We start from the raw sequence: 230686 nt of genomic DNA, 5'->3' as shown, positions 1-230686 counted from the left end.
TTCGCAGCTTCACGCCTAATGAATTCCAAAAGCAATTTGTCTCTGATACCGAATTAACGCTGGGTGGAAAACTCACCGAGGCTGCTGAACCGGCAATCCTGGGCTTGTACACCATGGGCAGTACTTCTTCTATTGGCCAAAGCACTTCAAGTGATCTCGATATCTGGGTGTGTGTTTCTCCGGATATGGATGGCGCATCTCGCGACAGCCTGACCAACAAATGTCTGTTGATTACCGACTGGGCTGAAACCTTAGGGGTTGAAGCTAACTTCTTCTTGATGGATGAACAGCGTTTCCGCTCAAACCATTCTGAAGAGATGACCGGTGATAACTGTGGTTCTTCACAGCACTTATTACTGCTTGATGAGTTCTATCGCTCTGCCGTTCGTTTGGCTGGCCAGCGTTTGTTGTGGCAAATAATTCCGCCAGAAATGGAAGAGTGTTACGACGAGTATGTCCAAGGCCTGTGTCAGGATGGTTATCTTGATTGCTCGCAGTGGATCGATTTCGGCAAGCTGAACCGCATCCCTGCTGAAGAGTACTTTGGTTCAAACCTATGGCAGCTCTATAAGAGTATCGACTCACCGTATAAATCGGTTTTGAAGGCGATCCTGTTAGAAGCTTATTCATGGGAATACCCAAACACCCAACTGCTTAGTATTGATACCAAGCGTCGCTTCTTCGCGGATGAACCTGATCTGTATGGCATGGATAGCTACTATCTGATGCTCGAGAAGGTAACGCGCTATCTAGAACGCATTAACGACCACACTCGATTGGACTTGGTGAGACGCTGTTTCTACCTTAAGACCCACGAGAAGTTGTCACGAGATGCGGGCATTGGTTCTGTTGCGTGGCGTCGTGAAGCCTTAACTGAGATGACTAAGTCTTGGAATTGGGGACATGAAACCATTGCTGAGCTCGATAACCGCCGTAACTGGAAGGTAGAGCAAGTTAAAGTGGTGCACCATGCACTGCTTGATGCCTTGATGCTGAGCTACCGCAATCTGATTCAATTTGCGCGTCGTAACGACATCACTTCGGCAATCAGCCCACAAGATATCAGTATCTTGGCTCGTAAGCTTTACGCTGCGTTTGAGGTGTTGCCGGGTAAAGTGACACTACTGAACCCACAAATCTCTCCTGATCTTCATGAACCAGACTTGAGCTTCATCGAAGTTCGTCAGGGTCAGTCGAATAAAGCCGGTTGGTACTTGTATAAGCAGCCACTGGTAGCGCATCGTATTCTTGGTCAGCCTTCTCTGGAACACCATGAGTACTTGAGTAAGTTGGTTGCTTGGTCGTTTTTTAATGGCTTGATTACCGAGTCGACGCGTTTGCACTCTGTGGTACGTGACGCTCAGATTGATATCGATAAGTTCTACCAAATGGTGAGCGACCTGCGTAATACCTTCTCTTTACGTAAGCGCCGCCCGAGTATGCAAGCTCTGGCGAGCCCGTGTGAAATAAGCCAACTGGCGATGTTCATCAACTTTGAAAGTGACCCAACTTCTGAATTAAGTGGTCGTGCGTTGAAGGTTGATCTTAAGAACGCCGATATCTTTAGTTTTGGTGAAGAGGGTAAGAGTTTAGTCGGCAGTGTTGATCTGGTTTATCGTAACTCTTGGCATGAAGTACGTACGCTTCATTTCCAAGGTGATACTGCAATGCTCGACGCGTTGAAGACGGTACTTGGTAAAATGCACCAAGATGCTTTACCGCCAGAATCGGTCGATGTGTTCTGTTACAGCAAAAACCTGCGTGGTGTGATGCGTAATATGGTGTATCAACTGCTTGCTGAGTGTATCGACTTACGATTGAAACCGATTGAGCCGGAGAAGCGCCGCCGCTTCAAGGCTATTCGTCTGGCAAACAAGATGTTTGGCCTGTTCTTTGAACGTCGTGGCGTTTCGGTGCAGATGCTGGAAAACTCGGTCGATTTCTATCGTAGTATCTCGACGAATAAGCTGAAGGGCTCACCTTTACTGATGCTCGATAAAGAGCAAGAGTATCAGCTACCAGAAGTGGTTGATGGTTTTGCGAGTGAAGGTTTAATTCAATTTTTCTTTGAGGATACCGACAAAGGTTTCAATATTTATGTATTGGACGAGTCGAATCAAGTTGAGGTGTATCACCAATACAGCGGTGAAAAAGATGAGATGATCGCGAGCGTGAATTCTTTCTACACTTCAGTAAAAGATGAGTCGAAGGTGTCGTCTAAGTTGATTAATTTCAATCTACCTCAGTACTACCAAATCGTTCATCCTGAAGAAGGTAACTCTTATGTGGTGCCTTACCGTAACGATGCGACTTTAGCTTCTCGGAGCTCAAAGATAGTCAACATCTAGGCTTATTCTCGATAATTGATATTAAGAAAGGAGTGATTGATTCACTCCTTTTTGTTTTTACCAATAATTAGATCCAATTGATCTCTTCATCTGCGTGTTTTTCGCATTCTTTTTTGACCATCTCAAACAATTCCATACCCGTCTTTGAGCATGTCCATTTGTCATCAACTAGCTTGAAGTGAAAACCACCAGATTTAGACGCTAACCAGATTTCTTTCATTGGTTCTTGGCGGTTGATAATGATTTGGCTGCGGTTCTCAAACTCCAGCGTCATTACGTTACCAGTCACTTCGTAATCAATATCTGCCTCTGATTCATCGATAGCTTCTTCGATGTTTTGCATCTGTATATCGACCAGTTGATGAAATTCAGTCTCGTTCATCCTTTCTATCCTATTGCTTTTCCTGAGTGTGGTGCGATTATAGGGGGCATTGAGTTAATAATCACGATATGCAAAATGAAAAAATTAATTACCGCTCTGTTTATGGTGTCCGTTATTGGACTTTCTGGTTGTGGTCAAACGGGTCCTTTGTACGATCCTGATGAAGTTCAGCAGACTGAACAATCACAATAAGTGAAAACACGCAGAAATCGTTATTTATAAGGGATAAGAACTTTGGATTACTTCAACTATCAGGAAGATGGCCAGCTTTGGGCTGAGGACGTCGCACTTTCACAACTAGCAGAGCAATATGGTACACCGCTGTATGTATATTCTCGTGCAACATTAGAGCGCCACTGGAATGCGTTTGATTCGTCGGTTGGCGAGCACCCACACTTAGTGTGTTATGCCGTTAAAGCTAACTCGAACCTTGGCGTGTTGAATACTTTGGCTCGCTTGGGCTCTGGCTTCGACATCGTTTCTGGCGGTGAGCTAGAGCGTGTAGTTGCTGCCGGTGGCGATCCAGCAAAAGTTGTTTTCTCTGGTGTCGGCAAAACAGCCGCTGAAATGAAGCGTGCGCTTGAGTTGAACATTAAGTGCTTTAACGTAGAGTCTGAGCCAGAATTGGAGCGACTGAATAAAGTGGCTGGTGAGCTTGGTGTTAAAGCGCCGATTTCACTGCGTATTAACCCAGATGTTGATGCGAACACTCACCCTTACATTTCTACGGGTCTGCGTGATAACAAATTCGGCATTGCCTTCGACCGTGCTCCTGCAGTTTATGCGTTTGCAAAAACACTCGATAACTTGTCTATCCATGGTATTGATTGCCACATCGGTTCCCAATTAACGGATATCGAACCTTTTATCGATGCCACTGATCGTCTGCTTGCACTGATTGACCAACTACGTGCCAATGATATCAACATCAAGCACCTTGATGTTGGTGGCGGTTTGGGCGTGGTTTACCGAGATGAATTACCACCACAACCTTCCGATTACGCGAAGGCTTTGTTAGCTCGTTTAGACAATCATTCTGATCTAGAGTTGATTTTCGAGCCTGGAAGAGCGATTGCTGCGAACGCTGGTGTACTATTAACGAAAGTCGAGTTCCTGAAGCCAACAGAGCATAAAAACTTTGCCATCATCGATGCGGCAATGAACGATCTAATGCGCCCGGCACTTTACCAAGCTTGGCAGGATATTGTGCCAGTGAGCCCGCGTCAGGGTGAAGCGGTGACTTACGACTTGGTTGGCCCTATCTGTGAGACGGGTGACTTCCTAGGTAAAGACCGTGACCTTGTTCTTGAAGAAGGCGACCTACTGGCCGTTCGTTCTGCAGGTGCTTATGGCTTTGCTATGTCATCTAACTACAACACTCGTTCGCGTGCGGCTGAAGTGATGGTTGATGGCGATAAAACTCATTTGGTTCGTCAGCGTGAAGAGCTTACGAGTCTGTGGGAACTTGAAAACATTCTTCCGGAGTAATTTTAAGCGTTATGCACTTCCACTTTTCTAAAATGCATGGTTTGGGCAATGATTTCATGGTCGTGGACTGCATTACTCAAAATATTTTCTTTTCTCCAGATTTGATCCGTCGTTTGGCGGATCGTCATACTGGTGTGGGCTTTGATCAGCTACTTGTGGTTGAGGCTCCCTATGATCCAGAAACTGACTTCCATTATCGCATATTCAATGCGGATGGCAGTGAGGTGGAGCAGTGTGGTAATGGTGCGCGTTGTTTTGCTCGATTCGTTCGCATGAAAGGCTTAACGAATAAGTACAGCATCAACGTGAGCACCAAGAAAGGTAAAATGGTTCTCAAGATTGAAGACAATGACCAGATCACTGTCAACATGGGCATTCCTGAGTTTGAACCTGGCAAAATCCCATTCAAGGCAAAGCAGCCTGAGAAGACGTATATCTTAAGAACGGATGTACATACCTTGTTCTGTGGTGCCGTAAGTATGGGTAACCCGCACGTGGTTACCGTTGTTGATGATGTCGATACTGCAGATGTGGAGACCTTAGGTCCGCTTCTTGAATCACATGAACGCTTCCCTGAGCGTGTTAATGCTGGCTTTATGCAAGTGATTAACCGTGAAGAGGTTCGCTTGCGTGTTTATGAACGCGGTGCGGGTGAAACTCAGGCGTGTGGCAGCGGTGCATGTGGCGCGGTTGCGGTTGGTATCAATCAAGGTTTGCTAGCTGAGAACGTGAAAGTTCGTCTACCTGGTGGTGATTTGCAGATTAGTTGGCAAGGTCCGGGTAAACCTCTGTTTATGACTGGCCCGGCAACCCATGTGTTTGATGGTCAACTTTCTTGCTAATAAACATTCATAACCAATAGATTCATAAAAATAAAGGATAGGTTTTGTCTTACGTTCAAGCCGACGCACTCACCGCAGAAGTGGTCGCGGAATATTTACGTGATAACCCAGATTTTTTCCAAGACAGGAAAGGTTTGGTTGATCGCCTTGCTATCAATAATGTTGAGCAGGGTGCTGTTTCTCTGGTGGAGGTTCAGCTTAAACGCCAACGCCACCGAATCGAAGAGCTAGAGGAAGAAATCACTGGCTTGATGTCGTTGGCAGCGAATAACGATAAAACCTTCTATGAATTTATGGGTCTGCAAGCTCACGTGCTGAAATGCAGTGACTTTATGCAGGTTATCAAGGCGGTTGAACAAAAAGCGTTAGATTTAGGGTTGAAGGCCCATGTACGAATTCTCTCGCAACCTGGCTTTTATAAGCTGAGTGAAGACCGCTATTCGAAGTTTTCGCTCAACCATTTCAATGGTAAAGATGCTTATCTAGGACGCTTGAGAAAAGCCGACAGACACGATTTGTTTGGTGATTATCCAGTTCCAGAGCTAGGCTCTTATGTAGTATTACCGCTTGCTAAGCAGTCTCCATTGGGTTTGCTCGCCTTTTCTAGTGAAGATGGCGGACATTTCCAACCCCATATGGATACGCTCTTTTTACGCCATTTAGCACTTGTTGTCGCTCATTTGGCGGACACCTTACCTTGGCAGATAAATAATGAGCCTAGAGCCCAAAATACCTCTTCCTAACAGCCTTCAAAAGCCACTTTCTCGCTTCTATGAATATCTCAGAAGCGAGAAGGGGCTCAGCCTACACACCCAACGTAATTACAAACAACAACTTGAAACCATGGCCGGTCATTTAGTCACTCTAGGGCTAAAGGATTGGGGTCAAGTCGATGCGGCGTGGGTAAGGCAACTAGCCAGTAAAGGCATGCGTGAGGGAATGAAGGCGAGCAGCATTGCAACGCGCTTATCTTCACTACGCAGCTTCTTTGATTTCCTTGTGCTGCGTGGCGAAATGACCGCTAATCCAGCCAAAGGTGTTTCTGCTCCACGTAAACAGCGCCCTTTGCCTAAAAACCTCGATGTCGATGAAGTCGGTCAGCTGCTTGATGTGAATGAGGACGATCCACTGTCGATTCGTGACCGAGCGATGATGGAGGTGATGTATGGTGCTGGATTACGACTGGCAGAACTGGTCGGCATCAATCTGAAAGATGTGTTGGGTCGACAAGGCGAAATTCGAGTAATTGGTAAAGGCGACAAAGAACGCAAAGCGCCTTTTTCTGGTTTAGCAAAAGAGTGGGTCGATAAATGGCTCAAAGTGCGCGGTGAATTGGCTTCACCGGGTGAAAGCGCGCTGTTTGTCTCTAAGCTTGGGACTCGTATCTCTCACCGCAGCGTGCAAAAGCGCATGGAAGAGTGGGGCAAGAAGCAATCTGTTGCGAGCCACATCAGCCCGCATAAACTGCGTCACTCCTTTGCAACGCATGTGCTGGAGTCGAGCCAAAACCTTCGTGCTGTTCAAGAGTTGCTTGGCCATGAAAACATCTCGACGACCCAAGTGTATACCCACTTAGATTTCCAACACTTAGCACAAGCTTATGATCAGGCTCACCCGAGAGCTCGTAAGAAGAATAAAGATTAGATTAAAGGGTTTATTATGCGAATTTATCGAGGGTTAAAGCCCATCAAAGCCATGACCTTTGACTTGGATGACACCCTTTATGACAACTGGCCTGTGATCATGATGGTAGAAAAAGAGATGGCGCAGTGGCTTTACCAAAAGCACCCAGTGTCGGCTTCTTTATCGCTTGAAGAGTGGCAGGGCATTAAGCAGCAAGTCGCCTCTGAAAACCCAGCTTTAAAGCATGATGTTACCGTTTGGCGTGAAACACAGATTAAGAGTGGCTTACTGCAGTTGGGCTACTCTCAGCAGCAAGCTGAACAGGCGGCTCGTGAGGGGATAGAACATGCTTTGTGGTTGCGCAATCAAGTCGATGTCCCTCAAGAAACGCATCGAGTGATGGCAGAACTTAGCCAACGCATTCCTTTGGTTGCGATTACCAATGGCAATGTCGATCCACATAAAATTGGTTTAGGGCAGTATTTTCAACTAATCCTTAAAGCTGGCCCAAACGGTAGAGCAAAACCTTACCCAGATATGTTTGATAAAGCGCAACAATACTTAGATGTTGATGCCATCAACATTCTTCATGTCGGCGATCACCTTAGAACGGATGTTTACGGAGCTAAGCAAAATGGCTTCCAAGCATGCTGGTTTAATGACATTGGTTCCAATTTATACCTCTCTTCGAAGGCGAGTGTGCTGCCTGATGTTGAAATAGAGCAACTTAGCGATCTCATGCGACTAATTTAAAGACCTCTGTAAGCTTATTGTGTCGCATTTATGATATTGAATTGTTACATTAGTCGCAATTAAATGCCTGTTTAGGCTAGGATAATTGGCGACTACTTTTTATCGATTCATTTCAGTCATAGCAGTGGTTGCGGGTTCTTCACTTCACTCTATTTCGATCAAGGGTTGGCATGCAAACATTTACATTTCTCGCAAATACTGAGGAGCTATTTAAATCTCAATTTGATCAGCGAGAGTGGTGTGACAGCAAACAATATCTTATTCAACTTTTCTCTACCCAATCTTCTGATATGGCTCGTCGAATCGCGAGTGTTGCTCTCAATCGCCTAAGAAATGCCACCTTAATTGGCCAGAGTGCTCGTCATGTTATCTGTGACAATTGTCTTGAGAGTACATGTACTTTAGTCATCATCAGTGAGTTTAATGAAACCCGTTTAACCTCCGCGGTTCAGCCGTTTACTGGCAACCCAAATCAAGACAGCCAAGATCTCGCTTCTCAACTGGGCCTTACAGAAGACACCAAAACGGTTATCAGCTTGTGTGATCAGGTTGAAGGGCGTGATTACCCTATCTATAGCGCTTTTGAGAATTTACCTTACGCCTTGCCGATTGCAGGTGGACTGTGTCATGAGAATGAGTTTGGCCGTTGGGTTATGTATAACGAGCAAACCTACCAGCACGCCTGTGTTGCGGTGGCTCTGACTAACCCAAGATTGAAGGTTTGGTCGGACGCGTACTCAGAGTGGAACCCAATTGGGATGAAGCTACGAGTCACACATGCAGTCGGAAATCGCTTATACGCGTTGAACGACAAGCCAGCTATCGAAGTATTCAAACATTACCTTGCGGATGGCAAAGACCTTCCTTTTAGCCAGCTGATGAGCTTTCCGCTTTATCGAGAACTTGGCAGGAAGAAGGGTATCTCGACGCCTCTGCGTATTAATGATGATGGCAGTATCGAGTTTGATAGCCCTTGGCATGTCGGTGAAGAGGCGCAGTTTTGTTATAACCACCCCTCTTTGACCGCTGAAAAGGTGCGTCATGGTGCCGAGATGCTAGCCATGCATCAGCCTGAATCGGTGATCATCTATAACTGTGTGTCTCGACTTGAGTTTATCGATAGTAAACTGGAGCTCAAGCCATTTGAAGGGATAGTGAATACGTGTGGTGCCTACTGTATGGGGGAGCTATACCGCAATGAAGACCGCCAAGAAATACTGCATCACAGCCTGACTTATATCGCTATGCGCGAGTCTGACGAGATTAAAGAGTTTCGTTGTGAAGATTTTCAGTGTGGCTCAACAGTGTCGCCATTGCTTAACTTGGTCAGAAATGCAGTCGCTGATCTCGACAGTATGAATACCCAAATGGAGAAAAAACTCCATCAACAAGCGCGTCGCTTAACCGAGAGCTATCGCATTGACTCACGCACTGGCTTGCCGAACCGTATCGTATTGAAGGAGCGCCTCAATACGATTCTATTTAGTGAACACTTACTCACATTAAAACTCACGAATTTCCATCAAGTTAACGAAAAATACGGCTATCAGGTAGGTGATCAGTTACTGCTTGATCTGTCTAATCACTTTATTGAGCGATTGCAGCTTCGTGTCGTGAAAGAGCCTCGCGTGAAGGTTGAGCTGTTCAGTATTGGGGTCGGAGAGTGGGCGATTATCTTTAACGCCAGTGTTGGTAGTACAAAAATAAAAGAAGGTTTCGTTGAGTTTGCCGATGACATCGAACACATAAATTTTGAGCCGTATGGTTTGGCTGATATTGATTACCTGTCAGTTTCTCTGTGTGGCGGCTTTGCTAGTCGTTGTGATTTCTTAACCGACAGCGGTGACGAGATCTTATTGAAAGCGATCGAAGCTCGACGTTATGGGGTGCGGAACAATACCCACATCACCAATGCCAAAGACATTCAGGTGAGCGAAGAGGACCGCAAAGAGCAGCTCGGTTGGTTGAGCTGTGTGAGCCGTGCGATTTTAGATCAGAACATCATTACCTACTCTCAGCCGATTGTGGAATCGGGCACTCACGAAATGATTGGCCAAGAGTGTTTAGTCAGAATCATGGAGTCGGACGGTACTATTGTGGCACCAGGAAAGTTCTTACCTATCATTGCCGACACGCACCTCTACACACGCCTTAGTCGACATATGATTAAGAGCACTATCGGCTATATGGCGGATAAACAGAGTTCGTTTTCTATCAATCTATCCCCACAAGATTTGTTGAGCGACAAGACACTTGAGGTACTCGAGACTGCGATCAGTGGCATGAACGATCCTACTCGACTTGGTTTAGAGGTTCTCGAGTCAGAACAGATAAAAGATTATGGCCGCATGATTGAGGTGTGTGATCACTTCCGCGCACTCGGAGCGAGAATTATTGTTGATGACTTTGGCTCTGGTTACTCCAACATCGATGAAATCATTAAGCTTGAGCCGCAGATCATTAAGCTCGACGGTAGCTTGATTCGTAATATCGATAAAGACCAAAAACAAAGAAATATCGCTTCTCAGTTGGTTCGCTTATGCCAAGTGTTCAATGCTAAGACGGTTGCTGAATTTGTCCATAACCAACAGGTTTGTGAGATAGCAGAACAAATGGGTGTCGATTATCTGCAGGGTTATTACTTTGGTGAGCCTAAGCGACTGTTTTAGTTGTTAAAGCTTTCCGTATCCTATTGTGACTTGCTTTAAAAAGTGTTCTGCCGCTATTGGTGACTGTTTTGGGTGGAATCAATGATGTCTAACTAACGTCACATTATTTATAAGACGATCGTAAGTATTCCGTGCAAGCCTTATCTATAATAAGCACAATAACCAATCATTAACGTAACGATTAATGTGAATATGCAATCGACCTCTCTCCTGATACAAGATATAAAGCAAACCCAGCGTGAATTGCAAAAGATAGATTTTCATCAACATGAAGACCTACTGATTCAGGTGTTTTCTTCTTTCGAGAAAGGTTCGGTTTTGGCTGCCTGCCAAGTGATTCAAGCGACTTTCCCTAATGCTAGGCTGATTGGTTGCAGTGCTAACCACTACATCAGCCAAGGCGTCATCCTGCACCAAGGGCTTTATCTGATTGTTACCCGCTTTGACGCGACCTCTTACTCTTGTGGTGTTGTCGAATATAGCGAACAACCATTGCTCGATAGTCATGCTATGTGGCAGCAGCTTGAGTGCAACCCCAGTACTCAAAGCATCATCTGTTTCGCAGACCGTTTGCAGATAAATAACCGAGATCTATTTTCATCATTTGAGCAGTCGAGATATTCATTACCGATCTGCGGCGGTGCATCGACCATTACAGACAATGGGCGATGGGTGATGTTAGACGGCATTTGCTATGAGAATGCCTATGTGATGCTGGCGCTGCACAGTGTCGAGCTCTCTATCGTTAAGGGTTACTATACTGAATGGAATCCGATTGGCCGGACTTTCCGGGTGACAGGTGCTCAAGATAACCGGTTGCTGGAGTTGGATGGGATGCCTGTTCGTGAACTCTATAATCGTTACCTCGCTGATGGCCTCGAAGTGCCTTTTGAGCAACTGCATAATTTTCCCTTGATGGTCGGTGACCCGAAAGAGCAAAACATTCACTTACCGCTCAAGGTAACGGAAAGTGGAGAGATAGAGTTCAGCGGCCTGTTCCAAGTGGGCGATGAGGTCCGGTTTTGTTATGACCATCCATCATTGACCCTAGAGCAGATACGACTGGGCATTCAACAGATCGCCTCTCATAGACCAGAACAGTTCTTCATTTATAACTGTACCTCTCGTATCGACTTTATTGATGGCAACCAAGAGGTTGAGGTTTTCCAAAAGTTGGCCGACAGCTATGGCGTTTACTGCATGGGAGAACTTTATCAAGAGAATAGCCAACAGCGAATCTTGCACCATAGCCTCACTTACCTTGCGCTTAGAGAAGGCGAGGGTAAGGCGGTATTGTCATTAGAGACACAACCCGCGACCAATATATCCCCTCTGTTTTCATTGATCCGAAATGCACTGCTTGATGTCGATGACATGAATAACAGTATGGCGAGTAAGATTCAGCAGCAAGCCACCGCATTGACGGCAAGCTATCGAATTGATCACCGTACAGGTTTACCTAATCGCAGTGTGTTGCGTGAGAAGCTGTCGAAGATGAGCAGTGACAGCCACTTGCTAGCTTTGAAGGTGACGACCTTTGGTCAGATCAATGAGAAGTACGGGTATCGAGTAGGTGACAAGCTTCTACATGACTTGAGTGAGTACTTTCAAAAAGCGCTGTGGCAGTTCTTTGATGAGGGTTGTCAGCTCTACAGTATCGGTATTGGTGAGTGGGCGGTGGTGTTTGATAGCTGGGCGAGCCAAGAACATATTCATCAGCGATTCTCGGAATTTGCTGATCAAACCGAGCATGTGAATTTTGAGCCTACCGGTTTACCTGATATTGATTACTTGTCGGTGTCTATCTGCGCGGGTATTGCCAGCCGTCGAGATTTCCCGACTACCTCTATTGATGACTTATTGTTGAAGGCGATTGATGCACGGCGCAGCGCCGTCAGCCAAAACAAACACTTAGTGAGTGCCAAGGCACTCATTCAATTGGAGAAGCATCGCCAAGAACAACTTGGTTGGCTGTCGTGCGTGAGTCGCGCTGTGCTTAATCAGAATATTGTGGCGTGCTCTCAGCCCATAGTCTCAGCACACAGTCATCAGGTAGAGAGCTACGAGTGTTTAGTTCGAATTGAAGAGGACGGTCAGTTGATTGCGCCGGGTAAGTTCTTGCCAATCATTGAAGGAACCCATCTCTATACACGCCTCAGTCGTCAGATGATAACGCGCACCTTCGATTTTATGAGTCAGCGAACCGATTCGTTCTCAATTAATTTAGCGCCACAAGATTTCAGCAATGAGAAAACCATTCTTCACCTTGAACAAGCCATCAAGAAAATCAGTCACCCACAGCGTATTGGCTTGGAGGTGTTAGAAACGGAACAAATTCAGGATTACGGTCGCTTGATTGAGGTGTGTAATCACTTCCGCGATCTTGGTGTGAATATTATTGTTGATGACTTTGGTTCGGGCTATTCGAACATTGATGAGATATTGAAGCTAGAGCCACAGGTGATCAAGCTTGATGGCAGTTTGATTCGCAATATTGATAAAGATAAAAAGCAACGCAAGATCGCTCAGCAGTTAGTGAGCTTATGCCAGATTCTAAATGCTAAGACCGTGGCTGAGTTCGTTCATAACGAGCAGGTGTGTCGTATTGCTGAAGACATGGGCGTCGATTACCTGCAAGGGTATTACTTTGGTCAACCTCAGCGTTTGTTTTGATGGAACAGCGTTTCACGTGAAACACTGATTGGCTCAATAACGAAAGTACGATGTAAAAAGGGTGAGCTTATGGCTCACCCTTTTTATTTTTAGTGTCTGTCTCGTCCTGAAATGTGTTTATTGCCTTCGCGCACGCCTGCTTAGTCTATTTGAGGGCGTGACCACACTTGTCGGCGTGGAAGACTTTTAGATAATGTTGGTAATAGTCATCAATGAGCTTGGCAGGTTCGCTTTCATCTAAAGACTTGAGTAGCTCAATACCCACTTCACAAGTACACAAGTGGCCGCTGTCTTGATTGCGGCGCAAGGTGTATGAAGATTCGCTGGTAATGTCGAGGTGAACTTGCGGAATGGCTTGTAACCACGAGCTCTTATTAAGCATCTTCTTCGCTTCTTGCCATGTTCCATCCAAGATGATGAATAGCGGCTTACGACTCTGGGTTTGGGTCATTACAGCTTGTTGGCACTCGACACTTTGATCACTTGGGAACAACAGAAACGGTTGTCGTGTTTCATCGTCAAGCAGCGCCATTAGCTCCGCTGGTGGTGTCTTCCTTTGCCATACAATGAACTGACACTGCTCAAGGGATTGTTGAAGCAGCTTTCCGGTGTTGGTATCGCGCGACAGTTCATTCTCATGAGTGAGCAGTACAAGATCGATTTGGCTTTCGACACTAGGTATCAGGTGACAAATACATTGGTGAGTGAAGCCACAACCAGGGCAAGCTTGTTGGTTACTCATGTTTACAGCTTCACTCCACTTTGTGCGGGTGAGATACCATCAGCAAACAAAACCACGTCGCTAATATCAGCATCATCTGCAACTGGAGCAACACTAGGGTTGAGCGGGTAGCTGACACCAGAGTATGACAGTGTGTGTTTCGCCGGTGTTGCACCACCGCCACTGACATTGAAGATCAGATCCTGCCAGCCATGGTTTTGCGATTTACCTAAGCGTATGTCGCCCTTAACCAGTGTCACTCGGCTATTGAAGCGCCAGTTATCTTGATGGTTTTCGAAAATCAGCAGTGTACAGCCACCAGAACCACACCAATCGAGTTGGGCGAGCAGCTCTTCTTTGCCGTCACCGTTGAGGTCGTAAGTTAACCAGCGGTATTTGGTGTCGTCAGGTGAGCTGTTGTTGATCTTAAAATACTCGCGGATCGCTTGGTCGACTGTTGGATCAAGTTGATCACTGGAGTTCACCTGCTTTGCGGTTAGATCAACGTTAGTGGTGGTGTTTACTTGCGCTTGCGCACTCTTAGCTTCGAATAGCACCAGACCGCCATTGGCAATCGGATACACCACGTTGCCCACTTTCTCTTTTTCAGCGATTAGCTTGCCATTATCGAGTGTGAAGATACGCTCGGAGATCAAATACTGTTGCTGGTGGCGAGTCATAACCACTTGTACCTGATTTTGGTTCAGTTGCTGCCAGAAGCCTTGTTCAACAATAGAAGGGTCTCCATTGTTGTATGAATAAGTCGTGATAGCACTGTGGTCATTGTTGAGTTCAAGGTTGATAGAGAACCCTGAGTTTTGCGTTGAGCTAGCGAAGTAGAGTCCGCTCCAATCCAGTGTTGGATCTTGGTTAGAGACCGTCGCACAACCATTATAGTCACTGTCATTGAGGTTAAGCTTGGCATGCCACCCATAGATAGAGTCGCTCATGCCGTCACTACAGCTCTCTTTCGTAAGGTTGAGTTTGCCTTGCGCAGCTTTACCTTCTAACTGGTAGTCACGGCTGCTCGATGTGGTGCGGCTTGATTCAATATCGAGGGTCTGTGGCTGCTCACCCATCTTAGTGTATTTCAGCTGGTCTTTATCGAAGGTTGCTGACCAGAAGGGTTCATTACCAAATACTCGTGTTGAACGCAGTGGTTGGTCGCAGCGCTCTGGGTTCTCTGCGGTTAGGATGTTCACTTGGTCAACCACGAAACGCGCTGTGAAGTCTGCGTTATAACCCGTTTGGCTCGGCACGGTTAGGTGACCAATCAGCTCGCCATATAAAGCTTGGTAAGGTCTCGTTGAGAGCCCCTGTGCTTCTAACGCTAACTCTGGCGATAAGTCTAACCAGTATTGTTGTTGGCTACCGCAAGGAGTGAAGGTTCGGCTTTCGTGACCAACCACCACCTGACCACGCATGATGAAGGTTTGCGGTTGAATGCTCAGTGGCTCATCCAAGGTTGCTGGGGGCAGTTCAGGTTGTTGCGGCGTATCAGGTGCCGTAACACAGCCTTGTAGAGCGAACGCGACTAGCCATGTCACTGGGTTTTTCATTACCTTCATGTTATATCTTCCTCGGAGCAACCGTTAATTGGATTTATTATGGCATATTGGTTATTTAAAACAGAACCCGACACCTTCTCTATTCAGACTCTGAGAGTACAAAAAACCTCTTGTTGGGAGGGTGTACGCAACTATCAGGCTCGAAACATGATGCGTGATGACGTCAAGCTTGGAGATTTGGTGATGATATACCACTCATCATGCAAAAAAGTTGGCGTAGCGGGGATCGCTAAAGTAACCAGAGAAGCCTACCCAGACCACTTTCAGTTCGACCCAGAGAGTGATTACTACGATCCTAAGTCTTCACCCGATAACCCTCGCTGGATTATGGTGGATGTTGAATTTGTGCGAGTGACTGAGCGCTTGATTCCTTTGGCAACGCTTAAAGCCATGCCTGAACTCACCGAAATGCCATTGGTGAAACGCGGTAATCGCTTATCGATCATGCCGGTTACCGAACAAGAGTGGCAGGCAATCTTAAGCAAAGAAGTGCTAGGTTCTCGATAGCGTTAGAGAGAGCTTTTTACGTAAGGTTCAAAAAAGGCAGCCAGTTGGCTGCCTTTTTATTTATTAAGATGGCTTCAACGAGCGAGATTAGAGCAAATGCTTTTCTAGGTAGTGAGCAACGGCATCGTCTGCGTTACTGCCAATCACTTCATTGTCTGGCAGAGCTTTCATCACTTTCTCATGTGATGTGCCCATGATTAGACCTTTCCCTGCCATAGCCAGCATTTCAGCGTCGTTCATGCCATCACCAAAGGCAATACAGTTGTCCAATGTCAGGTTCAGTGATTTCGCAACAGCGTCTAGGGCATGGCCTTTAGAGACTTCAGCGGCCATCACTTCAAGACACCAAGGTGTAGAGAAGGCGATGTTCAGTTTGTCGCTAAAAGCATCTCTTAGCTTTTGTTCAAACGTGACGAGATATTCGTGGTCTTGTTCTGGATGTGTGAAGAAGACTTTCGCGATGCCTTCACTTGGTGCGTTTTCAGCATCAAAGCGTTTGTAGCTAAAGCCAGACTCACTATGGAATTTAGCCAACATTTCATCTTCACGGTCTAGTAACCAGTCTTCATTCTGGTACATGTGAATAAAGAGGTTTGGATCTTGGCGCACAATATCAATAACCGGCTGAACGAGTTCCTGAGGCACGTTCTGGCTATACATCAGTTGATCGTTCTGGTCATGCACGCGTGCACCGTTTGAAGTGATCATGTACGCCGGAATACCTGCGATTTGACGAATACCCGCCACATCGACGTGGTGACGACCCGTAGCGAAGATGAAGGTATAACCTTGATCGTGTAATTTCTTAAGCGTTAGCTTGGTAAAGTCGCTTAGCTGATGGTTGGGAGCCAAAAGCGTACCATCTAAATCAGAAGCAACAATTTTCACGGAATCTTTTAGTGCAGGAATACTCATTTAACCCTCATTGCAAAATGCTTAACCAATATTGACGCTAGCCAGCGCTAGAATCGTTTTAACTACAATATCTCTAGGTAGAAATTGTATGCCAAATTCTTGCAAGAAAAGAGGGCAAAGCTCACTTACTTCTCTTCCTCTTTAGCGCTTATTTCTTGGTAGGTTGCTTGGCCTATTAGCTCTAGGCGAAAAACTGATTGATCGCATCCAGTGTTTGATTGCGATATTCATCTTGCTCAAACAACACCTCATGCCTAGAACCCTCAATCAACTTAAACTGACAATCAGAGTTGGTTTTCTTCAGCTTAGAGATGAACTTTACTTGAGCACTGTTACTGACAATCTTTTCATCCCCAGCTTGAATCAATAGCAGAGGGATCTTGATTTGACGAGTTTGTTGAATTGCTTGCTTGGCGGCCATTAACCCTTGCCACACCCAACGCGTGCTTGGTCCACCCACCTGCAAAGATGGAGACTCGTCATATAAGAGGCGGAACCACTGATAACGAACCTTGCTGTGGCTCAGTAAGTTGTTTTCAAAAGGCTTCGAATAATACGCTTGCTGCCCTGGCGCGTAAGTCGGCTTGGCATAGAAAGCGGTGAGTACTTGCCCAACAACCATCGCGATGGGCTTGAAGTACCATTCAGTCTTAATCCCAAACATCGGAGCGCACAGAGTAACTTTGTCAAACGGGTGATCGGGGTGAGTTTGTAGATAGCGAGTAGCTATGGTGCTGCCCATTGAATGTGCCAGTAGGTAGCGATTGGAGTATCGGCTTAGGTCAAAACTGGCAATGACGTCAGACATGTCTGAGGCGTAATCATCAAACTCATGAATGTGACCAATGTCAGAGTCTGTTACCATACGTTCCGACTGGCCTTGACCTTGGTGGTCAAATGAATAAACGTCATAGCCTTGCTGATAAAAATCATAAAAGAGTTCTTGGTATTTCAAGCAACACTCAATGCGGCCATTTGAAATAACAATGGCTTTGGTGTGCATTGGTGAGGTTAGGCTACACCAGTACAGCTTCTTTTTACCTGATGATGTGACATACCCATCTTTACGTTGTTGCCAAAGGGCAGGGATCGGGTGTTTAATCGCTTGCTCGAACTCAGGTTCTTGCGTGTACGAAAATGGGGCGGCACTGTGGTTTTCCATGGGAAATTACCTGAACTGATGCATGTGAGAGCTTTATCGCTACTAATGTTGTTAGATTAAAGAACTAGTAAGGAAATGCAAATGGATACTCATGTTTGGCTTGCTTATGTCGTCACGGCGATATTGTTTAGTTTGGCTCCGGGCTCAGGTACCGTTAATTCAATCAGCAATGGGCTAAGTTATGGCACCAAGAAGTCACTTGCGTCGATCGCGGGCTTACAGCTCGGTCTTGCATTCCACATCATGCTGGTGGGCGCGGGCATTGGTGCATTGGTGGCTCAATCCGCGTTGGCATTCACCATCATCAAATGGGTGGGTGTGGTTTACCTTCTTTGGTTGGGTATTCAAAAGTGGCGTGACAACTCTAGCTTAGTGGCTTCACAAGAAAACTCGACGCTATCGAGTGGCAAGCTGCTTAGAAATGCGGTGCTGATTAACCTTACTAACCCAAAATCTATCGTGTTTTTGGTGGCTCTGTTCCCTCAATTTATCGATCCAACACAGCCGCAAGCACCGCAATTATTAGTGCTAGGTGTTACAACAGTATTCATTGATAGCGTTGTTATGTTGGGTTACACCTCATTAGCTTCACAAATGGGACGTTTTATTCGTTCAGATCGCATAATGGGTAAGATAAATAAAATCTTTGGTGGTATGTTCATGGGCTGCGGCGCATTGCTGGCTGCCGCCAAAGCCTAATCAAAGCAATAGAGTTATAGTTAAACCAATTAGAGTTATCAAGAAATGACCGCTACCTACGTTGCTCGACAACCTATCTTAAACCGTAAGAAGAACACGCTTGGTTATGAGCTGCTGTTTCGTGACGGAGAAAGGAATGCCTATCCAGCGCATATAGAGTCTAATCGAGCAACGTATCGTCTGATCGTTGAGAATTTCTTGTCGGTTGGGCTTAACCCGTCGATCCCATCTTCACGCTGCTTTATTAACTTCCCTTACCAAAGCTTGATTCGTCGGTTGCCTTTGAGCTTGCCGAAAGACAAGGTGGTGGTTGAGATCCTTGAAACCTGCCAACCGACCGACGAATTATTAGAAGCCGTTAAAGAGCTTTATCAAGCGGGGTACATGATTGCCCTAGATGATTTTACTTCGACGCCAGAATGGGAACGTTTCCTCAAATACACGCATATTGTTAAGCTCGATATCATGCAGATGGGCTTGGATGAGGCGTGTGATTTGGTCAAAGCTCATCAAGGGAAAAAGTTTAGTTTTCTTGCTGAACGAGTCGAAACCGAACAAGAATTCCAGCAAGCCAAAGAGGCGGGCTTTAAGTTCTTCCAAGGCTATTTCTTTAGCAAGCCGGAAATCATTAAGACTAAGTACATCAGTCCTGAGCAAGTGATTGCCATGGAGCTGTTCCAAGAAGTGTGTAAGCCCGATGTCGACTTTCAGCGTGTAGAGAGTATCGTCGCGAAAGATGTCGCCTTGTCTTATAAGCTACTGCGCTTTGTGAACACCATGTCGCCTCGTCTAGAAGTGACCATCTCTTCATTCCGTCAGGCCTTGGTGTACCTAGGGCAAGAAAAACTGAAAATGTTTGTCTCGCTGGCGGTGGCGTCTTACGTCTCGGATAAAAAACCGAAAGAGTTGTATGGCTTGTCTTTGCAGCGTGCACAGTTTTGCCAGCGTATGTCTCGTTATCAGGCATTTGAAGGACATACCGAGCAAGCCTTTATGATTGGTCTGTTCTCGTTGCTGGATGCATTGCTCGATCTATCGTTAGAGAATTTAGTAGAGCAACTGCCTTTGTGTAAAAGTATCAAGGTGGCTCTGCTTCGTAGAGAGGGGCCATATGGTACCTTGCTCGCACTTGAAGAGAGCTTTGAGCATGCCGATTGGCAACAGATTGATGAGCACTGCGCCGATTTAGGATTAAGCGTGGATCAGGTTAAAACGGAGCTTACTGAAGCGCGCCGTTGGAGCCATACCGTGACCAACAAGCTCTGATATTTCTTCGTTAAACTTTTATGACAATTGAAACGCACGCCTTGACGTGCGTTTTTTTATATCTAAGATATATGTATATCCATATATGAGTATGTTTTTATGCTTCCTCACCAATTTTTTAAATTACTGTCCGATGAAACGCGAGTGCGTTGCTTAATGTTGATAGTTCGCAATGAGTGCTTATCGGTTGGTGAGTTGACTCAGGCATTGCAAGAAAGTCAGCCAAAGGTTTCACGCCATCTTGCGCAGCTGCGTTCAAACGGTATTTTGACTGATGTTCGCCAGGGGCAGTGGGTGTTTTACCGCCTGTCACAAGATTTACCAGGTTGGATGCTAAAGTTAATTGACGACCTTATTGCATCGAACTGTTTGAAAACTGAATACCAGCAAGATATTGAGCGCTTAGAGTCGATGAACTCACGCCCAGTATGTTGCGTTTAAATACATTAAAACTTAATGCCGAAATAGTTGGAGTTGCAGCTAGGCGACAAGTGAACTTATCCCTATGAGCATAGTGGCTCTATGTAATTAGGGCGGCCGGCGCTCCGGTAAGTGAACGTAGTCAACAACGCTGCGGCTTCAAATATGAAGGCAATTAACTGAGAGAACAGAAAATGACAGTCAAAGTAGGTATTAATGGTTTTGGTCGTATCGGCCGTCTAGCACTTCGCGCAGCATTCGATTGGGATGAGCTAGAATTTGTTCAAATTAATGATGTAGCGGGCGACACAACAACACTGGCCCACCTTCTAGAATTTGATTCAGTTCAAGGTCGCTTTCACCACGAAGTAACTGCAGAAGGCGATGAGATGATCATTAATGGCCAGCGCATCAAGACCACACAAGAGCGCGACATCGATGCGATCGACTGGTCTGGTTGTGATGTGGTTATCGAAGCGACAGGTGTTCACCGTAAGACCTCTTTCCTAAACAAATACCTAGAGCAGGGCGTGAAACGTGTTGTGGTATCGGCGCCAGTGAAAGAAGAAGGCATCGCAAACATCGTTGTTGGTGTGAATGACAATATCTTCGACCCTGCGGTACACAAAATCGTAACGGCAGCGTCTTGTACAACGAACTGTCTCGCGCCAGTGGTTAAGGTGATCAACGAGAAGCTTGGTATCGAGAACGCAGCCTTCACCACGATTCACGATTTAACTAACACGCAAACTATTCTTGATGCGCCGCACAAAGACTTACGCCGCGCACGTGCATGTGGCATGAGTCTTATCCCAACAACGACGGGCAGCGCCAAAGCGATTGTTGAGATCTTCCCTGAGCTAGAAAACCGCATCAACGGCCACGCAGTTCGTGTACCGCTAGCGAACGCTTCTCTGACAGACATCATCTTCGAAGTGAAGCAAGACACCACGGCAGAAGAAGTTAACGCGATGCTGAAAGAAGCGTCTCAGAATGAACTAAAAGGCATTCTTGGCTTTGAAGAGCGTCCACTGGTTTCTATCGATTACAAAGGCGACCAACGCTCAACAATCGTGGATGCACTATCAACGATGTTGGTCGGTAAGCGCATGGTTAAGATCTACGCTTGGTACGACAATGAGATGGGTTACGCAACACGTACCGCTGAGCTTGTTCGTACCGTTGGCCTTGCTTAATAAGAATCTGGAGAAGATATAATGACACATCCAACATGGGAACTAGAAGTAGAGACTGGCGCATTAGTTCTAACACCATGCCCTGGCACGAAAGACGCTGACCTAGATACATCACTGGCTCAGCTAAAAGAGCAAGGCGTTGAAGCTATCGTGACAGCACTTGATGACCATGAGCTTGCAAGCAAAGACGTGGCGGCACTTGGTGAAAAAACACGTGCGTTAGGTATGCAATGGTTCCAGATCGAAATTGAAGACGACTGTGCACCGGGTGCTGGTTTTGCTGCGAAGTGGCAAGCGGCTAGCCCTGAGCTACATAACATCGTCGATAACGGTGGCAAGGTTGCAATGCATTGTATGGGCGGCTCTGGTCGCACTGGTTTGTTCGCAGCTCACCTACTGTTAGAAAAAGGCTGGGATTTGAGCAAGGTAGTTCAAGAGGTGCAGGCACTGCGTCCAGGTGCCTTCACTAAACCTATCCAGGTTGAATACATTAATGGCGTAGCGAATAGCTAATAGTCATCAGTGTTAGACAGGGAGCTTTTGGTATCTGGAGTGTTGAACTTATCATGATCCAAAAGCTCTTTTTGTTTAGATTGCAGAGATAGCGTTATGTTTTCAAATCTAAGTAAGAGCGTTCGCCAATACATGTTGGTGACTTTTAACTACTGGAACTTCACCATTACTGATGGTGCACTTCGCATGTTGGTGGTTCTGTATTTTTACGACCTTGGCTACAGTTCGTTAGAAATCGCCTCACTATTCCTTTTCTATGAATTCTTTGGTGTGGTGACTAACCTAATCGGTGGCTGGTTAGGGGCGCGTCTTGGCCTCAATAACACCATGAACATTGGGTTAGGCATGCAAGTCGTCGCCTTGGGTATGCTCGCGGTGCCAACGGCAATGCTGACCATTCCTTGGGTCATGGCGGCGCAAGCCTTGTCTGGTATCGCTAAAGACCTCAATAAGATGAGTGCCAAGAGCTCAATTAAGACTCTGGTTCCTGATGAACAACAAGGCGCGCTTTATAAGTGGATTGCGATTCTGACCGGATCTAAGAATGCGCTTAAAGGGGCAGGCTTCTTTATTGGTGGTTTACTGCTTTCAACGATTGGCTTCCAATACGCGGTGCTCGCGATGGCAGCCGTGTTGGCATTGGTCTTCGTTGGCAGTGTGTTGAGCTTAGAAGCGGACATGGGCAAAGCGAAAACCAAGCCTAAGTTCAAACAGATCTTCTCTAAGTCTGAATCCATCAACATCTTATCTGCAGCGCGTATGTTCCTGTTTGGTGCGCGTGATGTGTGGTTTGTAATTGCTTTGCCGATTTACCTAGGCAGTGTGTTTGGTTGGGATCACTCATGGGTTGGTGGTTTCTTAGCTGCTTGGACTATCGCTTATGGCTTTGTACAGGGCATAGCGCCGAAGATTACTGGTAAAGCTCAAGGTAAGGTGCCAGATGGCCATGCCGCGCTGTTATGGGCTGGTGCGCTGGCTATAGTGACCGCTGCTATCGCTTATGCGGTACAGATTGGTTGGCAACCAGAGCTCGTTATCGTGGGTGGTTTGATGGTATTTGGTGCCATCTTTGCGGTGAACTCATCACTTCACTCATATTTGATAGTGAGTTATGCGAAAGGCGATGGCGTTTCTCTTGATGTCGGTTTCTACTACATGGCAAACGCGATGGGCCGTTTGATTGGCACGATATTGTCGGGCTTGGTATTCCAAATGGCAGGTTTGTCTGCGTGTCTGTGGGTTTCCTTCGCATTCTTGGCGATAACGACGGTGATCTCTCTGCGTTTACCGAAAGTGCCGCAAATTTCAGCGGCATAAGCTTCAGCCACATGAGCCTCATTTGTGAGAGCTCAAGTCGCAGAAGCTAGAGTCGTATGAGCTAAATTCGCGATAAGTATCTCCTTTAACACTAAGCTGACTTGGTATTTATTCCGGTCAGCTTTTTTATTGCTATAGTAGAATGATTGAATATTAATCAGGCATTTACATGAAGCAGCGAATTCTCTTTTTTGATTTAGCACGATGTGTCGCGGCCGTAGCGGTTATCGCGATTCATGTTTTGGCGCCTTATCGCAATGAGTTGGGCACTATTCCTTTCGGTGAATGGCTTACTGCCATTACGGTAAACGGTTTCAGCCGCTGGGCGGTACCTGTGTTCATTTTGATTACTGGCGCACTGATGCTCAGTGATCAGCGCCCGTTTGACGCCAAATACTACCTCAAGCGTCGTCTGGGCAAGGTACTGATACCTTTCATTGTCTGGTCGCTTTTCTATACCTATCTGTCGGGCTGGTCGGCAATGGGCTTTGATGCCGACGTCAGTTGGGACGTGTTGCTTAATAGCTACCATAATTACACCTATTACCATCTTGGTTTCTTCTATTACTTCATCCCACTCTATTTTGTGATTCCGTTCTTGCAGATCATGGTTAGAAAGTACGGTGATAGATCGGTCTATGCCTTTACGGCGGTATGGTTGTTCACAACATTGCTGTTCTTACTGAAAATCGATGGCCCTTGGAGTCACGAATTGTGGTTGTACACCGGTTACTTACCATTGGGTTACTTGCTGTATAAGATTGTGCCACTTAACAAGATGACAGTTGGCGTGAGTGTGTTACTGGGTGGGCTCGCGTTGCTAACCACGGTTTACATGGTGGTTAATGCAAGTTTGGTAGCAGAGGAATACACGGTAGGGCGCTGGCTATCTTACAAGACGTTGAATACCGTATTAGCCGCGAGCATGGTGTTCATGGTATGCCGTTACTATGGTGAAGGCTTGTCTGAGAAGAGTAACCAAGTAGTTGGCTTTATCAGTAAGCACAGCTTAGGTATTTACCTGCTGCATCCTATTTTCTTGTGGCCAATGAAAGAGTTCGGTTGGTACCAAGGACATCCGGCATGGGTTATTCCATTATGGATTGTGATCAGCGGAGCTGGCGCGTTATGGATGAGCTGGTTGGTGTCTAAATCAGAGAAAACGCGTTGGTTATTGCCTTAGCGGTGACTGCTAAGGCTTTCTGATGGATTACTTAAGGGGAACAGTTGAAGCGGCTGACGTTTAGCGCTTCAACGCAAAGTGTAAGAACTTATCGCCTTGGTAGGTTAAGGTTCCTTTGTCGCCAGGGTTAAGGGCGTGGAAATAGTGGATGCCGACTTGGAATTCTCGCTTCGGACCAACCACACCACGTTGAACGTAAATCCAGTACTCTTGATCTTCTTGGCCCGGTTCTGCGTCAGGAAGGTCGATGGATTGTTTGTCTAACACCGTGACATTCACTTTCTTCTCTGGCGCATTTTCACCTTGCGAGTGTTTTCGATAGAAACCAATAAATACCCAAGCCGCTAGAGCAGCGAGAGCAAAGATGGCAAAAAAGAGTGAATTAGGCATATAACCTCCATGTAGTCGTGATGGTTATTCTAGTCTTTCAGGCAATAGGGATATGTGTTTAAAGCCGTTATTCGTGAACTGTTGTAAGCCAAGCTGATTATTTTTCGGCAGACATCACATTTAATGGTCAGTTTGGGATAAAGCATTGTTATTTATTGTCTCTTTCTCTCGTAAATAACAGTGATTTTGTATAAGAATAGGGAAATGCTCGACTAGAATTATAGTGTGGAGTGGGAGGGCCAAGATGACCGATATTGAAAAAGTGGTGACAAGAACTCGCAATATAGAGAAATTATTGAGGCTTCAATATCATGCCGAAGGCGAAGGATTGCATGAGCTTGTAACAAGCTGTGAAGAAAGGCTACCGCACGATATGGTGAGCAAGCTGCGCTATATCGCAACGTGTCGTAATAAGGTAGTCAATGAACATGAGGCTAAGTTGGAAGACCAACATAAGTTCATCATGATGTGTAACGACTGCGAGAAGGAGCTGACTCCACGTAGTGGTCGTTTTATCTGGCGAGTTGCGATCTTACTGATGATGGCAATGACTTTAGCTGCCGCAGGTTTCTATTATGCGAACTGGGATGTGCTAACACTGCATCTGTTTTCGAAGTGAAAAAATTGAACAAAAAAAGGGACGCTCATGGCGTCCCTTTTTTTATCTGTAACTTGCTTAGTACATCATCGGTAGTGTCATTAGACCTACAACTACCGCGATCATTACAAGTCCTTGTCTTTGCGAAGATGAAATCATAACACTACTCCTAAATTTGGTTGTCTCTCGCTATGTTTTAAAGAATAGCACTACTTATGGCTTTAGATCAAGAATTACTTTCGAAAGCTTTAAAAGTAGTAGAAAACTATGAGTTTTTGGCTTGTTTGGCAGTGTTTAACTGTGTTTTATGGTGTGTTCTTATTTTGTTCTTTGTGATTTATGTTTGTTCTAATTTGATTTAACTTGTTGTTTTGTAATGGTTGTTTTGTGTGATTTATATTGTTAAAGGTTGTTAAACTGTATTAATAGGGGCTGGTGGTGGCTAGGTTTGTTTTGGTTGGTTTTTTAAGTTTTCGACTTGGTTTTTGTGGCGGTTTTTACCGGGGGCTTGAAATAACCTGACAAAACTGGGATTTAAAAAAGAAAACTGACTACTTTACAAGTCTAGGCTTGGTTGGCGTTTTTATTTCCTTATTAATCTTGAGTTTCTTTGTTTAAGTTATTGTTATTGTTAGATTTAAAGATGGTTATTTTAATTTTTAAAGTGTGGTATTTGACGGAATTAGGCCGATTTTGGTGGAGCCGATAGGTTAGAATTGGCCAAAACTCAAGTATGGCGACTCTAATGCCAGTTTGAATGGGTTTTATGATGATTCGTTCTAGTTTTAAACGAATGGCCATTGTCATAGTGGTAATTGTTACGACTTCAATCTAAAGAGACTCTTTTTAGTGGAAGCGTAATCAAGATCCAATTTTGAGGCGCTGAGGCTTTACATCAACACTCGTGTGCCTAGACTGGCGACGATTTAAAGCAATAGGGCAAATGGTATGTGGAGTTGGTTGGCGGTTTCCTTGTCTGGTATCGGAGCAATAGCAGGAACGAAACATGGACATATCGGTCAGGCCTTATCGTATAAGGTTTTTACCTATGTATTATTAGCGACCATTGCTTTAACTCAATCTGTCGTTGCTGATTTTACCTATTGGGTTGTTGCTGGGTTGGCGGTCTCTGCGATCGCAGATGTCCTGCATACTGTTACTCAAAAACGTCCTCTGCATTTTGTTTGCTTCTTGTTAGCTCAGCTCTGTTACAGCAAAGCATTTTGGTTACAGCTATCAGGAGAAATGGTCTGGTGGTTGTTCGCGCTGCTGTTGGCGGCTTGTGTCGTTGCTTTCTTCTTGCTTCTGCCTCGTTTAGACAAACTCGTCTTTCCTGTGGTCATCATGGGTATCGTGCTTATTCAGCTTGCATGGGCTTCTGGTGAGCTCTGGTTGCTTGATCCTCAACTGTCGCATGCGGTGGGTTTTGCCGGTTGTGCCGTGTTGCTGCTTTCAGCATTGGCGTACGCGTTAAATTTCTATCGTAGCCCAATTAAGGGTGCCTACTTTTGGGTGACGGGCAGTTACTTTCTGGCGCACGCTCTCATTGTTGCCTCCCTTACCATTTAGGGTAGAGCTCGCTTAACTCTGAGCTACATCAAGGCAGCTCAGATGAAAGTAGGTACTCTACGTCTAGTTCATTAAACACGAGATAGAGTTATGACTACCGAAATTCATGCACACAACGTTTTAAACCTACTGAGTGAAAAGCCACTGACTCGTGAAGAGTTGACGCAAGAACTCGCTCAAACTTATGGCGCAGAAGCGCGTTTTCATACGTGTAAGCTGAACGGTCTGGATTTAGATGGATTGCTGAAGTTTTTCCTGAAGATGGAAAAGGTCGTGGTTATTGATGACAAGCTTTGCACTAATCGCGAACGTGTGTGTAACCACTGATTCCCAGTGACTTGGTTTTTAGAGCCTTTTGGCTTTTATAGATAAGAAGAGTGGATGCGACGTTTCGGCTTCACTCTTTAAATTCTCTTTTCTCTTTTCTCCTTTCTACCTTTTCTATTTGCTCTCGCAAAATTCCCTTCTAATTACATAAGTTAATCCTTTTATTACTGCGTTCGAAAATCAATGTTGAGGCTGCTATACTCCGCGCACTTACGCTTTTCGAGACAAACTTATGGAAATTTTATCTGCAGCAACCATGCTGTTTCTTATTATGGACCCGCTTGGCAATCTACCAATCGTGCTCTCTATCCTTAAGCATATTGATCCGAAGCGTCGCCGTATTGTTCTTGTTCGTGAACTGATGTTTGCGCTGATTATCCTGCTGTTGTTCTTGTTTGCTGGTCAAAGCATCATGAACTTCCTGCACGTGCAGCCTGAAACCTTGAGTATCTCTGGCGGTATTATTCTATTCATCATCGCGATTAAGATGATTTTCCCAAGTGCGGGTAGTATTACTGGCCTCGCGGCGGGTGAAGAACCGTTTATTGTGCCGATGGCGATCCCAATGATTGCTGGCCCTTCAGTGATTGCGGCATTGATTCTGTTGTCGACACAGCACCCTGACAACATGTTAGAGCTTTCAGGCGCAGTGATGCTGGCTTGGGGCGCAACCTTCTTTATTCTGATGTTTAATGGCTTCTTCCTGCGAGTGCTGGGTGAGAGAGGCCTTAAAGCCATCGAACGCTTGATGGGCTTGTTGCTGGTTATGTTGTCGACGCAAATGTTCCTCGATGGTGTGAAAGGCTACATGGGCTAACATCAATATCATTACTGAATAAAAAAACGCCGCTCAAATGAGCGGCGTTTTTGTCTCTACTGTTTCTGTCATGATGTTTTTTGTAGCTAAGCTTTTTATATCTGGGCTTAAGCTCGATTACATCATGTGTTTGCGTCGGATATCGAGTAAGGCGAAGACACCGAAAATCAATATTGACCACTTCTCCCAACGTGACATCTCGATCTTATCGCCGAATGCACCGATGAAAATCAGCATCTGCAGGCCGTGCATGAAGAACAAGAATGCTGTCATGATATAAAGCGCAATCGCAGCATTACCCGGAAACGGGTAGAAAATATTTACGATTAAGATAAACCAAACAAAGGCGATGGCTGCTTTTGCTAGTGGAAGCAAGAACTTCATTCAATAACTCCTATTCTTCAGTGATTCGATTGAACAGTCGGTAGCTTGACTGTCCGGTGGTCTTATCGCGATGCAATTCCCAGTTCTCTGGCATAGCTTCGAGTTTCAGTTCTTTCTCTGTCTCGACGTAAATGATGGCATTGTCTGCAAGCCAACCGTTACTCTCAAGCAGTTGTACTGTTTCTGCAAGTAAGCCTTTGCGAAATGGTGGATCAAGGAAAACCATATCGTAAGGCGTACCTGGCTTTTTAAGGAAAGAGATAGCATCAGTATTCACGACATTGATGTTGTCTGCTTTGAGCTCTTTCGCGTTATCAGAAAGCTGTTTAGCCGCCTTTTGATTCATTTCGAGCAGTGTCACCATTTTTGCTTGGCGAGAAGCGGCTTCAAAACCTAGACCGCCAGAACCGGCAAATACATCCAAGCAAGTTGAATGTGGGATATCTTGAGCCACCCAGTTAAAGAGTGTTTCTTTTACTCGGTCAATGGTTGGGCGTAATCCTTCTAAATCATGAACAGGCAGCTTTCTACCTCTCCATGAGCCACTAATAATTCGAACAAAGCCTCCGGATGGCTTTTTTTGTGATGTGTTTTGCTGGCGACGTCTTACCATAGATTTTTTGACCGCTAATAAAGTGATACTATACCGAGCCCAATTTAAGTGGGTTCGTGTATTAAATAAATTTGCAATGACAAAGTGTATCAAGCTAAAAGCAAACTTATCACTGCTTTGTCATTTTTCTTTACTATTCGTTTGTACAAGCTTGTATTGTATAACAATAGCAAAGAGTCGACGTGTATTAAGTCAATACAGCTAATTAGTAGATCTAGGAAACTCCTCTGATGACGGAAAAAAAGAAGCGCGGATTATTATCGTGGCTTGGTTTTGGTGAAGAAGAACAAAGCCCAAAAACTCAGAATGAAGCGAACGTAGAAAGCGTTGAAGATCAAACTGAAGTTGAATCACAAGTTGAGGCTGAACAGGTCGCGACTGAAGCTGAACAAGCTAAGCCAACTGAACCTGAGCAAGCGCTTGAAGAAGCTCAACAAGAGCAGCAACCTGTCGCAGCAGAAGCAGAAGCAGAAGCAGAAGCAGAACAGGAAGAAGTGATTGCTTCTCCAGCTAAGGTTGAAGAAGTTCAAGAAAAGCCGACAGAAAGCTTCTTTGCTCGCCTTAAGCGCAGCCTAAGCCGCACTAAAGCAAACATCGGTGCGGGTTTCTTTGGTCTGTTCAAAGGCAAGCAAATCGATGAAGATCTGTTTGAAGAGCTAGAAGAGCAACTTCTGATCGCTGACGTCGGTATGAATACCACCGTTAAGATCATTGAAAACCTGACAGAAAAAGCATCTCGCAATGACCTAAAAGACGGTGAAGCACTTTATGGTCTGCTCAAAGAAGAGATGGCAGACATCTTAAGCCAAGTGGAACAGCCACTGGTTGTTGATACCACTAAAACACCTTACGTTATCTTAATGGTGGGTGTGAACGGTGTCGGTAAGACAACTACGATCGGTAAGTTGGCGAAACAATTCCAAAATGAAGGTAAGAAAGTGATGCTAGCAGCGGGTGATACCTTCCGTGCAGCAGCCGTTGAACAGCTTCAGGTTTGGGGTCAGCGTAACGATGTGCCAGTTATCGCTCAGCACACAGGTGCGGACAGTGCGTCAGTTATCTACGATGCAATTGAAGCGGCGAAAGCACGTGGCGTTGACGTAGTGATTGCCGATACAGCCGGTCGTTTGCAGAACAAGAGCAACCTAATGGAAGAGTTACGCAAGATTGTTCGCGTAATGAAGAAGATTGATGACTCTGCACCGCACGAAATCATGCTAACGCTTGACGCAGGTACAGGTCAGAACGCTATCAGCCAAGCAAAACTATTCAGTGAAGTTGCACCGGTAACGGGTATTACGCTAACTAAACTTGACGGTACGGCGAAAGGTGGTGTGATTTTCTCAATTGCAGACCAGTTCCAGATTCCAATTCGCTACATTGGTGTTGGTGAAGGCATTGACGACTTACGTCCATTCGAGTCAAAAGACTTTATTGAAGCGCTATTTAGCCGCGAAGAGTAACGCGAGTAGCAAAGTGGTTTATCCTTAACCTGCTACCGTTTTAAATTTGATATTAGTGATCGTAAGAGGAATTTTCGGTGATCAAATTTCAGCAAGTGAGTAAAGCCTACCGAGGCGGACGCCAAGCGCTCCAAAAAGTGGACTTTCACCTCAAACGTGGAGAGATGGCATTTTTAGGCGGGCACTCCGGTGCTGGTAAAAGTACCTTGCTGAAGTTGATCTGCGCGATAGAGCGTCCAACCGATGGACGCGTCTGGTTCAACGATCACGATATCACTCGTATCCCAGCCAAAGACATTCCTTTCTTACGCCGTAATATTGGGATTGTTTTTCAAGACCATCGCCTGCTGATGGACCGTTCGATTTTCGATAACGTCGCTCTGCCTATGCGTATTGAATCTATTTCTGAAAACGAAATAAAACGCCGAGTCAGTGCTGCGTTGGATAAAACCGGTTTATTAGATAAAGCCCGTTGCTTGCCAAGCCAACTTTCGGGTGGTGAACAACAACGCGTGGGTATTGCTCGCGCCGTGGTTAACCGCCCAACTCTGCTTTTAGCCGATGAGCCTACTGGTAACCTAGACCCTGAATTATCTAACCGTGTATTGCGATTATTTGAAGAGTTCAACCGTGCGGGTGTGACGATCATCCTAGCGACGCACGACATCGGGTTAGTGAACACTCGCCCTCAGTACCGCCATCTTGAATTAAACCAAGGGTTTTTGAGTGAGGTTGAAGACTATGGCCGCGAATAAGCGCATCAAAAAACCTCAATCTAATCGAGCAGCAAACCGCGCTTCAAGCGACGGCTTCTTTGTTGTTCACTGGAAACAAGCCAAGTCATCGTTCTCGCAAATGTGGCAGCGCCCGTTAGGCAACTTGCTGACCCTTGCGGTGATCTCTATGGCGTTGGCGATGCCTGCTTGTTTGTACCTATTGGGTAAAAATGTGGGTGAAGTAGCACAAGATGTCACTAGCCCGTCACAAATAAGTGCTTATGTAGAGGATGGTATTCCTGAGCCACGAGTAATGGTGCTTAAGGATGAAATCGAAAGTTGGGATCAAGTTGAGCTAGTGGAGTACATTTCTCCGCAGCAAGGACTTGCAGACCTCAGCCAATATTCTGGTTTTGAAGACGCCCTAACCATTCTCGACGATTACTCACTGCCAGGGGTGCTGGTGATTACGCCAAGCGTACACAGCGATACCCTAATCAAAGAACTGGCAGGCACAGTTAAACAACAAGAATTAGTGACCGATGTTCGCCTAGACGAAGATTGGTTAGCGCGATTAGATGCGATCAAAGCATTAGCAGCGGTCATCGTGATTACCTTAACGGTATTGATGTTGGGCGCGGTATTTCTGATTATCGGCAATACACTACGATTTAATGTGTTGGCGCATAAAGAAGAGATTCAAACCATGAAGCTGATTGGTGCTACCGACAGCTACATTCTTCGACCATACCTTTATGCTGGGATGTGGTTTGGCGTTTTGGGTTCGATTAGCGCTTGGGTAATGACGGCATTGATTACCGTATTGCTGAACAGCGCAGTGGATGACTTGGCTCAGCTATACGACAGCCACTTCCGTTTAATTGGCCTGAGTTGGGATGAATCTTTACTGCTTTTGATCGTCGGAACCCTGCTTGGTAGTGTGGCTGCGAAGCTTTCTGCACAGCGTCACCTAAAAGAAATTGAACCAGTTTAGGTGAATAGAGTCATATTTATACGAAAAATAGGCAGTTCTTAACCAGTTTTTGCCTTGTATAGACGAATTGATTATGCATAATTACTTCCCCCTCCTTGAAACCTGTTCATTTTAGGTTCAAGATTGTCGGGTTTTAATAGATGTATTACTCCAGATCAGAGATTGATGAGGAACCGAATGGCAAACCAAGCGTATCAAATGGCTTTAGTCACACAAGATAGTTTAGATAGCTATATCCGCTCAGCGAACAGCTACCCTATGCTGACTCCTGAAGAGGAACGTGGACTTGCAGAGCGATTACATTACAAAGGTGAGATCGACGCTGCGAAAGGCTTGATCCTTTCCCACCTAAGATTCGTGGTGCACGTTGCAAGAGGCTACTCTGGCTACGGGCTACCAATGGCTGATCTCGTCCAAGAAGGTAACATTGGCTTGATGAAGGCTGTTAAGCGCTTCAATCCAGAAGTTGGTGTTCGTCTCGTCTCGTTTGCTGTTCACTGGATCAAAGCTGAAATCCATGAATACGTTCTACGTAACTGGCGTATCGTTAAAATTGCGACCACTAAGGCACAACGTAAACTGTTCTTTAACCTTCGTAAGTCTAAAAAGCGTTTAGGTTGGTTCAATAACGGTGAAGTTGAGACGGTTGCTCGTGAACTGGGTGTTGAGCCTTCAGAAGTTCGTGAGATGGAATCTCGCTTAGCGGCACAAGATGCGACGTTTGAAGCGCCTATGGACGATGACGATGGCGGTTCTGCTTACACTGCTCCAGTTTACTACCTAGAAGACAAAGCGTCAGACGTTGCTGAGACGGTTGAAGCGGCTAACTGGGAGTCACACACCAATAATCGCCTAGGGCTAGCACTAGCAAGCTTAGACGAGCGTAGCCAACACATTGTTCGCTCACGTTGGTTAGACGACAACAAGGCAACACTGCAAGACTTAGCGGATACCTACAGTATCTCTGCTGAGCGTGTTCGCCAGTTAGAAAAGAATGCGATGAAGAAATTGAAACAAGCCGTTGGTGATTTCTAATAGCATCTAGTTTCTATTAGCTTCTACCTTCTAATAGTAGAGCTAACAAATAGCTGAATTTTGAAAAGGCCGAGATCGAGAGATCTCGGCCTTTTTGTTTTGGATCGATTTCTCAACTTTTGCGATCGAAATTTGCAAAATGATTTTGTGGATAACTCTGTGAGAAGTTTATTCGCCAGCTGTCTAAAAGCAGGGTGTAGTAAGGCTTTGACGGGTTTTTTCGAGTGGGGATATGTTTCAGTTAACCCACAGTTAGATCAGGATCATTACTACATATTGTGGATCTATTTTTGAAAAGGCACTTTATTCACGCAATTCACAGATTTATCCACAAATGGTGTAAAAGTGATCGCTGGTGGATAACCTTATTAAGTGGATGTGAATGTTAGCCTTGGGATAGGTTACAATGGCAGCAAAGTAAATCAGTATAAAAAGAGAAAGTCATGGACCAGTTTAAACATATCGATGTTAAAGGCGCTCAAGCGCTCATCGAACAAGGCGAAGCTCGACTTGTCGATATACGTGACCCGCAATCTTTTGCGGTTGCTCACTCACAAACAGCTTACCACCTGACTAACGATACAATGGTGTCGTTCATGGATGAGGTTGAGTTCGAACAACCTATCTTGGTGATGTGCTACCACGGTATTAGTAGCCAAGGTGCAGCACAATATTTAGTGAACCAAGGCTTTGAAGAGGTATATAGTGTAGACGGCGGTTTCGAAGCTTGGCACCGTGCTGAACTTCCTGTGATTGCTGGTTAATTACCTTTATCGCTTCAAGCATCTCTCATAGTATGAATAGGAAGTAACAATGATTAGATTGATGGTGTTAGACAATCCACGTCTTGCTCAAGCATTTATTGATTATATGGCGTCTCGTCAGATCCCTATTCAGATGTCTCCTGAGGGAGAAGGGCGTTTTGCTCTTTGGCTTATTGATGGTCAATTTCAGGTGGAAACTGAAGCTGAGCTCAACCGCTTTTTGTCGGAACCCAATCATAAGCGTTATCAAGCGGCGTCTTGGGATATGGCAGAGACTAGAAAGAGCAACTTTCATTATCACACGCCAAGCTTCATGGGCATGATAAAAGCCAAAGCTGGCCCAGTGACACTGAGTATCATGTTGGTGTGTGTGGTGATTTTTGCTTTGCAGCAGATAGGGTTCGGGCAAGCGATTTTTAACGCATTGCATTTCCCTGCGGTTGATGGGCAGCAATGGCAATTGTGGCGCTGGCTCAGTCATGCTGTTTTGCATTTCTCAGTTATGCACATCGCATTTAATATCTTGTGGTGGTGGCAACTGGGTGGAGATATTGAGAAAAAGTTAGGCGGTCTTAAGTTACTACAAATATTTGCTGTCTCTTCTGCGCTTTCAGGTGCTGGGCAGTATTGGGTTGAGGGGGCGAACTTCGGTGGTTTGTCTGGTGTTGTGTATGCCTTGGTTGGTTACTTATGGGTTGTCGGTGCGAAGGCGCCGCAACTTGGTTTAGGTATCCCGAGACAGATTGTCGGCTTTATGTTGGTGTGGTTGGTACTTGGGTACATGCAGCCATTTATGGCTATCGCCAATACTGCGCATTTAGCTGGCCTAGCCGCTGGTGTGATTATTGGCTTTATCGATGCGATGAAAGCACCAAGCTCGGCAAGAAGCTAACTCATCTCTTCTCGTGAGTAGGCAAACGATAGAGATAAAAAAGCGGCCAGATGAGCCGCTTTTTTATTGGGATTCGTTTTACATCATTACTGATAAAGGTATTTGGTAAACAGTAAGTCAGCAATCAGGGTTTTACCTGTCTCTGGAAGCAAAATCTTGTTGAGGTGCTCAACTAAGGATTTTCTTAAGTCTTCACGGCCGGATAGAGACTTAATGGTTTCTTCGTTTTGTTTGCCAAGTAATTCAATCACTGCATCACGAATCAGTGGTTGGTGATGCTCAATAGCGGCCAAGTCATTACTATTTGCCACCATGATGTCGAGGCGAACCTGAATGTAGCCCAGTTTTTTACCTTTAGTGTAAAAATTGGTGGTCAGGTCTGGCTCTAGCGTGAAGTAGGCGAGTTTAGCTGCCGACTCCTCTTCAGCGAAACTTGATGCTGAAAAGAGTAGGGTAATCGCAAGAAATATTTGGGCTACATAACGTTTGTGCATATTTGTGACTTTTCTTTAGTTTATTCGCGATATTCGAAACGCATTAGTCTTGTTACAATGAGCGGTCTAAATCTAAATACGTTTACAATTCGAAGAACGCTTTAATTTTGTTCGAAAGTTGAAGCTTTATTGTACGTGTAAAGTCACCTATTGAATACTAGTATGAATCAGCCAATATCGCTGTATCTTAATTCGTTAATGAATGTAGATTGGCAAAGTACAGAAACATTTGATTTTCCTAATGAAACCACCAAAGAGTGGCTGATGGAGCAAGGCTCTCTTTCCCGCAAGTTGGGCAAGAGCTGTCAGCACCTATCTGTTGAGTTGCTTCATAATCAAGTTGTAGAACGCTCAAGGCTACAACAAGACGAGGAAGATCTTTTATCATCGTTTGATTGCTTATTGCGTAAAGTGATTTTAAAGGGTGATGGCGAACCGTGGGTGTTAGGTCGAACCTTGATTCCCCGAATTACGCTAGAAGATCAGCATTCCGACCTTTCTCAACAAGGTAATGTCCCGCTTGGATTAACCGTTTTCAGTGCTGAGAACGTGGAGCGAGATGCGCTGAAAGTCGGTTGGGTTATCGCAGGCGATGAGCGATTACTCGCACGTCGTTCTCGATTATGGATGAACCATAAACCGATGCTTGTGGCTGAACTGTTTTTACCAACATCACCCATTTACTCTAAGGAGAGTGTGTAAATGCTTGCCACCAAAGCGAAGGCGTATTGGCAATTAACGCGAATGAATCGCCCGATTGGTACCCTGTTACTCCTTTGGCCGACCTTGTGGTCACTGATTATCGCCGCACAAGGTATGCCTGATTTTGATGTCTTGGTTGTTTTCGTACTCGGCGTGGTGTTGATGCGCTCAGCTGGCTGTGTGATCAATGACTTTGCTGACCGTAAAGTCGATGGTCATGTTAAACGTACCAAGCAGCGTCCATTACCTTCAGGTTTGGTCTCCAGTAAGGAAGCGATTCTACTCTTTTTAGTACTAGCCGTGGTGTCATTTTTGCTGGTACTCACCATGAATCCACTGACCATTAAGCTCTCATTTATTGGTGTGGGTCTGGCGTTCATTTATCCTTTCATGAAGCGCTTTACCCATCTTCCACAGTTGTTTCTCGGCTTAGCGTTTAGTTGGGCGATACCAATGGCTTGGGCGGCACAAACGAATGAATTACCAAGTATTGTGTGGTTTATCTTCGTGATTAATGCGTTGTGGACGATTGCTTACGACACACAATATGCGATGGTTGACCGAGATGACGACCTGAAGATTGGTATTAAATCGACGGCGATTTTATTTGGTCGCTTCGATAAGCTGATTGTGGGCTCTTTGCAACTCGTCACCCTAGCGATGCTGATTGCGTTAGGCATGCATTACCAACTAGGTGATACCTTCTATTGGGCATTATTGGTAGCAGGAAGCTTGTTTGTGTATCAACAACACCTGATGCGCCACCGTGATCGAGACCTTTGTTTCCAAGCCTTTCTCAATAACAATTATGTTGGAATGGCAGTGACCGTGGGTTTGTTTATTACCTTCTGGTAAGCATCAGCTTTTCGAGTTAACGAATGCTAAAGAAAAAGGCACCCATTGGGTGCCTTTTTTGATCGCGTTTGGTCTCGCTATTCAAGAGACCCAAGCTGAGATTACTCTGCTTGGTGGATACTCTCTTGAATCGTCAAACGTACTTCAGGGTAAAGCATTGAGTAGAGAAGCTTAGCGAATTGCTGAGTCTTTTCTAAATCACAGTTACCATCGTTATCCAGATATTGCTGCTGTTTCAGAGTGGCGAACATCGACGCAAACACGCCTTTATCGAAGAACTCTGGTGCATTGATACCTTGTAGGCGACCAAGTCGCTGTGCGATGTCTTGGCTCTTCTGTTCAAGATCGGATTTATCCAGATCAGGATTCTCTGCCAACAGGTTCAAAGCAATAGAGTAGCGTTGTAGCGTTTCTGAAATCGTACGACCTAACAGCATCAGTGCTTGGCTGTTTGATTGGTTGATGGTGACTTCGTTATCAGAAACCACAAGCATACCTTGGTTAACCAGCTCTTCAATGATGTTAGAAACCACGTCTTCAAGCTTGTCTTCGTCGTAGCTTAGGAACAGCTCTTTCTTCAAGAACGGGTAGATAGCAGCAACGTTCTCTTGGATCGCGTCAATCGATAAACCGCGCTGACGAATGGTCATCTGTGCAATTAGCGATGGTAGAGCAAACAAGTGAATGATGTTGTTTCGGTAGTAGGTCATCAGAATTGACTGGTGACGGTCTAGCGAAATGATGTCGCCCATTGAGTCTGATTCAATCAAGAACTTGTTCAGTGATTCAGCATGTTTTACCAAATCTTCAGCGCTGTCTTTTGGCACAGTGAACGTTGCTGAATATGGAACGTTCTTAAGCAGAGACAGGTAGCAATTGATCTGAGAAACCAAAGAGTCACGAGACAATGCGCGCTGTCTTGAGGCCAATAGCGCGGTTGCACAAAGGGTCAATGCGTTGGTCGCCGCGGCATCGTTAATGTGCGTCATCATTTTGGTCGCCAGGTCATTAACCACTGGATTCATCCATTGTGGTTTACTGGTGCCCATTGGGTCGATGTCTTTGGTCCACTCAGGTGAGTGTTCATTCAGGTATTGGTTCAGTTGAATCGGCTCACCGAAGTTCACGTAGCCTTTACCAAAGTTACGCAGCTTACGAATGGTACGAATCACTAAGCTCGCGTTTTCTTTCTCTTTACGCTTGCCACGAAGTTCTTTTGCGTAAGTCGCTACTTCCATCACGTGCTCGTAGCCGATGTACACAGGAACCAAAGTCACCGGACGGTTCATGCCGCGCAGCATTGCTTGGATTGTCATCGCTAGCATGCCTGTTTTCGCCTGTAATAAACGACCTGTACGAGAGCGACCACCTTCACTGAAGTACTCTACTGAGTAACCTTTAGCGAATAATTCCGCTAGGTATTCACGGAAAATTGTCGAGTACAGCTTGTTACCTTTAAAGCTACGACGAATAAAGAACGCACCGCCATGACGGAAAATCGGACCTGCAGGGAAGAAGTTCAGATTGATACCCGCAGCGATATGCGGAGGCACCATGCCTTCGTGGTAAAGCACATAAGAAAGCAGCAAGTAGTCCATGTGGCTACGGTGGCAAGGCACATAAACAATTTCGTGACCATCTTGAGCCAACTTACGAACCGTTGAAGCGTTGCTGATATGCAGGCCTTGGTACAGCTTATTCCACAACCAGCCAAGAATCTTCTCACCACGCTTGATCAGCGAGTAAGAGAAGTTTGCAGCAATCTCGTCCATGATGTCTTGGGCTTCTTTACTCGCTTTCTCGATCGAGATGTTCTTTGCTTGTGCTTCGTCTTCAATTGCTTTCTTGATCGCTTCTGATTTGAGTAGGCGATCAAACAGCGCTTGGCGGCTTGGAAGGTTAGGGCCTGATGCAGCAAGTTTTTGGCGAGAGAAGTGGATACGCGCTACACGCGCCAGTTTGTGCGCGATGGTGCTGTCGGTACCGTGTGAGTTTGCCATGTAGCGAAGAGATACCACAGGACTAAAGCGAACTAGACAGTCACGACCTGCGAGCAATACCGCTTTTGATTTTTCTAAGCCATTCATTGCTTGTAGGTAAGGTTTCTGGTTAGTCTCTTTACCTGGTTTACGTCCCCAAAGCACAGTGGCAGGGATAACTTGAACATCGAGCTCAGAGTCTTCAGCATGCAGTGAAAGCAACTCAGAGAACACTTCAATTGAAGAGCTTGGTACATAATCATCGTCTTGAAGCAGAGTTTTGCGAGAAGAGATAAAAACGTAGCGTTGCAGTGATTTGCCGTTGATTTCAAGCTTGCTTAATGGATCAGGTAGACCTAATTCAAGTGCATGTTTTTGCAATGTAAGAATGTCGACACTTGAGCGAAACGGTAAGGCGTATACAATCGGTTTGCTCAAATCAATGTTCAAATCCTCAACAGGGTTTGAAGGAATTGATGTGCCCTTTACCAATACGGATAAAGGTAGCTTCATTAATGAACGTGAAAAAGATTGTCCAGAAGACATATAGGTTCACTGCCTCAATAGTTATTTCAATGTGCTGAAGCGTATCTCTATTTCTCTGATAAAAAGGATAAATCCTATGAATGAAATAGGGATAAGCCTAGGCGTAAATTTAATCGATGCAAGAATACCAGAAACTGGTCTAACCTTTTAATGGAAATAGTCATATTGCCGTTAAGTTTGTGGAAAATCATTCATCGACTGATTGAGTATAGAGTTAAAAATGACCAAAAAATCAAACACCGGATTCAAACGCATCATAAAAGCAGCAGGCTTTTCATGGCAAGGCCTCACAAGTTCGTTTAAAAGCGAGGCTGCATTTCGGCAAGAAGTGTTCATGGCAGCAATACTGATTCCGTTGGCATTCTATTTGGACGTAAGCCAAGTTGAGCGAATCTTGATGATCTCAGCTGTTGTGTTAGTGATGGTTGTCGAGTTAATCAATACCGCGATTGAAGCAGTTGTTGATCGAATCGGTAGTGAGCATCATGAGCTTTCTGGGATGGCGAAAGATGTCGGCTCGGCGGCTGTTCTCATCTGTCTAATACTAGCGGGTTACGTGTGGCTAGAGATCCTATTTTTGTGATTCTTGAAAAATGAACTAAAAACAACCAATTGCTTTGCTTTTGTTCAGTTACTGGATATACTCACAGTCAACTGTATAAAAAGACAGGTGAATCATGAAGCCGTTAACGCCGCGCCAACAACAAGTTTTTGATCTTATCAAAAGTAAGATTGACGATTTCGGTATGCCACCGACACGTGCAGAAATTGCACGAGAACTAGGCTTCCGCTCTGCTAATGCTGCAGAAGAACATTTAAAAGCTCTTGCTCGTAAAGAAGCGATAGAGATTATCCCGGGTGCGTCTCGTGGTATTCGTATTTTGCTTGAAGATGCAGCAAACGAAGAGCAAGGTTTACCATTAATCGGTCAGGTTGCCGCTGGTGAGCCTATTCTGGCTCAAGAACATGTAGAAATGCATTACCAAGTAGACCCAGGTATGTTTAAACCTCAGGCTGACTTCTTACTTCGTGTAAATGGCGAAAGTATGAAAAACATCGGTATTATGGATGGTGATCTACTGGCTGTTCATAAAACACAAGACGTACGCGACGGTCAGGTTGTCGTGGCTCGTGTCGATGATGATGTAACGGTAAAACGCCTAGAACGTAAAGGTTCAACGGTGCTCTTACACGCTGAAAATGAAGAATTTTCTCCAATCCATGTCGATCTAGAATCTCAACACTTGTCTATTGAAGGGCTGGCTGTTGGTATTATCCGGAACACAGACTGGATGTAATCTGTACAAACAGCTTATTGATATTTATTCTCAATAACTTGTTATTGTAATTGATATTCATTATCATCTTCTTTGTCGAGATACAAGGAAGATGATGATGCCGAATCCAACCAAACCTCAAATAAAGCCGCTTATTCCTAAGCCGCGCTCTTCTGTTCAAAATGCTCCTTTTGATCAAGGGTCTGCACATCAGGAATTCCAAGTTCCGACGGATCTCGTTCAACACCTTTGGTTTCGCAGCCGAGAAAGCCTTGCCGATGACGGCCTAGTCTATGACCCTATCGCAGCACAAGCCTGCAAGCGTTGCCAACTCGCACCTGAATGTCTTACTGGCGAGCTCGATCAGCAACAACTTCTCTACGCAACACTGACTCAACTTTGTGACTCTCAAGTTCAACAATTTCTGTCTCACAACCCAGATGCCTGGATCATCAATGTTGGGGCAGGGCTCGACACCCGTTTCTACCGTTTGGATAATGGACGCTGCCATTGGGTTGAGCTCGATGTGACGGAAAACCTAGTGTGGCGCCAACGCCTGTTCCACAAAAATGAACGCTATCGTTTGGAGTGTGGCTCTGTTGATGAACTAACTTGGTTGGATGAACTTAACATTCCAGAACAAGCCTCAGTGATGGTGGTGTGTGAACATGCTCTGCTGGATTGCAATGAACAACAGACCGCGCACTTTATTCAGTCTCTCAGTCGTTATTTTACTCATGCACACGCGTGTTTAGTGTTAGCTGGAGATAAAAGCTCTAGTGCTCTTGGGCAAAAGCTTGGTTCAGGAAAGTATGCTCACGGGTTATCTTCACCAATAGACAGTGTTCTCAATTGGTTGCCATGGGCTCAATGGGTTAAGTCATTTTCACCATTAGAACAGCAATGTAATCGTTGGAAGTTGTGGCAGCGACTTCTTTGTAAAATCTCTCAGGTCAAAAAGCGCTTAACGCCGCAGTTAGTACTCGTTAAGTGGTAATCTTAGCGATTCTGCATTTCGAGTAACTGAGTACACAATCGGTATAAGTAAAATTCCACAACATAGTGAAAGCCCACCCACTAGGTTAAACTATCGCCTCTAAACTAAGAGGTGATCGTGAAGCTATTTAACCCCCAAATTATTTTTCAAACGCTATCCAATCAGGCGATGCACAAAAAAGTGCTGTTGCTCGCGATCCCGATGGTTCTCTCTAATATTACTGTTCCACTGCTGGGCTTAGTCGATGCGGCGGTTATCGGCCACTTAGAGCATTCTTGGTATTTAGGTGGTGTGGCGCTGGGCGGCACAATGATCAGCGTGACCTTTTGGTTGCTTGGTTTTCTGCGTATGTCGACAACAGGGCTAGCCGCACAATCTTATGGTGCGAATGATGGTAAGCAACTTGGCCTAGTTTTTGTGCAAGGCGTGACCATGGCTTTAGGGTTTGCAGGTGCCTTTTTGCTTTTACACAGTCTAGTCGCCGATTTAGTTTTCTCATTGAGCAGCGCCAGTGATCAAGTTAAGCACTATGGTCAGCAATACTTCTCAATCCGAGCTTGGAGTGCGCCTGCTGCGCTGACTAATTTTGTGATTCTAGGTTGGCTGCTCGGGACTCAAAATGCCAAAGCGCCAATGTGGATGGTGATAATCACCAATGTCACTAATATCGTTTTGGATATCGTTTTTGTTATCGGTTTAGGGTGGCAAGTGGAAGGTGCAGCATTGGCATCTGTAATGGCTGATTATGCCGGTCTAACATTTGGCTTGATTTGTGTTTACCGAATCTGGGCGAAGAAGCAGTTACCATCGCCATGGGATCTGCTTAAGAAAACCAGCCATGGTTTGAGTCGTTTCGTGAAACTGAATCGCGATATCTTTCTTCGTTCATTGTGCCTACAAGCGACTTTCACTTTCATGACCTTCCAAGGTGCAAGCTTTGGCGATGATGTTGTTGCGGCCAATGCAGTGTTGATGAGTTTTTTGATGATCATCTCTTATGGGATGGATGGTTTTGCCTATGCAATGGAAGCCATGGTCGGTAAGGCGATAGGTGCGAAAGACCAAGATGAACTGAACCAGTCATTGATTGGTACTTTCTTCTGGAGCTTCAATATTTGTTTGGTACTGACCATAGTATTCGCAATTGCTGGCTCGAGCTTAATTAATATGATCACTACAATCCCAGACGTGAAGAGCCAAGCCGAGGTGTATTTACCGTGGTTAATCGCAATGCCATTGGTGTCTATGTGGTGCTTCTTGTTGGATGGTATTTTTGTTGGGGCCACTAAAGGCAAGGATATGCGCAATAGTATGTTTGTTGCGACCTGCAGTTTCTTCGCGATTTTCTACTTAGCATCAGGTTTAGAGAACCATGCACTGTGGCTAGCGATGCTGAGCTTTATGGCAATGCGCGGGGTTGGCTTGGGTGTGTTGTTTGTTTCTCAGTGGAAGAAGGGTGAGTTTCTCGCTTAGCTCTTGGGACTCTGTTTATGGAAGGGTAAATGAGGTTGTACAGGTAAAGAGGTATTTAGAATATCATGATCTAATTGCTACTAATGCCCTATTATTCAATGTCTTAAATAAAAACAGCAAGCGCGCGGCTTGCTGTTTATGTATTTGGCCTATGGGTAGTCAAATACTCCTATCGGTTCTTTATCTAGAACAAACGGTTAAGACCGTTGAGTGCTGCAACACGATAAGCTTCTGCCATGGTTGGGTAGTTAAAGGTCGTATTCACAAAGTACTCGATGGTATTTGCTTCACCTTTTTGTTCCATAATCGCTTGTCCGATATGAATGATTTCAGCTGCACGCTCACCAAACACGTGGATACCTAAAATCTCTTTGGTTTCGCGATGGAACAGAATCTTCAAGCTACCAATATCTTTCCCCGCAATTTGAGCGCGAGCTAGGTGCTTGAATGAAGAACGTCCTACTTCATACGGTACTTTTGCAGCGGTAAGTTCTTGTTCTGTTTTACCTACAGAGCTGATCTCAGGGATGGTGTAGATACCTGTTGGAATGTCTTCAATTAGGTGACCTTCTGCTTCGCCTTTGACAATTGCTTGGGCAACAAATCGACCTTGGTCATAAGCCGCGCTTGCTAGGCTAGGGTAGCCTATGACATCACCTACCGCGTAAACGTGATCAACGCTAGTTTGGTAGTTGGTATTCACTGATACCTGACCTCGAGAGTCCGCTTCTAAGCCAACAGCACTAAGGTTAAGTTTGTCGGTATTACCCGTTCGGCCATTGGCATAGAGCAGGCAGTCAGCACGCATCTTTTTACCTGACTCTAGGTGGATGATCACGCCATCATCAGTCCCTTCAATTTTCTCAAAGGTTTCATCGTTGCGAATCACGACACCGCTGTTCCAGAAGTGATAAGAAAGTGCATCTGAGGTTTCATTGTCTAGGAATGACAACAAGCGGTCACGAGTATTGATAAGATCGGTTTTTACACCCAAACCGCGGAAAATCGACGCATATTCACAACCAATAACGCCAGCACCATAGATGATGATGTGTTGCGGGTCGTGTTTAAGAGAAAGAATCGAGTCGCTGTCGTAGATTCGTTCGTGTAGGAAGTCGACGTTGTCTGGCTGGTAAGGACGTGAACCTGTTGCGATAACAAACTTGTCTGCACTGTAATGTTCTTCAGTACCATCGCTTTGTAATACAGAGATAGTGTTGGTATCGATAAAACGAGCAGTACCAAATACCAGTGTGCATTGGTTGCGATCGTAGAAACCTTGGCGCAGTCGAGTTTGCTTATCGATGACTGATTTAGCATGACCCAGTATGTTGGAGAAAGTTGAGTGAATGCTTTTGTTGTTTTGACAAAACAGCGGGTTGCTGTTGAATTCAATAATACGACTCACGGCATGACGCAGTGCTTTTGAAGGAATGGTTCCCCAGTGAGTACAACCACCACCAACGCTGCTCTCTTTTTCAATGATTGCAACGTTCAACCCGGCTTTGGTTAATCCCATCGCTGCCCCTTCGCCTCCGGGGCCACTACCAATTACGATTACATCAAAGTGGTTGGAGTGTGGCATAGATATCTTCCTTGTTATATTTGATTAACATTGCTTTAGCGAGATTTTAACTGATTCTGTTCTTGGGTACATGAAAAGGGCATCAGAGAGTCGGTGGGATCACGCAGTGTTATCGAAAAAATAATATTTGGTATGTCGTATGTCTCCAAATGACAGTGTGGAGATTGAAATTTTTTCTGCGAACGTATTTACTTCGGTACGTGAACAAAGAGGTATGTTTAGTGTCTTATATAACCAGAGTGCCTTATATAAATAAGTGATTCGCGTTATATTAAACAGAGTATTAGACATGCCTGTTTAGGCTGTAAAAGAAGAAATTGATAAAGTATGAAACCAATGGGCATTCGCGCACAGCAAAAAGAAAAAACTCGTCGCAGCTTAATCGATGCAGCATTTAGCCAGCTCAGTGCCGATCGTAGTTTTTCCAATCTAAGCTTGAGAGAAGTCGCTCGTGAGGCTGGAATAGCACCGACTTCCTTTTATCGTCACTTCAAAGACATGGATGAGCTTGGCTTAACCATGGTTGATGAAGGTGGCTTACTGTTGCGCCAGTTAATGCGTCAAGCTAGGCAACGCATAGTAAAAGAAGGCAGTGTGATTCGCACATCGGTTGAAACCTTTATGGAATTCATTGAAAGCAGCCCTAACGTATTCAGACTGTTATTGCGAGAGCGCTCAGGAACTTCATTTGAGTTTCGTGCAGCGGTAGCTCGTGAGATACAGCACTTCTCTGCTGAGTTAACCGAATATTTGATAACGACTGGCATGACAAGGGACGAAGCTTTCACTCAAGCTGAAGCCTCGGTCATCTTAGTCTTCAACTCAGGGGCAGAAGCATTAGATTTAGATCGACGTCAGCGAGATGAATTGGCTGAACGCTTGATCATGCAATTGCGAATGATGGCCAAAGGAGCTTTTTGGTATCGTAAAGAACGTGAACGTAACCGATTAAAAGGCGGGATTGAATAATGTCGAATGAAAATAATACTGTAAACCGTGGTTCTGAAAGAAAGACACTCGTACTTGCTGTTGTAGCTGGTGTGTGTGGTGATGCATTGTTATCTTGGGTAACAATGAGCGAAGTGGGCTTCTCTATTTTCCCGCTTATCGCTTTAGTTTTGGCAGTACAAGCGCTTTACCAAGAATACCTAACTAATCCAGTATCTGAAGATATCCCACTTGTAGGTCTAGCTTGTTTCTTCGTGGGTGCATTTGGCCACTCGGCTTTTGTGAAAGCACAACACCCTGATGCAGGTTCAAACTTCTTTGCGATTATTGTCGCGATGCTGCTTTTAGCCTGGGTAGGTAAGAAGCTAGGCTTTATCGGTAAAACCGCTTAAACCAATCTATAAATAAAAAAAACGAGCCAATTGGCTCGTTTTTTTGTATTTGCTGTTTGTCTTAGGCCGAGAAAGCGAGACTTATGCTTTGCGCTCTAAGAATACACCCGCTTCCATGTGGTGGGTGTAAGGGAACTGGTCAAACAGAGCAAAACGAGTGATATTGTGTGTTTCGCTTAGGATCTCTAGGTTCTCTTTCAACGTTTCAGGGTTACAAGAGATGTACATGATACGCTCGTAGCCTTGAACCATCTTACAAGTATCTACATCCATACCTGAACGCGGTGGATCAACAAAGATAGTGTTACAGTTGTAGCTCTTAAGATCGATGTTCGCTTGCTGTAGACGACGGAATTCACGCTTGCCTTCCATTGCTACGGTAAAATCTTCTGCAGACATACGGATGATCTGAACATTTTCAATGTTGTTCGCCGCGATGTTGTATTGCGCAGATTCCACTGACGGCTTCGCCAGTTCTGTTGCCAGTACACGCTCGAAGTTTTGTGCCAGCGCTAATGAGAAGTTACCGTTACCACAGTAAAGCTCAAGCAAGTCACCTTTGCTGTCTTGAGTACAGTCGACAGCCCATTCCAACATTTTCTCTGCTACTTTTCCGTTTGGTTGAGTAAAGCTGTTCTCTACTTGTTGGTAGATGTAGCTATCACCATTCACGTCTAGCTTTTCAATAACGTAGTCACGGTCCAGTACGATTTTCATCTTACGCGCACGACCAATCAGGTTTAGGTTAAAACCTTCATCGTTTAATTGCTGCTTAAGTACTTTAGCATCTTGAATCCACTGTTCACCTAATTGACGGTGGTAAAGTAGTGACACCAAAATCTCGCCGCTTAATGTAGAAAGGAAATCTACTTGGAATAGTTTGTGGCGTAGAGAGTGGTTGTCCTTCATTGCATCCGTTAATAGAGGCATCAAGTCATTGATTAGACGGCTAGCAGCAGGGAACTGGTCTACGCGATATTTTTCTTTAGTCTCTTGGTTGAACATGACGTAATACATATCGTCACCTTCATGCCACACGCGGAACTCAGCACGCATGCGGTAGTGTTGTTCTGGAGATTCATACACTTCCAGCTCAGGCACATTATATTCTGAGAACATTTCAGTAAGACGCTCTGTCTTTTCTGCCAGTTGTTCTTGGTAGCGTTGCGGGTTTACATCTAAATTCGCCATTGTTATGCCTTTTGCTGTCGTGCTTTTAAATCAAGAGCGCAGATTTTATTCAATCACAGGCGCTTGTCCAGTGTTGAGAGTCATTCAGTGTAAATAGGCCATGAAAACTATAGCTTATAACTATCTTAGACTAGACAAATGATTCAGAGGTCAATACTATCTTCGGCAAGCTGGTGTCATTTAGATGTATAGATGGCTGAAGAGGGAATCTGGTGTAAATCCAGAACTGACGCGCAGCGGTAAAAGAGAACGAGTATTCATAAGACACTGCAAATAGCTTTTTGTGGGAAGTCGAGTATTAGGTAACCATAAAGGTTGTGCTCTTGAGTCCGAATACCTGCCAGCGGCCAAACCATAAGATGTGGTTTGGTAGGACTTTACGCGATTTAGGATCACAACATGAACAAATCCCTTTTAGCGGTTGCTGTAGCATCGCTGCTTTCACCTATCTCCAATTTACACGCCCAACAAGCATCTGCCGACGAAACCATGGTGGTTACGGCTAACCGTTTTGAGCAAAGCACTGAAAGTGTTGTCGCTCAAGTTGAGGTTGTGACACGTCAAGATATAGCTCGTATTCAAGCTAAGTCACTAACTGATGTATTCAAACGATTAACGGGTATTCAAGTTACACAGAATGGTGGTAGAGGCCAGCAAGCTTCGATCTTTGTTCGAGGTGCTAACTCTGATCAGGTTCTTGTGTTAATTGACGGCATTCGTTTTGCTCGCGCTGCAAAAGGTGGTGTCGATTTCAGCCAGCTGCCAATCACATTTGTTGAACGAGTCGAGTATGTACGAGGCGCTCGTGCTGCTATGTATGGTTCAGAGGCTATTGGTGGTGTGATTAATATCATTACAGTTGCCAGTTCTGACAATGAAGAAACGGTAGTGAGTGCGGGATTAGGCAGCCGTGATTATGAAGAGTTAAGTTTTGTTAGCGGTACTAAAGTTGGCGAAAATGGTCACTTAAACGTATCTGTTGGTTACGATTCGGATGAGGGTTACAACGTTCACCCAATCTCGGGAATAAATGATGGTGACCGCCATGGTTTCGAATCGCGCAACGCACTAATTGGTTATGTTCATAACTTTGATCAGCAATGGAGTGGCTTTGCTAACTTCCGAATGTTCGAGACTATCTCTCAATATGATGGTTCGTATGTTGATTATATTACGGGAGCACCTATCCACTCTTACAAAGAGGCAGAAGTTCAGAATTCTACCTTTGCTGCTGGGGTTAAATATAGTGGCAGTGAACTTAAGTCTGATTTCCTAGTTAACTATCAGAATCAAGATAACTGGAACTACGAACAGTCCTTAGGTAAAAACTCGGTGTCAGCAACATCTGATGAACTCGAACAGCTAAATGTTCAATGGGTGAATTCATACAAACTGACTTCGGCACTGACTCTTAGTGGCGGTGTAGATTGGCGTGATGAGGCTTATATTGTGAAGCCTTCGAATACTGAATACGATAGAACGAATATTGCATACTTCGCAGCATTAAACGCAGATGCGGATAAAGTGTTTGGTGAGCTTAGCCTTCGTGTTGATGATAATGAACAGTTTGGTACTGAGACTACTTACAATACCGGGTTAGGCTACCGTTATGCTGAGTGGCTTTTCGTAAAAGCGGCTTATGGCACATCATTCAAGGCACCTAACTTATATCAACTTTATAGCTACTACGGTAATGCACAGTTAGAAGCTGAAAAGGCAGATTCATTTGAGCTGACTTTTGGTGGCTTAATCAAAGATGTTGATTGGTCGATTACTGGCTATGATACGAATGTTGAAGACTTAATTGATTACAACTACGCGACAAGCAAGTACTACAATACCGGTGGCGAAAGCCAACTGCGTGGTGTGGAAGTGGTCGTTGGATTTGATACTAGCTTTATTAATCACCAAGTGAGCACTAACTTCCAAGACCCAGAAGATCAATCTGGTGAGCAATTGATACGCCGAGCTAAGAAGATTTACAAGTATAATGCAGTGGCTAGTTTCGATGAGGTTGATGTTTCGCTAGGTTACCAATATGTCGGTGAGAGACCGGATTTCTCTGAAGGTCTTGCAGCGTATAGTTTGTTTGATGTTTCAGTGAACTACTATGCGAATGAAAACCTAACTTTAAATGGTCGAGTGGATAATTTAACTGACGAAGAGTATGAGACTGCTGGTGGGTACCCATCACCAGAGCGTACATATCACATGAATGCTACTTACCAATTCTAATTAACACCTAAACCGCCTTCGGGCGGTTTTTTCTTATTGGGTATATCAATGAAAAAGAAAGTCGTCATAAGTTGGTCATCAGGCAAAGACTCTACATTAACCCTAGAACGTCTACTTGAAAGCACTGAGTATGAAGTTGTTGCTCTCTATACTACGTATGTGGGAAATGAGGTTCCTTTCCAAGTAACGCCAATCGAGGTTGTCGGAATGCAGGCAACATTGATTGGTTTGCCATTAATAACGATTGAGCTGCCGGAAGTCTTCCCAAGTAATGAGATCTATCAAAGTACTATTGTTACGGCACTTAAAGGATCTGGTTTATTTATCGATGCCGTGGCATTCGGCGATATGTTTTGCAATGGTATTGCTGATTACCGAAGAAGTTATATAGAACCTGCGGGTTGGGAGTGTGTATTTCCTCTATTGGGAGAGAGTAGCCAAGCGCTGGCTCAAGAAATCATAAATAGAGGAATCGAAACCTTTCTCGTCACGGTTGATAGTGAGGCATTAGATGTTGGCTATTGTGGGCAACAATACACGCCTGAACTAATAGATAGTTTACCAAGTCACGTCGACCCATGTGGTGAAGATGGTGAGTTTCATACCTTAGTCACGTCAGCGCCATGTTTTAAAGGAAAGCTTAAGATAGAGCTAGAAAATGCAGAGCAGGGTGAGCGCTTTGTGCATCAACGCTACCGAGCTTGCATTATGTAGAGTGATGATTGGCGAAAACTAAGTGAAGGGGTATCATTGCTGCGGAACTTCTTACAGGTAATGGTTGTGTCGGAAAGCATACAAAAAAACATATTGGTCTTTGATTCTGGTGTTGGCGGTCTCTCTGTATATAAAGAGATAAGCCAGTTACTACCAAATCACAACTATATCTATGTATTCGATAACGAGGCTTACCCATATGGCGAGCTCGATCAGCAAGTCCTCATTCAGAGAGTCCAAAATATCGTCGCCAGTTTTGTTGCGAGTCACGCTATTGATATTGTCGTGATAGCTTGTAATACGGCCAGTACGATAGTCCTGCCTACACTTCGCGCTAATAACCTTATCCCTATTGTCGGTGTTGTCCCAGCAATCAAGCCTGCCTCGTTACTGGCTAACAAAGCGGTTGGCCTTATTGCGACTCCCGCAACGATTACTCGTGAATACACACACGATCTCATCAAAAACTTCTCGAGTAATAAAAGAGTAGAGCTGTTGGGTTCTACTCGGCTGGTGGATATGGCCGAAGATAAACTCAGAGGTGAGGAGATTAGCCTTGAAGAGTTACAGCAAATCCTTCAACCGATGATCAACACAATTGATGTGGCCGTATTAGGGTGTACGCATTTCCCACTGATCAAATTTGAGATTCAACAAGTACTAGGTGAAAGTGTAGTGCTAATAGATTCTGGTAAAGCGATAGCTAAAAGGGTTCAAGATTTGTTGGGTTTGGAAAGCATTAATAAAGAAGGGGGAGTGCGTGAGGTTTTTTGTAGTGCACTTCCTAAAAAAGAAAGTGCACTAAATAGTATGTTAAAGCAGTTAGGGTTTAACTCAGTTCAGATTCGTCCGCTTCAGGATGTTTAGGATCATTTGCAACACGTACTTTTAAAGTGCGTTGCATGTAATCTTTATCGTTAAGTGCAGAGATTGCATGATTCACATCATTACTTGCCATAACAACAAATCCAAAGCCTCTTCTTTTACCAGTACGTTTGTCTTTCATTAAACGTACTGCAAATACTTCACCATGCTCTGAGAATAATTCACGTACATGTGATTCGTTCGCTTTGTATGGAAGGTTACCCACATAAAGTGTTTTGGTTGAAGCCTTAGGTTCTGAATCTGGTTTTGAGTCGGTGCTTGAAAAGTTAACAACAAAAGCGGAAGCCAAGACACCAAGGATAAAGGTAATTGCAGGCGATATATCTACCTGAGAGAAAACAATGCCGCCTAATACAGCCAGTGCGACAATTAACAACATCGATTTTTTTGAGTTCATATCGGAATACTACATATTAATAAACGAAATAGACGCATCTACCATTAACAAAATAGACACATGAATCTTACGTTCATGGCTTCCATTTTTCCAATGTATTGCTGTGATACGTCTCAAATGTTTAGTTTTTATTCGAAAAATGCGGATCTGGTGGCTTTTTAGGCGAACAAAACTTTTATTTCAAAAAGCCCTTGTGCTCCATCTCAATCTCTCTATAATGCCGCCTCACCGACACGGAGTGAGACGAAAGTCACACAGCGAAATCGGTAGGGAAAAAGAGTTTGAAAATAACCCTTGACTCTCAAAGTGGTGCAGGTATAGTACGCACCCCTAGCGACTGAGATGTGAATCACAAAACGCTAGCGCTCTTTAACAATTTAAACCTATCAATCTGTGTGGGCACTCGTTGATGAATATCAAAACGTTTTATCGTTAGATAAAACAGATTCTTCGGAATCAAAATTGATTTCAATGAACTGAGTGACCAATACGAATAACTTCGGTTATTTGGCACAGTCAATTCATTATCATTCTGTTGGAATGGTAATAGCTTTAGAATTACATGTTCATGTTTACATGAATATTAGTTTTGAAGTCAGTATTCGTTGAGTCACACCTATTAATTTAGGTAATCAAAACTTTAAATTGAAGAGTTTGATCATGGCTCAGATTGAACGCTGGCGGCAGGCCTAACACATGCAAGTCGAGCGGAAACGACACTAACAATCCTTCGGGTGCGTTAATGGGCGTCGAGCGGCGGACGGGTGAGTAATGCCTAGGAAATTGCCTTGATGTGGGGGATAACCATTGGAAACGATGGCTAATACCGCATAATGCCTACGGGCCAAAGAGGGGGATCTTCGGACCTCTCGCGTCAAGATATGCCTAGGTGGGATTAGCTAGTTGGTGAGGTAATGGCTCACCAAGGCGACGATCCCTAGCTGGTCTGAGAGGATGATCAGCCACACTGGAACTGAGACACGGTCCAGACTCCTACGGGAGGCAGCAGTGGGGAATATTGCACAATGGGCGAAAGCCTGATGCAGCCATGCCGCGTGTATGAAGAAGGCCTTCGGGTTGTAAAGTACTTTCAGTTGTGAGGAAGGGTGTGTAGTTAATAGCTGCGCATCTTGACGTTAGCAACAGAAGAAGCACCGGCTAACTCCGTGCCAGCAGCCGCGGTAATACGGAGGGTGCGAGCGTTAATCGGAATTACTGGGCGTAAAGCGCATGCAGGTGGTTCATTAAGTCAGATGTGAAAGCCCGGGGCTCAACCTCGGAACTGCATTTGAAACTGGTGAACTAGAGTGCTGTAGAGGGGGGTAGAATTTCAGGTGTAGCGGTGAAATGCGTAGAGATCTGAAGGAATACCAGTGGCGAAGGCGGCCCCCTGGACAGACACTGACACTCAGATGCGAAAGCGTGGGGAGCAAACAGGATTAGATACCCTGGTAGTCCACGCCGTAAACGATGTCTACTTGGAGGTTGTGGCCTTGAGCCGTGGCTTTCGGAGCTAACGCGTTAAGTAGACCGCCTGGGGAGTACGGTCGCAAGATTAAAACTCAAATGAATTGACGGGGGCCCGCACAAGCGGTGGAGCATGTGGTTTAATTCGATGCAACGCGAAGAACCTTACCTACTCTTGACATCCAGAGAAGCCAGCGGAGACGCAGGAGTGCCTTCGGGAGCTCTGAGACAGGTGCTGCATGGCTGTCGTCAGCTCGTGTTGTGAAATGTTGGGTTAAGTCCCGCAACGAGCGCAACCCTTATCCTTGTTTGCCAGCGAGTAATGTCGGGAACTCCAGGGAGACTGCCGGTGATAAACCGGAGGAAGGTGGGGACGACGTCAAGTCATCATGGCCCTTACGAGTAGGGCTACACACGTGCTACAATGGCGCATACAGAGGGCAGCAAGCTAGCGATAGTGAGCGAATCCCAAAAAGTGCGTCGTAGTCCGGATTGGAGTCTGCAACTCGACTCCATGAAGTCGGAATCGCTAGTAATCGTGAATCAGAATGTCACGGTGAATACGTTCCCGGGCCTTGTACACACCGCCCGTCACACCATGGGAGTGGGCTGCAAAAGAAGTGGGTAGTTTAACCTTTCGGGGAGGACGCTCACCACTTTGTGGTTCATGACTGGGGTGAAGTCGTAACAAGGTAGCCCTAGGGGAACCTGGGGCTGGATCACCTCCTTATACGAAGATAGTCACGATGAGTGTCCACACAGATTGATGGTTTAGATTTAGTTAAAGCCAGAGCTTTAATTAATAACGTAAGTTATTGATTAAAGCTTTTTGCTTTATGCTCTTTAACAATTTGGAAAGCTGACTGATTGATTACTTACGAGTAATTCAATCAAATTTAAAAGTTCTCAATGTTTATCTATCATTAGATAAACACAACAAACACATTCAAGTGTCTTGTATTCGAATCAATGTTTACATTGATTCACAATTGAGTCCGGCAAACAGTCATCAAGAATTAACCCTTCTTGGTGACAACCAAAAACCTTGGTTAGTTGCCATACGCTTATTTGTCTTCACTTTTTTAAAGTGAAAGTAAATAGAAACCCTTTCGGGTTGTATGGTTAAGTGACTAAGCGTACACGGTGGATGCCTTGGCAGTCAGAGGCGATGAAAGGCGTAATAACTTGCGATAAGCCCAGATTAGGTAGTAATAACCTTTTGAGTCTGGGATTCCTGAATGGGGAAACCCACTTACATAAGTAAGTATCCTGTTGTGAATACATAGCAACAGGAGGCAAACCGGGGGAACTGAAACATCTAAGTACCCCGAGGAAGAGAAATCAACCGAGATTCCGAAAGTAGCGGCGAGCGAAATTGGATTAGCCCTTAAGCTTTTAATGAGACAGATGAAGGCTCTGGAAAGTGCCGCAGTAAAGGGTGATAGCCCCGTAATCGACATCTCATAATCAGTGAAAACGAGTAAGGCGGGACACGTGATATCCTGTCTGAATATGGGGGGACCATCCTCCAAGGCTAAATACTACTGACTGACCGATAGTGAACCAGTACCGTGAGGGAAAGGCGAAAAGAACCCCTGTGAGGGGAGTGAAATAGAACCTGAAACCGTGTACGTACAAGCAGTAGGAGCACCTTCGTGGTGTGACTGCGTACCTTTTGTATAATGGGTCAGCGACTTAATTTTAGTAGCAAGGTTAACCGTTTAGGGGAGCCGTAGGGAAACCGAGTCTTAACTGGGCGTACAGTTGCTAGGATTAGACCCGAAACCAGGTGATCTAGCCATGGGCAGGTTGAAGGTTGAGTAACATCAACTGGAGGACCGAACCGACTAATGTTGAAAAATTAGCGGATGACTTGTGGCTAGGGGTGAAAGGCCAATCAAACCTGGAGATAGCTGGTTCTCCCCGAAAGCTATTTAGGTAGCGCCTCGGACGAATACTACTGGGGGTAGAGCACTGTTAAGGCTAGGGGGTCATCCCGACTTACCAACCCTTTGCAAACTCCGAATACCAGTAAGTACTATCCGGGAGACACACGGCGGGTGCTAACGTCCGTCGTGGAGAGGGAAACAACCCAGACCGCCAGCTAAGGTCCCAAAGTATAGCTAAGTGGGAAACGATGTGGGAAGGCTCAGACAGCCAGGATGTTGGCTTAGAAGCAGCCATCATTTAAAGAAAGCGTAATAGCTCACTGGTCGAGTCGGCCTGCGCGGAAGATGTAACGGGGCTAAGCTATACACCGAAGCTGCGGCTACGTACCTTAGGGTATGTGGGGTAGGGGAGCGTTCTGTAAGCCGTTGAAGGTGGTCTGTAAGGGCTGCTGGAGGTATCAGAAGTGCGAATGCTGACATGAGTAACGATAAAGGGAGTGAAAAACTCCCTCGCCGGAAGACCAAGGGTTCCTGTCCAACGTTAATCGGGGCAGGGTAAGTCGACTCCTAAGGCGAGGCCGAAAGGCGTAGTCGATGGGAAACGGGTTAATATTCCCGTACTTCTTACAATTGCGATGGGGGGACGGAGAAGGCTAGGTGGGCCTGGCGACGGTTGTCCAGGTTCAAGTACGTAGGCGGGTGGTTTAGGTAAATCCGGACCGCTACTAACGCTGAGATACGATGTCGAGCTACTACGGTAGTGAAGTCATTGATGCCATGCTTCCAGGAAAAGCCTCTAAGCTTCAGATTGTAAGGAATCGTACCCCAAACCGACACAGGTGGTCGGGTAGAGAATACCAAGGCGCTTGAGAGAACTCGGGTGAAGGAACTAGGCAAAATGGTACCGTAACTTCGGGAGAAGGTACGCTCTTATCAGTGAAGTCCCTTGCGGATGGAGCAGACGAGAGTCGCAGATACCAGGTGGCTGCAACTGTTTATTAAAAACACAGCACTGTGCAAAATCGTAAGATGACGTATACGGTGTGACGCCTGCCCGGTGCCGGAAGGTTAATTGATGGGGTTAGACTTCGGTCGAAGCTCTTGATCGAAGCCCCGGTAAACGGCGGCCGTAACTATAACGGTCCTAAGGTAGCGAAATTCCTTGTCGGGTAAGTTCCGACCTGCACGAATGGCGTAATGATGGCCACGCTGTCTCCACCCGAGACTCAGTGAAATTGAAATCGCTGTGAAGATGCAGTGTACCCGCGGCTAGACGGAAAGACCCCGTGAACCTTTACTACAGCTTGGCACTGAACATTGAACCTACATGTGTAGGATAGGTGGGAGACTATGAAATTGCGTCGCTAGATGTGATGGAGTCGTCCTTGAAATACCACCCTTGTAGTTTTGATGTTCTAACGTTGGTCCCTGAATCGGGATTACGGACAGTGCCTGGTGGGTAGTTTGACTGGGGCGGTCTCCTCCCAAAGAGTAACGGAGGAGCACGAAGGTGGGCTAAACACGGTTGGACATCGTGTGGTTAGTGCAATGGCATAAGCCCGCTTGACTGCGAGAATGACAATTCGAGCAGGTGCGAAAGCAGGTCATAGTGATCCGGTGGTTCTGAATGGAAGGGCCATCGCTCAACGGATAAAAGGTACTCCGGGGATAACAGGCTGATACCGCCCAAGAGTTCATATCGACGGCGGTGTTTGGCACCTCGATGTCGGCTCATCACATCCTGGGGCTGAAGTCGGTCCCAAGGGTATGGCTGTTCGCCATTTAAAGTGGTACGCGAGCTGGGTTTAGAACGTCGTGAGACAGTTCGGTCCCTATCTGCCGTGGGCGTTGGAAAATTGAAAGGGGCTGCTCCTAGTACGAGAGGACCGGAGTGGACGAACCTCTGGTGTTCGGGTTGTCATGCCAATGGCATTGCCCGGTAGCTAAGTTCGGAATCGATAACCGCTGAAAGCATCTAAGCGGGAAGCGAGCCTTGAGATGAGTTTTCCCTGGCACTATAAGTGTCCTAAAGGGTTGTCGTAGACTACGACGTTGATAGGCAGGGTGTGTAAGTGCTGCGAGGCATTGAGCTAACCTGTACTAATTGCCCGTGAGGCTTAACCATACAACACCCAAGGGGTTTTGTGGACTCAGAAGTACCAGACCTTGAATGCGTTTGAAGAGAAATAACTTTTAGATAAGCTTTCCGAATTTTAAAATTTGCTTGGCGACCATAGCATTGTGGACCCACCTGATTCCATGCCGAACTCAGAAGTGAAACACAATAGCGCCGATGGTAGTGTGGGGCTTCCCCATGTGAGAGTAGGACATCGCCAGGCTTTAATTTCGACTTTGTCTATTAAGTAGACAAGTCACCATAGAGTTCTAAGTTTTCTTAGTATTTTATGTTGACTTTCAAAGTAGAAAGCGTAATATACGCGTCCTGCTTAAGTGCTAAGGCACTGAAAGCGTTCTCTTTTTAGAGAACAAGCTCTTTAACAATTTAAACCTATCAATCTGTGTGGGCACTCGTTGATGAATATCAAAACGTTATTACTTACGTAGTAACAGTTACTTCGGTAACACAATGATTTCAATGAACTGAGTGACCAATACGTTTAACTACTTGTAGTTATTCGGCACAGTCAATTCATTACCATTCTGTTGGAATGGTAATAGCTTTAAAATTACACTCTTTATTTATAAAGAATAGTTTTGAAGTCAGTATTCGTTGAGTCACAAAATCTTAAATTGAAGAGTTTGATCATGGCTCAGATTGAACGCTGGCGGCAGGCCTAACACATGCAAGTCGAGCGGAAACGACACCAACAATCCTTCGGGTGCGTTAATGGGCGTCGAGCGGCGGACGGGTGAGTAATGCCTAGGAAATTGCCTTGATGTGGGGGATAACCATTGGAAACGATGGCTAATACCGCATAATGCCTACGGGCCAAAGAGGGGGACCTTCGGGCCTCTCGCGTCAAGATATGCCTAGGTGGGATTAGCTAGTTGGTGAGGTAATGGCTCACCAAGGCGACGATCCCTAGCTGGTCTGAGAGGATGATCAGCCACACTGGAACTGAGACACGGTCCAGACTCCTACGGGAGGCAGCAGTGGGGAATATTGCACAATGGGCGAAAGCCTGATGCAGCCATGCCGCGTGTATGAAGAAGGCCTTCGGGTTGTAAAGTACTTTCAGTTGTGAGGAAGGGTGTGTAGTTAATAGCTGCGCATCTTGACGTTAGCAACAGAAGAAGCACCGGCTAACTCCGTGCCAGCAGCCGCGGTAATACGGAGGGTGCGAGCGTTAATCGGAATTACTGGGCGTAAAGCGCATGCAGGTGGTTCATTAAGTCAGATGTGAAAGCCCGGGGCTCAACCTCGGAACTGCATTTGAAACTGGTGAACTAGAGTACTGTAGAGGGGGGTAGAATTTCAGGTGTAGCGGTGAAATGCGTAGAGATCTGAAGGAATACCAGTGGCGAAGGCGGCCCCCTGGACAGATACTGACACTCAGATGCGAAAGCGTGGGGAGCAAACAGGATTAGATACCCTGGTAGTCCACGCCGTAAACGATGTCTACTTGGAGGTTGTGGCCTTGAGCCGTGGCTTTCGGAGCTAACGCGTTAAGTAGACCGCCTGGGGAGTACGGTCGCAAGATTAAAACTCAAATGAATTGACGGGGGCCCGCACAAGCGGTGGAGCATGTGGTTTAATTCGATGCAACGCGAAGAACCTTACCTACTCTTGACATCCAGAGAAGCCAGCGGAGACGCAGGTGTGCCTTCGGGAGCTCTGAGACAGGTGCTGCATGGCTGTCGTCAGCTCGTGTTGTGAAATGTTGGGTTAAGTCCCGCAACGAGCGCAACCCTTATCCTTGTTTGCCAGCGAGTAATGTCGGGAACTCCAGGGAGACTGCCGGTGATAAACCGGAGGAAGGTGGGGACGACGTCAAGTCATCATGGCCCTTACGAGTAGGGCTACACACGTGCTACAATGGCGCATACAGAGGGCAGCAAGCTAGCGATAGTGAGCGAATCCCAAAAAGTGCGTCGTAGTCCGGATTGGAGTCTGCAACTCGACTCCATGAAGTCGGAATCGCTAGTAATCGTGAATCAGAATGTCACGGTGAATACGTTCCCGGGCCTTGTACACACCGCCCGTCACACCATGGGAGTGGGCTGCAAAAGAAGTGGGTAGTTTAACCTTTCGGGGAGGACGCTCACCACTTTGTGGTTCATGACTGGGGTGAAGTCGTAACAAGGTAGCCCTAGGGGAACCTGGGGCTGGATCACCTCCTTATACGAAGATACCACGATGAGTGTCCACACAGATTGATTAGGTTTAGAAAGTAAAAGAGACGATATTGGGTCTGTAGCTCAGCTGGTTAGAGCGCTCGCCTGATAAGCGGGAGGTCGGTGGTTCGAGTCCACTCAGACCCACCAATATCGACTAGATACAAAGATGGGGCTATAGCTCAGCTGGGAGAGCGCCTGCCTTGCACGCAGGAGGTCTGCGGTTCGATCCCGCATAGCTCCACCATCTTTAAGTGTTTTTATCTGAAAATATTTAAAAATGGTTTCGAAAGAAATCTAGCTCTTTAACAATTTGGAAAGCTGACTGATTTGATTACTTACGAGTAATTCAAATCAAATTTAAAAGTTCTCAATGTTTATCTTTCATTAGATAAACACAACAAACACATTCAAGTGTCTTGTATTCGAATCAATGTTTACATTGATTCACAATTGAGTCCGGCAAACAGTCATCAAGAATTAACCCTTCTTGGTGACAACCAAAAACCTTGGTTAGTTGCCATACGCTTATTTGTCTTCACTTTTTTAAAGTGAAAGTAAATAGAAACCCTTTCGGGTTGTATGGTTAAGTGACTAAGCGTACACGGTGGATGCCTTGGCAGTCAGAGGCGATGAAAGGCGTAGTAACTTGCGATAAGCCCAGATTAGGTAGTAATAACCTTTTGAGTCTGGGATTCCTGAATGGGGAAACCCACTTACATAAGTAAGTATCCTGTTGTGAATACATAGCAGTAGGAGGCAAACCGGGGGAACTGAAACATCTAAGTACCCCGAGGAAGAGAAATCAACCGAGATTCCGAAAGTAGCGGCGAGCGAAATTGGATTAGCCCTTAAGCTTTTAATGAGACAGATGAAGGCTCTGGAAAGTGCCGCAATAAAGGGTGATAGCCCCGTAATCGACATCTCATCATCAGTGAAAACGAGTAGGGCGGGACACGTGATATCCTGTCTGAATATGGGGGGACCATCCTCCAAGGCTAAATACTACTGACTGACCGATAGTGAACCAGTACCGTGAGGGAAAGGCGAAAAGAACCCCTGTGAGGGGAGTGAAATAGAACCTGAAACCGTGTACGTACAAGCAGTAGGAGCACCTTCGTGGTGTGACTGCGTACCTTTTGTATAATGGGTCAGCGACTTAATTTTAGTAGCAAGGTTAACCGTTTAGGGGAGCCGTAGGGAAACCGAGTCTTAACTGGGCGTACAGTTGCTAGGATTAGACCCGAAACCAGGTGATCTAGCCATGGGCAGGTTGAAGGTTGAGTAACATCAACTGGAGGACCGAACCGACTAATGTTGAAAAATTAGCGGATGACTTGTGGCTAGGGGTGAAAGGCCAATCAAACCTGGAGATAGCTGGTTCTCCCCGAAAGCTATTTAGGTAGCGCCTCGGACGAATACTACTGGGGGTAGAGCACTGTTAAGGCTAGGGGGTCATCCCGACTTACCAACCCTTTGCAAACTCCGAATACCAGTAAGTACTATCCGGGAGACACACGGCGGGTGCTAACGTCCGTCGTGGAGAGGGAAACAACCCAGACCGCCAGCTAAGGTCCCAAAGTATAGCTAAGTGGGAAACGATGTGGGAAGGCTCAGACAGCCAGGATGTTGGCTTAGAAGCAGCCATCATTTAAAGAAAGCGTAATAGCTCACTGGTCGAGTCGGCCTGCGCGGAAGATGTAACGGGGCTAAGCTATACACCGAAGCTGCGGCTACGTACCTTAGGGTATGTGGGGTAGGGGAGCGTTCTGTAAGCCGTTGAAGGTGGTCTGTAAGGGCTGCTGGAGGTATCAGAAGTGCGAATGCTGACATGAGTAACGATAAAGGGAGTGAAAAACTCCCTCGCCGGAAGACCAAGGGTTCCTGTCCAACGTTAATCGGGGCAGGGTAAGTCGACTCCTAAGGCGAGGCCGAAAGGCGTAGTCGATGGGAAACGGGTTAATATTCCCGTACTTCTTACAATTGCGATGGGGGGACGGAGAAGGCTAGGTGGGCCTGGCGACGGTTGTCCAGGTTCAAGTACGTAGGCGGGTGGTTTAGGTAAATCCGGACCGCTACTAACGCTGAGATACGATGTCGAGCTACTACGGTAGTGAAGTCATTGATGCCATGCTTCCAGGAAAAGCCTCTAAGCTTCAGATTGTAAGGAATCGTACCCCAAACCGACACAGGTGGTCGGGTAGAGAATACCAAGGCGCTTGAGAGAACTCGGGTGAAGGAACTAGGCAAAATGGTACCGTAACTTCGGGAGAAGGTACGCTCTTATCAGTGAAGTCCCTTGCGGATGGAGCAGACGAGAGTCGCAGATACCAGGTGGCTGCAACTGTTTATTAAAAACACAGCACTGTGCAAAATCGTAAGATGACGTATACGGTGTGACGCCTGCCCGGTGCCGGAAGGTTAATTGATGGGGTTAGACTTCGGTCGAAGCTCTTGATCGAAGCCCCGGTAAACGGCGGCCGTAACTATAACGGTCCTAAGGTAGCGAAATTCCTTGTCGGGTAAGTTCCGACCTGCACGAATGGCGTAATGATGGCCACGCTGTCTCCACCCGAGACTCAGTGAAATTGAAATCGCTGTGAAGATGCAGTGTACCCGCGGCTAGACGGAAAGACCCCGTGAACCTTTACTACAGCTTGGCACTGAACATTGAACCTACATGTGTAGGATAGGTGGGAGACTATGAAATTGCGTCGCTAGATGTGATGGAGTCGTCCTTGAAATACCACCCTTGTAGTTTTGATGTTCTAACGTTGGTCCCTGAATCGGGATTACGGACAGTGCCTGGTGGGTAGTTTGACTGGGGCGGTCTCCTCCCAAAGAGTAACGGAGGAGCACGAAGGTGGGCTAAACACGGTTGGACATCGTGTGGTTAGTGCAATGGCATAAGCCCGCTTGACTGCGAGAATGACAATTCGAGCAGGTGCGAAAGCAGGTCATAGTGATCCGGTGGTTCTGAATGGAAGGGCCATCGCTCAACGGATAAAAGGTACTCCGGGGATAACAGGCTGATACCGCCCAAGAGTTCATATCGACGGCGGTGTTTGGCACCTCGATGTCGGCTCATCACATCCTGGGGCTGAAGTCGGTCCCAAGGGTATGGCTGTTCGCCATTTAAAGTGGTACGCGAGCTGGGTTTAGAACGTCGTGAGACAGTTCGGTCCCTATCTGCCGTGGGCGTTGGAAAATTGAAAGGGGCTGCTCCTAGTACGAGAGGACCGGAGTGGACGAACCTCTGGTGTTCGGGTTGTCATGCCAATGGCATTGCCCGGTAGCTAAGTTCGGAATCGATAACCGCTGAAAGCATCTAAGCGGGAAGCGAGCCTTGAGATGAGTTTTCCCTGGCACTATAAGTGTCCTAAAGGGTTGTCGTAGACTACGACGTTGATAGGCAGGGTGTGTAAGTGCTGCGAGGCATTGAGCTAACCTGTACTAATTGCCCGTGAGGCTTAACCATACAACACCCAAGGGGTTTTGTGGACTCAGAAGTACCAGACCTTGAATGCGTTTGAAGAGAAATAACTTTTAGATAAGCTTTCCGAATTTTAAAATTTGCTTGGCGACCATAGCATTGTGGACCCACCTGATTCCATGCCGAACTCAGAAGTGAAACACAATAGCGCCGATGGTAGTGTGGGGCTTCCCCATGTGAGAGTAGGACATCGCCAGGCTTTAATTTCGACTTTGTCTATTAAGTAGACAAGTCACCATAGAGTTCTAAGTTTTCTTAGTATTTTATGTTGACTTTCAAAGTAGAAAGCGTAATATACGCGTCCTGCTTAAGTGCTAAGGCACTGAAAGCGTTCTCTTTTTAGAGAACAAGCTCTTTAACAATTTAAACCTATCAATCTGTGTGGGCACTCGTTGATGAATATCAAAACGTTATTACTTAGGTAATGACAGTTACTTCGGTAACAAACTTGATTTCAATGAACTGAGTGACCAATACAAAATTAAGTTTACTTAATTTTGGCACAGTCAATTCATTACCATTCTGTTGGAATGGTAATAGCTTTAAAATTACACTCTTTATTTATAAAGAATAGTTTTGAAGTCAGTATTCGTTGAGTCACAAAATCTTAAATTGAAGAGTTTGATCATGGCTCAGATTGAACGCTGGCGGCAGGCCTAACACATGCAAGTCGAGCGGAAACGACACTAACAATCCTTCGGGTGCGTTAATGGGCGTCGAGCGGCGGACGGGTGAGTAATGCCTAGGAAATTGCCTTGATGTGGGGGATAACCATTGGAAACGATGGCTAATACCGCATAATGCCTACGGGCCAAAGAGGGGGACCTTCGGGCCTCTCGCGTCAAGATATGCCTAGGTGGGATTAGCTAGTTGGTGAGGTAATGGCTCACCAAGGCGACGATCCCTAGCTGGTCTGAGAGGATGATCAGCCACACTGGAACTGAGACACGGTCCAGACTCCTACGGGAGGCAGCAGTGGGGAATATTGCACAATGGGCGAAAGCCTGATGCAGCCATGCCGCGTGTATGAAGAAGGCCTTCGGGTTGTAAAGTACTTTCAGTTGTGAGGAAGGGTGTGTAGTTAATAGCTGCGCATCTTGACGTTAGCAACAGAAGAAGCACCGGCTAACTCCGTGCCAGCAGCCGCGGTAATACGGAGGGTGCGAGCGTTAATCGGAATTACTGGGCGTAAAGCGCATGCAGGTGGTTCATTAAGTCAGATGTGAAAGCCCGGGGCTCAACCTCGGAACTGCATTTGAAACTGGTGAACTAGAGTACTGTAGAGGGGGGTAGAATTTCAGGTGTAGCGGTGAAATGCGTAGAGATCTGAAGGAATACCAGTGGCGAAGGCGGCCCCCTGGACAGATACTGACACTCAGATGCGAAAGCGTGGGGAGCAAACAGGATTAGATACCCTGGTAGTCCACGCCGTAAACGATGTCTACTTGGAGGTTGTGGCCTTGAGCCGTGGCTTTCGGAGCTAACGCGTTAAGTAGACCGCCTGGGGAGTACGGTCGCAAGATTAAAACTCAAATGAATTGACGGGGGCCCGCACAAGCGGTGGAGCATGTGGTTTAATTCGATGCAACGCGAAGAACCTTACCTACTCTTGACATCCAGAGAAGCCAGCGGAGACGCAGGTGTGCCTTCGGGAGCTCTGAGACAGGTGCTGCATGGCTGTCGTCAGCTCGTGTTGTGAAATGTTGGGTTAAGTCCCGCAACGAGCGCAACCCTTATCCTTGTTTGCCAGCGAGTAATGTCGGGAACTCCAGGGAGACTGCCGGTGATAAACCGGAGGAAGGTGGGGACGACGTCAAGTCATCATGGCCCTTACGAGTAGGGCTACACACGTGCTACAATGGCGCATACAGAGGGCAGCAAGCTAGCGATAGTGAGCGAATCCCAAAAAGTGCGTCGTAGTCCGGATTGGAGTCTGCAACTCGACTCCATGAAGTCGGAATCGCTAGTAATCGTGAATCAGAATGTCACGGTGAATACGTTCCCGGGCCTTGTACACACCGCCCGTCACACCATGGGAGTGGGCTGCAAAAGAAGTGGGTAGTTTAACCTTTCGGGGAGGACGCTCACCACTTTGTGGTTCATGACTGGGGTGAAGTCGTAACAAGGTAGCCCTAGGGGAACCTGGGGCTGGATCACCTCCTTATACGAAGATATTTACGATGAGTGTCCACACAGATTGATTAGGTTTAGAAAAGCAAAGAGATGAAGAACTCCCAAGTTCTTTGAAGTTTGTTTCTACTTTTTAAAGTAGAGATGAATTGCAGTGTCCCGTTCGTCTAGAGGCCTAGGACACCGCCCTTTCACGGCGGTAACAGGGGTTCGACTCCCCTACGGGATACCATTGGGTCGTTAGCTCAGTTGGTAGAGCAGTTGACTTTTAATCAATTGGTCGCAGGTTCGAATCCTGCACGACCCACCATTCTTTCTCCACGAAGGAATTAAAACTTTTAGTGGGCGATTAGCTCAGTTGGGAGAGCACCTGCCTTACAAGCAGGGGGTCACTGGTTCGAGCCCGGTATCGCCCACCATTCTCTAAATATTCTTGGAAGTTAAATCCCCAAACCACTTCTTATGTCGCTGGTTGGATTTTTCGACTGTGAGAGTCTTTAGAAAATGAACTTCACAAGAAGTCTCATTGCTCTTTAACAATTTGGAAAGCTGACTGATTGATTACTTACGAGTAATTCAATCAAATTTAAAAGTTCTCAATGTTTATCTTTCATTAGATAAACACAACAAACACATTCAAGTGTCTTGTATTCGAATCAAACCTAGTTTGATTCACATTGAGTCCGGCAAACAGTTATCAAGAATTAACCCTTCTTGATGACAACCAAAAACCTTGGTTAGTTGCCATACGCTTATTTGTCTTCACTTTTTAAAGTGAAAGCAAATAGAAACCCTTTCGGGTTGTATGGTTAAGTGACTAAGCGTACACGGTGGATGCCTTGGCAGTCAGAGGCGATGAAAGGCGTAATAACTTGCGATAAGCCCAGATTAGGTAGTAATAACCTTTTGAGTCTGGGATTCCTGAATGGGGAAACCCACTTACATAAGTAAGTATCCTGTTGTGAATACATAGCAACAGGAGGCAAACCGGGGGAACTGAAACATCTAAGTACCCCGAGGAAGAGAAATCAACCGAGATTCCGAAAGTAGCGGCGAGCGAAATTGGATTAGCCCTTAAGCTTTTAATGATGCAGGTGAAGAGTCTGGAAAGTCTCGCAACAAAGGGTGATAGCCCCGTAACCGACACATCATAATCAGTGAAAACGAGTAGGGCGGGACACGTGATATCCTGTCTGAATATGGGGGGACCATCCTCCAAGGCTAAATACTACTGACTGACCGATAGTGAACCAGTACCGTGAGGGAAAGGCGAAAAGAACCCCTGTGAGGGGAGTGAAATAGAACCTGAAACCGTGTACGTACAAGCAGTAGGAGCACCTTCGTGGTGTGACTGCGTACCTTTTGTATAATGGGTCAGCGACTTAATTTTAGTAGCAAGGTTAACCGTTTAGGGGAGCCGTAGGGAAACCGAGTCTTAACTGGGCGTACAGTTGCTAGGATTAGACCCGAAACCAGGTGATCTAGCCATGGGCAGGTTGAAGGTTGAGTAACATCAACTGGAGGACCGAACCGACTAATGTTGAAAAATTAGCGGATGACTTGTGGCTAGGGGTGAAAGGCCAATCAAACCTGGAGATAGCTGGTTCTCCCCGAAAGCTATTTAGGTAGCGCCTCGGACGAATACTACTGGGGGTAGAGCACTGTTAAGGCTAGGGGGTCATCCCGACTTACCAACCCTTTGCAAACTCCGAATACCAGTAAGTACTATCCGGGAGACACACGGCGGGTGCTAACGTCCGTCGTGGAGAGGGAAACAACCCAGACCGCCAGCTAAGGTCCCAAAGTATAGCTAAGTGGGAAACGATGTGGGAAGGCTCAGACAGCCAGGATGTTGGCTTAGAAGCAGCCATCATTTAAAGAAAGCGTAATAGCTCACTGGTCGAGTCGGCCTGCGCGGAAGATGTAACGGGGCTAAGCTATACACCGAAGCTGCGGCTACGTACCTTAGGGTATGTGGGGTAGGGGAGCGTTCTGTAAGCCGTTGAAGGTGGTCTGTAAGGGCTGCTGGAGGTATCAGAAGTGCGAATGCTGACATGAGTAACGATAAAGGGAGTGAAAAACTCCCTCGCCGGAAGACCAAGGGTTCCTGTCCAACGTTAATCGGGGCAGGGTAAGTCGACTCCTAAGGCGAGGCCGAAAGGCGTAGTCGATGGGAAACGGGTTAATATTCCCGTACTTCTTACAATTGCGATGGGGGGACGGAGAAGGCTAGGTGGGCCTGGCGACGGTTGTCCAGGTTCAAGTACGTAGGCGGGTGGTTTAGGTAAATCCGGACCGCTACTAACGCTGAGATACGATGTCGAGCTACTACGGTAGTGAAGTCATTGATGCCATGCTTCCAGGAAAAGCCTCTAAGCTTCAGATTGTAAGGAATCGTACCCCAAACCGACACAGGTGGTCGGGTAGAGAATACCAAGGCGCTTGAGAGAACTCGGGTGAAGGAACTAGGCAAAATGGTACCGTAACTTCGGGAGAAGGTACGCTCTTATCAGTGAAGTCCCTTGCGGATGGAGCAGACGAGAGTCGCAGATACCAGGTGGCTGCAACTGTTTATTAAAAACACAGCACTGTGCAAAATCGTAAGATGACGTATACGGTGTGACGCCTGCCCGGTGCCGGAAGGTTAATTGATGGGGTTAGACTTCGGTCGAAGCTCTTGATCGAAGCCCCGGTAAACGGCGGCCGTAACTATAACGGTCCTAAGGTAGCGAAATTCCTTGTCGGGTAAGTTCCGACCTGCACGAATGGCGTAATGATGGCCACGCTGTCTCCACCCGAGACTCAGTGAAATTGAAATCGCTGTGAAGATGCAGTGTACCCGCGGCTAGACGGAAAGACCCCGTGAACCTTTACTACAGCTTGGCACTGAACATTGAACCTACATGTGTAGGATAGGTGGGAGACTATGAAACCGCGTCGCTAGATGTGGTGGAGTCGTCCTTGAAATACCACCCTTGTAGTTTTGATGTTCTAACGTTGGTCCCTGAATCGGGATTACGGACAGTGCCTGGTGGGTAGTTTGACTGGGGCGGTCTCCTCCCAAAGAGTAACGGAGGAGCACGAAGGTGGGCTAAACACGGTTGGACATCGTGTGGTTAGTGCAATGGCATAAGCCCGCTTGACTGCGAGAATGACAATTCGAGCAGGTGCGAAAGCAGGTCATAGTGATCCGGTGGTTCTGAATGGAAGGGCCATCGCTCAACGGATAAAAGGTACTCCGGGGATAACAGGCTGATACCGCCCAAGAGTTCATATCGACGGCGGTGTTTGGCACCTCGATGTCGGCTCATCACATCCTGGGGCTGAAGTCGGTCCCAAGGGTATGGCTGTTCGCCATTTAAAGTGGTACGCGAGCTGGGTTTAGAACGTCGTGAGACAGTTCGGTCCCTATCTGCCGTGGGCGTTGGAAAATTGAAAGGGGCTGCTCCTAGTACGAGAGGACCGGAGTGGACGAACCTCTGGTGTTCGGGTTGTCATGCCAATGGCATTGCCCGGTAGCTAAGTTCGGAATCGATAACCGCTGAAAGCATCTAAGCGGGAAGCGAGCCTTGAGATGAGTTTTCCCTGACGCTTTAAGCGTCCTAAAGGGTTGTCGTAGACTACGACGTTGATAGGCAGGGTGTGTAAGTGCTGCGAGGCATTGAGCTAACCTGTACTAATTGCCCGTGAGGCTTAACCATACAACACCCAAGGGGTTTTGTGGACTCAAAGAAAGACCAGACCTTGAATGAGTTTGAGAGAAACTTTTAGATTATAGCTTTCCGAATTTTAAAATTTGCTTGGCGACCATAGCATTGTGGACCCACCTGATTCCATGCCGAACTCAGAAGTGAAACACAATAGCGCCGATGGTAGTGTGGGGCTTCCCCATGTGAGAGTAGGACATCGCCAGGCTTTAAATTTGAACACTTGTCAGCGACGACAAGTATTCCACTGCGGAGTGGTAGTTCAGTTGGTTAGAATACCGGCCTGTCACGCCGGGGGTCGCGGGTTCGAGTCCCGTCCACTCCGCCACTTATTAGAAAAGCCCTGCTAGAAATAGCAGGGCTTTTTTACATTTGAAGAAAAGTGTTTTGCTTATAGGTTATATGGGTGCTGTAAAGATACTGAACCCCTGCACTTCACGCTATTCCATTAGAAAGCCTAGTCTGACGACTAGGCTTTCGTTGTTTACGGCGTATGCGCTTTGGATTTTGGCTGCAGATCCTTATCGCCAGCTATGAAGTACTTCTCTATATATCGGGAGGTGCTGCTTGGGAATACAGGTAGTCACTTCTAACTCTGATAGTTAAGCTAAATAGAGCAGAGCACTAATCTGATTGCTTTACTATGTGAAATTCCCTATCGCGTACGTACTTCGCCCTAAGGAGTGACGAACGTTATTGCTTGGATACGTAAAGGGTAATTGTCGATTATGTTCGTATTGGTACTCGTTTAGCTGCTCTCTGTATCTGATACACGTATCTATAGTCCTTAGACTGACTTTTAGGAAAAGATATGATTTTAACTTTTCAAACTATCACTCTTATTATGAATGAATCGAGATGTTGACTCGAAAGACCATCAAGCAAACCTATCTCGCTATCTCGCTATCTCGCTATCTCGTAGATACAAAAACGCCTAGCGTTTGCTAGGCGTTGATAAATAGTGTCTCTAATACATCGACTACAGTATTTGCTTAAGCACCCTATCGGCTTTCACACGAGTGATCTTACGAATCAACTTCTGAACTTCCATCGGGTAGCTCTCTACCTTGTCTAACTGCTTATAAGTACAGATAAGCTGAGTGTGTTGAAGGATGTTATCCACTTCAGCCTGAAACTTGTCTGTAAGGTGATGGTAGTTATCTTGGATAAAGATACCGTTCTCTAGATCCAACTTCCATGCGCGTGGATTTAGATTATTACCTGTTAGTAGCATGTAGCGCTTATCTACCCAAATGCCCTTTAGGTGGAAGCTATTGGAATCGTGTTGCCAAAGTCGAATTGATAGATTACGGCTAGCAATATGAGCTTCATTCGCTTTAGCGAAACGACGTAAGTTCAATTCGTAAAGGTATGGCAGACCACCAATCGTTTTAAACTCTTCTTCTGGCGAGATAAAGAAATCATTTGCCGTCTTATCGCCAACGACAATGCTGACCTTTACGCCACGCTTTAGTGCTTTCTTCACTTCTTTAGCTAGGCTAGGTGGGAAGTTGAAGTAAGGTGTGCAGATAAAGATTTCATCTTTAGCTTGAGCGACGAGTTGATTGATCCCCTGATTCAGACGGTTACGTCTTTTACCGATACCAACCAATGGTGTTACAGCCACTTGGTCTGCTGAAACCTCTTGACCATCGAATTGATACTGAGATCTTGCCAAGGATGCTCGAAACTGACGAATCGCTGGTTTCAGTTCTTTGGTCGCAGGCTTGTTCTTATCTGCCAGGTCATAAACAGCGCTATCCGCAACCATCTGTTCGTGTACGTAGGTAAACATTGAGTCAGCAAGAGCTGAGTTGTTTAAAACGTGGTAACGATCAAAGCGATAGCGGTCATGGTAATTCAGGTAGATATTGTTAAGGCTTGCACCGCTGTATATTACGCTGTCATCGACGATAAAGCCTTTTAAGTGCAATACGCCAAAGACTTCTTTGCCACGAACTGGAATGCCATAGACAGGCACAGAATGCTGATATTTTTCAGCAAACTCTTTATACATGGCTGCATTGCCCTCAGAAGACTCTGCACCAATCAATCCACGCTGCGCTCGGTGCCAATCGACACAAACGCTCACGTCTAATTCTGGATTCTTTTGCTTTGCTTCATATAAGGCAGTTAGGATCTCACGGCCAGCCTCATCATCTTCAAGGTACAAAGCGACTAAACTAATACGAGTCGTTGCGCGAGATATCTCATCAAGTAGGCGAGTTCGAAACTCTTGCGCTGATAGTAGTACTTCAAACTTGTCAGGATTCTGCGCTATGGTTGGCAACTGTATGAATGGATTCCTACTGGCAATCATATTGACTGTTTTACCTTAAAAATATGCAAAATTGCTAACCTTTAATTTTACCAAAGGGATAGCACCAAATACTAGATAATCGAGGCATTCTCTAACAATTTTGCTGATAATGCATAGGAATGAGATCTTTTCCGCTATTCGAATAGCGCTCGTATAAAACTCTTAAACCATTTGGTAGATCTTTAGGGTCTACTTGCACGAATTTGTGTCGCGCGTAAAAATTGGTGAGATGAGCGTAAACAAAGCAGTAATCGTCTTCCGAAAGAGTATGTTGAGCACAATAATCCATAAGCTGGGAGCCTAATTGCTGACCGCGATGTTGCTTTGATATCGCCATTCCAGTAAGTAAACGATTATTTTCTATTGTACGAAAACGCACGACACCGCACAGCTCGTTATCCAGCAATAACGAGTAGATCAGTTCACTCTTATTCGCTTTTCCCGTTGGGTAATGTTCTTTATAGAAACGTTTAACTAGGGGAACCTTTACTGGGTCTAATTGAGTAATGATGACATTGTTCATTCAGTCACTGCGCCATTGGTTTATCTGCTGTAGAATGACCGCAGTGTAAGTTAATTGAATATCGCCATGCAATTCCATCTCAATGCTAGTTTAAAAAATGTTCATACTTTTTCCATCGATCAGACGTGTGATGCGTTGGTTGAAGTCACCACTACCGAAGAACTGATTTCGCTTTACAAAGACCCTAAATGGTCTGCTTTGCCTAAGTTAATACTGGGTAAGGGCAGTAATATGCTTTTTACTGAGCACTTCGCTGGCCTGGTCATTGTGAATAAATTAGCCGGGATTAAGTTGACCGAGACGGACAGTCATCACCTACTGCATGTAAGTGGTGGCGAGGATTGGCCAAGCTTGGTTGAGTGGAGTGTGGATAAGGGATTGGGTGGTCTAGAAAACCTAGCTATGATACCCGGTTGTTCAGGCTCTGCTCCGATTCAGAATATTGGTGCGTATGGAGTTGAGCTGCAAGATGTATGCGAGTATGTCGATATTCTGTGTCTGGATACTTATACAGTTAAGCGGTTAAGCAAAGAAGAGTGTCTCTTTGGTTACCGAGATTCTATTTTCAAACACGCTCTCTACGGTAAAGCGATTGTTGTTGCGATTGGTTTAACGTTGTCGAAAGAGTGGCAGCCATGCAATCACTATGGCCCGTTAAAAAGCCTAGCAGCCGATACGATCTCTCCTCGCACTATATTTGATGAAGTGTGTGCTATCCGTTCAAGTAAGCTGCCAGACCCTAGAGTACAAGGGAATGCGGGCAGTTTCTTCAAAAACCCTGTGATCACCAAAGATCATTTTGATCGCTTGTTAGCTCTATATCCAAATATTGTCGGCTATGAGAGTAATGACATGATCAAAGTTGCTGCTGGCTGGCTGATTGATCAATGCCAGTTCAAGGGTGTGACAGAAGGTGGCGCTCGGGTTCACCCCAACCAAGCATTGGTTATTATCAATTATGATGAGGCTTCTGCTGTGGATATCCTTAAGCTTGCAGAGCGAGTGCGCCAGTCCGTTTTGAATAAATTCGATATTCGATTAGAACATGAAGTGCGCTTTATGGGACGAGACTGCGAGACAAACCTGGATAAGGCTTTGGAGTCATTGGCATGAGAGAACACAGTACCAAGCTTGCACTATTGAGATGTCTTGCTGACGGTGAGTTTCATTCAGGTGAAGACCTAGGTGAAATGATTGGCGTATCACGAGCGGCTATCAGTAAGCACATTAAAGGTGTTCAAGAGTGGGGTTTAGATATCTACCGAGTACAAGGAAAGGGTTACAAACTAGCCAGTCGTTTGGATATGCTTGACCAAGACAAATTGTCTGCAGTTAGTCGCGATGCTTCTCTTGAACTCATTCCCATCATAGGTTCTACAAACCAACACCTATTAGAGCGCACTAACACCCTCGAATCGGGTTCTGTCTGTATTGCTGAATATCAAGCTGCGGGTCGTGGACGCCGTGGACGAGAGTGGGTATCACCATTTGGTGCAAACCTCTATCTTTCAATGTATTGGAGACTCGACGCGGGGATGGCTGCCGCAATGGGCTTAAGCCTTGTGGTTGGTGTAGCTGTTGTTGAAGCTTTGGAAGAGATGGGCGTAGAAGGTGTAAAGCTTAAATGGCCGAACGACCTTTACCACAATGACAAGAAGCTTGCAGGTATCTTGGTCGAGCTGTCAGGACAGTCTGGTGGCGCTGCGCATATTGTGATTGGTTTAGGGCTAAACCTATCCATGGATCCAACAACATCAGGTATTGGCCAGCCATGGACTTCCCTTAAAGAAGTGTGTGATGGGAAGGTGCCAGACCGTAATCAGTTAGCGCAGGCTCTGATCAATGCTTGGGATAAGTCGCTTGTCGACTATGAGTTGAAAGGAATGTCCAATTTTGTAGAGCGTTGGAACCGCTTGGATAATTTCTTAGGTCGCAATGTTAGGCTGATCATTGGACCTAGAGAAATTGAAGGTGTTGTTCAAGGCATCGATGAACAAGGCGCTGTATTGCTCAAAACTGAGAATGGTGTTGAGAGCTATATCGGTGGCGAGATATCGCTAAGAAAAGGCGACTAAGGCGTTACTATTTTCTTAGTAACACTTCTTCAACCATATGATCCGCGCCTTTGCGTAGAATTAAGTGAGCCCTTTCTCGTGTCGGAAGGATATTTTGTTCTAGGTTCAAGCCATTAATTGAACTCCAGATACCTTCTGCTTTATCCAATGCGGCTTGGTTCGATAATTTAGTGTAATGACTAAAGTAAGAGCCAGGCTTAGTAAACGCACCATCGCGGAATTTCATAAAACGATTGACGTACCACTCTTTGATTTGTTGGCTATCAGCGTCAACATAGAGTGAGAAATCAAGGAAGTCAGAAATAAACACGCGATGTGGTTCGTGTGGATAATTCATTCCGGTTTGTAAGACATTAAGCCCTTCAATAATAAGCACATCTGGTAGGTCGACGCACTTAACGTCATCAGTAATGTTGTACGTAAGATGCGAGTAAACAGGGGCTGTGACATTTCTCTTGCATGCCTTTACATCCGAAACAAAGTTCACTAAACGCTTGATATCGTAAGACTCCGGAAAGCCCTTTTTGCTCATCAACCCTTTCTCTTCTAACACTTCATTTGGATATAAAAAGCCATCGGTTGTCACTAGTTCAACTTTTGGGTGGTTTTCCCAGCGAGAGAGTAGGGCTTTAAGCAGACGCGCAGTGGTACTTTTGCCAACGGCTACGCTACCCGCAATACCGATGATAAAAGGTGGCGCTTTCTCTTTCTTATCTAGAAATTGGTGGAGTACCGAGTTTCTATTCTGTCTGGCTGCCACATAGAGGTTCAATAGACGAGATAACGGTAGATAGATCTCTACTGCCTCTTCCATTGTGAGCTTTTCATTGATGCCTTGAAGCTCTTTTAAGTCGCTCTCAGAAAGTGTCATCGGAACTAAATTCCTTAGCTCAGACCAACGTTCGCGGTCAAATGACATAAATGGGCTCATACAAAACTCTATAGTGGATAACAAAACAAGTGCATGGAAAATACATCAAGCGATAGATAAATAAAATATCTTCCTGTACTAGATGCGGGTTAAAGACGTAAACCTTGAGCTAAATAGCCGTATGTAGGAGTTTGCTCAGAGAATTTTGCACTTTTTTTCAATTTGCTATTGCAAGGTGGAAAATCATTCAATAAAATGCGCCCCACTTGTGCCGACTTAGCTCAGTAGGTAGAGCAACTGACTTGTAATCAGTAGGTCACCAGTTCGATTCCGGTAGTCGGCACCACTTTCTCCCTTCCTTTAAAGCAAGCGAGAGAAAGCTCAAAATTTGGAGAGGTTCCCGAGTGGCCAAAGGGAGCAGACTGTAAATCTGTTGGCACTGCCTTCGATGGTTCGAATCCGTCCCTCTCCACCATATTCTAAAGGTTAAATAGCTCAAACAGAGTTACGTGTTGCGTGCATCGTATAATGGCTATTACCTCAGCCTTCCAAGCTGATGATGCGGGTTCGATTCCCGCTGCACGCTCCAACTCATTTTGTGTGCTGATATAGCTCAGTCGGTAGAGCGCACCCTTGGTAAGGGTGAGGTCCCCAGTTCGACTCTGGGTATTAGCACCAGTCTAAAGCTTCTTCTCCTTTAATAAAGAAAACCATTTTTTTGGTTGCGTGGTCTTATTTTAAGCCACCTAATCCGTACCTAGAGGGACACCCCATGTCTAAAGAAAAATTTGAACGTACGAAACCGCACGTAAACGTTGGTACTATCGGCCACGTTGACCACGGTAAAACAACTCTAACTGCTGCTATCTGTACTACACTTGCAAAAGTGTACGGTGGTGTTGCTAAAGATTTCGCATCTATCGATAACGCTCCAGAAGAGCGCGAGCGCGGTATCACAATCGCAACTTCTCACGTTGAGTACGATACTCCAGCACGTCACTACGCACACGTAGACTGTCCAGGACACGCGGATTATGTTAAAAACATGATCACTGGTGCTGCACAAATGGACGGCGGTATCCTAGTTGTTGCTGCGACTGACGGCCCTATGCCTCAAACTCGTGAGCACATCCTACTTGGTCGTCAAGTTGGTATCCCTTACATCATCGTATTCATGAACAAATGTGACATGGTTGATGACGAAGAGCTACTTGAGCTAGTTGAGATGGAAGTTCGTGAACTTCTTTCTGAATACGACTTCCCAGGTGATGACCTACCAGTTATCCAAGGTTCTGCACTTGGCGCACTAAACGGCGAGAAGCAGTGGGAAGACAAGATCGTTGAGCTTGCAGAAGCACTAGATTCTTACATTCCTGAGCCAGAGCGTGCAGTTGACCAACCGTTCCTACTACCAATTGAAGATGTATTCTCAATCCAAGGTCGTGGTACTGTTGTAACTGGTCGTATCGAGCGCGGTATCCTACGTGTAGGTGACGAAGTAGAAATCGTTGGTATCAAAGAGACTACTCTTACTACTTGTACTGGTGTTGAAATGTTCCGTAAACTGCTTGACGAAGGTCGTGCAGGTGAGAACGTTGGTGCACTTCTACGTGGTACTAAGCGTGATGACGTTGAACGTGGTCAAGTACTTTCTGCGAAAGGTTCTATCAACCCACACACTAAGTTTGAGTCTGAAGTATACGTACTTTCTAAAGACGAAGGCGGCCGTCACACTCCTTTCTTCAAAGGTTACCGTCCACAGTTCTACTTCCGTACAACTGACGTAACAGGCGATATCACTCTACCAGAAGGCGTAGAAATGGTAATGCCAGGTGACAACGTTCAAATGACTGTTGAGCTAATCGCTCCAATCGCAATGGACGAAGGTCTACGTTTCGCAATCCGCGAAGGTGGCCGTACAGTTGGTGCTGGTGTTGTAGCTAAAATCTTTGCATAAGATTTGACGAACCACTAGTAAAAAGGGCATCATTTGATGCCCTTTTTCTGCGCTAAAAAAAGAGTTGGATGTTTTGACATCGATTTTTGCTCTTAGCAAAGAATTAAACGGTCTTTTTGACTAAAATGACTGTTAGATGTGTTGTTTTGCAACGCAAAGGAATGTGCCCTGCAACAGCGGGGTTATTGTCGTCTATATTTAAGACTTATCACAGGTTGGTTTTATGAAAGCAAACGCTGAAACTCCTGATAGCTCAGGTGCAGCAGATACAATGAAGTGGATTGTCGCTTTTGTTCTGTTGGCTGCTGCTGTTGTGGGTAATTACCTGTATGGTGAATTGTCTGTTGTAATTCGCGCTGCAGGTGTAGTTGTGCTGATTGCTGCCGCACTAGGCGTTGCAGCAACAACAACTAAAGGTAAAGCTGCGATCGATTTTGCAAAAGAATCTCGTATGGAGATTCGTAAAGTTGTTTGGCCTACTCGCCAAGAAACTATGCAAACTACATTGATCGTTTTAGCTGTATGTATTGTTATGTCTCTAGTGCTTTGGGGAATTGACGGCATTATGGTCCGTCTAGTTTCTCTAGCAACTGGGGTGTAGAGGGTTCTGATTCATGAGTGAAGCTCCAAAAAAACGTTGGTATGTAGTTCAAGCCTTTTCTGGCTTTGAAGGTCGTGTTGCACAGTCGCTACGCGAGCATATTAAAATGCACAACATGGAAGAACTATTTGGCGATGTGCTAGTACCTACTGAAGAAGTAGTGGAAATGCGTGCAGGCCAACGCCGTAAAAGTGAACGTAAATTCTTCCCTGGCTACGTATTAGTTCAAATGATCATGAATGATGAATCATGGCACTTAGTACGCAGCATTCCGCGTGTTATGGGCTTCATTGGTGGTACCTCTGATCGTCCTGCACCAATCACTGATAAAGAAGCTGATGCTATCTTGAACCGTCTAGAGAAAGCGAGCGAGTCTCCACGTCCTAAGACAATGTTCGAAGCGGGTGAAGTGGTTCGTGTGAACGATGGTCCATTTGCTGACTTCAACGGTACTGTTGAAGAAGTAGATTACGAGAAAAGCCGCATTAAGGTATCTGTATCGATCTTTGGTCGTGCAACACCGGTTGAGCTTGAATTTGGTCAGGTTGAAAAACTGGACTAAAACTCTAAGTTTTGAACAAGCTGTGGATAAATACTTCATAAGTTGTTCAAAATAAAAGAGTATAAAAAATCACCTTTTTAGGGTTGTTAAAGGCGCGAATTATGATTATAATTTCGCGCCTTTTTGCTTCTGTGGAAGTAAAAAAGAGTTAATTGAATTTATGGGGAGCTCGCCTTGCGGCTAGCGCATGTACCCAAAATATTAGGAAATATCATGGCTAAGAAAGTTGAAGCTTATATCAAACTGCAAGTTGCAGCTGGTATGGCAAACCCAAGTCCACCGGTTGGTCCTGCTCTAGGTCAACACGGCGTGAACATCATGGAATTCTGTAAAGCGTTCAACGCAAAAACAGAATCTGTTGAGAAAGGTCTACCTACTCCAGTAGTTATTACTGTTTACAACGACCGTTCTTTCACGTTCGTAACTAAGACTCCACCTGCTGCTGTTCTTCTTAAGAAAGCTGCTGGCGTTAAGTCTGGTTCAGGTCGTCCAAACACTGAGAAAGTTGGTACTGTTACTGACGCTCAAGTTCAGGAAATCGCAGAAACTAAAGCTGCTGATATGACTGGTGCTGACATCGAAGCAATGAAACGTTCTATTGCTGGTACTGCTCGTTCAATGGGCCTAGTGGTAGAGGGATAAGATCATGGCTAAACTTACTAAGCGTATGCGCGTAATCCGCGACAAAGTTGACTCAACTAAAGAATACGAAATCAGCGAAGCTGTTGCTCTTCTTAAAGAACTAGCGACTGCTAAATTCGTTGAGTCTGTAGATGTTGCTGTTAACCTAGGCATCGATGCTCGTAAATCTGACCAAAACGTTCGTGGCGCAACAGTGCTACCTCACGGTACTGGCCGTGACATCCGCGTTGCTGTTTTCACTCAAGGTGCAAACGCAGAAGCTGCTAAAGCTGCTGGCGCAGATATCGTTGGTATGGAAGATCTTGCTGAGCAAGTGAAAAAAGGCGAAATGAACTTCGACGTAGTTGTTGCTTCTCCAGATGCAATGCGTGTTGTTGGTCAACTAGGTACTATCCTAGGTCCACGCGGCCTTATGCCAAACCCTAAAGTTGGTACTGTAACTCCTAACGTTGCTGAAGCGGTTAAGAACGCTAAAGCTGGTCAGGTTCGTTACCGTAACGACAAGAACGGCATCATCCACACTACTATCGGTAAAGCATCTTTCGAAGCTAGCCAGCTTCAAGAGAACCTAGAAGCTCTTCTAGTTGCTCTTAAGAAAGCTAAGCCTTCTTCAGCTAAGGGTTCTTACCTGAAGAAAGTAAGCATCTCTACTACGATGGGTGCTGGTGTTGCTGTTGATCAAGCTAGTCTTGACACTCAAGCAAACTAATTTGCTTAGGCGCAGATTTAGTGTATACTTCTGCGCCTAATATTTGTGGTTGGGTGGTTTTAAAGCAATTTGAAATCATCTATCCCAAGACCGTAGGCGCTGTCGATTTTCATTAGATTATTGATAGCTTAATAAAACCTACGTAGGCGATGTTGTGGTTTGAAATGAATTTATTCATTTTTAAATAACATCGTAAACGCTCATTACATTTTGTATTGAGTGCTGTAATCACAACCAGAGGTTAATCCAAATGGCTTTAAATCTTCAAGACAAAAAAGCAATTGTTGCTGAAGTCAACGAAGCTGCCAGTGGTGCACTTTCTGCAGTTGTAGCTGATTCTCGTGGCGTTGAAGTTGGCGCAATGACTTCTCTACGTAAACAAGCTCGCGAAGCGGGTGTTTACATGAAAGTTGTTCGTAACACACTAGCACGCCGTGCGGTTCAGGGTACAGACTACGAGTGTCTAGTAGACACTTTCACTGGTCCAACTCTGATCGCATTCTCTAATGAGCACCCAGGTGCTGCAGCGCGTCTTTTCAAAGACTTCGCTAAAGAGAATAAAGATTTCGAGATCAAAGCTGCTGCATTTGAAGGCGCAGTTACTGATGCTGAAGTACTAGCGACACTACCAACTTACGACGAAGCTATCGCACGCCTAATGATGTGCATGAAAGAAGCTTCTGCTGGCAAGCTGGTTCGTACTATCGCTGCTGTTCGCGACCAAAAAGAAGAAGCTGCGGCATAAGCCTTGCTTTTCACTGGTTGCTATTTAAACTTATTGTTGACTTAAAAGAGAATTGTTATGTCTATTACTAACGAGCAAATCCTAGACGCAGTTGCAGAAATGTCTGTAATGCAAGTTGTTGAGCTTATCGAAGCTATGGAAGAGAAATTCGGCGTTACTGCAGCTGCTGCTGTTGTAGCTGGCGGCGCAGCTGGCGGCGACGCTGCTGCTGAGCAAACTGAATTCGACGTTATCCTAACTGCTGCTGGCGCTAACAAAGTACAAGTTATCAAAGCTGTACGTGGCGCAACTGGCCTAGGTCTTAAAGAAGCTAAAGGTCTTGTAGACTCAGCTCCTGCAGCGCTTAAAGAAGGCGTTGACAAAGCTGAAGCTGAAGCTCTTAAAGCACAGCTAGAAGAAGCTGGCGCTTCTGTTGAAATCAAGTAATTATTACTTAATTTCTTAGCCGCAAGGCTAATGGCTGGTGGTTTATTAACCACCGGCCTTTTTGCGCTGTAGGGCTATGACGAATTTTCCGCTGTTTAACCGTCATAATCCGAGCAAAAAAACAGTCATTTTTTCGAAATGATTGTTCACTACAGTAAACAGCTGTTTGTCACCGCCCCCTCTTGAAGAGTGTTTTGGGTGGTTTGGGTCACTTATCAGCGAGCTGAGGAACCCCATGGTTTACTCTTATACCGAGAAAAAGCGCATCCGTAAGGATTTTGGTACTCGTCCACAAGTTTTGGACATTCCATACCTGTTATCGATCCAGCTTGATTCTTTCGACAAATTCATCGAACAGGATCCAGAAGGTCAATACGGTCTTGAAGCTGCTTTCCGTTCTGTATTTCCAATTCAGAGCTACAACGGCAATTCTGAGCTGCAATACGTTAGCTACCGTCTTGGTGAGCCAGTTTTTGACGTTAAAGAATGTCAAATCCGCGGTGTTACTTACTCAAAGCCACTACGCGTAAAACTACGTCTAGTTATCTTTGATCGAGATGCACCAGCAGGTACTGTAAAAGACATTAAAGAACAAGAAGTCTACATGGGCGAAATTCCGCTTATGACAGACAATGGTACTTTCGTAATTAATGGTACCGAGAGGGTTATCGTATCCCAGCTGCACCGAAGCCCAGGCGTGTTCTTCGACAGTGATAAGGGTAAGACCCACTCATCAGGTAAAGTTCTTTATAACGCACGTGTAATTCCTTACCGTGGCTCATGGTTAGACTTTGAGTTCGATCCTAAGGATAACTTATTCGTACGTATCGACCGTCGTCGTAAGCTACCAGCATCGATTATTCTTCGTGCACTTGGTAAATCGACTGAAGAGATCCTTGATCTGTTCTTCGACAAAGTGAACTTCGAAGTTAAAGACCAAACTCTTCTTATGGAGTTGGTTCCTGATCGTCTACGTGGTGAAACTGCGTCATTCGACATCGAAGCAAACGGCAAAACTTACGTTGAGACTGGTCGTCGTGTTACTGCTCGCCATATCCGTCAACTTGAAAAAGATGGCGTTGAGCACATCGAAGTACCAGTAGAGTACATCGTTGGTAAAGTTGCATCTAAAGATTACATCAATGAAGCAACTGGCGAGATCATCGTTGGCGCGAACCAAGAGATTAGCCTAGAAGCACTTGCTAATCTGTCTCAAGCAGGCCACAAGGCTCTACAAACTCTGTTCACGAATGACCTAGATCACGGTCCATTCATGTCAGACACTCTACGTGCAGATAGCACAGTAGATCGCATCTCTGCATTGGTAGAAATCTACCGCATGATGCGTCCTGGCGAGCCACCAACGAAAGAAGCTGCAGAGTCTCTATTCGAAAGCCTATTCTTCTCTGAAGAACGTTACGACCTATCAACTGTAGGTCGTATGAAGTTCAACAGCTCTATCGAGCGTGAAGAAGAAGAAGAGCGCGGTACTCTGGATGAATCAGACATCATCGAAGTGATGAAGAAACTGATTGGTATCCGTAACGGTATTGGTGAAGTGGACGATATCGACCACCTTGGCAACCGTCGTATCCGTTCTGTAGGTGAAATGGCAGAAAACCAATTCCGTGTTGGTCTAGTTCGTGTAGAACGTGCCGTTAAAGAACGCCTAAGCCTTGGTGACCTTGATGCAATCATGCCTCAAGATCTTATCAACGCTAAGCCGATCTCTGCTGCAGTTAAAGAATTCTTTGGCTCTTCACAGCTTTCACAGTTCATGGACCAAAACAACCCATTGTCAGAAGTTACGCACAAACGTCGTATCTCTGCTTTAGGTCCTGGTGGTCTTACTCGTGAGCGCGCAGGCTTCGAAGTACGTGACGTTCACGTAACTCACTACGGTCGTCTATGTCCGATCGAAACGCCTGAAGGTCCAAACATCGGTCTAATTAACTCGCTATCTGCGTTTGCACGTTGTAACGATTACGGTTTCCTAGAAACTCCGTACCGTCGTGTAGTTGATGGTGTAGTAACAGAAGAAGTTGATTACCTGTCTGCAATCCAGGAAGGTCAATTCGTAATCGCGCAAGCAAACACCATTCTTACTGAAGAAGGTACGTTTGCAGATGAGCTAATCACAGCTCGTCAAAAAGGTGAATCTGGTCTTCACCCACGCGATCACGTTGACTACATGGACGTTGCGACAAACCAGGTTGTATCTATCGCTGCTTCGCTTATCCCGTTCCTAGAACACGATGATGCGAACCGTGCATTGATGGGTGCCAACATGCAACGTCAAGCTGTACCAACACTCAAGGCTGATAAGCCTCTAGTCGGTACGGGTATCGAACGTAACATCGCAGTTGACTCTGGTGTTACAGCGGTTGCTAAACGTGGTGGTCAAGTTCAGTCTGTAGACGCTTCTCGTATCGTAGTTAAGGTTAACGAAGATGAATTGGTACCTGGCGAAGCTGGTATCGATATCTACAACCTAACTAAGTACACGCGTTCGAACCAAAACACATGTATTAACCAACGTCCAACTGTACTTCCAGGTGAACCAGTTGCACGCGGTGATGTTCTTGCTGATGGTCCTTCAACAGACCTTGGTGAACTTGCTCTTGGCCAAAACATGCGTATCGCATTCATGCCTTGGAACGGTTACAACTTCGAAGACTCGATCTTAGTATCTGAGCGCGTAGTTCAAGAAGACCGTTTCACGACAATCCACATCCAAGAACTATCTTGTGTGGCTCGTGATACTAAGCTGGGTTCTGAAGAGATCACAGCTGATATTCCAAACGTAGGTGAGTCTGCTCTGTCTAAACTAGACGAGTCAGGTATCGTTTACATTGGTGCTGAAGTTAAGGGTGGCGACATCCTAGTTGGTAAAGTAACCCCTAAAGGTGAAACTCAACTGACTCCTGAAGAGAAGCTACTACGTGCTATCTTCGGTGAGAAAGCATCTGATGTTAAAGATACTTCTCTACGTGTACCAAACTCTGTTTCGGGTACTATCATCGATGTACAAGTCTTCACTCGCGATGGCGTAGATAAAGACAAGCGTGCACTTGAAATCGAACAGATGCAGCTTAAAGAAGCTAAGAAAGACCTAACTGAAGAGTTCCAAATTCTTGAGGGTGGCCTTCTTAACCGTGTTAAAGCTGTACTTCTGTCTGGTGGTTACTCTGAAGCTAAGCTTGATACTATCGGTCGTAAGCAATGGCTAGAGCAAGTTCTAGAAGACGATGCGCTACAAACACAGCTTGAGCAACTTGCTGAGCAGTGGGATGAGCTAAAAGCAGACTTCGATAAGAAGTTTGAAACTAAGCGTCGTAAAATCACTCAAGGTGATGATCTAGCGCCTGGCGTTCTTAAGATTGTTAAAGTTTACCTAGCGGTTAAACGTCGTATCCAGCCTGGTGATAAGATGGCCGGTCGTCACGGTAACAAAGGTGTAATCTCTAAGATTAACCCTGTTGAAGACATGCCATACGATGAGAAAGGTCAGCCTGTAGACATCGTACTTAACCCGCTGGGTGTACCATCGCGTATGAACATCGGTCAGATCCTAGAAGTTCACTTAGGTTTGGCTGCGAAAGGTATCGGTGACAAGATCAACCAAATGGTTAAGGAACAACAAGAACTGCATAAGTTCCGTGAGTTCCTACAGAAGGTTTACGATCTTGGTGATACTCGTCAGAAAGTTGATATTGCTGAACTGTCTGATGATCAAGTTCGTACACTGATCAAGAACCTACGTGGCGGTCTACCGATTGCTACTCCTGTGTTCGACGGTGCTTCTGAGTCTCTAATCAAGGAACTACTTAAACTGGGTGATCTGCCAGAATCTGGTCAGCTTAAACTGTTTGATGGTCGCACTGGTGATTCGTTTGAGCGTCCTGTAACTGTTGGTTACATGTACATGCTGAAACTGAACCACTTGGTTGATGACAAGATGCACGCTCGTTCAACTGGTTCTTACAGCCTAGTAACTCAGCAACCACTTGGTGGTAAAGCTCAGTTCGGTGGTCAGCGTTTCGGTGAGATGGAAGTATGGGCACTAGAAGCATACGGTGCTGCATATACTCTACAAGAAATGCTAACAGTTAAGTCGGATGACGTTAACGGCCGTACTAAGATGTATAAGAACATCGTAGACGGTAACCATAGCATGGAACCTGGTATGCCTGAGTCGTTCAACGTACTGTTGAAAGAGATTCGCTCGCTAGGTATCAACATCGAGCTAGAAGACGAAGAGTAATCCCTCCTCTTTTTTAAAAGAAGATAGGATTATTTGGTAAAAGGGAGCTTGCTACAGCAGTGAGCTCCTTTAACTCCTTACAGGAGCTGAATGTGAAAGACTTATTAAACTTTCTAAAAGCACAGCATAAGACCGAAGAATTTGATGCAATCAAAATCGGTCTATCTTCACCAGACATGATCCGTTCATGGTCTTTTGGTGAAGTTAAAAAGCCGGAAACAATTAACTATCGTACGTTCAAACCTGAACGTGATGGTCTGTTCTGTGCACGTATTTTTGGTCCAGTTAAAGACTACGAATGTCTTTGTGGCAAATACAAGCGCCTGAAGCACCGTGGTGTTATCTGTGAGAAGTGTGGCGTTGAAGTTACACAAACTAAAGTTCGTCGTGACCGCATGGGCCACATCGAGCTAGCTTCACCAGTTGCTCACATCTGGTTCCTAAAATCACTACCGTCTCGTATCGGTCTACTAATGGATATCCCTCTACGTGATATCGAACGTGTTCTTTACTTCGAGATGTACGTAGTAACTGAACCAGGTATGACTGATCTAGAAAAATCTCAGATGCTTACTGAAGAAGAGTATCTGGATCGTCTAGAAGAGTGGGGTGACGAATTCACTGCTAAGATGGGTGCTGAAGCGATCAAAGATCTGCTTGCAACAATGGACCTTCATCAAGAAGTGGAAGAAATGCGCGAAGAGTTAGAAACAACTAACTCAGAAACTAAGCGTAAAAAAGTTACTAAGCGCCTGAAGCTAGTTGAAGCGTTCATTGCATCGGGTAACGATCCGCAATGGATGATTCTGACTGTACTTCCGGTTCTGCCGCCAGATCTACGTCCTCTAGTACCACTAGATGGCGGTCGTTTTGCGACTTCAGATCTGAACGACCTTTACCGTCGTGTGATCAACCGTAACAACCGTTTGAAGCGTCTTCTAGAGCTAGCTGCTCCGGACATCATCGTACGTAACGAAAAGCGTATGCTGCAAGAGTCTGTTGATGCACTTCTAGATAACGGTCGTCGTGGTCGTGCTATCACGGGTTCTAACAAGCGTCCTCTGAAATCTCTTGCTGATATGATCAAGGGTAAACAAGGTCGTTTCCGTCAGAACCTTCTAGGTAAACGTGTAGACTACTCTGGCCGTTCTGTAATCACAGTAGGTCCATACCTTCGTCTACATCAGTGTGGTCTTCCTAAGAAGATGGCACTTGAGCTATTTAAGCCGTTCATCTACAGCAAGCTAGAAACTCGTGGCATGGCTACGACAATCAAAGCTGCTAAGAAGATGGTAGAGCGCGAAGAAGCTATCGTTTGGGATATCCTAGACGAAGTGATCCGCGAACACCCAGTACTGCTTAACCGTGCACCTACACTTCACCGTCTAGGTATCCAAGCGTTTGAACCAGTACTAATCGAAGGTAAAGCGATTCAGCTTCACCCACTAGTGTGTGCGGCATACAACGCCGACTTCGATGGTGACCAAATGGCGGTACACGTGCCTCTAACTCTAGAAGCACAGCTTGAAGCACGTACACTGATGATGTCGACGAATAACATTCTGTCGCCAGCGTCAGGTGATCCGATCATCGTACCTTCTCAGGACGTTGTATTGGGTCTTTACTACATGACACGTGACAAGATCAACGTGAAAGGCGAAGGTATGTACCTTGCTGGCCCTGCTGAGGCTGAAAAGGCATACCGTACTAAGACTGCTGAGCTACACGCTCGCGTTAAAGTACGTATCACCGAGACTGTAGTAGACGAAGATGGTAACAGCACTACTGAAACGAAGATGGTTGATACAACTGTCGGCCGTGCAATGCTATGGCAAATCGTTCCAGCTGGCCTACCGTACAGCATCGTTAACCAAAAGTTAGGTAAGAAGCAGATCTCTACTCTTCTTAACGAGTGTTACCGTAAGCTTGGTCTAAAAGATACAGTAGTATTTGCTGACCAAATCATGTACGCAGGTTTTGCATACGCTGCACTTTCTGGTGTTTCTGTAGGTATTGACGATATGGTTGTACCTCAAGCGAAATACGATGAAATTGAATCTGCTGAAGAAGAAGTTCGCGAAATCCAAGAGCAATTCCAATCTGGTCTTGTTACTGCGGGTGAGCGTTACAACAAAGTTATCGATATCTGGGCATCTACGAATGACCGCGTTGCGAAAGCAATGATGGATAACCTATCTTCTGAAACAGTTATCAACCGTGACGGCGAAGAAGAACAGCAAGAATCGTTCAACAGCATCTACATGATGGCCGACTCGGGCGCACGTGGTTCTGCAGCTCAGATTCGTCAGCTAGCAGGTATGCGTGGTCTGATGGCGCGTCCAGATGGTTCAATCATCGAAACGCCGATCACAGCGAACTTTAAAGAAGGCCTAAACGTCCTTCAGTACTTTATCTCAACGCACGGTGCTCGTAAGGGTCTTGCGGATACAGCACTGAAAACAGCAAACTCGGGTTACCTAACTCGTCGTCTAGTAGACGTTGCTCAAGACGTTGTAGTACACGAACATGACTGTGGCACGCATGAAGGTATCGACATGATGCCTCACATCGAAGGTGGTGACGTTAAAGTTGCACTTTCTGAGCTTGCTCTAGGTCGTGTAGTAGCTGAAGACGTTCTTAAGCCTGGTACTGAAGATGTACTGATTCCACGTAATACTCTGATTGATGAGAAGTGGTGTCAAATCATGGAAGACAACTCAGTAGATAGCATGAAAGTGCGCTCTGTTGTTACCTGTGATGCAGACTTCGGTTGTTGTGCACAGTGTTACGGTCGTGACCTAGCACGTGGTCACCTAGTGAACCAAGGTGAAGCAGTTGGTGTTATCGCTGCACAATCTATCGGTGAACCGGGTACACAGCTAACGATGCGTACGTTCCACATCGGTGGTGCGGCATCTACTGCAGCAGCAGAGAACAGCATCCAAGCTAAGACAACTGGTACTGTGAAACTTCACAATGCTAAGTTCGTAGTGAACAAAGATAAGAAACTGGTTATCACTTCTCGTGCATCTGAGATGACGATTATTGATGAATTCGGCCGTACTAAAGAGAAGCACAAACTTCCTTACGGTTCGATGCTAACCAAAGGCGACAACGCAGCAGTTACTGCTGGTGAAGTTGTAGCTAACTGGGAAGCGCATACCATGCCAATCATCACTGAAGTGGCAGGTCGTATCCAATTCGTAGATATGATCGATGGTATTACAGTTTCTCGTCAAACTGACGATCTAACGGGTCTTTCTTCAAGTGAAGTTACAGACGCAGCAGCTCGCCCAGCAGCAGGTAAAGATATGCGTCCAGCTATCAAACTTGTTGATGAGCAAGGTAACGACGTAATGATCCCTGGTACTGATATGCCAGCTCACTACTTCCTACCTGGCAAAGCGATTGTAAACATCGAAGATGGCGCTGAAGTTGGCATCGGTGACACACTATCTCGTATCCCTCAAAAATCGAGCGGAAACAAAGATATCACCGGTGGTCTACCACGCGTAGCTGACCTATTCGAAGCTCGTAAGCCTAAAGAGCCTGCGATCCTTGCTGAGCACACAGGTACTGTGTCTTTCGGTAAAGAAACGAAAGGTAAGCGTCGTCTAGTAATCACTCGTGAAGGCGGTGACGCTTACGAAGAGATGATTCCTAAGCATCGTCAATTGAACGTGTTCGAAGGTGAGAAGATTGAACGTGGTGATGTAATCGCCGACGGTCCTGAAACTCCACACGATATCCTGCGTCTACGTGGTATCCACGCAGTAACTCAGTACATCGCGAACGAAGTTCAAGAAGTTTACCGCTTACAAGGCGTAAAGATTAACGATAAGCACATTGAGACTATCGTTCGTCAAATGCTACGTAAGTGTACAATCACTCATTCTGGTGACTCTCCGTTCCTACCTGGCGAACAAGTTGAGTACCACAATGTTAAGATTGCTAACCGTAAGCTAGAAGCTGAAGGTAAAGAACTAGTACGTTTCGAACGTGATCTACTAGGTATTACTAAAGCATCTCTTGCAACTGAGTCATTCATCTCGGCTGCATCGTTCCAAGAAACGACTCGCGTACTAACAGAAGCTGCGGTTTCTGGTAAGCGTGATGACCTTCGCGGTCTGAAAGAGAACGTAATTGTTGGTCGTCTAATCCCAGCTGGTACTGGTTTCGCATACCACCAAGAGCGTCAAAAGCAACGTGAAGAAGAGCAAGAAGGTCCTTCAGCTGAACAAGCTACTGACAATCTAGCAGCACTTCTAAACGCTGGTTTCTCTTCAGAAGAGTAAGCTCTACGAGTAGTCTCTAAGAGATAAGAAAAAGGCACCTTCGGGTGCCTTTTTTGTATCTGGCGTATTGGTATTTAGATATGACTTATAAAGTGATAGGTGTGCTTATCTAGCTGGTGGGGTTGGATTTATGTCCTGAAGAGTGCTCTTTGAGCCAGTAAGATAAAGGGTAGAGATGGTTAGGCTGATTAGGGTTGTAACCATATGCTTATGGCTAAAGGTCAGGGCGAGCGAGTAAGCTCTGTCTGAAAGATTCTGGGTAGTTTGGATAAGCTTACAGACAAAACAAAAAGCTTGCACAGAGGCAAGCTTATTAAGGATTCAGCTAACTAAGCGCCTGGTGGAATCGCTAAACTGTCTGCAATAAGCTGGATAAGATTATCTTCTACTTCAAAACGTACTTCGAGTAGTTCACCTACTTTTGACATATCTCCTTCGAAGTTAGGCAACTCATCGTCTGCATTTACTTTAACGTACTTATCATTGAACTCTAGAAGCGGCTCGGTTGTAAGTACGATCTTCGCGTAAGTTGTATCAATCTCGTCATTGGTTTTAAAGCCTGTTGCTTGCCATTTTTTCATGACCATATCATAGATCTTAAAATGACCCTCTGAGATATAATCGACAACATGATCGCAGAATGAGCTTATTTCTTTAGGAGAAGGGAGTTCAACAACGTTTGATTGCCCGTTGCTAGCTGGCTGCAAGGCACCTAGCTTACAATACTCAACGATTAGAGACTGTCGAGTTTCGAGCCAATGATCGATGACCTCATTAGAGCCACCCCATTGTTCTTGTATTTGTTTGAATTTATTTAGCATGACCATGTCCTCATGATCTGATCACAACCTTGTGATCAAGTAATTGCCTAAGCAGGGTCCGTTTTATTGGTAGCTACTAAAAGTAATAGCTTGAAATATTCTCTGCTACAACTCTAGTATGAAATTAGATTGCCAGTAAAATGAACGAACTGCAAGCAATGAGGCATAGGGATGTTAAAAAAAAGTGATAACAAAATGACAGAGCAAGCTTATTGGTGCGTCGTTTCTGGTAGTGATATTTGGGTTAATAATGATCAGTTTCCGTTTGGCTCTGCTGAAGAGCTTGGGCTGAGTGTGGAGCATGCAATCTGTATTGGTCAGCATCAAGGTCGCAAGGTGTATTGGCTCAACGATTGTGATGTGGAGAATGAGCTGAGCATGGTCAGCCTAAGAGAGTTACTGCACTGGCCTGAAGTGAGTTTCTTGACTGCAAGCAAAGCCATCCAATATGGGCATATGACTCAAAGTATGCGTTTTTGCCCTCAGTGTGGTGGTCGAAATCATCTCAACCATAACCAGGTGGCGATGCAGTGTGGAGATTGCCGCACACTTCATTATCCTCGTATCTTCCCGTGCATCATTGTCGCTGTGCGAAACGACAACAAGATATTGCTTGCGCAGCACCCAAGACATAAAACAGGCATGTATACCGTGATAGCGGGCTTCCTAGAGGTCGGAGAGACCTTAGAGCAGTGTGTGGCAAGAGAAGTCAAAGAAGAAACGGGTATCGATGTCGATAATATTCGTTACTTTGGCAGCCAGCCATGGGCGTTTCCATCGAGTATGATGATGGGCTTTCTCGCCGATTGTGCTGGTGGTACGCTTAAGCCTGACTACAGCGAGCTATCGGATGCTCAATGGTTTGACGTAACAAGCCTGCCTGATGTTGCTCCTGTTGGAACCATTGCGAGACAGTTGATTGAGAAAACCGTTGATGACGTGATGAAAGATGGTGTGACGGAGCAGATGCTAGAGCACTAATCTGCCTGTGATAGTATTTGGCTTATGGGTGGTCAAAAGCTAAAAAAAACCCTCCACAAGTGGAGGGGGTAAGTAAGATGTCGTTATGAGATGCTGAGTAGTGACTACTCAGATGTTATAATTGTAATTTTCGCTAGCGACAAATTTTTAACATGCTCTCGTAATTGGGTGCAAATTAAGCATTGATTTAAAAGTTAATAACTTGATCTAGGTTGCAAAGCACGCAGCTTTTACCCTTCAATCAGTGTTAGAATACTTGCCATCAAAATTAGACAAGATTGAATTGGAATTTAACGGAATGACCGAATTAAAAAACGATCGCTATTTACGCGCACTTTTAAAACAGCCTGTTGATTACACACCGGTATGGATGATGCGCCAAGCTGGCCGCTATCTTCCTGAGTACAAAGCAACGCGCGCTGAAGCGGGCGATTTCATGTCTTTGTGCAAAAACGCGGAACTGGCATCAGAAGTAACACTTCAACCTTTACGTCGTTTCCCGCTTGATGCGGCAATCTTGTTCTCAGACATCCTAACTATCCCTGATGCAATGGGCTTAGGTTTGTACTTTGAAACAGGTGAAGGTCCTAAGTTTGAGCGTCCTATCACGTGTAAAGCTGACGTAGAGAAGATTGGCCTACCTGATCCAGAAGGTGAGCTTCAATACGTAATGAATGCCGTTCGTCAGATCCGTAAAGACCTGAAAGGCGAAGTGCCACTGATTGGTTTCTCTGGTAGCCCATGGACTCTAGCGACATACATGGTTGAAGGTGGAAGCTCTAAAGCATTCACTAAGATCAAGAAGATGATGTACGCAGAACCACAAACGCTGCACCTGCTTCTAGACAAACTGGCTGACAGTGTTATCGAATACCTGAACGCGCAAATTAAAGCGGGTGCTCAATCGGTAATGGTATTTGATACATGGGGTGGTGTACTGACGCCTCGTGACTACAACCTATTCTCACTGCAATACATGCACAAAATCGTTGATGGCCTAATCCGTGAAAACGAAGGTCGTCGAGTACCGGTTACTCTGTTCACTAAGAACGGTGGCATGTGGCTTGAGTCTATCGCAGCAACAGGTTGTGATGCGGTTGGTCTAGACTGGACAATCAACATCGCAGATGCAAAAGCTCGCATCGGCGACAAAGTTGCTCTGCAAGGTAACATGGATCCTTCAATGCTTTACGCTCAGCCTGAACGTATTCGCGAAGAAGTGGGCAGCATCCTTGAAGGCTTCGGCGACGGTGGTACAGGTCATGTATTTAACCTAGGCCACGGTATCCACTTAGATGTACCGCCAGAGAACGCTGGTGTATTCGTTGACGCTGTTCACGAATTGTCTAAGCCTTACCACAAGTAATTCTGAGTAAGATTATTGAAAGCGCTGTTAGGAAACTAACGGCGCTTTTTATTATCTGCGATGAGTATTGGATAGCGGTTTAATCTTGTAGCGTGCAGTTTATTAGGCATTTGGATCATGGTAGGCCAAATGCTCCGAGATGTGCTTTCGGATGTAAGGAATAACCTCACTTTCAAACCAAGGGTTCTTCTTGAGCCAGATATTATTGCGTGGCGAAGGGTGGGGTAATGGCAAAAACTCAGGCGCCCACCTTTGCCAATCACGCACGGTTTCGGTCAATGTGCTAGTGGTTTTGTTTGTTAGGTAATGGTTTTGTGCGTACTGGCCAATCAGCAGTGTCATTTGAATATCGGGTAGAGATTGCAGCACTTTGTTATGCCAAAGCTCCGCGCACTCTTTGCGTGGTGGAAGATCACCACTTTTCCCTTTTCCCGGATAACAAAACCCCATGGGCACAATCGCGACTTTTTGCTCGTCGTAAAAAGTATCGCTATCTATCCCTAACCACTCTCTTAATCCTTTGCCACTGGCGTCGTTCCAAGGGATCGACGACTCATGCACCTTGATACCTGGCGCTTGACCTATGATCAGCAAGCGCGCGTTTGGGTGTGCTTGAATCACCGGGTTGGCACCATGTGATAGGTAAGGTTCACAAGCTCGGCATTGTCGAATCTCTTTAAGTAACAAAGAGGACATCAGTAACCTTTATCAAAATCGATGACATGATTAAGTGTAAAGCCATCTCGCCACTGTTTATAATTCTCTGCGAAGATCTCGACCACTTGTCTTGGTTCACTGAGTGCTGCGATGTGTGGCGTGATGGTGACTTGCGGTAGTTTCCAGAAAGGGTGATCTTGCGAAAGGGGCTCGCTTTCAAATACATCTAAAAATGCGTGTTCTACCCATCTGTTTTTTATGGCGAGCAACAAGGCTTTGTTGTCTACACTTTCCCCTCGACCGACATTAAACAGCAGCACGTTAGAGCAGTAACCTAATGTGGTTTGGTTTAGCAGCTGATAGGTTTCAGCTGTTGATGGCAAGGTGTTGACCACAATATCAGCCTGCTTAAGGGCAGCCTCTATCTCATTGATGTGGAACGTCTCTTTAAAGGTTTCTTGTTTGGATGGGATGCCCGTACGGTTGACACCTATGGTATGAATACCAAAAGCGGTCGCGGTTTTTGCTAAATGACTGCCGATTGAACCTGTTCCTAAAATCACGATAGTTTTGTCAGTTAGGCTAGTATAAAGCTGTGGCTGCCAGTTTCGTTGTTGTTGATGCTGGTGGTAATGAGGGAAGTGTCTACAGTGACTGATTGTGTAACCCAATACGTATTCAGCAATCGCAGGGCCGAAGATGCCCTTGACGTTGGTTAGCGTATAATCTTGACGAAGATCCGGCTGAGTGAGTTTATTGATTCCAGCATAGGTACTCTGTACCCAGTCTAGCTCTTTAAACTCGCCGAGGCGCTCTGCGATTAGAGGTGGTGACGCCAAGACAATCTGTGCTGATTTGGGGGTTTGAGTGATTTCTAGGTCGGGTAAATCCTGGTTTAGAATCAGTTGCGTATAGGTATCGTCATGCTCAGTAAGAATATAGAGCTTATTCGTAAAATTGTTCATCGGCTTACCTTTTCCCCCCAGGGTTTATCAAGTACACTTTCGCTGTCTTTTTCTGCAATTATTGAGTGACTATGCTTCAGAATCCACTGCAGGTTCGTCTTGAAAAGTTAGAACCTTGGCAACAAATTACCTTTATGGCGTGTCTATGTGAGCGTATGTATCCTAACTATGCCATGTTTTGTGAGAATACAGAATTTGCGGAAGCTCGAATCTATCGTGATGTTTTGGATAGCATTTGGGAAATCCTGACGGTTAAAACAGCAAAGGTGAACTTTGAGCGTCAACTTGAGAAGGTTGAAGAGCTATTCCCTAGCGGTGATGATTTTGATTTTTATGGTGTTTACCCAGCAATGGACGCATGCCAAGGCCTAGCAACGCTAATTCATGGTCTGCTTGACCGTGAACATATGTTGGAAGCGGTAATTAAAGTGAGTCAACAATCGGTGAAGACGGTTGCTGAGCTTGAGTTTGCTCAAGGCGCTGAAGAAGTGACGAACGAAAACCAAAAAGAAAACGAAGCGGTGTGTGAAGAGTGGGACGTTCAGTGGGCCATTTTCCGACCTCTACGTGAAACGACTGAGCGTGACTTAGAGCTGATCAAAGACCTACGCCACGAACTGCGTGAAGACCCAGTCAGTAACATTGGTGTTGCGTTATAATTCGCAATTGCACCAAGGTACGAATAAAAAACAAAGGCTCCCTAGGGAGCCTTTGTTGTATCTGACGGTATCAAATTTAGATTAAGCGTCTTTTTTGTCTTCGTTCTGCGCTTTGTCTTTTGATGCGTCGTCGTCATCGCGGTTTTCGATAACGCCGTGTGTCTCTTTCCACTTTTCCCAGCGTTGGAACGCCAGTTCTTGCATGTCAGTCGTCTTATCCGCTTCATCGACAATCTCTTCGCCCACTAGGTGCTCAAAGATGTCTTCTAGGGTGATGATGCCCTGAATAGTGCCGTATTCGTCCACAACTAAAGACAGTTGCAGGCGGTTTGCCATCATCTGGTCAAAGGCCTTAGCCAAGCCCATGTTGTTCAGCAACACGTGGATAGGGCGCATTACTTCACCCAAAGCTTTCTCACCACAACCGGCTTGCTGCAATCTAAACAGCTCTAAGCGGTGAACAAAACCGATGATGTTGTCACTCTGCTCGCTGTAAACCAGCGGGCGTGAGAATGGCGTGTCTTTATGTTGTTCTAGGAACGTATTGACACTCATTTCCGCATCAACACGGAATACCACTGGGCGCGGCGTCATTACTTGAGTTACGGGTACATCTTGAATACCCAGTAGGTTGCTCAGGATTTTTGATTCGCCTTCTGCAAACTCGCCGCTCTCTTTTGCCAAAATCGCCATTGCAGATAGCTCATCACGCATTTTTGGTGCTTGGTGGCCACGAGCAAGACGTTTGGTGATCTGTTCTGAGAACCAGACAAACGGTGTTAGGAAGAACACCATCCAGCGCAGCACGCTTGCCGAAGCAGGAGCAAGTTGACGCCAGTAGGTTGCACCAATGGTCTTTGGAACAATCTCAGACAATACCAAGATACCCAGCGTTAGTACGGCAGAGAAGACACCTAACCATTGGCTACCAAAAACGACAGCCGCTTGTGCACCTGCTGTCGCAGCACCGATAGTATGCGCGATGGTGTTGAGCGTTAAAATTGACGCAAGCGGGCGGTCAATATCTGTTTTCAGTTTGTCTAAAGACTCTGCTGCAGGGTGCCCATTTTGTTTTAGTTGAGCAATGTAGCTCGGACTAATACTCAAAAGTACAGCTTCCAAAACAGAACAAATGAAAGAAACTCCAATAGCAATGGAGACGTAAATAGATAGCAGCAGCATGTTTGCCCTTAAATTAAATTGTACGCTTTAGCAGCGATTCAGCGTGGATTATAGTGAAAAAGTAGTGGCTAGGTCATCATTAATTTTGCTCTCAGCCCCTTTTAAACAAGGGCTTGCTTAATAAAATCAGTAACAAATTGTGAGTTATTACTCATATTATGGCTAAAACTACGGCACTAGAGCTAAAGATCGACGACAAACCTTTGCCAGATGGGGCATTTATGTTTTAGAGTGAATTGAATTCAAAAATACAAAGAAGGGAAACCTAAAATGAACAAGACTCAATTAATCGACTTTATTGCTGAAAAAGCGGACCTTTCTAAAGCACAAGCTAAAGCTGCTCTAGAAGCGACTCTTGGCGGTGTTACAGATGCTCTTAAAGATGGCGATCAAGTTCAGCTAATTGGTTTTGGTACTTTTAAAGTAAACCACCGTGCAGCTCGCACTGGTCGTAACCCAAAAACTGGTGATGAGATCCAAATCGCTGCTGCAAATGTTCCAGCATTTGTTGCTGGTAAAGCGCTGAAAGATTCAGTGAAATAATCTAAACTGTACCGAGGTAGTCGTATTCCACCTCGGTACAGGTTTTTATGAAAAAAGCATTTCTTCTCGTTTCACTATTATCTACATTTCTTATTGGCTGTTCTTCAACAAGCCCTCGCAAAAACCTAGAGCAATTTGAAACTCATACCGGCGGCCAAGTCATGGGCGACGCGACAAGTTTCTACTGGGTTACAAACAAGCTAACACAACCTCATACTTCAGCTGACTACGTCACTGTCGGCGATTACGGCTGGTACCAAACTGATTATGCTTGGTCAGAAGGCGTGCTTCGCGAATTCATTCGTGAAGGCGAGCAGCGTAACTCTTCGAATGAGCTGGTTCCTTATCGTGTCCATGTGCGTTTCAATAAGTCAGGCGAAGCTGTGTATCAACAGTATCGTATTGATAGCAAAATCTTACCTATCCAAGCTAAGCAACTCGAAAACTACCAGAAAGAAGCTAAGTCGGTTCTAGAGACTACGATGAAGCAGAATGACGAAGGGCTCAGGCTGGTTCAGGGTTACTGGGATGGCAGCTCTTTTAAGACGTGCGCTGGTGGTGAATTTGATCGCATTGAATTTAACCAGACCTTACCAAGCTTCGTGATCGACCGATTGGCATCAGTGGAAAGCTATGCGGCGTTTCTTGGCAGTGATTCACTGGGTAAGATGAGTGTGGAAGAGTTACTGATGCTGGCTGAAGACAACCATGATTGTGTCGTTAGGCCATCATTGTTGAAAGAATAGCGAGTAATCAAAGGATTGAGAGTATTTGGCCTACCATAGGTCAAGTACTTATTTATCTGTACAAGTGCAGACCTCTAGAAAGATTGAGTAATAAAAAGGCGCCTATCGAGACGCCTTTTGCTGTTATTCGTTTACTATCATTTGCTTACTGTTATTGGGAAGTAAGCGAGTAACAAGATTGATTACTGCTCTTGCTCGCGCGCAATCGCACGGTAACCAATGTCATTGCGGTGGAACATACCATTCCAGCTAACCTGCTTCGTCAACGCGTAAGCACGCTCTTGAGCTTCAGAAATCGTGTTACCCAGTGCCGTTGCACAAAGTACACGACCACCGTTTGTCACCACATCGCCAGCTTCGTTATTAGTCGTACCCGCGTGGAAAACCTTTTGGCCTTCAACTTCGCTTGTTGGTAGTGAAATTACGTCACCTTTTGCGTAGTCAGCAGGGTAACCGCCAGCCGCAAGAACAACACCGATAGAAGCGCGTGGATCCCACTTTGATTCTGCTTCGTCTAGTTTCTCGTCGATAGCCATTAGGCAAAGCTCAACAAGGTCTGACTCCATACGCATCATGATAGGCTGCGTTTCTGGATCACCGAAGCGGCAGTTGTATTCGATAACCTTAGGTGTGCCGTCAGCATCGATCATTAGGCCAGCGTAAAGGAAACCCGTGTAAGGTGCGCCTTCTGCGTCCATACCACGTACCGTTGGGTAGATAACTTCCTCAAGGATACGATTGTGGATTTCAGGCGTCACAACTGGAGCTGGGGAGTAAGCCCCCATACCGCCAGTATTAGGACCCGTGTCTTTGTCGCCAACACGTTTGTGATCTTGGCTGGTGGCCATAGGAAGAACGCTAGAACCGTCAACCATTACGATGAAGCTTGCTTCTTCGCCTTCAAGGAACTCTTCGATAACCACGCGGCTGCCAGCTTCGCCAAATGCGTTGCCCGCTAGCATATCTTTGATTGCGTCTTCAGCTTCTTCAAGGGTCATCGCAACGATAACGCCTTTACCCGCCGCAAGACCGTCAGCTTTTACTACGATTGGAGCGCCTTGCTCACGTACGTAAGCGATAGCTGGCTCAATCTCAGTGAAGTTTGCGTAGTAACCCGTTGGAATGTCATGACGAGCTAGGAAATCTTTAGTGAATGCTTTCGAACCTTCAAGCTGTGCTGCCGCTTGAGTTGGACCAAAGATAGGAAGACCCACTTCACGGAATGCGTCAACCACACCAATAACTAGTGGCGCTTCAGGTCCAACGATAGTCAGTTCGATTTTTTTCTCTTGAGCAAACGCCACTAAACCAGCGATGTCTTCAACGCCGATGTTTACGTTCTCAAGTTTAGGCTCAAGTGCAGTGCCTGCGTTACCTGGAGCGATGAATACTGTTTCAACGTTTGGGTTTTGTGCTGCTTTCCAACCTAAAGCATGTTCTCTACCGCCAGCACCGATGATTAAAACTCGCATTGTAAAATCCTTAATCTCAAATATCTAAATATTTAAAAAAACAAAGTTATAAGTCTTGCTCAAAGTAGTTGGTGATGTGGCTAGGCAGCAATTGAGCCCATCCCCGGGAGCATAGTCCGCTATGTGACCGGGGTGGGCGAAAGCAGCTAACGACGCCACAGTGCCAAATACGAAGAGGAAATTAGTGGCGGAAGTGACGCATGCCCGTAAAGATCATCGCCATGCCGTGTTCGTCTGCTGCTGCGATAACTTCGTCATCACGCATAGAGCCGCCTGGTTGGATAACACACTTGATGCCAGCCTCTGCAGCCGCGTCGATACCGTCACGGAATGGGAAGAATGCATCTGATGCCATCACACAGCCTTCAACCTGTAGACCTTCGTCTGCAGCTTTGATGCCTGCGATTTTCGCAGAGTAAACGCGGCTCATTTGGCCTGCGCCTACACCAATAGTCATGTCGCCTTTTGAGTAAACGATAGCGTTAGATTTAACGTACTTCGCTACTTTCCAGCAGAATAGGGCATCTTTTAGCTCTTCAGCTGTAGGTTGGCGCTTAGAAACTACTTTAAGGTCATCTTCAGACACCATGCCTTGGTCGCGGTCTTGAACTAGCAAACCACCGTTAACGCGTTTCACGTCAAAGCCAGTTGTCTTCGTTGTCCACTCGCCACACTCGAGTAGGCGAAGGTTTTTCTTAGCCGCTACGATTTCTACTGCTTCAGCAGAAACTGATGGTGCAATGATAACTTCAACGAATTGACGCTCAGTGATAGCCGTTGCTGTTGCAGCGTCTAGCTCACGGTTGAAAGCAATGATGCCGCCAAATGCAGACGTTGGGTCTGTTTTGAATGCGCGGTCGTAAGCTTCTAGGATGTCTTCACCTAGTGCAACACCACATGGGTTAGCGTGCTTAACGATCACACATGCTGGCTGGTCGAACTCTTTCACACACTCAAGTGCTGCGTCGGTGTCAGCGATGTTGTTGTAAGAAAGTGCTTTACCTTGAATTTGGCGAGCAGTAGATACTGACGCTTCTTCAGGGTTTGCTTCAACGTAGAATGCGGCTGCTTGGTGGCTGTTCTCACCGTAGCGCATGTCTTGCTTTTTCTCGAACTGTTGGTTGAACGTGCGAGGGAATTTGCTCTCTTCGTCAGCCTTCTTTCCTTCTTCATCAAGTAGAGAGGCACCGTATGATGGAACCATAGTGCCGAAGTAGTTTGCGATCATGCCGTCGTAAGAAGCGGTGTGCTCGAATGCTACGATAGCGAGGTCGAAGCGAGTCTCTAGTGTTAGAGATTGCTCGTTCGCGTCCATTTCAGCGACAACGCGCTCGTAGTCGTGTGCGTTAACAACGATCGTTACGTCTTTGTGGTTTTTCGCTGCAGAGCGAACCATTGTTGGACCACCGATGTCGATGTTCTCAACAGCGTCAGCAAGGGTACAACCTTCTTTAGCAACGGTTTCTGCGAATGGGTATAGGTTTACAACAACCATATCGATAGGGTTGATACCGTGAGTTTCCATCACGTCATCATCTTGACCACGACGGCCTAGAACACCACCATGAACTTTTGGGTGCAGAGTCTTAACACGGCCATCCATCATTTCTGGGAAACCAGTGTAGTCAGATACTTCTGTAACAGAGATGCCTTTTTCAGCAAGCAGGCGAGCAGTGCCACCGGTAGATAGAATATCTACACCACGGTTAGCAAGAGCTTGTGCAAATTCAACGATACCAGTTTTGTCTGATACGCTGATTAGAGCGCGGCGAATTGGACGAGCGTTATTCATGCTTCCATCTTCCTCAAATTCATGGGGTTAAAATAAAGATATTTGCCAAAAAAGAACTTGTTTCTATCTTCTTAGCGTGGATTATCTTAGATACCAGTAAGAGATAAAATATTGGCCAGTTTTGGTAAAGACCTTTTGGGTTTGTCTTATGATCTAGCTATAAGATAACCAACTCCAAATTTGATGGCGCAGATTCTAACTAATTTATTACAAAAAAGCTCGCGCAATCGTTTGGCATCTCAAAATTAATTATGAAAAGTGCCATTTCAGCCTGAAAAGTAACGATAAGGTTAATTGTGGAATGGACGAAACAGTAGGAAAAAACATGTTTCAGATCGGTGAATTAGCGAAGCGATGCGGTGTGACAGCCGATACCTTGCGATTTTATGAGAAGAATAACCTGATCGCGCCAGCCAGTCGCAGTGAGTCGGGTTATCGCCTATATGATGAAAATAACCAGAAACAGGTGACCTTTATTCTCAAATCTAAAGCGTTGGGGCTGAGTTTGGACGAGATTAAAGAATTGCTTGAGATTCGACTTGAGGCCACACAGCACAGTTGCGCTGAAGTGAAGTCGATTACCTCAGCAAAATTAGAGATGATCGATGAGAAGATTACTGAGTTAACTAAGATTCGCACCGCACTTAAAAAGATTAATGATGCGTGTTGTGGACACGTAGACGACGATGCAAGCCATTGTTCGATTCTGGCAGCCTTGGGCTCAGCAAACGTCAACAAAGGACGCTGTTGTCGCACTGGGGAGTAGTCAGCCATCTATCACGGTTCGACAAGCCAAAAAAAAGCCAAACTCAAAAATGAGCTTGGCTTTCAATTCAATAAATTACGAAAGAACGATTAGTTCATGCCGTATTTTTTAAGTTTCTTGCGAAGAGTACCGCGGTTAATACCCATCATGGTTGCTGCGCGAGTTTGGTTACCGCGAGTGTACTGCATGATAGTGTCTAGTAGTGGCTGTTCAACTTCAGCTAATACTAATTCGTATAACTCGCTGACTTCTTGACCGTTTAATTGAGCAAGGTAATTTTTCAATGATGCTTTAACTGAGTCACGTAGTGGCTTCTGCGTGATTTGGTCTTGTGATGTAACTGTAGTTACTGTCAATGCTTCTGAAGTCAGATTTTGTTCGAACATATTCGGTCTAGCTCTTCTCGTAATTATGGTGCAACGTTATCAAAAAAACCTTCTAGCGCTTCAAGCTGCAGATCACCTGCTTCGAATGCGTTGAAGGTACGGCGAAACTCACTCGCTTGTTCATGTTCTTTTAGATACCAACCCACATGCTTACGAGCGATGCGAGGGCCTAAAAACTCTCCATAAAATTCATGTAGAGCGTGCACATGACCAAGCATGATGTCTTTCACTTCCGAAATCGGGAGTGGGTCCATCGTGGTGCCGTTTTCCAAATAGTGTTGGATTTCGTTAAAAATCCAAGGACGCCCTTGGGCAGGTCGACCTATCATTAAAGCATCAGCGCCGGTGTACTCCAGCACAAACTTCGCTTTTTCCGGACTATCGATATCACCGTTAGCGATAACCGGAATAGATACTGCTTGTTTCGCTGCTTTAATGTGTTTGTATTCTGCCTCACCTTTGTACATACAAGCGCGAGTTCTTCCATGGAGGGCAAGAGCTTGTATGCCGCAGTCTTCGGCTATTTTCGCGATTTGGACACAGTTTCTATTGTCTATATCCCAGCCTGTGCGCGTTTTCAACGTTACTGGAACGTCGACAGCATTTACCACCGCTTTCAGAATGTCTTCAATGAGTTCTGGATGCTGCAGTAGGGCTGAGCCCGCAAGCTTCTTATTCACTTTTTTGGCTGGACAACCCATGTTGATATCGATGATTTGCGCACCGTTATCCACATTAAATTGAGCAGCCTCGGCCATAAGCTGTGGATCTGCACCAGCGATTTGTACTGAACGAATGCCCGATTCGCCTTCATGTACCATACGCTGCTGAGACTTTGACGTTTTCCAAACTTTCGGATTGGAGGACATCATTTCACTGACTGCCATCCCCGCACCGTAGCGAAGACACAACTCACGGAATGGTCTATCCGTTACGCCAGCCATAGGAGCGACGATTAGATTGTTCTTAAGTTGATAATTTCCGATTTTCAAAAATGTCATCACAGTTCTGTACCAGCAAGGGCGCGCATTTTACGCATTTTTTCGCTGCGTGAAAAGACTAATATTTGAGCATTTACAATTTGTTTTTGTAATTTGTTTAAATTTCAGTCAATTAGCGCCCAAAGTCTTGTCTAGCCTTGCTTGCGACCTGAGATTCGACACCATTCTTGTTGTTCAACGATCGGATCAATGTGAAGCTCATCACGATAATAAGTCGCAACATCTTCTGCTTGTGTATCTAAAACACCCGACATCGCAAGTACACCATTTGGCTTAACTAGGCCTTTGATGATGCCAGAAAGGTCGCGTAATGGACCTGCAAGAATGTTGGCAACAACAACGTCTGCTAGCAAACCTTCCGGTTGATCTTGTGGCAAGAACACCTCTAGTTGCTCAGCAACGCCATTGCGCTGTGCGTTGTCTTTTGATGCGAGCAGAGCTTGAGGGTCAATGTCGATCCCGATAACTTTTGCTGCGCCTAGTTTGATTGCAGCGATCGCTAGGATGCCGGAGCCACAACCGAAGTCGATCACGGTTTTGCCTGCCAGGTCTAAGCCTTCAAGCCACTCAAGACACAATGCCGTTGTCGGGTGAGTACCTGTACCAAATGCAAGACCTGGGTCTAGCATTACGTTTACAGCGTCAGGTTCAGGGATATCGCGCCAGCTAGGGCAAATCCATAAACGCTCACCAAACTTCATTGGGTGGAAGTTGTCCATCCATTCACGTTCCCAATCCTTGTCTTCAATTTGCTCTACTTTATGAGCAAAGTCTGCAGGGAACATGTTGCTTGCTTTAATCTGCGCTAGAACGACACCAGTATCAGTCTCAGCGTCGTAAAGCGCGAGAATGTCAGTATCACCCCAAAGGCGAGTTTCGCCCGGCAGAGGCTCAAATACAGGGGTATCTTGTGCATCCAGGAAAGTTACAGAAAGAGCACCAGTCTCTTCCATTAACATGTCGCCGATTTGTTCGGCATTTTCATTGGTAGCATTAAGCTTGATTTGAATCCAAGGCATGGCTGCATCTTCTATATGAGAAAAATTGGATGGCGAGTCTAGCAGAAAATATGAGCAAATTCACCAAAACCCCACGGAATATAATGGGGATTAAAGATTGATTTTTTCGGCGGTTCAAAAACAAAAATGCTCACCGAAGTGAGCATTTTGACTGTTCTTAAACGAACGGATTATGACAAACCAAGTTTCTTCTCAAGGTAGTGGATGTTTGCACCACCGTGTTGGAAGTTTTCGTCGTTCATAATAGACAGTTGAAGCTCAGTATTAACGTTAATACCTTCAACAATCATTTCACCCAATGCGTTCTTCATACGAGCGATAGCAACATCACGGTTCTCACCGTAAGTGATCAGCTTGCCGATCATTGAATCGTAATGCGGTGGTACAGTGTAGCCAGTGTAGATATGAGATTCCCAACGAACACCCATGCCGCCTGGTGCGTGGAAACGTTCAATCTTACCTGGTGAAGGTAGGAAACGAACTGGATCTTCAGCATTGATACGACATTCGATTGAGTGGCCGCGCAGCTTAATGTCATCCTGAGTGAATGATAGAGGCTGACCAGCTGCAATACGTAGCTGTTCTTTCACTAGGTCGATACCCGTTACCATTTCAGTAATCGTGTGTTCAACCTGGATACGAGTGTTCATTTCGATGAAGTAGAATTCACCGTTCTCGTATAGGAATTCAAATGTACCTGCACCGCGGTAACCGATCTCAATACATGCACGAGTACAACGTTCGCCAATGTACTTACGCATCTCTTCAGTGATACCTGGAGCTGGCGCTTCTTCCACAACTTTCTGGTGACGACGTTGCATTGAACAGTCACGCTCACCTAGGTGGATAGCATTACCTTGGCCATCTGCAAGCACTTGTACTTCAATGTGACGTGGGTTTTCTAGGAATTTCTCCATGTAAACCATGTCGTTGTTGAAACATGCTTTTGCTTCAGCGCGAGTCATCGCGATAGCTTCTGTTAGTTCTGCTTCAGAACGAACAACACGCATACCACGACCGCCGCCGCCGCCAGATGCCTTGATGATTACTGGGAAACCAATGCGCTTAGCGTGCGCTTTGTTTTTCGCGTCGTCGTCGTCAAGAGGACCGTCAGAACCTGGTACACAAGGTACGCCAGCCTTCTTCATTGACGTGATAGCAGACACTTTGTCACCCATCATGCGAATGGTTTCAGCTTTAGGGCCAACGAAGATAAAGCCACTGCGTTCTACCTGTTCTGCAAAGTCTGCATTTTCAGATAGGAAGCCGTAGCCAGGGTGAACTGCTACTGCACCTGTAACTTCAGCTGCGCTGATGATACGGGGGATGTTTAGGTAGCTATCGATACCACGAGCTGGACCGATACAAATGGTTTCGTCTGCAAGCAGTACGTGCTTAAGATCACGGTCAGCAGTTGAGTGAACCGCTACCGTTTTAATGCCAAGCTCTTTACATGCACGCAGAATACGTAGTGCAATCTCACCACGGTTCGCGATTACTAATTTATCTAACATAATGAGTGCTCTCTATTATTCGATAATTACTAGAGCTTGGTCGAATTCTACTGGTTGACCGTCTTCAACTAGGATAGCTGTTACAACACCAGATTTATCAGCTTCGATTTGGTTCATCATTTTCATTGCTTCAACGATACATAGAGTTTCGCCAGCTGTTACTGATTGACCAACTTTAACGAATGGTTTTGCGTCTGGGCTTGGAGCGCCGTAGAAAGTACCAACCATTGGAGAAAGAACTTGGTGGCCCGCTGGAACTGCAGGAGCCGCTGCTTCTGCTGCTACAGGTGCCGCCGCAGGAGCTGCTGCCGCTACAGGTGCTGGAGCAGCTGCATATTGAACAGGTGCTACAGGTGCAGTGCTGTTACGACTGATTCGTACTGACTCTTCACCTTCAGAGATTTCTAGCTCAGAAATGCCAGACTCTTCAACCAATTCGATTAGCTTTTTGATTTTGCGAATATCCATTGTTTCTTTCTCTTTATCTGTTAATTGAACTTACTCTATGACTGAGTAGGTTAGTAATAGTTCGTTGTTTATGTTTACTTTGAGTTGAGCTTGCTGAGCGCAGCGGTCAAAGCAAATTGATAACCTTGGGCACCTAAGCCACAAATCACACCTTCTGCTTTATCAGATAGGTAAGAGTGGTGACGGAATGGTTCACGCGCGTGAACATTCGATAGATGAACCTCAATAAATGGGATGGCAACGCCAAGTAGTGCATCACGCAGTGCCACACTGGTATGTGTAAAGGCTGCTGGGTTGATAATAATAAAATCAACATTTTGATAAGCACTATGGATAGCTTCAATCAGTTCATACTCACGATTTGACTGTAAGTGAGATAGCTCAACATCGTGTGCTTTCGCTTGCTCGGTCAGTGAGCTAATAATCTGGTCAAGTGTTTGAGAACCGTAGTGTGCAGGCTCTCTAAGGCCTAACAGGTTAAGGTTTGGGCCATTTAAAACTAGAATGCGAAACTTTGTAGACATCGTGGGGCTATCTTCCTTTATCGTGTTTACGAACGTGAATGTTGCCATTTTATTGAAAATTTGCGGTTAATTTCCAGTGAGAAAAACCCAAATTTAAAAATTAGAACCAGATTATAGCTAATTCAGCGCAAATCGCAGCAATTTACTGGTCTAATCTCCTATTGATACAGCTTGGAATTGTTACCAACTTAACAAAAAAGCGTCTTAGCCTTAATTTGGGGCGGGATATTTGAGATCAAGATCAGCCATAAAAAAACCGCCACATAGGTGACGGTTTAGAAAGTGCTGTTTTAAACAGTGATTAGCTGCTGTGACTAGTTGCTTATGCCAGTTCGGCTTTCTCGGCAATCAGCTTATCAACCACGCTTGGGTCGGCTAGGGTTGAGGTATCACCTAGGTTACCTGTATCGCCAGTCGCAATTTTACGTAGGATACGACGCATGATTTTACCCGAACGAGTTTTTGGTAGAGAGTCGGTCCAGTGCAGTACATCGGGCGTTGCAATTGGGCCAATCTCTTTACGTACCCAGTCTTTCACTTCTTTATGAAGCTCTGCGGTTGGGAACTCACCATCATTCAGCGTGATGTAAGCGTAAATCGCTTGGCCTTTAATATCATGAGGGATACCCACAATCGCAGCCTCAGCAATCTTATCGAACGCGACTAAAGCCGATTCAATTTCAGCAGTACCCATACGGTGGCCAGAGACGTTAAGTACGTCATCAACACGACCTGTAATCCAGTAGTAACCGTCTTCATCACGACGAGCGCCATCACTGGTGAAGTACATGCCTTTAAATGTAGAGAAGTAAGTCTGTTCGAAGCGGTCATGATCGCCATGAACGGTACGCATTTGGCCTGGCCAAGAATCTAGAATCACTAGGTTGCCGTCTGTTGCACCCTCAATGATATTGCCCATGTTATCAACTAACGCCGGTTGCACACCGAAGAATGGACGAGTTGCAGAGCCTGGTTTGAGGTCTGTTGCGCCTGGTAGCGGTGCAATCAAGATACCGCCCGTTTCTGTTTGCCACCATGTATCAACAATTGGAGACTGCTCATTACCGATTGTTTTGTAGTACCACTCCCAAGCCTCTGGGTTGATAGGTTCACCCACTGAGCCCATGATTCTTAGGCTGTCACGAGAAGTACCTTCAACGGCTTCATTGCCTTTCGCCATCAATGCACGAATAGCCGTTGGCGCAGTATAAAGAATATTAACTTGGTGCTTATCGACCACTTCACTCATGCGGCTGGTGTTCGGATAATTTGGCACGCCTTCAAATAGAATCGTTTTTGCGCCATTAGCAAGAGGCCCGTAAACAAGGTATGTGTGACCGGTAATCCAACCTACATCGGCTGTACACCAGAAAGTCTCGTCTTCTTGGTAATCGAATACGTATTTGAATGTCATTGCTGCATAAACAAGGTAGCCACCTGTGGTGTGCATAACACCTTTAGGTTTACCCGTTGAGCCTGACGTATAAAGGATGAATAGTGGATCTTCTGCGTTCATCTCTTCTGGTGGGCAATCTGCAGATACATTAGCAATAGCATCGTGCCACCACACATCGCGGTGCTCGTGCCATGCAACATCACCGCCAGTGCGTTTGAATACCACAACCTTCTCGATGTTTTTCACTTCAGGGTTCGTCAGTGCTTCGTCGACATTCTTTTTCAGTGGAACCGCACGGCCGCCACGCACGCCTTCATCGGCAGTGATAACGACTTTAGAATTTGAATCGATAATACGACCAGACAGTGCTTCTGGTGAGAAACCACCAAATACGACTGTGTGAACCGCACCGATACGGGTACACGCCAGCATGGCTACTGCCGCTTCTGGCACCATTGGCATGTATAAACAAACCACATCACCTTTGCGCACGCCTTGCTCTTTTAGAGCATTTGAAAATAGGCACACTTCTTTGTGTAGTTCATTAAAAGTTAGCGTTTTATCATCAGCCGGGTCATCGCCTTCCCAGATGATAGCGACTTCATCACCGCGCTCAGCAAGGTGGCGGTCGATACAGTTAGCCGAAACGTTAAGCGTGCCATCTTCAAACCAGCGAATATCAATGTGGCCAGGATCGAAAGAGGTGTTTTTTACTTGTGTGAAAGGCTTGATCCAATCAACGATTTTTCCGTGTTCACCCCAAAAGCCTTCAGGGTCAGAAACAGATTGTTGGTACATGGCTAGGTAAGTGTCATTATCCGCGTGTGTGGTTGATTTAATATTTTCTTTTACCGGATAAACGTGGGCTTCACTCATTGCATCTCTCCTTGTGCCTACATTCCTAATGAACTGGCAACTTCCTTTGTGTTCAGTTTCTAGGTCTATTACAGAACCGTCGTTGTGTTATCACTCTCGGCTAGGACGGCGATTTCCACAATTAGACTTTAGGATGAGACGCTGCTTTTCACTTACAAAATAGCGAGTTAAGTTCATTTTTGAGATGTTGCTCTCTATGTGAAGCGCCAGTGGTTGAATTAAGAATAAGAAGAGTTGAAACGGGGCAGGTCACCATGTTTCAGGCGTACAAAGATCAGCGCAGCGGAGATAGCATCTTGTAATGCATCATGTTTATTGACCGGTATCGGTAAATCGAGCTGGCGACAGATGGCGTCCATGCTGAGATCAAAATAGGCATTAGGCAGCTGTCTTTCGAGTTTGTCTTGATAGAGTTGGCTCACTTCGACTAATCGGTTAGGCAGTGGAAATCCAAGCTGTTTTAAACAGGCGCGGTCGAGAATCTTTTTATCATAGCGGATGTGATAGCCGACTAAAGGACGATTTCCAATGAAGTTCAGTAGCTCGATTAAAGCCTGTTTTTCTTCGATGCCGTGTTTTAGATCTTGATGACGAATGCGGTGGATTTTTATTGAATTGCAATCGAGCGATTGCGGGGCGCGCAACCGGACTTCAAAAGGTTGGCTGGTAATGATTCGGTTACCGATGATCTTGGTCGCGGCAATAGTGACTAATTCTGCCTGATTGGGGTCTAGGCTGGTGGTTTCACAATCGAGCGATACATATTCATGATCAATAGGCGCAGTAAACAGAGGCTGATAGAGAGAGCCTTTGAGCTTGTGATGCCAGTAATAGCGAACCAACCTATTCATCGTTCAATGCCTAATCCCGTATCTGATAGTGGTAGCCGAGCCATTGCTTGAACTTCTTCACCACGTGCAGGCTATGTCGAAGCAGATCCCTGTCTGCTCGTTCCATTAGTTTGACGTTAATCTTGTTGCTGCTGTGCTGCTGAGAAAGCCTTTGGGCTAAACGCCACTTAAAGAATTGCTTGAGTGCTTCACTGAGATTATCGGCAGTACTTTGCTCTAATACTTTCTTGCTGACCAGCTGCTCAATGCGTTCGAAGGTGTTGTTTACCGTGACACCATGCTCTAGGCAAAGCGCTCTCACACCATGCACGATAGGGAAAATACCGCCTTGTTTGATATCGAGCCCTGACTTGGATTGCTTCACATTACCAAACAGGGTCAGGGGAACTGAGAAGTTAAGGGCAGGGCGGCAGAACTCCGTCAGAATCAATTCTTGTCCGAGCATTAAATCACTGAGGTGCTGCTTTACAGGTTTTAATAACTCTCTATTACCCGCTACTGCGTGTGCATCTGCCATGATCGCAATATCCATCACGGTGTCTGGCGTAGCTTTTTTTACCCAATGGGTAAGGGTTTGTTTCCACTCTTGTTCTGAATGCACCCATTTCGGATTGTTGACCATCACGTTACCCGGGCACAGTGGGTAACCCAATTGTTGAAGGGTATGAGTGAGGTCGTTCATGGCACTTTGGCATTGATGCCACTCCAAACCATCTTGAATTATTAGAGCGTTGTCTTGATCGGTTTTGAGAATTTGTTCCCCACGGCCTTCGGAACCCAACACGATTAGGCAGCAATGATTATGCAGTGCAGGTGGGATCACCAACTCAAAAGCCTTCTCTATGATCTGTTCGTTGACCGCAGAAATCAGCTCCATGATAAAGCGTGTGCGAATCCCATTACTGAGCAAGCTCTCGACCAGTTGACGTTGTTTGTTGGATGCCATTGCCAATTCTTCAACGCTGGTGGCACGCGCAATACGCAAAGTAAGAACGTGGGAGTGTGTGGAGAATGCGCTGAGGATCTGTGTCATATCCACCATGCCGACCGCATTTTTACCATCACAAACCATCAACCTTTTTACTCGATTTCTGGTCATGGTAATCATGGCGTTAAATAAGAAGTCGCCTTGGTTCACGTGCATCACCGGAAACGTTGCGATCTCACCGACAGGTGCATCCAGTGGGAAATTATCGAGCATCACAGCATGCAATAAATTGGTTCGAGTGACGATTCCATACGGCAAGGAATATGATGATCCAAAAGCTTTTTGATCATCATGTTCCAAATGAACTAGGGCCGAGTCTAACCCTTGTTCTTTAAGGGTTTGAGTGACTTGGTTGATCGGTTGGTTTGGTTCAAGTATCAGTGGTGGATGATAGATAGAGTCATCCACTTTGGTCAATATAAACTCGGCTAGATTCTGCTGTTGTTGGGCGGCTTCGATCAGTGCTTTACGTGTTGATAAGTTGCTATCAAAGTAGGCGGCGAATTGGCCATTGGCGTGGTAAAGCTCGAGAAAAATCTCGGTGGGCAGCAGATAACTTAATGTATCTTCGAGCGCGATGTATTGGTGTTTGGTGTGAGGTTCAAACTGGCTTCGGACATCAAAAATATCGTCATTGGCATAGTGTGCGTAAATCTCACCATCACTGCTCGCGCGCTCTTCAACTGCCCCTTTGATCAAAATATGCAGGTGTCGGCTCGGCCTTTCAGCTTCCAGTATCACTTCTTGAGAGCGGTAATACACCACGTCTAATGAAGAGCGAAGCTTCAACTGCTCAGAGTCAGACAGGCTATCGAAGGGTGGGTGCTGCATATTAAATTTTTCAGGCATAAGCATCACAAGAAGAAATGGGAGTCTTTAATCAGTCTGACAAAATACCAGCGAAGCTCCAGACGACTTTAGTCTAAATGCGAGTATGGGTATTGATGAGCATGAAATCTCTTGTTGAAATGCGATATTCAGACCCATTGAATATGGGAATACTATCCCAGTAATAATTCCCTTTTTCATCGTATGCGAGATAGGCATAATTGGTGCTGCCTTTTTCCGCACACTTTATAGGTCATTTATGTTTAGCCCTTCACCCTATGGCTGGATCTCTCAGTATTTTCTTGGTTTCTTTTTTGCGTATGGCGTGTACTTGCCATTTTGGGCGTTGTGGTTTGAAGACCAAGGCGTGTCTGCTGGTGATATTGGTGTATTGATTGGTATCGGCTTTGCGACGCGTTGTGTGGCTAACCTAGTGATTACGCCACGTATCCATAAAGTTGAACACTTGATGCCAGCTTTGCGCTGTTTGAGTTTCGCTGCGTTGCTGTTTGTCGGCTTCCACTTCTTCACTGGTGGCAGTTTTATATTGATGTTGTTGGCAACGGTACTGTTTAACCTCTGTTGTGGGCCGATCATTCCTCTTTCTGATGCGATGGCTAACCATTACAGTCGTTTGAAAATGCTCGACTACGGCCGAACTCGCCTTTGGGGCTCAATTGCCTTTATCGCAGGTTCAACGGTGGTTGGTTATTTGGTGGCACAATTTGGCACCGACATGATTTTGTATACTGCACTCGCCGGTGTGTTGTTGTCATTGATTCTGGCGATGAGAAATCCCAACGTGATGCCAGTAACGCAATCTGAGCAACAAGCGGTGCGACCAAAACTAGGCGAACTGCTGCGTGAGTCGTCAGTGGTAAAATTTTTAGCCTTGATGGCGCTGCTGCAAGGTAGTCATGCGGCTTACTACAGTTTTAGTGCGATTTATTGGAAAGAAGCGGGTCACTCAGAAGCGATCATCGGTTACTTGTGGAGTTTAGGTGTTGTTGCTGAAGTGGCCGTATTTGCTCTGAGTAAGCGATTATTCTCAGGTTGGTCACTGCGTACTTTGTTTGTCGTCGCGGCTATTGGGGTGATGGCGCGTTGGGGTATTACCGCATCAACGACAGCGATTTTCGCATTGGTTATGGTGCAGTTGTTGCACGGAGTGACCTTTGCGATGGCACACATCGCCGCGATTCAATACATCCAATCTGAAGAACAAAACAAGATGGTTGCGCTACAAGCTCTGTATAACGCGATTCCATTAGGTGCCTTTATTGCATTAATGACCACCTTAAGTGGTTGGGGTTATGAGCTTTGGGGGGCAAATATCTTCTGGGGTATGGCTGCAATGGGTGCACTTGCTCTGTTCATTAAGTTGGATGAAAGAAGTTCAGTGGTTGAGGTTAATCAATCAGATTCGGAACAGTCAGAATCTCACAGCAAATGCTGATAATTAGAGTCTAAAGCACAGAATTTAAGCGATGCGATTGAGTTAATCACCCATCCTTAGTTAAATGAAACCTCTCCCTTATGGAGAGGTTTTTTTATGGATGAAGAAAGGGTTTTCAATGCAAGGATGGATAGTAATTCCAGTCTCTTTAGCCTACTTGGGCGTGTTATTTCTGATCGCTTGGTATGGAGACAGGCAGGTTCGTTGGCTATCGCGTTGGCGCCCGTGGATCTATAGCCTTTCGATTGCCGTGTATTGTACCTCTTGGACCTTCTATGGGACGGTGGGTCAGGCGAGCAATAACCCTTGGTCTTTCTTACCCATTTATCTCGCACCTATTTTGGTCTTCACTCTCGGCTGGCGGATCTTAGCGCGGCTGATCTTGATAGCGAAGCGTGAACACATTACCTCTATTGCCGACTTTATCGCGGCTCGCTACGGAAAATCTCAAGGCTTGGCGGTAGCCGTCACCGTGATTGCTGTGGTCGGTATTCTTCCTTATATCGCACTGCAATTGCGTGGTATCACAATGGGGTTGGATATTGTTGCTCCGAGCCTAGCTCAAGATTTTGGCTATCAGGATTATCATGTATCTTGGTTTGTGGTCGGTGCGTTGGCCATCTTTACCATGTTGTTTGGTACTAGGCACATTGATAACACGGAACATCACCGTGGCATGATGATGGCGGTGGCGTTTGAATCCATTGTTAAGCTCGCGGCATTCTTGATTGTTGGCTTGTTCATCATGTATCTGGCGATGAGCAGCGACAAAATCGACCTGCTTGATGTGGCGGCTTCCACCTACGAATCACCCAATATTCCGACCTTAATAATTCATACCGTGTTAACCATGTTGGCGATTGTCTGTTTGCCGCGTCAGTTTCATACCATGGTGGTTGAGAACGAACGTCCTCAAGACCTGCACACCGCTCGCTGGTTGTTTCCGCTTTACCTGATTTTGATGGGACTGTTCGTGCTGCCAATTGCTTGGGCAGGACAAGGGCTACTTACTGGCATGCCTGCGGATACCTACGTGATCAGTGTGCCAATGGCAGAAGGCGCTAATCACATTGCTTTGCTGGCTTTCCTTGGTGGTACGTCTGCGGCAAGTGGTATGGTAATAGTCTCGACCATCGCCTTGGCGATCATGGTGTCGAACGATTTAGTGATGCCATTGTTACTGCGCCGTATGCGCCTAACCCAAAGAACCCATCGACACTTTTCTGGTCTGCTATTGGTGATTCGCCGCGGACTAATTTTACTGCTGTTATTGGGTGCTTGGCTGTTTTATCAAGCGCTCGATACTATTCATTCACTGTCAGCGATTGGTTTTCTTTCCTTTGCGGCGATTGCTCAATTCGCTCCAGCACTTATCGGTGGTTTGTACTGGCGTCCGGGTAACCGCAAGGGCGTGTATGTCGGTCTAATGGTTGGCTCATTGATTTGGCTGATTACCCTAATGAGCCAAACCAGCATGTTGGCCGGCGACAGTGAAAGTAACCTTTTATTGTGGATTATCACGCCACCAGAGTTGCTCAGCAGCTGGGATATCAGCAGTTCAAACTGGGGAATTGTGCTGAGTATTGTGCTTAATACCTTGTGCTATGCCGTGGTTTCGATGTCGACAAGACCAAGCCTAAGTGAGCGCTTACAATCGGCGGCATTTGTTGGCACGCCACTGCCTGAGAACGAGAATATCAGCCTCTATCAGAATCGCGTGACAGTCGCTGAATTAGAGATGTTGGCGTCGCGTTTTGTAGGCCGTAAGCGTGCCAAAAGTGCCTTACACAGCTACTGGCAACAACACGGTCAGCCGCTGCTTCCAAATCAACAAGCGCCTGCAAGTCTGATTCGACACGCAGAGCGCGTGCTCGCAGGTGTATTTGGTGCTTCGTCTGCTAAGTTAGTACTTACTTCCGCTTTGCAGGGAAGAAACATGCAGCTTGAAGAAGTCGCGACCATCGTGGATGAAGCTTCGGAACTGTACGATTTCAGCCGTGGTTTACTGCAAGGCGCGATTGAACATATTGGCCAAGGCATCGCAGTAATAGATAAACAAATGAGGTTGGTGGCGTGGAATCAACGTTACTTAGAGCTGTTTGAATTTCCTGCGGGTTTGATTCAGGTTGGGCGCCCCATTTCCGATGTGATTCGCCATAATGCCGAACAGGGTTTGTGTGGTCCGGGTGACCCAGAAGATCACGTTCGTCGCCGTGTTTATCACCTTGAGCAAGGCACTCGACATACTTCTTCTCGTATTCGCCCTGATGGTCGAGTGATTGAGGTGCAAGGTAACCCGATGCCAAGTGGTGGCTTTGTGATGAGTTTTACCGATATCACGGTATTCCGACAAGCAGAGCAAGCCCTAAAAGATGCCAATGAAAGCTTGGAATCGAGAGTGCATGAGCGAACTCAAGAGCTCGAAAAACTGAATCATCGTTTGGTAAAAGCCACGCAGATTTCGGATCAAGAATCACAATCTAAGAGTCGTTTTCTAGCCGCGGTAAGCCACGATTTGATGCAGCCACTCAATGCCGCACGTCTATTTGCTTCGTCACTTTCTGAGGTAGCAAAAGAGCAAGAGGTGAAGCAATTATCATCTCACATCGAGAGTGCACTTGGTGCCGCAGAAGATTTGATTGGTGACTTGCTGGATATATCTCGATTGGAGTCCGGAAAGTTAGAAACTAACATTCACGCGATTGCCGTGCACGATGTGCTCACCAACTTGAACGCGGAATTTAGTGCCCTAGCGAGACAACAGAAAATTGAGTTTAAGATGATTCCATCGTCATTGTTCATTCACTCAGACCCTAAGCTGTTAAGGCGTGTGATTCAGAACTTTTTGACCAATGCGTTCCGCTATAACCCTGAAGGAAAAGTGGTACTTGGTGCGAGACGAGTCAATGGGCAGGTTCGAATCGATGTGTGGGATAACGGAACCGGTATCGATGAAGACAAGCAACAAGAGATCTTCGAAGAATTTACTCGTGGTAGCCAAGTGCGTGCTGATCAGGGGTTAGGGCTAGGATTAGCCATCTCCAAAGGTATTGCCCATGTGCTTGGTCATCAAATATCGATGCGTTCATGGCCGGGTCAAGGCAGTGTCTTTTCTATCACCTTAGCTCGAGCGGAAAAAGTGGCTCCAGTTGTGCAAGCTTCGACGCCAATAGCGACCAGCGACATCGAACATCTCAAGATATTGTGTGTCGACAATGAACGAGAAATTTTAGTCGGCATGGAAAATCTGATTGGACGTTGGGGCTGTGAGGTTAAGACGGCGGTTGATCTGGTCGAAAGCTTGCAGTGCCTAGATGAGGGTTGGCAACCTGATGTGATCTTCTCTGATTACCGTTTGGATAATGGCAGAACGGGGCTCGAAGTATTACAGCAGTGTCGCTTGCGCCTTGGTGATTCTTTTGAAGGTGTCATCATCAGTGCCGATAGAACCGATGACATGTTGGCAGCGATAAAGGCCAACAGCTTTAGTTTTATTGCCAAGCCAGTGAAGCCACTTAAGTTAAGAGCGGTCTTGAATCGCGTGAGTTAGTTTAATTAACTCTTAGATATTAAAAAGGCCTCAGGTGAGGCCTTTTTCGATCTGTTCGCTCGGTTATGGATGACCGATTTACTTTAACCCGCGATACCGCCTTGAGTGAGTGAGTGTGGTTGGATCAAGCAACTTGCTGAGCTCTTCTCGGCTAAGATCGGTTTCTCTTTCTGCGACATCCAGAATTGGTAGGCCTTCTTTATAAGCTTTCTTGGCAATATCAGCCGCCTTTAAGTAGCCAATCACAGGGTTAAGTGCGGTCACTAGAATTGGGTTCTTTGACAGTGTCAAATCAAGATTGTCTTGGCGTACCGTGAAGGTCGCGATGGCTTTGTCCGCTAAAGCGACTGAGCTATTTGCCAACAGCTCAATGCTTTCTAGAACGTTATGAGCAATCACTGGCAGCATCACATTGAGTTGGAAGTTACCTGATTGTCCAGCTACGGTAATGGTGGTGTCGTTGCCAATGACTTGCGCCGCCGCCATAGCCGCTGCTTCTGGAATTACAGGGTTTACTTTTCCAGGCATGATAGACGAGCCCGGTTGTAGCGCCTGTAATTCAATTTCCCCTAAGCCAGCCAACGGACCAGAGTTCATCCAGCGAAGATCGTTTGAGATCTTCATGATCGCAACTGCTGCAGTTTTGAGCTGACCAGAGAGCGCAACGATCGCGTCTTGACTGCTGAGGTTAAAAAAGAAGTTTTCACTCGAGCTAAAACTGATCTTTGTCGATTGAGACAGGTTACTCGCAAATTTATCGGCAAAGCGTGGGTCAGCATTGATCCCTGTTCCAACCGCAGTGCCACCTTGAGCTAAAGCCTTGATAGCGGGCAGGGTGTTCTCTATTGCTTGCTTAGCGTGTTCTATCTGAAATTTCCAACCACCTAGCTCTTGAGCAAAGGTCATTGGCATCGCATCCATTAGATGAGTGCGACCTGTCTTCACGACCTCCGCAAGTTCCTGCTGTTTGATAGTGAGTGCTTCCGCAAGGTGAGTTAGTGCAGGTAACAGCTTATTTTCAGCCATCAAAGCAACGCTCACTTGAATTGCGGTTGGCACCACATCGTTACTGCTTTGGCCCATGTTGACGTGATCATTGGGATTCACGTCGCCTTGCAAGCTTCTTGAAGCAAGCGTAGCTATCACTTCGTTGGTATTCATGTTGGAACTGGTACCTGAACCGGTTTGGTAAACATCGATCGGGAATTGATCGAGATGTTTGCCCTCAATGATCTCTTGGCTGGCTTCGGCTATCGCGTTGGCAATATCATCTTCCAGTAGACCTAACTGAGCATTGGTATCTGCCGCTGCCTGTTTAATTAACGCCAGTGCTTGAATAAAACTGGTCGGCATCTTGTGCGAGCTAAACGCGAAGTTATCTGCTGCACGTTGAGTTTGTGCTTGGTAAAGCGCATCGGCAGGGACTTTAACTTCGCCCATGCTGTCTTTTTCAATCCGAAATTGTAGGGTCATGTTCTATCCTTGTTAGCCAAGTGGGGCTTGGACTTGTTGGAGTGTTTGGCTGAGATTCAAAAAACGCGCTTGGCCTTGAGGTTGCTGGCAGTAGTGGCGCTTCAAATAAAATAGTGGTGAGTGAATAGAGTCTAGGCAGATATGACGAAAGGCGAAACTGCGCTTAGGAGACTCAATCGCTTCAATCAAATGAAAGAAAACTTGGCGCAGATACAGCTCGCACAACAAGATGTTTTCTTGGGCGGCATGTTTTTCATAGTAAGCCGAAAGCGTCAGTGCACACTCGATATACTCTCGAATTACAAGCGGCTCATGGCCTTGAACTTGTTCTAATGAAGCAAAGCGATCCTGTGCTTTGTAAAACCTCGAATAGAGAACCTGCTGCTCTTTCATCATCATCTGCATCTCTTTATTGGGTGTTAATGATAATTATTATCAAATGAGATTTTAAAAACAACCCTTTGTTTCTCTTTTTATAAAGTGAGCAGAAAAAGAAAAAGCCGATACATAAAGTATCGGCTTTCTGGAGTCAGTACCTAATCCCTACAATGTAAGCACTGATTCATTTTTTGCTAAACATCTTTGTTTAGTGGTCGTGAGCTTCACCTGCACCTTTCGGGTAACGGATGTTCTCAACCATCTCTTGTACATCTTCTGGAACTTCAGCTGTTACTTTGTTTACTGCAATCGATACCACGAAGTTTAGACACATACCTAGCGTACCGATGCCTTCTGGGCTGATACCAAACCACCAGTTTTCAGGTGTGCTTGCTGCTGGGTTAATGAACTTGAAGTAGATGATGTAGCTTGCTGTGAAGGCAATACCTGACAACATACCTGCAATTGCGCCTTCCTTGTTCATCTTCTTGTAGAAGATACCTAGGATGATCGCTGGGAAGAAGGATGCTGCAGCTAAGCCGAAGGCAAACGCTACTACCTGTGCTACGAAGCCTGGTGGGTTAATCCCCAAGTAACCTGCGCCTACAATCGCGACCATAGCTGCCAAACGAGCGGCTAACAGCTCCTGCTTGTCGGTCATGTTTGGTCTGAAGCCTTTCTTCAACAAGTCATGTGAAATCGACGTTGAGATTACCAATAGTAGACCTGCGGCTGTTGATAGTGCGGCTGCTAGGCCACCGGCTGCAAGTAGTGCCACAACCCAGTTTGGTAGTTTCGCCAGCTCTGGAGAAGCCAGTACGATGATGTCACGGTTGATCTTCATCTCGTTGCGCTCATCGCCCGAGTAGAACATTTTGCCATCGCCGTTCTTATCTTCCCAACCTACTAGGCCAGTGCTTTCCCAGTTTTTGTACCAGCTTGGTGCGTCTGCTGCTGCGACACCTTGCATGTCAGGGCCGTTGATTGTTTCGATCATGTTTACACGAGCGAATGCTGCAACGCCTGGTGCTGTTGTGTATAGCAATGAGATGAACAGTAGAGCCCAACCCGCTGAGATACGAGCATCACGTACTTTTGGTACCGTGAAGAAACGAATGATTACGTGTGGAAGACCCGCAGTACCTACCATTAGAGCCGCACAGATGAAGAATACATCCACCATGCTCTTGTTACCTTCGGTATAGGCGGTAAATCCGAGTTCTTCGGTAAGTCCATCCAGTTTATCAAGTAAGTAAACATCTGTGCCTGATAGCGTAGAGCCCATACCAATTTGTGGAAGTGGGTTACCTGTCATCATGATTGATGTAAAGATTGCTGGAACAAGGAAGGCGAAAATGAGGACACAGAATTGAGCTACCTGCGTATAAGTGATGCCTTTCATGCCACCAAGTACTGCGTAGAAGAACACAATACCCATACCAATGATGATACCTAGGTTAATGTCGACTTCTAGGAAACGAGAGAATACAACGCCTACACCACGCATCTGACCTGCAACGTACGTGAATGATACGAAGATTGCACAGAATACCGCTACCATACGGGCTGTTTTCGAGTAGTAACGCTCACCGATGAAATCAGGAACCGTAAACTGACCGAACTTACGTAGGTAAGGTGCTAAACATAGCGCAAGTAGTACGTAACCACCTGTCCAACCCATTAGGTAAACCGCACCGTCGTAACCAACGAATGAGATGATACCTGCCATTGAGATGAATGATGCTGCCGACATCCAGTCAGCTGCAGTCGCCATGCCGTTTGCTACTGGGTGTACACCACCGCCAGCAACGTAGAACTCACTCGTAGACCCTGCACGAGCCCAGATTGCGATGCCGATATATACCGCGAAAGTAATACCGACGAGAATAAACGTCCAAGTTTGAATATCCATGTTCTAGCCTCTAGTCTTCCTGTACGTTGTATTTTTTGTCGAGCGCATTCATGCGAACAACGTAAATAAATATCAGCGCCACGAAGGTGTATATCGAACCTTGCTGAGCGAACCAAAATCCTAGCTTGAACCCGCCAAACTGAACGGTATTGAGGGCATCCACAAATAAGATGCCAGCGCCGTAAGACACTGCAAACCAGACCGCGAGCAGTGTTCCCATAATTCCCAAGTTTTCCTTCCAGTAGGCTTGAGCATGTTCCGTAGATTCGAACGCCATTGCCTTCTCCTTTATTCCGTTTTCGTAGAAACCGTTTTGTGAAACCGTTTTTGTAAAATAGCGTGTTAACGTAATGTTACGATTTAGAATGTAGCAAGGATGAGTCAAGGGATCTGTGCAACTTTAGTCGGGATGGTATTGGCGCTAATGTACTGAAATATGGGAGTTAGGAGACAGAACCATAGAAAAATGTGATGTTACAAGGTTGTTAAATTAGCCAAAGGTCTAACAAAAGTGGATGAATTAGAGTGCGAGTCATAAAATTTAACAACTAAATGACCGAGAAACGGTATTTAGTCCTGCGTATGACACGAAGGGAAACATAAGTTTGTTATAGTAACTAAAGCACTTTCATCGACCGTGCCATGCTTAGCGGCAGAAGATCAACATGCCTATATCTTGAGTTTTATTCTTTGGGGGAACGAATTGGACGCAATAACTATCAACCACTTATTTTTAACTGGTGCGGTGCTCATCACCATCAGTGTGCTTTTCTCACAAGTGTCCTCACGATTGGGCGTTCCGATTCTTTTGATCTTTTTGTTCGTTGGTATGTTGGCGGGTGAAGATGGTCCGGGTGGTATTAATTTTGATGACTACTCACTGACTTATTTGGTGAGTAACCTCGCGCTTGCCGTGATCTTGCTTGATGGCGGTATGCGAACCAAGGTCGCAAGCTTCAAGGTCGCGTTTTGGCCGTCGCTCTCATTAGCGACAATAGGCGTAGCCTGTACCGCGACTCTAACCGGTTTAATGGCGGCTTGGCTGTTTGACCTGTCACTGATGCAGGGCATTTTGGTCGGCGCAATTGTCGGTTCAACCGATGCGGCAGCGGTATTCTCTTTGCTAAAAGGGCAGAGCCTGAACGAACGTGTTGGTTCAACCCTAGAGATCGAATCGGGTACCAATGACCCAATGGCGGTCTTCCTGACGGTGACTTTAATTGCGTTACTTGGTACCCCAGATGCCGAAATGGGGATGAACTTTCTACTGAAAAGCTTTGCGATGCAGTTTGGTATCGGTACGCTTATCGGCCTTGGTGGCGGTTGGGTTCTGTGGAGCTTAATCAATCGAGTGCAGTTGGCTGATGGCCTGTATTCGATTCTGGTGCTCAGTGGCGGTGTAGCTCTGTTTGCCTTCTCTAACATGCTTGGCGGCAGCGGTATCTTATCGATTTACTTAGTGGGCTTGTTCATTGGTAATCGTCCGACACGCTCTCGACACTCGATTCTTAATGTCCTTGATGGCATGACGTGGTTAAGCCAAATCGTGATGTTCTTGGTATTGGGTTTACTGGTGACGCCATCGACGCTGATGGACATTGCTCTGCCTGCGTTAGCACTGGCCTTCGGTATGATTTTGTTTGCTCGTCCGCTGTCGGTTTGGTTGGGTTTGCTGCCGTTCAGAAGCTTTACCACCAAGGAACGTTGGTTTGTTTCTTGGGTCGGTTTACGTGGTGCGGTGCCGATCATTCTGGCCGTGTTCCCGATGATGGCTGGCCTGCCTAACGCTCAGCTGTACTTCAATATCGCGTTCTTCGTGGTTATGGTGTCGCTGATTGTTCAAGGCGGTAGCTTGATGAAAGTCGCGAGATTGGCTCAAGTGACGCTACCTCCAACGCCGACACCGATTTCTCGTACAGGCATTGAAATCTACCCTGCCAGTGAGTGGGAGATGTTTGTCTACAAGCTGAAAGAAGAGAAATGGTGTGTGGGCGAACCTCTGAAGCGCTTGTCTATGCCGGAAGGAACGCGCATTACTGCACTGTTTAGAAAGGATGCCTTGCTTCACCCATCGGGCAGTACCGTGCTAGAGGCGAACGATATTCTCTGTGTGCTTGGCCAAGATAAAGACCTAGATAGCCTAAGTGAGCTATTCAGCGAGGCACCTTTGGCTGAAGACGCAGCTCGATTCTTTGGTGATTTCTTCCTTGAGGTTAGGTTATCGATTGCTGCGGTGAGTGATTGCTATGGCATTGAGCTTGGCTCGGAAGAAGAGCGAGAAATGACGCTAAAACAATTGGCTGAGCGAGAGCTTGGTGCCCACCCTGTATTAGGCGATAGTTTTGTGTGGCATGACATTACTTGGGTGGTTGCAGAGATAGATGATCATAAAGTCGTCAGGTTGGGTTTATGTTTACCAAAGACGACTTTAGAAGAGGATATAAGCGAAGCTTAGTTGTGGACTTCTTGTAGCAAGATAACCGCCTGAGTTCGGTTTTTCACATCCAGTTTACGGAAGATGGCTGTCATATGTGCCTTGATGGTCGCTTCCGAAACATTCAATTCATAGGCGATTTGCTTGTTCAGCAGGCCGTCTGAAAGCATCCCTAATACCTTGTATTGCTGAGGCGTCAGTGTGGAAAGCTTTTCTGCAAGGTCGCTACAGGCTGCATTGTTGGTGATAAGCCCTTCAGGGAAGAACGGGTCGCCATTCAGCACTTGATTCAGTGCACTCACCAATTCACGCATATCACTCGACTTAGGAATGAAGCCAAAGGCACCGTGGCTCTTCACTTGAGTGACAACGCTGGCATCCTCGCTGGCTGAGATCACCACAATCGGTAGATCTGGGTATTCAGCACGCAGTTGAATTAAGCCCGACATGCCGTTTGCTCCCGGCATTTTAAGGTCGAGAAGCAACAGGTCGGGTTCATCTTCTTTTTTTAGTAGAGTCAGTAAGGCATCGAGAGAATCAGCCTCAAGCAGGTTCGCACCGCTGATAGCCATATGAACTGACTGAAACAGGGCGTTGCGAAAGAGAGGGTGGTCATCAGCAATGATGATGGTATAGGTCGAGTCCATGACGTTCATACTTTTAACAATTTAGTTAATATTTATTATCATCCTGATTGAGTATGTGGACAATATCTATGCATTAAAAGTCTGAACCATATCGACTTTTATCCCCGGAATAAGAAAGCGTTACTCTGAATAGCAAAAAAGCCGCACTGCCATCTCGTTACGGAGGGGCGGTGCGGCTTTTGATTCGGCTTATATTTTAGTGAATATTGCCGTTATAGCTGGTGGCTTTGCATGTGTTTTAAGAATACATCGGCAGGCATAAAACCGGTTACACGAGCATTTGGAACATGGTTACCCTCGCCATCCCAGAACTCAATCGTCGGTAAACCAAGTACCTGTAATTGTTTAAGCAGTTCAATGTCTTGAGGCATGTTTCTTGTTACGTCAGCCTGCAGTAGTACGAAATCAGAAAGCTTGTTCTCAACATCAGCTTGATGGAAGGTGTACTTCTCAAACTCTTTACACGCCACACACCAATCGGCGTAGAAATCGAGCATCACAGGTTTACCCAGTTTCTTCGCTTCGATGAGTTGGATTTCTAGCTCTTCAACCGTGTTGATGCGGGCAAATTGGATCTGTTGTTCTACCGTCACGCTCTTTTCTGCAAACCAGTAATTGAGTGCAGGTTGAGCTGATGCGAACAGGCCAAGCATCGCGATGATACCCACAGCGCTTTGCTTCCAGCCACCAAATGGCAGTGCATTCTTGCTGTGGTAAAGCCAGCCAAAGGCGATGAAGCCAAGGCCAGACCAAAGCACGGTTGCCCACAATTCAGGAATGATGCGTTCTAGCAGGAAGATAGGCGCGGCAAGCAAGATAAAGCCGAATACGATCTTCACTTTGTCCATCCAGCTGCCCGCTTTAGGCAATAGCTTATTACCAAATACCGCAACTAAAATCAGCGGAATACCCATACCTATCGCTAATGCATACAGAGCAATTGCGCCAGTAAACAGGTCGCCACTCTGAGCCACATACAGCAGCGCACCTGACAGCGGAGCTGTGGTACATGGTGAACACACCAAGCCAGAGATGGCGCCCATCGCGAACACGCCCAAGGTATTACCACCTTGCTGCTTATTGCTTTGATTGTTGAGCCAAGTTTGGATGCTGCTCGGCAGTTGCAGGTTATAAACGCCAAACATCGACATTGCTAACGCCACGAACAGGACGCTTAGCGCGATCAGCACGTAGGGGTGTTGCATAGCGGCTTGGAACTGCATGCCTGCTGAAGCAACCACTAAACCTAATAAGGTGTAGGTTAACGCCATACCTTGCACGTAAATAAAGGACAGCATTAGCGCGCGACCTTGGCTGAGCTTGCCGCCACCTAAAACGATACCCGTTAGAATCGGATACATAGGCAGCACACACGGTGTAAAGGCTAAACCAACACCGAGTGCTAAGAATAATAGAGGGGTCCACCAACTGTCACCGAGCTTATCCGCTAAGCCTACTTCTTTTGAAACAGGAGCATTTGGTTGTTGAGTCGTGTTACTTACAACGTCGGCTTTCGGAGAAGTTGGTTGCGTAGAAACATCGGTCTCGTTGCTAGCCGAAGATGAAGCTTGTGAGTCACGACCTTGCGAATTAGCAGAACCTGTTGCTGTGAACGGTTCAATGTCGATGACACGAATCTCTGGTGGGTAGCAGAAACCTGCGTCCGCACAGCCTTGATACTTAACGATCAGCTGTGAGCCATCTTGGTAACTCTGCAGAGGAACTTGCACGAATAACGGCTGAGTATAAATGCTCACTTCACCGAAGAATTCATCTTGGTGTGGCTTACCATCTTCTAATTCAACATTACCGATAGCGAGATTTTGCCCGGTGAACGAGAGGCTATGTTGATAGAGGTAGTAGCCCTCTTTTACTTGCCAGTCGAGAAGGACTTTGTCGTCTTGCTGGTAGTAATTGAAAGGGAAAGCTTGGTCTACAGGGACAAAACCATTGTTATTGCCTCCGAAGCTTGGCTCGGCGTTGTCGTTTCCAAATAGCGCCCACGCAGGTTGGGTGAATAGGGAAACACAAACAAAAAGTAATGTGGCAAGTCGTCGCATACTATTTAGTCATCAAAATGGAGTTGAAGGTATCTTAACTCAATCAGACCGTAATAGTTTGTGATTAGTTTCATCGACCAGCAAATATCCGCTAGGGCGGGTGAGCCACTTTCTTAGGCAGTCGAGAGAGGGTTAGCTGCGCAACTGCAGTGAACAGCCCTTGCCAATAAGACATTTAGGCAACACCTAAGCGTGCTCTTACTACTTGTTCACAAGCATCAATGTTCATCGTGTCTTTCGGAATAATGAGCACGGTGTCATTGCCGCCAACCGTACCGATAATCTCGGTATGTGGGTCGATATCGACTAATCTTGCGACCAACTGTGCGCAACCAGGGTTTGTTTTTACAATCACCATCGCTTGGTTGTGAGTAATTAATTCGATTTGTGATGAGATTGAGGCATCGACACGCACAGGCGCGCTTTCAACCGTGATGCAGTAAACCTTTTTGCCACAGGCATTCTGAATTTTGACAACGCCAAGCTGTGACAAAATGCGAGAGACGGTCGATTGGCTAATGCCTGTATAGCCAATATCGACGAGTTTCTCGCGCAGTTGGTTCTGGGTCGAGAAGCTTTGCTGTTGTAGTAAGCGTTTGCACGCGGCAGTCAGTGTTTTATCTTCAGCTGAATACAAGCAACCGTGCTCAGTGATTGGGTTCATGAACAACTCCTTAAGGTCAACGTGTTGATATCGCTTGTCCATAGCGCAGAACGCACTCCCAAAGCCGTAGAGTACGATTGTTAATTAGGGCTTACCGATGAACTCCGAAATAAGAGGGAGGGTATGCGAGATGTATGATCATCTATGCATTGAGTCTACCACTAAAGGATAGTTATCTTTTTGAAGGCGATCACCAAACAAAATTCTGGTTAATTGCTTTTATTGTGGAGTTTTATTCTTTGGTTAAGTGGATATTTATTCCGCGTTGGAAATAAATATCCATGAATTATTAAGGGTTTTTATTGCGGAGGTAATAGCGCTAAGGGTTAGCGAATTTCACTCATGATCTCGCGAGAGAATACTTTTTCACAGTAGTGACATTTTAGCTGTACGTTTTCGTGTTTTAGCTGCACTTTAAAGCTACTTTCGACAGGTTCACCGTGCGAAATACAGTTGCTATTTGGGCAAGCGAACACACTGTTGATTTGTTCTGGCAGCACAAGTGTTAGCTTGTTGACCACTTTGTACTCTTCAATCTGATTCACAGTCGCTTGTGGAGCGTACAGAGCCAATTGGTTGGCTTGTTCCTTGGTCAGAAAGATGTTCTCAATCTTGATTAGGTCTTTGTTGCCGAGCGCTGATGATGGCAGGTTTAACCCCATCGTGATGCGTTGTTCTGTTTTATGCAGCTTGAACAGTTTGAGAATTTTAATCCCAAGATGAGCAGGGATGTGGTCAATCACGCTGCCGTTACGGATCGCTTCTACTTGTAGCTGAGTTTGTTTAACCATGACTGTATCTCCTGCTTATAAAGTGTCGTTTAGAACTAGGGCTAATAAAGCTTCACGTGCATACACGCCGTTTTCAGCTTGTTCGAAGTAGTAAGCGTGTGGCGTTTTATCGACGTCAGTTGTGATTTCGTCGACACGTGGCAGTGGGTGAAGCACCTTCATGTTTTGGCGAGCGTCTTTCAGCGTATCGGCCGTCAGAATGTAAGCCGATTTCATGTGCGCGTATTCTGACGCATCAAAGCGCTCTTTCTGTACGCGAGTCATGTACAGAACATCCAGTTCAGGCACCACTTCTTCAATGCTGCTGTGGGTGCTGTATTGGATGCCCATCTCTTCCAGTTCTTCACAAATGTAATCTGGCATGGCTAACACTTCTGGCGCGATAAAGAAGAAACGCACGTTATTGAATTTTGATAGTGCTTGCGTCAATGAGTGCACGGTGCGGCCATATTTTAGGTCGCCAACAAATGCCACATTGAGGTTGTCGAGCGTGCCTTGCGTTTCATAAATTGAGAATAGGTCCAACAAGGTCTGTGTTGGGTGCTGATTGGCACCGTCGCCACCATTCACAATTGGCACACCGTTAGAGAACTCAGAAGCTAAACGTGCTGCGCCTTCTTGTGGGTGACGCATCACAAAGGCGTCAACGTAAGAAGAGATAACTTGCACCGAATCGGCAAGTGTTTCGCCTTTTTTCGCCAGCGATGTGTTACCGCCATTATCAAAACCGATGACCGTGCCACCTAGGCGTTGAACTGCGGTTTCAAATGAAAGGCGAGTTCGAGTTGAAGGCTCAAAGAAGCAGCTCGCCACCACCTTATTTTTCAGCAGCTCTGGATTTGGTTCTGCTTTGAGTCTTGCGGCAGTATCGACGATAAGCTCCAGTTCATCACGAGATAGCTCTGGAATGGAGATGATGTGCTTGTTAAATAACGAATGCGCCATAACGGGTCTTCCTTTTTCTATGCATACAGTCAAATTGCGGACAAAAAAAAGCCCCCTAAAAATAGGAGGCTTCGAAACGATCAATAGAGCAAAATAAAAATGACACCACCGCCACTCTTTGGCGTGTAGTTTGACAATTATGTGCGACAGAATTGCGGTTCATTTTTTGCTCTCTTTAGACAAATTGCGGAGGATTATACTCAGATAAAAAGGCCATGCAATACTTTCTGTAAAGTATTCATTTAATGGATTTTTATGCGAAATTGCGTCCGTTTTTAGCTTTCATTTAAGCCTTTGTCGGAACTGCGAATCTCAGGTTTTTTCAGGTAATAATCCTTTCTAGTACATGAAAAAAAATGCGGGTTTTATCCAAGGTCAAAATCCCAAGAACGCCACCCGCATTTCCCTGTTATTGCACTTAACTTGTCAACGTCTTGCGAACAAGTGAGTGCTTAACTTATTAACTTATTAGCTGCCTAGTGTCGCAACCATTACTGCTTTGATGGTGTGCATGCGGTTTTCAGCTTCGTCGAACACGATAGAGTATTCAGACTCAACCACTTCATCTGTCACTTCAACGCCGTCTTTTAGTTGTGGATATTCAGCAGCAAGTTGTTTGCCTACGGTGGTATCTTCGCCGTGGAAAGCCGGTAGGCAGTGCATGAATTTCACATGTGGGTTGCCAGTCGCTTTGATCATGTCCATGTTGACTTGGTAAGGCATCATTAGGTTGATGCGCTCAGCCCACGCTTCTTTCGCTTCGCCCATCGATACCCAAACGTCGGTGTATAGGAAGTCACAACCTTGCACGCCTTCTTGAACATCTTCAGTCAGTGTTATTTTGCCGCCAGTGTGTTCTGCGATTTCACGACATTGAGCCAATAGCTCTTCTTGTGGCCAGAATTGTTTTGGAGCAACAAGGCGAATGTCCATGCCCATTTTCGCCGCGCCAACCATCAGAGAATTACCCATGTTGTTGCGAGCATCACCTAGGTAAGCAAAGCTGATTTCATGCAGTTGTTTACCACGACCGTATTCCGTCATAGTTAGGAAGTCAGCAAGGATCTGTGTTGGGTGGAATTCGTCAGTCAGACCATTCCATACCGGTACACCTGCGTAAGCGCCTAGCTCTTCAACGATTTCTTGACCGAAGCCGCGATATTCAATGCCATCGTACATACGGCCGAGAACGCGAGCGGTATCTTTCATTGATTCTTTGTGGCCAATTTGAGAGCCAGATGGGCCTAAGTAAGACACGCGAGCGCCTTGGTCGAATGCGGCAACTTCAAATGCGCAGCGAGTACGGGTTGAGGTTTTCTCAAAGATAAGCGCAATGTTTTTGCCAGTCAGTGTTGGCTGTTCGTAACCGTTGTACTTCGCTTTTTTTAGCTCCATAGAAAGATCTAACAAGTGTTGAATTTCGCGTGGAGTGAAATCTAGTAGTTTTAGGAAGTTACGATTGCGTAGGTTAAAAGCCATGATGTATTCCTTCTTAGATTTAGGCGCGTTCTTGTTACAGGGAAAGAAAATTCAAGAAAGCGCGATTCAATTTTTGTGTATTAATTTCAGTTCAAACGGTGATTCAGTTTTCTCGCAAGGCTTAAAAAGCTCGCGAGTGGATTAATCTTTGGTGATATTGGTGCCCGCCAGGCCTTGCAGGATTTGCAAACCATCTTCGAGCGCACCGATACCGACGACCTTGCCGCCTTGTTGGATGAATTCGCATGACGCTTCAATTTTTGGCCCCATTGAGCCTGCATCAAATTCGAATTGCGCCAGTTCACTTGGTGTGGTGCTGCGCAGTGCGTGTTGAGTCGGTTTGCCCCAATCAAGGTAAACAGCGTCCGCGTCGGTCAAAATAAGCAGCGCATCCGCATCCAGTTGTTTCGCTAAGAAAGCCGCTGACATGTCTTTGTCGATAACTGCTTCAACACCGACTAATTTACCGTTCTCTTTTTTCACTGGGATGCCACCGCCGCCGGTACAAATTACGAGGTGGCCTGCATCGATAAGTTGGGTGATCGCTTCGTGCTCAACAATGCCAGTAGGGCGTGGGCTTGGCACAACGCGACGGAAGTGTTGGCCGTCTGGTTTGACGATCCAGTGGAATTTCTCCGCTAATTCACGCGCTTCCGCTTCTTCGTAGATCGGGCCAATCGGCTTAGTTGGATCGGCGAATGCAGGATCGTTTGGATCAACTGTCATTTGCGTCAACATGCACGAGATGTTGCGGTTAGGCAGATAGTTCTTGAACTCTTGCATCAGCATGTAGCCGATCATGCCTTGAGTCTCACTGCCCAACACATCTAGCGGATATGGATTTACTTTTTTGTATTCCAAACCTTGCAGAGCCAGTAAACCAACTTGTGGGCCATTACCATGTACTAGAACCACGTTGTACACTTTCGCGATTTCAGAGATGGTTTTAACCGCTGTTTCAATATTACGGCGTTGAACATCGGCTTCTAACGGCTCACCGCGACGAAGTAGGGCGTTACCGCCGAGTGCAACAACAACAGTTTGCTTAGTCATAATTGTGTTCTCTCATTTTGGCCAAGCTGAGATTATTTAAGATCGTTCAACTTGGCCGTTTCGTCTTAGTGATTAGATACCATCACGCTCAATTGGGCAGCTCATGCAGCGTGCGCCACCGCGACCGCGGCCAAGTTCGTCTCCTGGAATCGGAAGAACCGTGATGCCTGCTTTGTCGTATTTTTCATTGGTGTAGGTGTTGCCTTCGTAACCAATCACAACGCCAGGTTTAACCGTTAGAACGTTGTTTGCATCGTTCCACTGCTCACGTTCTGCATGGAAGTTGTCACCACCGGTCGTGATTAGGTTTAGCTTGTCTACGCCAAGTGCTTTTTCGATAGCCGTTACGAAGTAGCCTTCTTCTTTCACTTTCACTGCGCCAGACTCATCGCCAGTTAGGTTCCAGCACTGTACGTCTTTACTCACCACTTCAGGGTAAACAGAGAACGTATCTTCGTTCATGTGCGTCATCACGGTGTCTAAGTGCATGCAAGAGCGGTGTTTTGGTAGCTGCATTGCGATAACTTGTTTCGCTTGACCGTGTTTGAATAGGCTAGATGCTAAGTGCTCAACACCTTGTGCTGTTGTACGCTCAGACATACCGATAAGAACCGTGCCGCGACCGATTACAAGAACGTCACCGCCTTCAATGGTTGAGTTGTCGTAGCTGATGTTTTCTTCATCGCCGAAGTACTTAATGAAGTCTTGGCCAGCAAATGTTGGGTGCCAGCGGTAAATAGCGCGAACGTGGTTGGTTTCACGTTGACGAGCAGGTTTCGCCATCGGGTTGATGGATACGCCACCGTATACCCAGCAAGATGTGTCACGAGTAAATAGGTGGTTTGGTAGCGGTTCGATAATGAAGTCGGTTGGTGCGTGCATGCCTTGCATCATTGAAGATGATTTCATTGGCATCTCAGCGTAAGACAGACCACCCGTTAGGATTTTTGCTAGTTCTAGGTTTGGTAAGTCGCCCAAGTAGCAGCGCACATCGTTAGCAAAAGTTTTTCCTAAGCGGTAATCAGAAACTTGATGATTCAAAAGCCAATCTTTCGCTTCTGGCACTGCTAGCGTGTCTGCTAGTAGGTCAGTAAGAAGAAGAACTTCAACACCTTGATCACGCAGCGTTTGAGTAAATGCGTCATGCTCTTTACCTGCACGCTCAACAGCCAGTACGTCATCAAACAGTAAATCGTGACAGTTAGAGGGTGTTAGGTGAGTCAGTGCGCGTCTTGGACGGTGAACTAGAACGCGGCGTAATTGACCTATTTCAGAACCTACATAGAACTTACTCATGATCGTCTCTCTCTTATATATTTGAATTACTTTTATCGCTAAGAGTAATTATTTATTTTCAGTTGAGAAGAATGAATTATTTTATTCATATCTCTTGTCTGGAATTAATATTACGCCTGCTAGTCAGGTATTCTTAGAGATCTATCACAAATCGTTTTTTATCCCGCAGCCCTTTAAAATTAAGGGTTTTAACAAACTTTATGCACTTTCAGTCATGACTAATACCTTCTAAATAGTTAGCAGTTAGGGAACTTTATGCACGCTTTTTTGACGAAACTTACTAGAATCTAATTTACGAGGGATTATATGCAGAATAGTTTTGTTGATAAGAGTGTACTTAGCTTGGAAATATGCAGTGTTTTTATTTAGATATTTAATTTTGAATGTGGAATTAATTATTTATTAACAAAGTAAATGCGAATAAAGCTGTTGTGATCACATTTTAAAATCGGCTATTTAAGTGTGTTTTTTGATAAAAAAGGGCATTAACCCTCGTCTATTTATTAGGCTGTAAATTACTTTAAATATAATTAACGCTAATAAGTGACTAACTATTTGTTTAAACATCATGGTTGAAAATAGAGTGTTATTTCATCAAGAAAATTGGATGTTAAAAAGTAGGATTGATTCTTCTATTGCAAGCACTTTGAGTTTGGCTGAGCTTTGCTACGAACAGAAGATACCTTGAATATCGCGTGTATGGCTTTGAGGAGCTGTTTCAGTAGCAGAGGGTTATATTGTAGAGGGAACAATAAAAAGCCGCTGTGAGAAGCGGCTTTGGATGAGATAGGTGTGAAGTGCTGTTAGTTAGATAAGCGCACCAATACTCAGTACAACAATACAGAAAACCATCAAGATACCGACTAGTGGCATCACCCATTTAACCCAGCGAACATAAGGGACGCGAGCAATCGCCAAACCACCCATCACCACCGCGGAGGTTGGGGTGATTAGGTTCACCAAGCCAGATGCTGATTGGTACGCAGTGATAACCAAGTCACGACCTACACCGGCAAAGTCAGCCAATGGTGCCATGATTGGCATGGTAAGCACCGCTAAGCCAGAGGTTGATGGCACTAAAAACGACAGTAGAATCTCTAAGAAGAACATCACGTTAATGAAGATAACCGAAGAGAGTCCCGTTACCATTTGTTCTGCAGAGAACAGAATAGTATCGGTGATCATACCGCGGTCCATCACCACAACGATACCACGTGCAATACCTATGATAAGCGCAACGCCAAGTAGGTCGCGGGCACCATCAATGAAGCTGGTGGTAAACTCTTCTTCGCTCATGCGAGCCACAATACCAACGATGATGGTTGCTGCTAGGAACATCGCTGAGATTTCAGCCATCCACCATCCAGCAACGGATACACCGTAAATCATCACAGCGAACGAGCCACCAAAAATGGTCAGAATCAGTTTGCGAGTTGCTGTGAATTCAAGTTTTTCGCCGCTCGCATTACCCAAGAAGTGCGCTTTGTTCTCTTCGTATTTGTCGTAGACAATTGATGTTGTTGGGTCGGCTTGAACCATTCTTGCGTAACGCATCACGTAGGCAACACAAATACCCCAACCAATAATCAACATCGCAATACGCAGCGCGATACCGTCTGTAAATGGAATACCAGAGGCGTTGGCAGCGATCACGGTTGCGAATGGGTTAATCGTCGAACCCAGCACCCCAATACCTGCACCAAGCAGTACGGTCGCAGCGGCAACAAGAGGGTCAAAGCGAGCTGCCATCATTACCGGCACTAGCAATGTATAGAAGGGCAGTGATTCTTCGGCCATGCCGTAGACGGTACCCCCTGCGGCAAACAGCGCCATCAGTATTGGTATCATCAACTCTTCTCGCCCTTCTAAGCGGGCGGTGACGCGCTCGATACCGGCATCAATGGCACCCGTTTTGGTTACTAGCCCTAAGAAGCCACCAATGATTAAGATGAACAGCGAAACGTCGATAGCCGCCGCTTCATAACTATTGTGGTCATAGAAGCCGTCAATAGGCGCGAGCAGTACATCAATCACGCCTTGAGGGTTACCTTCTACCGCTTGATAGGTTCCGGTTACGGGTACTTCTCGGCCTAGCTCTTCATTCATTGCACGGTCGTATTGGCCTGCTGGAACAATCCAGGTAAGCAGTGCGACGAACGCAATCAGGATAAATAGAATGGTGTAGGCAGAAGGGAATTTAAAGTTGGCAAAGAAGCCGCCCTTTTTTTTCTCGCTTGGTATCGTTTGAGTTGTCATGGCTATCTCCTTACATCATCTTAAATAGAAGTGATGTGAATTAGCGACTAATGATTTATAGATTGTAAATACATGGACACTTATAAAGCACTCAACGATATAAAGTTGCTGACTTTAAATTAAGGTTGTTTTATATTTACTAATCCAAATGAAGTTAGATTTAATTTAGCTGCGGTTATTTTATTCCTTACTCCGGTATTTAAGTTTGGTGCTGTTCACAAAAATAATGGCTAATGAAAGGGCTAAAAAATGGCAGAAAATCGTCAAGGTTTTTTGGTTAGTTAGCTTGGATTAATATTCGTTATGGATTAACTGGAAGTGGAAGGAGATTGATTTGGTAGGTGTTGTTTATGATTAGGCAGAATAATCTTGGAATTTTATTCAAAATTTATTTTTAGGCGGTTTTTAAAGTTTATAATGGTTATTTGATGCGTATCAAATAACACATTGAGCAGAAAACAAAAAAGGAAGCCGAAGCTTCCTTTTAAATGTTCAATCACCAGCGAATGTTAGATAAACAGACCGCCGAATGCGAAGCCGAGTGCTACCGCAGTACTGATTGTTACCACACCTGGAATGAAGAATGGGTGGTTGAATACGTAGTTACCGATACGCGTTGAGCCTGTGTCATCCATCTCAACCGCTGCTAGTAGCGTAGGGTAAGTTGGAAGTACGAACAGCGCACTTACCGCAGCAAAAGAAGCAACGGCTGTTAGTGGTGCTACGCCAATCGCTAGTGCTGCAGGCATCAGTGCAACTGTTGTTGCGCCTTGAGAGTAAAGCAGCATAGAAGCGAAGAACAGAACAAGAGCCAGCATCCATGGGTAGTCAGCTAGTAGAGCGCCTGCTACGTCTTTGATTTCAGCAACGTGTGCGTTTACAAACGTTGAACCTAACCAAGCCACACCAAGTACACATACACATGCCGTCATACCAGAACGGAACGTTGGTGCTGAAGAAATCTTCGCTGCATCAATCTTAGTGAACATCACGATAGCCGCTGCTGCTGCCAGCATTACAGACATGATCGCTTCGTTACGACCTAGCGCCGGGTTTTCAATTAGGCCAACAGAGCTAGAGATAGCCGCTGCGTAACAAACCACGAAACCAATTGCAGCTAGGAAGATGTACGTTGCTTTCTTCGCTGTAGGTAGAATTTCGCGTTTCTCTTCTGTTGCTAGCTTGATTAGACCTTTCTCTAGACGTTCTTGATAAACAGGATCGTCTTTCAATTCGCTACCCATGTAGTTCGCGACAACCGCACCAACCATACAAGCGATGAAGGTTGTTGGGATACAAACCATCAATAGCGTTAGGTAATCAACACCAAATGGTGCCAACATTGCTGCGAAAGCCACAACTGCAGCCGAGATTGGCGAAGCTGTGATAGCAATTTGAGAAGCGACAACTGCGATAGACAGTGGACGAGAAGGACGAACACCTTGGCCTTTCGCTACTTCTGCAATAACAGGAAGCGTAGAGAATGCTGTGTGACCTGTACCCGCCATTAATGTCATTACAAAGGTCACAATCGGCGCGTAAAAGGTGATGCGTTCAGGGTGTTTACGCAAAAAGTTTTCGGCAATTTGTACCAACCAGTCCATACCGCCAGCAACTTGCATTGCAGCAATTGCGGTGATAACTGACATGATGATCAAGATTACGTCGATCGGGATGAAAGATTGGCTTGTTGGAACGCCAAGAATAAGTGAAAGGGCAATAACACCAGCACCACCGGCAAAACCAATACCGATACCGCCAATTCTGGCCCCCAAAAAGATAAAGAGCAGGACGACAAACAGTTCTACTGCAATCATAAGTAACACCTCATTTAGATTTTATTATGTGAACATTCGCCGCTGGAATGTTCACATAATAGTTCTATGGTTTAGATTCAATTTGGCAAAAGCGCAACCAACGGAAATCCACAAAATAATCATGGTTAACCGTATTGGAGCCTAAAAAAGGGCTCCGTTTGGAACCCTTTCTCGCTAACTTTATTCGTAGCGCTTCGCTTTATACTGAGGATGCATCAAATTTTCAACAGAGAAAATGTCATCAAGTTCTTCTTCGGTTAATAAACCGCGCTCTAGAACCACATCACGAACGCTCTTACCTGTCTCAGCACAGATCTTACCAACAATGTCACCCTCGTGGTGGCCAATGTATGGGTTTAGGTAAGTAACGATACCGATAGAGTTAAATACGTGAGATTCACACACTTCTTTGTTTACAGTAATGCCGTCTACACACTTGTCGCGTAGGTTCACACAAGCGTTTGTTAGGATGTCTAGAGACTCAAACATGCTTTGTGCAATAACGGGTTCCATTACGTTCAGTTGCAGTTGACCACCTTCTGCAGCGAAAGAAACCGTGTTGTCGTTACCTAGAACTTTAAAGCAAACTTGGTTTACTACTTCTGGCACAACTGGGTTTACTTTAGCAGGCATGATTGAAGAACCGGCTTGTAGTTCAGGTAGGTTTAGCTCGTTCAGACCAGTACGTGGGCCAGAAGAAAGCAGACGCAAATCGTTACAAATTTTAGACAGTTTCACAGCTAGACGCTTAAGTGCGCCGTGCGTCATTACGTATGCGCCACAGTCAGACGTTGCTTCGATAAGATCTTCAGCCGCTACACATTCTAGGCCAGTTACTTCTGCTAGGTGCTTAACTGCTAGGCCTTGGTAACCCGGTGCTGCGTTCAGACCTGTACCGATAGCCGTTGCGCCTAGGTTTACTTCAAGCAGTAGTTTTGAAGTGTATTCTAGGTTTTTGATTTCTTCATTGATGGTTACAGCCCAAGCGTGGAACTCTTGGCCAACCGTCATTGGAACTGCGTCTTGAAGCTGAGTACGACCCATCTTCAAAATCGTGTTGAATTCTTGGCTCTTAAGCTCGAATGCACCTTTTAGGTATTCGATCGCATCAATCAGTTTACGAACGCTGTTGTAAACAGAGATACGGAAGCCAGTTGGGTAAGCACAGTTTGTAGATTGGCTGCGGTTTACATGGTCGTTCGGGTTGATGAACTCGTATTGGCCTTTTTCTTTGCCCATAAGTTCAAGAGCCACGTTCGCAACAACTTCGTTTGCGTTCATGTTTACAGAAGTACCAGCACCACCTTGGAAAACGTCCGATGGGAACTGATCCATGCACTTACCCGTGTCTAGAATTAGGTCACAAGCTTGGATGATGTATTTAGCCACTTCGCTTGGAATTACACCTAACTCTTTGTTTGCTAAAGCCGCTGCTTTCTTAGTCATCACCATACCGCGAACGAATTCAGGTACATCTGAGATCGTTACATTTGAGATGTTGAAGTTTTCAACTGCGCGTAGAGTGTGGATGCCGTAGTAAGCATCAGCCGGAACATGACGTTGACCTAATAGATCTTCTTCGAGACGAGTAGCTTGAGGAGCTTCAACTTGAGCTTCTGATTGAGTAGCCATAACAGGATCCTTAGAGAATTATTCTGATTATATAGTTAGTTATTAGCCTATTCTGTGTGCAAATACTCCGTTCGCTAGAATATTGGGCTGATAAATCCGTCCTGACTTATGTGGCACATGATACTGTACTTAGCGCATAAAAATATTAAGTGGATCACCTTTTTCGGTTTTGTTTCGTCAATATTTTGCAAAGTTATTCTTGGTCAATAAACACGCTTATTTACAGGATAAATTTGAGATTGTTAGGGCTTTCAGCGTAAACTGCAAGGAACAAAGGAGGGCGTGTGTTTCCTATCTTATTATTACTATTTATCTTCGTACCCATCATTGAGATTGGGCTATTTATTCAAGTTGGTGGCTTCTTAGGATTGTGGCCAACTATTGCGTTGGTTTTGATCACTGCATTTGTGGGTGCATCGCTGGTTCGTAGCCAAGGCATTCAGACACTTATGTCTGTGCAAGGTCGTTTGCAACAAGGCGAAATGCCAGCACAACAGATTCTTGAAGGCGTGATGCTTGCAGTTGCCGGTGTATTGCTGCTGACTCCGGGTTTTATGACGGACGCACTCGGTATGTTGGTATTATTGCCAGCACCAAGAGCGATGATTGCCAAGAAAATGATGGAAAAAATGGTGGTGACCAACATGTCTGGTGGTTTCCATGCCGGTGGACAAGCTGGTTTTGGCCAGAGCCCATTTGGACAAGACCCATTCAATCGCGATCCATCTGACCAATCAAAAGACGGCAACACCTTTGAAGGTGAGTTTGAGAAGAAAGACGACGACAACGATCGTAACCGCTTAAACTAATCCGTTGTTTCTATTCTTTGTTTTTCTCTCTTTTTTATTGTCTGTCGCTAGCTGTTACTTACTGTTTACTATCGATAACAGATAACAGATAACAGATAACAGATAACAGATAACAGATAACAGATAAAAGATAAGCTTGGTGTTCGGTTATACCGCGCCTTCAAAACCCATTTGTCGCCATGCTTCAAAAGCAATGATTGCCACTGCGTTAGACAAGTTGAGGCTGCGTGCGTCTGGCATCATTGGAATACGAATACGTTGCTCCATTGGCATGCTTTCAATGAACTCAGCAGGCAGGCCGCGAGTCTCAGGGCCAAACATCAGCACATCGCCTTGTTGGAATTTCGCATCAACGTGGTGGCCTGTCGTTTTAGTGGTGCAAGCAAAGATGCGGAAGTCACCCTCGCGTTCATTCTCTAGATACTCAAGGAAAGCTTCTAGGTTCTTGTGACGCTTAACTCGTGCAAGGTCGTGATAATCTAAGCCCGCACGACGAACTTTTTTCTCTTCGAAATCAAAACCAAGCGGCTCGATAAGGTGCAGGTTTGCGCCGCAGTTAGCTGATAGGCGGATGATGTTACCCGTATTGGGCGCGATTTCTGGTTCGTATAGAGCGATATCAAACATGTTGGTTCACAAGAATAATCAAAGATAGCCAGAGTATACGGTGGCAAGCTGAGTGAGTACAGTCCGCCACCGTCACCATTCGCTTAAGCTTGGTTCGTTAGTGCTTGCGCGTAGTTTTCAGATACGGCATTCCAATTCACTACGTTCCACCATGCATTGATGTAATCAGGACGACGGTTTTGGTAGCTGATGTAATAGGCGTGTTCCCAAACATCGAGTGCAAGAATGGGCTCGCCATTACTGGCAACGGTATCCATCCACGGATTATCTTGATTTGAGGTCGAGATGATCTTCAGTTGTCCTTCTTCAACCACTAGCCAAGCGAAGCCTGAACCAAAGGTATTGATTGCCGCTTGAGCGAACTGATCTTGGAATGTCTCGAAATCTCCGAAAGTACTTCTGATAGCCTCGCCAAGCTCGCCCGTGGCTTCACCACCACCGTCTTGCGACATGCAGTTCCAATACAAGATGTGGTTGTAGTAACCGCCACCATTGTTACGAACCGCTGGGCTGTGCTGAGAAATGTTAGCGAAGATCTCGGTCAGAGACTGTTGCTCTAGCTCGCTGCCAGAAATAGCCGCAACAAACTTATCGTAGTAGGTTCTATGGTGCTTGCTGTAATGCATTTCCATCGTCTTAGCATCAATGTAAGGTTCTAGGGCGTCGTAAGCGTAGGGTAAAGTAGGGAAAGTGTGCGACATAGTAAATCCTCCATAATTAGAGGATTTACCATGGTGATAATAGCAATCATTATCAACTGTGATCTTTGTGGGGGTATTACACCGGTAAGATAGGCAGCGTGATTTCGAGCTGTAATCCACCTAGTTTACTGCGGCTTGCTGTGATCGAACCACTGTGTTGACGAATCGCACTTTCTGTAATGGTTAACCCCAATCCTGTTCCGCCTGAGTTTCGATCTCTTGCCGTTGAAACACGATAGAAAGGTCGGAAAATTGAATCTAATTCGTCATCAGGAACGCCTTCACCGTTGTCATTCACGCAAATCGTCAGTTGGTCTTGTTGAACACTAAATTGAACATCAACTTGGTCTCTACCATAGTAAATGGCATTGCGAGTAATATTGTCGAGCGCGCTCATCAATAACTTCGGATTACCCGAGATAGAACGATTAGGAATTTTTGAAAACCTCATCTGCTTGCCCATTTGCTCTGCTTCAAACTCTGCGTCTTTTAGGATCTCTTCCCACAGGCTCGATAAGGGTTGCACTTCACGTGTGATGTGACTATCGACCTGCATACGAGACAAAGTTAAAAGTTCACTGATCATCTGTTCTAAACGCTGCGCTTCAGTATCGATACGCTCTAGCTCTTGGCTCTCACCTTGCTTACGAATGGCGAGTGCATTCGCCATGCGTAATCGAGTGAGTGGAGAACGTAATTCATGAGATATATCAGACAATAAACGTTGCTGCCCTGAAATCATCTGGTTTACTGCTTCGACCATCTGGTTAAAGCTCTCACCGGCTTGTCTGAATTCTGATGTGCCTTTTTCCAGTTGAGGGTCAACCTCAAATTGACCTTTAGCAACGCGTTGTGCAGCAAGTTCTAGCCTTCGTGCTGGTTGACTTAGCGCCCAAGCTAACCAAAGCAGCAGCGGGGTACTCGCCAGCATCACGGCAAGTAATAACTGTAATGGTTTATCAAACAGTCGCAGTAAAAATGGTGGTGGCTGATCCCATTTAACTCCGATGTACATCATCAGGTCTTCACCGGCGAGTGAAACTGGGATTGGGCCTGCCACCATGTAATGCCCATACAGCTTTTGTTTTGGCACTTCAGGGTTATCAATCGTAGTCACGAAATTGCGAATTGCTTTCACTTTGTAATCTGAATGCTTTTTAGTCGTTAGTACTGAGCCTTCAAGGTCAGTCAAATACATCCGAGGGCGTGTGTCTTTTCTGCTGCGGGTTGGGCCTTCCAGTTGGAAGACAATCTTGCCTAAGTTGTCTTCTTTGGCGAATCGCTTCTCTGTACTTTTCGCAATGCGTTCTAATTTCTTGAGGTGCTCGACCGGTACATCGCGAGCAACTCGAGGATCTAAGTGTGGCAGTGATAGCACCGACAAAAGCACCAGTAACATGGTGAACCAAAAGATAGCAAAGATACGTCCATATAAGCTGGTGATTTTAGGTATACGCATTAATCCTCCTCTACTAACAAGTAGCCACGACCTCGTAAGGTTTTAATGCGAGATTTCCCGTCGCTGCGTTCTGGAATCTTCTTGCGCAGGTTAGATATGTGCATATCAATCGCACGGTCAAACGCCGCTAGCCTTTTACCTAACACGTCTAAACTCAATGCTTCTTTGGTGATCACTTGTCCAGGGTTCTGGATTAGGTGACTCAAGAGAGCGAACTCGGTAGTGGTGAGATCGATAATCTGACCATTGCAATAAGCTTCTTGTTTACCCGGGAAAACTTCGATGTCTTGATATTGAACTCTATCACTGGCCGCTTTAGGCGCGGTGGCGGTTTGAGTACGACGCAAGATAGCTCGAATACGCGCTAACAACTCTCGGTCACTGAAAGGTTTAGGCAGGTAATCATCCGCGCCAAGTTCAAGACCAATCACACGGTCGATCTCTTCGCCTTTTGCGGTCAGCATTAGCACGGGTGTTTCCCAATTTTCTCTCAGTTTCTTTAGTGTTTCCATGCCATTAAGACGCGGCATCATCACATCTAAAAGAATCAGGTCAATCTCATCATTGATAGCTTCCAGCCCTGCATAGCCATCATTGGCTTCGGAAACAGTGAAGCCCTCAAAGCTCAGAATGTCTTTGAGTAAGCTGGTTAACTCGGTGTCGTCATCAATAAGAAGAATGTTCGCCATTGGGAAGCCTTAATTGGTTATTTACACGTTAATAATACTGCTAAATATTCGTCAACTTTCACTCTTTACGATTCTTTACGCTTTCTAAACGTCACTTTACGAGGGAAAGACTAATCTATATCTAAGCGCTGAGAAACAGACGCAACACATGACTTATTATACCGAATTGAGGCAACAATTATGAAAATGACTAAGAAACTTGTACTAGCAGCTGCGGCACTTCCACTAATGTTAGGTACAGCAAGCGCGTTCGCATATGGCGGCGGCGATAAAGGCGACCACAAAGGCATGCACGGTAAATGTGGTGGCTTCGACAAAAAAGTGATGCGTCAACTAGACCTGACTGATGCACAAAAAACAGAATTGAAAGAGATGCGCGAAGCGAATCGTGCAGAGATGAAAGAAAAACACGCTGGCAATAAAGCCGATAAAATGGCGAAAATGAAAGCGCACCAAGAGAAAGTTCAAGCATTGGTACTGGCTGACAACTTCGATGAAGCAGCAGCAAACGACCTAGCAAGCCAAATGGTTGAGAAGCAAACTGAGCGTCGCGTAGCAATGCTTAAGAAGCAACACGAAATGATGAGCGTACTAACGGCTGAGCAAAAGATTCAGCTGAAAGAAATCCAACAAGAGCGCATGACTAAATGTGCTGACAAAATGGAAAAACGCATGAACAAAGACAAGTAATTCATTGCTTGAGAAATCAGCGTTGAATGAAAGTGTTTAGAAAGAAGCGGCCGAGTGTCGCTTTTTTTGATCCTTAAAAATGAATGTTTTACATCATGGCTGTCATATTCAATTGGTGGTTTGCAGGTTATACTTTGTGCTATCAGTCACTTTATAGCCAAGTTATGAAACAAGAATACGCACGTTTAGTTACGCTCGCCGCTTGGGCAGCCACCACCATTGCCACTATTTTATTGATAGTGAAAGTCGCAGCTTGGTGGGTGACAGGTTCCGTGAGTCTGTTGGCTTCCGTCGTGGATTCAATGCTGGATATCGCGGCCTCTGTCGTTAACCTTATCGTGGTTCGTTACTCTCTGCAGCCTGCCGACAAAGAGCACACCTTTGGTCATGGTAAGGCTGAATCTCTAGCTGCATTAGCGCAGGCAATGTTTATTTCAGGCTCTGCATGTTTCCTTATTCTCAATGGTATTGAACGCTTCTTCCGACCTCATGAACTGAACTCTCCAGAAATTGGTATCTACGTCAGCCTGTTCGCGATAGTGATGACGTTTGGTCTGGTTCGTTTCCAAAAACATGTGGTCAACAAAACGGGCAGCCAAGCAATTGCAGCCGATTCATTGCACTATCAATCAGACCTTTATATGAACGCTGCGATCATGCTGGCACTGGCATTGAGCTGGTTTGGGATTGGTCAGGCGGACTCAGTATTCGCGGTCGGTATCGGTATCTACATTCTGTACAGCGCTTATCAAATGGCGATGGAAGCGGTTCAGTCTCTGCTTGATCATAAGCTGCCAGATGATGAGCTGAAACAGATAAAAGAGACATCATTGAGCGTGGAAGGCGTGTTAGGTGTGCATCAATTACGAACGCGTCGTTCGGGGCCAATTCGCTTCATTCAACTGCATCTAGAATTAGAAGATAATATCCCACTTATTGAAGCGCATCGCATTTCAGACGAAGTAGAGGCTAAGCTTATCTCGGTGTTCCCTGATGCTGATGTATTAATTCACCAAGACCCGTATTCGGTCGTATTTGGACCAGAGAAGCAGCAGAAATTCCACTCGTGGTAATGCGTGCTAAAAATCAGCGGGCAAATGGTAAGTGGGTGGCTTTTGAACTAAAGTGAGTAAAAATTACTAACTGTTAAGTGATTCAAAAACCACCTTAGTAACAATTAATGTTGATTCTGATGTGAATCAACAAAGTTATTGAGTAAAACTGTAATACTCTTACAGAAGTAGAAATGTTACATAATTTTACGCGATTTGAGTGCTATTCCTGTTGAGGAAATGTAACATAACGCACAAATATAGATTTAAAATCTTGTTGATATACAATCAGCAAGAACAAGAATTGAATAATAGATTCCCAAAAATCGAGGGTGAGCATGATTAAGAAGATCGGTGTTTTGACCAGTGGTGGTGACGCTCCAGGTATGAACGCAGCAGTTCGCGGCGTTGTTCGTACTGCGTTATCAGTTGGCATTGAAGTTTACGGTATTTACGATGGCTACCAAGGCCTTGTTGAAGACCGTATCGAAAAGCTTGACCGTTCAAGCGTATCTGACGTGATCAACCGTGGTGGTACTTTCTTAGGTTCTGCACGTTTCCCTGAATTTAAAGACGTCGCTGTTCGTGAGAAAGGCATTGAGAACCTTAAGAAGCACGGTATCGAAGCACTTGTTGTTATCGGTGGTGACGGTTCTTACATGGGTGCTAAGAAACTGACTGAAATGGGTTACCCATGTATCGGTCTTCCAGGCACAATCGATAACGATATCGCGGGTACTGACTACACAATCGGCTACCTAACAGCGCTTAACACTGTTATTGATTCAATTGACCGTCTACGTGACACGTCTTCTTCTCACCAACGTATTTCTATTGTTGAAATCATGGGCCGTCACTGTGGTGACCTTACGCTTATGTCAGCAATCGCGGGTGGTTGTGAGTACATCATTACTCCAGAGACTGGCCTAGATAAAGAACAGCTTATCAGCAACATCCAAGATGGTATTGCTAAAGGTAAGAAGCACGCAATCATCGCTCTAACTGAGCTAATGATGGATGCGAACGAACTGGCTAAAGAGATCGAATCTTCAACTGGTCGTGAAACTCGTGCAACGGTTCTTGGTCACATCCAACGTGGTGGTCGTCCTACGGCATTTGACCGTGTACTGGCTTCTCGCATGGGTAACTACGCTGTTCACCTTCTTCAAGAAGGTCACGGTGGTCGTTGTGTTGGTATCGAGAAAGAAGAACTTGTTCACCACGACATCATCGATTGTATCGAGAACATGCAGAACCCAGACCGTTCTGAGCTGTTCCGCGTTGCAGAAGAGTTGTTCTAAGCCACGCTTAGCGTTCGCTTAAAGAATTTAAAAACCGCTGATTATTCAGCGGTTTTTTTGTGCCTGCCGTTTGAGGTTTTAGGAATGACAGGTAATAAAAAAGGCCAACCTAAGTTGACCTTTCATCTAATCTAAACGGTGAGGTTTAAATTAAGCTTTTGCTTCAGCTGCTGCTTTAGCGATAGCTGCGAAGCTTTTCGCGTCTAGAGCTGCGCCGCCAACTAGAGCACCGTCGATGTCTGGTTGTGCGAAGTAAGCTGCTGCGTTTTCTGGCTTAACAGAACCGCCGTATTGGATAACAACTTTCTTAGCAACTTCTTCAGATTTCTCTGCGATGTGTGCACGGATTTGAGCGTGGATGCGTTGTGCATCTTCAGCTGTAGCTGCTTTACCAGTACCGATAGCCCAGATTGGTTCGTAAGCGATGATAGCGCCTTCAAGAGCTTCAACACCTTGAGTGTTGATAACAGCGTCAAGTTGACGAGCACATACTGCAACAGTTTCGCCTGCTTCGTTTTGTGCTTCAGATTCACCGATACAAAGAACTGGAGTTAGGCCGTTCTCTTTTAGGAATGCGAATTTCTTAGCTACGAACTCATCTGATTCGTTGTGGTATTCACGACGCTCAGAGTGACCGATGATGATATGAGATGCGCCGAACTCTTTAAGCATTGCTGGAGACATGTCGCCAGTGAATGCACCGCTGTTGTTTAGGTCAGAGTTTTGAGCACCTAGGATGATCGCGCTGCCCGCTTCAGTAAGCGTACGCTCTGCTAGATCAACGAAAAGTGCTGGTGGAGCAACTGCTACGTCTACGCCTGTTACGCCTTCAAGTTCAGCGTTAAGACCGTTTAGTAGATCAACAACCATTTCTTTGCTGCCGTTTAGTTTCCAGTTACCCATAACTACAGGATGACGCATAGGAATATCTCCAAAGTATTTAAATAAATCGAATGTAAAAAAGTAAACTTTATTACGAAATAATATAACAGATTAATATCAACAGATCATGACTGTGGTCATGACTTTCTTGGATCTTACTCAATGGTCAGAGTAGATTTTGAGCATATATCAGTGATCCGGCAGACAGAATAATAGCTAACTTCTCGGATTTTTCATCGTTAGTTGTTATTAAGGGACAAACGATTGCGTTAACAACAGGAAGTAACAATGCCGAATCTAGTTCTAGAGTACTCCAATTCAGTGGATGAGCGAGTAAATATCCAAGGCTTACTGGAAGATCTCCACCAAGTCGCTCTCACATGTGGCTTGTTTGATGTGCCATCAGTGAAATCTCGTTCACTGCGTTGCCATAATTGGTTGGTCGGTGATGAGGAAGATAGTGTAGACTTTATTCATATCAGCTTTGAGTTACTTTCGGGACGAACGGAAGAGCAAAAGCGAGAATTGTCACGATCGTTAATGCAGATCCTGCAAGAACAAGCGAGTCATGTAAGAAGCTTAACAGTGAATATTCGTGATATGGATAAAAGTTGCTTTCAAAAAGTAATAAACTAACCATTGCTGCTGACTTTTAGCGGCGTATAAATTTGAGTATTTAAGATGTCGATGAAAGAATTACTGCTCTCTTTCAAGGGGAGAATTGGTCGTAAGACTTACTGGATTTGGAATGTTTTCTACTACATAGCGATTACCGGTTTTGCTTCAGGTATCTCTGTGTTGTTCCCTGCTTACTCTTATATCCTGCTACCAATCATCCTATTGATGCTTGTGATCCCAGACCTTGCGGTAACCGCTAAGCGCTGGCACGACCGCAATAAGTCTAATTACTGGCTACTATTGAATGTGCCATTAGTATTGGGTCGTTTAGCTTCGCCAATGGTTGCAACGACGACAGAGCCGGTATCGCCAATTCATATGGCGGCAACCGTCGCGGCATTAGTGTGTGGTTTCTGGATTCTGATTGAGTGTGGTTTGTTGAAAGGTACAGAAGGCCGTAATGACTACGGCGAAGATCCATGTAAATATTGATCGATAAGAAGGGAGCATTAAGCTCCCTTTTTCTTTTTAGTGCTTTGCTAATTTCAGTACATTTTAGGTTCGGTATTCGGCTTAAAAGGCACGACATTTTCAGGCAGAGATTCTTCAAAGCCGCAGCGCCCTTCGAGTGCATCTTGGAACTTACAGACCTGACAGCGCAGCTCTTGCATGAGTACGACATTGGCGTGGTGTGGGTTTTTACAACGGCTAACCACTAAGTCGATGTGACTTTGCTGCGCACGAAGTCGGTCTTGCATCACGTCTGAAGCCGAACAAATCATCTGTTCGCACATCTCGTGTTTGAATTGATTGAATGCTTTCGGGTCGCTTTTCGCGAGTTGGACAAGTTCATCAAAGGGTGGCAGTTTTTGAGCGGGTTGTGGATGCGCCATCATTCCTTCCTTAGCATTAAGCGTGTTTCATATGCTCTAAGCTTAAGAAAGAAATCTGTACAAATTTTAATCTATTTGTGTTTTCTCAATATTGAGACGGTATTAGCCGATTACCTTTGCAATCAAAGGGCGGGTGTTAAGGTGTAAGTGCAGCGTCGTTCGCCAGCAATGATGTGCTCTGTACGGCTCACGTGACACTCATCTTTTAGTAACTCAGTAAACACGTTGAGCTCAGATTGGCACAGGCTAGGGCAGCGAGTTGCAGCCTTACAGATAGGGCAGTGGTTCTCAATCAAGATGTAGTGATCATCATGCTCTTGAAGCTCAGCCATGTAGCCTTCGTCTTCACGAAGCTGGGTGAGTTTTTTAAGCTTGCTGATGAGTGAATCACAGCCAGACAGCGCAGTTTGATACTGCTTAAGAGTGTGTTGTTCACGCTCGGCAGCAACCTTAGCCAGCCCTTCTTTACCAAATAGATTCTCGACAGCATCAATCACTTGAATGGTGAGTTCACCATGTCGGTCTGAAAATTGGCTATGACCTTGTTGAGTCAGGGACCAGTGGCGAGTCGGGCGACCCACTTTCACTTTCACATCATGAAACGCAAGAATACCGTCATCTTCCAGGCTTTGCAGATGTTGCCTTGCCCCCATTGTCGTCATGCCAAATTCTTCTGACAGTTGTTTCGCGGTTACCGCGCCTTGACGCTTAATGGTCTGTAAGATTCTGTCGCTTGTTTTCATACTATCCCTACCTAATGAACCTTACTATTATGAGGCAAGGTGTTTATAAAGCAAACCATTTACTATATTGATGATAATTTACTCTATAGATAGCGTTTTACTCTATTGGCTACCATGGTCAGATTCTGGTGCGCTAATAAAACAAAAGGCTGATACTAGGTATCAGCCTTGGAATATTCTGTTTCACCGAATTTAGGCTTACAGGATATGACCTACTATTTCTGGATCTTTACGCTCTAGGTAGTGGGTAGATTTGATGCGGCGAATTGTACGGCAGCGGCCACGGATAAGCAGGGTTTCTGTGGTTGCGATATTACCTTGACGAGAAATACCTTCTAGCAAGTCACCCTTAGTGATGCCTGTTGCTGAAAATACAATGTTGTCGCTGCGAGCCATATCTTCCATCTTCAACACGATACCCGCCGTTACGCCCATTTCTGCGCAGCGCTCAAGTTCAAGTTCACCGTGCTTGCGGTTCTCTTCTGTGTCGCCTTTAACTTCATGGCGAGGTAGAAGACGACCGTGCATGTCGCCGTCGAGTGCGCGAATTACCGCAGCCGAAACCACACCTTCAGGTGCGCCGCCGATGCAGTACATGACGTCTACTTCGCTGTCTGGCATACAGGTTAAGATAGAAGCCGCAACATCACCGTCTGGCACAGCAAATACACGAACGCCCATTGCTTGCATGTCGGCGATGATTTGATCATGACGAGGCTTAGCAAGCGTGGTTACCACTAGAGTATCGAGTGTTTTACCTAGTGCTTTCGCGATGTTTTCTAGGTTTTCTGTTAGTGGCAGTTCTAGGTCAATCACGCCTTTAGCGCCAGGGCCAACAACCAACTTTTCCATGTACATATCAGGCGCTTTAAGGAAGCTGCCTTTTTCGCCTGCCGCCAATACAGCCAATGCATTTGATTGGCCCATTGCTGTCATGCGTGTCCCTTCAATTGGGTCAACTGCGATGTCGACAGCGTCGCCGCCCACACCTACGTTTTCGCCGATGTACAGCATAGGTGCATCATCGATTTCACCTTCGCCGATAACAATCTCACCGCTAATTTCGGTTTTGTTTAATAGGCTACGCATTACTTCTACAGCAGCGCCATCTGCAGCGTTTTTATCGCCACGGCCAAGCCACTTGTAACCAGCTAGTGCTGCACCTTCTGTGACACGAGAGAATGACATTGCTAAATCGCGTTTCATGCGGACTCCAAAATTTTCAAAGGGGGAATAGAAATTTCGCGGCGAATTTTACCATATCCAAAAGGAAACGTTTGCCTTTTTGTTTTTTGGAGATTGCTCTCGATCAATTCGCAGTGGAAAACAGTTATTATTCATCAAAATAATCGGTTTGCCGTTGTGGCGGTAATCGTTCACGTCAATATTCGGTAAAAAGCGCTGTTTTTTTCATCGAATGGCGCAAAATATCGAATATATTGAGTGTTTATCCTTGCTCTGCTGAGTAGAATGGGGAAATAAGTGGAGTGAACCTTCACCATCAAACGGATAACTTAAAGGTAGGCCAGAATGTCTTTTGAAGTACTAGAGCAGCTAGAAGCAAAAATTCAAACAGCAGTAGATACAATTGCACTTCTTCAAATGGAAGTGGAAGAGCTTAAAGAAGAGAAACAAGCACTAGCAACAGAAGCTGGTGAGCTTAAAGCAAGCCGTCACGAGCTAGAGCAAAAAACTCAGCAAATGCAGGAAGAGCATTCAGCATGGCAAGATCGCATCCGTAACCTTCTTGGAAAAATGGATGAAGTAGAGTAATCGACTCTTCAGATTTAAAAAAACGCCCGCTACTCAGTAGCGGGCGTTTTTGTTTGCGTTCTAATACTTCGTATTCTTATGCTTTGTTGTCGTGTTCAAAGCCGAGTGGGTTACTCGACCTCTTCTTCCTCGACATCCAAATCAAGTTCTACATCTAGAGGTTCGGCAGAAAGAATGATGCCGGTGTTATCTGCGTACAGGTAATCTTCGGGTAAGAAGGTCACGCTGCCAAAGTTCACGGGTACGTCTAATTCACCGACACCTTCTTGGCTCGCTCCAACAGGGATAGAAGCCAAGGCTTGGATACCTAGGTTCATGTCTTCAAGCTCATCGACTTCACGAACACAGCCGTAAACCACAATACCTTCCCACTCATTATCTTCGGCAAGCAGGGCAATCTCAGCATCAATCAGCGCTTTACGCAGTGAGCCGCCACCGTCGATTAACAACACACGCCCTAGACCATCTTGCTCTAGTACAGAACGAATCAAAGCGTTGTCTTCAAAACACTTTAATGTCGTGATTTGTCCTGCGAAGGATGCACGTCCACCGAAGTTGCTGAACATTGGTTCCACGACATCAACTTGATCCAAATATATGTCGCACAGTGCTGAAGTGTTGTATTCCATTCGTATACCTTTTGAACAATGAGCTTACTTTGAGTATATCGGTGCTTGATCCCTTTGCAATGATTAGTCTCATTTAACTCAATAGAGTTTGAGCTACGACAACCCCTGCAAACAATAGGTTAGTGACCAGTGAGCATTTCACAATCACTGGCATCATTGGTGCAATCTGCGCGGGTTTTTCGGTTTCCCAAACAGCTTTGCCATGTTTATAAACAATAATAATACTCAGTAAAAACGGCAGGCTGATCCAGGCTGGCTTTTCTTGAATCAGTAGGTAAATAGCGAAAGACGCAAGGGCGAGACCAAGCAAGGCGAAATGATAGTGCTTAGCTTTGCGCTGTCCTAGGCGAACTGCCATGGTACGTTTACCACATTCGCTGTCGTTTTCGATGTCACGCATGTTGTTGATATTGAGTACCGCAACCGCCATCAAGCCACAGCCTAATGCTGGAAGGAACAGGCTTGGTTCAACATGACCTGTGTGTAAGAAGTAAGTCCCCGATACACCTAACAAACCAAAGAAGATAAATACCGATAAGTCGCCGAGGCCAATGTAGCCATAAGGCTTATTACCCACGGTGTAAGCAATGGCTGCCACAATCGCTAATACGCCTAATGCAATGAAAGATAAGATACTTTCAATTGAGGTCAACGCATGGAAAATTAGAATCAGCCCGGCAATCATAGTAAACACGATATTGAGGATGATGGCTTGCTTCATGGTTTTAGCGGTGACCGCGCCAGACTGCATCGCACGTGTTGGACCGAGGCGATTTTCGTTGTCGGTGCCTTTTACTGCATCACCATAGTCATTGGCTAGGTTCGACAAAATTTGTAATAGGGTGGCGGTTAAAAAAGCCAGTAGTGCTATCGATAAAGAAAACTGATCGCTGGCGAACGCTAAACTACTTCCTGTAAGAATAGAGACGAGTGCGAGAGGCAGAGTTTTCGGTCGTGCGGCATCAAGCCAAATCAGTAGAGATTGTTTCATCGTAGGTCTATTTCGTTGTAAGTCTTCGTTTCATACTGTGATTTGAGTATACGCCCATTTTTCGGGTAATAAAAAGCCCACTCGAAAGTGGGCCTTGAATTCGCTTATTAGCTGCTATTTCTTTGAGTTAGAGCAATAAGTTGGAGTTTCGTGTGCTACAGGATGAAGCGGCTTAGGTCTTCGTCTTCAACGAACTCGCCAAGCTTCGCTGTTACGTAAGCTTCATCAATAACAAGCTTGCTGCCAGCTTTGTCTGTTGCTTCGAATGAAATCTCATCCATTAGACGCTCCATTACCGTGTGTAGACGACGCGCACCGATGTTCTCAGTGGTTTCGTTTACGCGCCATGCTGCGTCCGCAATCTGGTTGATGCCATCTTCAGTGAACTCAATGCTCACATCTTCTGTTTTCATTAGGGCAATGTATTGCTCTGTTAGAGATGCTTTTGGTTCAGTCAGGATGCGTTTGAAGTCATGCGCTGATAGTGCTTCAAGTTCTACGCGGATTGGTAGACGACCTTGTAGCTCAGGGATCAGGTCAGATGGCTTAGCCACTTGGAATGCGCCTGATGTGATAAACAAGATGTGGTCAGTTTTAACCATGCCGTGCTTGGTTGATACTGTGCTGCCTTCGATAAGAGGCAGTAGGTCACGCTGAACACCTTCGCGAGATACGTCTGGGCCTGAGCTGTCGCCACGCTTACAGATTTTGTCGATCTCATCGATGAAGACGATGCCGTTGTTTTCAGCGTTGAAGATCGCGTTCTCTTTTAGCTCTTCTTGGTTCACAAGCTTTGAAGCTTCTTCTTCCGTCAGTGCTTTGAATGCGTCTTTGATTTTCATCTTACGCTTTTTCTTGGTGTCGCCTGCTAGGTTTTGGAACATGCCTTGCAGCTGGTTTGTCATCTCTTCCATGCCTGGAGGTGACATGATTTCAACGCCCATTTGCGGCGCGGCTACATCAACTTCGATTTCTTTGTCGTCTAACTTACCTTCACGCAGTTTCTTGCGGAAAATCTGGCGAGTGTTTGAAGAGGTGGTGTCTTCTGTTGATTGCTCGTTCTGACCCCAAGCATCACGTGCTGGTGGTAGAAGGGCATCAAGAATGCGTTCTTCAGCTTGTTCTTCAGCGCGGTACTGTACTTTCTCCATCGCTTGTTGGTGTGTCATCTTGATTGCAACGTCCGTTAGATCACGGATGATTGTCTCAACTTCTTTACCAACGTAGCCAACTTCGGTGAACTTAGTCGCTTCTACCTTGATGAAAGGCGCGTTTGCTAGTTTTGCTAGACGGCGAGCAATTTCAGTTTTACCGACACCTGTTGGGCCAATCATTAGGATGTTCTTTGGTGATACTTCAACACGCAGGCTTTCTTCAAGCTGCATACGACGCCAGCGGTTACGCAGAGCGATAGCTACTGAACGCTTAGCGTTGTCTTGGCCGATAATGTGGCGATTGAGTTCGTGAACAATTTCGCGAGGAGTCATCTCAGACATGGTTTTTCCTTAATTCTTTAATCACTGTTGAATACAACGTTATTGATGGAAGCGGTCGTTACTCTGGCTTTGGCAGCTCAACGGTGCTTTCTAGTTCTTCAATAGTGTGGTGATGGTTGGTGAAGACACAGATGTCGCCCGCAATGTTCAGCGACTTTTCTGCGATTTCACGCGCATCTAAATCAGTATTTTCTAATAGTGCAGTAGCTGCTGCTTGAGCGAAGTTACCACCCGAACCGATCGCAATCAGGTCGTTCTCTGGTTGAACTACGTCACCGTTACCAGTGATGATCAGTGAAGCGGTCTCATCCGCTACTGCTAACAGTGCTTCTAACTTACGCAGAGCACGGTCGCTACGCCAATCCTTCGCTAGCTCAACGGCAGCTTTGGTTAGGTGACCTTGGTGCATTTGCAGCTTGCTTTCAAATTTTTCGAATAGCGTGAAAGCATCAGCGGTACCGCCAGCAAAACCTGCCAGTACTTTGTTGTTGTATAGGCGACGTACTTTACGGGCATTGCCCTTCATTACAGTGTTGCCTAGAGATACTTGTCCATCACCCGCGATGACGACTTTATTATTACGACGTACAGATACAATGGTAGTCACGAGTAGGGCCTCTTAATATTTCTTATCTTTGGGTATAAAAAGTATATGAGGATGGCGCTCGGATAATTCAAGGAAGGGTGAGTGATGTCGTGCAAACTTATCGGCGGAAGTTGTAAGGAAATTTGGTTAAAGGGGAGGGGATAAAAGAAAACCTCCACAGTGGGAGGCTTTCGGTGTTTGGTTTTCGGCTTTTACGAAGACAGAGACTGCCGCTGAATCTAAATTACTCGGTGTCTTTCCAAATAGCACAAGGTTCGATTTTCGCTCGTTGCAGCTTATGGCGATCTCGCTCTGCATCACGCTTCAACTTGTATGGACCTAGAACCACACGGTACCAGCTACTGCCATCTTTCTTGCGGATCTCACTCGAGATACCTTGGAAGGCAATATCCAACTTACGAGCTTCTGCCTGCGACGAGGTTTTGTAAGCGCCACACTGCATGATGTAAGGGATCTTCGAGATCTCTTGCTCTTTGGCTTTCACTTCGATTTCGCGGCTTGGCAGCGTTTCAACGTAGTCCCATTTCTCTTCAGGAGGCGGCGGAATCACTTTCGCTGGTTTTGGCTTAGGTTTTGGTTTGGTTACCACAGGAGCAGGTGCTGGCGGCTCAGGATCATTACTCAATAGGTAAAGTCCGTAACCAAAACCACCGGCAAGGAGGATCGCCAAAAAACCACTGCGCCAAGGTTTACGGCGAGGGGCTTGTTTTTTGGTCGGTTTTTTCGTACCACGACCGCGCTTTACATAATCTCTATTAGCCACAAGACAATTCAATAGTTGCTGATTCTGCCCTCATGGTAATCCAGATTGCGCGAGGATAATAGTGCAGAAATGGAAGCGGCACATCAAAATGTGCCGCAGATTTGTAAGGGTATTTTTGAAGGTTACATTCGAGGTGGTGCTGTACTGCCTCGAACCACTAATTTAGCTTCAAGTAGACGCGAACCTGCTTGCACATCGTTGCCTTTCAGTAGATCAAGCATCATCAACATCGCTTGGCGTCCAATCTCATAACGAGGCTGAGAAATGGTAGTTAGCGGTGGATCGCAGTATTGAGCGAATTGGATGTCATCAAAGCCGACAATCGATAGGTCTTGAGGAACGCGTAAGCCCAGCTTCTTCGCTTCTTGAATCGCGCCAATGGCCATCGCGTCGTTATGACAGAAGATAGCTGTAGGCTGTTCAGGAAGTGCCAACAATTGACGAACCGCTTGAGCACCGGCTTCAAAAGTAAAGTCGCCGACAGTGCTATAGGCAGGGTTCATTGATACTCCAGCGCGACGCAGCGCTTGTTGATAGCCTTGTTGGCGGAACTTACACAGCGTTGCCGATACTGGCCCTGATATTTGAGCGATACGCTTATGACCTAACTGAGCTAGGTAGTTCACGGCTTCAAATGCAGAGGTCAGGTTATCGATGTGTACGGTAGGAAGTTCAAGTTCAGGGGCAAACTCACACGCCATCACCATTGGTGGTAAGTTCTTTTGTTCAGACTTACTGACGTCAAATGGATGGTCAGTGCCAAGCAATAGCATACCGTCAGCTTGTTTGGTGAAAACTAAGTTAACAAACGAAGACTCACGCTTCTTTTGTTGGCCGCTATCACCCAGTAAGACAAGGTAGTCATTTTCTACTGCGGCATCTTCGATACCACGAATGATCTCGGCGAAATAAGGGTCACAGATATCAGGAACGATAGTGATGATGGTTTTTGATTCGTTGCGACGTAAGTTTCTAGCTAATGTATTGGGTGAGTATCCAGCTTCAAGTACTGCTGTTTCCACTCGTTTGCGAGTCGAAACTGAGACTTTCTCAGGGTTCATCAATGCACGTGATACCGTGGCTGTTGAGACGCCTGCTAGCTGGGCAACATCCTTCATTGTCGCCATAAATTAAACCCTCTTTTAAGTTCCTTTGCCGCCTAAGTATCTAAGGCGTGAATAATAAATGTAATCGAATATATATTATGAAAGTGTTGCTAACACTTTTTTTATTGCAATATTTTATTCGTTTAATCCGTGTAAAGTTACGGCTAGATTAACAAAAATCACATGACTAGTGTGAAGTTGCTCACGAGAAATATGAAATATTTGTGAACAAACTTATCATTAGTTTTAACCCAAGTGGGTTTAACTCAAATCTTGCGGCTCAATATCGAGTGACCAGCGAACTTTTTTCGCAGCAGGTAACATATTGATGGCCGGCTTGGCACTCATTAATAGCTTCTGCATTAACGAGCGCGTCTGAGTTTGTAAGATTAACTGCCAGCGCGATTTGCCTGCACGTTTTGCTAACGGAGCCGGGGTTGGCCCTAACACCATGCAATATTGATCAAACAACGGATGTGATTCCAATGTGTGACGAACCTGACGCAAGAACTCTTCCACCAAGCGGGTGTCATTGGCTTCTGCTCTAAACAGCGTCATAAAGGTATAAGGCGGTAACATTGCCTGCTTACGTTCTGCCAGCGCCGTCTGAGCAAAATGGTTGTAGTCTTTGTGTAGCAAGGCTTGCAGCAACCCATGTTCTGGGTGGTGGGTTTGTAAGATCACCTCACCGGGTTTGCTTGATCGTCCTGCGCGTCCCGCTACTTGGATGAATAGCTGGGCAAGACGTTCAGACGCACGGAAGTCACTACTATATAAAGAGCCATCCACATCCAATAACGCCACAAGTGTCACGTCAGGGAAATGGTGACCCTTAGCAAGCATCTGCGTGCCGATAAGAATTTGGAATTCACCCTTACGAATCGACTCGAGCGCGCTTTCTAAGCTGCCTTTACGGCGGGTGCTGTCGCGGTCAATACGAATGGTTTTGTATTCCGGGAATAGTTGACCAAGTTGAGCTTCTAACTGCTCGGTCCCGACACCCACTGTCACTAAGTTTGCAGATCCACAGCCTTGGCAATTGTGCACGATATGCTGCTGAGAACCACAGTGGTGGCAGCGCATCTCATTGCTGTATTGGTGATAGGTGTAGTAAGCATCGCAACGTTTACATTCGGCTGTCCAACCACAATCGTGACACATTAATGCCGGAGAAAACCCTCGACGATTGAGGAACAGCATCACTTGGTTGCCAGCTTTGAGGTGTCTTTGCATCTCTGCAATTAACGACGCAGACAAACCACTTTCTAGATATTCACCTTTAACATCCAACACCTTATTGGTGGTCGGCAGTGCGACACCCGCACGTGAAGTCAGGGTGAGATAACTGTATTTGCCGATCTGAGCGTTGTGCAGCGTCTCAAAGGCTGGAGTCGCCGAGCCTAACACAACCGGGATCTGCGCTTTATGAGCACGCATGATCGCCACATCACGAGCGTGGTAGCGCAGGCTGTCTTGCTGTTTATAAGAAGCATCGTGCTCTTCGTCGACAATGATAATGCCTAGATCAGCAAACGGCGTGAACAGAGCTGAACGGGTACCAATCACGATGCCCGCTATTTTATCGCGTGCCGATAACCAAGCATTCAGTCGCTCAGAATCGTTTAAACCCGAGTGGATAACCTCAACAGGCACATTAAAGCGTCGCTTAAAGCGGTTAATCGTTTGAGGGGTGAGGCCAATCTCAGGCACGAGTACTAACGCTTGTTTACCTTGATCGAGAATCGGTTTAATCATATTCAGGTAAACCTCGGTCTTACCTGAGCCAGTGACGCCTTCTAACAGGAAACAACCAAAGTCGGTTTGGCTATTTACGGTCGCAATCGCGATGGCTTGTTCAGCATTGAGCTTAGGTTTGTCTTGGTCGTTTTCAAGATCGACTGGCCACGGCTGACGCTTCGGCTTTTTCTCTACCGATTCAATCCAGCCTTTCTCTTCTAGTGTCTTGAGTACGGCGCTGCCAACTTCTTCATCAATGAACTCTTGATGGGGAACGGGGCCTTGCTCAAGCATATGCATCACTTTGGCTTGCTTGACCGCGCGACCAAAACCTTGCATTAACTGATCTTTGCCTGATGGCGTTAACTGCCACTCAACCAGCGTCGCGAAGTCGGCGGCTTTGCCTTTTCTTAGAGCGCTCGGAAGGGCGTTAGCAAAGGTTTCGCCAAGGGGGTACTGATAAAACTGACTGCACCACATTAACAGTGAATAGACAGATTCCGGCCAAACAGGCTGATTGTCTAATAAGGCTTTAATGGGTTTGAGCTTGTCTAGCTCGAATTCAGATTCGTTAACCAGAGCCGTGACAATGCCGGTTAAGGTTTGTCGTCCAAAAGGCACAGAGACTCGTCCACCAATAATCGGAAATAGGTGGCTTGGAATCTTGTAATCGAACTGCTTGTCGAGTGGAACAGGCAGTGCCACGCGGGCAATCATTGGACGCATAAAGGGACGGCTTTATCTGAGTTGACGAGAGCGAACAGTCTAAAGGATAAGGCGGTTAAATTCGAGGAGCAGTTTGAATGAGAGAGGGCAAGCTAACGCATGGAGGCAGCTTCATCCCCAAATTTCAATCAACGCTTCTGCTTAAAAAGGAAATAAAGACACAATTGGTGAAAAATGTATCAAATCAGTTGATCCTGCCTTATAGATTCATTACTATACTGCGCCTTAAAGGTATGGCTTCGTCACTCTTTTGTGCGAATGCGGTGTCTTTATTTCTTTTTTAAACTACGTGTGGTGTGCGGCTTAGAATCGTATAGCGACACGGCCTACTTGAGGTTATCCCATGAAAGCTGGAATCCACCCAGAATACAAAGCAGTTACTGCTACTTGTTCTTGCGGCAACACATTTGAGTTCAACTCAACGCTAGCAAAAGAATCAATCCACCTAGACGTATGTGACAAATGTCACCCGTTCTACACTGGTAAGCAACGTATCGTAGATACTGGCGGCCGTGTTGATCGCTTCAACAAGCGTTTCGGTGCTCTTTCTAGCAAGAAGTAATTCTCGCTATTTAGACATAAAAAGGACACTTCGGTGTCCTTTTTTGTTGCCTGCAATTTGTAAAATTACTGACTTCCATTCAAGTATCCATCTCACCTAACGATAAGTTGCCTCTTTATTCTATTGCAGGGCAGTTCCTTGCTTATCATTCACCACTAAAATTCCGCACGAAAGTTCAACAAGCGATAGTAATTTCAACTGCTCACTGGTCTTATTAGTAGTGAAATCTCGTTTTTTAATGAGACAGAGGCTTCAACCACCTAGGAACTTTGAAGTACATCCATTAACATGAACAAGATCCCCCAAATAATAATATCCTAGGAACCTACACCTATGTCTGAAGACAGCAGCCAAGCTCAATCCTCTCAAGAATTATCACCTCAAGAACAATTCCGTCAGCAAGCTCTTGATTATCATGAGTTCCCGATTCCAGGCAAAATTGCCGTAGAACTGACGAAGCCTGCAAACTCTACAGAAGACCTAGCACTTGCATACAGCCCAGGCGTGGCTGAGCCTGTTCGCGAGATCGCACAGAACGTTGATAACGTCTATAAGTACACAGGTAAAGGCAACATGGTTGCTGTTATCTCTAACGGTACAGCGATTCTTGGCCTAGGTAACCTTGGTCCTATTGCTTCTAAACCAGTAATGGAAGGTAAAGCGCTCCTGTTTAAGCGTTTTGCTGGTTTAGATTCTATCGATATTGAAGTGAAACACCGCACAATCGATGAGTTCGTTGATACGGTTGCGAATATCGCAGATACATTCGGCGGTATTAACCTAGAAGACATCAAAGCACCAGACTGTTTTGAGATTGAACGTCGCCTGATTGAACGTTGTGATGTGCCGGTATTCCACGATGACCAACACGGTACAGCGATTGTAACGGCAGCGGGTATGCTGAACGCGATCGAGCTTCAAGGTAAGAAACTTGAAGAGTGTAAGATCGTTTGTTTAGGTGCTGGCGCAGCGGCGGTTGCTTGTATGGAACTACTGATTAAGTGTGGCGCTCAGCGTGAAAAAATCTACATGCTTGACCGTAAAGGTGTGATTCACACTCGTCGTGATGACCTAAATGAATACAAAGAGCTGTTCGCAAATAACACTGACAAGCGAACGCTTGAAGATGTTATCGAAGGCGCTGACCTATTCTTGGGTGTATCGGGTCCTAACCTACTGCCTGCTGAAGCACTAACGTTGATGGCTGATAAGCCTGTTGTGTTTGCATGTTCAAACCCAGATCCAGAGATCAAGCCTGAGCTTGCACACGAAGTTCGTTCTGACCTAATCATGGGTACAGGCCGCAGTGATTACCCTAACCAAGTAAACAACGTACTTTGTTTCCCATTCATTTTCCGTGGTGCACTAGACGTGCGTGCGAGCGAAATCAATGATGAAATGAAGCTAGCAGCGGTTAAAGCGATTCGTGAACTGGCGAAAGAAGAAGTTCCAGCTGAAGTACTAGCAGCTGCGGGCGAGACTGCACTGGAGTTCGGTAAGGGTTACATCATTCCTAAGCCAATGGACCCACGTCTACTTCCTCGCGTAGCACGAGCAGTTGCGGAAGCGGCTGTTGAATCTGGCGTAGCTCGTATCGAGATGCCTGCTAACTATATGGCTTAATAGCTGTTGCTCTATTGAGCCAAAAAGAATAATAAAAAACCGACTCATCTGGAGTCGGTTTTTTTATGTCTATCATTCACCGCGCAATCATAAAAAGCTATGCGCGATGTGATAAATAAGGTTCAGCTAGAGCGAATCAATAATGAAGGCAGTGACTGAGTTGTTTTTATTCTTCGTCAAACGCTTCGAACTCGATACCCATCTCTGTCATCAGCTTTTTCACTTCAGCAGGAATATCGTCTGGGCGGTCTTTACGAAGGTCTTCATCCGTTGGTAGTGGTTGGCCTGTGTACGCATGTAGAAAGGCTTCGCACAGTAGCTCACTGTTTGTTGCATGGCGTAGGTTATTAATCTGGCGGCGAGTACGCTCGTCAGTAAGAACCTTTAACACTTTTAGAGGGATAGAAACTGTAATTTTCTTTACTTGTTCGCTTTTCTTTCCATGCTCAGCATATGGGCTTATGTATTCACCATTCCAGTCGGCCATTGCGTACCTTCATCACTTTAGTTGTTAGAATAAATTAATAGTGGTGATTTTAGCGGGATTTACTGCCATAAGCAAAGACATATAGACGTCTAGAAGTGTTGACGTCTCACGTTTATGAAAGTAAAGTGAATAACATATATCTAACACAGCCGCAAAATGCCGACAAGCAGCTGTGATTCTCAGACGCAAAACTTGTAAGGAAGCACCTATGAGCAGCCGGAAGCCAGCAACAATCGCAGTACGTACTGGTATCGAGTCAGACACGCAATACCATGCCGTTGTCCCACCCATTTATCTTTCGACTAACTATGGGTTTCCCGCTTTTGGTGAAGTGCCAAAGTACGATTACACCCGTTCTGGTAACCCAAACCGCGGTTTATTAGAGACGGCACTGTTTGAGCTTGAATCAGGCAAAGGCGCGGTTGTGACTAACTGCGGTACTTCGGCGCTTAACTTATGGGTTTCGGCTTTCTTAGGCGGCGATGATCTTATTATTGCACCGCACGACTGCTACGGCGGTACGTACCGTCTGTTTAACACTCGCTCGCTAAAAGGTGACTTCAAAGTTCTGTTCGTTGATCAATCGGATCAAGCCGCGCTGGATGCGGCGATCGCGCTTAAGCCAAAGTTGATCTTAATCGAAACACCATCGAATCCACTGGTTCGTGTGGTTGATATTGCAGAAACTTGCCGTAAAGCGAAAGAGGTTGGTGCTCTGGTTGCTGTCGACAACACGTTTTTGACTCCTGTGTTCCAAAAGCCTTTAGAACTGGGTGCGGATTTTGTTATCCACTCAACCACTAAGTACATCAACGGACACTCGGACGTTATTGGTGGCGTTGTCGTCACGAAAACGGAAGAGCACGCTGAAGAGCTAGCATGGTGGGGCAACTGTATTGGTGCGACCGGCACACCATTTGATAGCTACATGACTCTACGTGGTATTCGTACGCTAGGTGCGCGTATGCGAGTTCACGAAGAAAGCTCACGTGAAATTCTGGCATCTCTGCAGCAACAAGATTTAGTAGGCACTATTTACCACCCAAGTCTTCCTGAACACCCAGGTCATGATATTGCGAAGAAACAGCAGTCTGGCTTTGGTTCAATGCTCAGCTTTGAGTTTTCGGGCTCATTCGAGGCGCTTAAATACTTTGTTGATAAGTTAGAGCTGTTTTCTTTGGCAGAATCATTGGGCGGCGTTGAAAGCCTGATTTGTCACCCTGCGTCTATGACTCACCGCGCGATGGGCGAAGAAGCATTAGCAGAAGCGGGTGTTTCTCAGCAACTACTGCGTCTATCTGTTGGCCTTGAAGATGCAGAAGACCTAATCGATGACCTCAAGCAAGCGTTTGAAAAGACACAGCGCTTTATCGCTGAAGGGGAGGGTTAATAATGGCAACCTTTCGCCAGCTACATAAATTTGGTGGCAGCAGTTTAGCGAATCCTGAATGTTACCAACGCGTGGTCAACATTCTTAGAGAATACTCATCAGCATCTGATTTGGTGGTGGTATCGGCAGCAGGCAAAACAACCAACCGTTTAATTGAATTTGTTGAAGCGCTCGACAAAGATGGTCGTATTGCCCATGAATGCCTACAAGCACTTCGTCAGTTCCAACTCGATCTGATTGAAGCACTGCTTGAGGGTGAATCAGCCGCACAACTTACTGCAACCATTCAACAAGAATTTACCGCTTTGGGTGAGCTAACGGCTCCCTTGAGCGAAGCACAAAAAGCAAAAGTGCTTGGACACGGTGAGGTTTGGTCTTCACGTCTACTCGCGGCTTTGTTGTGCCAACATGATTTACAAGCCGTTGCTCAAGATGCGCGTGCTTTTTTACGTGCAGAAGTGGGCGCTCAGCCTGAAGTCGACCGCGCACGTTCTTACCCTCTGATTAAAGAAGCTCTGGCGCAGCATGCACATTGCCGCGTGGTGATTACGGGCTTTATGGCTCAGAACTGCGAGGGTGAAACCGTACTGCTTGGTCGCAACGGTTCGGATTACTCAGCGACCGTGATTGGTGCTTTGGCTGAAGTTGAACGCGTGACGATTTGGAGTGATGTGGCGGGCGTTTACAGCGCTGACCCTCGTCTGGTTTCAGATGCGTGTCTATTGCCTCTACTTCGCCTTGATGAAGCCAGCGAATTGGCTCGTCTTGCCGCTCCAGTGCTTCACAGCCGAACACTACAGCCTGTGGCTCAAAGTGCTATGGATTTAAGCTTACGCTGCAGCTATCAGCCAGAAGCGGGCTCTACACAGATCGAGCGTGTATTGGCATCGGGTCGTGGCGCAAAAATTATTACCTCTTTGGATGAAGTGCTTATCGTGCAACTGACCTTTGGTCACGGCCATGATTTCGACCGTCTAGAGAGTGAAGTGCTTGAAGGGCTTAAGCGTGCTCAACTTGAGCCGCTTGCTTATGAGCTTGAACCGGATCAACACTGTTTGCGTCTTGCCTACACAGAAGAGATCGCTGGTGGTGCATTAGAATATCTCCAAGACCATGCGATTGAAGCTGAGATTAAGCTAAAAGAAGGTTTCTCTCTGATTGCTGCAGTGGGTGCGGGTGTGACTAAGAACCCGAACCATTGCTACGGTTTCTACCAGCAGCTTAAGAGCTCTCCGGTTGAGTTCATCTCAGAAGCGAACTCAGGCTTAAGCTTGGTGGCTGTGATTCGTAAGAGTGAAACATCAAGTCTAGTGAAAGGCATTCATTCTCAACTGTTCCAAGCGCAGAAGCGTGTTGCGATTGCCTTGTGTGGTAAGGGCAATATTGGTTCAAGCTGGTTAAGCCTGTTTGCTGAGCAAAAAGCGGAACTTGAAAAGCGCCGTGGAATGAACTTTGAATTGGTTGCCGTGGTTGATAGCCAAACCTATTGGTTCGACGATCAAGGCATTGATGCGACTTCGGTAGGTAAGCGCTTTGACGACGAAGCGATTGCTAACAATGGTAACGACTGGTTAGAGCGTTTGGGCTCTATTCAAGGTTATGACGAAGCAGTGGTTCTGGATGTGACTGCGAGCCCAGTGCTTGCAGCAAAGTATCTGCAAATCGCACAACAAGGTATTCACCTAATCTCGGCGAACAAGGTGGCAGGTTCTGCATCGAGCGAGTATTACCATCAAGTACAAGATGCTTTCGCTAAGATCAGCCGTCATTGGTTGTACAACGCGACAGTGGGTGCTGGATTGCCGATTAACCACACGGTACGTGACCTACGTGAAAGTGGCGATGACATCATTGCGTTGTCTGGCATTTTCTCGGGCACGTTGTCTTGGTTGTTCCAACAGTTTGATGGCACCGTGCCGTTCAGCGAGTTGGTTGACTTAGCATGGCAACAAGGCCTTACGGAACCTGACCCTCGTGCTGACCTAGATGGCTCAGACGTGATGCGTAAGCTGGTGATTCTGGCGCGTGAATCTGGTTTGGATATCGAACCTGAAAACGTAAAAGTGGAATCGCTCGTACCTGCAGAGCTGCAAGAGCTATCTGTGGATGACTTCTTCGACAAAGCTTCTGTACTGAGCGAAGAGCTGGCTGAGCGTTTAGAGAAAGCGCACTCTCAACAGAAAGTTCTGCGTTACGTAGCGCGTTTGGAGAAGAACGGTAAGGCAACCGTAGGCGTTGAAGCACTGTCTAAAGAACATGCTCTGGCGAACTTGTTGCCTTGCGACAACATCTTTGCGATTGAGAGCAAATGGTACAAAGATAATCCATTGGTTATCCGTGGCCCAGGTGCAGGACGTGAAGTCACAGCTGGTGCAATTCAATCTGACCTAAACAGAATGTCTAGCCTGTTCTGATACTCAGATCGGTTGGTTTAGTGTCTAAATAGCATACTATTCACTAAGATAAATAAGGCTGAAAGCACGATGTGTTTTTCAGCCTTTTTTCTACATTATTTCTGCTTTGCGACCCATCTAACGACTTGAGTTTTACTCACGATCTACTTGAGAAAAATTCATAATGGATCTGTTGACATTAAATCGTATTCAATACATTCTACAGACATATAGACGTCTAAACGTCGTTTAAGGATTTGAGTTTTTAGTGGTTGCTTTTGCCACAGGGAGAGTAAGATGGGATACACACACGCTAGTCATATCGACGCTTTAAATCAGAATATCGCTGAGCTTTCTGACAACATCAATGTGTCATTTGAGTTTTTTCCACCGAGCAGTGAGAAGATGGAAGAGACCCTGTGGAACTCTGTTCACCGCCTTAAAACACTTCAACCAAAATTTGTATCGGTAACTTACGGTGCAAACTCGGGCGAACGTGACCGTACTCACTCAATCATTAAAGAAATTAAGAACCAAACCGGCCTAGTGGCTGCACCGCACCTAACGTGTATTGATGCGAGTCGCGAAGAGCTGATTCAAATTGCCGACGATTACTGGGCAAATGGTATCGAGAGTATTGTTGCGCTGCGTGGTGACATTCCAGCAGGCGGCGGCGCGCCAGAGATGTACGCATCTGATTTGGTTGAGCTACTTAAATCTCGCCACGATTTTGATATCTCAGTAGCGGCATTCCCTGAGGTTCACCCTGAAGCAAAAAGCGCTCAATCTGACCTTATTAACCTAAAGCGTAAAGTGGATGCGGGTGCTAACCGTGCAATCACTCAGTTCTTCTTTGATGTAGAAAGCTACCTACGTTTCCGTGACCGTTGTGTTGCGGCTGGTGTGGATGTTGAGATTGTACCGGGCATCTTACCGGTTTCTAACTTTAAGCAAGCGTCTCGCTTTGCAGCGATGAACAACGTAAAAGTACCTGGCTGGATGGCAAAGCAGTTCGAAGGTTTGGATGATGATCCAACTACTCGTCAGTTAGTAGGTGCTAGCCAAGCGATTGATATGGTTCGTACGCTCAGCCGTGAAGGTGTGAAAGATTTCCACTTCTACACGCTAAATCGTGCAGAAATGACTTACGCACTTTGCCATACGCTAGGTGTTCGTCCACAAGTCGCTGCGCTTTAAGCAAAGTCTAAGAAGTAAAGCCTAAGCACTTGTAAAAAGCCTCTGGCAGTAACATTTCAAATCCTATAGATACAAAAAAGGCTTGGACTCATAGAGTTCAAGCCTTTTGCTTTTCTAGCTTCTAGCTTCTAGCTTCTAGCTTCTAGCTTAACTTAAGCTAGAGCGCCAAGTTCAAGCAGTACTTCTTCAGCCCATACAATCCATGCTTCACGGATAAGTAGGTTACGACGAAGAGTAAGACGCTCAAGGCGTGCTTGCTTGTCTAGAGTTGATGGCGTTGCGTAGTAAGCCGCTTCGATTTCACGGTAGTGAGAAACCAGTTTGCGAGACTCTTCTACTAGCTCAGCAAGTTGTACACGGTAAGCGTCAGAAGGTTGTACAGCGCAAGCCATTAGCTTAGCTGAGAACTCGTCACGAACGGTTGGGTGTGCAGTTGGTTGTTCAAACCATTCACCTAGCGCGCCACGGCCAGCATCAGTGATAGAGTAAACTTTACGATCAGGTTTGCCTTCTTGAGGCTCAAGCACGCAAGTTACCTGGTCGTTCTGAGCCATTTTATTTAGCTCGCGGTAAACTTGTTGGTGGCTAGCTTTCCAGAAGTAACCAATGCTTGCGGAGAATTCTTTTGTGATATCGTAACCAGTAGCATCGCGTGTACTTAAAACGGTTAGAATTACGTGTGGTAATGACATGTCTGAAATCCAAATGGTAAACAGTAAACAAATACTTAAACAACAAGTGTGCTTCTAATGGCACGTTATATTGGTTATGTCTAAGTAGCACCAACTCATCGGTTGGTTATGTCACCTTACAAAGCCGTTTATCACCTAGGTTGACCAGTTTATTGGTCAAGTTGCTGCAGATTATTTTTTTGGAGTGCTTCCGCAGCGGAGCAGTAGTATATCTAAATAATAAGCATAAAGTAGAATACATGGACAAAATAACCCAAAAAACTGACAAAATACTCGTTAGTGGTTATTTTGAAAAATTAAAAGGTCGCACGTGGCGACCTTTTGTTCTTTTTTTAGTTATAAATGCTGAACAGGTTATAGTGGGAATCACTAATTAACCAGTGTTTCGCATACCTGCTGCAATGCCTGCAATCGTCACCATTAGCGCTTCTTCTAGCTCTGCTGGTGGTGTTTCACACTTACGAGTACGGTACAGCAGTTCTGCTTGAAGCATGTTTAGTGGCTCAACGTAGATGTTACGTAAGCGAATTGACTCAAGCCCCCAAGGGTCGCTCTGCATCAAGTTCTCGTTATTTTCTACATTCAGTACCGCTTTGATGTCTTTTTGTAGCTGTTCACGCAGTAACTCACCCAGAGGCAATAGCTCTTCGTCAACAAGACGTTGATCGTAGTACTTCGCAATTTCCATGTTGCACTTCGAGTACACCATTTCCAACATACCCAGACGAGTTGAGAAGAATGGCCATTCACGACACATCTCTTCCAGTAGCGCTTGATGGCCTTGGTCTACAGAGTATTGAATGGCTTCACCAGCACCTAGCCATGCAGGAAGTACCAAACGGTTTTGGCTCCAAGAGAAGATCCATGGAATTGCACGTAGGCTTTCTACGCCGCCATTCGGGTTACGTTTTGCAGGGCGAGAACCAAGAGGCAGTTTACCTAGCTCCAGTTCAGGCGTCGCTTGACGGAAGTAAGGTACGAATTTCTCTTCACCACGAACCACGTTACGGTAAGCCTCACAAGAGACTTGAGACAGCACTTCCATTAGGTCGCGCCACTCTTGTTTTGGTTCTGGTGGCGGCAGAAGGTTCGCTTCTAGAATCGCACTTGCGTAAAGGTTAAAGCTGTTTACAGCAACGTCTGGTAAACCAAGCTTAAAGCGGATCATTTCGCCTTGCTCAGTTACACGTAAACCGCCTTTCAAGCTCTTAGGTGGCTGAGAAAGAAGAGCAGCGTGCGCTGGCGCACCACCACGACCAACCGTACCGCCACGACCGTGGAATAGAGTCAGTTCAATGCCTTCTTCGTCGCAAACCTTAACCAGTTTGTCCATCGCATCGTATTGAGCCCAGCCTGCAGACATTACGCCCGCATCTTTCGCTGAGTCAGAGTATCCGATCATCACCATTTGGTGGTTCTGGATAAAGCCACGGTACAAGTCGATGCTCATTAGCTGCTTCATTACTGCTTCTGAGTTGTTCAAGTCGTCTAGCGTTTCGAACAGCGGACACACGTCCATGCGGTACGGACAACCACATTCTTGCAGTAGCAAGTGAACAGCCAGCACATCCGATGCGGTACGAGCCATAGAAATTACGTAAGCACCGAAGGCTTCACGAGGTTGAGCAGCAATAACCTTACAGGTGTCTAAAACCTCTTTAACCTGTTCAGATGGCTCCCAATCGCGAGGAAGTAGTGGGCGTTTAGAGCTTAATTCATTGGTTAAGAAAGCAATCTTGTCTTGCTCGCTCCATTGGTCGTAATCACCAATGCCTAAGTAGCGAGTCAGTTCAGACAGTACATCTGAGTGACGAGTGCTTTCTTGACGAACATCGAGACGAACTAGGTGTACACCGAATGCTTTTAGGCGGCGCAAGGTATCAAGTAGAGAACCGTCTGCGATTACGCCCATGCCACATTCGTGCAGCGATTGGTAACACGCGTACAGCGGTGTCCAAAGTTGCTCTATGTTCTGTAGTGTTTCTTTCTTCGGTACTTCAGCATCATGCAGTTTTGCATCGAGCACTTCTAGCGTGTTGTTCAGCAGAGTGCGTAGGTTCTTCAGGATTGCACGGTAAGCTTCGTGCTCATCACCTGCTAGCTCACGAACCGCATCATTACACTTAGTCATCGACAGTTCGGTAATCAGCTCGTTTACGTCACCTAGGTAAAGGTCAGCGGCTTTCCAGCGAGATAGGCGCAGCACTTCTTTGGTGATGGTGTGCGTTACGAATGGGTTACCATCGCGGTCGCCGCCCATCCAAGATGAGAAGTGTACCGGGCGCGCATCAATTGGCAGGCCTTCACCAAGGTAGCCTTTTAGTCGCCCGTCCATTTCACGTAGGAAATCTGGTACCGCTTCCCAAAGTGAGTTTTCAACAACCGCAAAGCCCCATTTCGCTTCATCAAGTGGCGTAGGGCGTTGCTGACGAATCACATCTGAGTGCCAACCTTGAGCGATAAGTTGCTCTAGGCGACGTTCTGTTTTCACGCGCTCTTTGTGTGATAGGTCGCTTAATTCTAATTTAGACAGACACTCGTTGATCTTAACCAATTTGTTGATCATGGTACGACGAGTGATTTCTGTTGGGTGTGCAGTCAGAACGAGTTCAATGTTCAGGTCGCGAACGGCTTGAGCCGCATCTAGCTTGCTGATGTCATTCTGGTTTAATTTGGAAAATAGAGATTGCAGCACGTCTGGTTCACAAACATGCTCCTCACAGTGGCGAGAGATGGTGTGGTACTGCTCTGCCATGTTGGTGAGGTTGAGAAATTGGTTAAATGCACGAGCAACAGGAGTGAGTTGTTCGTTCGGCAGGTTTTTGATTTCTTCAACTAGGCTGTCACGGTCAGCTTTGTTGCCTGCGCGGGCGGATTTGGAAAGTTTACGGATAGTCTCCACTTTCTCTAAGATAACGTCACCATGTGCATCTTGGATTGTGTTACCTAGCAAGCGTCCCAGCATGCTTACGTTACTCTTGAGAGCGGCGTATTTCTCGTTCATTGTCATCCTGCCTCGTAAAAAAATTACATCCATTGTTCCTTGTTAAGTACACAATCTAGCGAAAAGTGCTGTATCTAGTCAAATAAAGCATTCTAAGTTTGCAATTATTAGTTTTCGAAATGCGGGAGAAGTAAATTTCCCAATAGTTCGGAATTAAAGTGAAATTTAATTACAAGATCAGGCTGTGTCTGGGATAACAGAATAAAAGCCACCTTTTCGGGTAGCTTTTATACAAAAATATTGGAAGAAAAGTAATAACTAGAAACAATATTTACGGATCGACTTACTCAGAACATCAATCGTTGGATCGATAAAATCGAAGCTTAGGAACTCATCTGGTTGGTGAGCTTGGTCGATTGAGCCCGGCCCCAGCACTAAGGTTGGGCAAAGTTCTTGAAGGAAAGGTGCCTCAGTGCAGTAGTTGACTGTTTGTGATTCAATCTCACAAACGGATTCCATGCCACCGATAAATGGATGGTCGTGTTGGCACTCGTAACCAGGGATAGGTTCATGCAGAGGTGTAATCTCAATTCTGCCCGGCCATTTTGCTTCTACTTCTTTGAGTGCGCTGCGCAGCATGTTATCCAAGCCATCTAGGCTGATACCTGGCAAAGGACGCACATCGTAGTGCAGCTCACAGCAACCACAGATACGGTTCGCGCTGTCGCCACCGTGAATATGACCAAGGTTTAGAGTGGGGCTTGGAATTGCAAAACCCGGGTGGTGATACTCTTTGACTAGCTTGTCACGCAGCTGCATTAAAGCGAACAAAACTTCATGCATGATCTCGATTGCGTTGACACCTAATGCAGGATCAGAAGAGTGACCTGATTTACCCGTTACTCGCACAGCATTAGCAACATGGCCTTTATGACCACGAATTGGCACTAGGCTGGTTGGCTCACCAATAATGCAGTAATCCGGTTTAAACGGTGCATTTTCAGTGAAATGACGCGCACCCAGCATGGTGGTCTCTTCGTCACAGGTTGCCAATACATATAGCGGCTTGGTCTGTTTGCTCCAATCCATCTTCTTTGCCGCTTCATAAACGAAAGCGAAAAAGCCTTTCATGTCGGCTGTGCCTAATCCATAGAAGCGATTATTGTGTTCTGTTAGTGCGTGAGGGTCGAAGTTCCAACGTCCTTCATCGAATGGCACTGTGTCGCTGTGTCCTGCGAGTAGCAAGCCACCTTCGCCCGATCCCATCTTAGCGACCATATTATGCTTGCCGGGCTCGACTTCCACGACTTCAACGTTAAAGCCTACGTCTTTAAACCATTGAGCCATTTTTTCGATCACTTTCTCGTTGCCATGATCCCAGCTTGGATCGGTCGAGCTAATAGAGTCTGTGGAAATTAGGCCTTTGTAGACCTCAAGAAAACTCGGTAATTGCATAATAACTTCACTTCTACTATTGACAGGAAAACCATAAGTCGGTAAAACACATATTAAATCATATTTAATGCATAAGAAATCAAATAAAGCTAAAAATTAAGTATGAATAGTCAAATTTGAAATGTAACTTACCTCAGAAATGGATGTGTTGAGATGTTGAAAACCACGATCATTGGCGCAAGCGGCTACACAGGAGCAGAACTGGCTCTAATGATAAACAGACACCCTGAGCTCACGCTATCAGGTTTATATGTCTCAGCCAATAGTGTAGACGCAGGTAAACCTATTGCAGCACTGCACGGTAAGTTAACTGGCTTGATTGATATGCCAGTACAACCTTTAACAAATCCGGAAGAAGTAGCTAAACAGTCTGATGTGATTTTTTTAGCAACGGCACACGAAGTCAGTCACGACCTAGCGCCAATCTTTCTAGAGAACGATTGCCAAGTTTTCGACCTATCGGGTGCATTCAGAGTTAAAGGCGAAAACTTCTATCAAGAGTTTTATGGTTTTGAACATCAACACGAACAATGGCTAGACAAAGCGGCTTACGGTTTAGCGGAATGGAACGAACAAGAAATTAAAGAAGCTCAGCTTGTTGCGGTAGCGGGTTGTTACCCAACCGCATCACAACTGGCGATTAAACCTTTGGTTGAGGCCAAGTTACTTGATGCAAACCAATGGCCAGTGATTAACGCGACTAGCGGTGTGACTGGTGCAGGCCGCAAGGCGACGATGGTTAACAGCTTCTGCGAAGTAAGCCTGCAAGCTTATGGCGTATTCAATCATCGTCATCAACCTGAAATGGCTGCACATTTAGGATGTGATGTGATTTTCACTCCGCACCTCGGCAACTTTAAGCGCGGTATTTTGGCGACCATCACCATGAAATTGGCTGAAGGCGTGACAGAACAACAGATACAAGATGCCTTTGAGCAAGCTTACCAAGGTAAACCTGCAGTGAGACTACTCGAAGAGACACTGCCAAGAATTCAAGATGTAGAACAGACACCTTTCTGCGACTTAGGTTGGAAGGTTCAAGGTCAACACATCATCGTTGTTTCAGCGATTGATAACTTATTAAAGGGTGCATCTAGCCAAGCGATGCAGTGTTTAAATTTACGTTATGGTTTTGCGCCATTAACTGCGTTAGTGTAAGGAAATCTAGATATGAGCCTTAATAATCAACCATTAATCATAAAGTTAGGTGGCGCAGCGCTATCTTGTGGTGAAACACTTAGCAAGTTATTTGGTGCTATCTCTGCTTACCAACAACAGGCACAACGACCAATCGTGATTGTTCACGGTGGCGGTTACCTTGTTGATGATTTGATGAATAAGTTGAACCTAGAAACCGTTAAGAAAGAAGGGCTACGTGTTACTCCTTATGATCAGATCCCTGTGATCGCTGGTGCACTAGCGGGCACGGCCAACAAACTACTTCAAGGTCAGGCAATTAAAGATGGTATCAATGCCGTTGGTTTAAGCCTAGCAGACGGTGGTTTATGCAAAGTGAGCGAACTAAACCCTGAACTGGGCGCGGTAGGAAAAGCGGAGCCGGGCGACTCAACCGTTCTGCAAGCGATTCTTAATGCGGGCGCACTGCCAATCATTAGCTCAATTGGTCTAACTGAACAAGGCCAACTGATGAACGTCAATGCCGACCAAGCTGCGGTTGCCGTTGCTGGCGCACTTGATGCTGAACTGGTTCTTCTTTCTGATGTAAGTGGTGTGTTGGATGGCAAAGGCCACCTGATTCCAAGCCTTAATCAACAGCAAGCTGATGACCTTATTACAGGTAAAGTGATTACCGACGGCATGATCGTGAAAGTACAAGCTGCACTAGAAGCGGCGAATGACCTAGGACGACCAATTGAAGTTGCAACCTGGCGATACCCAGACAAGCTGACACAACTTTTTGCAGGTAAGAGCATAGGAACACAGTTTTTACCTCAGTAGACCTCACTACGAGTTACTACTAAAGAATTTAGATAAATAAATTAAATATATAATTATTAAAGTGATTTCCAACGCTGACCGCCATGTGCAGTATGGAAACTAGGAGAAAGAAAATGAGCAAAGTTAACGTAAAGAAAGTTGTAGTAGCCTACTCTGGCGGTCTAGACACATCAGTAATCATCCCATGGTTGAAAGAGAACTATGACTGCGAAGTTATCGCATTTGTTGCGGATGTTGGTCAAGGCGATGAAGAGCTGATTGGAATCGAAGAGAAAGCAAAAGCTTCTGGTGCGTCTGAGTGTTACATCGCTGACCTTAAAGAAGAGATGGTGGCAGATTACATCTACCCAACGCTTAAAACAGGTGCTTACTACGAAGGTAAATACTTGTTAGGTACTTCAATGGCTCGTCCAATCATTGCGAAAGCTCAGGTTGAAGTTGCACGTAAAGTAGGTGCAGACGCTCTATGTCACGGCTGTACAGGTAAGGGTAATGACCAAGTTCGTTTTGAAGGTGCATTTGCTGCACTAGCACCAGACCTACACGTAATTGCACCTTGGCGTGAATGGGATCTAGTAAGTCGTGAAGAGTGTCTAGATTACCTAGCAGAGCGTAACATCCCTTGTACGGCTTCTCTTACCAAGATTTACTCGCGTGATGCAAACGCATGGCATATCTCTACAGAAGGTGGTGTTCTAGAAAACACATGGAATGCCCCTGATGAAGATTGCTGGGCTTGGACTGTAGACCCAGAGCAAGCGCCAAACGAATCTGAAACAGTGACGCTTAAAGTTGAAAAAGGTGAAGTGGTTGCGGTTGATGGCGAAACAATGACGCCATACAACGCGCTGGTTTACCTAAATGAGAAGGGTGCGAAGCACGGTGTTGGTCGTATCGATATCGTAGAAAACCGTCTTGTTGGTATGAAGTCTCGTGGTTGTTACGAAACTCCAGGTGGCACGATCATGATGGAAGCACTGCGTGCAGTAGAGCAACTGGTTCTGGATAAAGCGGCATTCGAATTCCGTGAAGAGCTGGGTGTTAAGGCTTCTCACCTTGTATATGACGGCCGTTGGTTCACTCCGCTATGTAAGTCAATTCTTGCAGCAACAGATGAGCTAGCACAAGACGTGAATGGTGAAGTGGTTATCAAACTTTACAAAGGCCATGCAACGGTGACTCAGAAGCGTTCTGACAACAGCCTGTACTCAGAAGAGTTTGCAACCTTTGGCGAAGATGAAGTTTACGACCAAAGCCACGCTGAAGGCTTCATCCGTCTTTACTCGCTATCAAGCCGTATCCGTGCTTTGAATAGCCAAAAGTAATCCTAACAATGAGTTAGCGAGCTAGCCTTTAGCGAAAGATTAAAGGCCAGTAAACCGACATTATTATGCAAAGCCCATTTACTACTAAACAGTGAATGGGCTTTTTGTTTTCTATTCGCTTAATAAATCAGCTTCAGCTTTTACCGTTGAATGGCATATAATTCGCGCTCCACGCTGAAAATAATCAATGGAATGAACTTCTGGTGAATAAATATGTGAAAATAATGAATTAATACTTTATTTTCATTTTGAATTGCCGTAAGTTTAAACCATCAGAAAAATACTGAATCTTAATCAGAATTATCATTTGCAAAAACAGTGAGCACTGTGCAATTAGGAGATACACAATGGCATTATGGGGCGGTAGATTTACCCAAGCAGCAGACACGCGGTTCAAAGATTTTAACGATTCTCTTCGTTTTGATTACCGATTGGCTGAGCAAGACATTGTGGGCTCTATTGCCTGGTCAAAAGCTCTACAGTCGGTCAATGTTCTAACAGAAGAAGAGCAGCAAAGACTAGAGCTTGCACTGAACGAGCTAAAACTCGAAGTGATGGAAGATCCTGAACAGATCTTACGTTCTGATGCAGAAGATATTCACAGCTGGGTTGAGCAACAACTTATTGGCAAAGTCGGTGATTTGGGCAAAAAACTTCACACTGGTCGTTCTCGTAACGACCAAGTAGCGACTGACCTTAAGCTTTGGTGTCGTCAACAAGGCAATCAACTGCTGTTAGCGCTTGATCGTCTGCAAAGCCAAATGGTGAATGTTGCTTCTCAGCATCAAGAAACCGTGCTTCCTGGCTACACTCACTTACAACGTGCTCAGCCGGTAACTTTTGCTCACTGGTGCTTGGCTTACGTTGAAATGCTTGAGCGTGATTATTCTCGTTTGAATGATGCGATTAAGCGTCTAGATACATGTCCGCTGGGTTCTGGTGCCCTTGCAGGAACAGCTTACCCGATGGACCGTGAAGAGTTAGCTCACAACTTAGGTTTCCGTCGTGCAACGCGCAACTCTCTAGATTCAGTCTCTGACCGTGACCATGTGATGGAGCTGATGTCGATCGCTTCTATTTCTATGCTTCACCTTTCGCGTCTTGCAGAAGATATGATTTTCTACAACTCAGGTGAATCAAACTTCATCGAGTTAGCAGATACCGTGACATCAGGTTCATCTCTGATGCCACAAAAGAAAAACCCTGATGCGCTAGAACTTATCCGTGGCAAAACGGGCCGTGTATACGGTTCATTAGCAGCAATGATGATGACAGTAAAAGCTCTGCCTTTGGCGTACAACAAAGACATGCAAGAAGATAAAGAAGGTCTATTCGACGCTTTAGATACTTGGAATGATTGTATGGAAATGGCAGCGCTCTGTTTTGACGGCATTAAAGTGAACGGCGAACGTACACTTGAAGCAGCGAAACAAGGCTACGCGAACTCAACAGAGCTGGCTGATTACTTAGTAGCGAAAGGTATTCCTTTCCGTGAAGCTCACCACATTGTTGGTGTGACGGTGGTGGCGGCGATTGCTAAAGGCTGTGCATTAGAAGAATTAACCATCGCAGAGATGAAAGAGTTCTCTGAGGTGATTGAAGAGGATGTGTATGACATCCTGACCATTGAATCGTGTCTTGAAAAACGTAGCGCGCTAGGCGGTGTATCTCCACAGCAAGTGGCTTACGCGGTTGACCAAGCTGAGAAGCGTTTATCACAGCGTGACACTTCCATCGTGAAGGTTCGTCCTGCTCGTCTGACGGATATTGAAGCGTTGGAAGGCATGGTGGCCTACTGGGCGAACATGGGTGAAAACCTACCTCGTTCTCGTAATGAACTGGTGCGTGATATTGGCTCGTTTGCTGTCGCAGAACATCATGGTGAGGTGACAGGTTGCGCCTCACTCTATGTGTATGATTCTGGTTTAGCGGAAATTCGCTCGCTCGGTGTTGAGGCTGGGTGGCAAGGTCAAGGGCAGGGTACAGCGATTGTGCAGCACTTGGTTGATAAAGCACGACAAATGGCCATTAAGAAGGTGTTTGTACTGACTCGTACTCCAGAGTTCTTTATGAAGCATGACTTCTTACCGACATCAAAATCTCTGCTGCCTGAGAAGGTGCTGAAAGATTGTGACCAGTGCCCTCGTCAACATGCATGTGATGAAGTGGCCTTGGAAGTAAACTTGGTAGAGCAGATTATCGCAAAGGTTAATGTGGCATAACACATTGATTTTGTAGCTCCCTAAAAAAAAGATCAAAAATCTGATCTTTTTTGGGAACAAACTAAGAAAAGTCCGGTCTATTAAAGTACCACTGCTTTTTCTTAGAATTTTCTAAGAAACCCCTAGAATCGATTGGTTCTGGGGCTTTTTTCTATCTGTTGTTTGGGAAATGATGATGGCTTGCTGAGTCGGGTCATTTTATTGGGTATCTAGCCTTTATCGCTTATCTAGTCTTTATCACTTATCTAGCAAAGTCTCTCTGTTAGCGCTTTTTGTTCCTTAAAGGCAGCACGACAAATTTCATTATCCCATGTAACGACAGCAACCCACTGAACGCGAAAGCGGCCATCATCAACGCGATGGCATTGATGGTTTTTGGGTCTTCTTTGAAAAACAACCACCATGCTCCCCAACTTAAAATTGACAACACCATCAGCTGATTCATGCAGCGCTGGCAGCGACCGAGTTTGTTACGGATTTTTTCACTTTTATTGCAATGAATGCATGTCATCTTGGGTTTGATTCGCGTTATGCTTGTTGCCTTGATAATAACACGTCACAAGATATTGGATCACGGTGACACAGAGAGAGAAAGTCGATGATTGAGCGCCAAGAAACCAAACAACGCATGAGCCGTATTGTTAAACACAACGGCACTATCTACCTATGTGGCCAAGTGTGTGCGGATGCAACCAAAGACATCACAGAACAAACACAGACAATGCTAGATAAAGTAGAAGCGCTACTTGAACAAGCAGGCAGCGACAAAGAGCACATGCTATCAGCAACGATTTACTTGAAAGACATGAAAGACTTCCAAGAAATGAACGCAGTATGGGATGCATGGGTACCTGAAGGCCACGCTCCAGCTCGCGCATGTGTGACGGGCGACATGGCTCGTGAAACGTTACTTGTTGAGATCTCTGTGATTGCTGCTGAGAAGTAATTCTCTGAGTTTTAGCTGCAAGTAACGGCTTCAAGAGATTCCAGATACCTCGTCCCTCGGTTCTGGAATGACGGTTAAGTTTTGGTTTAACTGATGCGTCACTTTGGTCTGCTTCAGCTTAGATGGTTTTTAAAACTACCATCACACTGATTGGCTTCGGCTCAGATGTGCGTTAAAAGTTACGTCATTCCCGAAAGCGACGAAGGAGCGTAATCGGGAATCTATAGTTTGCTCGTGGCCAAAAACAAAAAGGAAAGCCAATGGCTTTCCTTTTTAGTATCTAGTCTTTGTTGATAGACCAAACTGCTAGTTTTTCAACGACCTGAGATTAGCAACCAGGGCCACAATCTAGACAGTGTTTCACCATCTCTGGACCAAGGTGCAGTTTCGCATTGAGGTCACGTAGCGCTGTTCGTACACCTTCTTCAATTACTGGGTGGTAAAATGGCATATCCAACATTTCAGAAACCGTCATCTTTTTCTGGTGTGCCCATGCGAGTAAGTGAGCCAAATGTTCTGCGTTTGGTCCCATCATCTCAGCACCAAGGAAACGGCCTGTACCTTGCTCGCCGTAAACGTGCAGAATACCTTTGTTGCGTAGCATCACTCGTGAACGACCTTGGTTCTCGAAAGACACTTCACCCGTTGCGAAACAACCACAGGTGCCTAAGCGGGTTATGATCTCTTTGTATGTTTCACCCACCATCGCGATTTGTGGATCAGAGAATACCGCAGAGATTTTAGAGCGGCGTAAGCCTGCGCGAATCTCAGGGAAGCGACCTGCATTATCACCCGCAATACGCGCTTGGTCTGCTGCTTCATGTAGTAGAGGTAGTTGGTTGCTTGCATCTCCGGCAATAAATACCGATGGCAGTGATGTTTGCAGTGTGTAGTGGTCGGCGATTGGCACACCACGCTCATCAAGCTCAAGAGAGGTATTCTCTAGGCCAAGCTTGTCTGTATTAGGACGACGGCCTGTTGCTGCCAGCACATACTCAACGATGTTGGTTTCTAGTTCACCTTGCTTATTTATGAACTGGATTTCGACGCGAGCTTCACCTGATTCTGAGGTAATGCGCTTCATGCTTTCGATTTTTACGTCTGCATCTAGGTAGAACTCTTCATTGAACGCTTTATCTGCATACGCCATTATCTCTGGGTCGGTCACTGGGCCAACTTGACCACCCAAACCGAACAGTTTGGTCTTCACACCTAAGCGATGCAGTGACTGACCAAGTTCTAGGCCAATAACACCTGGGCCAAATACCGCAACCGACTCTGGTAAATCATCCCAGCTGAATACGTCATCGTTAATGATTAGACGGTCGCCAAGTTCATTCCAAACTGCAGGGTATGCAGGGCGAGAGCCAGTCGCGATAACAATACGCTTAGCGGTGACAACCGTGTGGTCATCGATTTGTAGCGTGTTGTCGTCTAAGAACTTTGCGTAGCCAGAGATCTTGTCTTGCTCTGGGATTTCATCAACACCTTCTAAAACAAAACCAACAAAACGGTCACGTTCAAATTTCACTCGGTCCATCACTTCACGGCCGTTAATCACGATATCACCTTGTGGGTGAACGCCAAAAGCAGGAGCTTTCTCGATTTGGTGTACGCTTTCAGCTGCTGCAATAAGCAGTTTAGATGGCATACAACCAACACGAGCACAGGTTGTACCGTAAGGGCCGCCTTCAATCATCACGACACTGTCAGTGTGTGCTTTTGCAGCGCGGTAAGAACCTAGACCTGCCGTACCGCCCCCGATAACTGCTACATCTACATTGACTTGTTTCATAATAATTTTCTCGCAATGGCTAAATTTAGTGTGAACGAACCCCTCCAACTCATGTGATGTTTTTAGTGAGTCAGGATAGCGGGTCAGTTTTGTGGTTCTGTTTTATTAGGTTTAGCTTGTGACTGTGGTTAATGCGAGCTACAAGCCTGATTCAACCCGATAGGGTTAGCTAACCCACAAGTGAGTGGGTTAGCCTTTTGGCAGTGATTAGCCTAGGAAAGCTTCTAGCTCTTCGCTACCACCGATGTGTTTGCCACCGATGAATACTTGAGGAACCGTTGTACGACCAGAGATTGCACGTAGGCTGACTGTTGTTGCATCTTTACCTAGAACCACTTCTTCGTAGTTTAGGCCTTTGTCTATTAGGTTCTGTTTTGCTTTCATACAGAAAGGACAGCCTGGCTTAGTGAATACTGTGATTGACTCTTGCTCTTTGTGCTCAGGAGCAAGGTAGTTAAGCATAGTATCAGCATCAGAAACCTTGAACGGGTCGCCTGGTACGTCTTCTTCGATGAACATTTTTTCTACCACGCCGTTTTTAACCAGCATGCTGTAGCGCCATGAACGTTTGCCGAAGCCGATGTCGTTTTTCTCAACTAGCATACCCATGCCGTCTGTGAAATCACCGTTACCATCTGGGATGAATGTGATGTTTTCCGCTTCTTGGTCTGCTTTCCAAGCGTTCATTACGAATGTGTCGTTTACTGAAACACACAGAATGTCATCAACACCATTCTCTTTGAATACTGAGTGTAGCTCGTTGTAACGAGGTAGGTGGCTTGAAGAACATGTTGGTGTAAACGCACCTGGTAGGCTGAATACGATAACTGTCTTGTCTTTGAATAGCTCTTCCGTCGTTACGTTAACCCATGCATCACCTTGGCGAGTTGGGAATGTTACTTGAGGGATTGATTGACCTTCTTTAGATGCAAACATATTGATTTCCTTAAATAGTATTTTTAATTTTGTTCTATCAGAGCTTAACGTTTTTCTTCGCTCTGTTTCGTTTCGTTGAGCCCATTATTAGATAAATCCTTTGATAGCTCTAATCGTTTGATGTTATGGTTTTGATAGGTAAATTCTATCAAGAGCATTTTTTCTTTTAAATGTTTCTATTAGAACCCTTGTTCTTATTAAAACCTGAGGTAAGAGACTGATCATGAACATTCGTGACTTTGAATACTTGGTGGCGCTCGCAGAGCATAAACACTTCCGAAAAGCGGCAGAAGCGTGCTTTGTCAGTCAGCCGACACTAAGCGGTCAAATACGCAAACTCGAAGATGAAATTGGACTTCAGTTAACCGAGCGTAGTCCAAGGAAGGTAATATTTACAGAATCAGGGTTACAACTTGTTGAACAAGCCAAGCGTATTCTCAATGAAGTGAAAACTTTTAAAGATATGGCGAGTGGACACGGTGAAGCGATGACAGGGCCGATGCACATTGGTTTTATTCCAACCGTGGGTCCTTACATCTTGCCTAAAATTGTTCCTCATCTTAAAGAGAGCTTCCCAGATCTTGAGCTTTACCTGCATGAAGCTCAGACCCACCAGTTAGTGAGCCAACTTGAAGATGGCAAGCTTGATTGCTTGGTACTGGCTGCGGTTGATGAAACGGCGGTGTTTAAAGAGATTGATGTGTATGATGAGCCGTTAAGTGTTGCCGTTCCATGTGACCACGAATGGGCTCAGCAAGACACTGTCGATATGCTGCAGTTAAATGGGCAAACAGTACTGGCGCTAGGTGACGGCCACTGTTTAAGAGACCAAGCCTTGGGTTTCTGTTTTGCTGCGGGCGCCAAAGATGATGAGCGCTTTAAGGCGACTAGCTTAGAAACGTTGCGTAACATGGTTGCGGCGGGGGCGGGTATTACCTTGCTTCCTCAGCTATCGGTGCCGAAAGAGAAGCAGAAAGATGGTGTGTGTTACGTACCTGCGGTGAATCCAACGCCTTCACGTAGAATTGTCGTGGCTTACCGTCCGGGTTCTCCATTGAAGGGACGTTTCGAGCAATTGGCTGAGACTATCCGAGCTCAACTGGAGAAAACAGCTTAACACTCGATCTCAGAGCCCAAGCTGGTAAGTTATAGATATAAAAAAAGGGTTGATATGAATTCATATCAACCCTTTTTGTTGGTTCAACTTACTAGGTTCAACAAACCCTAGCTAGAACAGTTCTTCTACTGCTTCACCTGATGAGGTTGAGTAGATGTCGTCATTGAAACGTTCTGTGATGTACTCGGTTGGCTCAGTGCCTTTCTCGAAGTACTCGAACATTGATGAGCTATCGAACTTATTAGTCAATAAGCCAGTTTCACGGTCGATACGAACACGAACGATGTTCTCCGGAATCTCTTTACGTTCAGCAGGAACACCCGCTAACGCAGTACCCATGAAATCAACCCATGCAGGTTCTGCTGTTTTCGCGCCAGCTTCTGCACCCGTAATTTGGTTCTTACCAAGGTTTGAGTTCGCTTTGGTTCTGCCTAGGTTGCGGTTGTGGTTATCAAAACCAACCCATACCGTTGCAACCATGCCAGGGCCGTAGCCGCTGTACCAAGTATCTTTCGAGTCATTGGTGGTACCCGTTTTGCCGCCAATGTCACGACGTTTCAGTGGTTGTGCACGCCAACCTGTACCGTTCCAACCTGTACCTGCACTCCAATCACCGCCGCCCCAGATGTTGCTGTACATCATTTCACGAACTAGGAATGCGTTCTGCTCAGAGATAACTTGAGGTGCGTATTGAACTTTCGCATCCACGTCTTGCTCTGCAAACTCACCCGCCATAGGATCGGCTGTGATGGTCTGTTTGCAATCTTCTCTACAGACGACTTTTGGTGTCGCTTCAAACTCAGTCTCGCCAAATGGAGTCTCAACGCGGCTGATGTAGAAAGGTTCAACGTAATAACCACCGTTAGCGAATACCGAGTAACCTTGCGCTACTTTCATTGGCGTTAAGCTACCAGCACCTAGCGCAATAGTTTCAGAGCGCGGTACTTCGTCAATATCAAAACCAAATCGAGTAAGGTAGTTACGAGTATCATCCAGGCCTACTTCGCGTAGTACACGTACCGCCATTACGTTTTTAGACTGAGCTAAGCCAATACGTAGACGAGTTGGACCCACATAAGTCGGTGGCGAGTTCTTTGGTCGCCATGCTGTGCCTTGGCTCTTATCCCATTGGTTAATCGGGGCATCATTGATCAGTGAGGCTAGCGTTAAGCCTTTCTCAATCGCTGCTGAGTAGATAAATGGTTTGATACCAGAACCCACCTGACGAATAGATTGCGTTGCACGGTTGAACTTGTTGTGTACGAAGTTAAAGCCACCCACCATCGACAATACCGCGCCGTTGTTCGGATTCATTGCAACAAATGCGGTGTTCGCATTAGGTACTTGGCTAAGTCGCCATACAACTGGTGTTTCCGATTCTGCAGTCGCTGACTCTTCTGTCGGCTCTTCAGAGACTTCATCGCCTGTAACGGCTTCATGGCGAACCCAGATTTGTTCACCAACAGCTAGAATCTCTTTTGCTTGAGAAGGCGCTGGTCCTTGGCGGTTATCCGTTAGGAATTTGCGTGCCCAGTTCATACCTTGCCATTCGATAGTGCCTTCACCTTGGTTCTTAACCCAAATTTGCGCACTTTTCGAATCAACTGCGGTAACAACAGCAGGGACTAGGTCACCATAGGTTGGTTGAGACTTAAGGTGTTTAACGATTTGTTCTTGATCCCACGCTGATTGCGCAGTCTGCCACAATACTTTTTCAGCACCACGGTAGCCATGACGTTCATCGTAGCCAAGTAGATTCTTAATTGCGGCTTGGTTCGCTGCTTTTTGCAGTTTCGAATCAACAGTCGTGTAGACCTTCATGCCTGATGTATAAGCTTCTTCACCGTAGCGTTCCACCATCCAAGCACGTGCAACTTCTGCAACATACGGCGCGCTCAGCTCGATCTCTGCACCGTGGTATTTCGAGATAAGTTCTTCGCTACGAGCATCATCGAACTCTGCTTGAGTGATGTATTGCTCGTCTAACATACGACGTAATACAACGTTACGACGGTTAGTCGCGCGCTCAACAGAGTAAATAGGATTCATTGTCGAAGGTGCTTTTGGCATACCAGCAAGTGTCGCAATTTCACTTAGCGTTAGATCAGGAAGATCCTTACCGAAGTAAACACGTGCTGCAGCGCCAAAACCGTACGAACGGTGACCAAGGAAGATCTTGTTTACGTAAAGCTCCATGATCTCTTCTTTACTAAGAAGCTGCTCGATGTGGATCGCAATGAAGATCTCTTTGATCTTACGCATAATCTTTTTCTCATTAGATAAGAAGAAGTTACGCGCAAGCTGCTGAGTAATGGTACTCGCACCTTGTTTAGCAGAACCCGACATAGCAACCACGAGTGCTGCACGTGTGATACCGATTGGGTCAATACCAGGGTGCTCATAGAAACGGCTATCTTCGGTGGCAATCAGAGCCTCAACTAAGTGGCGAGGAATCTCGTCATAAGTCACCGGATTACGACGCTTTTCGCCAAATTGAGAGATCAACTTACCGTCTTGACTGAAGACCTGCATCGGCGTTTGGAGTTCTACGTCGCGCAAAGTGGCAACATCAGGCAACTCTGGTTTTACGTAATAATAAAACCCGAAAATTGTACTGACTCCAAGAATCATGCAAATCAATGTAAATATGAATAATCGCTTTATGAACTTCACCGGATAATCCCTGATTAGTTAAGGCTGATAAGCAGCAAACCCTTGTACTCTAGGCTAAAAACTTAGCTTTCGTTTATTAACGCTTATTTAACTAATAATCACAACCCCTAGATAATCAACGAAATGCTTGGCACTTCAGGAGCTAGGTCACATGGGTTCATCATTAATTACAGGTATAGATATAAATCATCACAGCATCAAAGCCGTGGTACTAAAACCCGTGGGGGAGTTGTATGCCCTAGTGGGATACAAAGAGCTGCCGATTTCGGACGACATTTTTACAGCTAACCATACTTTGGAGTATCAGAAAACTGTTAAGAAACTTAAAGAACTTAGGAAAGGACTGCCTTTTGGTTGTCGCAACGTCGCCATTTCGGTACCTGATAACACGGTGATCAGCAAAGTACTACAAATAGAGAGTGAGTTAGAAGACAGAGAAAAAGAGTTTTCTATCTATCAAACCTTCGCACATCAATCTCCCTTTCCTATCGAGGAGCTGAGTTTAGATTTTGTAAAGCTGGAAGACAAACGATTTGGTAAAGGTTCGACAAGCAGTTATCAGGTATACGCCACTCGTAAGGAAGTCGTCGATAGCCGAGCGGATGCATTAACTAAGGCTGGTTTTAAACCTGTAGTGGTAGATACACAGGCACATGGGCTGCTAAACATCTGGCAATTGGCTTCTCGCTTGTATCCCGATAAGAATAACTGGTTGCTGGTGGATGTTGGAATCGACCAAACGTCGTTAGGAGTTATCCCGCAGAATTCAGCGCCTTTCTATAAAGACATCGCTTTTGGTACTCAAGATCTTCGCAGCTCGGATAACCCAAGTGATAAAGAAGGTGTGTTCGGCACGGCTGAAGATACCCATCAATTCATTGTTCATTTGATTGAGAAGCTCAAGCGCCAATTACAGCTCTATTCATCGGGAAATGCGCAGCAACCTATCTCTGGGATCTGGCTGATGGGTGAGGGTGCGAGCATCCCAATGGTAACCGAAGAGTTAGAGCGCCATTTTCAGCTGAGCTGTGAGTCATTGAATCCTTTGTCTCTGTTTGATAACAAGGTCGCCAAGAGACGTCGACTGCCAATGGACTGGCAACACTTTGGTATTGCCGCGGGTATGGCGGTGAGTGGACTCAAGTGGCAGGGAGAAAAGCATGTTGCATCAAATTAACCTGCTGCCGTGGCGTGATGAGATTCGTGCTAAGCATAAAAAGCGTTTTGTTCATTTAGTTATTCTTGGCGTCATGTTTGCGCTTGGTGGGCAATGGGCGGTCGGTAACTACTTTTATGACCAACAAGCCATGCAGCAAGCGCGCCTCAATTATCTTAATCAATACATCGCTGAGCTCGACCGACAAATTCAGTCATTAAAAGTCGCCGAACAAGAGCACAAAGCCATTCTCACTCGACTTGATGTGGTGGAGTCTTTGCAGCTTGGCCGCAACAAAACCACCGACTTCATGAACCTGATGCCAGAGCTGATTCCTGAGGGCGTGTATGTCGACAAGATAAAGATGAATGGTCAGGAGATTGAGATGTCGGGCATCAGTGACAGTACCGCTCGTCTTGCGACTATGTTGGACAACTTAGAGCGCTCAGATTCCCTGGAAGGGGTCGAGATGCACTCTATCGTTCATAACCGCAAGCGCTTCAATAAAGAATTTCAGACCTTCAAGGTCTCTTTTGTGTTTAGCCCTGTCTCTTTAGAAAACACAACCGCGAGCAGAAAAGAGAAGGAGACGCACCATGGCTAACCTTCAAAATAGAATGAGCTTGCAAGATCTCGATGTTGATGAGATCACCGAGTGGCCATTGCTGCCTCAGCTTCTCGTGATTCTGGTGTTGATAGTGTTGATCCAAGGTGTAGGCACTTGGCTTTATGTGTTGCCACTCGACGATGAACTGCAACAGATGAAGCAACAAGAACAAACCTTAAAGACGACCTTGCGAATTAAGGCCAATAAGGTTGCAGCATTACCTAAATTGCAGAGTCAGCTGGATGAACTAACCAGTCGCTACGATTACCTGTTAGAGCAGCTGCCCGTGCAAAAAGAACTGGCCAGTATGTTGGCGTCTGTGAATGAACTCGGCTTGGATAATTCGCTGACCTTTACTCGAATCGATTGGGGGCAAAAGCAGAATAAGGAGTTCCTCTATCGATTGCCTCTCAATATTGAGCTGACAGGTGATTATCACGAGATAGGTGATTTTTCTGCTGCCATCGCCAAGCTGCCGCGCATTATCAGCTTTGATGATGTGAATTGGCAGCGAGTCAGCCAAGAAAGCAGCACGCTGCACTTTAGGGTTCGAGCTTATACCTACCAGTTTAAATCGGAGGTCAATGATGAAACCCAATAGCGCGTTTTTCTCAATCGTATTGATGCTTGCGTTGTCAGGCTGCAAAGCTAATCAAGACTCACTGCAAGACTTTGTCGCACAGGTTGAAGCCAAGGCGAGAAAAGACGTCGAGCAACTTGTCCCAGCAACTGAATTCACGGCGGCGACTTATCAACGCCGTGCTTTTCGTCCTCCCTTTGAACTGCCTAAAGAAGCCATTGTGCAAAACCAACCCTTGGTCAAGAAAGACTGTTGGCAACCCAGCGCCCGTTCTCGTAATGGCAAGTTAGAGAAGTACCCGCTGAGTAAGCTTCGTTTAAGAGGCGTGATGGGCAGTGGATCAAGCGTGTTCGGCTTAGTGCAAACACCCAAAGGCAACGTGGTAAACGTCAAGAAAGGCCAGTTTATCGGCTTAAACAATGGCCGAGTTACTAAGGTGACGAGCCAGTATGTTCAGATTAATGAAACTCTTCCAGATGGCTTAGGTTGTTGGCATAAGCGCAACGTTAGGCTGGCTCTGAAGTAAACCAATGTCACATGATGTGGATATGAGATGTAAATATGATTAAAGGAATAAGTGGATTAGTGAGCAAGGCTCTACAAGGTTTTGCTGTGTCTGTGATGTTGGTTGTTAGCGTGCTCAGCCATGCCGAGAGCTTACCGAACAAATTAGAGAATATTGATTTTAGGGTGAACAAGGATAAAGACGCGGTCATCATCATTGAACTGGCGACCAGCACCGCTGTGGTGGATGTTCAACGTGCTCAGGAAGGGTTAAGTATCGAGTTAATCAATACTCAAGTTGATGATGACAAGCTTTACCTGCTGGATGTGAAGGATTTCGCTACCTTGGTTGAAGGCATTGAAGTCTACAAAGAGACACCAAGCACTCGGCTTCTAGCGACGATTAGCAATGACTATCAGTATGAATACAACCTAAAGGGGCGCTTTATTGAGGTGGTGATCAGCAAGCCGGTTATCGATGACGCGACCAAAGAAAAAAGCGTTCTAGAGAAAGAGGGCAAGCTGATATCGATTAACTTCCAGGATATCCCAGTACGAAATGTCCTGCAGCTGATTGCCGACTACAACGACTTCAATCTCGTGGTGTCTGATTCGGTAGCCGGAAACCTGACGTTACGATTAGATGGCGTACCTTGGCAGCAAGTTCTCGACATTATCTTGCAAGTTAAAGGCTTGGATAAGCGTGTTGATGGCAATGTTATCTTGGTCGCGCCGAAAGCGGAGCTCGACCTTCGAGAGCAACAAGCGTTAGAAAAATCTCGCTTAGAAGAGGAGTTAGGGGAGCTTAAATCGGAAATCATCAAGATTAATTTTGCAAAAGCCACCGACATTGCTGACATGATTGGCGGTGAAGGTGCGGTGAGCATGTTGTCCGATCGCGGCTCAATTACCATTGATGAGAGAACCAACTCACTGCTGATTCGTGAATTGGAAGAGAATATAGCGGTGATCAGAGGCATCATTGAGTCGTTAGACATCCCCGTAAAACAAGTACAGATAGAGGCGCGTATTGTTACTGTTACCGAGGGTAACCTAGATGAGCTTGGCGTGCGCTGGGGCGTTTCTTCAACCAACGGGAGCTTCACCGTTGGCGGTTCAATCGAAGGTAACCACCCATCAGCGATTACGCCGTATGACGACGATAGCGGCAGCAGCGTGATTGATGACTATCTCAACGTCAATTTAGGGGCAACATCGCCGAACGCCTCGAGTATTGCGTTTCAGGTGGCCAAGCTGGGTTCAGATACCTTACTCGATCTGGAACTGTCGGCACTGCAACAAGAGTCGAAAGCTGAAATCATTTCCAGCCCACGCTTAATCACCACCAATAAAAAGCCGGCTTATATTGAGCAAGGTACTGAAATTCCTTACTTAGAGTCATCTTCAAGTGGCGCTACGTCGGTTGCGTTTAAGAAAGCCGTGTTGAGTCTTAAGGTGACACCGCAGATCACACCCGACAATCGTTTGGTATTGGATTTGAGCGTGACTCAAGATAGGCCAGGGCAAGTGGTAAAAACCGGAACCGGTGAAGCAGTCGCAATTGACACGCAAAGGATAGGGACGCAAGTGCTTGTTAATAATGGTGAAACGGTCGTGCTTGGTGGGATATTTCAGCACAGCGTGAGCAGTACAGTGGATAAAGTTCCTCTGTTGGGAGACCTGCCAGTTTTGGGTGCATTGTTCCGTCGGAGCTATGAAAATGTGGGTAAAAGTGAACTACTTATTTTTGTCACACCTAAAGTTGTGATTCAGTAATGAACAATTAGATTAAAAATAAAGTTGCATTAGTGGCACCTAACCTTGATAATTTCGGGTCTTATCACGAATTATCTGTGAGGAATCGGTGCCACGGGCCTTTTAATTTCAGTACTTGTACTGACCTACCTTGTGGCGATGTCATTGAATTAACGTTGTAAATTACTGCTAAAAACATGGCTGAGAAACGCAATATTTTTCTTGTTGGCCCAATGGGCGCCGGCAAAAGTACAATTGGTAGACACCTAGCTTCCCAACTTCATATGGAGTTTCTAGACTCTGACACTGTGATCGAAGAGCGCACTGGCGCAGACATCGCATGGGTTTTTGATGTTGAGGGCGAAGAAGGTTTCCGTAAGCGCGAAGAATCTGTAATCAATGATCTGACAGAAGAACAAGGTATTGTTCTTGCGACAGGTGGTGGTTCAGTGTTGAGCAAAGAAAACCGTAACCGTCTATCTGCACGAGGCATTGTTGTATACCTAGAGACAACAATTGAAAAGCAACTTGCTCGCACTAACCGCGACAAGAAACGCCCTCTACTTCAAACAGACAACCCGCGTGATGTGCTAGAAGATCTAGCTGTATCTCGCAACGCACTATACGAAGAAGTGGCGGACTACACAGTTCGTACTGACGACCAAAGTGCAAAAGTGGTAGCCAACCAGATCGTAAAAATGCTAGAAGAACGTTAAGTTCATTTTTTCGGAGAGCAAACCCATGGAACGGATTACGGTCAATCTAGCTGAGCGTAGCTACCCTATCTCTATTGGCGCCGGGTTATTTGAAGACCCGGCGTACCTTTCTTTTTTATCAGGTAAGCAGAAAGTTGTTGTTATCAGTAATGTGACAGTAGCGCCTCTTTATGCTGATAAAATTTTATCGCTATTGGATCAAGTCGGCTGTCAGACATCTCTTCTCGAGCTGCCAGACGGTGAACAGTACAAAACCCTTGAAACGTTCAATTCAGTGATGAGCTACATGCTTGAAGGAAATTACAGCCGCGATGTGGTGGTGATTGCTTTAGGTGGTGGTGTAATCGGTGACTTGGTCGGTTTTGCTGCCTCTTGTTACCAGCGCGGTATTGATTTCATTCAAATCCCGACGACCCTTCTTTCTCAAGTGGACTCTTCTGTTGGTGGTAAAACCGCAGTAAACCATCCTCTTGGTAAGAATATGATCGGCGCTTTTTACCAACCGAAATCTGTGATCATCGATACCAACTGTTTATCAACGCTTCCAGAGCGTGAGTTTGCAGCGGGCATTGCTGAGGTGATCAAATACGGCATCATTTACGATGAAGCCTTCTTTGATTGGTTGGAGCAGAATCTAGAGAAACTTTATCAACTTGATGAAGAAGCACTGATTACCGCGATTGCTCGTTGTTGTGCAATTAAGGCTGAAGTGGTGGCTCTAGATGAAAAAGAGTCAGGAATCAGAGCGTTATTGAACCTAGGTCATACATTTGGTCATGCGATTGAAGCAGAACTAGGCTATGGTAATTGGCTACATGGTGAAGCTGTGTCGTCAGGCACTGTAATGGCAGCTAAAACAGCTCAATTACAGGGACTGATCTCTCAGCAGCAACTTGAGCGAATTATTTCTATACTCAAGAATGCGAAACTACCAATCCATACGCCAGAAAGCATGTCTTTTGAAGACTTTATGAAGCACATGATGCGCGATAAAAAAGTGCTGTCTGGTCAGTTGCGTTTGGTATTACCAACAAGTATTGGTACTGCAGAAGTGGTTGCTGATGTGCCTCAAGACATCATTAAACAAGCGATCGATTTCTGCCGTACTCTTTAAATTTGGTTGTGAGGTTGCCTAGCTAAACTCTAGGCAACTGAAGCGTTTTACTGATCGATCTTATCAGTAGGGATCCCCAATGAGTTTGGCTCATGAATTAAGAGTATTAGAGTTAGAATCTCAAGTTGAGTTGCTAGAGCGCTTACAGCTTTTGACTAACTTTGGTTCAAACCTTGTGACGGTGGCTGGCAAAGCTGGCTCTGGCCGATCTTGGTTAGCTCAGCGTTATCTTGAAGCATGGTCGACAGAAAAAAATCAGTGTTTACTGCTTTGTCATCCAAGCCAAGACGATCAACAACGCCGTGCGCTTATTCTTAGCCAAATTGTTTTTGATCCCCTGTTTAATCAACATGATTCTTTATCTGATAGCCTGACAAGGTTACTGGATGGAGAGCCGTGTAATGTGGTTATCGTCGTTGATGATGCCCAACGACTTTCTGAGCTATTGGTATCCGAATTATGGATGTTGGTACTGGAAGCTCAATCAAACCCTCAATGGACGATCAATATCGTTCTCTTCTCGGAACCTGGCCACTTAGATACGTTATTAACGCGTTTGAGTTACGGTCAACAACACAAGCCTATCGATCTTGAGATCGATGACCTTTCGCAACCAGAAGCTGAACATTTCTTTGAATCACTGGTGATTCGATATGTTGATGATGAGTCTGAAACTCGCGTGCGACGTGCGTTTAATAAAGCGCAACCTCTGCCCGGTGAGTTAATGGCTTTAGGAGAATTGAAAGTGGAAAAAAGGATTATTATTCGCTCAATTATTGGCTCACCCATCAATATCGCGATTGTGGTGGCCTTGTTGTTGATTTTAATTGGTGGTGGTTATTGGTGGATGTTCAGTCAACCAACACCAGACGATAAAGCGCAGTCGCTTATCGCACCGATTGAACAGACCGCTATTCCAACCTTTGAGGTGGAAAGCGGCACTGAACAAACTGGTGTCGATGGAGCTGTGGGTTCTGAAGCTGAAACCGACATGAGTTACCAAGGTGCCGATGATGATAGTTCCTCTCTGCCGCCGACTGTCGTTGAAGATACCGCGAGTGTTGGAGAAGTCGAGCAAGATCAGCAACGCGTTGTGATCACCTCTGACGTGGTTGATGCTCTGCTTGATGATAAACCGGAAAGTGCCGATACCAGCGCGATTGACGCGGCTGTTGAGGAAAACACAGGGGCAGCGGTTAGCGCGCAACCTGATTCTGCACAAGCCGAACCACAACCAACAGTCGATGAAGAATCAGATCTAATTGATTCAACGCCACCGACGAAAAAGATCACCTTCTCATTTGCTCGTGAAGAGTTACAAGCTATCTCGCCGCGCGCGTATACCTTGCAGTTGAGTGCGATGACTTCATTGGAAGATGTGCAATCCTTCATTGAAGAGTATGACCTTGAGAACAAGGTTCGTATCTACCCAACACTTCGTAACGACACCAAGTGGTTTATCATCACTTATCAAGATTACCCAACGATTCAAGTGGCGAGAGACGCGGTAAGTGCGTTATCAAAACCCCTTCAACAGTTGGAACCTTGGGCAAAATCGATGAATCAAGTGCATCGAGAGATAGAACGTGCGAAATAACCCTGAGCTTAGCCTCAAAATATGTTACATTCCGCAGCCTTATTTTTGAGTTGATAGATAGAGCAGTAAATGAAAAAGCAGCGTGCCTTTCTAAAATGGGCTGGTGGTAAATATGGCCTAGTTGAAGACATCCAACGTCACCTGCCACCTGCTCGTAAATTGGTAGAACCGTTTGTCGGTGCCGGCTCAGTATTTCTGAATACTGACTTTGAACAGTACCTGCTTGCAGATATCAACCCCGATCTTATCAACCTGTACAACCTACTTAAAACCGATCCTGAAACTTATATCACGGAAGCGAAGCGCTGGTTCTGTCCTGAGAACAACCGCAAAGAAGCCTTTCTAGATATTCGCGCTGAGTTCAATGGTACAGATAACGTCATGTATCGTTCGTTGGCTTTCTTGTATATGAATCGATTTGGCTTTAATGGCCTATGTCGTTACAACAAGAAGGGCGGTTTTAACGTCCCATTTGGTTCTTACAAAAAACCTTACTTCCCAGAAGCCGAGCTGGAGTTTTTTGCCGAGAAAGCGAAAAAGGCCACCTTCGTCTGTGAGGGATACCATGAAACCTTTAGCCGCGCGCGCAAAGGCTGTGTGGTTTACTGCGATCCTCCATACGCACCGTTGTCGAACACGGCTAACTTTACCTCATACGCAGGTAATGGCTTTAGCTTAGATGACCAAGCTGCATTGGCGGATGTTGCTGAAAAAGCAGCAATGGAGCGTGGTATTCCTGTTTTGATTTCAAATCACGATACGACACTAACGCGTCGCTTATATCATGGTGCGGAGTTGAACGTGGTTAAGGTGAAACGCACCATCAGCCGTAATGGCGCTGGGCGTAATAAAGTTGATGAGCTGCTGGCGCTTTTCCATAAAGAGAAAAACCAGCAACACACATCAGCGGAATAGTTCTGGTCAGAACAGCCGCCAAACTCATTAAATTGAGTGACCAACGGATACTTTCTTAAACTAATCTTTCGAACTGCTAGGATCTGCTTAGGTGCTTAGGTAGAATTGCACACCAAATAGTCTTGGACTTGAGTCTTGTATTTGTGTATGAGATATCACTAAGACGGTGACATTCGCAATTTACTCACTCTTAAGAGGTTTGGTATGAAAGATTTTCTAATCGCTCCATCGATTTTGTCTGCAGATTTTGCTCGTCTTGGTGAAGACGTAGAAAAAGTACTCGCAGCTGGTGCTGATGTTGTGCACTTCGATGTGATGGACAACCACTACGTACCTAACCTGACTTTTGGCGCGCCTATCTGTAAAGCGCTGCGTGACTACGGCATTACTGCTCCTATCGACGTTCACCTAATGGTTAAGCCAGTAGACAGCATCGTGCCTGAGTTTGCAAAGGCCGGCGCATCAATGATTACCTTCCACGTTGAAGCATCAGAGCACATCGATCGCACTCTACAGCTAATCAAAGAGCACGGTTGTAAAGCGGGTGTGGTTCTTAACCCTGCAACACCGCTTTCTTGCCTAGATTACATCCTAGACAAAGTAGACATGATTCTACTGATGTCTGTGAACCCAGGCTTCGGTGGTCAATCTTTCATTCCTCACACGCTAGATAAACTACGTGCTGTTCGTAAGCTAATTGACGAATCAGGCCGTGACATTCGCCTTGAGATTGATGGCGGCGTGAAGGTGGATAACATCCGTGAAATCGCAGAAGCGGGCGCAGATATGTTCGTTGCGGGTTCAGCTATCTTCAATCAACCAGATTACAAAGAAGTGATTGATGAGATGCGTGCAGAGCTTGCAAAAGTAAACGCATAATCGTAAAACTACAGATAGATTGAATATTAAGGGGCTAATTTGCCCCTTTTTTACGTCTTATAGCTCAACTCATAAGACGAACATAATAAATAGGAAAGTAAGATGTCATTAAGCTCAATAAAACTGATCGCCTTTGATTTGGATGGAACCTTGTTAGACAGCGTGCCTGATTTGGCCGTTGCTGCTGACCAAGCTTGTCAGGAGTTGGGCTTCCCTTCAGTGAGTGAAGAACAAGTTCGCGACTACGTAGGTAATGGTGCTGATGTTCTTATCGGACGTTCACTCAGCCGTAACCTGACGGTTGACCCAAGCCTAGAGCCAGAGCTACTAAAAAAAGCGCGCATCCTATTTGATGATTTCTACGAGCAGGGCGGCCACAAGCTCAGTCACCTTTACCCATCGGTTAAAGAGACGTTGGCTGAGCTGGATAAAGCGGGCTTCACCATGGCGCTGGTCACCAACAAGCCTTCGAAGTTTGTACCCGACGTTCTGGCGCAACACGGTATCGATAAGTACTTTGTTGATGTGTTGGGTGGTGATTCTTTCCCAGAGAAAAAACCGAACCCAGTCGCGCTGAACTGGTTGCTAGAAAAGCACAATGTTAAAGCGGAAGAGATGCTGATGGTTGGCGATTCAAGCAACGACATTAAAGCGGCTAAGAATGCAGGCTGTCACTCGTTTGGTTTGACTTACGGTTATAACCACGGCGAGCCGATTTCAGCATCAAACCCTGACTATGTCGCGGATAGCGTCGCGCAATTACTAGATGTCGTTCTAGTTTCAGCATAAAGCGGACAAAAGTTAGCTAACCTACTAGCAAAATACTTATCAATGAGTACACTGGATGAGCCGTACAGAAGAGCTGTGCGGCTTTTCTATATTTAAGTTAAGAAGCTAAGCGTTCAATAAACTTAGCGAATAAGCAAAGGAATTAAAACCATGAGCAAGCCCATCGTATTGAGTGGTGTTCAACCATCTGGTGAACTAAGTATCGGTAACTACTTGGGTGCTCTACGTCAATGGCAACAGATGCAAGATGATTACGATTGCCAATACTGTGTTGTAGACCTTCACGCAATTACGGTTCGCCAAGACCCGAAAGCACTGCATGAAGCGACTCTAGACGCACTAGCAATCTGTCTTGCTGTCGGTGTTGATCCAAAGAAGAGCACGCTATTTGTTCAGTCACACGTACCAGAGCATGCTCAACTTGGTTGGCTTCTTAACTGTTACACACAAATGGGTGAACTGAGCCGTATGACTCAGTTTAAAGATAAGTCTGCACGTCACTCAAACGACGTAAACGTAGGCCTATACGACTACCCAGTGTTGATGGCTGCAGACATCCTGCTTTACGGTGCTCACCAAGTGCCTGTAGGTAGCGACCAGAAACAACACTTAGAGCTAGCGCGTGATATCGCAACTCGCTTTAACAACATCTACGGTCCTGAAACGCCAATCTTCCAAGTACCAGAACCTTACATTCCAACAGTGAATGCACGTGTAATGAGCCTGCAAGATGCGACGAAGAAGATGTCTAAGTCGGACGACAACCGTAAGAACGTGATTACTTTGCTAGAAGAACCTAAGTCGATCATCAAGAAGATTAACAAAGCGCAAACCGATGCAGAAACACCACCACGCATTGCTCACGATTGGGAAAACAAAGCGGGTATCTCTAACCTAATGGGTCTGTACTCTGCAGCGACGGGTAAAACGTTCGAAGAGATCGAAGCGCAGTACCAAGGCGTTGAAATGTACGGCCCGTTCAAGAAAGACGTAGGCGCAGCATTGGTTGAGATGCTTGAGCCGATTCAAGCTGAATACCACCGTATCCGTGCTGACCGTGCTTACATGGACGCAGTAATGAAAGCCGGTGCTGAAAAAGCCTCTGAGCGTGCTGCAGTGACACTGAAAAAAGCATACGAAGCAGTAGGTTTTGTTACTCGTCCGTAACTCTTAGCTAAGATGGTAATCTGATTTTAAGAGCTCTACAATTGGTGGAGCTTTTTTTATGTCCATTGTCGAGGGAATATTTTTGGATTGTCGCTACATCGTACACATCATTTGAGTAGAGCCTAAAAATTAGATTATTCATTCACTTAACATAACTAGAAATATATAGCTGAGTAATAGTTCTAATTAATGGTTTTGATCGGAACTATTGATGCATTTGTTACAGAAAATGTTTAAATGAGCAGCTCTGGCATAATTTTCAACATCCACATGTGATTGATTTCACGGCTTTTGTTGCTCTTTCTTATTTGTTTCATAAATAAACCTGATAGTAAGCGCAAATGGTGAGCTCTGTGCTCGATTTGTATTCAAATAAATATTAGGTACGGCAATGGACACGTTAATTAAACCTTCTTTACTTGCACTGACGATTGCTAGCGCTCTCAGTGCCAATGTTAATGCTGAAATTATATTTACCCAGTATGTTGAAGGTGGTTCGTATAATAAAGCGGTAGAAATCGCGAATACTGGTGATGCAGCAGTAACCTTGACAGGTTATGAGTTGGCTAAATCTTCGAATGGCGATGGCAGTTGGGGCAATAAAATAGACCTAAGCTCAGTGACTTTACAGGCGAACCAAGTGTATGTTGTTGCCCATGCTGACTCGAGCGATGCGATTGCAGCCATTGCCGATTTTACGGATAAGAGCGTTGCTAACTTCAATGGTGATGACCCATTGGCATTGCTTAAAAATGGTGAAGTACACGACATTCTTGGTGTTATGGGAGATGTTGATTTTGGTAAAGATACAACTTTAGTTCGTAATAGTGATGCCTTAACACCCTCTGTAAGTTACCAAGCTGCACAATGGGCTGCTTTCGCGAAAGATAATATTGATGGTCTTGGAAATTTAAACACAGTTGAACCACCTGTTCCGTTTGTTTGTGAAGTCGATGGACAACAACCTACCTTCACAACCATTCAAGATATTCAGGGTGAAGAAGGAACATCTCCATTTATCGATGGTTACCCGTACATTACTGAAGAAGATTATTTTGTTACAGGTGTTGTCAGTGCAGTGACTACAGGACTAACCAAAGGTTTCTATCTGCAAGCTATTGAAAATGACAATAATGATAATACGTCTGAAGGCTTGTTTATCCACACTGATGTAGCAGATACAGACTTAATGCCAGGCGATGTTGTGTGCGTGAAAGGCAAAGTACAAGAGTATTACAGTAGTACTCAGCTTTCCTCTGATGCAAATAGCTATATTAAGACGGGAGAGTCCGATGTCTCTCTTGTTACTGAACTGAACATCAAAGAAGGGGAAACCTTACGTGATGCGCTAGAGCGTCACGAAGGAATGCAAGTTAAATTGAGCTCAGCAAGCGATTTGTTTGTTACACGTAATTTTTCTTATGACTATGATTCAAAGCGCAACAATATGATGCTGTCATATCAAGCGCCTTTACTTAAACCAACTCAACTGCATGCGGCGGAAAGTGAAGGTGCGACTGATCTAGCAAAAGAGAATGCTAGTAATCGCGTGTTCTTAGAGTCCGATGGCAAAGCGGCTAGCGGTCAAATCCCTTATTACCCTGAATTTGGCCAAGATGCAGATCAAGATGGTACTTCTGAGCAACATATTCGCCTTGGTTCTCGTGTTGAGGGTCTACATGGTGTGGTCAGTTACAGTTACAACGAATATCGTTTGATCGCCACAAATGAGGTAAATAACACAAACTTTGTGACATCAGGTGATAATTTCGACGTAGCTCGAAAAGCAGCACCATCGATTGCTGAGTCTGATCTGCGTGTCGCGAGTTTTAATGTTCTCAATTATTTTACTTCTGTTGCTGACAGTGGTCATGACAATCCAACCGGACAAAACCGGGGTGCTACAAACCTTGATGAATTCTTAATTCAACAAGCAAAAATCGTTGCAGCGATGAGCAAAATGGATGCAGACATTATTGGTTTAATGGAAATAGAGAATAACGGTTTCGGTGACGATAGTGCTTTGAATAACCTAGTTAACGCATTAAACGCTGAGATTGATGATGTCGATGACCATTACACTTATGTTGAGGTTTCTGAACAAGATAAATATCAAGATGACTACTTTGGTAGCGACGCAATTATGGTTGCTATCTTGTACCGCGCGAAGGCCGTGATGCCAAAGCAAGCGGCTAAAGTCATTGTGACTCCTGAACAACACATTGAGGCAAATACAATAACTCGTAATGAAGGTGCTGAAAGTAACCCTTCATATGACAAATATCAGCGTCATAGTTTGTTGCAAACCTTTACTGTGAAAGAGACGGGTGAAGATCTTTCGATTGTAGTTAACCACTTTAAATCGAAGGGTTCTGAATGTATTGAAGAGTGGATCGCAGGTGTTGATGATTCCGAGCCAACGGATCTTCAAGGAAATTGTAATAACTTCCGCGTTTCTGCTGCTCATGTTGTTGGTGAAGCGTTAAAATACATTAAAGGTGACATGTTAGTAATGGGAGACCTGAATGCTTACGGCATGGAAGATCCTCTGTTAACTTTAACTGATTACTCAAAAGACAAATATGATCGCGATATTTATACCGCCGCTTACACGACATTAGATGGTGGCGAACTTCAGGTTGATAAAACGCAAATCCAACAAGGTTACGGTTACCATAATTTGAATACGGTATTGCACGGATCTGATACCTTTTCATACACTTATTCTGGCGAGTTAGGTAATTTGGATCACGCATTAGCGAGCAGCAGTTTGGCTCAGAAAGTAGTTGCTATTGAAGATTGGCACATTAACTCACTAGAAAGTAACCTATTTGAATACAGCAGTAAGTACACAGGCGATATGCCAAAGTACAAAGACGCGTTTTCAGCATCGGATCATGATCCTGTCATCATTGCTATAGACTTCCCTGACACTGATCTTAGTTTACCTAGCTCAGGCGATAAATTCGCAGTTGAAGTTCGTCTACCACCAAATGCTGCCGTTAATGATATAGTGACGGTTAGCTTAACTCTAACAGGCACTATTCAAGCAGCATTATCTCATTCAGTATCTCAAGGTTATTCTGCAAGTACGACTTTGGTGCAAACCGATATTGACGCTCGAAGTGTTAATGTTGAATTTGACGAAGAAATAGACCAAGGTCAGTACCGCCTGGAAGAAAAATTAACGGACCCTACTGGTGAAATAGTTAAGTTTAGCTCCGAGCGTGAAGTGACTGTTGAGGTGCCTGATACAACTCCGACAGACCCTACAACACCGGAGGATACTGACGGTGGCTCATTTGGCTTCGGTGCTCTGATGTCACTATTTGGCTTAGCAATGTGGCGTCGTCGCAAATAGCTCAATCACAAATAGATAGGCTTGCTATACAAGTAAGCCAATTCAGATAACTTAGCGCTATCTGTAAACAATTAAGGTCAACTTAGGTTGGCCTTAATTATTGGCTAAATGCAGTTTCCACTTGCCTTTCGCCATGGGTATTGCACAATACCGCCCCTATATCTCCCAATCCTTTAGTATTTAGCAAACGATTTCGACCCATGTTACTTATCATCGATAACTACGACTCTTTTACCTATAACTTGTATCAGTATTTCTGTGAGTTAGGGGTAACTGTAAAAGTTGTTCGCAACGATGAGATTGATATTGCGGGCATCGAAGCGCTAAATCCTAGCCATCTTGTTATCTCGCCGGGTCCATGTACGCCCGATGATGCGGGAATTTCGCTACAGGTGATTGAACACTTCGTTGGTAAGCTGCCGATCTTAGGTGTGTGTCTTGGTCATCAAGCCATTGCTCAAGTCTTTGGTGGTGAAGTGGTGAGAGCCAGACAAGTGATGCATGGTAAAACTTCTCCGATACGCCATAATGGTAAGAGTGTTTTTCAAGGATTGAATAACCCGTTGACCGTGACGCGCTACCACTCACTCGTGGTGAAAAATGGCACGTTACCAGACTGCTTTGAACTGACTTCTTGGACGGAATTTGAAGATGGCAGCATGGATGAGATCATGGGTTATCAACACAAAACCTTGCCGATTGATGCGGTGCAATTTCACCCTGAATCGATTAAAACAGAGCAAGGACACCAGCTTCTTGCTAACTTCCTAGCACGCTAAGTGTTTAAATTTGCCCCTTTCTCACTCTAAATAAGCCAGTTAAACCTGTCAGCCCATTCGTTAAGCGTTTAAATTCGGGCTTTACGCACCTCTCTCCCTCTGACGCCGATCACTTTTTATAACATTTCTCTCTCGCTTCGCTAAGTTTTTAGCCTATGCAAAATTATTCGCGTTATTTCGTCTCGAACCCAATATACCGCAATGTCAGTAAGGCTTTGCTGTTGCTGATTATACGTTTAGGTAAAAAAAGCTTCATAAAACAGATTAATTGATGCATAAATAGTCATAGGTAGTGACGTTTAGCTGGTTGTAAGGGATGGCTAAAGAATAATCTACTATTGAAAAGGTTAATTAAATGTAAATATAATGCTGCAGCGGGATTATGGCGAGACAAAATATCTTTGTCTCACTTATGAACCATTACGCTTATTTGCGAAGCTTGCGGTATCGAGAAGGAATGTACGATGACAGTGGAAAATAAAGTAGAACGTAGTCTGTTTAATGAGGTGATGGTACCTTGTTATAACCCAATGGAAATGATCCCGGTAAAAGGGGAAGGCGCACGCGTTTGGGACCAACAAGGCCGAGAGTATATCGACTTTGCTGGTGGTATCGCTGTGAGCTGTTTGGGTCACTGTCACCCGGCGATGGTTAACGCCGTTACTGAGCAAGCAAACAAGATTTGGCACCTAAGTAACGTGATGACCAATGAACCTGCACTGCGTCTAGCGAAAAAGCTAACCGATGTATGTTTTGCAGAAAAAGTATTCTTTGCCAACTCTGGCGCGGAAGCGAACGAAGCAGCTCTAAAGCTAGCTCGTCGTTGGGCGGCGGATGTTCACGGTCCTGAGAAATCTGAAATTATTGCATTCAAACAAGGTTTCCACGGTCGTACTTTCTTTACCGTAACGGTCGGTGGTCAAGAAGCTTACTCTGATGGTTTCGGTCCTAAACCGGGCGATGTAACTCACCTGCCTTACAACGATATTGCAGCATTAGAAGCGCACATCTCTGATCGCACTTGTGCAATCATGATGGAACCTCTGCAAGGCGAGGGCGGTATCATCTCTCCAACCTCTGAATTCGTGAACACAGTTCGTGAACTGTGTGACAAACACAACGCACTGCTTATCTTTGATGAAGTGCAAACTGGTAATGGTCGTACGGGTAACTTTTACGCTTACCAAGGTCTAGGTGTGACACCAGATATTCTAAGCACTGCTAAATCTCTAGGTGGTGGTTTCCCGATCGGTGCAATGTTAACGACCACTGAACTCGCGACACATTTAAAAGTCGGTACTCACGGCTCTACTTACGGTGGTAACCCACTGGCGTGTGCTGTTGCAGAAGCGGTTGTTGATGTGGTTAGCCAACCTGAAACATTAGCTGGCGTGAAAGAGCGCGAAGCATTGTTCCGTGATGGTCTTGCTAAGATTAACGATAAGTACCAAATTTTCAGTGAAGTTCGTGGCAAAGGCCTACTACTAGGTGCTGCGCTTAACGAAGAGTGGCAAGGCCGTGCACGTGACGTATTAGTAGCAGCAGGCGAACAAGGCTTGATGGTACTGGTTGCGGGTGCAAACGTGGTTCGTTTCACGCCATCACTGGTTATTACTACACAAGAAATTGAAGAAGGCTTATCAAAACTAGACAAAGCAATTGCTACGCTAGTTTAGCCTGAGCGGCGTCATAGGAATGATCGCCAATAGAGCGATCCCATGACGTTCTGCTAAAGGTCCAAGCTTCTGGTTTTGGGCCTATTTTGCATCTGGAGGGAATATTGATGCTAGTTGTTCGCCCAATAAAATTATCTGATTACGATGCGCTGCATACCTGCGCGGTTGAATCTGGTCACGGATTCACATCTCTTCCGGTTAACGAAGAACTGTTAACTAACCGTATTACTCACTCTGAATACAGCTTTGCCAAACAAGACGTGACTGAACCCGGTGATGAAGGCTACCTAATGGTTGGCTTTGATACTGAAACGGGTGAAGTCGCCGGTACCACAGGAATCGAAGCTTCAATCGGCTGGGATGTTCCGTTTTACTCGTATCACATCAGCAAAGTGGTTCACTCCTCGCAGAAGCTTGGCGTTAATAACGTCGTGAAGCTTTTGACTTTCGGTAATAACTACACCGGATGCAGTGAAATTTGCACGTTATTCTTGCGCCCTGACTTCCGTGGTGGTTTGAACGGTCGTTTGATGTCGAAATGCCGATTCCTACTGATGGCTGAACACCCAGAGCGTTTCTCGAAAACGATTTTTGCTGAGATGCGTGGTGTATCGGATGCAGAAGGTAATTCTCCTTTCTGGCAATGGCTGCAAGAGCACTTCTTCTCGATTGATTTCACGCTTGCTGATTACCTAACCGGTATTGGTAAGAAAGGCTTCATTGCTGATCTTATGCCGAAGCTGCCTATCTATGTGAACCTACTGAGCAAAGAAGCTCAGGCGGTGATCGGAGAGGTTCATGACAATACGCGCCCTGCACTTAAGTTGTTGGAACGTGAAGGTTTCACTAACCGTGGCTATGTCGACATTTTTGATGCAGGCCCAACGGTTGAGTGTGATTTAAGAAACATTGAATCAGTGCGTCATGCGATTCGAGCACAGGTTCAAATTGCAGAGCATTCTAGCTCTAAAGATTTCCTAATTGGTAATACCTCGTTTGAGAACTTCCGCGCAGTAGCCGCGAAAGGCGCGTATGACCAAGCAAGCGACACAGTGATTTTATCATCTGAAGTAGCAAGCGCTCTTGAAGTAAAAGAAGGCGAATTCGTTCGCATGTTGGCTCAGTAAGAGCGGCGATTATCTGTCGAAGATTTTAAGGATAGAAGTATGACTCAGTGGATAGCAGGACAGTGGGTGGCAGGTCAAGGTGACGCCATGACATCAGTAAGCCCATACAATAATGAAGTAGTGTGGCAAGGTGATAGCGCAACACCAGCACAGGTTGAATCTGCAGTAGCAGCAGCTCGTGAAGCCTTCTTGGTTTGGAAAAAATTGAGCTTTGCAGAGCGTGAAGCGATCGTGTTGAACTTTGCTGAGAAGGTAAAAGAGAACAGCGAAGAGATTGCACAGATCATCGCAAAAGAGACGGGCAAACCGATTTGGGAAACTCGCACTGAAGCGGGTGCAATGGCGGGTAAAATCGCTATCTCTATTCGTGCTTACCACGAACGTACCGGTGAAGCTTCACGTGAAGCGGCGGGCAACCAAATTGTACTTCGTCACCGTCCATTGGGCGTAATGGCGGTATTTGGTCCTTACAACTTCCCAGGTCACCTACCTAACGGTCATATTGTTCCAGCTCTGCTATCAGGGAACACCGTAGTATTCAAACCTTCAGAGCAGACACCTTGGACGGGTGAGTTTGCAATGAAGCTATGGCAAGAAGCGGGTCTTCCTGCTGGCGTAATCAACCTAGTACAGGGTGCTAAAGAGACAGGTATCGCACTAGCCGATGCTAAAGGTCTTGATGGCGTACTATTCACAGGTAGTGCCAATACCGGTCATATCCTACACCGTCAATTCGCGGGCCAACCGGGCAAGATGCTGGCACTAGAGATGGGCGGCAACAACCCTATGGTGATCAGCGACCAATACGGTGATGCAGACGCAACGGTATACACTATCATCCAATCGGCTTTCATCAGTGCGGGTCAACGTTGTACATGTGCACGTCGCTTATATGTTCCTGTTGGAGAGAAGGGCGATCAACTACTGGATAAGCTCGTTGCTGCGACCTTGAAGATTCGTGTCGATCAGCCATTCGCTGAGCCAGCACCCTTCATGGGGCCACAGATCTCTGAAGCTGCGGCTAAGTTCATTCTGGACGCGCAAGCGAATCTGCAATCGTTAGGCGGTGTAAGTCTAGTCGAAGCAAAAGCGGGTGAAGCGGCGTTTGTTTCTCCGGGCATTATCGATGCAACCAATATTGCAGAACTGCCAGATGAAGAGTACTTCGGTCCATTACTGCAAGTGGTTCGTTACCAATCGCTAGAGCAAGCGGTCGAGTTAGCTAACGACACTCGTTTTGGTTTATCTGCTGGCTTAGTATCAACAGATGATTCTGAATGGGAATACTTCGTGGACCATATCCGTGCGGGTATTGTTAACCGTAACCGTCAGCTAACAGGCGCAAGTGGTGATGCACCGTTTGGTGGCCCGGGTGCTTCGGGCAACCTACGCCCAAGTGCTTACTACGCAGCGGACTACTGTGCTTATCCTATGGCTTCAATGGAAGGTGGCGAAACTCAACTTCCGGCAACGTTTAGCCCGGGTATTGAGCTTTAATTTAGGCTAATGAGTCCTAGGCTCATGCGTTAAGTTTGAAATAGGGAAGTGGTGTTATCGCTTCCCTTTTCCATCACGTCCGACATCTAGATTGGGCGGTAGATAATAATAGAAAAAGTATGTCACAGGCTGATGGCTGCTGACTCTGTGTCTCAGCCTCTCCCTCTCTAATCCAAATTACTAGCTTGCTAGAACCTCTGACAAGGAGTCACCATGACGCCCGATCTACTCTTTAAATCACTTTGGGACGATTACATTCACAGGCTTTGTCCATCGGCTGAGAAAGTGCATCACTTGCTGAAAGAAGACGAAGCGCTGATTAATGATCACATTGCACTGCGTACTTTCAATGTTGCTCCTTTGGGTATTGAAACATTAGCGAAGCCTTTCCTTGAATTAGGCTATCAGGCGTGTGGCGACTACTTGTTTGAGAGTAAGAAGTTAGTGGCTAAACATTACGAGCACCCAGATCCAAAACAACCAAAAGTGTTCATTAGTGAGTTGAAGGTAGAAGAGTGTTCAAGTGACTTGCAACAGATCGTTGCTAAGTTGGTTGAGCAAGTGGACGCAAGTAAGCTTCAAGGCCATGAGTTCTTGTTTGGCGGTCGTCTTTGGGATTTGAGCTTCGCTGACTTCCAAGTGCTCGCAAAAGAGAGCGAATACGCGTCTTGGCTCGCGGCTCATGGATATGGTGCAAACCACTTTACGGTGAGTGTGAACCAGCTAAATGAATTTGATGAAGTGCAGGCGGTGAATGACTACCTGAGCGAGTCAGGCTTCACGATCAATGCATCTGGCGGTCAGGTTAAAGGCTCTCCAGAGGTCTTATTAGAGCAATCATCAACAATGGCAGACAAAGTCCCAGTTTCATTTGTTGAAGGCAATGAGATGATTCCTGGGGGCTTCTATGAGTTCGCTAAGCGTTATGCGATGGTCAACGGTGAGCTTTACACAGGTTTTGTTGCAGCATCAGCTGACAAAATCTTTGAGAGCACCAACGGTTAAAGAAAGATACGAGCACGGATTTTGTCCTATAGATGCGAGTACGCTTCGCTTCGAGACAGTTTGTGCTTGGAAGCTGTAGGTGTTCTATTCGCATCTCGTATCTGCTCTATAGATCTTAAGAAAACAAAAAAGCCACCAAACTCGCATTTGGTGGCTTTCAAATTTTTGGCTCAGTTAATCGAGATTAACGAGTGCCGTATACCACGATAGTTTTACCGTGTGCAGAAATTAGGTTCTGCTCTTCTAGCATCTTCAAGATACGACCAACTGTCTCACGAGAACAACCAACGATCTGGCCAATCTCTTGACGAGTGATCTTGATTTGCATGCCGTCAGGGTGAGTCATTGCATCTGGCTGTTTCGCTAGGTTTAGTAGCGTTTGAGCGATACGACCTGTTACGTCAAGGAACGCTAAGTCACCAACCTTTTGGCTAGTTACTTGTAGACGGTTTGCCATTTGCGCTGAAAGACGCATTAGGATATCTGGGTTCACTTGGATAAGTTGACGGAATTTCTTGAAAGAAATTTCAGCTACTTCACAAGGAGATTTAGCACGAACCCAAGCAGTACGCTCTTGGTCTTCTTCGAACAAGCCAAGCTCACCGATGAAGTCGCCTTGGTTTAGGTAAGAAAGAATCATTTCCTTACCTTCTTCGTCTTTGATAAGAACTGCCACAGAACCTTTAACGATGTAGTACAAGGTTTCTGCCTTTTCACCAGCATGAATCAAAGTACTTTTTGAAGGGTACTTATGAATATGACAGTGTGAAAGGAACCACTCTAATGTTGGATCGGTTTGAGGTTTACCTAGAACCATAATATCTCACTTCCTCTGCAGGGTATGCTTGCCGCTTTCCGTATTTTAGCTAAGCCTGGATTGACTTGTAGGATAAGAGCACTCGTTGAGCGCTGCAAGCTATCTTGTGTTTCGTTTAAGAATAGTATCCTTTTTCAGGTACTATTTCTTGATTTTAATCGTGACCAAGCTACGATTTTTTACGCAAAATTGTGCACATGATCACGGTATGAAAAGTAATCAACCAGAATGTCGTTTTGTTAACCTATTTTTCCGGTTTCGATAAGTTGTTGCAGGATTGGCCTCACAATGAGCTCCATAGCAAAACTCATCTTGCCGCCTGGCACCACTAGCGTGTTATGGCGAGACATAAAAGAGCCATCAATCATAGCCAGAAGGTAGGGGAAATCGACGTTTTTGATGCCACGCAAACGTATAACTACGAAGCTTTCGTCTAAACTTGGAATTCCTTTGGCGTTAAGTGGGTTCGATGTATCTACGGTTGGAACACGCTGAAAGTTTATGTGAGTGCGCGAAAATTGCGGGGTAATGTAGTTGAGGTAATCATCCATTGAACGAACAATGGAGTCCATTACCGCTTCGCGTGAGTGACCACGATCGCGAGTGTCACGAACGAATTTTTGAATCCACTCTAAGTTGACGATGGGCACCATGCCGATCAGCAAATCGACGTGTTGAGAAACGTTAATGTCGCCATCAACCACACCGCCGTGCAAGCCTTCGTAAAACATCACATCGGAATTTTCCGGGATCTCTTGCCATGGCGTGAAGGTGCCCGGCATTTGATTGTAAGGCACGGCTTCATCAAAGGTGTGCAGGTAGCTTCTTACTTTACCTGTACCTTCGTTACCGTATTTACGGAAGAACTCTTCTAGCGCACCAAAGTCGTTGGCTTGAGGACCAAAGTAGCTGATGTGCTTACCTTGCTCGCGCGCTTTACGGATCTCGACATCCATCTCTGGACGTGTGAAGCGATGGAAACTATCCCCTTCAACCCAAGCTGCCTTCACGTCCATCATATTGAACATTTTACGGAAGGCTTCTGAGGTAGTGGTGGTGCCGGCTCCAGATGAACCCGTCACCGCAATAATTGGATGTTTAGCGGACATGACAACCCTTGTCTTTTGAGTAACTTACTTGTTAGCAATCGTTTACCACTATAACACGGCTCCTTTATGAGCGCAGCTTAGAAGCGTTTTGTGACTTGAATATCAACGGTTTCATGGAGTTCAGAAAACACGATGCTGACTTCTCCTGAAGCTAATTGATGTTTCACTTGGTCAATCTTGTTTTGCAGTGAAACCTCTACGTCGCCGTAGTCTGTGCCTTCACGCAGCACGAATTCTTTGATGAGGTTTTCCAGTGTCTCTGGTGCAATGTCTTGCCATGGGATGATCATAAATACTTCTCTCTTTTATGTTCATAAATAGGTTTATTGATGTAGAAATGCGTGTGCTTAGTAATGTTTTGCTTCTATTTACTAAGGCTCGGTCATTATGCCGAATCTTGGATACTTTCATAGTAGGCAGGCAAGGCTTCTTCTAACCAAAATCTTGGCTTGAGTGTGCTGCCAGTAATAAACCCAACATGGCCGCCTTTTTGAAACAGTCGATAATCGATGTTATCGGGCAGAACGAATTTTGGGATCACATCATCGGTCATGAAAGGGTCGTCTTTGGCATGAATGATCTGCGTCGGCAGTTTAATCTTATTGAGCTTAGGCAGCGCAGAACATTGCGCATAATAGTCTTGGGCATTTTTGAAGCCGTGCAGAGGCGCAGTGATTCGTTCATCAAACTCATACAGTTTGGTTATGTTCTTGATGGCTTCAGCTGTGATGCCAAGTTTTTCCTGTAGCAAGTTAACTTTTTTTAGCGCATTCGATTTTAGAGAGTTGAGCAGGTACTTCTTATAAAGCTTGGAGAAACCGCGCTCAATGCGACTAGAGCAACACGCTAAGTCAAATGGAGCAGATACGATTGTCGCCGCCGACAGCAATGGGTCGTCTGCGTACTCAGCTAAATAGTTCGCCAGCATGTTTCCACCTAAAGATATGCCAACCGCAACCTTAGGGTTATTCGGAAACTGCGCGTGTAGGTGTCTTAGGAAAAAGCGCGCATCTTCGACCTCACCTGAATGGTAAGCGCGAGCCAGGCGATTGGGTTTTCCGCTGCAGCCTCTGAAGTGCATCATTACCGATAACCAACCATCTTTAGCAAATGCATTCATCAGTCCGTTGGCGTAAGGGCTCTCAAAGCTACCTTCTAAACCATGGAATAGAACGAATATCGGCTTGTTACTTCGATCATCATTGCTTGGGTTGTCACCGTCGGGTGATTCGCTCCAAGCAAGATCAAGAAAGTCACCATCGGGAGTTTCTAAGGTTTGCCAGTGAGGATGAAACAGCGCCTGTTTTCTAATAAACCGTGGCACTAAGGTTTGTAAGTGCGGATTAGAGAGACCAGCGGCTGCGGTAAATATTGTCATAAAAACGATCCATGCTTCTTTGATGGGCTTTGATAACGTGTTGAGCTTGCAGTGAAACGCCCACGTTTTTATTTGAGCTTGGTTGATTCTCGGCATAAGCGCAAGGCTTTCACTTGTACGAGATACAAAAACAGGCTATGGGTAACCAGTTGAATAATATCAATGTTAGGTGCCTTAAAAACTTCATTGTGCATATTAGTCAGTGCATGCACATGAAGAGAGACAGGGCGCAGTTAAGCTTGGATCTTGATTGAGTAAAAAGGAAAGAGAATGAGCTAGGGCTGAGGTGCTGGTTCAGAAAAAGCGTCGTAGAGGTTTTCTGCTCCTAATAAACGACAGTACTGAAACGCGAGCGGTGATTGCTGGTTAGCGTAAAGTTGTAGGGAGTTTATACAGTCGACGAGATCGGACTGTTGTTGCTTTTCAAGCTGTAACTCAAACTGTAAGGCTTCACGGTATAGTGAGTCGACAACGTGTGCTTTGAGATGTTTACGTAGCTCTCGATAACTATGAAGCAGGGTTTCAGAGCGGCTTAAGCACTGGTGTACTTTGTGCCACTCCTCTTCAGCAAAAGACAATTGCTGCTCATCAAGCCATTTGAGAAGCAGCAGTAGATTGACGTTGCCGTGGAATTGGTTTTGCAAAGCTAGGCACGCATCCTTTACACCGCGCACACTGTAATATTGAAGGCTAAATTGCCATAGTCGTTCCAGTGTTAGTGATATTGGGGCGTGCTCTGGGCTCATAAGCTATCCATATCCTGTTCCATCTGCTCAAGCTCTTCTTGAGTGGACATCCAATCCATTTCAACTTCTTCTAGCTGTGACTTACTGCTCGCTTGGAGAGCGAGTACTTTATTCAGTTTAGCCTTATTTTCAGCTTCATACAGTGAAGTGTCGGATAATTCTTGCTCGGCTTCTTCAAGAGCCTGCGTTAATTTATCCATCTGCTTTTCAAATTGAGTCAGCTTTTTACGCAGTGGTGCCGTCAGTTTACGGAACTCGGCTTCTTTACGTTTCTGCTCTTTTTTCGCTGCTGCACTGTTGGCACCGTCTTTTGCTGGTGCCAATGCTTGTGCCTCTTTGCGCTCAATTTTCTGCTGTTCGGTTAGCCACTTGTAGTAATCGCTTAAGTCACCATCAAACGGTGCTACTTGGCGGTCGTGAACAAGGTATAAATCATCGGTAGTTGCACGCAGTAGGTAACGGTCGTGCGATACGATAACCATTGCGCCTTCAAACGTCTGCAGGGCAAAAGTCAGCGCTTGACGCATGTCGAGATCTAAGTGGTTGGTTGGTTCATCGAGTAGCAACAGGTTTGGTTTTTGCCATACCAGTAGCGCTAATACTAAACGCGCTTTTTCACCACCAGAGAAGGGGGCTACTTTATCGAGCGCTTTTTCGCCTTGGAAACCGAAGCTACCTAGGTAATCACGCAGTTGTTGCTCGGTATGTTTAGGGGCAATCTGCATCATGTGTTGTAGCGGTGTTTCTTCAGGGTGCAGTGTTTCTAATTGGTGCTGCGCAAAGTAACCAATCTTAACGCCTTGCGAATAGCTCAGCTCACCACCTTGCTGTTTCAGTTCGCCAGAAAGCAGCTTAATCAACGTTGATTTACCAGCACCATTTCGACCAAGCAGACCAATACGACTGCCTGGTACTAGGTTCAGGCGAATCTTCTCTAGAATCAGATTGTCATCATAGCCCGCTGATACTTCGTCCATCATCATGATTGGGTTTGGTAGTGCGTCTGGTTCTCTAAACTCAAAGCTGAATGGGTTATCAAACTGAGCAGGTAACACTTGTTCCATTTTCTCTAGCGCTTTTATACGGCTCTGCGCTTGGCGAGCTTTTGAAGCTTTATAACGGAATCGGTCAATGTAGCTCTGCATGTGAGACATCTGTTTCTGCTGCTTTTGATACATCGCTTGTTGCAGAATCAGTTTTTGCGCTCGTTGTGTTTCGAACGATGAGTAGTTACCCGTGTACTCATTGAGCTGTTGATTTTCAACATGCACGATACGATTGACGATAGGGTCTAAGAAGTCTCTATCGTGCGAGATAAGTACTAGCGTGCCAGGGTAGGTTTGTAACCAACGCTCTAGCCACATTACAGCGTCTAAATCCAAGTGGTTGGTCGGTTCATCGAGTAGCAGCAGGTCACTACGACATAGTAGGGCTTGCGCTAGATTCAAACGCATGCGCCAACCACCTGAGAATTGAGTCAGGTTCCATGTCATTTGTTCTTGGCTAAAGCCTAGGCCGTCCAGTAACTCGGCAGCGCGCGCCTTGATGCTGTAACCACCAATGGTTTCAATCTTGCCGTGGATTTCTGCTACCAATGTGCCGTTGTCGGCTTGTTCAGCTTTCTCTAGTTGGTCTTCAAGGCCGCGGTATTCACGGTCGCCATCAATCACGTATTCAATTGCTGTTCTTTCTAACGCTGGGGTTTCTTGAGCAACCCAAGCCATCTCCCAATGAGCGGGTTTGCTGAATGAACCTGCATCAATAGACAGTTCGTCCTTAATTAAGGCGAATAGCGTAGATTTACCACAGCCGTTTTTACCAACCAAACCGATCTTGTCGCCAGGGTGAAAAGTCGCAGATGCTTGGTCGAGGAGTGGCTTACCGCCGCGTAGCAATTGAATATCAGAGAAAGTAATCATAATTGAAATAGCATAGAAATTTGAGGTGAACAGACGCCTGCATAGTAGGCTGAAACCAGATAAAAGTCGATCACAATGCAATTTGCGTTATGATGCCAATAACATATTAATAACTTTTGCTTAAATTCTTGTGGCCTTGCCACCGTTTAGCCCTCAAAGGAATGTTTCAAAGGAATGAGTAATACTCCCTCGACAGACAAAGTCTTGCCAAAGGTGTTGATCATCTATGCGCACCCAGAGCCGCAAACCTCTATTGCTAATCAGATGATGATTAAGAAGGTAGAGTCGCTCGGTCATGTCAAAATTCATGATCTCTACGCCATCTACCCAGACTTCTTTATCGATGTGCCTTATGAGCATGAATTGCTCCTTCAATACGATGTGATCGTGTTTCAACATCCTCTGTTTATGTATTCCTGCCCTTCATTGTTAAAAGAGTGGTTTGATCGCGTGTTAGGCAAGGGTTTTGCGTTTGGTGAGCAAAGTGCGCTTAAAGGCAAACACTGGCGCAGTGTGATTACTACCGGTGGTAAAGAAGAGGCGTTTGGTGCCGCAGGCTATAATAAATATCCATTACAAGAGATCTTGCAACCGTTTGAGCTCACCGCTTCTTTGTGTCAGATGAACTGGATATCCCCTTTGGTTTTACACTGGGCACGAAATGTTACCGATATGACGCGTTACCAGCATGCAGAAGAATATCGAAACTGGTTGCGAGACCCGCTACAAGATATAGGAGCAGATGATGGCTCTGACTAATGATTTTCTACAAAGTAGCGTTATATTTTTAGCGGCTGCTGTGGTTGCGGTTCCTATCGCACAGCGCGCCGGTTTGGGTTCAGTATTAGGTTACCTTCTGGCTGGTGTTGCTATTGGCCCTTGGGGGCTTGGCTTAATCAGTGATGTAGAGGCGATTCTGCACTTCTCCGAATTCGGGGTGGTACTGCTACTCTTCTTGATTGGTTTAGAGCTTAACCCTAAAAAACTGTGGCAGATGCGAGCTCCCATTCTCGGATTAGGTGGCGCGCAAGTGCTGATCACCACTCTGATTATTACCGCTATTGCCTGTCTATTTGGATTAACGTGGCAAACCAGCCTAGTGATAGGTATGGGCTTGGCGCTGTCTTCGACTGCGATTGCCTTGCGGGTTATTGAAGAACGAGAGCTCGGTGGTAAAGAAGCAGGGCAGTCGGGCTTTGCAGTACTACTTTTCCAAGATATTGCAGTAATCCCTATGCTAGCGATGTTACCTCTGCTTGCTGGTAATACTGGCGGTAGCTGGGCTGACATGCTGTGGATGCTAGGTGGTGTGATTGGCTTACTTGTCGGCGGTCACTTCTTACTGAGGCCACTATTCCGATACGTAGTAATGAGTGGTGTGCGTGAGTTGTTTACCGTAGCAGCGCTGTTATTGGTAATTGGTATCGCTGTGATCATGCAACAGATTGGCTTGTCGATGGCATTGGGTACGTTCCTAGCGGGCGTGCTTCTGGCTGAAAGTGAATATCGACACGAGCTTGAAATCGCGATCGATCCATTTAAAGGGTTATTGCTTGGCTTGTTCTTTATCTCGGTCGGCATGGCGGTGAACTTAGGTTTACTCGCTGAAAGCCCATTCGCGATACTGATTGCTGTATTAGCGCTGGTGGTTTTGAAAGGCTTAGTGCTGTACGCGCTGGCTCGTATCTTTGGTACTCAGGCTAAAGCGCGTAGCCGCATGGCGATGATTCTAAGCCAAGGCGGTGAATTCGCTTTCGTTATCTTCACGGCGGCAAGTGCGCAAGGCATCTTGAGTGGTGAGCAAGTGTCGTTCTTGCTGGTAGTGGTGAGTCTATCTATGGTGACCACGCCATTGATGCTCAAGTTGCAAGATCGATTCTTTGCTCGTCAACTGAATCAAATCAGTGAAAACGCGATGTCTTCGGATGTGGTCGATCGTAGTCCTCGAGTGATCATTGCTGGCTTTGGTCGTTTCGGTCAGATCATTGGTCGCTTGATGTATGCCAATAAGATTCGCATCACCGTCCTTGAGAGTGATGCCAGCCAAATCCATATCCTAAGAAAGTTTGGCTACAAAGTGTTTTACGGAGACTCGACTCACCTTGAGCTGTTACGCGCAGCCGGTGCAGATAAAGCAGAGGCGATTGTGCTGTGTACTGATTCTCCCGATGAAATCATGAAAACCGTCGATTTGTGTAAGCAACACTTCCCACGCTTAAAGATCTTAGCGCGTGCTCGAAGCCGTGTTGAAGCGTATCAATTACTTAACCACGGTGTGAGCAATTACTCTCGTGAAACCTTCCTTGGGGCGTTGGATTTAGGTCGTCAAACATTGACCGAGCTTGGCATGCATCCATATAAAGCGAAGCGAGCAGAAGCACACTTCAGAAAGTTGGATAATGGTATGCTGAAAGAGTTGTTGCCTCAGCATAACGAAGATGCCGAGTTAGCCCAAAGAGCGAAAGAGGCTCGTAAAGAGCTTGAAGAGATCTTTGGACATGAGATGGAAAACGATCACCAATCTCGAAACTATTGGCAGTAGCTTGAACTGATAACTAATGCTTGAGCTTAGAAATAGAGCTTGGGCATAGAAATAACCGACTATAGAACCAATCTAACAATAAACGTGGTCTCTGCTTTTTCTTAAATAGATCTAGAGTAGAAGAACTGCGGATCCAGAGTAGTAAAGGATATCAACGTGAAACAGAAAAAACGCTTTATCGCAGGGGCAAGCTGCCCAAGTTGTAGTACTCAAGACACACTCCGTTGGTGGATTGAAAATAATATAGAGCTGGTGGAATGTGTCGATTGTGACTTCACAGAACAGCGTAAACCGAAAACTGTAGAGAAATCTGAACACGCGAATCAAGAAATGATCGGTATTTTTAAGCCAGAATGATTGAGTTTCGTCAATTGATCCCCATAATATCCGGGTACAGAATTTTTCCTAAGCTCAACTGTTCGAGCTTAGTCCAAACCTCCTTGGAGCTCTCATGAAAATTGAAAAGAACGTAGTAGTTAGTGTTGCATATCAAGTGAAACTTGAAGATGGCGTAGTAGTTGACCAATCAACTGCAGAAGCTCCACTAGATTACCTTCACGGTCACAACAACCTAATTACAGGTCTTGAAAAAGAGCTTGAAGGCAAAGTAGCTGGCGACAAGTTCTCTGCAACTGTTACTCCAGAAGACGCTTACGGCGAGCACAACGACGCACTAGTTCAACGTGTTCCTGCTGACGTATTCCAAGGTGTGGAGCAAATCGAAGTTGGCATGCGTTTCCTTGCGGATACTGATCAAGGTCCAATCCCAGTTGAAGTTACTGAAGTAGATGGCGACGAAGTTGTTGTTGATGGTAACCACATGCTAGCTGGCCAAACTCTAACGTTTGACGTTGAAGTTGTAGCGGTCCGTGAAGCGACTGAAGAAGAAGTTCAACACGGTCACGTACACCAAGAAGGCGGCTGTGGCGGTCACGACCACGATCATGACCACGAAGGCGGTTGCTGTGGTGGCGAAGGCCATGACCACGGTGAAGAGAAGAAAGACGGCTGCTGCGGCGGTGGTAGCTGTGGTTCTCACTAATACCGAATTAACGGTTTAGTTTAAGAATCTTGAAAGCCTCCCTTGTGGAGGCTTTTTGCGTTTAGGAGTCTCGCTTTTTGACCTCGCTTTTCTCTACCAAACTAAGTGTCCGCAAATCTAAGTATTCGCAAAAAGTTTGGTTTTCGCTATCAGACATAGAACCATGGATGTGGTATTGATAGCATAACATTATAAGACGACGTCAGTGGAGAGTTTGTATGTCACAGCCTTTTTCAATTGCCATTCATGGTGGTGCAGGCACCACCTTGCGAGAGCAAATGAGCGATGAATTAAAAGCGGGTATTACTGAGGCTTTGGAAAAATCGGTTTTGGCTGGTTATCAAATATTGCAAGCGGGTGGTGATGCTCTGGATGCGGTAGTGGCATCGGTTAAGGTGATGGAAGACAGCCCGCACTTTAATGCAGGTAAGGGCTCTGTTTTAACGCATGATGAATTTGTTGAGATGGACGCTTCTGTGATGCACGGCCGCGAAATGGATGCGGGTGCTATTGCAGGCGTTCGCCATATCAAAAATCCAATTGAACTTGCGCGTGATGTGATGCTGAAAAGCGACCATGTGTTGCTGATTGGTGAAGGTGCCGAGAAGTTTGCGTTTGAGCATGAGTACACCTTTACCGAGCAAGACTACTTCTTTACTGAGCGCCGCTATGATCAACTTCAGTCGATGAAAGAGAAAGGCATCTTTGCTCTGTCTGAAGCGAAATATGATGAACAGCAAGCTGAGAAATACCCCGACGACAAAAAGTACGGCACGGTCGGTGCAGTCGCATTAGATCAAGCGGGTAACTTAGCAGCAGCAACCAGTACCGGTGGCGTGACCAATAAGAAATACGGTCGCGTGGGTGATTCTCCGATTATTGGGGCGGGAACCATCGCTGAAAATGGCAACGTTGCTGTTTCAACAACCGGGATGGGCGAGTTCTTCCTACGTAAAATGGTCGCCAGTGATGTCGCAGCACGAATGCGTTACCTGAAAGAAGATGTGCACACCGCTTGTGAAACGATCATTCAAGGTGAATTGAAAATTATGGGTGGAGAAGGTGGCTTGATCGCTATCGATGGCCAAGGCGATATTCATTTTGGTATGAACAGCTCAGGAATGTATCGTGCAAGTGTTGATACTGAAGGTCGTGTTGAAGTGAAGATTTATGCCGATGATTAAGTTTCTATCGGCTTAATTGGCTTTAGTTGAATTAGCGCAGATTAAACAAACAAAAGGGCGACAGATAAGCATCTGTCGCCCTTTTAGTTTTCTATGTCCCGTTCTGAAATGTGTTTACACATTGAGGACGAGAAACTAACGATATACGTCGCTAGAATCAATTCGTTATTTTGAACCGCACTTAGTAGTGTGGAGGTGGCGTCTCTTCTGATGCGTCAGCTAGATTAGAGCCATCCATATTTTTCACTTTGCCAACCACGAATTTCATCTGGTCTTGCATTCTCGTGATCAACATTTGTTGTTGGCTAAGCGCTTCATTGAGTTCTTCAATGGTTTGTTCTTGGAAAGCTAACTGACACTCTAGGTCATTTACGCGGCTTTCTAGTTGTTCAACTCGCTTTTCTGTCATCGTTCTTAATCCACATTCCAAGCTTGGGCAATGCCCGCAGAGGTGCCCGATATCACACGGTTCTTATCATCAAAGGCTGCATCATACACTACCGCACGAGGAGGGCGAGCATCTTTTAGTGGCTCAGCATCGTGGCGAGAAATTCGTTTGCCATCCTGAGTATTCCACACACTCACTTGGCTGGATGGCGTGCCCGTCACCAACATGCTGCCGTCATCAGAAAAACGAGCACTCGAGAAAATCAACTGTCGAGACCAGCTTTGCAATTGCGCTTGAGGTTCGCCCGTTTCAAGATCCCAAATCATCGCTTGATTGCCGCCATCAGAGGTAAAAGCCAGCTCGCCATCGCGTTGGAGTGCAACTCGTACTACTCTTTGTTCATGCTCGAAGGTACGTAACACCAAACCTGATTCGGTATCCCAAAGGTAGGCTTTGTAGTCGTTGCCGCCTGATAATGCGTAGCGGCCATTAGAAGAGAGGGAGACTGAATTCACTTTTTCTCGGTGAGCGAGGAACTCCAGACGGCGTCCGGTGACTAAGTCCACATAGATGGCTTTGCCATTAGAAAGGCCAAGCAGTACTTTTTCACCATTGCTAGAGATATCGACATCGCGAATCAAGCCGTCGGAGATAGACCAGAGCCCTTGTGCTTGAGTCCAAGATAAGTCCCAAACGGCGAAGTTCATCTGGCTAGCGGTAATGGCAAAACGGCCATTGTCCGAGATACGGATACGCGATACTTGGTTTTCTAACTGGTCTTGTGGACCAAGCTGAGCCAACTCTTGGTCTTCGGCGAGGTCCCAAAGGAGCAGTTGCTTTTGCTGAGAGTAGAGCAGGGCGAAGCGTCCATCTCTGCTGAGTGCAAAGCTGGTGGCACCATTGGGCTCAATTTCCCAACGTTGCTCATCATCTTGGAAGAAAAAGCAACCATTTAACAAGGTGATGACAATTGTACATAGCAATGAGTGGAAAAATATTCGCATCACATCTAATAATCCGGTTTGTGTCGAAAGACATATGACTAGTATATTGTTATAACTAACGTATTCACACCAATCTAATCATTAGATTTGTGCACAATAACCAATGGCTTAGCCATTAATTGGAGAATTCAATGAAATCAGTTTTAAAAGTATCACTGCTTGCCGCAACGGTTATGCTAGCAGTTGGTTGTCAGAAAGAAGAACCAAAGGCAGAAGCTCCACAGGTAGAAGAAGTTAAAGTTGAAGCAGTAAACTTTAAAACAGAAGATGACAAAGCGGCTTACGCAATCGGTGTATCTTTCGCTAACTACCTAAGCACAAGCATTGATAAGCCAAGCGAGTTAGGTATCAACCTAGACAAAGATATGGTTCTTCAAGGTATCGAAGACGTATTCGCAGAGAAAACAGCACTTAACGAAGAAGAAACTCGCGCAGCTCTTGAAGCTCTAGACAAGCGTGTTGCTGAAACGATGCAAGCACAAGCGGCAGAAAAGTCTGCAGAAGTGAAGAAAGCCGGTGATGACTTCCGTGCTGAGTTCGCTAAAACTGAAGGCGTTAAGCAGACTGAATCTGGTCTACTTTACCAAGTAATGACTGCTGGTGAAGGCGCTTCTCCAAAAGACACTGATACCGTTCAAGTACACTACAAAGGTACGCTAACAGACGGTACTCAGTTCGACAGCTCTTACGATCGTGGCGAACCAGCGACATTCCCACTAAACCGCGTAATCCCAGGCTGGACTGAAGGCGTACAGCTGATGCAAGTCGGTTCTAAGTACAAGTTCGTTATCCCGCCAGAGCTAGCATACGGTGAGCAAGATACACCGACTATCCCAGCTAACTCAACGCTAGTATTCGAAGTAGAACTACTAAACATCGATAACGCTGAAGCAGCTCCTGCACAGTAATATCGGTTAAAAGCCTCGTACTAAAATACGTTGATTGAATAAAAAGCCTAACTTTGAGTTAGGCTTTTTTTATGATTTGAAGATGAGTATTTGATTTTTAAACTTGTTCTAAATCACTAGTTGCAATGTTAGCTAGGTGTGCAATTAAAATTTTCTGATAAACTTACATAAATTTGTTGATTTTTCACACGAAGGTAAGGAATAAGTGACTACTACAGAAACAGTCAATGCAGATGTGTTACTTGAAATGGAATCAGTCCACGTTATGCCATTCAGTGAACACGATAAAATCATTCTAAGATCTTATGAGGCCGTTGTTGACGGTATTGCGAGCCTTATTGGTCCGTTTTGTGAAATCGTTTTGCACTCTTTAGAAGACCTCAATACTTCTGCGATTAAAATTGCCAACGGCGAAAATACGGGTCGTCAGGTTGGTTCGCCGATCACCGATCTTGCATTGAAGATGCTAAAAGATATTGAAGGTTCTAAGCGTAATTTCTCACGTTCATACTTCACTCGCGCTAAAGGCGGAGTGTTGATGAAGTCGATCACGGTTGCTATCCGCAACGGTGAAGACCGAGTGATTGGCCTACTGTGTATTAACGTGAACCTAGACGCGCCATTCTCACAAGTACTGCAATCGTTCATGCCTACGCAAGACGCAGACGAAGCCGCATCATCGGTTAACTTCGCTAGTGACGTTGAAGAACTTGTCGACCAGACGGTTGAACGCACCATTGAAGAAATTAACGCTGACAAATCGGTATCGAACAATACGAAGAACCGTCAGATCGTGATGGAGCTGTACGACAAAGGTATTTTCGATATTAAAGACGCGATTAACCGCGTTGCTGAGCGACTGAACATCTCTAAGCACACCGTGTACCTATACATCCGCCAACGTAAAACAGAGGATGAAGAGGGTTGCTAAGCTATACACTCCTAGTGAATGGGCCTGTCTATGGCTCACAGTCAGCAAGAAGTGCCTACCAGTTTGCCGTGGCTCTGATTAAACAGGGCCACAAACTTCACAGTGTGTTCTTCTATCAAGATGGCGTCAGTAACGGCTCAGACCTTACCGTACCGGCTAACGATGAATTTGACTTAGCTTCTGCTTGGCAAAAGCTGGCTGATGAGCACGATGTTAGCCTTGAAACCTGTGTGGCAGCTGCGCTAAGACGCGGAGTGATTAGCTCTGAAGAAGCAGAGCAACATCAACTAAGTGCCTCTAACCTAGCCACGGGGTTTACTCAGGCCGGATTAGGGAGCTTATCAGAAGCGCTACTAACGCAAGATAGGGTTGTGCAGTTTTGAGAAAGTTAGCCTTTATATTTAACAGTTTCCCTCATACAACTGCTGCGGGTAGAGAAGGGTTAGACGCATTACTTGCTGCGTCCGCCTACAGTGAAGACATTGCCGTGTTCTTTGTTGGCGATGGCGTGACACAGCTTCTCAAAGCGCAGCAGCCCGACGAAACACTATCGCGTGACTACATCTCCGCATTCAAACTTATGGACTTGTACGACATCGAACAGGTGTATGTGTGTCAGCGGAGTCTGAGTCAGTTTGGTCTTTCAGCCGACAACCTGCTGATCGATGTGACCACCGTTGAAGCCGACGAGTTAACGCAGAAGTTAGCTCAGTGCCAACAGATACTGACTTTCTAGGGGACGCTATGCTTCATATCGTAAAATCAGTCGACAAACTTAAACTCGCATTGACCTATTCTCAGCCACAAGATCAGTATCTTTTGGTGGAAGATGCGGTGTATGTTTGCCTTCCAAATCATGAGTTATTCACTCAAATCTGCGCAGTAGAGCAGGTGTCGGTGTTAAAACCAGATCTAGATAGCCGAGGTTTACAACTACTTGTCTCAAGTACCATTGATCAAGTTGACTTCGATGGCTTCGTTAAACTGACGGTTTTGAACGACAAATCAGTGACTTGGTAAGCGTGTTCTATCAGTTTGGTTAAAATCAGACCATCCTGAGCTCTAGACGGCTAAAAAAGATCTGTATATTTCTTGACACACCTCCCACTGCTGAATAGAATTTTGCGTCCCTAATTACGACTTGTGATTAGGGATAGATTTTTCACAAAGCTTACTTTCAAGTAAATTTCAGGAGCTAGTTAATGGCAACTATTAACCAGTTGGTTCGCAAACCTCGTGTAAAGCAAGTTGTTAAAAGCAACGTGCCTGCACTAGAAGCGTGCCCACAAAAACGTGGTGTATGTACTCGTGTTTACACTACTACACCTAAAAAACCTAACTCGGCACTACGTAAAGTATGTCGTGTACGTCTAACTAACGGTTTCGAAGTAACTTCGTACATCGGCGGTGAAGGCCACAACCTACAAGAGCACAGTGTTGTACTAATCCGTGGCGGTCGTGTAAAAGACCTTCCGGGTGTTCGTTACCACACTGTTCGCGGCGCACTTGACTGTGCTGGCGTTAACGACCGTAAACAAGGTCGTTCTAAGTACGGTGTGAAACGTCCTAAGTCTTAATTGATTCTCTTTTTAAAAAGAAATCGTTAAGTAAGGCCAAACACTATTTTATTTATTATTCTGAAAAGTTTTGGAAAAAACCTGAAGAAGACAACGGAGAATATCCATGCCACGTCGTCGCGTAATAGGTCAGCGTAAGATCCTTCCAGATCCTAAGTTCAAATCTGAATTGCTGGCAAAATTCGTTAACATCCTTATGGTTGACGGAAAGAAATCTACTGCAGAAAAAATCGTTTACACTGCACTAGATTCAATGGCTGAGAAGTCTGGTAAAGACCACTTAGCTGTATTTGAAGAAGCTCTTGAAAATGTTCGCCCAGCGGTAGAAGTTAAATCTCGCCGTGTAGGTGGTTCAACTTACCAAGTACCTGTAGAAGTTCGTCCGGTTCGCCGTAACGCTCTTGCTATGCGTTGGGTAGTTGAAGCTGCGCGTAAGCGTGGTGAAAAATCTATGGCTCAACGCCTAGCTGCTGAAATGCTAGACGCGTCTGAGAACAAAGGTACTGCGGTTAAGAAACGTGAAGACGTTCACCGCATGGCTGACGCAAACAAAGCGTTCGCACATTACCGTTGGTAATACCTTTTTAGTGCTGCAAGGTTCCTTGCAGCACTTCTTTAGTTCCTATGCTTATGCTAGGAACTATTGCTATTTCTAGGGCAAGCAATTTTTAGCGAAGCATCGCTTTTAACGCATAATCTAGGCATAGCAATAGTCCCTAAGTCTCTAATAAGAGGATTCAACCGTGGCTCGTAAAACTCCTATAGAGCAATACCGTAATATCGGTATCGTTGCTCACGTAGATGCAGGTAAAACAACCACAAGTGAACGTATTCTGTTCTATACCGGTCTTTCTCATAAAATCGGCGAAGTTCACGATGGTGCAGCAACCATGGACTGGATGGAGCAAGAGCAAGAGCGCGGTATTACGATCACTTCAGCAGCAACCACTACGTTTTGGCGTGGTATGGAAGCTCAGTTCTCGGACCACCGTATCAACATCATCGACACTCCTGGACACGTTGACTTCACAATCGAAGTAGAACGTTCTTTGCGTGTACTTGATGGTGCAGTTGTTGTGTTCTGTGGCTCATCTGGTGTTGAACCTCAGTCAGAGACAGTATGGCGTCAAGCTGATAAGTACCAAGTTCCACGTATGGTTTTCGTTAATAAAATGGACCGTACCGGCGCAGACTTCTTGCGCGTAGTTGAACAGATCAAGGACCGCCTAGGCGCAACTCCTGTTCCAATTCAACTGAACATTGGTGCTGAAGAAAACTTCCAAGGCGTTGTCGATCTTATCAAGATGAAGGCAATTAACTGGAACGAAGCTGACCAAGGCATGACTTTTACGTACGAAGATATCCCTGCAGACATGCAAGAAATGGCTGAAGAATATCGTACAGAACTTGTTGAAGCTGCTGCAGAAGCAAATGAAGAGCTGATGGATAAGTACCTTGAAGAAGGTGAACTAACAGAAGCTGAAATCAAACAAGGTCTTCGTACTCGTACCCTTAATAATGAAATCGTACTTGCTACTTGTGGTAGTGCATTCAAAAACAAAGGTGTACAAGCTGTTCTAGATGCAGTTGTTGATTTCCTTCCTTCTCCAGTTGATGTCCCTGCAATTAAAGGTATCGATGAAGACGAAAATGAAGCAGAGCGTCACGCAGACGACAAAGAACCGTTCTCAGCGCTAGCATTTAAGATTGCAACAGACCCATTCGTTGGTACTTTAACTTTCATCCGTGTTTACTCTGGTGTTGTTGAAAGCGGTAAAACAGCTTACAACTCTGTGAAGAAGCAACGTGAACGCTTAGGTCGCATTGTTCAAATGCACTCAAACAAGCGTGAAGAAGTAAAAGAAGTACGAGCAGGTGACATCGCAGCTATCATTGGCCTGAAAGATGTGACTACTGGTGAAACCCTTTGTGACCAGAACCATAAGATTGTTCTTGAGCGCATGGAGTTCCCAGACCCAGTTATTCAGATCGTTGTAGAGCCAAGCTCTCAAGCTGATCAAGATAAAATGACTATCGCTCTAGGTAAACTAGCAGCGGAAGACCCATCGTTCCGCGTTGATATGGATGCGGAAACTGGCCAGACTCTAATTTCTGGTATGGGTGAACTACACTTAGATATCATCGTTGACCGTATGAAGCGTGAATTTAGCGTGAACTGCAACGTTGGTAACCCGCAAGTGGCTTACCGTGAGACTATTCGTGGTACAGCGAAAGCGGAAGGTAAATTTATCCGTGAACATGGTGGTAAAGGTCAGTACGGTCACGTATGGCTAAAACTGGAACCATCAGAAGCTGGCGAAGGCTTTGTCTTTGTGGATGAAATTGCCAATGGTATCGTACCGAAAGAGTTTATTGCTTCAGTCGCTAAAGGCGTTGAAGAGCAGATGAACAATGGTGTGCTTGCTGGCTATCCAGTTTTGGATATCAAAGCTACACTATATGATGGTTCTTACCATGAAACAGATTCAAGTGAGATGGCGTTTACAATCGCTGCCTCTATGGCTTTCAGAACGGGTGCACTTGAAGCGCAACCAGTTTTGCTTGAGCCTATGATGAAAGTTGAAGTAACTACTCCAGAAGACTGGATGGGTGACGTTGTTGGCGATATTAACCGTCGTCGCGGCATCATCGAAGGTATGGACGAGGGGACAGCTGGCCTGAAGATAATTCGTGCACAAGTTCCGTTGTCTGTCATGTTCGGTTACGCAACTGATTTACGTTCTGCGACACAAGGTCGTGCTTCTTACTCTATGGAGTTTAGTGAGTACGCTGAAGTGCCTAACAATGTTGCAAAAGCAATCATTGCAGAGCGTGGTTAAACAAAAGGAAGGCATTTTTTTTCATTTTTTGAAAGAACAATGCGTCCAAATATTGCGCTAACGAGAGTTGGCGCATAAAATAGCAATTTCTGGCGCGTCTCGCTCAATAATGAACGTGGCGAATCATAACTAGGAAGGAACACGATTGTGTCTAAAGAAAAATTTGAACGTACGAAACCGCACGTAAACGTTGGTACTATCGGCCACGTTGACCACGGTAAAACAACTCTAACTGCTGCTATCTGTACTACTCTTGCAAAAGTATACGGCGGTGTTGCTAAAGATTTCGCATCTATCGATAACGCTCCAGAAGAGCGTGAGCGCGGTATCACAATCGCAACTTCTCACGTTGAGTACGACACTCCAGCACGTCACTACGCACACGTAGACTGTCCAGGACACGCGGATTATGTTAAAAACATGATCACTGGTGCTGCACAAATGGACGGCGGTATCCTAGTTGTTGCTGCGACTGACGGCCCTATGCCTCAAACTCGTGAGCACATCCTACTTGGTCGTCAAGTTGGTATCCCTTACATCATCGTATTCATGAACAAATGTGACATGGTTGATGACGAAGAGCTACTTGAGCTAGTTGAGATGGAAGTTCGTGAACTTCTTTCTGAATACGACTTCCCAGGTGATGACCTACCAGTTATCCAAGGTTCTGCACTTGGCGCACTAAACGGCGAGAAGCAGTGGGAAGACAAGATCGTTGAGCTTGCAGAAGCACTAGATTCTTACATTCCTGAGCCAGAGCGTGCAGTTGACCAACCGTTCCTACTACCAATTGAAGATGTATTCTCAATCCAAGGTCGTGGTACTGTTGTAACTGGTCGTATCGAGCGCGGTATCCTACGTGTAGGTGACGAAGTAGAAATCGTTGGTATCAAAGAGACTACTCTTACTACTTGTACTGGTGTTGAAATGTTCCGTAAACTGCTTGACGAAGGTCGTGCAGGTGAGAACGTTGGTGCACTTCTACGTGGTACTAAGCGTGATGACGTTGAACGTGGTCAAGTACTTTCTGCGAAAGGTTCTATCAACCCACACACTAAGTTTGAGTCTGAAGTATACGTACTTTCTAAAGACGAAGGCGGCCGTCACACTCCTTTCTTCAAAGGTTACCGTCCACAGTTCTACTTCCGTACAACTGACGTAACAGGCGACATCACTCTACCTGAAGGCGTAGAAATGGTAATGCCAGGTGACAACGTTCAAATGACTGTTGAGCTAATCGCTCCAATCGCAATGGACGAAGGTCTACGTTTCGCAATCCGCGAAGGTGGCCGTACAGTTGGTGCTGGTGTTGTAGCTAAAATCTTCGCTTAATAGCATTTAGATTTTTGCACACTCTTCATTAGAAGAGCGCGCATCTGAAAAAGGGGAGCTTCGGCTTCCCTTTTGTTTTCTCTAAAGAAATATCACCTTCCATCTATCTTCTTCTCTCTCGATACAAAACCAACTTCCAATAAATTCCGATTATTTTTCCAACACTACTTGCATACTAAAGTGTGATCTGTATAATGCATCGCACTGGCTAACGCTGGTTGTGAACCAATGAGCACTGAGGAGTAGGTCTTACCTAGTAATGTATACTCAGCTTATGTTCGCGGTTAATAAAAATAGTAAACTTTTTGTTTGCTTCAAAAGTTAACTGACAATGCGTCCTAATTTTGGATGCTACGGTTTCACATAAATCAATCGGCATTCTCTCGTTTTATCGGGTTTGAGTGGCGATATTGTTTGTGTAATTTTTAATAATTGGAGCTCTGTCTCATGCAGAACCAACGTATTCGTATCCGCCTTAAAGCGTTTGATTACAAGCTAATCGATGCTTCAACTGCGGAAATCGTTGAAACAGCAAAACGTACTGGCGCACAGGTTCGTGGTCCTATTCCACTTCCTACTCGTAAAGAGCGTTTCACTGTTCTTACCTCTCCACACGTCAACAAAGATGCACGTGATCAGTACGAAATCCGTACTCACAAGCGTTTGATCGACATCGTTGAGCCAACAGATAAAACTGTTGATGCTCTAATGCGTCTTGATCTTGCAGCTGGCGTTGATGTTCAAATCAGCCTAGGTTAAGGGAGATAAGAATAATGATTGGTCTAGTCGGACGTAAAGTGGGTATGACCCGCGTATTTACTGAAGAAGGCGTTTCTATCCCAGTAACTGTTGTTGAGGTTGAAGCGAACCGTATTTCTCAAGTTAAAACTCTTGAGACAGACGGCTACGCAGCAATCCAAGTAACTACTGGTGCTAAGAAAGCTAACCGTGTAACTAAACCTGAAGCTGGTCACTTCGCGAAAGCGGGTGTAGAAGCAGGTCGCGGTCTTTGGGAATTCCGTTTAGAAAACGGCGAAGAGTTTGAAGTTGGCGCTGAGCTAAACGTAGAACTTTTCAACGAAATTAAAAAAGTAGACGTTACTGGTACATCTAAAGGTAAAGGCTTCCAAGGCGCTATCAAGCGTTGGAACTTCTCTACTCAAGATATGACTCACGGTAACTCTTTGTCTCACCGCGCACCGGGTTCAATTGGCCAATGTCAAACTCCAGGCCGCGTGTTTAAAGGCAAGAAAATGGCAGGTCACATGGGTGCTGAGCGTGTAACGACTCAAAACCTAGAGATCGTACGTGTTGACGCTGAGCGCAATCTACTCCTTATTAAAGGTGCAGTACCGGGCTCAACAGGCGGAAACGTGATCGTAAAACCTGCTGTTAAAGCATAACGTCTAGGAGTAAGTAATGGAATTGATGGTTAAAGGTGCTGATGCACTAACTGTTTCCGAGACTACTTTCGGACGTGACTTCAACGAAGCTCTTGTACACCAAGTAGTTGTTGCATATGCAGCAGGTGCTCGTCAAGGTACTCGTGCTCAAAAGACTCGTTCTGAAGTATCTGGCGGTGGCGCTAAGCCATGGCGTCAAAAAGGTACTGGCCGCGCACGTGCTGGTACAATTCGTAGCCCAATCTGGCGTACAGGTGGTGTTACTTTTGCTGCGAAACCACAAGATCACAGCCAAAAAGTAAACAAAAAAATGTACCGCGGTGCTATGAAGAGCATTCTTTCTGAGCTAGTTCGTCAAGAGCGTTTAATCGTTGTTGATAACTTCTCTGTAGAAGCACCAAAAACAAAAGAACTTGTAGCTAAGCTTAAAGAGCTTGAGCTAAGCGACGTTCTGATTGTGACTGGCGAAGTAGATGAAAATCTATTCTTAGCTGCTCGTAACCTATACAAAGTAGATGCACGTGATGTTGCTGGTGTTGATCCAGTATCACTAATCGCTTTCGACAAGGTTCTAATGACTGCTGACGCAGTTAAGCAAGTTGAGGAGATGCTAGCATGATCACTGAAGAGCGTATCTTAAAAGTTCTACGTGCTCCGCACATCTCTGAAAAAGCAACTATGGCAGCTGAGAAAGCGAACACTATCGTTTTCAAAGTAGCTAAAGATGCAACTAAGAAAGAGATCAAAGCAGCTGTAGAAAAGCTATTTGAAGTTGAAGTTAAGTCTGTAAATACTCTTGTATTAAAGGGTAAGACCAAACGTCAAGGTATGCGTGAAGGCCGTCGTTCAGACGTGAAAAAAGCCTACGTTACTTTGAAAGAAGGTCAAGATCTTGACTTCGTTGGCGGCGCGGAATAACAGGAGTAGTAAAAATGGCTATTGTTAAATGTAAGCCGACTTCCCCTGGTCGTCGTCACGTCGTTAAAGTTGTTAACGCTGACCTACACAAGGGTAAGCCATACGCACCACTTCTAGAGAAAAACTCTAAGAACGGTGGTCGTAACAACAACGGTCGTATTACAGTACGTCACATCGGTGGTGGTCATAAGCACCATTACCGTGTAATTGACTTCAAACGTACTAAAGATGGCATCCCAGCGAAAGTTGAGCGTCTAGAATACGATCCAAACCGTAGTGCTAACATCGCTCTAGTTCTGTACGCAGACGGTGAGCGTCGTTACATCATTGCACCTAAAGGTGTTAACGCAGGCGACCAGATTCAATCTGGCGTAGATGCTGCAATCAAAGCAGGTAACACTCTGCCGATGCGCAACATCCCAGTAGGTTCTACTGTACACTGTGTTGAACTTAAGCCTGGTAAAGGTGCTCAACTAGCTCGTTCGGCTGGTGCTTATGCTCAAATCATCGCTCGCGATGGTGCATACGTAACTATCCGTCTACGTTCTGGTGAGATGCGCAAAGTACTTTCTGAAGGTCGTGCAACGATCGGTGAAGTTGGTAACTCTGAGCATATGCTACGTGAACTTGGTAAAGCTGGTGCTTCACGCTGGCGCGGCGTACGTCCAACCGTACGTGGTGTAGTAATGAACCCGGTGGATCACCCACATGGTGGTGGTGAAGGCCGCACATCTGGTGGTCGTCACCCAGTTTCTCCTTGGGGCGTTCCTACTAAGGGCTTCAAGACTCGTAAGAACAAGCGCACTGACAAGTACATCGTACGTCGTCGCACTAAATAATTTATAAAGAGGAATCGCCATGCCACGTTCTCTCAAGAAAGGTCCTTTTATTGACCTACACTTGCTGAAGAAGGTAGAGAAAGCGGTGGAAAGCGGAGACAAAAAGCCTATTAAGACTTGGTCCCGTCGCTCAATGATCATCCCAACAATGATTGGTTTGACCATCGCTGTCCATAATGGTCGTCAGCACGTTCCAGTTTTCGTTACCGAAGAAATGATCGGTCACAAACTGGGCGAATTTGCACCAACTCGTACTTATCGCGGTCATGCTGCAGATAAGAAAGCTAAGAAGAAATAAGGAGTAGATGATGGAAGCTTTAGCTAAACATAACTTTGCTCGTATTTCTCCACAGAAAGCTCGCTTAGTTGCAGACCAAATTCGCGGTAAGTCGGTAGACCAAGCTCTAGAAATTCTAACTTTCAGCAACAAAAAAGCTGCTGTATTAGTTAAGAAGGTTCTTGAGTCAGCTATCGCTAACGCGGAACATAACGAAGGTGCAGATATCGACGATCTAAATGTCGCTAAAATCTTCGTAGATGAGGGCCCTATCATGAAGCGTATTATGCCTCGTGCTAAAGGTCGTGCGGATCGTATCTTGAAGCGTTCAAGCCACATCACTATTGTTGTAGCAGATCGCTAAAGACTAGGAGAGTAAGCAATGGGTCAGAAAGTACATCCTAATGGTATTCGTCTTGGCATCGTTAAGCCTTGGAATGCTACATGGTTTGCTAATACCAACGAATTCGCTGACAACCTAGACGGCGACTTCAAGGTACGTCAGTTCCTTACAAAGGAACTACAAAAAGCATCATTATCTCGTATCGTTATCGAGCGTCCAGCTAAGAGCATCCGTGTGACTATTCACACTGCTCGTCCTGGCGTTGTTATCGGTAAGAAAGGTGAAGACGTAGAGAAGCTACGCGCAGCTGTAGCTAAAATCGCAGGTGTACCAGCGCAAATTAACATCGCTGAAGTACGTAAGCCTGAGCTAGATGGTCAGCTTGTAGCTGATAGCATCGCGTCTCAACTAGAGCGTCGTGTTATGTTCCGTCGTGCAATGAAGCGTGCGGTACAAAATGCTATGCGTCTAGGCGCTAAAGGCATCAAAGTACAAGTAGGCGGCCGTCTTGGCGGTGCTGAAATCGCACGTTCTGAGTGGTACCGTGAAGGCCGTGTGCCTCTACACACTCTACGTGCAGACATTGATTACGCAACTTCTTCGGCTCACACTCAATACGGTGTGATCGGCATTAAAGTTTGGATCTTCAAAGGTGAGATTCTAGGCGGTATGCCAGCTGCTAACGCAGTAGAGCCAAAAGGCGATAAGCCTAAGAAGCAGCGTAAAGGCCGTAAGTAAGGAGTCGAACGATGCTACAACCAAAACGTACTAAGTTCCGCAAGGTTATGACTGGTCGTAACCGTGGTCTAGCTAAAGGTACTGAAGTAAGCTTCGGCGAATTCGGTCTTAAAGCTGTTGGCCGTGGTCGTCTGACTGCACGTCAAATCGAAGCGGCACGTCGTGCTATGACACGTCACATTAAGCGTCAAGGTCAAATCTGGATCCGTGTATTCCCAGACAAGCCGATTACTGAAAAGCCTCTTGAAGTTCGTCAAGGTAAAGGTAAAGGTTCAGTTGCGTACTGGGTTGCTCAAATCCAACCAGGCAAAGTTATGTACGAGATGAATGGCGTACCTGAAGAGTTGGCACGTGAAGCGTTCCGCCTAGCGGCACGTAAACTGCCTGTTAAAACTACTTTTGTAACTAAGCAGGTGATGTGATGAAAGCACAAGATCTACGCGAAAAGAACGTTGAAGAGCTTAACGCTGAGCTATTGAATTTGCTACGTGAACAGTTCAACTTGCGCATGCAAGCTGCAACTGGTCAACTACAGCAAACTCATACTCTAAAAGCTGTACGCCGTGACATCGCACGTGTGAAAACTGTTTTGACTGAAAAGGCAGGCGCATAATGAGCGAAACTAACCGCATCCAGCAAGGCCGTGTAGTAAGCGACAAGATGGACAAGTCTATCGTTGTTGCTATTGAACGCACTGTAAAACACCCAATTTACGGTAAGTTCATCAAACGCACGACTAAAGTACACGCACACGACGAAGACAACACTTGTGGCCTAGGCGACAAAGTTGAAATCGCTGAGTGTCGTCCTCTGTCTAAGACTAAGTCTTGGACATTGGTTAAAGTTCTAGAAAAAGCGAAGATTTAATCTTTGTAATTCTATAACTTATAAGCGGCTCCAAATAATTTTTTGGAGCCGCTTGTTTTTTGTCTACCCAATTTAAAAAAAGGGTGGTACAATTCGCGTCCCTTTTAAAGAGGCAGCCCGACCCGAGAGGGTCTAGTTTTAATATTTAGCGGAGCACTAACAATGATCCAGATGCAAAGTACACTTGACGCAGCAGATAACTCTGGCGCGCGCAAGGTAATGTGTATTAAGGTTCTGGGTGGCTCTCACCGCCGTTATGCACATATCGGTGACGTCATCAAGGTTACAGTGAAGGAAGCGATTCCTCGCGGTAAAGTAAAAAAAGGTGATGTTCTGAAGGCGGTAGTAGTGCGCACCCGTAAAGGCGTTCGTCGCCCAGACGGTTCTGTCATTCGCTTCGACAGTAATGCTTGTGTATTGTTAAATGACACTACTGAGCAACCAGTCGGCACACGTATCTTTGGTCCTGTGACTCGTGAACTTCGTAACGCGAAATTCATGAAGATTGTATCACTAGCACCTGAAGTTCTGTAAGGAGCGGCAATATGGCAGCTAAAATCCGTCGTAATGACGAAGTAATCATTCTTGCTGGTAAAGATAAAGGCAAGAAAGGTAAAGTAACTAAGGTTCTGACAACTGGTAAAGTTATCGTTGAAGGCATCAACCTTGTTAAGAAACACCAAAAGCCGGTTCCGGCTCTAGGTCAACAAGGTGGCATCGTTGAACAAGAAGCAGCTATTGATGCTTCTAACGTTGCTGTTTTTAACGCGGCTACTGGTAAAGCAGACCGTATCGGTTTCCGTATCGAAGATGGCAAGAAAGTTCGTTTCTTCAAATCTAACGGCGAAACTGTTTCTAACTAATTAGAAGTAATTTGGAGTTCTACTATGGCGAAACTGCATGATTACTACAAGTCGTCTGTAGTCGCTGAGCTTACCAAAGAGTTCAGCTACACAAGCGTCATGCAAGTCCCTAGGATTGAGAAAATCACCCTAAACATGGGCGTTGGTGAAGCAATCAACGATAAGAAACTGCTAGAAAACGCAGCAGCTGATATGGCAACGATCTCTGGTCAAAAGCCACTTATCACTAAAGCGCGTAAATCTGTAGCTGGTTTCAAAATTCGTGAAGGCTACCCAATTGGTTGTAAAGTAACCTTGCGTGGTGAGCGCATGTGGGAATTTTTAGAGCGTTTAATCTCTATCGCACTTCCACGTGTACGTGATTTCCGTGGTGTTAGCGCTAAGTCTTTTGACGGTCGCGGTAACTACAGCATGGGCGTTCGCGAGCAAATCATCTTTCCGGAAATCGACTACGATAAAGTCGATCGCGTCCGCGGTCTTGATATCACTATCACGACTTCTGCGGGTTCCGATGAGGAAGGCCGAGCTCTGCTGGCTGCCTTTAACTTCCCATTCCGTAAGTAAGGGTAGGGTTACTGTTATGGCTAAACAATCAATGAAAGCACGTGAAGCTAAACGTGCAAAACTAGTAGCTAAGTTCGCTGAAAAGCGTTCTGCGCTAAAAGTTATCATTAGCGATGTAAACGCATCTGAAGAAGATCGTTGGAATGCGGTTCTTAAACTGCAATCTCTTCCACGTGATTCAAGTGCATCACGTCAGCGCAACCGTTGCAACCAAACTGGTCGTCCACACGGTTACCTACGTAAATTCGGTCTAAGCCGCATTAAGGTTCGTGAAGCTTGCATGAAAGGCGAGATTCCGGGTCTTCGTAAGGCTAGCTGGTAATTGCCACTTAATCATTTGGAGTAAATCTTATGAGCATGCAAGATCCGATTTCGGATATGCTGACCCGAGTTCGTAACGGTCAGGCAGCAAACAAAGTTGCTGTAAAAATGCCTTCTTCAAAGCTTAAAGTTGCAATTGCTGCATTACTTAAAGCTGAAGGTTACATCGTAGACTTCGCTGTTAACAGCGAAGCAAAACCTGAGCTAGAAGTTACTCTTAAGTACTTCCAAGCTAAACCTGTAATCGAGCAAATCAAGCGTGTATCACGTCCTGGTCTAAGAGTTTATAAAAATAAAGACTCTTTACCTACAGTGATGGGTGGTCTTGGTATTGCAGTTGTTTCTACTTCCAAGGGTCTGATGTCTGACCGTGCTGCTCGTAAAGCAGGTCTTGGCGGTGAAATCATCTGTTACGTAGCTTAAGGAGTAGATTATGTCTCGTGTTGCTAAAGCACCTGTCGCTATTCCAGCTGGCGTAGAGGTGAAACTAAACGGCCAAGAAGTTACTGTA

202 protein-coding genes, 10 tRNA genes, 9 rRNA genes, 1 pseudogene and 1 riboswitch (2 of these 223 running past the window's edge) are annotated in these 230686 nt (G+C 45.7%); of the genes and pseudogenes, 144 read left to right on the top strand and 78 right to left on the bottom strand.

Translation table 11 applies throughout. The features are described 5' to 3' along the window. A protein-coding gene (locus tag AC3CH3_RS14935) for a class I adenylate cyclase (RefSeq protein WP_017084846.1) crosses the window boundary here: on the top strand, positions 1 to 2348 show its 3' portion. 181 nt of this gene lie to the left of the window's left edge; only the last 2348 of its 2529 coding nucleotides appear in the window; its start codon lies beyond the left edge, outside the window; it ends in the stop codon at positions 2346 to 2348. A gap of 67 nt (positions 2349 to 2415) precedes the next feature. Here the strand turns inward: AC3CH3_RS14935 and cyaY are convergent, their stop codons facing one another. Continuing rightward, positions 2416 to 2730, bottom strand: a complete 315-nt coding sequence (gene cyaY, locus AC3CH3_RS14930; RefSeq protein ID WP_171317346.1) for an iron donor protein CyaY — start codon at positions 2728 to 2730, stop codon at positions 2416 to 2418. Positions 2731 to 2805: 75 nt separating this feature from the next. On the opposite strand from cyaY, the gene lptM reads away from it, so the two are divergent. The 8 genes from lptM (at position 2806) to AC3CH3_RS14890 (ending at position 12778) form a co-directional block, all read left to right on the top strand. Further along, positions 2806 to 2922 (top strand): LPS translocon maturation chaperone LptM, encoded by a 117-nt coding sequence (lptM, locus tag AC3CH3_RS14925; protein WP_407829960.1) that lies wholly within the window; start codon positions 2806 to 2808, stop codon positions 2920 to 2922. 42 nt (positions 2923 to 2964) lie between these two features. Beyond that, complete coding sequence (gene lysA, locus AC3CH3_RS14920; protein ID WP_009848209.1) at positions 2965 to 4218, top strand: diaminopimelate decarboxylase; 1254 nt, start codon at positions 2965 to 2967, stop codon at positions 4216 to 4218. Positions 4219 to 4229: 11 nt separating this feature from the next. Continuing rightward, positions 4230 to 5060 (top strand): diaminopimelate epimerase, encoded by an 831-nt coding sequence (gene dapF / locus AC3CH3_RS14915; RefSeq protein WP_004736615.1) that lies wholly within the window; start codon positions 4230 to 4232, stop codon positions 5058 to 5060. 44 nt (positions 5061 to 5104) lie between these two features. After that, entirely contained in the window at positions 5105 to 5803 is a 699-nt protein-coding gene (locus AC3CH3_RS14910) for a DUF484 family protein (RefSeq protein WP_488537407.1), read from the top strand. Further along, the gene (gene xerC, locus AC3CH3_RS14905; protein WP_019825207.1) at positions 5772 to 6704 is read left to right on the top strand and encodes a tyrosine recombinase XerC; all 933 of its coding nucleotides are present in this window, start codon (positions 5772 to 5774) and stop codon (positions 6702 to 6704) included. The genes AC3CH3_RS14910 and xerC overlap by 32 nt, the downstream gene beginning before the upstream one ends. A gap of 15 nt (positions 6705 to 6719) precedes the next feature. Further along, on the top strand, positions 6720 to 7436 hold the full coding sequence (yigB, locus tag AC3CH3_RS14900) for a 5-amino-6-(5-phospho-D-ribitylamino)uracil phosphatase YigB (protein ID WP_488537406.1): 717 nt from the start codon (positions 6720 to 6722) through the stop codon (positions 7434 to 7436). A 170-nt stretch (positions 7437 to 7606) separates the two neighbouring features. Beyond that, positions 7607 to 10105: a bifunctional diguanylate cyclase/phosphodiesterase gene (locus tag AC3CH3_RS14895; RefSeq protein ID WP_488537405.1), complete on the top strand. Its 2499-nt coding sequence runs from the start codon at positions 7607 to 7609 to the stop codon at positions 10103 to 10105. Between the two features lie 192 nt (positions 10106 to 10297). Continuing rightward, on the top strand, positions 10298 to 12778 hold the full coding sequence (locus AC3CH3_RS14890) for a bifunctional diguanylate cyclase/phosphodiesterase (RefSeq protein WP_488537404.1): 2481 nt from the start codon (positions 10298 to 10300) through the stop codon (positions 12776 to 12778). 145 nt (positions 12779 to 12923) lie between these two features. On the opposite strand, the gene AC3CH3_RS14885 is transcribed toward AC3CH3_RS14890, so the two are convergent. Together AC3CH3_RS14885 and AC3CH3_RS14880 are read right to left on the bottom strand one after the other, a co-directional pair. Then, positions 12924 to 13520, bottom strand: a complete 597-nt coding sequence (locus AC3CH3_RS14885) for a tRNA-uridine aminocarboxypropyltransferase (RefSeq protein WP_488537403.1) — start codon at positions 13518 to 13520, stop codon at positions 12924 to 12926. A gap of 2 nt (positions 13521 to 13522) precedes the next feature. Then, positions 13523 to 15067 (bottom strand): COG3650 family protein, encoded by a 1545-nt coding sequence (locus AC3CH3_RS14880; RefSeq protein WP_488537402.1) that lies wholly within the window; start codon positions 15065 to 15067, stop codon positions 13523 to 13525. Positions 15068 to 15106: 39 nt separating this feature from the next. On the opposite strand from AC3CH3_RS14880, the gene AC3CH3_RS14875 reads away from it, so the two are divergent. After that, positions 15107 to 15574, top strand: a complete 468-nt coding sequence (locus AC3CH3_RS14875; protein ID WP_019825197.1) for an EVE domain-containing protein — start codon at positions 15107 to 15109, stop codon at positions 15572 to 15574. Positions 15575 to 15661: 87 nt separating this feature from the next. Here AC3CH3_RS14875 and AC3CH3_RS14870 read toward each other — a convergent pair whose 3' ends face one another. Both AC3CH3_RS14870 and AC3CH3_RS14865 read right to left on the bottom strand, forming a co-directional pair. Continuing rightward, positions 15662 to 16489 (bottom strand): Cof-type HAD-IIB family hydrolase, encoded by an 828-nt coding sequence (locus AC3CH3_RS14870; RefSeq protein WP_488537401.1) that lies wholly within the window; start codon positions 16487 to 16489, stop codon positions 15662 to 15664. A 181-nt stretch (positions 16490 to 16670) separates the two neighbouring features. Next, complete coding sequence (locus AC3CH3_RS14865) at positions 16671 to 17651, bottom strand: alpha/beta fold hydrolase (protein WP_488537400.1); 981 nt, start codon at positions 17649 to 17651, stop codon at positions 16671 to 16673. Between the two features lie 81 nt (positions 17652 to 17732). On the opposite strand from AC3CH3_RS14865, the gene rhtB reads away from it, so the two are divergent. The 7 genes from rhtB to AC3CH3_RS14830 all read left to right on the top strand — a co-directional run bounded on the left by rhtB (position 17733) and on the right by AC3CH3_RS14830 (position 24245). Next, complete coding sequence (rhtB, locus tag AC3CH3_RS14860) at positions 17733 to 18350, top strand: homoserine/homoserine lactone efflux protein (RefSeq protein WP_048610767.1); 618 nt, start codon at positions 17733 to 17735, stop codon at positions 18348 to 18350. A gap of 45 nt (positions 18351 to 18395) precedes the next feature. After that, positions 18396 to 19616: an EAL and HDOD domain-containing protein gene (locus AC3CH3_RS14855; protein ID WP_050622211.1), complete on the top strand. Its 1221-nt coding sequence runs from the start codon at positions 18396 to 18398 to the stop codon at positions 19614 to 19616. Positions 19617 to 19715: 99 nt separating this feature from the next. Further along, positions 19716 to 20057, top strand: a complete 342-nt coding sequence (locus AC3CH3_RS14850; protein ID WP_004736602.1) for a metalloregulator ArsR/SmtB family transcription factor — start codon at positions 19716 to 19718, stop codon at positions 20055 to 20057. A 173-nt stretch (positions 20058 to 20230) separates the two neighbouring features. Further along, complete coding sequence (locus tag AC3CH3_RS14845; RefSeq protein ID WP_019825184.1) at positions 20231 to 21232, top strand: ArsJ-associated glyceraldehyde-3-phosphate dehydrogenase; 1002 nt, start codon at positions 20231 to 20233, stop codon at positions 21230 to 21232. Positions 21233 to 21253: 21 nt separating this feature from the next. Then, positions 21254 to 21745 carry a cyclin-dependent kinase inhibitor 3 family protein gene (locus AC3CH3_RS14840; protein WP_019825182.1) on the top strand — a complete coding sequence of 164 codons (492 nt, stop codon included), beginning with the start codon at positions 21254 to 21256 and terminating at the stop codon, positions 21743 to 21745. A 96-nt stretch (positions 21746 to 21841) separates the two neighbouring features. Then, on the top strand, positions 21842 to 23062 hold the full coding sequence (arsJ, locus tag AC3CH3_RS14835) for an organoarsenical effux MFS transporter ArsJ (RefSeq protein ID WP_488537399.1): 1221 nt from the start codon (positions 21842 to 21844) through the stop codon (positions 23060 to 23062). Positions 23063 to 23231: 169 nt separating this feature from the next. Further along, positions 23232 to 24245 carry an acyltransferase gene (locus AC3CH3_RS14830; protein WP_488537398.1) on the top strand — a complete coding sequence of 338 codons (1014 nt, stop codon included), beginning with the start codon at positions 23232 to 23234 and terminating at the stop codon, positions 24243 to 24245. A gap of 60 nt (positions 24246 to 24305) precedes the next feature. Here the strand turns inward: AC3CH3_RS14830 and AC3CH3_RS14825 are convergent, their stop codons facing one another. Then, the gene (locus tag AC3CH3_RS14825; protein WP_017061032.1) at positions 24306 to 24635 is read right to left on the bottom strand and encodes a DUF2500 domain-containing protein; all 330 of its coding nucleotides are present in this window, start codon (positions 24633 to 24635) and stop codon (positions 24306 to 24308) included. Positions 24636 to 24879: 244 nt separating this feature from the next. Between AC3CH3_RS14825 and AC3CH3_RS14820 the strand changes: the two genes are divergently transcribed. The 4 genes from AC3CH3_RS14820 to AC3CH3_RS14805 all read left to right on the top strand — a co-directional run bounded on the left by AC3CH3_RS14820 (position 24880) and on the right by AC3CH3_RS14805 (position 27946). Next, positions 24880 to 25254 carry a hypothetical protein gene (locus tag AC3CH3_RS14820; RefSeq protein WP_004736595.1) on the top strand — a complete coding sequence of 125 codons (375 nt, stop codon included), beginning with the start codon at positions 24880 to 24882 and terminating at the stop codon, positions 25252 to 25254. Positions 25255 to 26181: 927 nt separating this feature from the next. Then, positions 26182 to 26802, top strand: a complete 621-nt coding sequence (locus tag AC3CH3_RS14815; RefSeq protein WP_048615031.1) for a lysoplasmalogenase — start codon at positions 26182 to 26184, stop codon at positions 26800 to 26802. Positions 26803 to 26892: 90 nt separating this feature from the next. Then, positions 26893 to 27129 carry a YecH family metal-binding protein gene (locus AC3CH3_RS14810; RefSeq protein WP_017061034.1) on the top strand — a complete coding sequence of 79 codons (237 nt, stop codon included), beginning with the start codon at positions 26893 to 26895 and terminating at the stop codon, positions 27127 to 27129. A gap of 232 nt (positions 27130 to 27361) precedes the next feature. Continuing rightward, on the top strand, positions 27362 to 27946 hold the full coding sequence (locus tag AC3CH3_RS14805; protein WP_009848232.1) for a YhgN family NAAT transporter: 585 nt from the start codon (positions 27362 to 27364) through the stop codon (positions 27944 to 27946). Between the two features lie 117 nt (positions 27947 to 28063). Here the strand turns inward: AC3CH3_RS14805 and AC3CH3_RS14800 are convergent, their stop codons facing one another. Both AC3CH3_RS14800 and rsmD read right to left on the bottom strand, forming a co-directional pair. Next, positions 28064 to 28330, bottom strand: coding sequence for a DUF1145 domain-containing protein (locus AC3CH3_RS14800; RefSeq protein WP_016784000.1), 267 nt, complete (start codon positions 28328 to 28330; stop codon positions 28064 to 28066). 10 nt (positions 28331 to 28340) lie between these two features. Further along, positions 28341 to 28943 (bottom strand): 16S rRNA (guanine(966)-N(2))-methyltransferase RsmD, encoded by a 603-nt coding sequence (gene rsmD / locus AC3CH3_RS14795; protein ID WP_017061036.1) that lies wholly within the window; start codon positions 28941 to 28943, stop codon positions 28341 to 28343. 230 nt (positions 28944 to 29173) lie between these two features. On the opposite strand from rsmD, the gene ftsY reads away from it, so the two are divergent. The 6 genes from ftsY to glpG all read left to right on the top strand — a co-directional run bounded on the left by ftsY (position 29174) and on the right by glpG (position 34807). Then, positions 29174 to 30406, top strand: coding sequence for a signal recognition particle-docking protein FtsY (gene ftsY, locus AC3CH3_RS14790; protein WP_488537397.1), 1233 nt, complete (start codon positions 29174 to 29176; stop codon positions 30404 to 30406). Between the two features lie 77 nt (positions 30407 to 30483). Then, positions 30484 to 31161 (top strand): cell division ATP-binding protein FtsE, encoded by a 678-nt coding sequence (ftsE, locus tag AC3CH3_RS14785; protein ID WP_004736585.1) that lies wholly within the window; start codon positions 30484 to 30486, stop codon positions 31159 to 31161. After that, positions 31148 to 32116: a permease-like cell division protein FtsX gene (gene ftsX, locus AC3CH3_RS14780; protein ID WP_017061038.1), complete on the top strand. Its 969-nt coding sequence runs from the start codon at positions 31148 to 31150 to the stop codon at positions 32114 to 32116. Before ftsE ends, ftsX begins: the two co-directional genes overlap by 14 nt. Positions 32117 to 32293: 177 nt before the next feature. Then, positions 32294 to 33151: an RNA polymerase sigma factor RpoH gene (gene rpoH / locus AC3CH3_RS14775; RefSeq protein ID WP_017055518.1), complete on the top strand. Its 858-nt coding sequence runs from the start codon at positions 32294 to 32296 to the stop codon at positions 33149 to 33151. 443 nt (positions 33152 to 33594) lie between these two features. After that, entirely contained in the window at positions 33595 to 33915 is a 321-nt protein-coding gene (gene glpE / locus AC3CH3_RS14770) for a thiosulfate sulfurtransferase GlpE (protein ID WP_488537396.1), read from the top strand. A 49-nt stretch (positions 33916 to 33964) separates the two neighbouring features. After that, on the top strand, positions 33965 to 34807 hold the full coding sequence (gene glpG, locus AC3CH3_RS14765) for a rhomboid family intramembrane serine protease GlpG (protein ID WP_146489780.1): 843 nt from the start codon (positions 33965 to 33967) through the stop codon (positions 34805 to 34807). 86 nt (positions 34808 to 34893) lie between these two features. Here glpG and AC3CH3_RS14760 read toward each other — a convergent pair whose 3' ends face one another. Next, on the bottom strand, positions 34894 to 35301 hold the full coding sequence (locus tag AC3CH3_RS14760; RefSeq protein ID WP_048610748.1) for a flagellar basal body-associated protein FliL: 408 nt from the start codon (positions 35299 to 35301) through the stop codon (positions 34894 to 34896). Between the two features lie 162 nt (positions 35302 to 35463). Between AC3CH3_RS14760 and AC3CH3_RS14755 the strand changes: the two genes are divergently transcribed. Together AC3CH3_RS14755 and ubiA are read left to right on the top strand one after the other, a co-directional pair. Beyond that, a complete protein-coding gene (locus AC3CH3_RS14755; RefSeq protein WP_198928590.1) occupies positions 35464 to 36003 on the top strand; it encodes a chorismate lyase in 540 nt (179 codons plus the stop codon). Next, positions 36004 to 36858 carry a 4-hydroxybenzoate octaprenyltransferase gene (gene ubiA, locus AC3CH3_RS14750; protein WP_048658874.1) on the top strand — a complete coding sequence of 285 codons (855 nt, stop codon included), beginning with the start codon at positions 36004 to 36006 and terminating at the stop codon, positions 36856 to 36858. 101 nt (positions 36859 to 36959) lie between these two features. On the opposite strand, the gene plsB is transcribed toward ubiA, so the two are convergent. Then, the gene (gene plsB / locus AC3CH3_RS14745; protein ID WP_488537395.1) at positions 36960 to 39383 is read right to left on the bottom strand and encodes a glycerol-3-phosphate 1-O-acyltransferase PlsB; all 2424 of its coding nucleotides are present in this window, start codon (positions 39381 to 39383) and stop codon (positions 36960 to 36962) included. Positions 39384 to 39603: 220 nt separating this feature from the next. Here plsB and AC3CH3_RS14740 point away from each other — a divergent pair, with 220 nt between their 5' ends. From AC3CH3_RS14740 to dinF, 4 genes are all read left to right on the top strand, one after another. After that, positions 39604 to 39966: a diacylglycerol kinase gene (locus AC3CH3_RS14740; RefSeq protein WP_010438699.1), complete on the top strand. Its 363-nt coding sequence runs from the start codon at positions 39604 to 39606 to the stop codon at positions 39964 to 39966. 94 nt (positions 39967 to 40060) lie between these two features. Beyond that, positions 40061 to 40681, top strand: a complete 621-nt coding sequence (gene lexA / locus AC3CH3_RS14735; RefSeq protein WP_022570862.1) for a transcriptional repressor LexA — start codon at positions 40061 to 40063, stop codon at positions 40679 to 40681. A gap of 97 nt (positions 40682 to 40778) precedes the next feature. After that, positions 40779 to 41657, top strand: coding sequence for a class I SAM-dependent methyltransferase (locus tag AC3CH3_RS14730; protein ID WP_488537394.1), 879 nt, complete (start codon positions 40779 to 40781; stop codon positions 41655 to 41657). A 117-nt stretch (positions 41658 to 41774) separates the two neighbouring features. Beyond that, positions 41775 to 43130, top strand: a complete 1356-nt coding sequence (gene dinF / locus AC3CH3_RS14725) for an MATE family efflux transporter DinF (RefSeq protein WP_488537393.1) — start codon at positions 41775 to 41777, stop codon at positions 43128 to 43130. A gap of 184 nt (positions 43131 to 43314) precedes the next feature. On the opposite strand, the gene sthA is transcribed toward dinF, so the two are convergent. After that, complete coding sequence (gene sthA, locus AC3CH3_RS14720) at positions 43315 to 44715, bottom strand: Si-specific NAD(P)(+) transhydrogenase (RefSeq protein ID WP_488537392.1); 1401 nt, start codon at positions 44713 to 44715, stop codon at positions 43315 to 43317. 327 nt (positions 44716 to 45042) lie between these two features. Here sthA and fabR point away from each other — a divergent pair, with 327 nt between their 5' ends. Further along, positions 45043 to 45684: an HTH-type transcriptional repressor FabR gene (gene fabR / locus AC3CH3_RS14715; protein WP_010438693.1), complete on the top strand. Its 642-nt coding sequence runs from the start codon at positions 45043 to 45045 to the stop codon at positions 45682 to 45684. Beyond that, a complete protein-coding gene (locus AC3CH3_RS14710) occupies positions 45684 to 46055 on the top strand; it encodes a YijD family membrane protein (RefSeq protein ID WP_004736696.1) in 372 nt (123 codons plus the stop codon). The genes fabR and AC3CH3_RS14710 overlap by 1 nt, the downstream gene beginning before the upstream one ends. Before the next feature lie 81 nt (positions 46056 to 46136). Here AC3CH3_RS14710 and trmA read toward each other — a convergent pair whose 3' ends face one another. Next, positions 46137 to 47246, bottom strand: a complete 1110-nt coding sequence (trmA, locus tag AC3CH3_RS14705) for a tRNA (uridine(54)-C5)-methyltransferase TrmA (protein ID WP_019820518.1) — start codon at positions 47244 to 47246, stop codon at positions 46137 to 46139. 154 nt (positions 47247 to 47400) lie between these two features. Beyond that, a riboswitch (cobalamin riboswitch) is annotated at positions 47401 to 47605 on the top strand. A gap of 40 nt (positions 47606 to 47645) precedes the next feature. Between trmA and btuB the strand changes: the two genes are divergently transcribed. Genes btuB through murI form a run of 3 tightly spaced genes read left to right on the top strand, consistent with a single transcriptional unit; the run spans position 47646 to position 51062 of the window. Continuing rightward, positions 47646 to 49481: a TonB-dependent vitamin B12 receptor gene (gene btuB, locus AC3CH3_RS14700; protein ID WP_488537391.1), complete on the top strand. Its 1836-nt coding sequence runs from the start codon at positions 47646 to 47648 to the stop codon at positions 49479 to 49481. A gap of 48 nt (positions 49482 to 49529) precedes the next feature. After that, positions 49530 to 50195: a Dph6-related ATP pyrophosphatase gene (locus tag AC3CH3_RS14695; RefSeq protein WP_488537390.1), complete on the top strand. Its 666-nt coding sequence runs from the start codon at positions 49530 to 49532 to the stop codon at positions 50193 to 50195. Between the two features lie 60 nt (positions 50196 to 50255). Continuing rightward, positions 50256 to 51062, top strand: coding sequence for a glutamate racemase (gene murI / locus AC3CH3_RS14690; protein WP_029405304.1), 807 nt, complete (start codon positions 50256 to 50258; stop codon positions 51060 to 51062). On the opposite strand, the gene AC3CH3_RS14685 is transcribed toward murI, so the two are convergent. Then, a complete protein-coding gene (locus AC3CH3_RS14685; protein ID WP_019820522.1) occupies positions 51025 to 51477 on the bottom strand; it encodes an RNA recognition motif domain-containing protein in 453 nt (150 codons plus the stop codon). The two genes, murI and AC3CH3_RS14685, sit on opposite strands and share 38 nt — an antisense overlap. Positions 51478 to 52119: 642 nt before the next feature. On the opposite strand from AC3CH3_RS14685, the gene AC3CH3_RS14680 reads away from it, so the two are divergent. The 15 genes from AC3CH3_RS14680 (at position 52120) to AC3CH3_RS14610 (ending at position 68787) form a co-directional block, all read left to right on the top strand. Beyond that, positions 52120 to 53674: ribosomal RNA gene (locus AC3CH3_RS14680) — 16S ribosomal RNA — on the top strand. 390 nt (positions 53675 to 54064) lie between these two features. Beyond that, positions 54065 to 56958: ribosomal RNA gene (locus AC3CH3_RS14675) — 23S ribosomal RNA — on the top strand. Between the two features lie 98 nt (positions 56959 to 57056). Beyond that, a 5S ribosomal RNA gene (rrf, locus tag AC3CH3_RS14670) occupies positions 57057 to 57172 on the top strand. A gap of 409 nt (positions 57173 to 57581) precedes the next feature. Then, positions 57582 to 59136: ribosomal RNA gene (locus AC3CH3_RS14665) — 16S ribosomal RNA — on the top strand. A gap of 66 nt (positions 59137 to 59202) precedes the next feature. Continuing rightward, positions 59203 to 59279: transfer RNA gene (locus AC3CH3_RS14660), tRNA-Ile, on the top strand. 21 nt (positions 59280 to 59300) lie between these two features. Further along, positions 59301 to 59376 (top strand) — tRNA-Ala (locus AC3CH3_RS14655). Between the two features lie 337 nt (positions 59377 to 59713). Next, positions 59714 to 62607, top strand: a 23S ribosomal RNA gene (locus tag AC3CH3_RS14650). A 98-nt stretch (positions 62608 to 62705) separates the two neighbouring features. Continuing rightward, positions 62706 to 62821: ribosomal RNA gene (rrf, locus tag AC3CH3_RS14645) — 5S ribosomal RNA — on the top strand. Between the two features lie 410 nt (positions 62822 to 63231). Beyond that, positions 63232 to 64786 (top strand): 16S ribosomal RNA (locus AC3CH3_RS14640). A gap of 122 nt (positions 64787 to 64908) precedes the next feature. Then, positions 64909 to 64984, top strand: a tRNA-Glu gene (locus tag AC3CH3_RS14635). A 2-nt stretch (positions 64985 to 64986) separates the two neighbouring features. Continuing rightward, a tRNA-Lys gene (locus AC3CH3_RS14630) sits at positions 64987 to 65062 on the top strand. Between the two features lie 33 nt (positions 65063 to 65095). Next, positions 65096 to 65171 (top strand) — tRNA-Val (locus AC3CH3_RS14625). 388 nt (positions 65172 to 65559) lie between these two features. Beyond that, a 23S ribosomal RNA gene (locus tag AC3CH3_RS14620) occupies positions 65560 to 68453 on the top strand. 98 nt (positions 68454 to 68551) lie between these two features. Beyond that, positions 68552 to 68667: ribosomal RNA gene (gene rrf, locus AC3CH3_RS14615) — 5S ribosomal RNA — on the top strand. The 16S, 23S and 5S rRNA genes sit together here with 6 tRNA genes alongside, the layout of an rRNA operon. 43 nt (positions 68668 to 68710) lie before the next feature. Continuing rightward, positions 68711 to 68787 (top strand) — tRNA-Asp (locus tag AC3CH3_RS14610). A gap of 651 nt (positions 68788 to 69438) precedes the next feature. On the opposite strand, the gene pssA is transcribed toward AC3CH3_RS14610, so the two are convergent. Then, a complete protein-coding gene (gene pssA, locus AC3CH3_RS14605; RefSeq protein ID WP_019823830.1) occupies positions 69439 to 70779 on the bottom strand; it encodes a CDP-diacylglycerol--serine O-phosphatidyltransferase in 1341 nt (446 codons plus the stop codon). A gap of 91 nt (positions 70780 to 70870) precedes the next feature. Next, on the bottom strand, positions 70871 to 71302 hold the full coding sequence (locus AC3CH3_RS14600) for a GNAT family N-acetyltransferase (protein ID WP_488537389.1): 432 nt from the start codon (positions 71300 to 71302) through the stop codon (positions 70871 to 70873). 66 nt (positions 71303 to 71368) lie between these two features. On the opposite strand from AC3CH3_RS14600, the gene murB reads away from it, so the two are divergent. Both murB and birA read left to right on the top strand, forming a co-directional pair. Continuing rightward, entirely contained in the window at positions 71369 to 72415 is a 1047-nt protein-coding gene (murB, locus tag AC3CH3_RS14595; protein WP_488537388.1) for a UDP-N-acetylmuramate dehydrogenase, read from the top strand. After that, positions 72412 to 73377 (top strand): bifunctional biotin--[acetyl-CoA-carboxylase] ligase/biotin operon repressor BirA, encoded by a 966-nt coding sequence (gene birA, locus AC3CH3_RS14590; protein WP_488537387.1) that lies wholly within the window; start codon positions 72412 to 72414, stop codon positions 73375 to 73377. The genes murB and birA overlap by 4 nt, the downstream gene beginning before the upstream one ends. Positions 73378 to 73384: 7 nt before the next feature. Here the strand turns inward: birA and coaA are convergent, their stop codons facing one another. Beyond that, positions 73385 to 74308, bottom strand: a complete 924-nt coding sequence (gene coaA, locus AC3CH3_RS14585; RefSeq protein ID WP_017066910.1) for a type I pantothenate kinase — start codon at positions 74306 to 74308, stop codon at positions 73385 to 73387. Positions 74309 to 74518: 210 nt separating this feature from the next. Here coaA and AC3CH3_RS14580 point away from each other — a divergent pair. The 13 genes from AC3CH3_RS14580 to rpoC all read left to right on the top strand — a co-directional run bounded on the left by AC3CH3_RS14580 (position 74519) and on the right by rpoC (position 88449). After that, positions 74519 to 74594: transfer RNA gene (locus tag AC3CH3_RS14580), tRNA-Thr, on the top strand. A gap of 44 nt (positions 74595 to 74638) precedes the next feature. Beyond that, a tRNA-Tyr gene (locus AC3CH3_RS14575) sits at positions 74639 to 74723 on the top strand. Between the two features lie 39 nt (positions 74724 to 74762). Then, a tRNA-Gly gene (locus AC3CH3_RS14570) sits at positions 74763 to 74837 on the top strand. 13 nt (positions 74838 to 74850) lie between these two features. Further along, positions 74851 to 74926 (top strand) — tRNA-Thr (locus AC3CH3_RS14565). Between the two features lie 94 nt (positions 74927 to 75020). Next, the gene (tuf, locus tag AC3CH3_RS14560; RefSeq protein WP_010435158.1) at positions 75021 to 76205 is read left to right on the top strand and encodes an elongation factor Tu; all 1185 of its coding nucleotides are present in this window, start codon (positions 75021 to 75023) and stop codon (positions 76203 to 76205) included. 223 nt (positions 76206 to 76428) lie between these two features. Further along, on the top strand, positions 76429 to 76806 hold the full coding sequence (secE, locus tag AC3CH3_RS14555) for a preprotein translocase subunit SecE (RefSeq protein ID WP_010435558.1): 378 nt from the start codon (positions 76429 to 76431) through the stop codon (positions 76804 to 76806). Between the two features lie 13 nt (positions 76807 to 76819). Beyond that, on the top strand, positions 76820 to 77368 hold the full coding sequence (gene nusG, locus AC3CH3_RS14550; RefSeq protein ID WP_010435556.1) for a transcription termination/antitermination protein NusG: 549 nt from the start codon (positions 76820 to 76822) through the stop codon (positions 77366 to 77368). A gap of 213 nt (positions 77369 to 77581) precedes the next feature. Beyond that, positions 77582 to 78010 (top strand): 50S ribosomal protein L11, encoded by a 429-nt coding sequence (gene rplK, locus AC3CH3_RS14545; RefSeq protein ID WP_010435555.1) that lies wholly within the window; start codon positions 77582 to 77584, stop codon positions 78008 to 78010. A gap of 4 nt (positions 78011 to 78014) precedes the next feature. Continuing rightward, positions 78015 to 78719, top strand: coding sequence for a 50S ribosomal protein L1 (rplA, locus tag AC3CH3_RS14540; RefSeq protein ID WP_017060523.1), 705 nt, complete (start codon positions 78015 to 78017; stop codon positions 78717 to 78719). Between the two features lie 250 nt (positions 78720 to 78969). Continuing rightward, positions 78970 to 79464, top strand: a complete 495-nt coding sequence (rplJ, locus tag AC3CH3_RS14535) for a 50S ribosomal protein L10 (protein WP_010435550.1) — start codon at positions 78970 to 78972, stop codon at positions 79462 to 79464. Positions 79465 to 79521: 57 nt separating this feature from the next. Next, positions 79522 to 79890: a 50S ribosomal protein L7/L12 gene (gene rplL, locus AC3CH3_RS14530; protein WP_017631516.1), complete on the top strand. Its 369-nt coding sequence runs from the start codon at positions 79522 to 79524 to the stop codon at positions 79888 to 79890. A gap of 235 nt (positions 79891 to 80125) precedes the next feature. Further along, positions 80126 to 84154 carry a DNA-directed RNA polymerase subunit beta gene (gene rpoB, locus AC3CH3_RS14525; RefSeq protein ID WP_488537386.1) on the top strand — a complete coding sequence of 1343 codons (4029 nt, stop codon included), beginning with the start codon at positions 80126 to 80128 and terminating at the stop codon, positions 84152 to 84154. 92 nt (positions 84155 to 84246) lie between these two features. Then, positions 84247 to 88449, top strand: coding sequence for a DNA-directed RNA polymerase subunit beta' (gene rpoC, locus AC3CH3_RS14520; RefSeq protein ID WP_017060527.1), 4203 nt, complete (start codon positions 84247 to 84249; stop codon positions 88447 to 88449). Positions 88450 to 88778: 329 nt separating this feature from the next. Here the strand turns inward: rpoC and AC3CH3_RS14515 are convergent, their stop codons facing one another. After that, entirely contained in the window at positions 88779 to 89276 is a 498-nt protein-coding gene (locus tag AC3CH3_RS14515) for an Rsd/AlgQ family anti-sigma factor (protein ID WP_017096512.1), read from the bottom strand. 165 nt (positions 89277 to 89441) lie between these two features. Between AC3CH3_RS14515 and nudC the strand changes: the two genes are divergently transcribed. Together nudC and hemE are read left to right on the top strand one after the other, a co-directional pair. After that, positions 89442 to 90251: an NAD(+) diphosphatase gene (gene nudC / locus AC3CH3_RS14510; protein WP_065677321.1), complete on the top strand. Its 810-nt coding sequence runs from the start codon at positions 89442 to 89444 to the stop codon at positions 90249 to 90251. A 298-nt stretch (positions 90252 to 90549) separates the two neighbouring features. Then, entirely contained in the window at positions 90550 to 91617 is a 1068-nt protein-coding gene (hemE, locus tag AC3CH3_RS14505; RefSeq protein WP_017060530.1) for a uroporphyrinogen decarboxylase, read from the top strand. A gap of 102 nt (positions 91618 to 91719) precedes the next feature. On the opposite strand, the gene AC3CH3_RS14500 is transcribed toward hemE, so the two are convergent. Both AC3CH3_RS14500 and AC3CH3_RS14495 read right to left on the bottom strand, forming a co-directional pair. Further along, positions 91720 to 92313, bottom strand: a complete 594-nt coding sequence (locus tag AC3CH3_RS14500) for a uracil-DNA glycosylase family protein (protein WP_488537385.1) — start codon at positions 92311 to 92313, stop codon at positions 91720 to 91722. After that, on the bottom strand, positions 92313 to 93239 hold the full coding sequence (locus AC3CH3_RS14495; protein WP_488537384.1) for a D-2-hydroxyacid dehydrogenase: 927 nt from the start codon (positions 93237 to 93239) through the stop codon (positions 92313 to 92315). Before AC3CH3_RS14495 ends, AC3CH3_RS14500 begins: the two co-directional genes overlap by 1 nt. A 71-nt stretch (positions 93240 to 93310) precedes the next feature. On the opposite strand from AC3CH3_RS14495, the gene AC3CH3_RS14490 reads away from it, so the two are divergent. After that, entirely contained in the window at positions 93311 to 93898 is a 588-nt protein-coding gene (locus AC3CH3_RS14490; protein ID WP_017062699.1) for a YjaG family protein, read from the top strand. Between the two features lie 81 nt (positions 93899 to 93979). On the opposite strand, the gene AC3CH3_RS14485 is transcribed toward AC3CH3_RS14490, so the two are convergent. Then, positions 93980 to 95080: a CNNM domain-containing protein gene (locus AC3CH3_RS14485; RefSeq protein WP_488537383.1), complete on the bottom strand. Its 1101-nt coding sequence runs from the start codon at positions 95078 to 95080 to the stop codon at positions 93980 to 93982. 270 nt (positions 95081 to 95350) lie between these two features. Between AC3CH3_RS14485 and hupA the strand changes: the two genes are divergently transcribed. Then, positions 95351 to 95623 carry a nucleoid-associated protein HU-alpha gene (gene hupA, locus AC3CH3_RS14480; protein ID WP_004729753.1) on the top strand — a complete coding sequence of 91 codons (273 nt, stop codon included), beginning with the start codon at positions 95351 to 95353 and terminating at the stop codon, positions 95621 to 95623. Between the two features lie 47 nt (positions 95624 to 95670). After that, the gene (locus AC3CH3_RS14475; RefSeq protein WP_488537382.1) at positions 95671 to 96369 is read left to right on the top strand and encodes a DUF1481 domain-containing protein; all 699 of its coding nucleotides are present in this window, start codon (positions 95671 to 95673) and stop codon (positions 96367 to 96369) included. 182 nt (positions 96370 to 96551) lie between these two features. Here the strand turns inward: AC3CH3_RS14475 and purD are convergent, their stop codons facing one another. Together purD and purH are read right to left on the bottom strand one after the other, a co-directional pair. Then, positions 96552 to 97841, bottom strand: coding sequence for a phosphoribosylamine--glycine ligase (gene purD, locus AC3CH3_RS14470; protein ID WP_488537381.1), 1290 nt, complete (start codon positions 97839 to 97841; stop codon positions 96552 to 96554). 181 nt (positions 97842 to 98022) lie between these two features. Continuing rightward, a complete protein-coding gene (gene purH, locus AC3CH3_RS14465; RefSeq protein WP_488537380.1) occupies positions 98023 to 99633 on the bottom strand; it encodes a bifunctional phosphoribosylaminoimidazolecarboxamide formyltransferase/IMP cyclohydrolase in 1611 nt (536 codons plus the stop codon). A gap of 325 nt (positions 99634 to 99958) precedes the next feature. Here purH and zntR point away from each other — a divergent pair, with 325 nt between their 5' ends. Further along, positions 99959 to 100399: a Zn(2+)-responsive transcriptional regulator gene (zntR, locus tag AC3CH3_RS14460; protein WP_488537379.1), complete on the top strand. Its 441-nt coding sequence runs from the start codon at positions 99959 to 99961 to the stop codon at positions 100397 to 100399. 89 nt (positions 100400 to 100488) lie between these two features. On the opposite strand, the gene fis is transcribed toward zntR, so the two are convergent. From fis to AC3CH3_RS14415, 9 genes are all read right to left on the bottom strand, one after another. After that, on the bottom strand, positions 100489 to 100785 hold the full coding sequence (fis, locus tag AC3CH3_RS14455; protein WP_004729744.1) for a DNA-binding transcriptional regulator Fis: 297 nt from the start codon (positions 100783 to 100785) through the stop codon (positions 100489 to 100491). Between the two features lie 23 nt (positions 100786 to 100808). Continuing rightward, positions 100809 to 101777 (bottom strand): tRNA dihydrouridine synthase DusB, encoded by a 969-nt coding sequence (gene dusB / locus AC3CH3_RS14450; RefSeq protein WP_032545339.1) that lies wholly within the window; start codon positions 101775 to 101777, stop codon positions 100809 to 100811. Between the two features lie 140 nt (positions 101778 to 101917). Then, positions 101918 to 102805, bottom strand: coding sequence for a 50S ribosomal protein L11 methyltransferase (gene prmA / locus AC3CH3_RS14445; RefSeq protein ID WP_019820777.1), 888 nt, complete (start codon positions 102803 to 102805; stop codon positions 101918 to 101920). Positions 102806 to 102975: 170 nt separating this feature from the next. Continuing rightward, the gene (gene accC / locus AC3CH3_RS14440; protein ID WP_076655833.1) at positions 102976 to 104319 is read right to left on the bottom strand and encodes an acetyl-CoA carboxylase biotin carboxylase subunit; all 1344 of its coding nucleotides are present in this window, start codon (positions 104317 to 104319) and stop codon (positions 102976 to 102978) included. Between the two features lie 15 nt (positions 104320 to 104334). Next, on the bottom strand, positions 104335 to 104787 hold the full coding sequence (gene accB / locus AC3CH3_RS14435) for an acetyl-CoA carboxylase biotin carboxyl carrier protein (RefSeq protein WP_017062707.1): 453 nt from the start codon (positions 104785 to 104787) through the stop codon (positions 104335 to 104337). A 74-nt stretch (positions 104788 to 104861) separates the two neighbouring features. Then, positions 104862 to 105311, bottom strand: a complete 450-nt coding sequence (gene aroQ / locus AC3CH3_RS14430) for a type II 3-dehydroquinate dehydratase (protein WP_010435475.1) — start codon at positions 105309 to 105311, stop codon at positions 104862 to 104864. 322 nt (positions 105312 to 105633) lie between these two features. Beyond that, positions 105634 to 107583 carry an acetate--CoA ligase gene (gene acs, locus AC3CH3_RS14425; protein WP_488537378.1) on the bottom strand — a complete coding sequence of 650 codons (1950 nt, stop codon included), beginning with the start codon at positions 107581 to 107583 and terminating at the stop codon, positions 105634 to 105636. Positions 107584 to 107801: 218 nt separating this feature from the next. Then, positions 107802 to 108434, bottom strand: coding sequence for a 3'-5' exonuclease (locus AC3CH3_RS14420; RefSeq protein WP_017062708.1), 633 nt, complete (start codon positions 108432 to 108434; stop codon positions 107802 to 107804). A 10-nt stretch (positions 108435 to 108444) separates the two neighbouring features. Continuing rightward, complete coding sequence (locus tag AC3CH3_RS14415; RefSeq protein ID WP_019820779.1) at positions 108445 to 110277, bottom strand: DUF294 nucleotidyltransferase-like domain-containing protein; 1833 nt, start codon at positions 110275 to 110277, stop codon at positions 108445 to 108447. A 232-nt stretch (positions 110278 to 110509) separates the two neighbouring features. On the opposite strand from AC3CH3_RS14415, the gene AC3CH3_RS14410 reads away from it, so the two are divergent. Together AC3CH3_RS14410 and AC3CH3_RS14405 are read left to right on the top strand one after the other, a co-directional pair. Then, positions 110510 to 111706, top strand: coding sequence for a 3-phenylpropionate MFS transporter (locus AC3CH3_RS14410; protein ID WP_019820780.1), 1197 nt, complete (start codon positions 110510 to 110512; stop codon positions 111704 to 111706). A 118-nt stretch (positions 111707 to 111824) separates the two neighbouring features. Next, positions 111825 to 115256: a hybrid sensor histidine kinase/response regulator gene (locus AC3CH3_RS14405; protein ID WP_032545340.1), complete on the top strand. Its 3432-nt coding sequence runs from the start codon at positions 111825 to 111827 to the stop codon at positions 115254 to 115256. Positions 115257 to 115334: 78 nt separating this feature from the next. Here AC3CH3_RS14405 and AC3CH3_RS14400 read toward each other — a convergent pair whose 3' ends face one another. From AC3CH3_RS14400 to AC3CH3_RS14385, 4 genes are all read right to left on the bottom strand, one after another. Beyond that, complete coding sequence (locus AC3CH3_RS14400) at positions 115335 to 116729, bottom strand: class II fumarate hydratase (protein WP_488537377.1); 1395 nt, start codon at positions 116727 to 116729, stop codon at positions 115335 to 115337. A gap of 12 nt (positions 116730 to 116741) precedes the next feature. Continuing rightward, positions 116742 to 117128, bottom strand: coding sequence for a hypothetical protein (locus tag AC3CH3_RS14395; protein ID WP_488537376.1), 387 nt, complete (start codon positions 117126 to 117128; stop codon positions 116742 to 116744). A gap of 187 nt (positions 117129 to 117315) precedes the next feature. After that, complete coding sequence (locus AC3CH3_RS14390; protein ID WP_488537375.1) at positions 117316 to 119019, bottom strand: sodium:solute symporter family protein; 1704 nt, start codon at positions 119017 to 119019, stop codon at positions 117316 to 117318. Positions 119020 to 119029: 10 nt separating this feature from the next. Next, positions 119030 to 119296: a DUF4212 domain-containing protein gene (locus AC3CH3_RS14385; RefSeq protein ID WP_010435433.1), complete on the bottom strand. Its 267-nt coding sequence runs from the start codon at positions 119294 to 119296 to the stop codon at positions 119030 to 119032. 426 nt (positions 119297 to 119722) lie between these two features. On the opposite strand from AC3CH3_RS14385, the gene AC3CH3_RS14380 reads away from it, so the two are divergent. Further along, on the top strand, positions 119723 to 121474 hold the full coding sequence (locus AC3CH3_RS14380; RefSeq protein WP_488537374.1) for a potassium/proton antiporter: 1752 nt from the start codon (positions 119723 to 119725) through the stop codon (positions 121472 to 121474). Here AC3CH3_RS14380 and AC3CH3_RS14375 read toward each other — a convergent pair. The 11 genes from AC3CH3_RS14375 to aspA form a co-directional block, all read right to left on the bottom strand. After that, complete coding sequence (locus AC3CH3_RS14375) at positions 121471 to 122100, bottom strand: response regulator transcription factor (RefSeq protein WP_012604978.1); 630 nt, start codon at positions 122098 to 122100, stop codon at positions 121471 to 121473. The two genes, AC3CH3_RS14380 and AC3CH3_RS14375, sit on opposite strands and share 4 nt — an antisense overlap. 212 nt (positions 122101 to 122312) lie before the next feature. Next, on the bottom strand, positions 122313 to 124160 hold the full coding sequence (locus AC3CH3_RS14370; RefSeq protein WP_488537373.1) for a protein-disulfide reductase DsbD: 1848 nt from the start codon (positions 124158 to 124160) through the stop codon (positions 122313 to 122315). A 175-nt stretch (positions 124161 to 124335) separates the two neighbouring features. After that, positions 124336 to 124824, bottom strand: coding sequence for an arginine repressor (locus AC3CH3_RS14365; RefSeq protein ID WP_285953288.1), 489 nt, complete (start codon positions 124822 to 124824; stop codon positions 124336 to 124338). A 326-nt stretch (positions 124825 to 125150) separates the two neighbouring features. Then, positions 125151 to 125615: an aspartate carbamoyltransferase regulatory subunit gene (gene pyrI, locus AC3CH3_RS14360; RefSeq protein ID WP_004729721.1), complete on the bottom strand. Its 465-nt coding sequence runs from the start codon at positions 125613 to 125615 to the stop codon at positions 125151 to 125153. 15 nt (positions 125616 to 125630) lie between these two features. Further along, entirely contained in the window at positions 125631 to 126560 is a 930-nt protein-coding gene (gene pyrB / locus AC3CH3_RS14355) for an aspartate carbamoyltransferase (protein WP_004729720.1), read from the bottom strand. Between the two features lie 468 nt (positions 126561 to 127028). Then, the gene (locus AC3CH3_RS14350) at positions 127029 to 128039 is read right to left on the bottom strand and encodes an ornithine carbamoyltransferase (protein WP_004729719.1); all 1011 of its coding nucleotides are present in this window, start codon (positions 128037 to 128039) and stop codon (positions 127029 to 127031) included. Positions 128040 to 128180: 141 nt separating this feature from the next. Next, a complete protein-coding gene (arcC, locus tag AC3CH3_RS14345) occupies positions 128181 to 129092 on the bottom strand; it encodes a carbamate kinase (protein WP_019821541.1) in 912 nt (303 codons plus the stop codon). A 72-nt stretch (positions 129093 to 129164) separates the two neighbouring features. Then, a complete protein-coding gene (gene arcA / locus AC3CH3_RS14340; RefSeq protein ID WP_017062724.1) occupies positions 129165 to 130388 on the bottom strand; it encodes an arginine deiminase in 1224 nt (407 codons plus the stop codon). Positions 130389 to 131195: 807 nt separating this feature from the next. Next, positions 131196 to 132644 carry a YfcC family protein gene (locus AC3CH3_RS14335; protein WP_428805576.1) on the bottom strand — a complete coding sequence of 483 codons (1449 nt, stop codon included), beginning with the start codon at positions 132642 to 132644 and terminating at the stop codon, positions 131196 to 131198. 509 nt (positions 132645 to 133153) lie between these two features. Beyond that, positions 133154 to 134461: an anaerobic C4-dicarboxylate transporter gene (locus AC3CH3_RS14330; RefSeq protein ID WP_017061168.1), complete on the bottom strand. Its 1308-nt coding sequence runs from the start codon at positions 134459 to 134461 to the stop codon at positions 133154 to 133156. A gap of 180 nt (positions 134462 to 134641) precedes the next feature. After that, positions 134642 to 136093 (bottom strand): aspartate ammonia-lyase, encoded by a 1452-nt coding sequence (gene aspA / locus AC3CH3_RS14325; RefSeq protein WP_019821539.1) that lies wholly within the window; start codon positions 136091 to 136093, stop codon positions 134642 to 134644. A gap of 284 nt (positions 136094 to 136377) precedes the next feature. On the opposite strand from aspA, the gene AC3CH3_RS14320 reads away from it, so the two are divergent. Then, positions 136378 to 136902 (top strand): FxsA family protein, encoded by a 525-nt coding sequence (locus AC3CH3_RS14320; protein ID WP_012604974.1) that lies wholly within the window; start codon positions 136378 to 136380, stop codon positions 136900 to 136902. A gap of 147 nt (positions 136903 to 137049) precedes the next feature. Here AC3CH3_RS14320 and AC3CH3_RS14315 read toward each other — a convergent pair whose 3' ends face one another. The 4 genes from AC3CH3_RS14315 to AC3CH3_RS14300 form a co-directional block, all read right to left on the bottom strand. Beyond that, on the bottom strand, positions 137050 to 137529 hold the full coding sequence (locus AC3CH3_RS14315; protein WP_061023596.1) for a tRNA (cytidine(34)-2'-O)-methyltransferase: 480 nt from the start codon (positions 137527 to 137529) through the stop codon (positions 137050 to 137052). A gap of 83 nt (positions 137530 to 137612) precedes the next feature. Further along, positions 137613 to 138230: a superoxide dismutase gene (locus AC3CH3_RS14310; protein WP_019821537.1), complete on the bottom strand. Its 618-nt coding sequence runs from the start codon at positions 138228 to 138230 to the stop codon at positions 137613 to 137615. A gap of 76 nt (positions 138231 to 138306) precedes the next feature. After that, positions 138307 to 139689 (bottom strand): envelope stress sensor histidine kinase CpxA, encoded by a 1383-nt coding sequence (cpxA, locus tag AC3CH3_RS14305; protein WP_488537372.1) that lies wholly within the window; start codon positions 139687 to 139689, stop codon positions 138307 to 138309. Continuing rightward, a complete protein-coding gene (locus tag AC3CH3_RS14300) occupies positions 139689 to 140378 on the bottom strand; it encodes a response regulator (protein WP_488537371.1) in 690 nt (229 codons plus the stop codon). The genes cpxA and AC3CH3_RS14300 overlap by 1 nt, the downstream gene beginning before the upstream one ends. A gap of 180 nt (positions 140379 to 140558) precedes the next feature. Here AC3CH3_RS14300 and AC3CH3_RS14295 point away from each other — a divergent pair, with 180 nt between their 5' ends. From AC3CH3_RS14295 to pfkA, 3 genes are all read left to right on the top strand, one after another. Beyond that, on the top strand, positions 140559 to 141068 hold the full coding sequence (locus AC3CH3_RS14295; RefSeq protein ID WP_488537370.1) for a CpxP family protein: 510 nt from the start codon (positions 140559 to 140561) through the stop codon (positions 141066 to 141068). Positions 141069 to 141232: 164 nt separating this feature from the next. Then, a complete protein-coding gene (gene fieF / locus AC3CH3_RS14290) occupies positions 141233 to 142141 on the top strand; it encodes a CDF family cation-efflux transporter FieF (protein ID WP_050649603.1) in 909 nt (302 codons plus the stop codon). Positions 142142 to 142458: 317 nt separating this feature from the next. Next, the gene (pfkA, locus tag AC3CH3_RS14285) at positions 142459 to 143421 is read left to right on the top strand and encodes a 6-phosphofructokinase (protein ID WP_017061160.1); all 963 of its coding nucleotides are present in this window, start codon (positions 142459 to 142461) and stop codon (positions 143419 to 143421) included. Between the two features lie 150 nt (positions 143422 to 143571). Here the strand turns inward: pfkA and tpiA are convergent, their stop codons facing one another. Next, positions 143572 to 144342, bottom strand: a complete 771-nt coding sequence (gene tpiA / locus AC3CH3_RS14280) for a triose-phosphate isomerase (RefSeq protein WP_017061158.1) — start codon at positions 144340 to 144342, stop codon at positions 143572 to 143574. A 249-nt stretch (positions 144343 to 144591) separates the two neighbouring features. Between tpiA and AC3CH3_RS14275 the strand changes: the two genes are divergently transcribed. Both AC3CH3_RS14275 and AC3CH3_RS14270 read left to right on the top strand, forming a co-directional pair. Further along, on the top strand, positions 144592 to 144939 hold the full coding sequence (locus AC3CH3_RS14275) for a 5-carboxymethyl-2-hydroxymuconate Delta-isomerase (RefSeq protein ID WP_017061157.1): 348 nt from the start codon (positions 144592 to 144594) through the stop codon (positions 144937 to 144939). Positions 144940 to 144984: 45 nt separating this feature from the next. Then, positions 144985 to 145413 (top strand): DUF805 domain-containing protein, encoded by a 429-nt coding sequence (locus tag AC3CH3_RS14270; RefSeq protein WP_017063673.1) that lies wholly within the window; start codon positions 144985 to 144987, stop codon positions 145411 to 145413. Positions 145414 to 145466: 53 nt separating this feature from the next. On the opposite strand, the gene AC3CH3_RS14265 is transcribed toward AC3CH3_RS14270, so the two are convergent. From AC3CH3_RS14265 to glpX, 3 genes are all read right to left on the bottom strand, one after another. Continuing rightward, positions 145467 to 145814, bottom strand: coding sequence for a DUF3135 domain-containing protein (locus AC3CH3_RS14265; RefSeq protein ID WP_017061155.1), 348 nt, complete (start codon positions 145812 to 145814; stop codon positions 145467 to 145469). A 122-nt stretch (positions 145815 to 145936) separates the two neighbouring features. Further along, complete coding sequence (locus tag AC3CH3_RS14260; protein ID WP_136977205.1) at positions 145937 to 146557, bottom strand: helix-turn-helix transcriptional regulator; 621 nt, start codon at positions 146555 to 146557, stop codon at positions 145937 to 145939. Between the two features lie 198 nt (positions 146558 to 146755). After that, positions 146756 to 147763, bottom strand: a complete 1008-nt coding sequence (gene glpX, locus AC3CH3_RS14255; protein WP_488537369.1) for a class II fructose-bisphosphatase — start codon at positions 147761 to 147763, stop codon at positions 146756 to 146758. Positions 147764 to 148087: 324 nt separating this feature from the next. On the opposite strand from glpX, the gene zapB reads away from it, so the two are divergent. Then, positions 148088 to 148330, top strand: coding sequence for a cell division protein ZapB (gene zapB / locus AC3CH3_RS14250; RefSeq protein ID WP_008219652.1), 243 nt, complete (start codon positions 148088 to 148090; stop codon positions 148328 to 148330). A gap of 110 nt (positions 148331 to 148440) precedes the next feature. Here zapB and rraA read toward each other — a convergent pair whose 3' ends face one another. From rraA to priA, 7 genes are all read right to left on the bottom strand, one after another. Beyond that, entirely contained in the window at positions 148441 to 148959 is a 519-nt protein-coding gene (gene rraA / locus AC3CH3_RS14245) for a ribonuclease E activity regulator RraA (RefSeq protein WP_017071322.1), read from the bottom strand. A 73-nt stretch (positions 148960 to 149032) separates the two neighbouring features. Continuing rightward, the gene (locus AC3CH3_RS14240; protein WP_488537368.1) at positions 149033 to 149950 is read right to left on the bottom strand and encodes a 1,4-dihydroxy-2-naphthoate polyprenyltransferase; all 918 of its coding nucleotides are present in this window, start codon (positions 149948 to 149950) and stop codon (positions 149033 to 149035) included. Positions 149951 to 150105: 155 nt separating this feature from the next. After that, positions 150106 to 151446, bottom strand: coding sequence for an ATP-dependent protease ATPase subunit HslU (gene hslU, locus AC3CH3_RS14235; protein ID WP_019821529.1), 1341 nt, complete (start codon positions 151444 to 151446; stop codon positions 150106 to 150108). Between the two features lie 58 nt (positions 151447 to 151504). Then, a complete protein-coding gene (hslV, locus tag AC3CH3_RS14230) occupies positions 151505 to 152053 on the bottom strand; it encodes an ATP-dependent protease subunit HslV (protein WP_004729692.1) in 549 nt (182 codons plus the stop codon). Between the two features lie 223 nt (positions 152054 to 152276). Next, positions 152277 to 152816, bottom strand: coding sequence for an SPOR domain-containing protein (locus AC3CH3_RS14225; RefSeq protein ID WP_488537367.1), 540 nt, complete (start codon positions 152814 to 152816; stop codon positions 152277 to 152279). Between the two features lie 122 nt (positions 152817 to 152938). Beyond that, the gene (gene cytR / locus AC3CH3_RS14220; RefSeq protein ID WP_048659182.1) at positions 152939 to 153943 is read right to left on the bottom strand and encodes a DNA-binding transcriptional regulator CytR; all 1005 of its coding nucleotides are present in this window, start codon (positions 153941 to 153943) and stop codon (positions 152939 to 152941) included. A gap of 240 nt (positions 153944 to 154183) precedes the next feature. Further along, on the bottom strand, positions 154184 to 156385 hold the full coding sequence (priA, locus tag AC3CH3_RS14215) for a primosomal protein N' (RefSeq protein WP_019821526.1): 2202 nt from the start codon (positions 156383 to 156385) through the stop codon (positions 154184 to 154186). A gap of 343 nt (positions 156386 to 156728) precedes the next feature. On the opposite strand from priA, the gene rpmE reads away from it, so the two are divergent. Continuing rightward, on the top strand, positions 156729 to 156947 hold the full coding sequence (gene rpmE, locus AC3CH3_RS14210) for a 50S ribosomal protein L31 (RefSeq protein WP_004737142.1): 219 nt from the start codon (positions 156729 to 156731) through the stop codon (positions 156945 to 156947). Between the two features lie 333 nt (positions 156948 to 157280). Continuing rightward, positions 157281 to 158570, top strand: a complete 1290-nt coding sequence (locus tag AC3CH3_RS14205) for a malic enzyme-like NAD(P)-binding protein (RefSeq protein WP_488537366.1) — start codon at positions 157281 to 157283, stop codon at positions 158568 to 158570. 166 nt (positions 158571 to 158736) lie between these two features. Here AC3CH3_RS14205 and metJ read toward each other — a convergent pair whose 3' ends face one another. Further along, entirely contained in the window at positions 158737 to 159057 is a 321-nt protein-coding gene (metJ, locus tag AC3CH3_RS14200) for a met regulon transcriptional regulator MetJ (RefSeq protein ID WP_004415993.1), read from the bottom strand. A gap of 208 nt (positions 159058 to 159265) precedes the next feature. Between metJ and AC3CH3_RS14195 the strand changes: the two genes are divergently transcribed. From AC3CH3_RS14195 to metF, 3 genes are all read left to right on the top strand, one after another. Next, positions 159266 to 160447, top strand: a complete 1182-nt coding sequence (locus tag AC3CH3_RS14195) for an O-succinylhomoserine (thiol)-lyase (protein ID WP_488537365.1) — start codon at positions 159266 to 159268, stop codon at positions 160445 to 160447. A gap of 2 nt (positions 160448 to 160449) precedes the next feature. Next, positions 160450 to 162861, top strand: coding sequence for a bifunctional aspartate kinase/homoserine dehydrogenase II (locus AC3CH3_RS14190; protein ID WP_488537364.1), 2412 nt, complete (start codon positions 160450 to 160452; stop codon positions 162859 to 162861). A gap of 276 nt (positions 162862 to 163137) precedes the next feature. Beyond that, positions 163138 to 164037 carry a methylenetetrahydrofolate reductase gene (gene metF, locus AC3CH3_RS14185; protein ID WP_004729683.1) on the top strand — a complete coding sequence of 300 codons (900 nt, stop codon included), beginning with the start codon at positions 163138 to 163140 and terminating at the stop codon, positions 164035 to 164037. 152 nt (positions 164038 to 164189) lie between these two features. On the opposite strand, the gene AC3CH3_RS14180 is transcribed toward metF, so the two are convergent. The 3 genes from AC3CH3_RS14180 to argE all read right to left on the bottom strand — a co-directional run bounded on the left by AC3CH3_RS14180 (position 164190) and on the right by argE (position 169128). After that, positions 164190 to 164729: a PadR family transcriptional regulator gene (locus AC3CH3_RS14180; RefSeq protein WP_017061141.1), complete on the bottom strand. Its 540-nt coding sequence runs from the start codon at positions 164727 to 164729 to the stop codon at positions 164190 to 164192. A gap of 373 nt (positions 164730 to 165102) precedes the next feature. Next, a complete protein-coding gene (ppc, locus tag AC3CH3_RS14175; RefSeq protein WP_019821404.1) occupies positions 165103 to 167739 on the bottom strand; it encodes a phosphoenolpyruvate carboxylase in 2637 nt (878 codons plus the stop codon). A gap of 252 nt (positions 167740 to 167991) precedes the next feature. Further along, on the bottom strand, positions 167992 to 169128 hold the full coding sequence (argE, locus tag AC3CH3_RS14170; RefSeq protein WP_019821402.1) for an acetylornithine deacetylase: 1137 nt from the start codon (positions 169126 to 169128) through the stop codon (positions 167992 to 167994). 153 nt (positions 169129 to 169281) lie between these two features. Here argE and argC point away from each other — a divergent pair, with 153 nt between their 5' ends. The 4 genes from argC to argH all read left to right on the top strand — a co-directional run bounded on the left by argC (position 169282) and on the right by argH (position 174634). Continuing rightward, positions 169282 to 170286, top strand: coding sequence for an N-acetyl-gamma-glutamyl-phosphate reductase (gene argC / locus AC3CH3_RS14165; RefSeq protein ID WP_488537363.1), 1005 nt, complete (start codon positions 169282 to 169284; stop codon positions 170284 to 170286). 12 nt (positions 170287 to 170298) lie between these two features. After that, entirely contained in the window at positions 170299 to 171087 is a 789-nt protein-coding gene (argB, locus tag AC3CH3_RS14160) for an acetylglutamate kinase (protein ID WP_488537362.1), read from the top strand. Between the two features lie 113 nt (positions 171088 to 171200). After that, on the top strand, positions 171201 to 172412 hold the full coding sequence (locus AC3CH3_RS14155) for an argininosuccinate synthase (protein ID WP_009848894.1): 1212 nt from the start codon (positions 171201 to 171203) through the stop codon (positions 172410 to 172412). Positions 172413 to 172759: 347 nt separating this feature from the next. After that, positions 172760 to 174634: an argininosuccinate lyase gene (argH, locus tag AC3CH3_RS14150; protein ID WP_004729676.1), complete on the top strand. Its 1875-nt coding sequence runs from the start codon at positions 172760 to 172762 to the stop codon at positions 174632 to 174634. A gap of 262 nt (positions 174635 to 174896) precedes the next feature. Here the strand turns inward: argH and AC3CH3_RS14145 are convergent, their stop codons facing one another. Continuing rightward, positions 174897 to 175145, bottom strand: coding sequence for a DUF3624 domain-containing protein (locus tag AC3CH3_RS14145; RefSeq protein WP_026012359.1), 249 nt, complete (start codon positions 175143 to 175145; stop codon positions 174897 to 174899). Between the two features lie 87 nt (positions 175146 to 175232). On the opposite strand from AC3CH3_RS14145, the gene AC3CH3_RS14140 reads away from it, so the two are divergent. Next, a complete protein-coding gene (locus tag AC3CH3_RS14140; protein WP_428786486.1) occupies positions 175233 to 175580 on the top strand; it encodes a RidA family protein in 348 nt (115 codons plus the stop codon). A 328-nt stretch (positions 175581 to 175908) separates the two neighbouring features. Here the strand turns inward: AC3CH3_RS14140 and AC3CH3_RS14135 are convergent, their stop codons facing one another. From AC3CH3_RS14135 to AC3CH3_RS14125, 3 genes and pseudogenes are all read right to left on the bottom strand, one after another. Beyond that, complete coding sequence (locus AC3CH3_RS14135) at positions 175909 to 177375, bottom strand: dihydrolipoyl dehydrogenase (RefSeq protein ID WP_488537361.1); 1467 nt, start codon at positions 177373 to 177375, stop codon at positions 175909 to 175911. 207 nt (positions 177376 to 177582) lie between these two features. Beyond that, positions 177583 to 178311, bottom strand: coding sequence for a glutathione peroxidase (locus AC3CH3_RS14130; protein ID WP_048659171.1), 729 nt, complete (start codon positions 178309 to 178311; stop codon positions 177583 to 177585). 44 nt (positions 178312 to 178355) lie between these two features. Further along, positions 178356 to 178536 (bottom strand): annotated as a pseudogene (locus tag AC3CH3_RS14125) (hypothetical protein). On the opposite strand from AC3CH3_RS14125, the gene oxyR reads away from it, so the two are divergent. After that, complete coding sequence (oxyR, locus tag AC3CH3_RS14120; RefSeq protein WP_122082749.1) at positions 178535 to 179428, top strand: DNA-binding transcriptional regulator OxyR; 894 nt, start codon at positions 178535 to 178537, stop codon at positions 179426 to 179428. The pseudogene AC3CH3_RS14125 and the gene oxyR sit on opposite strands and share 2 nt — an antisense overlap. 111 nt (positions 179429 to 179539) lie before the next feature. On the opposite strand, the gene AC3CH3_RS14115 is transcribed toward oxyR, so the two are convergent. After that, positions 179540 to 182101 (bottom strand): penicillin-binding protein 1A, encoded by a 2562-nt coding sequence (locus AC3CH3_RS14115; RefSeq protein WP_165903503.1) that lies wholly within the window; start codon positions 182099 to 182101, stop codon positions 179540 to 179542. A gap of 151 nt (positions 182102 to 182252) precedes the next feature. Here AC3CH3_RS14115 and pilM point away from each other — a divergent pair, with 151 nt between their 5' ends. The 18 genes from pilM to AC3CH3_RS14025 all read left to right on the top strand — a co-directional run bounded on the left by pilM (position 182253) and on the right by AC3CH3_RS14025 (position 203325). Continuing rightward, positions 182253 to 183278 (top strand): type IV pilus assembly protein PilM, encoded by a 1026-nt coding sequence (gene pilM, locus AC3CH3_RS14110; protein WP_488537360.1) that lies wholly within the window; start codon positions 182253 to 182255, stop codon positions 183276 to 183278. Then, the gene (locus AC3CH3_RS14105; RefSeq protein WP_488537359.1) at positions 183262 to 183861 is read left to right on the top strand and encodes a PilN domain-containing protein; all 600 of its coding nucleotides are present in this window, start codon (positions 183262 to 183264) and stop codon (positions 183859 to 183861) included. Before pilM ends, AC3CH3_RS14105 begins: the two co-directional genes overlap by 17 nt. Further along, on the top strand, positions 183854 to 184465 hold the full coding sequence (locus AC3CH3_RS14100) for a type IV pilus inner membrane component PilO (RefSeq protein ID WP_048659164.1): 612 nt from the start codon (positions 183854 to 183856) through the stop codon (positions 184463 to 184465). The genes AC3CH3_RS14105 and AC3CH3_RS14100 overlap by 8 nt, the downstream gene beginning before the upstream one ends. Then, positions 184452 to 184970, top strand: coding sequence for a pilus assembly protein PilP (locus AC3CH3_RS14095; RefSeq protein WP_029405374.1), 519 nt, complete (start codon positions 184452 to 184454; stop codon positions 184968 to 184970). Before AC3CH3_RS14100 ends, AC3CH3_RS14095 begins: the two co-directional genes overlap by 14 nt. 35 nt (positions 184971 to 185005) lie before the next feature. Continuing rightward, on the top strand, positions 185006 to 186724 hold the full coding sequence (locus AC3CH3_RS14090; RefSeq protein WP_048614943.1) for a type IV pilus secretin PilQ: 1719 nt from the start codon (positions 185006 to 185008) through the stop codon (positions 186722 to 186724). Positions 186725 to 186900: 176 nt separating this feature from the next. Next, on the top strand, positions 186901 to 187419 hold the full coding sequence (gene aroK, locus AC3CH3_RS14085) for a shikimate kinase AroK (RefSeq protein ID WP_017061125.1): 519 nt from the start codon (positions 186901 to 186903) through the stop codon (positions 187417 to 187419). A gap of 25 nt (positions 187420 to 187444) precedes the next feature. Then, positions 187445 to 188533 carry a 3-dehydroquinate synthase gene (gene aroB / locus AC3CH3_RS14080; RefSeq protein WP_017061124.1) on the top strand — a complete coding sequence of 363 codons (1089 nt, stop codon included), beginning with the start codon at positions 187445 to 187447 and terminating at the stop codon, positions 188531 to 188533. 79 nt (positions 188534 to 188612) lie between these two features. Next, positions 188613 to 190130, top strand: coding sequence for an AAA family ATPase (locus tag AC3CH3_RS14075; protein ID WP_488537358.1), 1518 nt, complete (start codon positions 188613 to 188615; stop codon positions 190128 to 190130). Positions 190131 to 190199: 69 nt separating this feature from the next. Continuing rightward, positions 190200 to 191045 carry a Dam family site-specific DNA-(adenine-N6)-methyltransferase gene (locus AC3CH3_RS14070; RefSeq protein WP_048659159.1) on the top strand — a complete coding sequence of 282 codons (846 nt, stop codon included), beginning with the start codon at positions 190200 to 190202 and terminating at the stop codon, positions 191043 to 191045. Positions 191046 to 191249: 204 nt separating this feature from the next. Further along, on the top strand, positions 191250 to 191924 hold the full coding sequence (gene rpe / locus AC3CH3_RS14065; protein WP_010435263.1) for a ribulose-phosphate 3-epimerase: 675 nt from the start codon (positions 191250 to 191252) through the stop codon (positions 191922 to 191924). 102 nt (positions 191925 to 192026) lie between these two features. After that, positions 192027 to 192713: a phosphoglycolate phosphatase gene (locus AC3CH3_RS14060; RefSeq protein WP_019825362.1), complete on the top strand. Its 687-nt coding sequence runs from the start codon at positions 192027 to 192029 to the stop codon at positions 192711 to 192713. 150 nt (positions 192714 to 192863) lie between these two features. Then, complete coding sequence (trpS, locus tag AC3CH3_RS14055) at positions 192864 to 193880, top strand: tryptophan--tRNA ligase (RefSeq protein WP_016796005.1); 1017 nt, start codon at positions 192864 to 192866, stop codon at positions 193878 to 193880. A 391-nt stretch (positions 193881 to 194271) separates the two neighbouring features. After that, positions 194272 to 197241: an ExeM/NucH family extracellular endonuclease gene (locus AC3CH3_RS14050; protein WP_488537357.1), complete on the top strand. Its 2970-nt coding sequence runs from the start codon at positions 194272 to 194274 to the stop codon at positions 197239 to 197241. Between the two features lie 200 nt (positions 197242 to 197441). Further along, the gene (locus tag AC3CH3_RS14045) at positions 197442 to 198020 is read left to right on the top strand and encodes an aminodeoxychorismate/anthranilate synthase component II (protein ID WP_009848915.1); all 579 of its coding nucleotides are present in this window, start codon (positions 197442 to 197444) and stop codon (positions 198018 to 198020) included. A gap of 464 nt (positions 198021 to 198484) precedes the next feature. Then, on the top strand, positions 198485 to 199696 hold the full coding sequence (locus tag AC3CH3_RS14040) for an aspartate aminotransferase family protein (RefSeq protein WP_048662993.1): 1212 nt from the start codon (positions 198485 to 198487) through the stop codon (positions 199694 to 199696). A 107-nt stretch (positions 199697 to 199803) separates the two neighbouring features. Beyond that, positions 199804 to 200823, top strand: a complete 1020-nt coding sequence (astA, locus tag AC3CH3_RS14035) for an arginine N-succinyltransferase (RefSeq protein WP_029405654.1) — start codon at positions 199804 to 199806, stop codon at positions 200821 to 200823. A gap of 39 nt (positions 200824 to 200862) precedes the next feature. Further along, positions 200863 to 202320 carry a succinylglutamate-semialdehyde dehydrogenase gene (gene astD, locus AC3CH3_RS14030; RefSeq protein ID WP_488537356.1) on the top strand — a complete coding sequence of 486 codons (1458 nt, stop codon included), beginning with the start codon at positions 200863 to 200865 and terminating at the stop codon, positions 202318 to 202320. 213 nt (positions 202321 to 202533) lie between these two features. Continuing rightward, positions 202534 to 203325, top strand: a complete 792-nt coding sequence (locus tag AC3CH3_RS14025; RefSeq protein ID WP_488537355.1) for a 2-oxoadipate dioxygenase/decarboxylase family protein — start codon at positions 202534 to 202536, stop codon at positions 203323 to 203325. 184 nt (positions 203326 to 203509) lie between these two features. Here AC3CH3_RS14025 and crp read toward each other — a convergent pair whose 3' ends face one another. The 6 genes from crp to AC3CH3_RS13995 form a co-directional block, all read right to left on the bottom strand. After that, a complete protein-coding gene (crp, locus tag AC3CH3_RS14020) occupies positions 203510 to 204142 on the bottom strand; it encodes a cAMP-activated global transcriptional regulator CRP (RefSeq protein WP_004729651.1) in 633 nt (210 codons plus the stop codon). Positions 204143 to 204381: 239 nt separating this feature from the next. Next, positions 204382 to 205251, bottom strand: a complete 870-nt coding sequence (locus AC3CH3_RS14015) for a phosphoribulokinase (protein WP_010435210.1) — start codon at positions 205249 to 205251, stop codon at positions 204382 to 204384. 77 nt (positions 205252 to 205328) lie between these two features. After that, a complete protein-coding gene (locus AC3CH3_RS14010) occupies positions 205329 to 205541 on the bottom strand; it encodes a YheU family protein (protein WP_010435208.1) in 213 nt (70 codons plus the stop codon). A gap of 95 nt (positions 205542 to 205636) precedes the next feature. Continuing rightward, complete coding sequence (locus tag AC3CH3_RS14005) at positions 205637 to 206629, bottom strand: hydrolase (protein ID WP_048663030.1); 993 nt, start codon at positions 206627 to 206629, stop codon at positions 205637 to 205639. 275 nt (positions 206630 to 206904) lie between these two features. Next, positions 206905 to 207375 (bottom strand): TIGR02444 family protein, encoded by a 471-nt coding sequence (locus AC3CH3_RS14000; RefSeq protein WP_488537354.1) that lies wholly within the window; start codon positions 207373 to 207375, stop codon positions 206905 to 206907. Next, entirely contained in the window at positions 207372 to 209294 is a 1923-nt protein-coding gene (locus tag AC3CH3_RS13995; protein WP_488537353.1) for an ABC transporter ATP-binding protein, read from the bottom strand. Before AC3CH3_RS13995 ends, AC3CH3_RS14000 begins: the two co-directional genes overlap by 4 nt. A 174-nt stretch (positions 209295 to 209468) precedes the next feature. On the opposite strand from AC3CH3_RS13995, the gene kefG reads away from it, so the two are divergent. The 5 genes from kefG to AC3CH3_RS13970 all read left to right on the top strand — a co-directional run bounded on the left by kefG (position 209469) and on the right by AC3CH3_RS13970 (position 214062). Beyond that, positions 209469 to 210053 carry a glutathione-regulated potassium-efflux system ancillary protein KefG gene (gene kefG, locus AC3CH3_RS13990; protein WP_488537352.1) on the top strand — a complete coding sequence of 195 codons (585 nt, stop codon included), beginning with the start codon at positions 209469 to 209471 and terminating at the stop codon, positions 210051 to 210053. Further along, positions 210040 to 211836: a glutathione-regulated potassium-efflux system protein KefB gene (gene kefB, locus AC3CH3_RS13985; RefSeq protein WP_488537351.1), complete on the top strand. Its 1797-nt coding sequence runs from the start codon at positions 210040 to 210042 to the stop codon at positions 211834 to 211836. Before kefG ends, kefB begins: the two co-directional genes overlap by 14 nt. A 156-nt stretch (positions 211837 to 211992) precedes the next feature. Beyond that, entirely contained in the window at positions 211993 to 212193 is a 201-nt protein-coding gene (locus AC3CH3_RS13980) for a YheV family putative zinc ribbon protein (RefSeq protein ID WP_019825339.1), read from the top strand. Between the two features lie 94 nt (positions 212194 to 212287). After that, a complete protein-coding gene (slyD, locus tag AC3CH3_RS13975) occupies positions 212288 to 212878 on the top strand; it encodes a peptidylprolyl isomerase (protein ID WP_017061108.1) in 591 nt (196 codons plus the stop codon). Between the two features lie 218 nt (positions 212879 to 213096). Continuing rightward, positions 213097 to 214062 carry an isoaspartyl peptidase/L-asparaginase family protein gene (locus AC3CH3_RS13970; RefSeq protein WP_488537350.1) on the top strand — a complete coding sequence of 322 codons (966 nt, stop codon included), beginning with the start codon at positions 213097 to 213099 and terminating at the stop codon, positions 214060 to 214062. A gap of 181 nt (positions 214063 to 214243) precedes the next feature. Here AC3CH3_RS13970 and AC3CH3_RS13965 read toward each other — a convergent pair whose 3' ends face one another. Further along, positions 214244 to 214471: a SlyX family protein gene (locus tag AC3CH3_RS13965; RefSeq protein WP_009848930.1), complete on the bottom strand. Its 228-nt coding sequence runs from the start codon at positions 214469 to 214471 to the stop codon at positions 214244 to 214246. 5 nt (positions 214472 to 214476) lie between these two features. Beyond that, a complete protein-coding gene (locus AC3CH3_RS13960; protein ID WP_017063707.1) occupies positions 214477 to 215454 on the bottom strand; it encodes a WD40 repeat domain-containing protein in 978 nt (325 codons plus the stop codon). 131 nt (positions 215455 to 215585) lie between these two features. Here AC3CH3_RS13960 and fkpA point away from each other — a divergent pair, with 131 nt between their 5' ends. The 26 genes from fkpA to rplF all read left to right on the top strand — a co-directional run. Further along, entirely contained in the window at positions 215586 to 216362 is a 777-nt protein-coding gene (gene fkpA / locus AC3CH3_RS13955) for an FKBP-type peptidyl-prolyl cis-trans isomerase (protein WP_017061105.1), read from the top strand. A gap of 205 nt (positions 216363 to 216567) precedes the next feature. Then, on the top strand, positions 216568 to 217293 hold the full coding sequence (locus AC3CH3_RS13950; RefSeq protein WP_004729851.1) for a helix-turn-helix transcriptional regulator: 726 nt from the start codon (positions 216568 to 216570) through the stop codon (positions 217291 to 217293). After that, on the top strand, positions 217287 to 217676 hold the full coding sequence (gene tusD, locus AC3CH3_RS13945) for a sulfurtransferase complex subunit TusD (RefSeq protein ID WP_017063709.1): 390 nt from the start codon (positions 217287 to 217289) through the stop codon (positions 217674 to 217676). Before AC3CH3_RS13950 ends, tusD begins: the two co-directional genes overlap by 7 nt. Next, positions 217673 to 218029 carry a sulfurtransferase complex subunit TusC gene (tusC, locus tag AC3CH3_RS13940; RefSeq protein ID WP_017063710.1) on the top strand — a complete coding sequence of 119 codons (357 nt, stop codon included), beginning with the start codon at positions 217673 to 217675 and terminating at the stop codon, positions 218027 to 218029. The genes tusD and tusC overlap by 4 nt, the downstream gene beginning before the upstream one ends. 8 nt (positions 218030 to 218037) lie before the next feature. Then, the gene (gene tusB, locus AC3CH3_RS13935) at positions 218038 to 218313 is read left to right on the top strand and encodes a sulfurtransferase complex subunit TusB (RefSeq protein ID WP_017063711.1); all 276 of its coding nucleotides are present in this window, start codon (positions 218038 to 218040) and stop codon (positions 218311 to 218313) included. A 182-nt stretch (positions 218314 to 218495) separates the two neighbouring features. Then, the gene (gene rpsL / locus AC3CH3_RS13930) at positions 218496 to 218870 is read left to right on the top strand and encodes a 30S ribosomal protein S12 (protein ID WP_004737194.1); all 375 of its coding nucleotides are present in this window, start codon (positions 218496 to 218498) and stop codon (positions 218868 to 218870) included. Between the two features lie 106 nt (positions 218871 to 218976). Continuing rightward, on the top strand, positions 218977 to 219447 hold the full coding sequence (gene rpsG, locus AC3CH3_RS13925) for a 30S ribosomal protein S7 (protein WP_010435163.1): 471 nt from the start codon (positions 218977 to 218979) through the stop codon (positions 219445 to 219447). Positions 219448 to 219613: 166 nt separating this feature from the next. Continuing rightward, positions 219614 to 221710 carry an elongation factor G gene (gene fusA, locus AC3CH3_RS13920; RefSeq protein ID WP_017061101.1) on the top strand — a complete coding sequence of 699 codons (2097 nt, stop codon included), beginning with the start codon at positions 219614 to 219616 and terminating at the stop codon, positions 221708 to 221710. A gap of 147 nt (positions 221711 to 221857) precedes the next feature. Next, complete coding sequence (tuf, locus tag AC3CH3_RS13915; protein ID WP_010435158.1) at positions 221858 to 223042, top strand: elongation factor Tu; 1185 nt, start codon at positions 221858 to 221860, stop codon at positions 223040 to 223042. 447 nt (positions 223043 to 223489) lie between these two features. Next, on the top strand, positions 223490 to 223801 hold the full coding sequence (rpsJ, locus tag AC3CH3_RS13910; protein ID WP_004736761.1) for a 30S ribosomal protein S10: 312 nt from the start codon (positions 223490 to 223492) through the stop codon (positions 223799 to 223801). A 14-nt stretch (positions 223802 to 223815) separates the two neighbouring features. Next, complete coding sequence (rplC, locus tag AC3CH3_RS13905; protein WP_004736763.1) at positions 223816 to 224445, top strand: 50S ribosomal protein L3; 630 nt, start codon at positions 223816 to 223818, stop codon at positions 224443 to 224445. 16 nt (positions 224446 to 224461) lie between these two features. Then, complete coding sequence (gene rplD / locus AC3CH3_RS13900) at positions 224462 to 225064, top strand: 50S ribosomal protein L4 (protein WP_004738803.1); 603 nt, start codon at positions 224462 to 224464, stop codon at positions 225062 to 225064. Then, the gene (rplW, locus tag AC3CH3_RS13895; protein ID WP_004736765.1) at positions 225061 to 225363 is read left to right on the top strand and encodes a 50S ribosomal protein L23; all 303 of its coding nucleotides are present in this window, start codon (positions 225061 to 225063) and stop codon (positions 225361 to 225363) included. Before rplD ends, rplW begins: the two co-directional genes overlap by 4 nt. Positions 225364 to 225377: 14 nt before the next feature. Next, positions 225378 to 226202, top strand: coding sequence for a 50S ribosomal protein L2 (gene rplB / locus AC3CH3_RS13890; protein ID WP_010435149.1), 825 nt, complete (start codon positions 225378 to 225380; stop codon positions 226200 to 226202). A gap of 19 nt (positions 226203 to 226221) precedes the next feature. Next, a complete protein-coding gene (rpsS, locus tag AC3CH3_RS13885; RefSeq protein WP_004736729.1) occupies positions 226222 to 226500 on the top strand; it encodes a 30S ribosomal protein S19 in 279 nt (92 codons plus the stop codon). 10 nt (positions 226501 to 226510) lie between these two features. Then, the gene (rplV, locus tag AC3CH3_RS13880; protein ID WP_004736732.1) at positions 226511 to 226843 is read left to right on the top strand and encodes a 50S ribosomal protein L22; all 333 of its coding nucleotides are present in this window, start codon (positions 226511 to 226513) and stop codon (positions 226841 to 226843) included. Between the two features lie 18 nt (positions 226844 to 226861). Then, on the top strand, positions 226862 to 227560 hold the full coding sequence (rpsC, locus tag AC3CH3_RS13875; RefSeq protein ID WP_004736734.1) for a 30S ribosomal protein S3: 699 nt from the start codon (positions 226862 to 226864) through the stop codon (positions 227558 to 227560). Between the two features lie 11 nt (positions 227561 to 227571). Further along, complete coding sequence (gene rplP / locus AC3CH3_RS13870) at positions 227572 to 227982, top strand: 50S ribosomal protein L16 (protein ID WP_004736736.1); 411 nt, start codon at positions 227572 to 227574, stop codon at positions 227980 to 227982. Then, positions 227982 to 228173 carry a 50S ribosomal protein L29 gene (rpmC, locus tag AC3CH3_RS13865; RefSeq protein ID WP_004736737.1) on the top strand — a complete coding sequence of 64 codons (192 nt, stop codon included), beginning with the start codon at positions 227982 to 227984 and terminating at the stop codon, positions 228171 to 228173. Before rplP ends, rpmC begins: the two co-directional genes overlap by 1 nt. Continuing rightward, positions 228173 to 228427, top strand: a complete 255-nt coding sequence (rpsQ, locus tag AC3CH3_RS13860) for a 30S ribosomal protein S17 (protein ID WP_004736739.1) — start codon at positions 228173 to 228175, stop codon at positions 228425 to 228427. Before rpmC ends, rpsQ begins: the two co-directional genes overlap by 1 nt. Positions 228428 to 228589: 162 nt before the next feature. Further along, the gene (gene rplN / locus AC3CH3_RS13855) at positions 228590 to 228961 is read left to right on the top strand and encodes a 50S ribosomal protein L14 (RefSeq protein WP_004736740.1); all 372 of its coding nucleotides are present in this window, start codon (positions 228590 to 228592) and stop codon (positions 228959 to 228961) included. Between the two features lie 11 nt (positions 228962 to 228972). Next, positions 228973 to 229290, top strand: a complete 318-nt coding sequence (gene rplX, locus AC3CH3_RS13850) for a 50S ribosomal protein L24 (RefSeq protein ID WP_004738792.1) — start codon at positions 228973 to 228975, stop codon at positions 229288 to 229290. 24 nt (positions 229291 to 229314) lie between these two features. Further along, on the top strand, positions 229315 to 229854 hold the full coding sequence (gene rplE, locus AC3CH3_RS13845; protein WP_004738790.1) for a 50S ribosomal protein L5: 540 nt from the start codon (positions 229315 to 229317) through the stop codon (positions 229852 to 229854). Between the two features lie 16 nt (positions 229855 to 229870). Further along, positions 229871 to 230176, top strand: coding sequence for a 30S ribosomal protein S14 (rpsN, locus tag AC3CH3_RS13840; protein ID WP_004738789.1), 306 nt, complete (start codon positions 229871 to 229873; stop codon positions 230174 to 230176). 29 nt (positions 230177 to 230205) lie between these two features. Next, positions 230206 to 230598, top strand: a complete 393-nt coding sequence (gene rpsH / locus AC3CH3_RS13835) for a 30S ribosomal protein S8 (RefSeq protein WP_017061309.1) — start codon at positions 230206 to 230208, stop codon at positions 230596 to 230598. A 10-nt stretch (positions 230599 to 230608) separates the two neighbouring features. Further along, positions 230609 to 230686: the beginning of a 50S ribosomal protein L6 gene (gene rplF, locus AC3CH3_RS13830; RefSeq protein WP_017063712.1), read on the top strand. Its footprint extends 456 nt past the window's final position; the window shows 78 of its 534 coding nt (coding positions 1-78); its start codon is at positions 230609 to 230611; its stop codon lies beyond the right edge, outside the window.

The organism is Vibrio sp. QJM3NY_35 (genome assembly GCF_057785915.1).
This window is presented reverse-complemented; position numbering and strand designations above follow the sequence as displayed.

Coding starts and splice junctions, on each gene's coding strand:
- cyaY (WP_171317346.1), bottom strand. CDS start 2,730: ATGAACGAGACTGAATTTCATCAACTGGTCGATATACAGATGCAAAAC.
- lptM (WP_407829960.1), top strand. CDS start 2,806: ATGAAAAAATTAATTACCGCTCTGTTTATGGTGTCCGTTATTGGACTT.
- dapF (WP_004736615.1), top strand. CDS start 4,230: ATGCACTTCCACTTTTCTAAAATGCATGGTTTGGGCAATGATTTCATG.
- xerC (WP_019825207.1), top strand. CDS start 5,772: ATGAGCCTAGAGCCCAAAATACCTCTTCCTAACAGCCTTCAAAAGCCA.
- yigB (WP_488537406.1), top strand. CDS start 6,720: ATGCGAATTTATCGAGGGTTAAAGCCCATCAAAGCCATGACCTTTGAC.
- AC3CH3_RS14895 (WP_488537405.1), top strand. CDS start 7,607: ATGCAAACATTTACATTTCTCGCAAATACTGAGGAGCTATTTAAATCT.
- AC3CH3_RS14890 (WP_488537404.1), top strand. CDS start 10,298: ATGCAATCGACCTCTCTCCTGATACAAGATATAAAGCAAACCCAGCGT.
- AC3CH3_RS14885 (WP_488537403.1), bottom strand. CDS start 13,520: ATGAGTAACCAACAAGCTTGCCCTGGTTGTGGCTTCACTCACCAATGT.
- AC3CH3_RS14880 (WP_488537402.1), bottom strand. CDS start 15,067: ATGAAGGTAATGAAAAACCCAGTGACATGGCTAGTCGCGTTCGCTCTA.
- AC3CH3_RS14875 (WP_019825197.1), top strand. CDS start 15,107: ATGGCATATTGGTTATTTAAAACAGAACCCGACACCTTCTCTATTCAG.
- AC3CH3_RS14870 (WP_488537401.1), bottom strand. CDS start 16,489: ATGAGTATTCCTGCACTAAAAGATTCCGTGAAAATTGTTGCTTCTGAT.
- AC3CH3_RS14865 (WP_488537400.1), bottom strand. CDS start 17,651: ATGGAAAACCACAGTGCCGCCCCATTTTCGTACACGCAAGAACCTGAG.
- rhtB (WP_048610767.1), top strand. CDS start 17,733: ATGGATACTCATGTTTGGCTTGCTTATGTCGTCACGGCGATATTGTTT.
- AC3CH3_RS14855 (WP_050622211.1), top strand. CDS start 18,396: ATGACCGCTACCTACGTTGCTCGACAACCTATCTTAAACCGTAAGAAG.
- AC3CH3_RS14850 (WP_004736602.1), top strand. CDS start 19,716: ATGCTTCCTCACCAATTTTTTAAATTACTGTCCGATGAAACGCGAGTG.
- AC3CH3_RS14845 (WP_019825184.1), top strand. CDS start 20,231: ATGACAGTCAAAGTAGGTATTAATGGTTTTGGTCGTATCGGCCGTCTA.
- AC3CH3_RS14840 (WP_019825182.1), top strand. CDS start 21,254: ATGACACATCCAACATGGGAACTAGAAGTAGAGACTGGCGCATTAGTT.
- arsJ (WP_488537399.1), top strand. CDS start 21,842: ATGTTTTCAAATCTAAGTAAGAGCGTTCGCCAATACATGTTGGTGACT.
- AC3CH3_RS14830 (WP_488537398.1), top strand. CDS start 23,232: ATGAAGCAGCGAATTCTCTTTTTTGATTTAGCACGATGTGTCGCGGCC.
- AC3CH3_RS14825 (WP_017061032.1), bottom strand. CDS start 24,635: ATGCCTAATTCACTCTTTTTTGCCATCTTTGCTCTCGCTGCTCTAGCG.
- AC3CH3_RS14820 (WP_004736595.1), top strand. CDS start 24,880: ATGACCGATATTGAAAAAGTGGTGACAAGAACTCGCAATATAGAGAAA.
- AC3CH3_RS14815 (WP_048615031.1), top strand. CDS start 26,182: ATGTGGAGTTGGTTGGCGGTTTCCTTGTCTGGTATCGGAGCAATAGCA.
- AC3CH3_RS14810 (WP_017061034.1), top strand. CDS start 26,893: ATGACTACCGAAATTCATGCACACAACGTTTTAAACCTACTGAGTGAA.
- AC3CH3_RS14805 (WP_009848232.1), top strand. CDS start 27,362: ATGGAAATTTTATCTGCAGCAACCATGCTGTTTCTTATTATGGACCCG.
- AC3CH3_RS14800 (WP_016784000.1), bottom strand. CDS start 28,330: ATGAAGTTCTTGCTTCCACTAGCAAAAGCAGCCATCGCCTTTGTTTGG.
- rsmD (WP_017061036.1), bottom strand. CDS start 28,943: ATGGTAAGACGTCGCCAGCAAAACACATCACAAAAAAAGCCATCCGGA.
- ftsY (WP_488537397.1), top strand. CDS start 29,174: ATGACGGAAAAAAAGAAGCGCGGATTATTATCGTGGCTTGGTTTTGGT.
- ftsX (WP_017061038.1), top strand. CDS start 31,148: ATGGCCGCGAATAAGCGCATCAAAAAACCTCAATCTAATCGAGCAGCA.
- rpoH (WP_017055518.1), top strand. CDS start 32,294: ATGGCAAACCAAGCGTATCAAATGGCTTTAGTCACACAAGATAGTTTA.
- glpE (WP_488537396.1), top strand. CDS start 33,595: ATGGACCAGTTTAAACATATCGATGTTAAAGGCGCTCAAGCGCTCATC.
- glpG (WP_146489780.1), top strand. CDS start 33,965: ATGATTAGATTGATGGTGTTAGACAATCCACGTCTTGCTCAAGCATTT.
- AC3CH3_RS14760 (WP_048610748.1), bottom strand. CDS start 35,301: ATGCACAAACGTTATGTAGCCCAAATATTTCTTGCGATTACCCTACTC.
- AC3CH3_RS14755 (WP_198928590.1), top strand. CDS start 35,464: ATGAATCAGCCAATATCGCTGTATCTTAATTCGTTAATGAATGTAGAT.
- ubiA (WP_048658874.1), top strand. CDS start 36,004: ATGCTTGCCACCAAAGCGAAGGCGTATTGGCAATTAACGCGAATGAAT.
- plsB (WP_488537395.1), bottom strand. CDS start 39,383: ATGTCTTCTGGACAATCTTTTTCACGTTCATTAATGAAGCTACCTTTA.
- AC3CH3_RS14740 (WP_010438699.1), top strand. CDS start 39,604: ATGACCAAAAAATCAAACACCGGATTCAAACGCATCATAAAAGCAGCA.
- lexA (WP_022570862.1), top strand. CDS start 40,061: ATGAAGCCGTTAACGCCGCGCCAACAACAAGTTTTTGATCTTATCAAA.
- AC3CH3_RS14730 (WP_488537394.1), top strand. CDS start 40,779: ATGCCGAATCCAACCAAACCTCAAATAAAGCCGCTTATTCCTAAGCCG.
- sthA (WP_488537392.1), bottom strand. CDS start 44,715: ATGCCACACTCCAACCACTTTGATGTAATCGTAATTGGTAGTGGCCCC.
- fabR (WP_010438693.1), top strand. CDS start 45,043: ATGAAACCAATGGGCATTCGCGCACAGCAAAAAGAAAAAACTCGTCGC.
- AC3CH3_RS14710 (WP_004736696.1), top strand. CDS start 45,684: ATGTCGAATGAAAATAATACTGTAAACCGTGGTTCTGAAAGAAAGACA.
- trmA (WP_019820518.1), bottom strand. CDS start 47,246: ATGGCGAATTTAGATGTAAACCCGCAACGCTACCAAGAACAACTGGCA.
- btuB (WP_488537391.1), top strand. CDS start 47,646: ATGAACAAATCCCTTTTAGCGGTTGCTGTAGCATCGCTGCTTTCACCT.
- AC3CH3_RS14695 (WP_488537390.1), top strand. CDS start 49,530: ATGAAAAAGAAAGTCGTCATAAGTTGGTCATCAGGCAAAGACTCTACA.
- murI (WP_029405304.1), top strand. CDS start 50,256: ATGGTTGTGTCGGAAAGCATACAAAAAAACATATTGGTCTTTGATTCT.
- AC3CH3_RS14685 (WP_019820522.1), bottom strand. CDS start 51,477: ATGAACTCAAAAAAATCGATGTTGTTAATTGTCGCACTGGCTGTATTA.
- pssA (WP_019823830.1), bottom strand. CDS start 70,779: ATGATTGCCAGTAGGAATCCATTCATACAGTTGCCAACCATAGCGCAG.
- AC3CH3_RS14600 (WP_488537389.1), bottom strand. CDS start 71,302: ATGAACAATGTCATCATTACTCAATTAGACCCAGTAAAGGTTCCCCTA.
- murB (WP_488537388.1), top strand. CDS start 71,369: ATGCAATTCCATCTCAATGCTAGTTTAAAAAATGTTCATACTTTTTCC.
- birA (WP_488537387.1), top strand. CDS start 72,412: ATGAGAGAACACAGTACCAAGCTTGCACTATTGAGATGTCTTGCTGAC.
- coaA (WP_017066910.1), bottom strand. CDS start 74,308: ATGAGCCCATTTATGTCATTTGACCGCGAACGTTGGTCTGAGCTAAGG.
- tuf (WP_010435158.1), top strand. CDS start 75,021: ATGTCTAAAGAAAAATTTGAACGTACGAAACCGCACGTAAACGTTGGT.
- secE (WP_010435558.1), top strand. CDS start 76,429: ATGAAAGCAAACGCTGAAACTCCTGATAGCTCAGGTGCAGCAGATACA.
- nusG (WP_010435556.1), top strand. CDS start 76,820: ATGAGTGAAGCTCCAAAAAAACGTTGGTATGTAGTTCAAGCCTTTTCT.
- rplK (WP_010435555.1), top strand. CDS start 77,582: ATGGCTAAGAAAGTTGAAGCTTATATCAAACTGCAAGTTGCAGCTGGT.
- rplA (WP_017060523.1), top strand. CDS start 78,015: ATGGCTAAACTTACTAAGCGTATGCGCGTAATCCGCGACAAAGTTGAC.
- rplJ (WP_010435550.1), top strand. CDS start 78,970: ATGGCTTTAAATCTTCAAGACAAAAAAGCAATTGTTGCTGAAGTCAAC.
- rplL (WP_017631516.1), top strand. CDS start 79,522: ATGTCTATTACTAACGAGCAAATCCTAGACGCAGTTGCAGAAATGTCT.
- rpoB (WP_488537386.1), top strand. CDS start 80,126: ATGGTTTACTCTTATACCGAGAAAAAGCGCATCCGTAAGGATTTTGGT.
- AC3CH3_RS14515 (WP_017096512.1), bottom strand. CDS start 89,276: ATGGTCATGCTAAATAAATTCAAACAAATACAAGAACAATGGGGTGGC.
- nudC (WP_065677321.1), top strand. CDS start 89,442: ATGTTAAAAAAAAGTGATAACAAAATGACAGAGCAAGCTTATTGGTGC.
- hemE (WP_017060530.1), top strand. CDS start 90,550: ATGACCGAATTAAAAAACGATCGCTATTTACGCGCACTTTTAAAACAG.
- AC3CH3_RS14500 (WP_488537385.1), bottom strand. CDS start 92,313: ATGTCCTCTTTGTTACTTAAAGAGATTCGACAATGCCGAGCTTGTGAA.
- AC3CH3_RS14495 (WP_488537384.1), bottom strand. CDS start 93,239: ATGAACAATTTTACGAATAAGCTCTATATTCTTACTGAGCATGACGAT.
- AC3CH3_RS14490 (WP_017062699.1), top strand. CDS start 93,311: ATGCTTCAGAATCCACTGCAGGTTCGTCTTGAAAAGTTAGAACCTTGG.
- AC3CH3_RS14485 (WP_488537383.1), bottom strand. CDS start 95,080: ATGCTGCTGCTATCTATTTACGTCTCCATTGCTATTGGAGTTTCTTTC.
- hupA (WP_004729753.1), top strand. CDS start 95,351: ATGAACAAGACTCAATTAATCGACTTTATTGCTGAAAAAGCGGACCTT.
- AC3CH3_RS14475 (WP_488537382.1), top strand. CDS start 95,671: ATGAAAAAAGCATTTCTTCTCGTTTCACTATTATCTACATTTCTTATT.
- purD (WP_488537381.1), bottom strand. CDS start 97,841: ATGCGAGTTTTAATCATCGGTGCTGGCGGTAGAGAACATGCTTTAGGT.
- purH (WP_488537380.1), bottom strand. CDS start 99,633: ATGAATAACGCTCGTCCAATTCGCCGCGCTCTAATCAGCGTATCAGAC.
- zntR (WP_488537379.1), top strand. CDS start 99,959: ATGTTTCAGATCGGTGAATTAGCGAAGCGATGCGGTGTGACAGCCGAT.
- fis (WP_004729744.1), bottom strand. CDS start 100,785: ATGTTCGAACAAAATCTGACTTCAGAAGCATTGACAGTAACTACAGTT.
- prmA (WP_019820777.1), bottom strand. CDS start 102,805: ATGCCTTGGATTCAAATCAAGCTTAATGCTACCAATGAAAATGCCGAA.
- accC (WP_076655833.1), bottom strand. CDS start 104,319: ATGTTAGATAAATTAGTAATCGCGAACCGTGGTGAGATTGCACTACGT.
- accB (WP_017062707.1), bottom strand. CDS start 104,787: ATGGATATTCGCAAAATCAAAAAGCTAATCGAATTGGTTGAAGAGTCT.
- aroQ (WP_010435475.1), bottom strand. CDS start 105,311: ATGTCTACAAAGTTTCGCATTCTAGTTTTAAATGGCCCAAACCTTAAC.
- acs (WP_488537378.1), bottom strand. CDS start 107,583: ATGAGTGAAGCCCACGTTTATCCGGTAAAAGAAAATATTAAATCAACC.
- AC3CH3_RS14420 (WP_017062708.1), bottom strand. CDS start 108,434: ATGAATAGGTTGGTTCGCTATTACTGGCATCACAAGCTCAAAGGCTCT.
- AC3CH3_RS14415 (WP_019820779.1), bottom strand. CDS start 110,277: ATGCTTATGCCTGAAAAATTTAATATGCAGCACCCACCCTTCGATAGC.
- AC3CH3_RS14410 (WP_019820780.1), top strand. CDS start 110,510: ATGTTTAGCCCTTCACCCTATGGCTGGATCTCTCAGTATTTTCTTGGT.
- AC3CH3_RS14405 (WP_032545340.1), top strand. CDS start 111,825: ATGCAAGGATGGATAGTAATTCCAGTCTCTTTAGCCTACTTGGGCGTG.
- AC3CH3_RS14400 (WP_488537377.1), bottom strand. CDS start 116,729: ATGACCCTACAATTTCGGATTGAAAAAGACAGCATGGGCGAAGTTAAA.
- AC3CH3_RS14395 (WP_488537376.1), bottom strand. CDS start 117,128: ATGATGATGAAAGAGCAGCAGGTTCTCTATTCGAGGTTTTACAAAGCA.
- AC3CH3_RS14390 (WP_488537375.1), bottom strand. CDS start 119,019: ATGGATATTCAAACTTGGACGTTTATTCTCGTCGGTATTACTTTCGCG.
- AC3CH3_RS14385 (WP_010435433.1), bottom strand. CDS start 119,296: ATGGCGTTCGAATCTACGGAACATGCTCAAGCCTACTGGAAGGAAAAC.
- AC3CH3_RS14375 (WP_012604978.1), bottom strand. CDS start 122,100: ATGGACTCGACCTATACCATCATCATTGCTGATGACCACCCTCTCTTT.
- AC3CH3_RS14370 (WP_488537373.1), bottom strand. CDS start 124,160: ATGCGACGACTTGCCACATTACTTTTTGTTTGTGTTTCCCTATTCACC.
- AC3CH3_RS14365 (WP_285953288.1), bottom strand. CDS start 124,824: ATGAACCCAATCACTGAGCACGGTTGCTTGTATTCAGCTGAAGATAAA.
- pyrI (WP_004729721.1), bottom strand. CDS start 125,615: ATGGTTAAACAAACTCAGCTACAAGTAGAAGCGATCCGTAACGGCAGC.
- pyrB (WP_004729720.1), bottom strand. CDS start 126,560: ATGGCGCATTCGTTATTTAACAAGCACATCATCTCCATTCCAGAGCTA.
- AC3CH3_RS14350 (WP_004729719.1), bottom strand. CDS start 128,039: ATGGCTTTTAACCTACGCAATCGTAACTTCCTAAAACTACTAGATTTC.
- arcC (WP_019821541.1), bottom strand. CDS start 129,092: ATGACTAAGCAAACTGTTGTTGTTGCACTCGGCGGTAACGCCCTACTT.
- arcA (WP_017062724.1), bottom strand. CDS start 130,388: ATGAGTAAGTTCTATGTAGGTTCTGAAATAGGTCAATTACGCCGCGTT.
- AC3CH3_RS14335 (WP_428805576.1), bottom strand. CDS start 132,644: ATGACAACTCAAACGATACCAAGCGAGAAAAAAAAGGGCGGCTTCTTT.
- AC3CH3_RS14330 (WP_017061168.1), bottom strand. CDS start 134,461: ATGATTGCAGTAGAACTGTTTGTCGTCCTGCTCTTTATCTTTTTGGGG.
- aspA (WP_019821539.1), bottom strand. CDS start 136,093: ATGGCTACTCAATCAGAAGCTCAAGTTGAAGCTCCTCAAGCTACTCGT.
- AC3CH3_RS14315 (WP_061023596.1), bottom strand. CDS start 137,529: ATGTTTGATATCGCTCTATACGAACCAGAAATCGCGCCCAATACGGGT.
- AC3CH3_RS14310 (WP_019821537.1), bottom strand. CDS start 138,230: ATGTCGCACACTTTCCCTACTTTACCCTACGCTTACGACGCCCTAGAA.
- cpxA (WP_488537372.1), bottom strand. CDS start 139,689: ATGCGTATACCTAAAATCACCAGCTTATATGGACGTATCTTTGCTATC.
- AC3CH3_RS14300 (WP_488537371.1), bottom strand. CDS start 140,378: ATGGCGAACATTCTTCTTATTGATGACGACACCGAGTTAACCAGCTTA.
- AC3CH3_RS14295 (WP_488537370.1), top strand. CDS start 140,559: ATGAAAATGACTAAGAAACTTGTACTAGCAGCTGCGGCACTTCCACTA.
- fieF (WP_050649603.1), top strand. CDS start 141,233: ATGAAACAAGAATACGCACGTTTAGTTACGCTCGCCGCTTGGGCAGCC.
- pfkA (WP_017061160.1), top strand. CDS start 142,459: ATGATTAAGAAGATCGGTGTTTTGACCAGTGGTGGTGACGCTCCAGGT.
- tpiA (WP_017061158.1), bottom strand. CDS start 144,342: ATGCGTCATCCTGTAGTTATGGGTAACTGGAAACTAAACGGCAGCAAA.
- AC3CH3_RS14275 (WP_017061157.1), top strand. CDS start 144,592: ATGCCGAATCTAGTTCTAGAGTACTCCAATTCAGTGGATGAGCGAGTA.
- AC3CH3_RS14270 (WP_017063673.1), top strand. CDS start 144,985: ATGTCGATGAAAGAATTACTGCTCTCTTTCAAGGGGAGAATTGGTCGT.
- AC3CH3_RS14265 (WP_017061155.1), bottom strand. CDS start 145,814: ATGGCGCATCCACAACCCGCTCAAAAACTGCCACCCTTTGATGAACTT.
- AC3CH3_RS14260 (WP_136977205.1), bottom strand. CDS start 146,557: ATGAAAACAAGCGACAGAATCTTACAGACCATTAAGCGTCAAGGCGCG.
- glpX (WP_488537369.1), bottom strand. CDS start 147,763: ATGAAACGCGATTTAGCAATGTCATTCTCTCGTGTCACAGAAGGTGCA.
- zapB (WP_008219652.1), top strand. CDS start 148,088: ATGTCTTTTGAAGTACTAGAGCAGCTAGAAGCAAAAATTCAAACAGCA.
- rraA (WP_017071322.1), bottom strand. CDS start 148,959: ATGGAATACAACACTTCAGCACTGTGCGACATATATTTGGATCAAGTT.
- AC3CH3_RS14240 (WP_488537368.1), bottom strand. CDS start 149,950: ATGAAACAATCTCTACTGATTTGGCTTGATGCCGCACGACCGAAAACT.
- hslU (WP_019821529.1), bottom strand. CDS start 151,446: ATGTCTGAGATGACTCCTCGCGAAATTGTTCACGAACTCAATCGCCAC.
- cytR (WP_048659182.1), bottom strand. CDS start 153,943: ATGGCGACAATGAAGGATGTTGCCCAGCTAGCAGGCGTCTCAACAGCC.
- priA (WP_019821526.1), bottom strand. CDS start 156,385: ATGCGTCCAATGATTGCCCGCGTGGCACTGCCTGTTCCACTCGACAAG.
- rpmE (WP_004737142.1), top strand. CDS start 156,729: ATGAAAGCTGGAATCCACCCAGAATACAAAGCAGTTACTGCTACTTGT.
- AC3CH3_RS14205 (WP_488537366.1), top strand. CDS start 157,281: ATGTCTGAAGACAGCAGCCAAGCTCAATCCTCTCAAGAATTATCACCT.
- metJ (WP_004415993.1), bottom strand. CDS start 159,057: ATGGCCGACTGGAATGGTGAATACATAAGCCCATATGCTGAGCATGGA.
- AC3CH3_RS14195 (WP_488537365.1), top strand. CDS start 159,266: ATGAGCAGCCGGAAGCCAGCAACAATCGCAGTACGTACTGGTATCGAG.
- AC3CH3_RS14190 (WP_488537364.1), top strand. CDS start 160,450: ATGGCAACCTTTCGCCAGCTACATAAATTTGGTGGCAGCAGTTTAGCG.
- metF (WP_004729683.1), top strand. CDS start 163,138: ATGGGATACACACACGCTAGTCATATCGACGCTTTAAATCAGAATATC.
- AC3CH3_RS14180 (WP_017061141.1), bottom strand. CDS start 164,729: ATGTCATTACCACACGTAATTCTAACCGTTTTAAGTACACGCGATGCT.
- ppc (WP_019821404.1), bottom strand. CDS start 167,739: ATGACAATGAACGAGAAATACGCCGCTCTCAAGAGTAACGTAAGCATG.
- argE (WP_019821402.1), bottom strand. CDS start 169,128: ATGCAATTACCGAGTTTTCTTGAGGTCTACAAAGGCCTAATTTCCACA.
- argC (WP_488537363.1), top strand. CDS start 169,282: ATGTTGAAAACCACGATCATTGGCGCAAGCGGCTACACAGGAGCAGAA.
- argB (WP_488537362.1), top strand. CDS start 170,299: ATGAGCCTTAATAATCAACCATTAATCATAAAGTTAGGTGGCGCAGCG.
- AC3CH3_RS14155 (WP_009848894.1), top strand. CDS start 171,201: ATGAGCAAAGTTAACGTAAAGAAAGTTGTAGTAGCCTACTCTGGCGGT.
- argH (WP_004729676.1), top strand. CDS start 172,760: ATGGCATTATGGGGCGGTAGATTTACCCAAGCAGCAGACACGCGGTTC.
- AC3CH3_RS14145 (WP_026012359.1), bottom strand. CDS start 175,145: ATGACATGCATTCATTGCAATAAAAGTGAAAAAATCCGTAACAAACTC.
- AC3CH3_RS14140 (WP_428786486.1), top strand. CDS start 175,233: ATGATTGAGCGCCAAGAAACCAAACAACGCATGAGCCGTATTGTTAAA.
- AC3CH3_RS14135 (WP_488537361.1), bottom strand. CDS start 177,375: ATGAAACAAGTCAATGTAGATGTAGCAGTTATCGGGGGCGGTACGGCA.
- AC3CH3_RS14130 (WP_048659171.1), bottom strand. CDS start 178,311: ATGTTTGCATCTAAAGAAGGTCAATCAATCCCTCAAGTAACATTCCCA.
- oxyR (WP_122082749.1), top strand. CDS start 178,535: ATGAACATTCGTGACTTTGAATACTTGGTGGCGCTCGCAGAGCATAAA.
- pilM (WP_488537360.1), top strand. CDS start 182,253: ATGGGTTCATCATTAATTACAGGTATAGATATAAATCATCACAGCATC.
- AC3CH3_RS14105 (WP_488537359.1), top strand. CDS start 183,262: ATGTTGCATCAAATTAACCTGCTGCCGTGGCGTGATGAGATTCGTGCT.
- AC3CH3_RS14100 (WP_048659164.1), top strand. CDS start 183,854: ATGGCTAACCTTCAAAATAGAATGAGCTTGCAAGATCTCGATGTTGAT.
- AC3CH3_RS14095 (WP_029405374.1), top strand. CDS start 184,452: ATGAAACCCAATAGCGCGTTTTTCTCAATCGTATTGATGCTTGCGTTG.
- AC3CH3_RS14090 (WP_048614943.1), top strand. CDS start 185,006: ATGATTAAAGGAATAAGTGGATTAGTGAGCAAGGCTCTACAAGGTTTT.
- aroK (WP_017061125.1), top strand. CDS start 186,901: ATGGCTGAGAAACGCAATATTTTTCTTGTTGGCCCAATGGGCGCCGGC.
- aroB (WP_017061124.1), top strand. CDS start 187,445: ATGGAACGGATTACGGTCAATCTAGCTGAGCGTAGCTACCCTATCTCT.
- AC3CH3_RS14075 (WP_488537358.1), top strand. CDS start 188,613: ATGAGTTTGGCTCATGAATTAAGAGTATTAGAGTTAGAATCTCAAGTT.
- AC3CH3_RS14070 (WP_048659159.1), top strand. CDS start 190,200: ATGAAAAAGCAGCGTGCCTTTCTAAAATGGGCTGGTGGTAAATATGGC.
- rpe (WP_010435263.1), top strand. CDS start 191,250: ATGAAAGATTTTCTAATCGCTCCATCGATTTTGTCTGCAGATTTTGCT.
- AC3CH3_RS14060 (WP_019825362.1), top strand. CDS start 192,027: ATGTCATTAAGCTCAATAAAACTGATCGCCTTTGATTTGGATGGAACC.
- trpS (WP_016796005.1), top strand. CDS start 192,864: ATGAGCAAGCCCATCGTATTGAGTGGTGTTCAACCATCTGGTGAACTA.
- AC3CH3_RS14050 (WP_488537357.1), top strand. CDS start 194,272: ATGGACACGTTAATTAAACCTTCTTTACTTGCACTGACGATTGCTAGC.
- AC3CH3_RS14045 (WP_009848915.1), top strand. CDS start 197,442: ATGTTACTTATCATCGATAACTACGACTCTTTTACCTATAACTTGTAT.
- AC3CH3_RS14040 (WP_048662993.1), top strand. CDS start 198,485: ATGACAGTGGAAAATAAAGTAGAACGTAGTCTGTTTAATGAGGTGATG.
- astA (WP_029405654.1), top strand. CDS start 199,804: ATGCTAGTTGTTCGCCCAATAAAATTATCTGATTACGATGCGCTGCAT.
- astD (WP_488537356.1), top strand. CDS start 200,863: ATGACTCAGTGGATAGCAGGACAGTGGGTGGCAGGTCAAGGTGACGCC.
- AC3CH3_RS14025 (WP_488537355.1), top strand. CDS start 202,534: ATGACGCCCGATCTACTCTTTAAATCACTTTGGGACGATTACATTCAC.
- crp (WP_004729651.1), bottom strand. CDS start 204,142: ATGGTTCTAGGTAAACCTCAAACCGATCCAACATTAGAGTGGTTCCTT.
- AC3CH3_RS14015 (WP_010435210.1), bottom strand. CDS start 205,251: ATGTCCGCTAAACATCCAATTATTGCGGTGACGGGTTCATCTGGAGCC.
- AC3CH3_RS14010 (WP_010435208.1), bottom strand. CDS start 205,541: ATGATCATCCCATGGCAAGACATTGCACCAGAGACACTGGAAAACCTC.
- AC3CH3_RS14005 (WP_048663030.1), bottom strand. CDS start 206,629: ATGACAATATTTACCGCAGCCGCTGGTCTCTCTAATCCGCACTTACAA.
- AC3CH3_RS14000 (WP_488537354.1), bottom strand. CDS start 207,375: ATGAGCCCAGAGCACGCCCCAATATCACTAACACTGGAACGACTATGG.
- AC3CH3_RS13995 (WP_488537353.1), bottom strand. CDS start 209,294: ATGATTACTTTCTCTGATATTCAATTGCTACGCGGCGGTAAGCCACTC.
- kefG (WP_488537352.1), top strand. CDS start 209,469: ATGAGTAATACTCCCTCGACAGACAAAGTCTTGCCAAAGGTGTTGATC.
- kefB (WP_488537351.1), top strand. CDS start 210,040: ATGGCTCTGACTAATGATTTTCTACAAAGTAGCGTTATATTTTTAGCG.
- slyD (WP_017061108.1), top strand. CDS start 212,288: ATGAAAATTGAAAAGAACGTAGTAGTTAGTGTTGCATATCAAGTGAAA.
- AC3CH3_RS13970 (WP_488537350.1), top strand. CDS start 213,097: ATGTCACAGCCTTTTTCAATTGCCATTCATGGTGGTGCAGGCACCACC.
- AC3CH3_RS13965 (WP_009848930.1), bottom strand. CDS start 214,471: ATGACAGAAAAGCGAGTTGAACAACTAGAAAGCCGCGTAAATGACCTA.
- AC3CH3_RS13960 (WP_017063707.1), bottom strand. CDS start 215,454: ATGCGAATATTTTTCCACTCATTGCTATGTACAATTGTCATCACCTTG.
- fkpA (WP_017061105.1), top strand. CDS start 215,586: ATGAAATCAGTTTTAAAAGTATCACTGCTTGCCGCAACGGTTATGCTA.
- tusB (WP_017063711.1), top strand. CDS start 218,038: ATGCTTCATATCGTAAAATCAGTCGACAAACTTAAACTCGCATTGACC.
- rpsL (WP_004737194.1), top strand. CDS start 218,496: ATGGCAACTATTAACCAGTTGGTTCGCAAACCTCGTGTAAAGCAAGTT.
- rpsG (WP_010435163.1), top strand. CDS start 218,977: ATGCCACGTCGTCGCGTAATAGGTCAGCGTAAGATCCTTCCAGATCCT.
- rpsJ (WP_004736761.1), top strand. CDS start 223,490: ATGCAGAACCAACGTATTCGTATCCGCCTTAAAGCGTTTGATTACAAG.
- rplC (WP_004736763.1), top strand. CDS start 223,816: ATGATTGGTCTAGTCGGACGTAAAGTGGGTATGACCCGCGTATTTACT.
- rplD (WP_004738803.1), top strand. CDS start 224,462: ATGGAATTGATGGTTAAAGGTGCTGATGCACTAACTGTTTCCGAGACT.
- rplW (WP_004736765.1), top strand. CDS start 225,061: ATGATCACTGAAGAGCGTATCTTAAAAGTTCTACGTGCTCCGCACATC.
- rplB (WP_010435149.1), top strand. CDS start 225,378: ATGGCTATTGTTAAATGTAAGCCGACTTCCCCTGGTCGTCGTCACGTC.
- rpsS (WP_004736729.1), top strand. CDS start 226,222: ATGCCACGTTCTCTCAAGAAAGGTCCTTTTATTGACCTACACTTGCTG.
- rplV (WP_004736732.1), top strand. CDS start 226,511: ATGGAAGCTTTAGCTAAACATAACTTTGCTCGTATTTCTCCACAGAAA.
- rpsC (WP_004736734.1), top strand. CDS start 226,862: ATGGGTCAGAAAGTACATCCTAATGGTATTCGTCTTGGCATCGTTAAG.
- rplP (WP_004736736.1), top strand. CDS start 227,572: ATGCTACAACCAAAACGTACTAAGTTCCGCAAGGTTATGACTGGTCGT.
- rpmC (WP_004736737.1), top strand. CDS start 227,982: ATGAAAGCACAAGATCTACGCGAAAAGAACGTTGAAGAGCTTAACGCT.
- rpsQ (WP_004736739.1), top strand. CDS start 228,173: ATGAGCGAAACTAACCGCATCCAGCAAGGCCGTGTAGTAAGCGACAAG.
- rplN (WP_004736740.1), top strand. CDS start 228,590: ATGATCCAGATGCAAAGTACACTTGACGCAGCAGATAACTCTGGCGCG.
- rplX (WP_004738792.1), top strand. CDS start 228,973: ATGGCAGCTAAAATCCGTCGTAATGACGAAGTAATCATTCTTGCTGGT.
- rplE (WP_004738790.1), top strand. CDS start 229,315: ATGGCGAAACTGCATGATTACTACAAGTCGTCTGTAGTCGCTGAGCTT.
- rpsN (WP_004738789.1), top strand. CDS start 229,871: ATGGCTAAACAATCAATGAAAGCACGTGAAGCTAAACGTGCAAAACTA.
- rpsH (WP_017061309.1), top strand. CDS start 230,206: ATGAGCATGCAAGATCCGATTTCGGATATGCTGACCCGAGTTCGTAAC.